Below are 229,929 nucleotides of genomic sequence, written 5' to 3'. Positions count from 1 at the left end.
AAACCGCGTCGAGGTGTCGCGCAAGGACGGCAAGACCGCGGTGTTCGATATCTACGGCATCGAGGTGTTCGCGAAGAACAACTTCCCCGGCGACCGCGTCTACGCCTCCAAGGGATCGCCGGAACTGCGGGTCATCACCTGCGGCGGCGGATTCTCCAAGGCGAACGGATACGACGGAAACGTCGTCGCCTTCGCCCGCCTGGTCGAGGTCCGCTGAGCGGACGCCGACCGGGCGGGCGCCCGTGTCAGGCGCGCTGTGTGTGCGGCAGCGTGAGGTGGTAGCCGGAGTCCAGAAGCCGCGGCAGATATCTGCGCAGCGCCCGCACACTCTGGCTGCGGTCGCCCCCGGCGTCGTGCGAGAGCACCACGACGCCGGGGGCGGCGCCCTTCTCGACCCGGTCGACGATCACGCCGGGGCCGGGGGTCGTCCAGTCGAGGGTGTCGACCGTCCAGGCGAGCGGTTCCATGCCCAGTTCGGCGCCGAGCTGGAAGGCGGCGCGGTTCCACGCGCCGTAGGGGGCGCGGAACCAGCGGGGCCGCTCCCCGTAGCCCTCCTCGATGACGTCGCTGGTGCGGGACATCTCGGAGCGGATCTGACCGCGGGTCAGCCTGGTGAGCAGGGGATGGGACCAGGTGTGGTTGCCGACGACGTGGCCCTCGTCGGCCATCCGGGCCAGCAGGTCCTGGTTGTCGGCGGCCATCTGCCCGCACACGAAGAACGTCGCGCGCACGTCGTACTCGGCCAGCGTGTCGAGGATGCCGGGGGTGTAGTGGGGGTCGGGTCCGTCGTCGAAGGTCAGCACCATGGTGCGGCCGCGGCCGGTCATCCGCAGCAGTGGCTCGTGGCGCACCGGGGTGCGGGCGGGTGCGGCGCGCGGGGGGCCGTAGCCGGTCAGCGGCTGGAGGCGGTAGGCGGAGGGTTTCAGCGGGAGGCTGCGCGCCGGCGCGCCCGAGGCGGGGACGGCGCCACTGACCGGCTCACCCTTGCCGCCCCATGCGAACACCCCGGCCGTGCCGACCGCTCCGACGGCGGCGGCGCCGGCGAGCAACGCGCGGCGGCGCGTGAACAACTGCTCCTTCTTCATGCAGTCATCAGTCGCCCGACCGGCCCCCGGCGCACCCTGCCGACACCGGACCGGCGGCATGATTCCACCCGCCCGGCGCAGCGCGGCGCCGCCGGTGCCGCGCCGTGTGCCGCCGGCCGCTCAGCGGTGCCGCACCAGCGGGAACGGCAGGGTCTCGCGGATGGTGAGCCCGGTGAGGAACATGACCAGGCGGTCGACGCCGATACCGAGGCCGCCGGTCGGCGGCATCGCGTACTCGAGGGCGTCGAGGAAGTCCTCGTCGAGTTCCATCGCCTCCGGGTCGCCGCCGGCGGCCAGCAGGGACTGCTCGGTCAGCCGTCGGCGCTGCTCGACGGGGTCGGTCAACTCCGAGTAGGCCGTGCCGAGTTCGGTGCCGAAGGCGACGAGGTCCCAGCGTTCGGCGAGACGCGGGTCGCGTCGGTGCTGCCGGGTGAGCGGGGAGACGTCGGTGGGGAAGTCCTTGTAGAAGGTCGGCAGCAGGGTTTTCTCCTCGACGAGCCGCTCGTACATCTCCAGGACGACGTCGCCCCGGCCGTCGTCCGGCGTGTACGGGACGCCTGCGCGGTCGCAGTGCCGCAGCAGGACCGCCAGGTCCGTGTCGGCGTCGATCTCCTCGCCGAGCGCCTCGGAGATCGCGCCGTGGACCGTCCTGACCGGCCACTCCCCCGAGATGTCGTGCTCGCGCCCGTCCCTGTGGACGACCGGTGAGCCGAAGGCGGCGGTGGCCGCGCCCTGGATCAGCTCGCGGGCCAGGTGGAGCATCTCGTCGTAGTCGGCGTACGCCTGGTAGGCCTCGAGCATCGTGAACTCGGGGTTGTGCTTGTAGGAGACGCCCTCGTTGCGGAAGGTGCGGCCCATCTCGAAGACCTTCTCCAGGCCGCCGACGCACAGCCGCTTCAGATACAGCTCGGGGGCGATGCGCAGGTACAGGTCGAGGTCGTAGGCGTTGATGTGGGTGGTGAAGGGCCGGGCGTTGGCGCCGCCGTGGATCTGCTGGAGCATGGGCGTCTCGACCTCGAGGTAGCCGCGCTGCAGCAGCCCCTGGCGCAGCGCCTGGACGGCGGTCGAGCGGGCGCGGACGACGTCGCGCGCGGCGGGGCCGGCCACCAGGTCCAGATGGCGCATGCGGACCTTGGCCTCGGGGTCGGTCAGGCCGCGGCGCTTGTCGGGCAGGGGGCGCAGGCATTTGGCGGTGAGCTGCCAGGCCGTCACGAAGACGGTCGGCTCGCCCTTGTCGCTGACGCCTGCCGTGCCGGTGACGGCGAGGTGGTCGCCGAGGTCGGTGTCGGCCCGGAAGGAGCCGAGGGAGCCCCCGCAGCGGCCGGCGGCCGCGGAACCCGAGGCGTTCTCGGCGCCGAGTGCGTCACGGGTGAGGGCCAGTTGCCGGTCGCCCGACCAGTCGCGCAGGGTCACGAAGACGATGCCGCCGAAGTCGCGTACGCGCATGATCCGGCCGGCGACGGTGACCGTCTCGCCGGTGCCGGCGAGGGCGCGGACCTCGGCGAGGGTGTGGGTGCGCGCCGGGACGCCGACCGGGTAGGGGTCGGCGCCCCGGGCACGCAGCCGGTCGAGGGTGCGGCGCCGGACGCGGACCTGGTCGGGCAGGCCCGCGTCCGGACCGCTCTCCCCGGCCTCGTCCCCTCCGTCGAGGCCGAGCGCCGCCAGCGACGGCAGGCCCTCGGTCGTGGCGGGGCGGGGCCCGCCCGTCGGGTGCCGCTTGCCCCAGAGCTTGCGCAGGGAGGGCACGGAGACGAAGCCCTCGGCGATGCCGGAGGCCAGGCCGACCCGGGCCAGCGAGCCGGCGTCGCCGTAGCACAGGAAGCGGGGGTACCACTCGGGCCGGTACTTGGCGTTGGAGCGGTAGAGCGCCTCCAGTTGCCACCACTTGGAGAAGAACAGCAGCAGTCGGCGCCAGAGCCGCAGGACCGGTCCGGCGCCGATGCGGGCGCCCTCCTCGAAGGCCGCGCGGAAGACGGCGAAGTTCAGCGAGATCCGGCGCACGCCGAGCTTGGGGGCGGCGGCGCACAGGTCGGCGACCATGAACTCCATGACGCCGTTGGGGGCCGAGCGGTCGCGGCGCATCAGGTCCAGGGAGACGCCGTCGGCGCCCCAGGGGACGAAGGAGAGCAGCGCCAGGAGGCGGCCGCCGCCGTCCAGGGCCTCGACGAGGAGGCAGTCGGCGTCGGCCGGGTCGCCGAGGCGGTCCAGGGCCATCGAGAAGCCGCGTTCGGTCTCGGTGTCGCGCCAGGCGTCGGCGCGGTCGACCACCTCCTCCATCTCCTGGTCGGTGAGGGCCGAGTGGCGGCGGACGCGGCAGGTGGCGCCGGTGCGGCGGACCCGGTTGACGGCCTGCCGGGTGACCCGCATCTCGCGGCCGCCGAGGTCGAAGGAGGCGACGTGCAGGATGGCCTCGTCGCCGAGTTGCAGTGCTCCGAGCCCGGCGCGCGCGAAGGCCTTGGCGCCGTCCTCCGAGGCGCCCATGACCGCGGGCGCCCAGGCGTGCCGGCGGGCCGCGTCCAACCAGGCGGCGATGGCGTGCGGCCAGGCCTCGCGGTCGCCGACGGGGTCACCGCTGGCCAGGCAGACGCCGGCCTCGACCCGGTAGGTGACGGCGGCCTTGCCGCTGGGCGAGAACACGACGGCCTTGTCGCGCCGGGTGGCGAAGTAGCCCAGCGAGTCCTGTTCGCCGTACGCCGTCAGCAGGGCGCGGATACGGGTCTCCTCGTCGTCGTGCAGGGCCGCTTCCATGCGTTGCGAGCGGAACAGCACGGCGGCGGCGTTGAGCAGGGCGAGGGCGCCGAAGAGGCCGAGCAGGAAGAACAGGGCGCGGGGCGGGCGGCCGTCGAAGGAGCCGGCGGAGACCAGGCCGCCCAGCACCCGGTTGGCGGCCCAGCCGAGGCGCTGGCCGGCCGGGAGGGTGCCGGGGAACGCCTCCACCAGGCCCCAGCCGGCGAGGATGGCGAGACCGAGCCCCACGGACAGCACGGCGAGCGCCCGGCGGAGCGCCGCCCGGCGGGAGGCGGCGTAGAACTCGCGGCGGGCGAGCACGAGCAGGGCCAGCGCGAGCGCGCAGACCACCAGGGACGGAACCGACTGCGCGTACAGGCCGACGGCCACGCCGAGGACGTCGGTGAGGACGAGCAGCCCCAGGTAGACGACGACCAGCCACCAGGCGACCTTCTTGCGGGCGGCGGTCGCGGCGGCCAGCAGGAAGAGGAAGACGGCGTAGGCCAGGTTGGCGCTGACCGGGACGATGAGCAGGTCCAGGAAGCGGACGACCGGGCGCAGCAGGCGGCGCAGCGGCGGGATCAGGGACAGCAGGACGCACAGCAGGCCGAGGGCGCCGAGGAAGGCCGCGAACGCCTCGGGGACCCGGGTGAGGAGGCGGCCGGCCGGACGCCGGGCGGGGCCCTTGGTGCGGTCGGCCGCGGCGCGCTCCACGGTGGCACTCATGTTCCGACTGTAGGAACACCTGGGCGGGGCCGCCCGTCGGACGGCGACCGCCACCGCGACGGAACACCGTACGGCCGCCCGGCACCGGCGGAACCCTGGGCTTCCGATAGCCTCGGGCCGTGACGGAACAACACGCGCAGCAGCCCGCGCACCAGTTCGAGCGAGGTACCGACGGCCCCAAGGTCGTCCTCGTCGGCGTGGACGGATCGGACTCCTCGCTGCGGGCGGCGGCCTACGCCGGCGGGCTGGCCCGTCGCCAGCACGCGCTGCTCGCCGTGGTGTACGTGCAGCCGGTGATGACGGCGGGCGCCGCGCTGGGCGTGCCGGTCGCGGAGACGACCGACGCCGTCGCCGAGGACCTGGTCGCCCAGATCCGCGAGGCCACCGAGCAAACCCGGGGGATATTCGACGTGCGCTGGGAGTTCCACACCTTCCGCGGCGATCCCTACAGCGGCCTGGCGAAGGCGGCGGACCGGCTGAAGGCGGACGCGGTGGTGGTGGGCGCCTCCGAGCAGGCCGGGCACCGGATCGTGGGTTCGGTCGCGGTGCGGCTGGTGAAGGCGGGACGGTGGCCGGTGACGGTCGTGCCGTGACCCGCCGCCACGGTCCGGCCGGGTTCACCGGCGTTCCCGGCGGGTGACCCCGGGCTCCGCACCGATGACCGGGGGTGCCGGCCCGTGACCGCCGGGCCCGCCCGCCGTGGCCGCCGGGCCCGGTCCGTCGGCGCCCGATCGGAGGGCGCCGACCGCCGGCCCCGCTACCTCCCCATCACCAGCCCGTCCTCGGCCGCGCCCCTGCTGAGGACGACGTCCTTGATCCGGTCGCGCACCCCCTGGACGCCGGCGCCCTGGGCGAGGGCCTTGTTCAGGTCGACGACCCGTCCCGCGTCGAGGTCGAACATCTGGGGCACGAACTCTGCCCTGCGCACCTCCCAGCGGCCCCCGGCCCGGGCGGGCGGGGCGAAGGTGAAGCGGGCGACGGTGGACTGGTTGCCGCGCGCGTCCTGGGCGCCCTGGTGGTTGGACATCTCGCCGGCGATCTGGTCGCCCATGCCGTAGACGACCCAGGTGCCGTTGACCTTCTCGTAGGCCTGGGGGACGTGGGCGTGGGTCCCGAGGATCAGGTCGATGTCGGGGCGGCCGTCGGTTCGGGAGGCGGTGAGCGTGCGGGCGAGGGTGAGCTGACGGTCGTCCGGGGCGTCCTGCCATTCGGTGCCCCAGTGCAGGGAGACGACCACCACGTCCGCGCCCGCCTTCCGGGCGACCTTGGCGTCGGCGAGGATGCGGTTCTCGTCGATGACGTTGACGGTCCATGGCTGCCCGGGCGGGAGGGGGTAGCCGTTGGTGTCGTAGGTGTAGGCGAGGTGGGCGACGCGCGCCGGGCCGGCGTGCAGCAGGGTGACCGCGTTGCCCTCGGCCTCGGTGCGCGCGGTGCCGGCGTGCCGCACTCCGGCTGCGTCGAGCGCGTCCAGGGTGCGCTGCACGCCGGCTGCTCCGTCGTCGAGGCTGTGGTTGGAGGCGGTGGAGCAGCCGTCGTAACCGGTGGCGGAGAGGGCGGCGGCGATCTCGGGAGGGGACTTGAAGGCGGGGTAGCCGGTGTAGTCGCCGTTCGCGCCGTACACCGTCTCCATGTGGCACAGGGCCAGGTCGGCGCGGGAGACCACGGGTGCGATCCCCGCGAGCATGGGGCGGAAGTCGTAGGCGACGCCGCCGCCGTCGAAGCGGGCGCGGTCGATGACGGTGGTGTGCGGAAGGATGTCGCCCGAGGCCACGAGGGTGAAGCCGCGGGCGCCGGCGGGCGCCGGGCGTCCGGGCCGTTCTCCCGGCCGGTGGTCCCGGGCCTGGCAGGCGGCGGCCGCGGCGAGAACGACGGTCAGGGCCAGGGCCACCTGATGTCTGCGCGCGATCACCGGACCACCCTCCGTTCGATCAAATTGTCATATTTACGCATGTATCACTACTAGTCGATCCGGGACGGCCGACCGGGGCGGCACTCCCTTCGTCCACGGGCGATGCCGCGATCGGCGTAGCCGGGACCGTTCGTCGAACCGTTCGTCGACGCGATCGACCGTCCGCCGCAGACCCCTGTGCGCGCCCTGTCTTGAACCGGCCCCTTGCGATGCCATACGCCCATGACCGCCACCGCCGCCCTCAACACCCGGACGACGACCGCCGAACACGAACTCGCCGCGCTCCAGCGCGAGCACGGCCGGCCGCTCTTCGCGCTGCTGCTGCGGCTGTGCGACGGCGACCGCCAGCGCGCCGAGGACCTCGTCCAGGAGACCCTGGTCCGCGCCTGGCAGCATCCCGAGGCGCTGCGCGCCGACGCCTTCGACTCCGTGCGGCCCTGGCTGCTCACCGTCGGCCGACGGCTCGCGATCGACGCACGGCGGGCCCGCCAGGCCCGGCCCGCCGAGGTCGGCGACGCGGTGCTGGAGAACGCGCCGGTCTGCGCCGACCACGCCGAGCGGGCGGCCGCGACCCTCGATGTGCGCGAGGCTGTGAAGACTCTCACTCCGGAGCACCGTGAAGTCCTGGTGCTGGTGTATTTCCGAGGGGCGAGTGTGGCGGAGGCCGCCGAAACGCTCGGCATTCCGCCCGGTACCGTGAAGTCCCGCGCGTACTACGCGCTGCGCGCCCTGCGCCGGGTGCTTCCGGGATACGCGGCCGACCTGCGCTGAAACCCACGGTCGGGTCAAGCCTTCGCAAAGCGCCTTGCCGAGAACCCCCGTTGGGTAATCGGGTGTCCTTATCCGGGTTCCGGACGAGTCCGGGAAGTCGGGTCTCCAGCGTCCCGGCGACGGGCGAAGCGCACGCACCGGAGGAAGGCAGGAAGGGATGCTGCACAGAGGGCACCAGAGCACGGACGGCACCGGCGGCGGCGAACTGACCGTCCCCATGGCCTGGTTGTACGCCGAGTACATCGCCGACGAACTTCTGCGGACCGGTGATCTCATGCCGCCGACGTCCTTCGAGTTCCGTGCCGGGCGCGACGCCCTGGCACTGACGATCTTCCTGTCCGACACCGACGGCGAACTGCCCGGCATCCGGGTCGTCACGCAGCTGGAGACCTGGCTTTCGCTCACGGCGTACGACCAGCCGTGGCAGGACTGGGTCGGCGCACGTATGTCACAACTGACGGACGAGGCGTCCGCGGCGGAGGGGCCCGCGCCCGATCTGGAACTCGCCGCCGCGGCCTGGCGCTGGCTGGAGGAGACGGAGCTGCTCGCTCCCGACCTCAACGCGGTGCCGGGCGGCTCCACGGTCGCCGGCGAGGACGACGGACCCAAGGTCTGGACGCCCGCCTGGCAGCTCGGGCTGCCACTCGGCCACCTGGCCATTCATCTTTTCTAGATTCACACCAATCCGCGGGCCGGGCCGCTCCGAACATCTGGGTCACGATTCGGTACGCGGCTTGAGTGATTCGTCTGCCAGGTGCGTACCGGTGGGAGCAACGAGTAACCCCACTGGCACTCAACGGCACGAGGTTTCGGCATGAGGTCCCTGGAAAGGCATCGCGACGTCGGCGCGTACGCGCTCGGCGTGCTGGACGAAGCAGAGGCTTTCCGCTTCGAGGACCACCTCATGGAGTGTCCTCAGTGTGCGGCACAGGTCACCGAGTTCGGCCCCACCGCACGGCAGATGATGCTCTACCGGCGTGCCACCCCGCGCGCCGTGCACCCCTTCGCCGGGCCCGGCCCGCAGCTGCTGGACCGCCTGCTCGCCGAGGTGGCGGCCCGGCACCGGGCGGTCCGCCGGCGCGTGCTGTACGCCGTGGCCGCCTCCGTGGTGGTGGCCCTCGCCGGTCCCGTCATAGCGATGATGGCGGGCGGCGGCAGCGGTGGCGACGACGGCGCGGACGCCGTGCGGCTCACCGCGACGGACGAGAAGTCCGGGGTGTGGGCCCAGGTCACCGCCGAGGACGAGGAGTGGGGCAGCCATGTGCGGCTGGAGGTCAAGGACGGCGCGGGCCCGCGTTCCTGCCGTCTGATCGCCGTCGGTCGCGACGGCTCCGAGCAGACCGTCACCAGCTGGAACGTCCCCCTGCACGACGCCCGCCCCAACACCATGCAGGGTGCGGCGGCCTGGCACCTCGACGAGATCGCCCGCTACGAGCTGCGCACGTCGGGCGGCGAGCACCTGGTGACGCTCCCCACCCAGTGACCGGCCGGAGTGAGTTCAGGTCACTCCGGCCCCGTCTCACCAGTACATGAGAGCCGCTCCGCCGCCGCCCCGGGCGGAGTACGGGCGGACCCGGGCCCCATGCCGGCGCCCCTTGACGAGCCTGACGCCGATGCGGTGAGGACGGCGACAATGGGCCGGTGCCGTTGACGTTCCCTCCCCATGCGGCGGCGGTGATGCCGCTGAAGCTGTCGCGCCCGCGCTGGTTCGACGGGGTCGCGCTCGTGGTCGGATCCGCCGCGCCCGACCTCCCCTACGCGGCGGGCGCCCCGCTGAGAACCTACGGCCACACCTGGACGGGCCTGGTGGTGTGGTGTGTGCCGCTGACCGTGGCGGCGGCCCTGCTGATCCGCCTGAGCGCCCCGGTGACCGCCGCCCACCTGCCGGGGCCCTGGCGCGCGTACGGCGTCCTCGGCGCGGTCCGTCACCCCTGGTACGTGACGGTGTCGTCGGCGTGGCTCGGTGCGGTGACCCACCGCCTGTGGGACGACCTCACGCACGATCAACTGCCGGGCACCACGGTGGGGTTCGCCGCCCTCGGCCACCCCGTGACGGCGGGCGTCCCCTGGTGGGTCGTCCTGCACACGGTGTCGTCGGCGGCCGGACTGGCCGGCTGGATCTGGGCGTCCGTCCATATCGGCCGCCACGGCCTGCTGCACCGCTGGCACGGCGCGCCGCCCCTGGTCGCGCGCCGTCCTGCGCTCTGGTGGACGACCGTGTGCGCCACCGCGGCGGGCGCCACGGCCCTCGCCGTGCTTCTGCCGAGCGGAGACATCCCGATCGTTCTCGGCACCCGGCTGCTCGCCGTCCCCGCGGCGGCCTTCGCCGTCGGCGCCGGCGCCGTCCGTCTCGCCACCCGCCGCCGGTCTCCCGGACCGGCCGGGGCGCCGCCGCAGCCGCGGCCCGGCTCCGTGTGACGGCACGGCCGGCGGGCCCGCCGGCGCGGGGCGGCCGCAACGGGCACGCCCGCTACTTCAGCAGCCGGGACATTCTCCGGTCCGCCAGCGGTCGGCCGCCCGTCTGGCAGGTGGGGCAGTACTGGAGCGAGGAGTCGCTGAAGGAGACCTCCCGGACGGTGTCGCCGCAGACCGGGCATGGTTCGCCGGCCCGGCCGTGGACGCGCAGGCCGCTCTTCTTCTCGGCCTTCAGCCGCCCCGCCGCCACTCCCCGCGAGCGCTCGACCGCCTCCGTGAGCGTCGTGCGCAGGGCCTGGTGGAGGGTGTGGGTCTCCTCCGGCGTCAGGGAGGCCGCCAGCTTGAACGGGGACATCCTCGCGGCGTGCAGGATCTCGTCGCTGTAGGCGTTGCCGACGCCGGCGATCAGGCTCTGGTCGCGCAGGGCGCCCTTGAGCTGACGGCGTTCTCCCGCGAGCAGGGCGGCGAAGCGGGCCTCGTCGAAGTCGGCGGCTAGCGGGTCGGGGCCCAGCCGGGCTACGCCGGGTACCTCCTGCGGATCGCGGACCACGTACACGGCGAGCCGCTTCTGGGTGCCGGCCTCGGTGAGGTCGAACCCCTCGCCGGTCTCCAGCGCGACCCGCAGGGCGAGGGGGCCCTTGCCGGGGCGGGGCGGGCCGTCCGGGAGGCGGTCCTTCCAGTGCAGCCAGCCCGCGCGGGCGAGGTGCGTGACGAGGTGCAGGCCGTCCGCCGTCGTCAGGTCGAGGAACTTGCCGTGCCGGCGCACGGCGGTGACCCGCTGCCCGTCCAGGGCGGTGACGGGCGGGTCGTACGTCTTCAGCACGCTGATCGCGACAGGCAGCACGCGCACGATCTCGTGACCGACCAGATGCTCGGCCAGGAAGTCCTTGAGCGCTTCCACCTCGGGAAGTTCCGGCATACGTCCAGAGTGCCACGCGGGCTCAGTGGTGCTCGTGCACCACGAACTCGCACCAGACGCACTTGCCGCCGCCCCGCGCCTCCACTCCCCAGCCGTCGGTGAGCAGATCCACCAGGAGCAGGCCGCGGCCGGAGACGCCCGACTCGCCGGCGTCACGGCGGCGGGGCAGCGCGCTGGAGGAGTCCTCGACCTCCACCCGAAGCCGTCGGTCGCCGCCGGTCAGCGCGCGCAGGGTGACGATCGCCGCGCCCTCGGTGTGCATGAGGGCGTTGGTGACCAGCTCGTCGGCGACCAGTTCGATCTCGTCGGAGCGGTCCCGGGCCCCCCAGGAGCGGACGGCGGCGCGGATCATGTGCCGGGCCTCGGTGAGGGCCTCCGGGTCGCCGGGCGCCACATGCTGCTGGAGCCGGTTGCCGGACTGCGCGTTGTCCGGACCGCGCCGGCGCAGCAGCAACAGGGCCACGTCGTCGTCCCCGCCGCGTTCCTCGGCGATCTCGATGAGCCGGTCGGCGAGTTCACGTACGTCCTCGGGGCCCGCGGCGATGAAGGCGGCGAGGGTCTGCATGCCGTCGTCGAGGTCGGCGCCGGGCTGTTCCACCAGGCCGTCGGTGCACATCAGCAGCGTGTGCCCGGGATCGAGCTCCACGGTGCCGACCGGGTACCCGAGACTGCCGAACTCGGCGGACAGGCCGAGCGGCAGCCCTCCGGGCACCGGGACGCGCCGGCAGTTCCCGTCCGGGCCGCGCAGCAGGGGCTCGATGTGCCCGGCGCGGACCAGCTGGACGACTCCGGTGGACAGGTCCGCCTCCGCATACAGGCACGTCGCGAAGCGGTCGGTGTCGAGTTCGTGCAGGAAGACGGAGGCCCGGGCCATCACGGCGGCCGGGGTGTGTCCTTCGGCCGCGTAGGCCCTCAGCACGATGCGCAGCTGGCCCATGACGGCGGCCGCGTGCGTGTCGTGGCCCTGGACGTCGCCGATCACCGCGCCGACCCGGCCGCCGGGCAGCGGAATCAGGTCGTACCAGTCGCCGCCGATGTCCCGGCCGTTCGCGCCGCCTATGGTGGCGGCGCGGTAGCGGACGGCCACGTCGGCGCCGCGCACGCTGGGGATGGTGCGCGGGAGCATGGCCTGCTGGAGGCCCTGGGCGATGTCCTTCTCCTGCTCGTAGAACATGGCCCGCTGCAGGCTCTGCGCGATGCTGGAGCCGAGGGCCACGAGGATGTTGCGCTCCTCGGGCGTGAAACCGTGCCGGTCGCTGTAGAGCAGACCCATCGCGCCGATCGGACGGGCCTGCACGATGAGCGGCAGATAGGCCGCCGAGGTGATCCTCAGGTCGGTGAGGTGCGGCCACAGCACGGGGTAGCCGCCGGCGAACTCCTCGGGCGACTCGATGAAGCGGGGGGTGAGGGTCCGCACGACCTCGCTCATCGGATACGGCTCGTCGATCCGGGTGACCAGCGTGCCGGGCACGAAGCTGCCCTCCGGCCCCTCGGCGATCAGCCGGATCCGGCCGGCCTCGACCAGGCCCATGACGAGACTGGTCGCCCCGAGGTGGGTGAGGCCGTGGGTGTCCTTGAGCACGTCGATGACGTCCTGGACGGTGCGGGCGTGCGCGAGGGCCGCCGTGGTGAGCTGGACGACGTTGGTCTGCTCCCGGCGCGCGTCGTCGAGGGCGGCCGCCTCGTGGCGGTCGGCGAGGTCGTGCAGCTCGTCGGTGGCGTCGCGGACGATGCCGACGATCCGGCGAGGCCGGCCGGTGCCGTCACGCCGGATGTGGCCCTGGGTGTGGGTCCAGCGCAGGGTGCCGTCACGCAGCCGCAGGCGGAAGTAGGCGCCGTAGTTCTCGCTGCCGTCCTTGATGGCCTGGGAGACCAGCTCGTCCAGGCGGGTGGCCTCGTTCGGCGGGACGCGCACGGCGAGCGAGGCCGGGTTGCCGTCGTACTCGTCGGGCCGCAGGTCGAAGATCTCGAGCGCCCGGGCGTCCATCTGGCACAGCCCGGAGTCCAGGTCCCAGTCGAAGCCGCCCATGCGATTGAGCGCCAGGATCGGATCCGGGTGGGCGGGCCAGTCGTCCGGGAGTGACAGGGCGCTCGCTCCCCGATCAGCCATGGGCCCACCTTGCCAGGATTTGCCCGATTCTTCGACCGGGGAGCGACGCCCGCGCCATCGTCAGCCCAGGGCGACGTCGACGGGGCTGCCGAAGATGGCGTCGTCGGACCGGTCGGGCGCGGTGGGCGGCTCGCGGCCGGCGGACCGGTCCGGCTCGCCGAGCTCGCCGGACTCGTCGGGTCCGTCCGGGATCAGCCCACCGCCGTCGGGCAGGTCGGGCACCTCCGGCACGGTCTCGGGGCCGATCGCGTCGGGGCCGAAGGAGCCGGGGTCGAGTCCGCGGTCGAGGCCCGAGCCGTCCGCGTCCGCACCGGCGTCGGGACCCGCGCCGCCCGTGACGTCGTCGAAGAGGGCACGGCCCTCGGCGGCCGGGAGGACGACGTCCGAACCCGGCATCGTGTGGTCCGCCGCCTCGCCGCCGCGGCCGGTGGCGACGACGAGCGCCGCCGAGAGCGCACAGGCGGTGAGGAGAGTGGCTGTGGGTAGTCGCACCACGTGCTCCGCATCGTCCGAACAGGCCGAACCGAAGTGGTTCGCCCACTATTGTCTGCTTGACCCGCTCCGGTCACGCAAGCGGAGCGGATGAACACGAACAGTGACAAGCCGGATCGGAGAGGGCCTGAGCCCGGACCGGAGAACGGCCTGAGCCCGGACCGGACAGAACCTGAGCGAAGGAGCGCACGGCCGTGGACTGGTTCACCGCACCCGACTACTGGCTGAGCCGGCTGGTCTTCCAGCGCGCCCTGGCGGGCCTGTACCTGGTCGCGTTCCTGGCCACGGCACTGCAGTTCCGGGCGCTGCTCGGGGAACGGGGCATGCTGCCGGTGCCCCGGTTCGTCGAGCGGGTGCCCTTCCGGCGGGCGCCCAGCCTGTTCCAGCTGCGTTACTCCGACCGGCTGTTCGCGGTCTGCGCGTGGACGGGGTGCGCGGTGTCGGCGGCGCTGCTGGCCGGCGCGGACGGGCTGCTGCCGCTCTGGGCGGCGATGGCACTGTGGCTGGTGCCGTGGGCGCTGTACCTGTCCGTCGTCAACGTGGGCCAGACCTGGTACGGGTTCGGCTGGGAGTCCCTGCTGCTGGAGACGGGCTTCCTCGCGGTGTTCCTGGGCAACGACGAGGTGGCCCCTCCGGTCGTCGTGCTCTTCCTGATCCGCTGGATCCTGTTCCGGGTCGAGTTCGGCGCGGGCCTGATCAAGATGCGGGGGGACGCCTGCTGGCGGAAGCTGACGTGCCTCTACCACCACCACGAGACGCAGCCGATGCCCGGCCCGCTGAGCTGGTTCTTCCACCACCTGCCCAAGCCGCTGCACCGGGTCGAGGCGGCGGCGAACCACGTCACCCAACTCGTCGTGCCGTTCGCGCTGTTCGCCCCGCAGCCGGTGGCGTCGGCGGCCGCCGCGCTGATGATCCTCACCCAGCTGTGGCTGGTGCTGTCGGGCAACTTCTCCTGGTTGAACTGGATCACCGTCGTCCTGGCGGTCCCGGCGCTGGCGCTCCCCTCCGGCCACGGTCCGGGCCCCGACGCCCCGCTCTGGTACGAGGTCACCGTCCTCGCCGTGGCGGCCCTGCTGCTGTTCCTCAGCCACCGCCCGGTGCTCAACATGCTCTCCCGCCGGCAGGTGATGAACCGGTCCTTCGATCCGCTCCACCTGGTCAACACCTACGGCGCGTTCGGCAGCGTCAGCCGGATCCGCTACGAGGTGGTGGTCGAGGGCACGCTCGACACCGTGCCGCGCGAGGACTCCGACTGGCGGGAGTACGAGTTCAAGGGCAAGCCGGGCGATCCACGGCGCTGGCCGCGCCAGTTCGCCCCCTACCATCTGCGCCTGGACTGGATGATGTGGTTCGCGGCGCTCTCCCCCGCCTACGCCGGGACGTGGTTCGCCGCCCTGGTGGAACGGCTGCTGGAGAACGACCGCGACACGCTGAGGCTGCTGCGCCGTTCCCCGTTCGCGCCCGGCGAGCCCCCGCGCCACGTCCGCGCCCGCCTGTTCCGCTACCGGTTCACGACCTGGCATGAGCTGCGGGCGACGGGAGCCTGCTGGGAACGGACGTACGTGCGCGAGTACCTGCCGCCGACCCGGCTCGCGACAACGGCTCGGAGGCCGTAGACGCCGGGGCGGTTCAGAGGCTGTAGACGCGTGCCGCGGTGGTCTCGAAGATCTGTGGGTGGTCGCCCGGGTCGGTCAACCGGCGTGCGAGGTCCGCGACTTCCCCGTACGTGGCGGCCACCGTGCACACCGGCCAGTCCGAGCCGAACATCAGCCGGGCCGGCCCGAAGGCCTCCAGCACCGTGTCCGCGTACGGGCGCAGGTCGTCCACGGTCCAGGAGGCGGGGTCGGCCTCCGTGACCATGCCGGAGAGCTTGCAGACCGTGTGGGGCAGGGCGGCGAGCGCCCGCACGTCGCGAGCCCAGGGCTCGAGCGCGCCGGAGGCGATGGGCGGCTTGCCCAGGTGGTCCAGCACGAAGGTGAGTCCGGGCAGCGCGGCGGCCGCGCGGACGCAGGCCGGCAGCTGGCCGGGCAGTACCACCAGGTCGTAGACGAGACCGGCGTCGGCGACGGCGGCGAGTCCTCGCCGCACGTCGGACCGAGCCAGCCACTGCGGATCGCTCTCACCCTGCACCTGGTGCCGGATCCCCTTGAGGTACCGGCCGCCGGGCAGCTCCCGCAGCCGGGCCAGTTCGTCGGCGACGTCCGGGCGGGTCAGGTCGGTCCAGCCGACGACGCCCGCGATCAGGTCGCTCCCGGCCGCGAGGGCAAGGAACTCGGGCGTCTCCTCGGCCACGGTGACCGTCTGGACGAGGACCGTGCGGTCGACCCCGGCCGCGCGCGCCTCGGGCGCCAGGTCGCCGACGCCGAAGTCCCGCCGCAGCGGGCTGCCTTCGGCGATCCAGTCCTGGTCGCGCACCGACAGGTCCCAGACGTGGTGGTGCGCGTCGACGCTCACGCCGGCTCCGGCTCGACGGGTACCGGGACGGCGACGCGGTCCACGCCGCGCACGGTGGACGGGGCGGGTCTCATGACGGCTCCTCGGCTCCTCGGGGAAAAGCAGACCGGTCTCCCGTGGCTCCCGCCACCGGGCGGCGGGGACGGGCGTGGTGAACTGTACGGCGCAGTCGCGCGCTTCGTCGGCCGAGCGGACGCCCACCAGCACGCTCGCGACGGCCGGACGGGCCGCGCAGAACGCCAGCGCGGCGGCGCGCAAACCCGGTCCGACGCTCCTTCGACCGTACCCGCCGGGAGGCCGCCGTGATCCACCGGTCCCGGCCGACGGCCGAAGGACGACCGGTCCACGGGCGACCGGCGGTCGGCGGGTGAGCGACCGGCGAGCGGCCGGCGAGCGGCCGACGGCCGGGGCCTCTCGACTCGGAGCGTCCGCCGGGGCACAGTTCTCCCTACGTACTCGCGAGTAGTGCAGAGGAGCTGCCGTGGCTGCCTGGGTCGGCCGGACCGCCGTCGAGATCGCCGCCGCCGTGCGGGAGAAGCAGGTCACGCCCCGGGAGGTGGTGGCGGAGCACCTCGCGCGGATCGAGCGGCTGGACGGCCTCGTCGGCGCGTTCCGCACGGTGCGGGCCGAGGCCGCGCTCGCGGAGGCCGACGAGGTGGCCGCCCGTGCCGACCTGGGCGGGCTCGCGCTGGCCGGGGTGCCGGTGGCGGTCAAGGACAACCTCGGCGTGCGGGGCGAGGCCATGCGCGCCGGCTCGGCGGCGACGCCCGACGCTCCGTCCGCCGCCGACCATGTCACCGTGGCCCGGCTGCGCGCGGCCGGCGCGGTGGTCGTGGGGCTGACGAACGTGCCGGAGCTGTGCGTGTTCGGCACCACGGAGGGCGTCCACGGCACCGCCCGCAATCCGTGGGACGTCTCCCGCACGGCGGGCGGCTCCTCCGGCGGGAGCGCGGCCGCGGTCGCCGCCGGGATGACGCCGATCGCGCTCGGCAACGACGGCATGGGCTCGTTGCGCATCCCGGCGGCCAACTGCGGCCTGGTGACCGTGAAGCCGGGTCACGGGGTGGTGCCGGCCCGGATCGGGGAGGGCGACTGGTTCGGCATGTCGGAGAACGGGCCGCTGGCGACCACGGTGGCGGACGCGCGGCTGATGCTCGCCGTGCTCGCGGGCGCCGACGTCACGGCGGCCGAGGTGTCCGGGGCGCTGCGGATCGCGGTCTCCGTGCGCAGTCCGCTGGCGGGGGTCACGGTGAGCGCTCCCTACGCGGGCGCGGCCCGGGACGCGGCCGGTGTACTGATGAAGGCGGGGCACCTCGTGCGGCGGGCCGATCCGCCCTATCCGCTGTCGCTGGGTGTGACCTCGCTCGCCCACTGGACGGCGGGCACGGCCGTGGACGCCGCCGCCCTCGACGCCCGCCTGCTGACCCGTCGCACCCGGGTGCACGCGGCACTCGGCCGGCGCTTCCTGAACGGGGTACGGGAGGGCTCGGCACGCGAGGAGCTGCGGCGCCGGCTGGAGCCGTTCTTCGCGGAGTACGACGTGCTGCTCACCCCGGCGCTGGCGCGACGGTCACCGAAGGCCGCGCCGTGGCACGAGCGGGGCTGGCTGCGCAACGTCGCGGTGAACACGAACTACTCGCCGCTGACCCCGCCGTGGAACCTGACCGGCTGGCCGGCGATGGCGGTCCCCTTCGGCACGCTGCCGTCCGGTGCGCCCGCGTCCGTACAGCTGGTCGGACGGCCGGGTTCGGAGGGGGAGCTGCTGCGCGTGGCGGAGCAGCTGGAGAACCTGCGCCCCTGGCGGCGCACGGCGCCGCTCGATCAGGGCGCGCCGTGAGACCCGAACAGGCCGGCCCCGGCCGGGGCGGCCGGGGCGGAGGCGGGGCGGCAGGGGCGTGGCTCGGGTGGGTGCGCACGCCCGTGCTGCGGTGATCGCGCGACGCGCGACCCGTGGGATCAGTCCACGCTGGGCAGAATGTGGTCCTCGGCCAGGTCGTCCTCGTAGCCGGCCAGGCGGATGGGGGCGGAGCGGGCCCACACGTCGAGGCTGCCGATCTCGCCGGGCCTGCGGCCGGCCCGCTCCGTGCGTTCCTTGGGGCGTTGCTCGCGATTCGTCTTCTCCGGTGTCACCGCGCACTCCTTATGTGTCGGGTCACCCTCGGGGCGTGCCGGCCAGTCTGCGGTCCGGCGCTGAACGCTCCCTCGGGTCTGGCTGGAGTCGGTGGCGACACGGTGGCGCCGGTGACTCCCAGGAGAGCTGGCCGTGGTGAACCGGCTTGTCCCAGACGGACGGTGGGTGTGGGTGGCACTCCGTCCTGCTGTCCGTCCGCTATACATTAACCAAATGAGCGGGGTGCCGCTCGATAGGGCCCGAAGATTTGACGCAACCATGGCGCGTCACCCACAGGAACCCGTAAGCGAATTGAACACTTCTCACCGCATACGCACCCTTTGAGTTCACCCGGACGGCGTATGCCGTCGAACGCCCCTCCTGGCCTCTCGCGCCGTCCGGGCACCGCCCGCCCCACCCGTCGGGTCTCGCCGACGCCGCACGGCCGACGCCGCCCGACGGTGCTGGGAATGCGCAACTCCCGCTCCGGACCTGTCGGTTGGGAGCGGGCCGTGAGACGGTACGCCGATGACGTCGTCGTCGTACGCGTTGCGGGGCAGGGCCGCCCTCGTCACCGGGGGCACGCGGGGTATCGGATGGGCGGTGGCCCGGGCGCTCCGCGACGCCGGGGCGTGGGTGTGCGTGAGCGCACGGGACCCCGACGAGGTGCGGCGCGCCGCCGCCGAGCTGGGCGGGGTGGGGCTGGCCGGGAGCGTCGCGGACCCCGGTCACCCCGAAGAGCTCACCGACCTGTGTCTGCGCTCCTTCGGCCGGCTGGACGTCCTGGTGAACAACGCGGCGACCAACCAGCCCTACGGCCCCCTCATGGACGCCGACCCGGACGTCTGGCGGGAGGCGTTCGCCGTGAACGTCGAGGCCCCGTTGCGGCTGGTGCAGTGCGCGTGGCACGGCTGGATGCGCGAGCACGGCGGGGCGGTGGTCTCCGTGTGCACGGAGGGAGCGGGCCATGTGGGCCCTGGCGTCGGCGCCTACGGCACCAGCAAGGCGGCCCTGCTGCACCTCACCCAGCAACTGGCGGGCGAGCTGGGCCCGGGGGTGCGGGTGAACTCCGTCTCCCCCGGCCTCGTCCGCACCGAGATGGCACGGTTCGTCTGGGAGCCGAGGGAGCGGGCCGTCGCACGGGAGCTTCCGCTCGAACGCATCGGCGAACCGCAGGACGTGGCCCGGGCGGTGCTGTGGCTGTGCTCGGACGAGGCCCGGTGGATCACGGGCGCGGACCTGCTGGTGGACGGCGGCACACGGGTGCGGGCGGCACGCGCCCCACGTCAGGAGCCCGGGGCCGGGTGACGTGCGGCTCCCGCCGCCCGGCGCCCCGACGGTCGCCCGCGCCCCGTCGGCGGCCACCGGCTCCGCATCACCGCCCCGGGCACCGGCTTCGCATCCACCGCCCCTGCCATCGGTTCCACATCACCGGCCGACCGCCGGCGGCGACGGTCGGTCGCTGCGGGGCACCGGCTCCGGCTCGGCGGCCCGAACCCCGGTCACCACTTGCCCGGCGCGTAGTCCTTGAGGAAGACCCCGTACAGGTCCTCGCCGGCCTCGCCCCGCACGACCGGGTCGTAGACCCGGGCCGCGCCGTCCACCAGGTCGAGCGGCGCGTGGAAGCCCTCCTCCGCGAGGCGCAGCTTGTCGTAGTGCGGGCGCTCGTCGGTGATCCAGCCGGTGTCGACGGAGGTCATGAGGATGCCGTCGGCCTGGAACATCTCCTGGGCGCTGGTGCGGGTCACCATGTTCATCGCGGCCTTGGCGGCGTTCGTGTTCGGGTGCCCGGCGCCCTTGTAGCCACGGCCGAAGACGCCCTCCATCGCGGAGACGTTCACGACGTACGCGCGCCCGCTCCCGGCCTTCGCGGCGGCCTCGGCCATGGCCGGCCGGAGCTTGCTGATCAGGATGAAGGGCGACGTGTAGTTGCACAGCTGGGTCTCGAGCAGTTCCACCGGGGAGATCTGCTCGATGGTCTGCACCCAGGTGTTGGTGTCGACGACGTCGGGGACCAGACCGCCCGCGTCGATGGCCGTGCCGTCGAGGTGCCGGGCGACGCTGGCGTTGCCCGCGACCAGGGCGAGGTCGGCGACTTTCTGCGCGTCCAGGGCACTGGCCCCGACCGGCAGCGCGGTGAGCCCGTCGACGGCGCCGGAGCCGAACGCGCCGATGACGTGGTGGGCGGGCAGCTCACCGGCGGGCAGCGGGGCGCTCTCGCCGCCCACCAGTGCGGCGTACGCGGAGGGCAGTCGGCGCACGGTCTGCGTGGCGTTGTTGATGAGGATGTCGAGCGGACCCGCTGCGGCGACCTGCTCGGCGAGGGCCACGGCCTGCGCCGGGTCGCGCAGGTCGATGCCGACGACCTCCAGGCGGTGGATCCAGTCGGCCGAGTCGTCCATGGCCTTGAAGCGGCGGATGGCGTCCTTCGGGAAACGCGTGGTGATCGTGGTGTGCGCGCCGTCCCGCAGCAGCCGCAGCGCGATGTACATGCCGATCTTGGCGCGGCCGCCGGTGAGCAGCGCGCGCTTGCCGGTGAGGTCGGCGCGCACGTCGCGCTTGTCGCGGTTCAGGCGGGCGCACTCGGGACAGAGCTGGTGGTAGAAGTAGTCGACCTCGACGTACCGGGTCTTGCAGGTGTAGCAGGAGCGCGGTCGCTGGAGTATCCCGGCGATCCTGCCCTCCTCGGTGACGGACGACGGCAGGATGCCCTCGGTCTCGTCGTCGATGCGCTGGGCGGAGCCGGTCGCGGTGGCCTCGGTCACCGTCTTGTCGTGGGCGGTCTTGGCGGCCCGGCGCTCCTGGCGGCGGCGCTGCTTGACCGTGCGGTAGACGCCCGCGGTGGCCCGGCGCACGGCGATCGCGTCAGGGTGGTCCACGTCGAGCTTGTCGAGCTCCTCCAGTACCCCGAGGCAGACGGCGAGCCGCTCGGGATCGATGCCGGGCCCGTGCGCGACCGTGTCCACGGCCTCCTCGGTGATCGCCGCCGAGTTGTCTGTCACCGTCATCGCGCTGCCGCTTCCCTGCTCACCCGGGCGGCGCTCCGACCGCGCCCGCCTTACGAAGGGGGAATTTTACGGAGCGCCGCGCCTCTCCTCCAAACGCGTTCGAGTCAAGGGCCGCAGGCCGTGATGAGCGTCTCCACCTCGGCGGTCAGCGCGTGGGCGACCCGGTCGAGGTCCGGGACGGCCTCCGCGTCGGCGACGAGGCCGTAGTGGACGCGGCCGCGGTAGGTCGAGACCGCGACGGCGAGGGCCTGGCCGCGGGCCAGCGGCGCATAGGGGAAGACCTCGTCGACCGGGTTCCCGCCGAGCTTCAGGCCGAGGCTGGGCAGCGGGACGCTGGTGACGAGGATGTCGAACCAGAACCGGGCGGCCTGGCCGGCCAGCGGCCCGCCGAGCCGGTGACCGAGGGCCGGGACGTGGTCGGCGAGCAGGGCGACGGCGCCCGCGCCCCTGGCCGGCCCGGCGTCCTTGTTGCGGTCCATGGCGGTGCGGACGTGGGCGAGCCGGCCGAGCGGGTCCGGATCGTCGACCGGCAGCCGCACCACGTACCCGGAGAGCCGGTTGCCCTGCGGGTGGGCGGTGCGCGGACGGCGCTGGGAGACGGGGATCAGGGCGCGCGGCCGGACGCCCGCGCTGCCGTCGCCGCGCTCGTCGAGCCAGCGGCGCAGGGCTCCGGCGACGACCGCGATCAGCACGTCGTTGACGGTGCCGCCGGCGACCTTGCGGATCCGGTGAACGTCGTCGAGGTCGATGACCACGCCGGAGGTGCGGCGGGTGCCGCTGGGCGCGGCGGTGAGCGCGGTACTGGAGCGCACGCCGAGGCCCGAGACGGCGAGCGAGGCGCCGATGTCGAGGGCGCGGCCCACGTCGGACACGGCCCCGCGCAGCAGTCCGCGCAGCCGGTCCATGTCGGGGACGAGTCGTCGGGCGGGCTCGGCCGGGCGGGGCCGGCGCTCGGGCAGGTCCATCGGGTCAAGGACGGCCGCGGCCAGCGTCAGGGCGCGCAGACCATCGGCGAGTGCGTGGTGGAACTTGAAGAGGACGGCGAAGGAGGCGCCGTCCTCACCCGGCAGGACGTGCGCCTCCCAGGGCGGACGGCCGCGCTCCAGGGGCCGTTCCATGAGCCGTCCGGCCGCCGTCTGGAAGTCGGCGGCGGGGGCGTGCAGACGGACGTGGTGGCGGGGGTCGAAGTGCGGGTCGGCTTCGCGCACGGCTCCCCCGAAGGCGAGCGGCTGCCACACGTCCCGGATCCGCATGCGCAGCCCGGGGACGCCGGACGCCCGGGCGGCGAGCAGGTCGGCCGCGTGGGCGCCCGCGGCGGGCGAGTGTGCCGAGAAGACGCCGAGCGCGCCCAGGTGCATGGGGTGCTCGGCCGACTCGAGGTTCCAGAACGCCAGGTCGAGGGGGGCCAGCAGATCATCAGCAGTCACGGACTTGCCTCGCGTCGAGGACGGGGGTGTGAAGAACGGGTATGAAGCCAGTCAACCCTCGGACCCGATTACGGTCAAGCACGATCAGGCTACGCACAGTTAACACCGGATTAAGTTCATGACACCTGGCAGCCCTTGCCCAGGGCGATCACCCCACCCGGGGACACCGTGTACAGCTCCGCGTCCCGCTCCGGGTTCACGCCGATGGTGGCGCCCGGAGGGACGTCGACGTTCTTGTCCAGGACCGCCCCGCGCACCACGGCTCCCCGGCCGATGTGCACGTTGTCGTGCAGGATCGAGCCCTGGACGACCGCCCCGGGGTCGACCACCACCCCCGGCGACAGCACCGACCGGGTCACCTGCCCGCGGATCAGGCACCCCGAACTGATGATCGACTCGCCGGCGATGCCTCCCGCGTTGAAACGCGCCGGGGAGAGCTGGCCCGAGTGGGTGTAGATCGGCCAGCTGCGGTTGTACAGGTTGAACGCGGGGCGCTCGGCGATCAGGTCCATATGGGCGTCGTAGTACGCGTCGAGCGTGCCGACGTCGCGCCAGTAGCCCTGGTCACGGGTGGTCTCGCCGGGGACGTGGTTCTCGCTGAAGTCGTACAGCCCGGCCTCTCCGCGCTCGGTGAGCTGGGGCAGGATCGAGCCGCCCATGTCGTGCAAGGACGACTCGTCCTCGGCGTCCCGCTGCAGCGCCTCTATCAGCGCCTTGGTGGTGAAGATGTAGTTCCCCATCGACGCGAACACCGACTCCGGGTCGTCGGCGAGCCCCGGCGGGTCGGCCGGTTTCTCCAGGAAGCGCTCGACCGTCTGGCCGTCCGAACCCGGGGTGATCACCCCGAAGGAGGAGGACTCGCCGCGCGGCACGCGGATCCCCGCTACCGTGACGCCCGCGCCGCTCTCGATGTGCTGGGCGAGCATCTGCCGCGGGTCCATGCGATAGACGTGGTCGGCGCCGAACACGGCCACGTACTCGGGCCGCTCGTCGTAGATCAGGTTCAGCGACTGCAGGATCGCGTCCGCGCTTCCGAGGTACCAGCGCGGTCCGAGCCGCTGCTGCGCCGGCACCGGGGTGACGTAGTTGCCGAGCAGGCTCGACATGCGCCACGTCGTCGTGATGTGCCGGTCCAGCGAATGCGACTTGTACTGCGTCAGCACGCAGATGCGCAGGATGTCGGCGTTGACGAGATTCGACAGGACGAAGTCGACGAGCCGGTAGGTGCCGCCGAACGTGACCGCCGGCTTGGCCCGGTCCGCGGTGAGCGGCATCAGCCGTTTGCCCTCACCGCCCGCCAGCACGATCCCGAGCACCGTAGGTCCTCCACGCCGCATGGCCGCTCTCCTCACCCTGGTCGGATACCCATGGCTGCCCCGGCGCGGGGCTCCCTACGCCTGTTTGACGATCTCCTCGTAAAGCCGGACCGTCCGCCGGGCCACCGCGTCCCAGCCGAACTCCCCCACCGCACGGGCCCGCCCGGCCTCACCCATCCGCGCCGCGGCCGCCGGGTCGCCGAGGATCTCGTCCAGCGCGCCCGCGAGGTTCGCCTCGAAATCCTCGTCGACGCTCACCAGCCGCCCCGTCACCCCGTCCTCGACGACCTCCGGGATCCCGCCGACCCGCGAGGCCACCACGGGAGTGCCGCAGGCCATCGCCTCCAGGTTGACGATGCCCAGCGGCTCGTACACCGACGGGCAGACGAAGACGGCCGCGTGCGTGAGGAGTTGGATCACCTCGGGGCGCGGCAGCATCTTCGGGATCCAGTGCACCCCGTCCCTACCGGCGCGCAGCCCGGCGAAGAGGTCGCGGAACTCCCGCTCGATCTCGGGGGTGTCGGGGGCTCCGGCGCACAGCACGACCTGCGCCGCGGGATCGATGTCCCGTACCGCGCGCAGCAGGTGCGGCACACCCTTCTGCCGGGTGATCCGGCCGACGAACAGCACGAACGGCCGGTCCGGGTCGAGGCCGATCCGGGTGAGCGCGTCCGTGCCCCGGTCGGGCCGGTAGAGAGCCGTGTCGATGCCGTTGTGCACGACGTGGACCCGGTCCGGGGCGAGCGAGGGATAGCAGGCGAGGATGTCCTCGCGCATCGCGCCGGATACGGCGATCACCGCGTCGGCGGCCTCCACCGCGGTCCGCTCGGCCCAGCTCGACAGGGCGTAGCCGCCGCCGAGTTGCTCGGCCTTCCAGGGGCGCAGCGGCTCCAGCGAGTGCGCGGTCACCACGTGCGGGACGCCGTACAGCTCCTTGGCGAGATGCCCGGCGAGGTTCGCGTACCAGGTGTGGGAGTGGACGAGTTCACGCCCTTCGAGGGCGGCCGCCATCGCGAGGTCGACGGAGAAGGTGCGCAGCGCGTCGTTGGCGCCGTCCAGGGCCGGCCACGGGCGGTGGCGCCGCACCCCGTCCGTACGGCCCTCGCCCCAGCAGTGCACGTCGAGGTCGATCAGCCGTCGCAACTCGCGGGCGAGGAACTCCACATGGACGCCCGCACCGCCGTACACGTCCGGGGGATACTCCCGGGTCAGCAGGCCTACTCGCACCCGGAACCCCCAGTCTCAGCGGCCGACTCCCCTCATGGTCACCCAGACGGGGCGCGCGGGGAAGAGCGCGGGGGTCGTGTGAAGCAACAGTCGCCGCAGACGCCTCCGCCGGGAACCCGGTAGTACAGGCAGCAGCTGCGGCGGCGGAAGACGCCGTCGGACAGCGTGCAGGTGTCCGCGAGCAGCGGGTGGGCGAGGAGCGCCGCGGTGAGATCACGCGTGCGTGCGGCGACGTCGGGACGACTGTGCCCGTCCGCCCACCGGACCAGCAGACGGGCCGTCGCGGCGAGGGCGGAGGCGGCGTTGCCGCGCAGCAGTCCGGGCGCGACCGGGCAGCGGGCGCGCAGGGCCGCGGAGAGGGGTTCGAGGTGGTCCTCCAGGACGGTCGCCGCGACGGACCCGGCCACGCCCGCCGCGTCGCCGGGCCGGGCCCGCACCCGCGTCAGCCAGAGGTCGTCCGGAGCGTCCGCGTCCGGGTCCCAGCGCAACAGCCCGGGGGCGAGGTCGGGGACGCACCCGTACAGGGCGGCGCAGCCCAGGGCGACCGACCACAGCCGGGCCGCCAGCCCTTGCTGCGCCACCGACGCCCCGATCCGCTCCTCGGGGGCCCGCAGCGCACGGGTCACTTTTCGGACACGAAAGGCCAGCGGATCGTCGTGAGGTTTTGCTCCGGCGCACCCCGGAGCCCCCGTCGCGGCCGGCGCGTAGGCCTGCGCGAGGGTGGGCGGCCGCCGGTCGTGCTCTCCTGGGCTCCCTAGTGGGGTGCGCAGGGCGAAGAAGCCGCCCAACGGGCGGAGCAGGGCGAGTTCGGGGTCGAGGTCCACGAAGTGCAGTAGTACCAAGGAGGGTAGGGGTCGGGGTCAGGGGGATCCCTGGTCCGTCACCCGCCTGAGGGAGGACCCAGGGCCCGTCCTACTCCATCGGCAGTAGGACCCAATGCGTGCTCAGGGACGACGACGGGAACAGATCGACAAGGCATCGTGTTGGTTATGAGAGCCGACCGTTCGCCGCGCCGGGCCGTGTGCCCCCGCCTCACGCAGAGGAGCAGCTCATGAGCGCCCTCGCGTTGTCCGTGGTCCTGTCGCTCGTCTCCGCTGTCGCGTACGCCGCCGGGGCGATCGTGCAGGAGCAGGTCGCGGTGTCCTCGCCCGTCGAGGAATACGCTCCGCTGCGCCGCCCGGGGTGGTGGGCCGCGGTCGCGCTGAACGGTCTCGGCGGACTCCTTCACGTGGTGGCGCTCGCCTACGGCCCGCTCAGCCTGGTCCAGCCGCTGGGCGCGCTGACGATCGTGTTCGCGCTGCCCATGGCCGCGCTGTTCGTCGGCCGCCGAGCCGGGGCCACGGCCTGGCGGGGCGCGATCATGGCGACGGTCGGTCTCGCGGGTCTGCTGTCCCTGGTCGGGGCATCCGACGCACAGTCGCTGACCACCGCGCAGCGGGTCACGGTGGCCGTGGTCACCGCCGGCGCGGTGGTGGCCCTGATGGTCGCCGGGCGGGCCGCGCACCGGCACCCGGTGGTCCGCAGCGTGCTGCTGGCCACCGCCTCGGGCATCGCGTTCGGCATGTCGTCGGTGTTCACCAAGACCGTCGCGGTCGACTGGACGGGCGGTGTCTCGGCGGCCGACATCCCCTCGCTGGCCGTGATCGGGGTGCTGGCCACGGCCGGCATGATGCTCTCCCAGGCCGCCTACCGGGGCGCGGGCCTCGCCGCGCCGCTGGCCACGCTGACCGTGGTCAACCCGGTGGTGGCGGCCGCGGTCGGCATCACGATGTTCGACGAGACCTTCCGCCACGGCACCACGGGCACCGTGCTCGCCCTGGGCTGCGCCGTGGTGGCGGCGGGCGGACTGATCCTGCTCACGACGGAGCGTCTGCAGACGACGCAGACCGCACAGACGCAGCCAGACCCGGCGTCGGCGACGGCCGGTGCGGCCGCCGCGCGCAAGCAGACCGACACCGTCAAGGTCGTTCTCCCGGCGCCGGCCGCGGTCCTGGAGGCCGCCGTGACGGCGGCGCCCGCCGCCGCGAAGCCGAGGCCCGTGGTCGCGGCCGGCACGGACCGCCTGGTGGCGTTCTCCACGGCCGACGCCGAGGCGCGACCGGCGGAGAACCGCCACGGCGACATCCGGTACGACGACGCCCGAGACGACGTGAACGACCTGAGCGACCTGGACGAGGACGTACACGCCGAGCGGACGGCGCCCGTGCCGGCCGCCGTCCCGCCGTCGCTCTACACCCCGCTCTACGGAGGGCTGCACATCCCGGTGCCGGTGACGGTGGACCGGCACCGGGTGCGGGTCAAATCCTGACGCCGCCGGCCCTCAGATAGGCCACCGGGTCGACGTCCGATCCGAAGCCGGGCCCCGTCCGCACCTCGAAGTGCAGATGCGGGCCCGTGCTGTTGCCCGTGGAGCCGGACCGGCCGATGCGCTGGCCGCCGCCCACCGACTGGCCGTCCCGTACGGAGATGGCCGACAGGTGGGCGTACTGGGTGTAGCGGCCGTCACCGTGCCGGATGACCACCTGATAGCCGAAGGACCCGCCCCAGCCCGCGCTCACCACCTCCCCGGCCGCGACCGCCTTCACCGTCGTCCCCGTGGCCACGGGGAAGTCGACCCCGGTGTGATAGCCCTTCGACCACGACGAGCCGGACGCGTGGTACCGCGTTCCGGTGGCCGCGTCGACGGGAGCCACGAAGGAACGGCCGGTCGATGTCCCGCCGTGGGCCTTCTCGCCCTTGGAGCTCTTGCTGCTCTTGGCGCTCTTGCTGCTCTTGGCCGGCTTGCTCTGCTTGTGCTGCTCGCCGTGGCCGCCCGGCTTCCCGTGACTGCCGGGCTTCCCGTGGTTGCCCGGAGTGCTGCCGGCGGGCGTCGCCCCGGCGCGCAGGCTCAGCCGCTGACCGGGCAGGATCAGGTCGGGGTCCGCGCCGATGGTCGTCCGGTTCGCGGCGTACAGGCCCTGCCAGCCGCCGCGGACGTCCTCGTCGTCGGCGATGCCGGACAGGGTGTCGCCGCGGACGACCGTGTACATCCGCGCGGTACCCGCCCGCGACTGGGGGGTGCTCTGCGGCCGCACGTCGTCGAGGGACGTTCTCGCCGCACCGTCGGACCGCGCGGACGCGCCGGACTTCTTCGCCCCGGCCGCCCCGGCCTCCCGGGACGCACCGCCCTTGCCGCTCCTGGCACTGTTGTCGCTCTTCCCGGCCGTCTTCGCCGAGCCGTTCGGGTGGATGTCGGGGTCGCCGTCGGCGCGGCTCAGGCCGGCTCGCACCGAGCACAGCGGCCACGCGCCGGGCCCCTGTCCGTCGAGCACCTTCTCGGCCACGGCGATCTGCTGGTCCCTGGTGGCCAGATCCGCTCGGGGCGCATACCGCGTGCCGCCGTACGCCTCCCAGGTGGACTGCGTGAACTGCAGTCCGCCGTAGTAGCCGTTGCCGGAGTTGATGTGCCAGTCGTCGGTCGACTCGCAGGCGGCGACCTTGTCCCAGGTGTCGATGTCGGCCGCCTGGACGGTTCCGGCGCCCATGAGCGGTATCGCCATGCCGGCGCCGCCTGCCGTGACGGTGAGTGAGGCGCGATTGATCCTGTTCGGCTGATACCGGCGGTGCCGACCGCGTACGGCCATGGGGTCCCCCTCGACATTGCGTCAGGAGCGGCAAAAGTATGGGCAGCGAACAGGCCATGACAAGGCGACAACCGGCCGCTCCGGCACCGCCCGGAGCGCGGCAGCCGCCGTCGGGCTCCCGACGGGCCGTCCGAGGGCCGGTCGCGGAACGAAACGCCTCGGGAAACCCGTCAAGATGGACCCGAGGACGACAGGATGACAGCACGCTACCTACGCGCACCTCTGGAGGAGCCACCCGTATGAGCACTTCAGCCCAGATCGGCGTCACGGGACTCGCGGTCATGGGCCGCAATCTCGCCCGCAACTTCGCCCGCAACGGCTACGCGGTCGCGGTGCACAACCGCACGGCGGCACGCACCCACGCGCTGGTCGAGGAGTTCGGTCACGAGGGCGAGTTCGTGGCGGCGGAGACCGCCAAGGATTTCGTCGCGGCGCTGGAACGGCCCCGCCGCCTGGTCGTCATGGTCAAGGCGGGTGAGCCCACCGACGCGGTGATCAGGGAGTTCGCCCCGCTGCTCGAGCCCGGCGACATGATCATCGACGGCGGCAACGCGCACTTCGCCGACACCCGGCGCCGCGAGCGCGAACTGCGCGAGCAGGGGCTCCACTTCGTAGGCGCGGGCATCTCCGGCGGCGAGGAGGGCGCGCTGCACGGGCCGAGCATCATGCCGGGCGGTTCCCCCGAGTCGTACGAGTCGCTGGGCCCGATGCTGGAGAAGATCTCCGCCAAGGCCGCGGACGGGGCGCCCTGCGTCACCCATGTCGGCCCCGACGGCGCCGGCCACTTCGTGAAGATGGTGCACAACGGCATCGAGTACGCCGACATGCAGCTCATCGGCGAGGCCTACCAGTTGCTGCGCGACGTCGCCGGGTACGAGCCCGCGGAAATCGCGGACATCTTCCGCACCTGGAACACGGGACGCCTCGACTCCTACCTGATCGAGATCACCGCCGAGGTGCTGTCCCACGTGGACGCGGCGACCGGCAGGCCGTTCGTCGACGTCGTCGTGGACCAGGCGGAGCAGAAGGGCACCGGCCGCTGGACCGTCCAGATCGCCCTCGATCTCGGGGTTCCGGTGTCGGGCATCGCGGAGGCGGTCTTCGCACGGTCGCTGTCCGGACATGCGGGGCTGCGGGAGGCCTCGCGCGATCTGGCGGGACCGAAGGCGGCCTCGCTGGGCGAGGCGGAGGCGCAGGCCTTCGCCGACCGGGTGGAGCAGGCGCTGTACGCGTCCAAGATCGTGTCGTACACGCAGGGTTTCCACGAGATCGCGGCGGGCAGCGAGGAGTACGGCTGGGACATCGACCTCGGCGCCGTCTCCTCGCTCTGGCGCGGCGGTTGCATCATCCGCGCCGCCTTCCTGGACCGGATCCGGGCCGCGTACGACACCCGGGCCGACCTGCCGAGCCTGCTCTCCGACGCGACGTTCGCCTCGGAGATCGCGGCGGCGCAGGACGCGTGGCGCGAGGTGCTGGTGTCGGCCACGCTGCAGGGTGTTCCCACACCGGGCTTCGCCGCGGCACTGGCCTACTACGACGCCCTGCGGGCGGAGCGGCTGCCGGCGGCGCTCACCCAGGGGCAACGTGACTTCTTCGGAGCGCACACGTACCGGCGGGTGGACCGGGAGGGAGCGTTCCACACGCTGTGGGGCGGGGACCGCTCGGAGGTCGACGCGTAGGCGACGTGCCCGGGAGCGCCCCGGGCACGGCCCGCCGGGCGGCGGCGGCGAGCGGCGTCGGGGCCGCCCACCGCCGCCGCGTCAGGTCAGGGGCGGCCCTGGTTCCGGGCTGGGGACCGGTTCCGGCCCCGGCGGGATCGGCGACGGCGAGGGGTCCGGCGGCCGCGGAGGCGGCGCCGGATCCGGGCCGGGCGGTTGCGGGCCGGGAGGCGGAGGACCGGGGGGCTGCGGCTCGGGCGTGGGCACGGGGCTCGGGAAGGGATCCGGGAGAACCGGGTCGGGGCCTGGCGTCGGCCCGGGCGGGACGGGGTCGGGGTACGGGTCGGTCATCGTGTCCTCCGGCCGCTTGCGGGGCTTGGCTGTGGAACTACTCCCCCGCGTACCCGGGCCGGCCCCGCCCACTCACCCGGCCGGCCGCACCCGGAGTCGCCCCGGCGTACGGCGAGGGCCAAGCCCGACGGCGACCACGGCCGACGGCGGCCACGCCCTGTGGCGGCCCCGAGCAGAGCGCCCCATCGGGGACCGCGCTCGGCGTAGACCACCGGCGGCGACGCCGCCCACGCCCCGATCGCCGGGACGGCAGGCCACCCGAGTCACGGGCCGCCGGGCTTGTGGACCGCCGAAGGGCCGGACCGCGCGGCTTGTCGGCCGCCGAGGGGCGGGCCGCCGCCGGGCCTGCGGGCCGCCAGAAGTGCGACCCGCACGACCCTGGGCCCCCATGGTCAGAACCGGCCGGGGTGGGCGCGCAGCCAGTCCTTCGCGGCGCTCAGCAGCCCGGGGTCCGCGGCCGGAGCCTCCTCGGGGTGGCGTGCGGCCCACTTCACGACGTACGGGCACAACGGCGCCACCGGGACGCCGTCGCGCGCGGCCAGGGCGTACAGCTCGCGTGCCAGCGACCCCGCGATGCCCTTGCCCTCGTGCGCCGGCTCGACGACGGTGTGCACCGGCACCAGGGCGGCCGCGGGCGACTCGAGGACGAAGTACTCGATACGGCCCACGACTTCACCGCCGTCACCGACGGCTTCGAGGCGGCCCGCCGCCCGGTCGTCACGGATCTCGATGTCGCTCATGGAGCACTCCCGGTGCGGTGACTGCGCTGACTGCTTCGGTCAGACCGACACCGCGTGCGGGCTGCGCTCCTGGTCGGTGCCCGGTACCGGCTCCGACGGGTCGGCTCCCAGGGCCACGATCCGGTTGTCGCGGTCCACGTGCACGATCCGTGGCTCCAGCGCCCGCGCCTCGACGTCGGTCACCTGAGCGTAACTGATGATGATCACCAGGTCTCCGGGGTGCACGAGATGCGCGGCGGCGCCGTTGATGCCGACGACACCGGAGCCGCGCTCCCCTTCGATGACGTACGTCTCCAGCCGCGCCCCGTTGTCGATGTCGACGATGTGCACGAGCTCGCCCGGCAGCAGATCGGCGGCGTCCAACAGGTCGGCGTCGATGGTCACCGATCCCACGTAGTGCAGGTCGGCCTGGGTGACGGTGGCACGGTGGATCTTGGACTTGAACATGGTACGCAGCATTTTCAACTCCTGGAGGACGGCTCCCTGCCTGCTTTCTGCAGGTCAAGGGCGTTCGTCACTGTACAACGCGCGTCGGACCAGAAGATTGTGAGGAACATCGCCGTGCTCTGACGAGAAGGCTCCCTGCCCGCCCGTTCCCGCCGTGGTCCTGTGCGGGATATCGCTCGGCCGACCCGCGCATCAGCCGTGCGGGGCAGCCACCGACGTGGACGGCTCCCGGTTGGAACCTGCTGGCTGCACCGCATCCTCTCGTCGAGGAATCGTCAAGACCGCAGTGGAGCCGGGAGGATCCCGGCTCCACTGCGTGGTGCGTGCGGACGTGTCACTGGAACTGTGTGAAGAACCTCCAGATCTCTGCCTTGGTCCAGGTGGTGACGCCGCTTTCGCCGGAGGAGCCGTCGACCGGACCGGGTATGTGGCCTCCGTCGAACGCGGCCCACTGGACCGGGCAGCCGGCACGGCAGCCCGAGTAGGCGGTGGTGATGTGCGTCCGGCTGCCCGGCGCGGGCTCGCGCGGGCTCTGGGGGGTGCAGCCGTTGTTGCGGACGAACCTGTCGCGCAGGGACCGTCCTTGCGCGATGTTGAGGACGGAGTCGCTGACGCCGTGGATTCCGAAGTAGGCGATGGGCTGGGTCCCGCCGCCGCACCCGCTGATCTCGGCGCCGGAGAAGACCGCGACGGCCCTGAAGACGTTCGCCCGGCTGCAGGCGAGGGAGTAGCTCATGCCGCCGCCCCAGCTGAATCCCGTGGCGAAACGCTGTGCCGGGTTGACGCAGAGCCCGCCCTCGATGCGCCGGATCATGTCGTCGACGAAGGTGACGTCCTCACCGCCCGCATTGGCCCAGCCGTTGCCGAGGCCCTGCGGGGCGACGAGGATCGCGGTGTTGTTCGACTGTTCCTGCTGGCCGTAATAGGACCAGGCGTTCCCGCTGGTGCCGCCCGAGGCGACGTCGCCGGCGGTTCCGCCCCGCCAGTGGAACGCGAAGATCAGTCGGTAGCGGTGGCCGTTGTCGTAGTTGGCGGGGACCCTGAGGATGAAGCTGCGGGTCTTGCCGCCGCTCTGGATCGTGTGCGTACCACTCGCCAGGGTCGGGGCGCTGCCGCATGCGCCGCCACCGCCACCGCCACCGCCATCGGACGACAGCTTGATCATCTGCCACTGCTGATTGGCGCCGCCCCAGTCGGCGTACTGGACGACGTTGCCTCCGTCGGCCGTCGAGGCGCCCTGAACCTCCACCGCCTTGCTGCTTGCGCGGTTGATCAGCCGGATGTGGCCCGCGTCGGAGTCGGCCAGGCGGAACTGCTGGTTGGCCCCGTTGTGGTCGGTCCACTGCTGGATCGCGGCACCGTCGGCGCTCGAGGCTCCGGCCACGTCGAGAACCTTGCCCGAATGCCGCGCCTTGAGCCGGTAGAAGCCGCCGCCGGAGTCCACGAACTGCCACTGCTGGTCGGCTGCGTCGTTGCGCGTCCACTGGCTGACCCGCGCGCCGTCGGCGGTGGGCGCGCCGTTGACGTCCAGCGCCTTGCCGCTGTTGCGGTTGACCAGGACGTACCAGGCGTTGGTGTCCACGGTCGCCGCCTCGGCGGGCGCCGGATTCACCACGGCGAGCATGCCGATCGCGAGCGCCGCCGCCACCAGGGCGGCGACCCGGGACCACCAGCGACGCCTTTGCGGAGGGGCGGGCGAGACCACACCGTAGGTCCTCATCGATTCACCCTTTCGTCCGTGTCGGATCCCATCAGGTGCGGGTCCAGCGTTGGTTGCTGCCGTTCGAGCAGGAGTTGAGCTGGATCAGGGTGCCGTTGGCGGTGCCTCCTGCGACGGTGTCGAGGCAGAGGCCGGACTGGACGCCGACGACGGTCCCGTCGGAGTTGAGGCGCCATTTCTGGTTGTCGCCGCCCCAGCAGCTGTAGATCTGGACTTTGGTGCCGTTGCCGGTCCCGGCGGCGTCCAGGCACTTGTCGCCGTAGACCCTGAGCTCGCCGGCGGTGGTGTACGCCCACTGCTGGTTGGTGCCGTTGTGGCAGTCCCACAGATGGAGCTGGGTGCCGTCGGCGGTGCTGGTACCGGGCACGTCCAGGCAGCGACCCGAGCCGACGCCCTTGATCGTTCCGGATTTCGAAGGGGGCGTGGAGGTACCGCCGTTGAGCGCGTTGAGGACGGTGGTGTAGGCGGGCTTCTTGCTGCCGTTGCCGTTGAACAGCAGGGGCGTGTCCTGCGATCGCCAGGAATCACTGTCGCGCACACCCCACACGGTGATGCCGAGGCAGCGCGGGACGGCCAGGCAGTCGTTGGTCACGTTGGCGTAGGTGGTGCCCGAGGCGCCCTGGATGTCGAGTTCGGTGATGGCCACGTCGACGCCGAGGGCGGCGAAGTTCTGCAGGGTGGTGCGGAAGTTGCCGTTGTAGGGGCTGCCGCTGTTGAAGTGCGACTGGAAGCCGACGCAGTCGATCGGCACGCCGCGCTGCTTGAAGTCCCGGACCATGGAGTACATCGCCTGGGTCTTGGCCCAGGTCCAGTTCTCGACGTTGTAGTCGTTGTAGCAGAGCTTGGCGGACGGGTCGGCGGCGCGCGCGGTGCGGAAGGCGACCTCGATCCAGTCGTTGCCGGTGCGCTGCAGGTTGGAGTCGCGCCGGGCTCCCGAACCGCCGTCCGCGAAGGCCTCGTTCACGACGTCCCACTGAGCCATCTTGCCCTTGTAGTGGGCCAGCACGCCGTTGATGTGGCCGATCATCGCCTGGCGCAGCGCGCTGCCGCTGAGGCTCTGCATCCAGCCGGGCTGCTGGGAGTGCCAGGCCAGGGTGTGGCCGCGCACCTTCTTGCCGTTCTGCACCGCCCAGTTGTAGACGCGGTCACCGGCGGCGAAGTTGAACTGACCCCGCTGTGGTTCGGTGGCGTCGATCTTCATCTCGTTCTCGGCCGTCACCGAGTTGAACTCACGGCCCGCGATCGTCGTGTAGGCCGAGTCGCCCAGCCTGCCCGAGGCGATGGCGGTGCCGAAGTAGCGGCCGCTCTGCGCCGCAGCGGCGCCGAGCGTGTTCTCGGCGGCGTGTGCGGTCGACGGCACGGCCAGTGCGGCGACCACGCCGAGGACGCCGACGACCAGCGCCAACAGCAGGCCGCGGATCTTCCGGCGGACACGTGGTCCGGGAAGGGCGTACGAGCCCATGACTGTTCCTCCAGGGTAGGAATCACGGAAGGACTGAAGCGCAAGGGAAATGCGTCGCCCGCCCCTCTCAGCCGGGCGGGGGGCCCGGGCAGCACGGAATCACCGCACACCACGGACATGGGACCGGGACGATCTCAACCGGCACGGACGGCACCCGGTCGGCCGTCGGGGTGACGTACGGCGGGCGGAACGCGACGGGGGTGGCGCAGGCTTTGGCGCGCGGATCTGTCGTGGAGCTGGTGGTTGATCTGCCGTGCCGCACCTGAGTGCGTTCGACATCTCGAACTGCGACCGGTTCCTCAGGCAGGGAATGATTGAGGTATTGACGATGCATCGTCAATACTCACCGCAGAAAAAGTTTCCGTTTCTTGCTCGAAACTTGCGGAATCCCGGGGCGCCGGACAGGCCCGCCGCACGGCGCCCTCCGCAGCGTTTCCGTCGGCACGACAGCCCGTCAGGCCCGAAACGGAGGCGCTGTTTGTGGACAGATCGGCGAAAGGCCTTGACCGGAGAGCCCTGCATTCCTAGCTTGTGGCGTCAAAGCTTCCGGGAATTCCTCGAAATGTTTCGAGCTTGCTCCTCTCCTCCCGGCACGTCCGCTCCGCGGCCCACCGGGGCCGCCGACCACTGTGACCACCGCGTCACGGAGCACCTCTCCCCCGCTCCCCGAAGGAGGCCCTCCGCATGTGGCTTCGCCCCCCGTCCCCGGTCCGTCTGAAACGGTTACTCGCCGTCCTCGCACCCTTGTTGTTCGTGGCCGGCTTCCTCGGCGCCCAGCCGGCCGACGCGGCGACGGTGGACCCCAACGCCTCGTACGTGCTGATCAACCGCAACAGCGGCAAGGCCCTGGACGTCTACAACATGGCGACCGGCGACGGCGCCCGCATCACCCAGTGGACCAGGAACGATCAGAACCAGCAGCAGTGGCGGTTCGTCGATTCCGGGGGCGGCTACTACCGCATCGTGTCCCGCCACTCGGGCAAGGTCCTGGACGTCCAGAACCGGTCCACCGCGAACGGGGGCGCGATCGTCCAGTGGGCGGACCAGAACGCCACCAACCAGCAGTGGCGGCTGGCCGACAGCCCTGACGGCTACGTGAGGTTGATCGCGCGCCACAGCGACAAGGCCCTCGAAGTACAGGGAGCCTCCACCGCCGACAACGCGAACGTCGTCCAGTACGACGACTGGGGCGGCGCCAACCAGCAGTGGCAGCTCGTCAAGGTCGGCGCGGACGACCCCGGCTCGTGCGCTCTTCCCTCGACGTACCGCTGGACGTCGACGGGCGCGCTGGCTCAGCCCAGGCCGGGGTGGGTCTCACTCAAGGACTTCACCGTCGTCCCCTACAACGGCAGGCAACTCGTCTATGCGACGACGCACGACACGGGGACGCGTTGGGGCTCGATGAACTTCGGCCTGTTCACCAACTGGTCGGACATGGCTTCGGCCGGCCAGAACGGGATGCCGACTTCCACCGTGGCGCCCACGCTCCTCTACTTCGCGCCGAAGAACATCTGGGTGCTCGCCTACCAGTGGGGCGGGACCGCGTTCTCCTACCGGACGTCGAGCGACCCCACCAACCCGAATGGCTGGTCAGCCCAGCAGGTGCTCTTCTCCGGAAGCATCTCCGGCCCCGGAACAGGACCGATCGACCAGACGCTCATCGGTGACGGAACGAACATGTACCTGTTCTTCGCCGGTGACAACGGCAAGATCTACCGGGCCGGTATGCCGATCGGGAACTTCCCGGGCAGCTTCGGCGCGACCTCGACAGTGGTCATGAGCGATACGACGAACAACCTGTTCGAAGCCCCGCAGGTCTACAAGCTGCAGGGCCAGAACCGCTACCTCATGATCGTCGAGGCGATCGGTGCGCAGGGCCGCCGCTACTTCCGCTCGTTCACGGCCACCAGTCTGAACGGCTCATGGACCCCCCAGGCCTCGACCGAGAGCAATCCTTTCGCCGGCCAGGTCAACAGTGGCGCCACATGGACCAACGACATCAGCCACGGCGAACTGATCCGCACCGGCCCCGACCAGACCATGACCGTCGATCCCTGCCACCTGCAACTGCTCTATCAGGGGCGCAGCCCCAACTCCGGCGGCGACTACGGCCTCCTGCCCTACCGTCCGGGTCTGCTGACACTGCAGCGCTGACGGCGGGGCACCGGTCCGGCTCCGACAGGAAACCGCCGGGGCGGGCTCGGCGGAAGGCCGAGCCCGCCCCGGCGAAAAGAGGTCTCACGGCGGAACGTGCAGCACGGGGAGACGCGTTCACGGGCCGGCCTTCCCGGCGGCCGGCGGCCGGCGAGTCGACCCGCCGGCCGCCGGTCAGCGGGGTGCTCGTTAATTCGCGTGCGCCCACTCACCGCACCGGCTAGCGTGCATGTTCGACGCCTTCCGATGCGCTGTGCCCCGGTTACTTCATATCTGACGCGCAACACCAACCCGGTGCCACTACTGATCTCGGAAGGCGTCTCTCCTTCTTTCAGGAACGTCTCCCAAGGGACCTTCTGCATGCCCCATTTCAACCGTCAGCGGGCCAAGTCCGAAGCCAGGAACGAGATCCAGGCCGAAATACCGGGACTGACCGCAGGCGGAGCGACGTCGTCGCTCTCCACCCACGGCCGGTGGCTGCTCCCGCCGTCCGCCACCACACGCACCCCGCGGCATCCGGCCGCCCTCCGGCCGCACAACCGCACCCACCAGGGCGGCGCCGGCTACGCCCGCACCCCGAAGGCGGAACTCTTCCTGCTGGCCATGTCCCACATGGTCGGCCACCACAGCTTCTACGAGGACGCCGTCGCTCGCGACGAGCGCTACGAGCAACTGGTGCGCGCGCTCGCCGTGAGCGACCCCGAGTGGACTCTGGGCCTGCTGGGCTGGCTGCGCACCGAGGCCCACATGCGCACCGCCTCCCTCGTGGGCGCGGCCGAGTTCGTGCGGGCCAGGCTGGACGCGGGGGCCGTCGGTCACTCACGGCAGGCCGTGGCCGCCGTGCTTCAACGGGCGGACGAGCCAGGCGAGTTGCTGGCGTACTGGACAGCGCGGCACGGGCGGGGACTCCCTCAGCCACTGAAGCGCGGGATCGCCGACGCCGTGCGACGTCTCTACACCGGGCGCGCGCTCCTCAAGTACGACACCGCCTCGCGCGCCTACCGCTTCGGCGACGTCATCGAACTCACCCACCCCACTCCCGACCCGCGACGTCCTTGGCAGGGCGACCTGTTCGGCTACGCGATCGACCGCCGCCACCGCCCCGACCGTGCCGTTCCCCCGCCCGGTCAGACGCTGCTCGCCGCACACCGTGAGCTGATGACCGTGCCGGTCGGGGATCGGCGTGCCCTGGTGACCGCGCCGGGCGGCGCAGAGCGGCTGGTCGCGGCCGGGATGACCTGGGAGTCGGTGGCGGGCTGGCTGCAGGGGCCGCTCGACGCGGCGGTGTGGAAGGCCCTGGTCCCCTCGATGGGGGCGATGGCCCTCGTGCGCAACCTGCGCAACCTCGACCTGGCCGGCGTGAGCGACGAGGTCGCCGCCGAGGTGGCCGCGCGGATCTCCGACCCGGACGAGGTGCGCCGCTCGCGTCAGTTCCCGTTCCGCTATCTGGCCGCCCACCGCAACACGCCTTCCCGCCGCTGGGAGGACGCTCTGGAGGCAGCCCTCGGGCACTCCCTCGCCAACGTCCCCGAACTGACCGGCCGCACGCTGGTCCTGGTGGACCGGTCGGGCTCGATGTTCGACCTGCCCAGCGAGCACACCCAGCTCAACCGGGCCGACACCGCGGCCGTCTTCGGTACGGCGGTGGCCCTGCGGGCCGAGCAGGCCGACCTGGTGGAGTTCGGGTCCGACAGCCGTCGCGTCGAACTCACCCCGGGTGAGCCGGTACTGCGCGTCCTGGACCGCTTCCACGACCTCGGCGGCACCAACACGGCCGCGGCGCTCAACCGGCACTACGACCGTCACGACCGGGTGGTCCTGGTGACCGACGAACAGACCGGGGCGACTCAGTGGTCCAACCCGTTGCAGAAGGTCCCCTTCCACATCCCCGTCTACACCTGGAACCTGGCCGGCTACGCCCCGGCCCACGCCCCGGCCGGGCCGCATCGCCACACCTTCGGCGGCCTGAGCGACGCCGCGTTCCGGCTGATCCCGCTCATCGAAGCCGGCCGGGACGCGCGGTGGCCGTGGGAGAGAGACACGGTCGACCGCGATCAGACGTGACAGACCCGCGACGCCGACGACCGACCGTCGGACACGGATGGTCCGTGGATGAGGTCACCGTCGTCGTCGCCCGTTCCGAACGCGCGACGCTGCGCGTCGGTGACGTGTTCCTGAAGCACGGATTCGACCCGTTCGCGCCGGGCCGCTCCCTCTTCATCGTGGGAGTCTCCTCTTGGAGCCGCGCGCCGCTCACCCGCGGCTCCACTTCTGGTGGGCCTGGCCGTTGCAGCTCCACAGCACGAGCGGGGTGCCGTCGGCAGTGCCGGCCCGGTCGGCCTCGAGGCACAGCCCGGCGTGGACGTTGCGCACCGATCCGTCGGAGTCGACGGTCCATTTCTGGTTGTCCTGGTCGTTGCAGGGCCAGGTGATGACCCGGGTGCCGTTGACGGTGCCCTGGTTGTAGGCGTCCAGGCACTTGTCGCCGAAGACGCGGATCTCGCCGCCCGCCCATGAGGTCCACAGCTGGTCGGCGGCCGTGTGGCAGTCCCGGATGAGCACCGCGGCCCCGGCGGAGTCGTCCGCGTCCACGCAGCGGCCGGAGCCGTTGCCGCGCAGCCGCGAGGTGGTGGCGGCCGTCGGACTGCCACCGCTGACCCGGAACACGGCCACGCCGTGCGCGGGGACGCTCGCCGAGATCTGCCCGGCCGTGGTCGACGTGCCCCCGGTCCACAGGTCGGTGAGGGTGAACGGCCCGCCCGACAGACCGGCCTGCCCCGCTGTGGTGGTGATCGTCGCCGTGCCCCCTCCCCGGTTGAACAGTCCCACCGTGACCGAACCGTCGGACAGGGGTTTGGCGAACACCTCGGTGCTGCCGTCGTCGCGCACCCGGCGCCCGCCCGCGCCCAGCCGGTCCTGGTTCACCGCCAGCAGTCGCGGATTGCGCAGGATCGCGCTCACGTCGGCCGACATGGTGCGGATGTCGTTGCCGGCCATGAGCGGTGCCGCCAGCAGCGACCAGAGGGCGAAGTGCGAGCGGGACTCGGTCAGCGACAGGCCGGGACGGCCGACGACCAGCATGTCGGGGTCGTTCCAGTGTCCCGGGCCGGACTGGGCCGCCAGCGGCGCGGTGACGTCCAGCACGTTGCCGACGCCCATCGGATAGCTGTTGGTGTTCCCGTTCTGCCAGATGTCGAGCAGGTCCTCGGTCGTCCGCCACAGGTCGGCGACCTGGCCCCAGTCGTGGGCCGCGCCGGTGATGGCGTGAAAGCTGTTGGGGTTGATGCTGTAGACGATGGGCCGCCCTGTGGCGCGCAGGGCGTCGCGCATGACCGTGAACCGCGCGACCTGCTCGTCCAACGTGCCGCTGGAGGAACACCAGTCGTACTTGAGGTAGTCCACTCCCCACGAGGCGAACGTGGCGGCGTCCCGGGCCTCGTGCCCCCGGCTGCCGGTGGAGCCCGGGTAGGCCCCGGTGGACTGCGCGCAGGTCCGTTCGCCCGGTACCTGGTAGATGCCGAACTTCAGACCCTTGCCGTGGATGTAGTCCCCGAGCGCCTTCATGCCACCGGGGAACTTCGACGGGCTCGCCCGCAGGTTTCCCGCCGCGTCGCGCTGCGGGTCGAACCAGCAGTCGTCGACCACCACGTACCGGTAGCCCGCGTCCCGCATGCCCGACGACGCCATCGCGTCGGCGGCCTCGCGTACGCGGGCCTCGGTGATCCCGCACCCGAAGCTGTTCCAGCTGTTCCAGCCCAGCGGCGGCGTGAGCGCCGGGCTGCCGGGCGCGGCGGAGGCGGTGGAGTGCGCGGAAGCCGTCACGGACGCGGTGACCGTGAGCACGGCCGCCGCGAGGAGGCGGAGGAGGCGTCCGCCTGATCGTCTGGGCACCGAGGATTCCTTTCCCGGAAGGCATCACGGGCGATGAAACGTACCGAATGTCAGGCACATGACATTGCTCGAAGCCGAGGAGCAACGGTTCGAAAGTTCGCGTTCCGTTCGGAAAGCAGGGATGCCAGGGATACTAGGGGGACGGGCAAACATGTCAACACCTTCCGCCACGCCACCCCACCATCCGGCCATTCACGCGCCAGGAAAGCGGCGCATCCACACCATCCGGGCATACAGCCTGCGATGACATGGGATGGATCGCTTCGAATGTTTCGAAGCCTGAGACGATTCATGCGAGAAGGATTGACGGACTCCCTCGACTCCCCAATCATCCTGAATGCTCGCCAGCCGATCCCGGTTCGACATCCCGAACCAACGGCATGCGCTCCACGCTCACCGACAGGGCACCTCCGGACACTCCAGCCGCCCGCGGCTCGGCCGCAGAGGGAGTACGCCACCGATGGATATGTCATGGACTCGTCATTACTGGTCCCGTCGCCACGCGCTGACGGCCGCCACCGGACTGGCCGCCGGTACCCTGCTGCCTCTCGTGGGCTCCCCCGACACCGCCTCCGCCCGGCGGTCGGACCGCACGACCGCGGCGGCCTTCACGAACCCGGTGATCTGGCAGGACTTCGCGGACATCGACGTCATCCGCGTCGGTGACACCTTCTACGCCTCGGCCTCGACCATGCACTACTCGCCCGGCGCACCCGTGCTGCGGTCGTACAACCTGGTCGACTGGGAGATCGCCGGCCACTCGGTGCCCGTGCTCGACTTCGGCGCCAAGTACGACCTGAACGGCACCCGCGGCTACGTCAGAGGGATCTGGGCGTCGTCCCTGGCCTACCGGCCGAGCAACAGGACGTTCTACTGGCTCGGTCAGATCGACTTCGCACGCACGTACGTCTACACCGCGACGGCCGCCGAGGGGCCGTGGAACCAGCTGACGACGATCAGCACCCCGTACTACGACGCGGGGCTGCTCGTCGACACCGACGACACCCTGTACGTGGCCTACGGCAACAGCACCATCAACGTGGCCCAGCTGTCCGCCGACGGCCGCACCCAGGTCCGCACGCAGCAGGTGTTCACCACGCCGTCGAGCGTCGGCACCCTGGAGGGCTCCCGCTTCTACAAGATCAACGGGCAGTACTACATCTTCCTCACCCGCCCCGCGAACGGCCAGTACATCCTCAAGTCGTCGAGCGGCCCCTTCGGCCCGTACACGATGCGTCAGGTCCTTCTCGACCTGCGCGGGCCCATCGCCGGCGGCGGCGTCCCGCACCAGGGCGGGCTGGTGCAGACACAGAGCGGCGCCTGGTACTACCTGGCCTTCGTCGACGCGTACCCAGGCGGCCGTGTGCCCGCCCTGGCGCCGGTCACCTGGACCGCGGACGGCTGGCCGGTCGTCCAACTCGTCAACGGCGCGTGGGGCACCTCGTATCCCGGCCCGGCCGTGCCCCCGCCACCCCGCCGGGTCACCCCGATGACCGGGGTCGACACCTTCGACGGCACGGTCCTGAAACCGAGGTGGGAGTGGAACCACAACCCGGACAACTCCAAATGGTCGGTGAACGACGGTCTGACCCTGCGGACCGCGACCGTGACGAACGACCTCTACTGGGCCCGCAACACCCTCACGCACCGCATACAGGGCCCCACCTCGACCGCCACGGTCCTGCTCGACCACAGCGCGATGCGGGCCGGCGACCGGGCCGGACTCGCGCTGCTGCGTGACTCCTCCGCATGGATCGGCGTCCGGCGCGACGGCACGGGAACGCGGGTGTCCATGGTCAACGGGCTGACCATGGACGCCAACTGGAACACCACCGGCACCGGCACCGAGGTCGCGAGCGCGGCCGTGTCGGGCAGCCGCATCTGGCTGCGCGCGAGCGCGGACGTCCGTCCCGGAGCCGGACGCCCCGGCACCTTCTCCTACAGCTCCGACGGCACCACCTTCACCCGCCTCGGACCGGCCCTCTCCCTGGGCAACGACTGGCGGTTCTTCATGGGCTACCGATTCGCCCTGTTCAACCACGCCACGCAGGCGCTCGGCGGCTCGGTCCGCGTCACGCGGTTCGAGCTGACCACTCCCTGACCACACCCGGGCCAGGCCCTGACCAGTCCTTGACCAGGCCCGTCGACCGCACCACCCAACCCCCCCACCACCCCGCGAGGAGAACCATGAACCCGTTGAAACGGATCGGCCGTCGCCGAGCCTCGGTCCTGGCCCTGCTGGCCGCGACCGCCCTGGCGACACCGGGTACCGCGACCGGCGCAACCAGCGGTGCGAGCGGCAGCGCAGCCGGTGCGACCGTCAGCGCGACCGGTGCCACGACCGGCGCGCCCGACGCCGTCCGCGCCTCCACTCTGGGCGCCCAGGCAGCCCGGTCGGGACGGTATTTCGGAGCCGCGGTGGCCGCGGGCCGCCTCGGCGACGGTGCGTACACCCGCATCCTGGACCGCGAGTTCACCTCGGTCACACCCGAGAACGAGATGAAGTGGGACACGACCGAGCCGTCCCGCGGCTCGTTCAACTTCGGCCCCGGCGACCAGATCGTCAACCGTGCGACGTCCCACGGCCAGCGCATGCGCGGTCACACCCTGGTGTGGCACTCCCAACTGCCCGCCTGGGTCCGCTCCATCAGGGACGCGAACACCCTGCGCAGCGTGATGAACAACCACATCAACACGGTGGCGGGCCACTACAAGGGCCGCATCCACACCTGGGACGTGGTCAACGAGGCCTTCGCCGACGGGGGCAGCGGCCAGCTCCGCAGCTCGGTCTTCCGGGACGTGCTGGGCACCGGCTTCCTTGAACAGGCGTTCCGCACGGCCCGGACAGCCGACCCGGCGGCCAAGCTCTGCTACAACGACTACAGCATCGACGACTGGAACGCCGCCAAGACCCAGGGCGTCTACCGCATGGTGCGCGACTTCAAGGCACGCGGTGTGCCCATCGACTGCGTCGGCCTTCAGGCCCACTTCGGCGCCGGCGGTCCTCCCGGCAGTTTCCAGACGACGCTGTCGAGTTTCGCCGCTCTCGGCGTGGACGTACAGATCACCGAACTGGACATCGCGCAGGCGTCGCCGAGCGCCTACGCGAACACGGTCAGGGCCTGTCTGAACGTCTCGCGCTGCACCGGCATCACCGTCTGGGGCATCCGCGACAGCGACTCCTGGCGCAGCGGCGAGAACCCGCTGCTGTTCGACCGCAACGGCAACAAGAAGTCGGCGTACAACGCGGTGCTCACGGCGATGGGCGGCACACCCGCCGCCACGCGCGGCACCACCGGCGCCGCCGCCCTGCCGAACAGGTACTCATGGAGCTCCAGCAGCCCTCTGATCGCACCGAAACCGGACTCGACCCACCACATCGCGGGGATCAAGGACCCGACGGTCGTCTACCACAACGGCAAGTACCACGTGTTCGCCAGCACCGCGAGCGCCTCCGGCTACAACCTGGTCTACCTGAGCTTCTCCGACTGGTCGCAGGCCGGCTCCGCCACCCACCACTACCTGGACCGCACCGCCATCGGCACCGGCTACCGGGCCGCGCCGCAGGTGTTCTACAACGCGCCGCAACGCCTGTGGTACCTCGTCTACCAGACGGGCAACGCCTCGTACTCCACCAACCCGGACATCAGCAATCCCAACGGGTGGAGCGCACCCCGCAACTTCTACTCGTCGATGCCGGACATCATCCGGCAGAACATCGGCAACGGTTACTGGGTCGACATGTGGGTGATCTGCGACAGCGCCAACTGCTATCTCTTCTCCTCCGACGACAACGGGCACCTCTACCGGTCGCAGACGACCGTCGGCCAGTTCCCCAACGGCTTCACCAACACCGTCATCGCGCTGCGGGACTCCCGGAACGCGCTGTTCGAAGCGAGCAACGTGTACAAGGTCCAGGGCAGCAACCAGTACCTCCTTCTCGTCGAAGCCATCGGGTCCGACGGGCGGCGCTGGTTCCGGTCCTGGACCTCCACGAGTCTCGCCGGCTCCTGGACGCAGCTCGCCGCGTCCGAGGGCACTCCCTTCGCCCGGGCCAACAACGTGTCCTTCCCGGCCGGCGCGTGGACCCGTGACATAAGCCACGGCGAGATGATCCGGGCGGGGAACGACCAGACGCTCACCATCCCCGCCTGCCGGCTCCAGTACCTCTACCAGGGCCTGAACCCCAACGCGAGCGGTGACTACAACCTCCTCCCGTGGCGGCTCGGCCTCCTGACCCAGACCAACTCGACCTGCTGACCGGCCGGGACGTGGGGGGTGCTTCCGACGGAGGCACCCCCCACGGCTCGCCCTCCCGGCCGGCCGCCGGAGTCCGGCTCGCCGCCGCACTCCGGCTCACGGCCGCCGCACCCCCGGCTCGCCGACCGCCCACCGACCGCACCCCGACAGAAACCCGAGGTACCGTCATGCGCCGCAGACTGCTCGCCCTCGCGGCAGCGCTCTCCTCGCTGCCGCTGGCTCTCGCCACCGCGCCGTCCGCCCATGCGGCGGACCCGACGACCATGACCAGCGGCTTCTACGCGGATCCCGACTCCAGCGCCAGGCGGTGGGTCGCCGCCAACCCCGGCGACGGGCGGGCGCCCGCGGTCAACGCCTCCATCGCCGGCATTCCGACGGCCCGCTGGTTCGGCTCCTGGAGCGGCAGCATCGGCACCGCCGCCGGCACGTACGTCGGCGCCGCGGACGCCCGGGACAAGCTGCCCGTCCTCGTCGCCTACAACATCTACAACCGCGACTACTGCGGCGGGCACTCCGCGGGCGGCGCCTCCTCGCCGTCCGCCTACCGGACCTGGATCTCCCAGTTCGCCGGCGGGGTCGCGGGCCGCCCGGCCGTGGTCGTCCTCGAACCGGACTCCCTCGGCGACTACGGCTGCATGAACCAATCCCAGATCGACGAACGCAGGGCCATGCTCAGCGGCGCGCTCGCCGAGTTCAACCGCCAGGCCCCCAACACCTGGGTCTATCTCGACTCCGGCAACCCCGGCTGGGCCGACGCGGCGACCATGGCCCGGCGTCTGCACGAAGCCGGCCTCCGCCAGGCCCACGGCTTCTCGCTCAACATCTCCAACTACCTGACCACGGCGGAGAACACCGCGTACGGCAACGCCGTCAACAGGGAACTCAACGCCCGGTACGGCTACACCAAGCCGTTCGTGGTGGACACCAGCCGCAACGGCAACGGCTCCAACGGCCAGTGGTGCAACCCGTCGGGACGCCGCATCGGCACCCCCACCCGGCTGGGGGGAGGCGCCGAGATGCTCCTGTGGATCAAGGCCCCGGGTGAGTCCGACGGCAACTGCGGCGTCGGCGGCGGCTCCTCGGCCGGACAGTTCCTCCCCGAGGTTGCCTACAAGATGATCTACGGCTACTGACGGTCGTGCCGCTGGAGGTCAGCGCGCACGGCGGGCAGTGGACGGACCTGAACGGCTGGTCCACGACGGGCGGCGAAAGCCTGCGCTCCTGATGACCGTCGCCCGCGGCCGGAGATGACGGCTTGTCCGGCCCCACCCCGGTCACGGAGCGCCGCTCCCCCGTCCCGCCGCGCGCCGTGTGGACCGGCGAGGCACCAGCACCGGTTGCACGAGCCGGCGCCGGTTCACCGCGCTGCGGGAGTTGATGACGGAGATCAGCAGGTCGACCGCTTCGGTGCCCACACGGTCCGGACGGAGACCGAGGGTGGTGACGGGCGGTGCGGTGCTCGCGTACTCCGGATCCTCGCTGACGCACGCCACCAGCAGATCCCCTGGCACCCGAAGGCCGTGGTGGCGAGCGGCGGCAAGGATGTTGTGACCGGAGTCGGAGTACACGCCGATGACGGCGTCCGGTCGCGGATCGCGGTCGAGCAGCCGGCCGACCGCGCCCTGCTCCGCCGTGAAGTAGTCGGGCAGCACGGCGTACTCCTCCACGAGGGCGGGCAGACGGTGTTCGTCGCACCAGCCCCGGTAGGCGTGCGTGACCAGTTGCGGGTACGCGTCGTCGTGAAGGGGCAGGGAGAGTCCGATCCGCCGGGCCCCGGACTCCGCCAGGTGGTCGAGCAGGAGGCGCAGGCCCGACTCGTGGTCGGAGTCCACCCACGCGTCGCCCGGATGCGGCCGCGGCGGCCGGCCTTCGCTGATCATCGGTATGCCGCGCTCCCGCAGGAGGGCGCGCACCGGGTCGTCGGCGCGCGGTGCGACGTGGATGACGCCGTCCATCGGCGTGTTGAGCCACATCCACGGCGACATCGAGTTCGGCATCGTCAGGAGCAGATAGCCGCGCTCGTGCGCCGCCGCCATGGCACTCAGCGTCAGGGTGGCGTAGTACGGGATCTCGGTGTACGAAACGGGCAGGTCACCGTACGTGGTCATGGTCAGGCCGAGCACACCGGTGCGGCCGCGGGCCAGGGCACGGGCCGTGCTGGCCGGGGCGTAACCGAGTTCGCGTGCCGTGGCCAGTACGCGCTGCCTGGTCGCCTCGGAGAGCCGTCCGGTGCCGTTGAGCGCGTTCGACACCGTGGCGGTGGACACGCCGGCCCGGGCGGCCACGGCGTCCAGTGTCGGACGCCGCCAGACGCGTGAGCTCTCCATGGGCACCCCAACCGCTGTGTGACCGCTCGTGGTGAAGAACTCGTCACTCGACCCGTCGGGCGACGGCGGCCGCACGGTCGCCGGGCTGAGGAACGATCAGATGCCGGATGTCTTCGACGGCATCCTAGGGCGTGTTTCGAAAGTAGCGTCGTCTGCCCGAAGGGCAGGCCGGGCGGCGTCCGGTGCGTGCGATCGCAAGGCGGAAGGTCATCCCGATACTGGTTGTATCGGGATGATCCCGACAACGCGGCGAGCGTGCGTGCCAGGCGTCGCCCGGCAGACGGGACTTTCGAAACACGCCCTAGGTCTACCGTCCCGCGGGGTCGCTCACCCGGCCGACGCGGGAGCGCGGACGACCGGTCATCCGATCGGTGACGTGTCGAACGTCTCCGGGCCGTCGCCCGGGCCGGACGGTCGAGCGGTGGGACCGTCGGGCCCGGAGACGAAATGCTGCCGAGGCCGAGCCCGGTACCGAGCCCGGTACCCAGGCCGCTGCGAGTCCCGCCGGGACGGCCCACGGCTTGGGCGACGCAGGGACGTGACGGATCAGACGGGCGTCGAGGCCGACGGCGCGAAGGGCGCCCCGTGTCCCGGCACGATCAGCGCCGGGCCGAGGGCCAGGATCTTCGACCGGGCCGCGCGCAACTGCTCGCGATCCGGCGCGAAGGGGTCGTCGGCGGGTCCCTCGGCGGTCCACCACAGATGCGTCAGGACCACCAGGCCCTCGGTGGCGGTGACCAGGGTGCTGACGTCCTCGGCGGTGTGGCCGGGGGTCGTCATGAGCGTGATCGACGGCGACAGCCGGTATCCGTCCGCGTCGCGGTCCTCCCAGACGTCGTCCCGGTAGATGGCCATGTGATCGTGGAAGCGGGCCTCGGGGAACAGGGCCGCGTTCAGCGTGTGGTCCGGGTGGTGATGGCTGAAGACCACGTCGGTGACGTCTTCGGGGCGCAGCCCGTGCGGCGCGAGCGGGTCCAGGATGAGACGACGGTCCGCGACCATGCCGGGATCGACGATCGCGACGGTGTCGCCGTCGACGAGCAGGGTGACGGTGCCGGCCACCCGCTCGTCGGCGTAGCCGGTGGTCAGGATGTGGAAGGCGGCGGTCATCGGGGGCTCCTCGGGTGACGGGTACGGCGGGGGGCGGCGGACGGCGGGGTCACCGGGGGAGCAACGCCCCGAAGCCGGTGAGCAGGGCACGCAGACCGGTGTCGAAGGCGAGCTCGGCCCGGCGGTGGTCGGTGGGGGTCTCGTCGAGTGCGGCGCTGAGGTGGGGGGCCGTCTCACGGGTCACGTCGGAGACCATCACTGTCGGCGCGACGAGGTCGAGGGCGGAGCCGAGGATGAAGTTCTCCAGCGCGTTGATCAGGGGCATGACCTGACCGGCGCCGAAGCCCGCGGCCAGCAGGAGTTCGGCGACCCGCTCGTACATCGCGTGCATGAAGGGTTCGGCCAGCGGGGCCGTCGCGAGCAGGGGCACCGCCCCGGGGTGGGTGGCGAAGGCCGCGCGATAGGAGCGGGCCCAGGCCTCCAGCGACTGTTCCCAAGGCTGTGACGGGTCCCAGTCGTCTGGCCCGGACTCCAGGGCCAGTTCTTCCCTCATGAGCGCGATGATCTCTTCGCGACCGGACACATGGTGGTAGAGCGCGGAGGGAGCGACCCCGAGCTCGCGGGCAAGGGCGGGAATGCTGAGGGCGCCCTGCTCGTCGACGATTCTCAGTGCTCCCGCACCGATGCGCCGACGGTCCAGCAAAGGGGTGCGCGGCCTCGCCACGTGGGCTCCTCTTCCTCGGTCTCCCGGGCGGGCTGCGGCGTCACCGCCCGCGTGTCGTCATCCGAACTTTACCGAATGACTTTCAGTAAGAACTCTTCCCAGCCGCCTAGGTCGTGTCTTCAATTGATCTTGAGTGGTGGATCATGGTCGGGTGATACGTCGCCATGAACTGTCCGATGAGGAGTGGGAGTTCCTCCGTCCGCTGCTGCCCGAGTCCTTGCGTGGGCGGAAGCGGTTGGACGACCGCACCGTGCTCAACGGGATCGTGTGGAAGTTCCGGACCGGCACCGCCTGGCGGGACGTGCCCGAGCGGTACGGCCCCTGGCACACACTGCACACCCGCTTTCGACGGTGGGCCCTGGACGGCACCTTCGAGCGGATGCTCCAGGCCGCCCAGGCCCGGGCGGACGCGGCGGGAGAGATCGACTGGCTGGTGTCGGTCGACTCCACCGTCGTACGCGCCCACCAGCATGCCGCCGGGGCCCGAAAAGGGGGCGCCGCAGCCCCGCGCTCGGACGCTCCCGGGGCGGCCTGACCAGCAAAATACACCTGGCCTGCGATGCCTTCGGGCGTCCGCTCGCCTTCGTGCTCACGGGCGGCAACACCAACGACTGCACCCAGTTCACCACCGTGATGGAGGCAATCCGGGTGCCCCGCCTCGGTCCGGGACGGCCGCGGGTGCGGCCCGCTCATGTGCTGGGCGACAAGGGCTACAGCTCCCGCGCGATACGCACCTGGCTGCGACGCCGCGGCATCGCTCACACCATCCCCGAGCGGGCCGACCAGATCCGCAACCGGCTGCGGCGCGGCAGCCGAGGCGGGCGCCCGCCGGCCTTCGACAAACAGCTCTACAAGCGGCGCAACGTCGTGGAACGGTGCTTCAACCGCCTCAAGCAGTGGCGCGGCATCGCGACCCGCTACGACAAGACCGCCGAGTCCTACCAGGCAGCCGTCACCCTCGCCTCGCTCCTGATGTGGGCGTGACATTTGAAGACAGCTCCTAGGCCCGCGGGGCACGGCTCCGCGGTGTGTTGACGGTGATGCGCGACCTGATCGACACCGCCGGCCCGACCGGGAACCGCCTCGCCGCACTGCGGCTGCCCGAGGACGTGACGGACGGCGTCGGTGGCGTCGTCCCCGGCCACGGGTCGGGCGGCCGAGGGGACGACCGAGCCGCATGCGGGCGCTCGCGCTCCGCATGCGGCTCGGTGATCGTGAACCGGTGGTGCTCCGGCACGCTGTGGACCGGCGGCCGGGCACCACCTCGGGCGGGAGTCAGGCCAGGCCGAACCGCTCGGCGTGCACGTGCCGCCGGGGAACCCCCAGGTCGCGCAGGGAGCTGAGCACGGCCGCGGTCATCGCGGGCGGGCCGCAGACGTACACGTCGCGTTCGCCGATGTCGGGAACCATGGCCCGCAGACTCCCCGGCTCGAACGGCGTGCTGCCCTCCCCCGTGCGGCCGGTGAGCAGGTGCAGCCGCCCACCGCGGTCCGCGACCAGGGTGCGCACCTCGTCGACGAGTACGGCGTCGTCCTCGCTGCGTACCCGGTAGAGCACGACGACGTCGCCCGGTGGCTCCTCCTCGAGCAGGGCTCGAACCGGCGTGATCCCCACCCCTCCGGCGATCAGCAGCGCGCCGGGGCGTCCGCGGTGCAACGACGTGAACGCGCCGTACGGCCCTTCGACGAACGCGCGGGTGCCGACCGGGAGATGCCGCAGTCCGGCGCTGGCCGTTCCGGCCGCCTTGGCCGTCAGGCGCAAGGTGCGGCCGTCGGGCGCCGCCGACAGCGAGAACGGGTTCGCCAGCCACCAGTGGTGGTGGTCGGGGAATCGCCAGATGCAGAACTGCCCGGCCCGGGCCGGCAGTTTGTCGAGGTGCCGGCCGGTGACGTGCACGGACACCACGTCGTCCGACTCCACCACCACCTCCGCAACCCGGAACCGGTGGTACGAGTTGCGCCACAGCGGCATGACGATCCGGCCCGCGAACAGGGCGCCGAACGCGAACAGCCACAGCGCCCACCAGTAGATCTTCGCGGGCAGGGACGAGCTGAAGGTCGTGGTCTCCTGCAGCTCATGGACGAACGCCAGCCCCAACGCCAGGTACAGCAGCAGGTGCAGGCCGTGCCAGGTCTCGTACCTCAGCCGCCGCCTCACATACCGGGCGGACACCGCAGCGACCACGACGAGGATCGCCGCGGCGCACATCCCGAGCAGGGAGGCCGGCACTCCGGCCAGCGAGAAGAACGTCTTCGTCATCGACGTGTCACTGAGCCTCGCATAGCCCAGTACCACCAGCACGGCGTGGGTGAGGACGGTCCACAGCAGGGTGAAGCCGACCCACCGGTGCCACACCGTCAGCCGGTCCATGCCGATACGGCGGTCGAGCCACGGCAGCCGTGCCACCAGCAGCAGTTGGAAGAGCATCAGCACCGCGGCGTGCAGCCCGAAGAACTTGGCGACGGTCAGCACCCCGTTCTTGCCGGTCCCGGAGGTGAGGAACAAGGCCTCGACGATCACCGAGTTGATGATGACAAACGTCCACAGCGCCCACCGCGCCGCAACGACCGGAGGTATGGTGCCTTGCCGCACCCGTGAAATCGTCGCCTCCACCGCTTCCCCTCTTGTTCACGCTCGTTCATGTGACTACCGGTGCCGATCGCGGCACCGCGACGGCCGATGCTCCACAGGCCGGGTTCCGGCGTTCCCACCGCGGGCCGGCCGCACCGGGTGAGGACGCATGTCCTCCCGGGAGCCGGGCGCGATCAGCGACGCCGGTCGTCCGATCACTCCTCGTCCGGTGACCTCCCGGCCGCCGACGCTGGGTACGCTGGGTGATTAAGCCCTTAACCACAAGCCGTCGCCGGGTTGTCGGGACGACATCCGTGACCTGCACGTGTCACCTCGTGGCCGCGGCGGGCACCCTCGCACCACAGGAGGTCCCGGCGCTCGGGGTCCTCCGCTCACCAGGCCGGTTGGAGGGTGGTGCCCTCGGGCCTGCGGGCAGCCGTTTCGTCAGAAATGGCGCTGCCCCTCCCACCCTGGGGCGCGGGACTGCGTCGGCGACAAGGACATCCGGCGACGAGGGGGGTCCACGTCGGTGATCTTCACCGTGAGGGCGGCGACGGCCCGCAGGCAGGCGGCCTCGACCGGTTCGTGGTCGCTGGTGGCCGGCTCGGTGCGGGCGTAGTGGCCGGTGCCGATCGCGGTCGGCGGGGTCACATTCGGTGACCCGGTCGACGTAGGGCAGCACGTCACTGCCCGCCGGAGGCCGACGGCGCGCGCCATAGTCGAAGCGCTTCGACGACATAGCCCCACCTTTGCGATCCGTCAATCGGCCAGCGGAAAGGAGCCGCTCAGGATTTGACGCCCTTGATGTCCACGAAACCCGTCCGTTAACTTACGGAGCATGTGAAGCGCTTCGACAACCGTTCCCCCACCGGATCACCCCTCACGAACCGACGAGAGGACCCTTCAGGTGCCCCCTTGGCTCCAGCCGGACGGACCCGTCGCCAACCCCGTGATCCCCGGCTTCCACCCCGACCCCAGCGTCTGCCGCGTCGGCGACGACTACTACCTGGCCTGCTCCAGCTTCGAGTACTTCCCCGGGGTGCCCCTCTTCCACAGCCGCGACCTGGTGCACTGGACGCAGATCGGCAACGTCCTGGACCGGCCGGACCAACTGCGTCTGCCCGCCTCCATGCCGTCGTCCGGCGGGATCTACGCCCCCACGCTGCGCCACCACGACGGCCGCTTCTGGCTGATCGTCACCAACTGCAGCGAGGGCGGCGGCAATCTGATCGTCACGGCCACCGACCCCGCCGGCCCGTGGTCGGACCCCATCCGGGCGCCGGGTGTCCCGGGCATCGATCCCGACCTGGTCTGGGACGAGGACGGCACCTGCTGGTGCACGGTCGCGGGGGTCTCGCAGATCCGCATCGACCCGTCGACCGGGCAGACGTACGGGACACCGCACAGGCTCTGGTCCGGCGCTCCCGGAGCCAAGGCCCCGGAAGCGCCGCACCTGTACCGGATCGGCGACTACTGGTACCTGCTCATCGCCGAGGGTGGCACGGAACGCTGCCACGGTGTCTCGATCGCCCGCGGCCGTACGCCCGCCGGCCCGTTCGAGCCGTGCCCGGCCAACCCGATCCTCACCCACCGGGGCACCGACCGTCCCGTCCAGAACACCGGGCACGCCGACCTGGTCCAGGGTCCCGACGGGTCCTGGTGGATGGTGCTGCTCGGCGTCCGGCCCGGCGGCGGCACGCCCGGCTGGCACGTGCTCGGCAGGGAGACCTTCCTGGCCCCCGTGACCTGGGTGGACGGCTGGCCGGTCGTCGGCGAGGTCACGCCGACCCTGCCCGAGTTGCCGTGGCCGCTCTCCCCCGGCCCCGTCGAGGAGCACCGGGACGACTTCGAACTCACCGAACTGCGACCGTCGTGGATCTCCCTGCGCGACCGGCCCGCCGAACACTGCACCACCAAGGAGCGCCCCGGCTGGCTGACGCTCCGCGCGCGGGGCGGCTCCCTCGACGAGCCCGACGCGGTGTTCGTGGGCCGGCGCCAGCAGCATCCGTACTGCAGGGCGCGCACGCTCGTCGACGCCGCGGAGGGAAGCGGTGGCCTCGCCGTCCGGCTCGACGAACGGCACCACTACACGATCGAGGCGTCCGGCACGCGGGTGCGGGTGGTCGCGCGCGTCGGATCCCTGCGCACGGTCGTGGCCGAGGAATCCGTGCCGGCCGGGCTGCTGGTCCTCGCCGTCACGATCACCGAACCGCCGCCTCCGCACGGACCGTGCACGGGACCCGACGTCGTCTCCCTCGGCGTCGAGCAGCCCGACGGCACGGTCACCGAGCTCGCGGCACTCGACGGCCGCTATCTGTCGACCGAGGTCGCCGGCGGCTTCACCGGCCGGGTCATCGGCATGTACGCCGCGACAGGAGCCGTCCACTTCGACTGGTTCGACCACGAGCCCGTCGACGGCTGACCCGGGCGCCGGGCCCGTCACCCCGATGGCCGCCCGCCTCGACCGGCCGAGCGGGCGGGACCCGGCGGCGGTCACCGGCCATGCGCCGGTGCACCGGCCATCGCCGGGTGTCGGGCAGCGCGGCAAGGCTCCCGGCGCGCGGTGACCGGACCTCCACTGCGGAGATCCGTCGGTGGGCGGGCGGACTCGGCCGGTCCGTCTTCGCCGGATCACCACCCGGCGAAGACGGCGGCGCCCCTCAGCCGGCAGGCAGGCAGCCGCCTTCGTCGGTGGACTCTCCGGCGTACTCCGACGTCAGCCGGTACACCCCCGCCCGGGGCACGGTCAGCCGGGTCCACGGGCCGTCCGCGCTGACGCACGCTCCCTCGGCCCGCAACCACGGCGAGTACGCGATCCGGATGGTGCTCGTCCCGGCGCCGGGCATGCTCAGCGTCAGATCGGCCTCTCCCGCACGCAGCAGCTCGGCCGGGGCGGAGACCAGCGGCAGAGTGTCGCGGACCCGGTAGATCTTCCAGTAGCGGTCCTGCCAGACGGGCTCCAGCCAGCGCTGGCCCTCCTTGATCAGAGCCGTCTCGCGCTCCGCGGACCGATCGGGCGTGCCGTCGTGGAGGACGACGAAACCGACCGCCCAGTGGCGCAGCCAGGCGTAGTACGTCGGCCCGTCGAGGTCGCCCTCGTAGAACAGGCGTCCGCGTTCGACGTCCAGCTGCTGGTTCCAGCCCCGCATCAGCTCGAAGTGGGGGCCGAGGAGGGTGGCCCCGCGATGGTCGTCGTCCGTCGGCAGCTCGACCCGGCCGCGGTCCGCGCCCAGCCGGTCGAGCGCGGCGATCACGCCGTCGGTGTGCGTGACCCAGCCCGGAACGGGGTCCGGTCGCCGCAGATGCGTCAGCGACGTCACACAGAGGTAGGAGACGGACAGAGCGGTCACCAGAGCCATCGCCCGCATACGGGTTCGCCGCCCGTCGTGACGGTCGGCCCCGGCGCGGCGCTGCAGCGCGGCCGCGAGCAACACCGCGGGCGCGAAGAGCAGGGCGAGCCGCTCCACGTTGTTGCCGACCGGTGAGGGGACCATCCAGGTCAGGACGACCCCGACGGCGTACACGGCGCTGCCGGCCCGCACCACCCGCCACTCCCGCGGCGACGCCCACACCACGGCGGCGGACAGCAGCACGGGCAGAATCATGCGGCCGGCGGCCATGGGCTGTTCGCCCTGGAACGGGAACAGCAGAGTGGTCACGCCGACGACGGCGACGGGCGGGAGCGTCAGGGCGAGGCACTTGGCGTACTGCCGGTCGGCCAGGTACCCGGCGCCCGCCACCAGCAGGAAGAGCCCGGCGACCGGGCTGCCCATGGTCGCGAACAGCGCCCCGAGGACGGCGGCGGCAAGCCGGGCGGGCCGGGGCGCGCGGTCGGCGACGGCGAGCAGGCCCGCGAGAGCGAAGGCCAGGCCGAGGGCGAACGTGGTGCGGCCGAGCACGACGTTGTACCAGAGGCCCAGGGCTCCGACCAGCGCGGGCCACATCGACACGCGCGGAAGGGTGCGCTCCAGCAGGGTGGCCAGCACCCAGGTGGCGCTGATCCCGGACAGCACCGAGACGGCGCGGACGCCGCACAGGGCCATCAAGTGCGGTGATATGACGCTGTAGTTGACGGTGTGGACGCCGCCGAACCAGAAGAGTCCGTACGGCGTGGCCGGGTGCCTGCCCACGAACCCCGCCCACGCGTACTGCGCGGCGAGGTCACCGCCGTCCGTCGCGAGGACGGCGTCCCACCCCCAGTACAGGGGGAGGAAGGCGGCGATGACGAGGAGCGGGACACGGTACTTCGCCGATCTGGGCGACCGGTGTTCCCGGCGCAGTACCGGCAGCGACGGTCGCAGTGAGGCGGGGGCCGAGAGGGTGGTGGTCCGTTGGGGCATGGTGGCTTTCCCGAGGCGGTACGGACGCGGTACAGGCCCGCCGGGGAGTTCGTGGCCCCGAGGGCTCCTGGAACTCGCGGACCTGCGCGGGCGTCACGGCCGGGCATCTCCCGTCCGTCGCGCCCACGCGCCTGTCGCGCACGACGTCGGCACCGGGAGCGGCGCCACCCGAACCTGACCCGGCGGCCGGTTGTTCGGCCCACGGTGGTCGCGCAGCACGCCCCTGTCGGCGAGTCTCCCGTCCGCTGCGGCAGCGTGAGCGTTGGACCACGCCGCGCGGAGTGCGCAACTCGCTGACAGCGCCAGCAGCACCAGGAGGCCGACTTCATGCACTGAACTGCTCCGGAATCGGTGGAGGACCCGGACTCGGGCCTCCTGCCCGAGCAGGCCACGGACGACAGCCGGCTCGCGCCTCCGACCACGATGTTGTGGGCCACATCCCGGGCCGGCAACCCCCACCGGCTTGAGGAGAGGCTATTTCCACAGGTCAACCACATGCAAGGCGCGTGCCGCGCGAAGGGAGAACCTGCTGGTCCCGCCCTGTGTCGTACGCACGAAGGAGTCTCGCCACCTGTGCGACCGTGCGCGAACCGGTGGTCCCCCGGTCCGGGTCGACCCGTCGGGGGTTCCTGATCGGTGGCGCGAAGGACATCGTGGACCCTCGTACGGGAGGCGAGGGTCCGCGCGTCTTCGCGGTTCACGCTTCCTTCCCCGGTCCGGGACGCACAGCCGCAAGCACCCGTCCCAGGCGGGCGAGCGGGGACACCGCCATCAGCACCGGGGAGAGCATCATGCCCGCGGCCGTCGCCAGCAGCCCGGTGCGCAGTCCCCACTCCTGCGCCAGATGTCCGCCGAGCAGGGAGCCGAGGGGGGCCGACCCCATGCCGACGAACATGATCGTCGCGGCCGCACGGCCCTGCATCCCGTCCGGAGTGACGGCCTGCCGGATCGCCATGACCGTGACGTTCACCAGCTGGCCGCCCGTACCGAACACGACGTTGACGGCGAGCAGCGCGGGAACGGTCACCGCGGAGGAGGCGTGCAGCGTGGGCACGCACAGGAACACCCCGTCGGCCGCCACCGCCGCCGACACGAGGACCACACCGTGACCGAACCGACGCGGCAGGCGAGCGGCCAGCAGCGAGCCGAGGAGCGCGCCCGGCCCCGTCGCCGCGAGCGTCAGCCCCACGACGGTGCCCGACAGGTGCAGTTCGCGCGGCAGGAAGAGCAGATAGACGGTCGTCACGGCCGCCAAGGAGAACTGGAAGGCGGCCGAAGCGAGGCACACGGTCCGCAGACGGGCGTCACCGGCGACGAAGCGGAGGCCCTCATGGACACGGTGCCAGACCCGAGGGGGACGCCCCGGGCTCTGAGGGAGCGATTCGGTCCGACAGATGCGTCCGACCGACAGGACCGAGCACACGAAGAACAGCGCGCCGGAGGCGGCGGCGACCGGCGCCGACAGCAGTGACACGAGCGCGCCGCCGAGGGCGGGTCCACCGATCTGCCCGGCGGACCGGCTGCCCTCGAGCGCGCTGTTGCCCCGCACCAACTGGTCGCGTTCCAGGAGCCGTACGAGAGACGCCTGGTAGGCCACGTCGAAGAACACGGACAGGGCTCCGACGGTGAAGGCGGCCATGTACAGCGTCGGCAGGCCGAGCAGGCCGAGAAGCCCCGACAGGGCGGCTGCGGCCAGTGCCAGGGCCCGGCCGGCGTCCGTCAGCACCATCACCGTGCGGGCCCGCCGTCCGTCGACCCATGCGCCGGCGAAGAGCGACAGCAACAGGACCGGCGTCTGCCCCACCGCGCGCAGGACGCCCAACTGGCCGGCGCCGACGCCGAGCGTCAGCACGGCGAAAAGCGGCAGGACCACCAGGCTTGTGTGCTCGCCGAGTTGGGACGCCGTCTGGCCCATCCAGAGTCTGCGGAAGTCACGGTCCCGCCACAGACCCGGCGAAACCCGTCGACCGGGGCCGGACGCGGCGGAGTGGGCCGAGGAGGCGGACGATGCGGAGGAAGCAGACGGCACGAGGATCCCAGTGGACTGTCGGCAACGGGGCCCGTCACCCGGTGCACACCGGGCGGACCGACGTTTCGGGCGGGAGAAAGGCTCGCTGTGCCGCACCTGCGGGGCAGCACGCGATGACGGGCCGGTCACGGCCTATGACGTCAACGCGCGCTCGGACGACCGATCATGCCCTGACTCCTCGCTCCTCGTTCGCGGCCAGTCGCCGCAGCCGGACCCTAGCCCGAGCCGCCCGCGCGCGAAAGGCGATTTCACGGCCGCCGGCGGTTCCTCGGTGCGGGACCTGAGTACCGGCATCAATGTGGGCTCCGATCCCTGGTGGCCGGCCTCCTCGCCGTCCACTGACGCGGGGCCGCCACCTGCGCCGTCCTCCCCGCTGCCGTGGCGGATGCGTCGGAGCGGGCCGTCGGCCCGGCACGCGCCGGCATCGTCGGGTCACCACCCGTCGCGCACACGGACACGCCTTCCGCCGCGGTGTCGCGTTCCCGTAGTACTGCGGTCCCGTAGTACCGCGGTACTGGTCGCCGGCCGCCGATGTGCTTCCCCGGTACCGCGTGTGATGGGCGATCACCTCCTATCGTGGTACGGGCCCGAAGGGAACAGCGCTCCGACCTGGTGTCGCCGGTGAGGCCGCGCACGGGGCCGCAGATCTCCGCACGGCGGCCCCGACCCTCAGAACAGAAGGACACGGATGTCCCCCACGAAGCGCATTCTCATCATCGTCACCAGCACCGGCGAGTACGAGAAGGTCGGCTACCGCACCGGTCTCTGGCTGGGCGAGCTGACCCACTTCTACGACGTCGCCGAACAGGCGGGCTTCGAGCTCACCGTCGCGAGCATCGAGGGCGGTGCCGTGCCGCTCGACCCGGAGAGCCTCGCCCACAACGTCCTCGGCGACCTGGGCACCGACAAGCGGTACGCCGACCGCGCGTTCATGGACACGCTGCGGAACGTCGTCGCCGTGAGCGAGGTCGACGTCGACGACTACGACGCCGTCTACCTGACCGGCGGTCACGGCGTGATGTTCGACTTCCACCAGAGCCGGGCCCTGGAGACGCTCATCGCCCGCTTCCACGAGAGCGGCCGGATCGTGTCGGCGGTCTGCCACGGCCCGTGCGGTCTGCTCGACGTCACCCTGAGCGACGGCGAACCCCTGGTGAAGGGCAGGAACGTCACCGGCTTCTCCTGGCGGGAGGAGGAACTCGCCCAGCGCGCCGACGCCGTCCCCTACAGCCTCGAGGACCGGCTGAAGGAACTCGGCGCGCGGTACAGCGTCGCGGCGAAGCCCTTCGACACCCACGTCGTCGAGGACGACCGCCTGATCACCGGGCAGAACCCGGGCAGCGCCAGGGCGGTCGCCGAGGCGGTGGTCCGCCGCCTCGGCTGAGCGACGCCCGGACACGGCGGGGGCCGCCCGGCAGTGTGCCGGCCGGCTTCCCGCCCCGTCCGAGGGGGCCGTCGTCGACAGCGTCGGGCCGACGGCGACGAGTTGCGGGAGAGGGCCGGGGCGGGGCTCGGCGTCGCCGTGGCCGACGGGACGAGCGCGTTCAGGCGGGCCGGACCAGTCCCGCGTCGTAGGCGAAGATGACGGCCTGCACGCGGTCCCGGGCGCCGATCTTGGCGAGGATGCGGCTGACGTGCGACTTGACGGTGGTCTCGGCAAGGTGGAGGTGCTCGGCGACCTCGGAGTTGCTGTAGCCGCCGGCGACGGCGGTGAGGACCTCACGCTCGCGTTCGGTGAGCACGGCGAGGCGCCGCTCCTGGTCCCCGGTGTGACCGGGCAGGCGGTTGCTGAAGGCGTCGATGAGCTTGCGGGTCAGTCCCGGCGAGATGACGGCGTCCCCTGCGGCCACCGCTCTGATGCCCGCGACCAGTTCGTCGGGCAGGGCGTCCTTGAGCAGGAACCCGCTCGCACCGGCGCGCAGCGCGTCGTACGCGTACTCGTCGAGGTCGAACGTCGTCAGCACCAGCACGCGGGAGCGGCCCCCGGACTCCACGATGCGGCGGGTGGCCTCGATGCCGTCCATGCCGGGCATCCGGATGTCCATCAGGACGACGTCGGGGTGCAGTTCGGCGGTCATGCGGACGGCCTCCGCGCCGTGGGTGGCCTCGCCGACCACGGTCAGGTCAGGGTGCTGTTCCATGAGCATGCTGAACCCGAGGCGCTGCAACGCCTGGTCGTCGACGATCAGAACGGTGGTCATCGTGGGTGCTCCTCCTGTGCCGGAGTGGACGGCGGGGTGGTGTGCAGAACGGCGCGGACGGTCCAGCCGCCCCGGGGACCGGGTCCCGCGCTGACGGCGCCCTGGTAGAGGGCCACGCGTTCGCGCATGCCGAGCAGCCCGTGGCCACCGTCGCCCGCGGTGTGCCGCCGGGCGGCGCGCGGCGGGCCGGTGTCCTCGACGGTGACGTGCACCGTGCCTTTCTCCGCGGCCACGGACACCTCGACGGCGGTGTCCGGGGAGGCGTGCTTGAGGGTGTTGGTCAGAGCTTCCTGGACGATCCGGTAGACGGCCAGCTGGAGGCCGGTCGGCAGACCGGTGAGGTCGCCCGCAGTGTGCAGGGTGGCTGCCGGGCCGGCGGCCCGGACCCGCTCCAGCAGGGCCTGGAGGTCGGCGGTTCCGGGCTGGGGGCTGAACGGGGCGTCGGGGCGCTCGTCGTCGCGGATGGTGGACAGCAGGCGGCGCAGGTCCGCCAGTGCGCCGCGTCCGCTGTCGGCGATGATCCGCAGGGTGTCCGCGCCGCGCTGCGGCTTCGACTCGGCGAGCCCGGCCGCCCCGTCGGCCAGTCCGACGATGACGGCGAGGGTGTGCCCGAGGATGTCGTGCATCTCCCGGGAGATACGCGCGCGTTCCGCCGCCTCGGCGAGTCGCGCGCGCTGGTCCCGCTCCACTTCCAGACGGACGGCATGGTCCTCGAGAGCGGCGATGTAGGAACGGGCCACCCGGCCGGCCAGGCCCAGTCCGGCGATGGCGAGCATGCTGAGGACGAGTTCGGTGGTCACCGCCAGCGGGCTGTCTATGCGCGCGATCTGCCGGTCGGTGGTGAAGGCGACGATCGTCATGATCGTCTGGGGAACCGCCACGCAGACGGCGAATGCCAGATGGACGGGTGGCGCGAAGCGGGCGAGGTTGTACAGCGTGATCAGCTGAGCGAGGAAGTGGGCGTTGGTCAGCACCCCCGAGGCGGCCTCCGCCATCGAGAACGCCGTCACCACGGCGAAGACCAGCAGGGGATGGTTCTCCCGCCACAGCAGCGGCACCGTGAATCCGGCCAGGAGCAGCAGCGACACGGGAAGGCCGGGCAGGCCGTCCTCGCCGGCGTCGAACAGCGCCGGGAGGCCGATCGCCGCGCACACCAGCGGTGCCGCCCATTTCCTGAACCGGGGATGGGCCTGGTTCATCCGGCTCATCGACATCAGCACGGTCAGGAGCCGTACGACGGTGCGCTGCTCGGGGCCGCCCAGCAGGGCACCGGGGTCGACCGGGCGGGCGTCTGAGGACGAGGTCACGGCGTGCGTCTCCGAACGTACGGGCGGACCGTCCGCAGGCTCCCGGGGGACGCGGGCCTACGGACGGCGACGGAGTGGTGGGGGACGACGCTACGCGATCGGCGCGCACGGCGATCATGACCGAACGTCGGTTCGCGCGCGGTTCGCGGCGCCCGGGAACCCGGAACGACCCGACAGGTGCCACAGGTGCGACGGATACGGGCGCGGCGGAAGGACGCGTCGTCGTCCTTCCGCCCGTCGCCGGGGCCTCGGCGACGGCCTGTGCCGGGGTGGCCGACACGGCAGGGGGTTCGCTCCCCGTCACCGCGCGGGGCGTCACGGCTTCGGCGGCCCCGGGTGCCGTGGAGACCGCAGGAGGGCCCAGGGCCGTCCCGTCCGCCCTTTCCGGGCGTCCGCGAAGCTCCGCGAGCACTCCGGACACCGCGGCGGTCGACGGGACCGACAGGGGCATGCCGAGGATCCCCGCGACCGAGGCGCCCGCTGTGAGCGCCGGCAGGATCACCGCCGGAGGCATCTGCAGGGTGCGGCCCTGGATCACCGGCCGGAGCACGATCCCTTCGAGGACCCTCCTCACGAGGACCACCGGTGTGCCGGATCACCGGACGGGGCCGGTGCACCTTCGCGATCCGACGGGCCGGTCCGGGTGCCCGACGGGCTGTGCGGGCATCACCGGCACGGCTGTTCATTCCGCTTCGTCTCCGCTCACGGGTGGCGCTCTCGGCGGCCAGTGCCCGGCTCTTGTTCGGTGCTCTCGCAGGGGACCGTCCGCCGGCCCCCGGGGGGAGAGGGACCGGCGGACGGTGATCGGGGGGACGGCCGGCACGCGCGGTGCGTGTGTGGGGGGCGGGCGCCGGCCGTCGCGGGGCGGGCGGAGCGGTCAGTCTCCGCCGGGGCGCACGGGGGCGAGTCGCTTGCGCTCCTCGGCCCCGTCGCCCGCGGCCGTCGCCGTTCCCAGGGTTCCCGCCGCCAGGGCACGGCGCAGGTTCTCGCCCTCGACGTCGACGTCCGGAAGGATCCGGTCGAGCCGGCCGGGCAGGCGCCAGGCGCGGCGGCCCAGCAGGGTCATGACGGCGGGCACGATCGTCATGCGCACGACGAAGGCGTCGAACAGCACCGCGGAGGCGAGGCCGAGGCCGATCGACTTGATCAGCGACGCGTCGGCGAGCAGGAACCCGGCGAACACCGAGATCATGATGACGGCGGCGGCGGTCACCACGCGGGCGCCGTGCCGGAATCCGGCGATCACCGCCTCCGTGGGCCCGGCGCCGTGGACGTACTCCTCCCGCATCCGGGTGACGAGGAAGACCTGGTAGTCCATGGCCAGACCGAACACCACACCGATCATGAAGATCGGCATGACGCTCACGATCGGCGCGGTCGTGTCGACGCCGAACAGCTCCTTGAGCCAGCCCCACTGGAAGACCGCGACCAGCACGCCCAGCGTCGCCGTGACGCTGAGCAGGAAGCCCAGTGTCGCCTTGACGGGCACGAGGATCGAGCGGAACACCAGCAGCAAAAGGATCATCGCGAGGCCGACGACCACCGCGAGGTAGGGCAGCAGGGCGTCACCGAGCTTCTCGGAGACGTCGATGTTCAGTGCCGTCGTGCCGGTGATCACCACTTCGGCGCCCGTCGCCCGGTACACGGCGGCGGCGCTGGTGTCGCGGATCTCGGAGACCAGGTCGATCGTCTCCGTGCTGCTCGGGGAACTCTTCGGGACGGCACGGATCAGGGCCACGTCACCCCCCTGGTTGAACACCGGCGGGCTCACCGAGGCGATGTCCGGCAGTGCGCCCAGGACGGTGGTCGTCTGCTGGGCGGCGGCGCGGGGATCCTTGCTCCCGCGGGCGTCGACGACCACCGTCAGCGGGCCGTTGTACCCCGCGCCGAAGCCCTTGCTCAGGGTGTCGTACGCGACCCGCTGGGTGCTGCCCGGTGCGGCGGTGCTGTCGTCGGGCATGCCGAGCCGGAGCGAGAGCGTGGGGAGGGACAGAATGCCGAGGCAGAGGACCGACAGGACGAGTGCCGGCCACGGGCGGCGGGTGACCAGCCGCGCCCAGCGCACGCCCATGGGCTCGCCCTCGCCGCTCTCCAGCGCCCGCATGCGCCGGGTCCTGAGGTTCCCCTTCATGATCCGCAGGCCGGCGAATCCCAGCACCGCGGGGAGCAGGGTCAGCGCCACGACCACGGCGACGACGACGGCGAAGGCCGCCGCCACGCCCAGGTCGGTCAGCATCCGGATGCCGATGACGCTCAGCCCGGCCAGCGCGATGACGACGGTCAGACCGGCGAACACCACCGCCGAGCCCGCGGTGCCCAGGGCCCGCCCGACGGCCTCCTCCGGTTCGTGGCCGTCCCGGATCTCACTCCGGTAGCGGGACACGATGAAGAGCGCGTAGTCGATCGCCACCGCCAGGCCCAGCATCAGCGCCAGCGTCGAGGAGGAGGAGCTCATGTCCACGAAGGCGGTGGCGAGGGTGATCGACAGGATGGCCACGACGACGCCGAGCAGCGCGGTCAGCAGGGGCAGCCCGGCCGCCAGCAGGGAGCCGAAGGTGATCACGAGCGCGACGGCTGCCACCGCGAGCCCGATGAGCTCACCCGCGTTGGCTCCTTCCTTCTCCTGGACGGCGTTGCCTCCCAGGCTGACCGCCAGGCCCGCCTTCTCGCCCTTGCCGGCGACGGCGTGCAGCGCGTCCCGCGCCTCGGACGTGACGTCGGCCTGAGCGACCTTGTACGTCACCTGCGCGTAGGTGATGGTGCCGGACGCGCTGACCAGGCGACTCCGGTAGGGGTCGGTGACGTTCGCGACCAGCGGGGCCCTCTTCAGGTCGGCGATCAGCGACTCGACCTCGGACCTGTTCGCCCCGGACGTGAGCTGCTGCCCGTCCGGCGCCTCGAACACCACGCGGGCCGTGGCGCCCGACGCGGACGCCTGCGGAAACTCCTTGTCCAGCAGGTCGAGTGCCTTCTGGGACTGGGTGCCCGGAATCGTGAACTGGTCCGACGTCTTGCCGGACACGTTCGCGGAGCCTATGCCGACGACCGCCAGGACGACGATCCAGAGCATGAGCACGAGTCGTCGTCGCCGAAAGGCGAACCGGCCGAGCCGGTAGAGAAGGGTGGCCACGGGAATACTCCCACCTGGGAAATCACGGAACGGATGACAGAAGGTCGGTGGGTCCTGCGACCCGGATCTCACGCTAGGCGCGGATTTCCGGCCCTCCACGGCACCGGGGAAGCGAATACGGCCGGGCCGGGCGGTACCGGGGTACCGCCCGCACTCGTCCGAAAGCACGTACGCGGAGCGGGTCCGGACGGCGGGCTCCTCCGGGAGCGTCGGCGCTGGCGGGAACCCGGGCGCGCGGCGCCGTGACCGCGTGCGCGGACGGTGCCGTACCTCCTCGCGGAGGATGCCGACCGGTACCCCGGTACTGCCGGAACCCGTCGTCTTCGCTTCCCGGGGGTCTCGGACACCCGCCCGGCGGTTCCTAACCTGAACGCGTCTCCCCGGCGATCCGCGTACGGACGCCACCGCACCGCGAGTCCACTCCGAGGCGCATCGCCGTCGACCTGAGCGCCCCTCCCGAACGGAGCCGTCATGTCCCTTCTCGCCCGGCCGAAAGTCGCCTCCGTCGCCGCGAGGACGATGCAGCGCCTCAACGCCCTGCTGGCCGACCGGCACGTCGCCTCGACCCTCCTCAACCGGTATCCGGAATACCCCCGCAACACCCGCGAGCTGACCGTCCCGACGTCCGTCGCCCCCGCCCGGGCCGTGGTGTACCTGCCCGACGGCCGGGCTGCCGGGCCCCTGCCGGTCTACGTCAACTTCCACGGCGGGGGCTTCGTGCTGCCTCCGATCGAGCTGGACGATCCGCTGTGCCGTCACCTCGCCGCGGAGGCGGGCGTGGCCGTGGTGAACGTGGACTATGCCGTCGCCCCGCAGCACCCCTTCCCCGCCCCGCCCCACCAGGCGTACGAAGTGGTCCGCTGGATCGCGGAGCACGGCGACGAGCACGGGTGGGACGGCAGCCGACTGGTGGTGGGCGGTCAGAGTGCCGGGGGCGCCCTCGCCGCGGCCGTGGCCCGCCAGGCCCTGGACAAGGGCGGTCCCTCGATCGCGCTGCAGGTCCTCCACTACCCGCCCCTCGACCTCGCGACCGATGCCCGGGAGAAGCACTCGTCCGCCGCCAAGCCGCTACTGCGCCCGTGGATGGCCGACGTCTTCGACTCCGCGTACGTCCCGGACCGGAGGCGGCGCAGCGATCCGCTGGTCTCCCCCGCGCACCCGTCGGACACCGCGGACCTCACCGGCATCGCCCCGGCCCTCGTCATCACGCCGGAGCACGACCTGCTCCACGCGGAAGGCGTCCGGTACGCGGAGCGGTTGCGCAGGGCCGGTGCGCTGCTCGACCACCACGACGTCCCCGGGGCCGACCACGGCTACGACCAGAACGACGCCGAGACGGCCCGGGACGTCTACGCCCTGATCGCCGATCACGTGCGCCGGGCCACGGCCCCTCGGGCCTAGGACGCCGACGGGAAGACCCGCGCCGGCACGCGAGCCGTCCGCTCGGTCCGCTCCGTTTCGACGACGCACGCGGCGCGGGGCCGCGTGCCGCTGGGCAGGTGCAGGCTGGGCCGCGCGACCGCCACGTACCCGAGAGGTTCTGGGAGTTCCCTGTGCACGATCGCCGCAGGTCGGGCGGCGGGCAGGGGCGGACGCGGCGCTCGTCCCCAGAAAGCTCCCAGGGCCACCCGGCGAACGGCGGTGCGCCCGGCCGGGCCGTGGAACGTGTCCCACGGCCCGGCCGGGCGCCGTCCGCGCGGTCAGCCGCCGCTGGAGGCGGACCACTTCTGGTTGGGGGCTCCGGTGCAGCTCCACAGCTGGATCTTCGAGCCGTTCGCCGTGCCCGTGCCGGTCACGTCGAGGCAGAGGCCGGACAGGTCGTTGGTGACGCTGCCGTCCGCGTGGAAGGTCCACTTCTGGCTGGCGCCGCCGTTGCAGTCCCAGGTGACGACCTTCGTGCCGTTGGTGGTGCCGTTGCCGTACGCGCCGAGGCACTTGCCCGCGACCTGCAGCTCACGGCTTCCGGAGTACAGGTACTGCTGGTTGGTGTTGCCGGAGACGCAGTCCCAGATGTACTGCTGAACGCCGTTGGCCGGGTTGCCGGTGTCGTCGAGGCAGCGGTTCGAGCCCTGGCCGACGATCTGGCCGGCGGCGGTCTGCGCGCTCCGGGTGAAGGTGACCGTGGCGTGCGAGGGGAGGGTGTAGGTGAAGGAGCCGGCGTTGTTCCAGGTGGTGGTGAACGTGGTGGCGGAGGAGTTGTTGTTGTAGGCGGCCAGGACCTCACCGCCGTCGGGGTTCTTGTAGGCCTGTGCCCAGATCCCGCCGCCGTCGCTGTACCCGATCCGGGTCGCGCCGGGCACCACGAACTTGGAGAACTGGCCCAGCTGGTAGTAGTTGTCGGTGTAAGTGGCCTTGCCTGTGGCCTGGTCGATGGTGACCAGGCCGGTGCAGTTGTCGCAGCCGACGCCCATCTTCGGGCCGCCGTCGGTGTCGAGGGCCAGGTTCCACAGCAGGGCGCCGTTGGCCCAGTTGAAGGTGGACTCCAGGGCGAGCTGGGCGGCGTTCATCGGGGCGATGCCCGGTCCGGTGGAGCACTCGCTCTCGTAGATCCGCTTGTCGGGGTAGGAGTTGTGGATGGTGGTCATCCTGCCGAGGTCGTCGCGGTAGCAGTGCCATGCGGTGCCGTACATCGCGTCGCGCGCCGCCTGGTTGCCCATCAGGGTGTTGGCGTAGTTGGTGTCCACGTGGTCGGCGTCCCCGCCGAGGATCTTCGTGTCGCTCAGGCCGGCCTGCTGCAGCGCCGGGGCGAGGTTGCCGGCGATGAACTTCGCCTCGTCACCCGCGGCCCACAGCATGGCGGAGTACGTGGAGGGGGAGATCGTCGGCTCGTTCTGCGGAGTGATGCCCCAGACGTTGACGCCCTTGGTCTGGTACTCCTGGAGGAACTTGACGTAGTACTGCGCCAGCGGCCCGTACATGTCCGAGCGCAGGGTGCCGTTGTTCGTGCCGAGCATGGTGTTGGTGGTCTTCATCCAGGCCGGCGGGCTCCAGTTGTTGGCGAAGAGCTTCATCGACGGGTTGAGCGCCTGGGCCTGCTTGATGACCGGGATGACATAGGCGTCGTCGTGGGCGGTGGAGAAGTTCGCCAGAGTCGGGTCGGCGACGCCGCCGTTGTCGTCGTAGGAGTAGGTGCCGGGGCTGCCCGCGGGGGTGGCGGTGTAGTCGGAGGAACCCATCGGCGTCCGCATCAGCGACAGGCCGATGCCCGGGCCGCGGGTGAACAGGTCGCGCATCACCCGGTCACGGGTGGCCGCGCTCAGCTTGTTCTGCAGAAGGTAGGCCGAGGTGTCCGTGAACGCGGCGCCGAAACCGTCGATGGTCTGGAACGACTGAGTGTCGTCCACCTTCAGATTCACACTGCCCGAGGACACCGGCCCCAGGGCGATGCCCGGCTGCGGAGTCAGCGCCTGGCTCAGGTCGGACGTCGTCAAGGTCACGCCGATCGTGCCGCTCACGGCCTGCGCGGGTGCCGCGGCCAGGGCCGCCACTCCCCCGGTGACGGCCAGCGTCAGCGCCACGGCCTGGGCACTCAGCCTGCGGAGCGGTTGTCTCATGTTCATGGGAGCATCCCTGTTCACTTGCGGTCGGGTCGACTGCCTTCGGCGCGGGCCGGACCAGATCTTCGGGGCGCTCGCCCCGCGCCACCCCGCCGCAGCCATGGCGCACGACCGGCTGCGGCGGGGTCCTGACGTGTGGGCATGGCCCGCTGCGGTCCGTGGTGGGACACCCGCACCGGGTCACGGGCCCTCGACAACGGGCGGTGCGGTGAACGCGCGGCCGGAGCCGAACAGGCCGCCCTCGACCGCCGCCCCGGCGACGGCCGTGGTGTCGGCCAGAAACCGCCGTCCGTTCCACTCCAAGCCCTTGATTGCTCGGATGTTTCTTGAGCTGGGAGGACGTTACGGCGACGCCACCAGAGATGACAAGGGGGTGATCGACAGGAATCCTGCGGCATCGGGGCCGGGAGCGCCACAGGGAGGCCACGACAGTCACGGACCGCTGTCCGACAAGCCTACTGAGCTGTGTTTTTGCTACACCCACCGTACGATCACGGCGATCCGGGGAGGCCGGCGATGCGGCAGCAGCGACTCCGGGAGCGCCACCGGACATCCCATGAATGGAGATCGCGCGGTCCGCGCCCTCTATGGGTGAGTCGATACGCACGTAATACGATGGTCGTTACCGGACACAACCAGGAAAAGAACCTCTCACACATGGGATCATTGGATTGCCCGCGCGACCGGCAACGTCTACAGTCGCCACTGTTTCAGACATCCGATGACCCCGACTCTCCGAGCCGACGCCACGCGTCTCTCGAAGGGCTCTGCCACCCCTGCACCTGCACAGGAGTTGCTGTCATGATCATCCACTGCGACGGACCGGACGCGGCCCGTGTCTGACCACGCGCGCTCCGGGCTCGTCGACGCCCACCACCATGTGTGGAATCTCGACCGGCGGTCCCAGCCCTGGCTGGACGAGCCGGGCCACGAGTCGATCCGTCGCTCCTTCGGCATCGGGGATCTGCGCGCGACCGCGACCCGCACGATCACGGGCCGCTCCCTGACGCAGACCGTGGTCGTCCAGTGCGTGGCGTCCCTCCCCGAGACGCGCGAACTGCTCGCCCTGGCCGAGCGGGACCCACTGATCGGCGGCGTCGTCGGCTGGGTGGATCTGGCCTCTCCGGCCATAGGCGACATCCTCGACAGGCTGCGCGCCGGACCCGGCGGCTCCCATCTGCGGGCCGTGCGCCACCTCGTCCAGGGCGAGCCGGACTCCGGCTGGCTGCAACGGCCCGTCGTGGAGTCGGGGTTGCGCACGGTGCGCGACAAGGGGCTCGGCTACGACGTGCTGATCCGCGACCACCAACTGCCCCAGGCGATCCGGCTCGCCGAGCGCGTGCCCGGCCTGCCGCTGGTCCTCGACCACGCGGGCAAGCCGCCGATCGCGGCCGGCGACCTGGGTGACTGGGAACGGCGGATCCGCCGGCTGGCCTGCCACACACAGGTCCGGTGCAAGGTGTCGGGCCTGGTCACCGAAGCCGACCGCGAGAAGTGGGACATCGCTGACATCCGTCCTGTGTGGGACGTGCTGCTCTCCGCCTTCGGCCCGGGACGGCTCATGTTCGGCTCCGACTGGCCGGTCTGCGTCGTCGCCGGCGGCTGGAACGCCTGGGCGGCCACCGTCGAGGAGCTGCTGCGCGACTGCTCCGCGACGGAGACCCGGGCCATCCTCGCCGACACCGCGACCGAGTTCTACCGGCTGCGGCCGCGGTGACCGCGCCGGCCGGGCCGGAGAGCAGCCACCGGGCCGCCCCGGCCGCCGTGTGCCGAGGGACCGGATACGGCAGGCCTCCGGGGTCTGCACGTCACGTCACGGCCGGGGTGCGTTGTCCGGCGGCCGGCACGTGACCTCACGGCGTTCCGGCTCCTGTTCGCCAAACCGCGCGCTCCCTCACGGCCGGGCGGGTTCCGGTTCCTCGGCCGCCGCGTCCACGGCCGGCCCGCGTCCCCCGGCCGTCCGCAGGGTCACGGTGGCCGCGGCTCCCGCCGTCAGGCCCCAGACGAGGGCTGCCGGGACTCCGTCGCCGATGCCCGCGGACAGGTACATCAGGTCCCACTTCAGGGTCGACCCGTCCAGCGCGACCCGCAGCAGCTGACTCGCCAGGAGTCCGACCACGGTCAAGCACACCGTGGCCACCGCCATCGCCGGGACCGTCACCCGCGTCAGCATCGCGGGCAGCCGCCGCAGCGCCGTCCACACCAGGGCGAGCAGCAGGACGTCCACGGCCCGGTACAGGAGCCAGTCCCCGAACGACACTCCCGCCGGAGCGGACCAGGCGCCGAGAAGCAGCCACTGGCGGAGGAGGTCACCCGGTTCGGAGAGCAGCCCGCCGCCCGAGAAGGACGTCTGCAGTTCGGCGGCGACCGACTGGTACGAGAGGACCACCAGGGACAGCGCGATCACCGCCGTCCCGACAGTGGCGGCCAGCCGGGCCGCACGCGCCGGGACGGCCGCACGCGGCAGCGGATCCGCGCTCCTCGCGATCACCCGCGCGACGAGGACCGTCGCCAGCGACGCGAGCAGTGAGGTCACCACCAGCATCTGCCGCCCGGAGGAGATCACGCCCGCCAGTTGCGGGAGGAAGCGGTAACTGCCACGTCCCCGCGAGGCGATCAGCCACGGCGCGGAGACGGTCACCGCCAGCGTCCCGGCCACCACTCCCCAGCCCCACAGCGCGAGCAGCGCGGCCGGCAGCCGGCCGTCGACCGGCGGCAGCCGGCGGACCAGGAGCATCGCCCCCGGCACGAAGAAGACGAAGACCGCGGCGAACCGGATCTGCAACGCCGTTTCGTACAGGGACAGATAGCGGGTGGCGTCGCCACCGGCAGGGTCCCCGATCTCGCCGAGCGCGCCGGAGCCGAACCGGACCGACGCCGCGGGGTCGTACGACCAGGGGGCGAGCCACTGCTGGAGTTCGGCGACGAGCCGGCCGCCCAGCACGTCGGTGGCGCCCTGCAGGTGCAGGGCCTCGGTGCTCGCCCCGGCCCACCACAGGAGCGCCGTGAGCAGCACCCCGCCCGTCACCGCAGGTATCGCCGCACGCCGATGTGTCATGTGTGTCCCCCGTACTGGTCGAACGCCCGTGAGTCGAGTCCCCCGGTCGGCTGGAGACTACGCGGCACCGATCACATGGGGATCACGGTCGGGCGTGAACTCGTTGACAGCACGCCGGGTGACGGCACGGCGGTTGTTCCCGGACAGTGCGCTGTGACGTCGCGCACGGTAGGTGCGTTGCGGGCCTGGTGTGGCACTTGATGTGCCATGGAGTGGACTCACGCGACGACACGGGCACCGCAGGCGGCATGGCCGACTCGACTGGTGCGGGCGGTACGGCTGAGCGGCGGGAACCTCGTGCGGACCGCTCGCCGGGCGTGGGCCGGGCCGGGCCGCGAACGGGATCTCGTGGCGCAGGCCGGCAAGGCCGCGCTGGCCGCGTGGGTGGCCTGGGCGGTGGCGGGCTGGTGGCTCGCGGCGCCCATGGCGTTCGTGGCGCCGTGGGTGGCGGTCGTGCTGGTGGAGGCGACGGTGTACCGGTCGGTGGCACACGGTCTGCAGCAGCTCGCGGCGATCGCGGCGGGCACCGTGGTGGCCACGGCGGTGGCGTTGCTGCTGGACGGCACGATGGTCACGATGGCCCTGGTCCTGCCGGCGGTGCTGCTCCTCGGGCAGTGGCACCGTCTGGGCAGTCAGGGCGTGTACGCGGCCACCGGCGCGCTCTTCGTGCTGACCGGCGGCCAGGTCACGATCGCCTCGTCGGCGGCCCGGGTCGCGGAGGCGGTCTTCGGCGCGGCGGTCGGCGTCGCGGTGAACGCGCTGGTCCGTCCGCCCCTCTATCTGCGCGACACGCGCACCGCGCTGGAGGACGCGGTCCGTGAGGCGCGGGAGATCCTCGACGCGGTGGCCGACGGGCTGGCCGACGGCGAGTGGGACGACCGGGCGGCCGCCGAGTGGCATGCGCGCGCCCTGCGTCTGGGCCGTCTGGTGGACCAGGCGCGGTCGGCGATCGGCCGCGGCACGGAGAGCATGCGGGGGAACCCGCGCGGCCGACGCCTGTACGCCGCGGCGCAGCCCGACAAGCCGTACGGCGACGCCGTGGTCGTGCTCGACTACATCGCCGTGCACACCGCCGGCGTGACCCGGACGGTGTGGGAGGCCGTGGACCACGGCAGCAAGGCCGCACAGCCGGCCGCGGAGATCGCCCGTCCGTACGCGGACTTCCTGCACCGCACCGCCCACGCCGTGGCGCTCTACGGCAGCGCGCGCTTCACGCCGGCCGGCCATGACGCCGCCGCCGCCGACGAGCTCCGCGAGGCGGTCGAGGAGCTGCACCACCTGCTCGACGCGTTCCGCCGACGGCTTCCGGGCGCCGTGCGGGACGACCCCGACGCGCTGTTGACGTACGGAGCGCTGCTGGCCCAGGCCCACCGGCTGGCCGATCAGCTCGTCCAGGACTGACCGGCGTACCGCCCCGGAAGTCGCGCTCTCGCGCCGTGCGGGACCGGGTACCCGAGAGGCGGTGGACGGAGCGCCCGTACGGGCGACGACGGGGAGTCCGTCAACCGCCCGGCGTCGACGACGGGTGAGTCTGTCAACCGTCCGGCGTGTGTGGGCAACTCTTGTCCGACGGTTCCCCTCCCTCCCCCTCCCCTCCCCCGGACGGCCATGCTGCGACGCCGAACCCCCGTGGTCGTGGGCCCTGAGCTCGACGACCTCCCCCTGCACCGCGTCCTCGCCGAGTTGCGCCCCGCGCAGCAGATGCACGGCCTCGCCACCGGGGCGAGCCGCCCGTCGTGGGCGCCCGCCGCCGAACTGCTGCGGAGCACGGGCCGCGACTGGGACCGCCGGGTGCACCGCGTCCGGGTGCTCGCCCGGGCGCTCCCGCCGGTGGTCGCCGACCGCTGGTTCAAGGACCGCCCGCAGGACCCCGACGCGCTCGTGGTACGGGCCTGTGCGCGGGCCGCCCGGGCGGCGGACGACGACCGGGCGGACCCGCGGGAACGCTACGAGGACTGCATGCGGGCGGCCCGTGCCGCGCCCGAGGACCCCACGCCGTGGCTCGCCCTCCTGTCGCTGATGACCTCCTGCGGCGCCCCGACGCGCTCGGTCTTCCCGGTGTGGACCGAGGCGGTCGCCCGCGATCCGTGGAACCGGACCGCCTGCCACCGGATGCTGGACCATCTGTCGCCCCGCGGCCACGGAACGCTCATGGAGATGCTCGACTTCGCGGAGCGGTGCGCGAGCCAGGCGCCGTACGGGTCACCGGTGGCCCTCCTGCCCCTCGCCGCCAGGATCGAACTGGTCACGCACCGGACGTCCGGGGACGTCACCATCGCGTTCGCGGCCGACGGGCACTGGTACGAACGGCAGGCGGCCGCCGAGGCGGACCACGCCCTGACCCACTGGTTCCGCACGGCCGCCGCGCCGCACGCCGAGGCGCTCGCCGACCTCAACCTGCTCGCGTTCACGCTGACGAGGATGAAGCGGGCCGACGACGCGGCCCCCGTCTTCCGCCGTCTCGGCCGCCGGATGACCCCGCACCCCTGGAGCCTCGCCCCCGACGCCACCCGCGACTTCCGGTACTGGCGCGACCGCGCGCTGCACTGACCCGGCGGCCCGCGGGCATCAGGGCACCCGCCTCCCCCCTGCCTTCCCGCTCCTCCCCTGCCGGCCGTCGGACCGGCCCCGTCGCGCTCGTCCCCCGCGGTCAGGGGATCTCCTGCTCCGCCCAGATGACCTTTCCGTCGGCCGTGTACCGGGTGCCCCAGCGGTGGGCGAGCTGGGCCACCAGGAAGAGGCCGCGCCCGCCCTCGTCCGTGATCCGGGCGTGCTTGAGCCGTGGGGCCGTACTGCTGGCGTCGGTCACCTCACAGGTCAGTCGGGCGTCACGGAGAAGCCGAAGCCGGATGGGCGGGGTCGCGTAGCGCACGGCGTTGGTGACCAGCTCGCTCACGATGAGCTCGGACGTCATGGCGAGGTCCGTCAGGCCCCAGGCCTCCACCTGGCGGGTGGCCAGGGCTCGGATCCCGGAGACGGCGGCCGGGTCGGCGGGCACGTCCCAGGAGACGACGTGCTCGGCTTCCAGGGCGTGGGTGCGCGCCAGCAGCAGGGCCACGTCGTCGGCCTGCGGCGTCGGCACCAGCCGGCGGACCGCCGACGTACAGAGCGCGTCCAGGTCGGCGTCGGGCCGGGCCAGCACCTCGCCGAGCCGGGACATGCCCAGCTCCATGTCGTGGTCGGCCCCCTGGACGAGGCCGTCGGTGTAGAGGCCGATCAGGCTGTTCTCGGCGAGGGTGATCTCGGCGGCCTCGAACGCCATCCCGCCGAGTCCCAGCGGAGGCCCGGCCGGCGGCTCCGGGAAGGACACCCGGCCGTCGGGGGTGACGACGACGGGCGGCGGATGCCCGGCCCGGGCCATGGTGAACCGCCGGGTGACCGGGTCGTAGACGCCGTACAGACAGGTCGCGCCGAGGAAGGCGGTGGTGCCCTGCTGGGCCGCCGGGTCGTCGGTGCGTTCCGTGCTCAGCCGGAGCACGAGATCGTCGAGATGGGCCAGCAGCTCGTCCGGCGGCATCTCCATGTCGGCGAGGGTCTGCACGGCGGTGCGCAGCCGGCCCATCGCCGCCGCGGCCGCGATGCCGTGCCCCACCACGTCGCCGACCACCAGCCCCACCCGGGCCCCGGACAGCGGGATCACGTCGAACCAGTCGCCGCCCACGCCGTCCGTGGGGTCCGCCGGCTGATAGCAGGAGGCCACCTCCACGGCCGTTCCGCCCGCCAGGGCGTGCGGCAGCAGACTGCGCTGCAGGGTGACGGCCGCCGTGTGCTCCCGCGTGTAGCGGCGGGCGTTGTCGACGCACAGCGCCGCCCGGGCCACCAGCTCCCGGGCCAGCAGGACGTCGTCGGGGCCGAACGAGACGGGGTTGAGCGACCGGACGAACGTGGCGAGACCCAGCGCGGTCTCGCGTGCCCGCATCGGCACGGAGATGAGGGAGTGCAGCCCGAACCTGCGGATCGTCGCGGCCCTCTCGGGCTGCTCGGCGAGCCACAGTTCGTCGGTGGGGTCGAGGACGGGAAGCAGGATGGGCTCGCCGTCGATGAGCAGCTTCGCGTCGTGCGGCGGGGGCAGGAAGTCCACCCGTTCCCCCAGCCGGGCCACGGCCTCGGGGCAGCCCTCGCGCACCGAACTGAGGCCGGCCCGGCGCATCACGGGCCTGGCCGGGGCGGGCCCGGCGTCGGTGAGCCACGTGCCGTGTCCCTCGGTGCTGAGGACCGGCTCCAGCAGGTCGACGATGACGAAGTCCGCGAGCCGCGGGACGGCGAAGTCGGCGAGTTCCTGGGCGGTGCGCACGACGTCGAGGGTCGTGCCGACGCGCGCCCAGGCCTCGTTGACCAGCGACAGCAGCCGACGGGCGGACCACCGCTCGGTGACGTCCTGCACCATGTAGCAGACCCCGGTGACCAGGTCGTCGGAGCCGACCAGCGGGAAGAAGGACGTGGAGTAGGCGCGCCGGCGGTGCGGATCGGCCCAGCTCCACCCGAGGTACTCGTAGTCGTTGACCGGGGTTCCGGTCTTCAGGACCTTGCGCATGAGGCCCTCTATGGCGTCCGCCTGGAGGCCGGGCAGCAACTCGCTCAGCCGTCGCCCCAGACGCTGGGCACGGGGCACGCCGCCGAGGCGCTCCAGCGTGTCGTTCAGCCACACGTAACGCAGTTCCAGGTCCAGCACCGCCATCCCGATCGGGGAGCGGATGAGGAACCCGTCGAGGACGGACTGCCCCACCGTCCACTGCCGGCTCTGCTCGCGTGCCGAGAGCAGAAAGCACTCGTCCACGCCGATCCGGAAGGACGCGGAGACACGCAGGGCCACGTCGACGGAGCGGCCGTCGTGGTGGCGTGCCGTGAGCTGGCCGCTCCATCCCCTTCCCGCGCGGCACCGGGCCGCGACCGCCGCCACTCGCGCCGGGTCCCGCGGCATCGCCACCAGACGTCCGGCGAAACGGCCGACGACCTCGGACGCCGGGTGGCCGAGCAGTGCCTGCGCGCCTCTCGTCCAGGCGAGCACGACGCCGTCCGCGGTCACGATCGCCGCCGCGTCGGTGGACGCGTCGAGGAGATCGCGTGGTCCCGCGGGCGTCGGGGCCTCGGAGACTTCTCGCGCTGGATCCATGGGTGCCGTCCTCTACAGGACCATGGTGCTGCTTGTCCGCCCGATGCGCACGGCGTCGCCGCGCCCCGGCGGCACCGCACCGCCCGGCCCCCCTCGCCCCGGCGGCACCGCACCCCGAGACCCTCCTCGCCCCGGCGGCAGCGCGCCGACGCGCCCGCGCTCCGCGGTGCCCCCACGGCACGGGCGGCCCGCGCCGTGGGCAGGCGGACGGGGCCCCGCTACCGGGCGCGCCGGATGAGGGGCAGCATGGAGGTGCGGGAGGAGGATCCGCGATGACAGCCGAACCCATCCGGTCCGACGGGACCGCGTACGGCCGGGAGGCGCCCCCGCCGACCGGTCTGCTGGACGTGCTGAGCGTCTCCGCGATGGTCGTCGACGCCGAGGGACGCATCGTGTTCTGGACGCCGCAGGCGGAGGAATTGTTCGGCTACACCGCGCAGGAGGCCCTCGGCAAGTACGCGGCACGGCTGTTCATCCACCCCGAGCACCTGCAGTCCGTGGTGAGACTGTTCACGGAGGTACTGGAGACCGGCCGGAGCTGGGCCGGCGCCTTCCCCATCCGGCACAAGGACGGCAGCAGCCGCCTCATGGAGTTCCGCAACATGCGGCTCCAGGACGATCTCGGGGACGTCTACGCCCTGGGCATCGCCGCGGACCACGAACTGCTGCAGCGCGTCGAGACCGACCTGGCGCTGTGCGAACGGCTGATCAACCAGTCCCCCATCGGGCTGGCGCTGCTCGACCCCGACCTGCGGTATCTCCTGGTCAACCCGGCGCTCGAGCGCATCGACGGCGTCCCCGCCGAGGACCACGTGGGCCGGCGACTGCGGGAGACCCTGCCGCTGCCCGACGTCGACACCATCGAGTCCGCGCTGCGCCAGGTGCTGACGACCGGCACTCCGCTCCTCGACCAGTACCACGTGGGCAGGCCGCGGACCGACCCCGATCACGAGCATGCCTGGTCGCTGTCGTTCTACCGTCTGGAGGACCCCGGCGGGCGGGTGCTGGGCGCGGCCGCCTCGGTCGTCGACGTGACCGAGCGGCACCGGGTGGCAGCGGAGGCCGACCGGGCCCGCCGCCGCCTCGCCCTCGTCGCCGAGGCCTCCACACGGGTCGGCACCACGTTGGAGGTGGAGCAGACCGCGCGAGAGCTGGCCGAGGTGGCGGTGCCCCAGCTCGCCGACGTGGTCGCCGTGGACGTCCTGGACTCCGCGCTGGCCTGCCGCCGCGCCCGCCGGCCGGACGACGGGCCCGAGCTCTTCCGCGCTCTCGCGCTCAAGGCGGCGCATCCCACCGTGGCGCTGCGTGCCGCCGACCCGCCGGGCGACGTGGCCGCCTACCAGGGCGACCAGCTGGTCACCCTGTGCGTGCACACCGGCCGGCCGGTCCTGGTGAGTCATGTCGGCGAACAGGACCTGCCGCGCATCGCCCGGGACGCCGAGGCAGGCTCCCTGCTGGCCCGCGCCGGGGTGCACTCGTATCTCGCCGTGCCCTTGATCGCCCACGGCGAGGTGCTCGGCGCCCTCGACCTCAAGCGCACCCGCAACCCGCTTCCGTTCGACGAGGACGACGTCCTCCTCGCCGTCGAGCTGGCCGGCCGGGCGGCCGTGGCCATCGACAACGCCCGCTGGTTCGAGAGCGTGCGCAACACCGCCCTCACCCTGCAGCGGAGTCTGCTGCCGGAGCACCCGCCCCACCACTTGGGCCTCGACCTCGCCTCCCGTTACCAGCCTGCCCAGGCCACCAGCGAGGTCGGCGGCGACTGGTACGACGTCATCCCGCTGGCCGACGACAAGACCGCGCTGGTCGTCGGGGACGTCATGGGCAACGGCATCGACGCGGCCGCCACCATGGGCCGGCTGCGCACCGCGACCTGCGCCTACGCGGACCTCGACCTCGAACCCGGCGCCGTGCTCCAGCACCTGGACAAGATCACCTGCGATCTGGAGCACTACATCGTCACCTGCCTCTACGCCGTGTACGACCCCGGCAGCGGGCAGTGCCGGATCGCCAACGCGGGGCACATGCCGCCCGCGCTGGCCGGGCCGGGGCGTCCGGCGACGCTGCTCGAGCTGCCGTCCGGGGCCCCGCTCGGCGTCGGCGGCGTCCCCTTCGAGACCACCACGACCACGCTGACTTGCGGCGACCTTCTGGTCCTCTACACGGACGGCCTCGTCGAGACCCGGCAGCACCCCATCGACGACCGTCTGGCGGTCCTTCTCGGTTTCCTGGACGAGCCGCACCGGCCGCTCGAGGAGATCTGCGACCTCCTGCTGTACGGCCTGCGCCATCCCGACGACCACGACGACGTGGCGCTGCTCGTGGCACGCGCCCTGTAGCCGCCGGAGGGGCCGGCTCCGGCCGGCCGGACGGCCCCGCGCTACGTCCGCTCGCCGGACGACCGGCCGGGGGGCGGGCCCGGTCGCCGGACGTCGGCCGTGACCAGCCCCGCGACGTGGGCCGTGACGGTGTCCAGGATGTCGGACCAGGCCGCTTCGTCGCCGAGCACGAGGTAGTTGAGGGTCAGTCCGTCCGTCATGGCGGCGAGATAGCGGGCCAGGACGGGGACGGGGACGCCGAGCCGCAGCCCCATGCTGCGGCACAGCTCCCCGATGAGCTCGGCGTAGGCCTCGCCGTACAGCTCGTACTGGCGGCGGGCCAGATGCTCGAACCCGGGCTGGCGCAGGGCGTACTGAGTGAGTTCGTAGGTCAGCATGTGCGCGTCGGGGTGGGCGCGGACGTGGTCCCAGTACGCCGCGAACCCGGCGCGGACCGTCTCCTCGAGCGTGGCCCGGGGGCGGATCGCCTCCCGTACGACGCTCACCGACTGGGCGGTGAGCGTCGTGATGACGGACTCGACGAGGGCCTGCTTGGATTCGAAGCAGTAGTGGAAGACGCTCAGGGAGACACCCGCCTCGGCGGCGATGGACCGGGTCGTCGTCCTGGGGACGCCGTCCCGGGCCATCGCTCTGATCGCCGCCTCCGTCAGCTGTCGTCGCCGCTGCGCCGACGGCATCCGCGCCATCCGTGTCCCCCGAGTGTCGATGCCGCGGCCGGTGCCGTGACCGGAGCTAGGCGCTGTGGACGCCCACTTCGTACAGGGAGTATCCCCAGTCCGTGCCGCGGTCCAGTCCGTGCACCCGGACGTAGCGGGCCGGGGTGCCGGCGAACTTCGCCGTGTCCAGGCCCCCGTCACCGGACGTGGTCGACCAGGCGGTCGTCCAGTTCGCGCCGTCGATGGACAGTTCGACGCGGTACGACTTCGCGTACGCGCGCTCCCAGTCGAGGGTGACGCGGGAGACGCGGTTGGTGGCGCCGAGGTCGACCTGCCAGTACTGGTCGTCGCTCCAGTCGCTGGCCCACCGGGTGCCGTCGTCGCCGTCGACGGCCCGGCCGGGCTGGTAGCTGGTGAACGGGTTGGACTCGGACGAACTGGCGGTGGCGGCACGGTCCTTGGCGAGGTCGACCGAGGCCTGGTGCTGCTCGGTCGAGCCCCAGGTGCCGAGGTAGGACTCGGCGCCGCGGAAGAGGTCGTCCACCACGTCCTGGCCGCCGACGCGCCGGATGTCCTCGATCCAGTCGGGGATCATGCCGACGTGCGCGGCGCCGTCGGTGTTGAGGTCGAAGGTGCGCGTGCCGGTCGTCTGACGGTCGATGAGGGATCCGCCGTCGACGCTCTTGAACGGGTAGGTGACCTTGTTCGCGGCGGAGGCGCCGCGGGGGGCGGGGTGGTCGCCGATGCCGTTGAAGTCGGTGCCGAAGCCGTATCCGACGTGGTACTGGTCGCGCAGCGCGTTCGTGCGCTTCGCCTCCGCGGCGAACCCTTCCGAGCCGTGCATGTACTGGGCGACGAAGCCGCCGAGGGAGTAGACGCGTTCGGTCCAGTTGAGGTCCATCCAACTGTGCGAGGAGAGCACGCCGGGGTAGTTCGCGGCCTCGAAGATGTCGAGCGCCTGACCGGTCGCCTTGACGCTCATGTGGTCGACCTCGAGCATCATCTTGCGTTTCATCATGCCGCGCACGGCGTACTCGCCGAGTGCGGTGAGGCCACGGGTGTTGCACTGCGCGTCGGTGTCGTACTTCGGGACGTCGGTGCCCGCCGGGAGGTCCGCCTCCGCCTTCGAGGCGGCGGTGCCGATGGGGTTGTCGTGCTGCGGTCCGGTGCACTTCTCGGTCTGCCAGAAGGTGCCGGTCGACAGGAACTGCCCGACGTTGATGGCCGTTCCGAGGCCGCCTTCGTCGAAGCGGACGCCGCACAGCGCGTTGTCGAACTTGTGGCACAGGAACATGCTGCGCACGCCCAGCCCGTACAACTCGTCGAGTCCCTTGTCGACGTCGGACTTGCTGCACTGCGCGATGTCGAGGATCTGCTTGCAGCCGAAGGGCTCGGAAGTCTCGACGCCGAGGACGACCGCCAGCTTGCCCTGCTTGACGACCTCACGCGCCTGCGCGCTGTCGAGGACGATCCGGAACCAGCCCTTGCCCGGGCCGCCGTACATCTTGTCGATGTGGGCCTGAAGGTCGTACGACAGCTTCGCCTGCAGGCGGATCGAGGTCATCTCGTCACAACTGCGGTCCTTGAACGGGTAGATGCTGCAGATCATGCCGTTGGTGACCAGGTCGTTGACGAGCACCCGCTGTCCGCCGCGCCAGGCCCGCTCGACCCAGGCGTAGTAGTTCGCCTGGTGGGTCATGGAGTCGTAGGCGGGCCAGTCCTTGAAGGTGGGCCAGCCGGTCGGGTCGTGCTTGCCGTCGCCGCCGTGGGTGATGTAGTCGAAGATCGCGAGAGTGCCGTCGGGGTAGTGCTCGGGACAGTCCTTCAGCGCGTCGGCGACACCGGCCTCGGAGAACACCTTGCCGCAGATCAGCCGGCCGCCGAAGGCCTCGCCCGAGAACAGGTGGTTGTGCGCGTCGACGAACCCGCGGACCTGTCCCGCCGCGTTCGTGCCGGTGAACGGTTCGCCCGTGACGCCGATCTGGGAGTCGGGGGCCGGCCGGGCCGTCGGCGTCCACCAGTCCGCGGCGGCCGCCGAGCTCGGCGTGGGCCCGAGGACGGCGGCGAGCACGAGAAGAAGGAGCGAGACGACGGTGGCGTCTCGGCGTCTGCGGTACGGGCGTCCGGTCATGGTCACAGCCCACGTCCCTCGGTCGGCGGGGATCGCGCGGTCGACGAGGGCTCTTCGGATGCCATTGAGCTTGTCATGACCGGCGCAAGATAGTGGGTTGAGGATCGCGACAGAATCCGTCGAGAGTCAATAGTCCGGGACACTTGACCTGATGAGCCGACCCGGCCGGACCGGCGTAAACACCCACATCCGCCCGCCAATTGCGCCGGAGTCGCCGTGCGCGCACTCCCGCACGCCGGTGCGCCTACACGTTCAGGTGATGATCCACGGCAACCCCGCCCACGCCCCCGGCCCACCGCATATCCAGAGTCCATGGACATTTCCGATCCTTCTGTAGACCCCGGCCGGCTCTCCCGGCGGCGCTTCACGGCCACCGCCGCCACGGCCGCCGTCACGGCCGCCGCCACCGGGGCGGCGGCCGGCACCCCGGCCAGGGCCCTCCCCCGGGAGCCGGCCGGTGCGTCCCGGCCCCCGGCCGACTGGGAGACCTGCCTGACCGTCGCCCGCGCGCTGCTGGTGGTCGACGAGCACGACCGGCCGCTCGGGCCGGGGTACGCGAAGATCCTCGATGGCGGCCTGCCGCGGGCCGGGACGGGGGCGGGGAAGAAGGTGCTGGTGATCGGCGCCGGACCCGCCGGGCTGGTCGCCGCCTGGCTGCTCAAGCGGGCCGGTCACCACGTCACCCTCGTGGAGGCCAACGGCAACCGGGTCGGCGGCCGCGTCAAGACCTTCCGCACCGGCGGTCACGAGAACGCGCCGCAGGCCTTCGCCGACGCCCGCCAGTACGCGGAGGCGGGCGCCATGCGCATCCCCGGCAGCCACCCGCTGGTGATGAGCCTGATCGACCGGCTCGGCGTCGCCAAACGCCGGTTCCACCTCGTGGACGTCGACGCCGAGGGCAAGCCCGTCAACAACGCCTGGCTGCACGTCAACGGCGTCCGGGTGCGCCGCTCCGCGTACGCGAGGTCCCCGCGCCGGGTCAACCGGTCCTTCGGTGTGCCCAGGAAGTACTGGGACGTGCCCTCCGCGGCCATTCTGCGCGGGGCCCTGGACCCGGTCCGCGACGAGTTCAGCACCCGCGGCGCCGACGGCCGGCGCGTGGACAAGCCGCTGCCCGAGCGGGTGCGCGGCTGGGCGCGCGTGGTGCAGAGGTTCGGGGACTGGTCGATGTACCGGTTCCTGACCGAGGAGGCGGGCCTGGACGAACGCACCGTCGATCTGGTCGGCACCCTGGAGAACCTCACCTCCCGGCTGCCGTTGTCCTTCATCCACAGTTTCATCAGCGCCTCCCTGATCAGCCCGGACACCGAGTTCTGGGAGCTGGTCGGCGGCACGGCCACGCTGCCGGACGCCCTGCTGAAGGAGGTCTCCGACGTGCTGCGCCTGGACCGGCGGGTGACGCACATCGAGTACTGGGCGCCGGACCGGCACGACGCCGGCGACACCTCGCACGTCCGCGCCGGCGGGCCGCACGTCTGGATCGACACCGTCTCCGAGGGGCGCGACGGCAAGCCGGTGCGCCAGGAGTTCACCGCGGACCTCGCGATCGTCACGGTGCCGTTCTCGGGGCTGCGGCAGGTGCAGGTCGGTCCGCTGATGTCGTACAGGAAGCGGCGGGCCGTGGCGGAGCTGCACTACGACAGCGCGACCAAGGTGCTGCTCGAGTTCAGCCGCCGCTGGTGGGAGTTCACCGAGGCGGACTGGAAGCGTGAACTCGACGCCGTACGGCCCGGTCTGCACGACGCGTACCGGACGGGGAGGACGCCGGGCGACGGAAGTCTGCTCGGCGCTCATCCGTCCGTGCCGCCCGGGCACATCACGCCCGGGCAGCGTGTGCATCACGCGGCCAACCGGTGGGCCGCACGCGACCAGCCGGAGGCGGCGCACATCGTCGGCGGCGGCTCGGTCTCCGACAACGCCAACCGGTTCATGATCAACCCGTCGCATCCGGTCGCGGGCAGCCGCGGCGGTGTCGTCCTCGCCTCCTACAGCTGGGCCGACGACGCCTCCCGCTGGGACTCCCTCGACGACGACGCGCGCTACCCGCACGCGCTGCGCGGAATGCAGCAGGTCTACGGCCGGCGCATCGAGGTCTTCTACACCGGCGTGGGCCGCACCCAGAGCTGGCTGCGTGATCCGTACGCCTACGGGGAGGCCTCCGTGCTGCTCCCGGGCCAGCACACGGAGTTGCTGAGCGCCATCCGCTCCCCCGAGGGGCCGCTGCACTTCGCGGGCGACCACACCTCCGTCAAGCCGTCGTGGATCGAGGGCGCGCTGGAGTCGGGGGTGCGGGCGGCACTCGAGGCGCACCTGGCCTGAACGTCCGAGGCGGGGCCCGGTCGGCCGGGCCGTGACCGCAACACAGTTTTGAACATGTTCAAAACACGGGTAGGGTCCTCTTCGAGAGGGAAGGGGGCCCAGACCATGAAGATCGTGCTGCCCGGCGGGTCCGGACAGGTGGGAACGGTTCTGCGCCGCGCGCTGACCGCGGCCGGACATCGGGTCGTGGTGCTGAGCAGGCGACCGACGGGCCGGGGCGGGATCGCGTGGGACGGCCGCACGCTCGGCCCCTGGGCCGAGGAGATCGACGGCAGCGACGTCGTCGTCAACCTGGCCGGGCGCAGCGTCAGCTGCCGCTACACCCCCGCCAACCTCGAGGCGATGATGCGCTCCCGGGTGGAGTCGGCGCGGATCGTGGGCGAGGCGATCGCCGGATCGGCCCGGCCGCCGCGGCTCTGGCTGCAGATGAGCACCGCCACCGTCTACGCCCACCGGTTCGACGCCGCCAACGACGAGACCACCGGTCTGGTCGGCGGATCCGAGCCGGGCGTGCCGGGCTACTGGGGCTACAGCGTCGACATCGCGACCGCCTGGGAGGGCGAACTGGAGAAGGCCGACACCCCGTACACGCGCAAGGTGGCCCTGCGGTCCGCCATGGTGATGAGCCCCGACCGGGGCGGGGTGTTCGACGTCCTGTCGCGGCTGGCCCGGCTCGGCCTCGGCGGCCCGGTGGCGGGCGGCGCGCAGTACGTGTCGTGGATCCACGACCACGACTTCGCCCGCGCGATCGACTTCCTCGTCACACGGGACGACCTCTCGGGGCCGGTGAACCTGGCAGCGCCCGCTCCCCTCCCCCACCACGCGTTCATGCGCGCCCTGCGCGGCGCGTGGGGCGTCCCGGTGGGTCTGCCGGCGACGCGGTGGATGGCCGAACTCGGCGCCTTCGCCCTGCGGTCGGACACCGAACTGCTGCTCAAGAGCCGCCGCGTGGTCCCCGGCCGGCTGCTGGAGGCGGGCTTCGTCTTCGACCACCCGCAGTGGCCGCAGGCCGCCGACGACCTCGTACGCCGGGTGCGAAGCCGCTGACGGCCGACGCGGCACCCGCGGCCCCGACGGGCTGCGCACGGCGGGGCGGGGGCCGCGGGCCTGCGGGCCGACGGGTGGGGGCACGGTTCGGAGGTCGGAGGGCGAGCCGGTGCGCGGCTCGGTCGGTTCAGGGGCCCCGGAACGCCGGTGGCCCGGTGCCGGTGGGCAGGGCGGGCGCGCACCCGGATGCGCGCCCGCCCTGCTCTTGTGTCAGCTCGTCGCGCGCACCGCGTCGAGGATCAGGTCGGCGACCGCCTTCGGCCGGGACACGGCCACGGCGTGCGAGGCGCCCTCGAGTTCGACGATCGTCGCCCCGGCCCGCTTGGCGCCGAAGCGCTCGACCTCGGGGTTGATCGCCTCGTCCGCGGCGGCGACCAGCGCCCAGGACGGCTTCGTCCTCCAGGCGGCCGCCGAGGCGGTCTCCTCGAACGCGGCGGCGGCCAGCGGGCGCTGGGCCGCCGCGAGGATCTTGGTGACGTCGGCGGGCACGTCCGCCGCGAACACCGACGGGAAGGCGTCCTCGGCGATGGTCACCTCGACGGCCGGCTCGCCGCCCGGCATCGGGTACGTCCACTCCTTGAGGTTGCTGACCAGCGGCGAGAGCGGGAAGCGCCCCTGCAGCTCGCCGAGGCTCTCGCCCTCCTCCAGGACATAGGCCGCGACGTACACGAGGCCGACGACGTTCTCCACCGCGCCGGCCACGGTGATGAGGGCGCCGCCGTACGAGTGACCGACGAGGATCACGGGACCGTCGATCTGGGCGGCGACGGAGGCGACGTACGCGGCGTCGGAGGCGAGGCCGCGCAGCGGGTTCGGCGGGGCGATCACGGGGACGCCCTGACCCTGGAGCTCGGAGATGACGCCGGACCAGCTGGCCGCGTCGGCGAACGCGCCGTGGATCAGGACGACGGTGGGGGTGGTGGTCATGGGTGTGCTCCTTGTCGGGTCAGGCGTGCAGGGCGTCGCGCAGGGTGCCGACGGCGAGGTTGATCGCGGCTTCGGCGGCGTACGTGGGGCGCAGGGCGTTCAGCATCACGAAGTCGTGGATGACGCCCTGGAAGCGGACGGCGGTGACCGGGACGCCGGCCTCGCGCAGCTTGTTCCCGTATGCCTCGCCCTCGTCGCGCAGCACATCGGCCTCACCGGTGATCACCAGGGCCGGGGGGAGGTCCTTCAGCTGCTCCGGCGTCGCCCGCAGCGGTGACGCGGTGATCTGCGCGCGTTCGGACTCGTCGGTCGTGTACTGGTCCCAGAACCACTGCATCGCGTCGCGGCGCAGGAAGTAGCCCTCCGCGAACTGGTGGTACGAACCGGTGTCGAAGGCCGCGTCGGTCACCGGGTAGAACAGCACCTGCTGCACCAGCGGAACACCGCCGCGCTCCTTGGCCATCAGCGTCAGCGCGGCGGCCATGTTCCCGCCCACCGAGTCACCCGCGACCGCGACGCGGGCCCCGTCCAGGTCCTTCGACGCGCCCTGCTCCACGATCCACCGGGCCACCGCGAAGTTCTGCTCGATCGCCACCGGGTAACGCGCCTCGGGCGAGAGGTCGTACTCCGGGAACACGACCGCGGCCCCGGCCCCCACCGCCAGCTCGCGCACGAGCCGGTCATGGGTGTGCGCGTTGCCGAACACCCAGCCCGCACCGTGGATGTACAACACCACCGGGAGCACGCCCTCGACGCCGGCGGGCCGCACGATCCGTGCGCGTACGGACCCCGTCGGACCACCCGCGACGCTCACCCACTCCTCGTCGACGGCGGGCCTCGCGATCTCTCCCGACTGCACCTCGTCGACCGCCTTGCGACCCTCCACCGGACCGAGATCGAAGAGGTACGGCGGGTTGGCGGTGGCCTCGGCGAACGCCGCGGCCTGGGGTTCGAGCACCGGCGTGACCGGCTCGACGAGGTCGGACATGGCAACTCCTGCTGTTCTCGTGGTGCGTTGTCTCGAGTAATCAAGCTAGAACGCGCGTGCGCCCGGGATTTGGCCGTCCGCGCACCGTCGCTGTTCCCCCAGTGCACCATCCCGGAGACCGGCCGGACCGGATCCGGCCGCACGGCGCGCCCCGCGCCGGTCCGGTTTCGGGAAGTCGACTCCTTCCGGCTGATCAGAAACTCCGACGCATCCTCCGCCTAGGTTGACTAGGCTAAAACCTAGATCCTCTAGCTAAGACTCTCGCAGCCCGACAGGAGCAAGCGTTGAACGCGACCCGTACCGGCAAGCTCAAGGTGCCCGGCGCCACCCTCCACTACGAGACGGCCGGCAAGGGGCCGGTCCTGCTCCTCATCCCCGGCGGAGCCGGCGACGCCGGGATGTACGCGGGCATGACACCGCGGTTGGCCGCTCACCGCACGGTGGTCACCTACGACCCGCGCGGCCTGTCCCGCAGCCCCCTCGACGACCCGGCCGACGCCCCGCACACCGACGAGCAGGTCCGGGTGTGGAGCGACGACGCCCACCGCCTGCTCGAACTGCTCGCCCCCGACGGGGAGGCGGCCGTGCTCGGCTGCAGTTCCGGCGCGGTCGTGGCGGTCGACCTGCTGGCCCGGCGGCCGCAGCGGCTGCGCAGGGTGGTCACCCACGAGCCGCCGCTGGTGGAACTCCTCGCGGAGCCCGCTCCGCACCGTGCCCTCTTCGCCGAGGTGCGCGAGACCTTCCAGCGGGCAGGAGCCGAAGCCGCCATGGCCCGGCTCGGCGAGGGTCTGACGGAGGGGACGGGACGACAGGCGGCCGAGCGGCCGACGGAACTGCCGCCCGGCATCCGGGAGATGGCCGGGCGGATGCACGCCAACCTGCCGGTCTTCCTCGGCCGTGTCCTGGTCCCGTTCTCCTCGACCGTGCCGGACCTCGCAGCGCTCCGCCCGGTCGCCGACCGCTTGACACCCGCCGCGGGGCAGGACTCCCGTGGGCAGGCCGCTCTGTACGGGCCGGCCGTGCGGCTCGCGGAGCTCCTCGGATCCGAGTTCGCGGAGTTCCCCGGCGGCCACCTCGGCGCCGTCGAGGACCCCGAGGAGTTCGCCGGACGCCTGCTGGCCGTGCTGGACTGAACGGCCCCGCTCCCTGCCGAGGACAGGGGGCGGGGCCGTCGTTCACCGCACTCGCGCGCCGTCGGCTCGGCCGCCGGCCGCCCTGCGCCCGCGGATCGTGCCGCTCGCGGCGGCGCCGCCACCGGCCGTGTCGGCGGCCCGGGCCGCCGACGTCCCGGACGACTTCACGTGCGCCCCCGTCAGCACGGGCCTCGGCACGCACCTCGGCACGCACCCGGCGCAGACGTCGGCGCGGGCGTCAGCACAGACGGCCGACATAGGAGGCGCCCTGGATCTTGCCGGCCGGCCCCAGCCAGGTCTTGCCGGGGCCGACACATCGCTCGTAGTCCGGTGCCAGGGCGACCTCGACCTTGACGACCACCCGGGAGCCGTCGGACGTGCAGTGGTTGTAGAACGCGTCGGAACCGGTCTTGTAGAAGCCGCACGGGTCCGCGGCCGCGGGACTCACGGTGGCCGCGGTCACCGCGCCCAGCGAGGCGACCACGAGAGCGACGGAACCGAGGGTGCTGAGCACCGTACGACGAAAGCGCACGACAGAACTCCTTGACGGATCGAGAGAGCGGGACGGGGCGGATCCCCCGGCCGGCCGGTCGGCGGTTGCCTGCCTCAGGATCGGGGCCCTGAGCCGGGGACGGCCGCATGTCGCGTCCCGTTCACCCCGTGAATCGTTTCGCCCCTCCGCCGTTGGAGTGGATCTTCCTCGTGGGCGGCTCGACGGCACCGATCCGGGGGAAGGCGGGCCGGTTTCACCCGGCTGACCGCCCCGAGTGGTGCACCGGCGTGCGCTGGCTGACGGTGGATCACGTCAGGCCGGGTCAGGTGAGCTGACGAGGTGTCGGCTGCCCGGCCGGGACGGAAGGACCATCAGATGCGCTCTGCTCGAATGATCCTGGCCACCGCGGCGGCCTCGGCCGCCCTGGCGATCGGCGCCCCGGGCGCCTTCGCCGCCGACGGGGACTGGGACCACGACAGCTCCTCCCACAGCAAGGAGGACGGTTCCTGGTCCGGCAAGGAGCACGGCAAGGAGGACCACGGAAAGCAGGAGCACGGCAAGGGCGAGCACGGCAAGGGCGAACACGACGGGCCGCACGGCGGCATGCACACCGGCGGCGGCGCGCTGACCGCGGTGAACCAGGACGGCGACCGCGGCGCGGCGAAGGACCCCCGGTTCGACCCGGAGACCTACAAGGACAAGGACAAGGACTGGGGGACTGCCGGCACGAACAAGGAAGAGCACGGCTCGGGCTCCGGGGGTGGCGGCAAGGAGGAGTCCGGCGGCTGGAGCGGTAAGCACGAGAAGCCCAGCGGCGGCATGCACACCGGCGGCGGCGCCCTCGCCGGTCCCTCGGTGACCGCGACCGGACTCGGCGTCCTCGCCGTCGCCGGCACCGGCCTCTACGCCCTGCGCCGCCGGAAGACGGCGGGGGGTGTGGCCTGACCATGCCTGACGCGATAGCAGCCGCGGCCGCCACGCTCGCCCCGCGTGGCGGTCCGGCCGGCTGCCGGTCACGGCCGGCGGCACCCGGCGCCGGCGTCCTCGTCGGCGCCGGCCCCGTGCGCTTCGCCGCCGACCCCCCTGTCGGCGGTGCCGCTGCGCCCGTACACTGACAAATCGCAGATGTGCGGGCGCAGTTCAGCGGGGGGAGCCGCCATGTCGGGGGACCAGTACGGCAGATACGACCACACCTTCACCGTTCCACCCATGCCGACGGCGCCGCCGCCGGCCGCTGCCGACGGCGTGCGGGCCGTCGCGGTCGCGGTGCTCAACCTCAGCGGACTGGGATTGGGGTACGCGCTGACGCGGCGCTGGGTGCTGACGGCGCTGTGCTGGGCGGCCACCGCCGCCCTGCTGCTCGTGGCACTGCCGGCCGACCCGGACGGCGTCCCGGGCCTCGCGCTCGTCCTGTACGGCGTGTTCCTCGTCGCCGTGGCGGCGCACGGGGCCCGTGTGGGCCTGCGCACGCCACTGACGGGACTGCGCAACGCGCCCCTCGCGCTCGGGCTCGGGCTGCTCCTCCTCGTGGCCCCGGCCGGCGGAGCGGTGCTGTACGACGGGGCGCGGGACGAAGCGATCCAGCAGATGCTCCTCGACCGGCTCGACGAGGCGAACCGCCTGGTCCAGACGGCCGGCGAACGGCCCTTCGACTCGGCGCAGGCGGACTACCGCAAGGCCCTTGCCGCCTACGCCGACCTGCAGGCCGACCACCCCGGCTCCCGGGCCGCCGAGCGGGTGCCCGCGCAGATGAAGACCTTCTACAAGACGGTCGGCGCCTCCTACGACCAGGGCGACCACTGTGCGGCCACCGCGCCGCTGAAGTTCCTGCGCACGGTGCCCAAGAGCCTGCCCGAGACGGATCTCGCCGATCTGAAGACCTGGCCCGACGACCGTCTCGCCACCTCGCTGTACGAGTGCGCGTCCACGTCGCTCACGGCGGGTGAGGCGGGCTGGACGGGACAGTTCGGGGAACTGCTGACGACCTTCCCCTCCTCGGCGCAGGCCGCGAAGGTGGAGCCGGCCGTGGCCGCGGCAGTCGCGCGGACGCAGAAGGACCTGGCCGGAGCCGAGCCCTGTTCGGCCGTCGAGCGGCTGTCCACACTGAGCACGCAGATCGACGGGCTGCCGGCCGAGCGGACGACCTTCGCCGTCGCCCTCGACAAGGACGCCGCCCAGGCCACGGCGAGCGCGGACACGGGTGCGTACAACTGCGGTGTGGACCAGTACCGGGACGGCGACTTCAAGTCGGCGCAGACGACCATGACCGAGTACGCCTCCGGCCACAAGAGCGCCGGGAACGCGGCCCTGGCGAAGAAGATCGCGATAGCGGCGGAGATCGCCCAGACCGTGCCGGCCGCGGGAAAGAAGCTGCCGACGACGCGTTCCGGCGGCGACATCTCGGTGACGGTGCAGAACGACAGCCCCGACCAGATCACGGTTCTCTACACGGGCCCGGTCACCGGCAGTTTCACCCTCAAGGGATGCGGCAACTGCAAGGCGTACTCCCTCGCCAACACCCTCAGTCCGGGTTTCAAGCCCTGCAGCAACAGCAGCAAGAAGTATCCGGAGCGGACGATCAGCCTGCCGGTCGGCACCACGTTCTTCCTGCACAAGCCGATGAGCGGCAGCCTCGACACGCCCGCTTCGGACACGGCCAAACTCGAATCCGGCTACATCTACACCGAATGCGCCTATACGACGCAGCGCTTGGGGTCGCTCTCCTGAACATGGGGGGTACGGGCAGGGAATTCCATTTGCTGAATTTCCGTCAGTTTCTGAATTCCCTTCCCACGGGGCACATGTGACAGGTGGTAAGGTGCGCCGGAATTCCCTTGCGCAGGCCCCCCACGAAAGCCAGAAAACCCCATGGACGACATAATGCCGGAATCCCCCACACCCTCCTTCGCGCCGGGCGGTCGGCGACGACACCGCAAGGCCCGGCACGGCGGCGCGGGCCTGCGCCGGGCGCTGGTGCTCGCGCTGGCCGTGCCCGTCACGTCCGCCGCCCTGGCCGGCCCTTCGGCGTTCGCCGCGGACAAGGGCGTCGGCACGACGGCCAAGGACACCTCGCCGTCCAAGGGCCCCGGCACGGACGACCGACAGATGGCCGCGAATCTCGCCACCCGGGTCCTGGACCAGCGGCTGGGCCCCGACGTCAGCGGCGTGGTCCTCGACGCCGACTCGGGCACCGCCCTCTGGGACCACAACGGGGCGACGGCGCTGATGCCGGCGTCCAACGTCAAGCTCGCCACGTCGACCGTGGCGCTCACCGTGCTCGGCCCCGACCACCGCTTCACCACCAAGGTCGTCTACGGCGGCGGCACCCTGACTCTCGTCGGGGGCGGCGACCGCACCCTCACCGGCGCGGACCTCGCGGAACTGGCGAGCAGCGCGGTGGCCGGCCTCAAGGCGGCCGGACTGACGTCCGTGAAGGTCGCCGTGGACGACAGCCTCTTCCCCGAACCCACCCTGGCCAACGGCTGGAACACCGGTTACTACCCCGACTCCGTCGCGCCGGTGCGCGCGCTCGTCGTCGACGGGCACGGGGTACAGGACACCTCCCTGGACGCCGGGCAGGCGTTCGCGCGGCAGCTGACCGCGGCCGGGGTAACCGTGGACGGCGTCGTCACCCGGGCCACGGCGAAGCCGACGGACTTCCCGGTCGCCCGGCACCGGTCGGCGCCGCTGTCGGACATCGTCCACACGATGCTCAAGACCAGCGACAACAACATCGCCGAGACCCTGCTGCGGATGACCGCCCTGGGCGCGGGCCGCCCGGCCACCTTCGAAGGCGGCACGCAGGTCGTGCGCCAGGTGCTGAGCACGCGGTACGGGGTGTCGCTCGACCACTTCGAGATGTACGACGGCAGCGGCCTGTCCCGGGCGGACCGCATCCCGGCCGCCACCCTGGCGGACATCCTCGAACTGCTGACGAAACCGCAGCACGCCCGTGTCCTCGGCTCCGTCCTGGACGGGCTGCCCGTCTCCGGCGAGGCCGGCAGCACGCTCGGACCGGAATGGGGCCGCTTCGACGACGTGAACTCCAAGTGCGCGGTCGGCAAGGTGCACGCGAAGACCGGCACCCTCACCGGCGCCATCGCACTGAGCGGCCTGACGCAGGGCAAGGACGGCAGGTGGAAGGTGTTCTCCTTCGTCGAGAACGGCTCCACCGCCAACCCGAACGACATCAAGGACGCGATGGACGGTCTCGCCGCGACCGTGAACGGCTGCTGGGCCTGATCGCGCCCGGTGGACAGCCGGGCAGGCCACGAGAGGGCACGGTCGCCGACAAGGCGCCGGCCCTCTCGCCTTGCGCCCGCACACCCGACCGCGGGCGTTCACCCGACCGCGGGCGTTCACCCGACCGCGGGCCCTGGCCCGCCCGCGTGCGCGTGCCCGCGACCTTGTACGACTAGCGCGTCGGGCGGGTGTCCGCAGTCACGACCTGCCCCCGGGCGCGCTGGTGCACGTGGGCCAGGAGGAGGTTGGGGTCCTTCCGGGTGAAGTAGGCCGCGCTGGTGACATAGGCGGTCCTGCCGCGCACGGTCACGGCAGTGGGGTTGGACAGTCCGTCCTCACGGTCGAGGACGACCTGATGGGTGCCGTCCGGGCGGACCCGGGCGACCTGGCTGCCCCCGATCAGCGCGACGAGGGCCGTGTCGCGGCGCCGGTCGACGAACCCGAAGTCGTCGATCGCGAAGAGGCCCGTCGCCCGGGTCTGGATCGCGCAGGCCGAGCCGTCCGGCCCGACCGGGATGCGCAGCAGCGTTCCGGCGTTGGTGTTGGACACCCACACGGCGTCGCGGTGCAGGCGCAGGCCGTTGACCCCGACGCGGGCCGCGGGCGGCGCGTTGCGCGGCTCGAGCGCGGCGCCCCCGGCCCATGCGGTGGGCTTGCCGCCCGCCCTCGGGACGCGCCAGACGGTGCCCAGCACCGAGTCGGCGGCGTAGAACACGCCTCGGCGCTCGTCGAGGGCGAGACCGTTGGGGAACCCGTTCGCCGGCAGCTGGGCGATCTGACGGGGCTTGCCGCCGCTGGCGGGAATGCGCCAGATGCCGGTCGCGCGGGTGCCGGTGGCGTAGGTGACGTACAGGGTGCCGTTCCGTGCGCGGGCGATGCCGAGGACGACGGCCCTGCCGACGACGGGCGTGGGCGCGTTCGGCACGGCGGGCAGCGTCGCGAGGAGCCGCTTTCGCCCCTCGCGGGTGACGTTGACGACCTGCCGTGCCGTCGAGAACGTCAGGTCGGCCGAGCCGTCGGGTTCGAGCGCGATGTTCTCCGGCGACTCGCCCTCGGCGAGGTCGAAGTGGGCGACCACGCGCGGAGCGGACACGGCCGGCTCGTCTGCGGCGGCGGGAGCCGTGGCGAGCAGCCCGAGGGCGAGGGCGGCGGCGGTGATACCCGCCGAACGGGGAAGTCGGGGCATGGGACCTCTCTTCGGGGGAAGCCTGAACCGCCGCCGTGCGGCGGCCAGACGACCATGGCCGCGTCCCGGAGGCGACCGCCGCCGCCGTGGCCGGGAGATCGCCCGCGTGGCCCAGGGCATCGACCCGCCTGCCGCTCACCCGGGTGATCCCTCGATGCAGCAGACTGTGCGGTGCGAAAGCCGTCCGGATGGACACCCGGACGGACACCCGCCCGGACGGACACCCATCCCAGAAGGAAACACAACGTGATCATCTTCGGCACCAAGGGATACCTCTACCAGCTGGCGATACTGACGCTGGTGTGCGGCCGCTGCGGCAACCCCGCCGCGCACACCCTCAGGAAGCGGGTCACGAAGTTCACGCTGTTCTTCGTGCCGCTCTTCCCGATCTCATCGAAGTACGCGACCCAGTGCACCTTCTGCGGCGCCGAGCAGAAGATCGCCAAGGAGCAGGCCGAGCAGCTGCAGGCGCAGGCCGCCGGTCACGTCGGCGGTCAGGCGTACGGGCAGCAGCAGCAGCCGTACCAGCACTGACGTCCGTCCGGGTGTCCGGGCTCACGGGGTGAGCCCGACCCGGTCGCAGGCCGCGCGCAGTCGGGGTGTGCAGATCTGCGCGACGGTGTAGACGCCGCGCTCGACGAGAACCGGCTCGACGTCCTCGGCCGTCACGGCGGTGGGGGTGAGCAGGACCGACGGGATGCCCTCGGTGGTGGGGCTGTCGACGGTCGTGGTGGCGTTGTCGCGGGGATCGTGGCCCCGCCCCACGGCGACGGCCATGGCGGCGACCGCGGACGCCTCGTCCTTGAACGGCTTGTACACCGTCATGTACTGCTCGCCCTTGACGATCCGCCGTACGGCGTCGAGGTCGGCGTCCTGGCCGGTGACCGGCGGGAGTTCGTTGACGCCGGCGCTCTTGAGCGAGGAGATCACCCCCGAGGCGATGGCGTCGTTGGCCGCCAGCACGCCGTCGATCCGGTCCGGGCCGAGGGCCGCGATGGCGGCGGACATGTTGGCGTGGGCGTTCTGCGCGCTCCAGTCCAGCGTGTTGTAGGACCTGGCGATCGTCACCTCGCCGGCGAGGACGGACAGCGCGCCCTTGCGGTACAGGGCCGCGTTGGGGCTGGTGGGGTCGCCGTTGACCATGACGACGTCGGCGTCCTCGGCCCGCTTGCCGAGGGCGTCGAGGAGCGCCTCGCCCTGGAGCCGGCCGACCTCCACGCCGTCGAAGGAGACGTAGCCCGAGACCGGGCCCTCGGCGAGGCGGTCGTAGGCGATGACGGGGACCCCCGCGTTGCGCGCCTCCTGGATGGAGGAGCGCAGCGCCCGGGTGTCGGCGGCGTCGAGGATCAGGACCTTCGCGCCCTTGGTGACCATGGACACCATCTGCTGGCGCTGTCGGGTCACGTCGTTCTCGGCGTTGGCGTACTCCACCGTGCAGGCCGGGCACAGTTTCTTCACCTGTGCCTCGATCAGCGGCCGGTCCGAGTGCTCCCAGCGCGGGACGGCCCGGCTGGGAAGCAGCAGGCCGACGGTGAACCCCTCGCCGGAGGAGCCGCTCTGCCCCGCGCCGCCGCAGGCGGCCAGTGACAGGGTCAGAAGGGCCGCGCCGACCACCGCGGCGGTGTATCTGCGTCGGATGCTCACGGTACATCCTCCGGTACGACGATCTCGCTCCAGACCTGTTTGCCGCCGGCCACCGGGACCGAGCCGAACGTGTCGGACATGGCCTCGACCAGCAGCAGGCCGCGGCCGCCGGTGGACTCCCAGTCGACGATCACCGGTTTGGCGGGGGCGCGCGGCGAGGAGTCGCTCACACAGACGCGCACCCGGTCGCCGCGCAGGATCAGGTCGAGCCGGACCGGCCCCTGCGTGTGCACGAGGGCGTTGGTGACGAGCTCGGAGACGACCAGCAGCACGGCGTCGGCGGCCTCCTGGACCTGCCAGCGGCGCAGGGTGCGCGCGGTGAAGCGGCGGGCGTGCATCACGGCGTCGGGCAGCCGCCACACCATCCAGCCGGCCCGGATGGGACGGGTCTTCATGCCGTCGTAGCGCAGGAGCAGCAGCGCCACGTCGTCCTCGCGACGGCCTACGTCGCCGAGCAGCAGGTCGGCCGTGCGGCCGAGGTCCGCGGGGTCGGCCGCGCCGAGCGCGGTGCGGGTGCGCCGCATGCCCTCGTCGAGCGGCAGGTCGGCGGCCTCGACCAGGCCGTCGGTGACCAGGGCGAGGACCGTGCCGGGGGTCAGTTCGACGGCGGTCATGGGGAAGTCGGCCTCGGCGAGGATGCCCAGCGGGGGGCCGCCCGCGACCTCCACCTCCTCGGTCTCGCCGTCGGGCCGGCGCAGCAGCGGTGCCAGGTGGCCGGCCCGTACGAACAGGGTGTTGCCCTCCTCCATGTCCAGTTCGGCGTAGCAGCAGGTGGCGAACAGGTCGGTCTCCATGCCGACGAGGAGCCGGTTGGCGTGGGAGACGACCACGTCGGGCGGGTGGCCCTCCATGGCGTAGGCGCGGACCGCCGTCCGCATCTGGCCCATGATCGTCGCGGCTCCGGCGCTGTGTCCCTGCACGTCTCCGATGACCAGCGCCACCCGGTCCTGGGAGAGGGCGATGACGTCGTACCAGTCCCCGCCCACCTGGAGGCCGCGGCGGGCCGGCAGATAGCGGGCGACGGCGGTTCCGCCGGGGAGTTCGGGCAGCCGCCGGGGCAGCAGGCTGCGCTGCAGCATCGTGGCGAGTTCCTGCTCGGCGTCGTGCGCGTGGGCCCGTTTGAGGGCCTGGCCGACGAGGGCGGCGGTCGCGGTGAGCAGGGACCGCTCCTCGGGGACGAACTCGTGCGGCCGGTCCCAGCCGACCAGGCACACTCCCGCGACGCGGCCCTTGGCGGGCAGCGGCAGTACGGCCAGTCCGCCGGGGCCGATGCCGGACAGTCCGGGTTCGAGGTCGGTGTCGGTGGGCCACAGGTCCATCCGGCCGTCGCTCAGCGCGTCGCGCAGGGTGGGCAGGGCGCGCAGCGGGGCGTCGGGCCATTCGGTGCGCCACTCCGAGCGCCAGGCCTCGGGCCAGGCCGTGGGCTGGGGCGGGTCGAGGACGGTGACCATGAGCCGGTCGTCCTGCAGCGCGGCGAGGGCGACACGGTCGGCGGCCAGCGGCTCGCGCAGGGCTGCGACCACCACACGGCCGACGTCGCGGACCGTCGCGGCGTCGTCGAGGGCGGCGGTCAGCCACTGGATGCGGGAGACGTCGTCGGCTCCGCGGCGCAGCACCGGGGTCGCCGTCACCACGCCGAGCACGCCGGCCGGCCGGCCGTCGGCGGTCGGCGCGGTCCGGCAGCTCAGGCTCAGCCAGCGCATCTCGCCCTTCGGGCCGCGGACGCGGAACTCCAGGTCGCGTCGGCCGGATTCCAGGTCCGCGGGCTCCAGGACCGTCATCAGGGCGTGCATGTCCTCCGGCAGGGCGTGGGCGAGCAGGGTGTCGACCTTGCCGTCGAAGTCGTCGGGGGTGATGCCGACCAGGTCGAGCAGGGTGTCGTCGGCCTCGATCAGGCCGGTGTCGGGGAAGAGGACGAAGGAGCCGACGCGCAGGCTGTGCAGGGCTGGCCCCAGCAGGGACGCCGTGCCCGTCGGGTCGGCGGCCGGTTCGAGCAGTGCGGCGACGGCGTCGGCGTACCGCTCCAGGAACCGGCGCTGTTCGTTCTCGAAGCCGTCCACCGAGGAGCCGAGGACGAGGAGGCAGCCCAGGCGTCGGCCCTGCGCGTCCAGGGGAAGCGCCCCGAGGGGTCCGGGAGGGGTGTCGGCGGGCAGCCAGAGGGGGCGGTCGGTGCGGAAGGCGAGGACCGCGGGCGAGTCACCGGACAGCGGCAGGCGCTCCGGCGGCGGCTGTCCGGAAGGGGTTCCTCCGGACGTATCCACCAGCCGGAGTTCTCCTTCGGCGGCGCCGGGCGCGTAGACCGCCGCCAGTGTCGCTCCGGCGAAGGTCAGGGCCCGGTCGAGGCATGTCCGCAACGTACCTCCCGTCCTGCCGCAGGTGCCAGGTTGAGATCGGGGCACCCACCCACCAGAATCGCATATAAGGATCAGCCGAACATATCCACCTTATTGTCGTCTACGGCAGGTATCGCATATGAAGGCCTGCATTCGGGACACGGCGATGGCCCTGACCGCGCTCTGCGCGGCGGCGGTCCTGGCCGCCTGCGGGGCGGACGCCGGAGGCGAGCCCCGCGGCGACGGGAACGGACCGCGCATCGGTCTGCTGCTGCCGGACGCCACCACGCCCCGCTGGGAGGCCCAGGACAGGCCGTTGCTGGAGAAGCGGATCGCTCAACTGTGCGACGAATGCGAGGTCGAACACGCCAACGCCAAGGGCGATGTGGCGCTCCAGCAGGAACAGATGAACTCGATGATCACCAAGGGCGTGGACGCCATCGTGCTGGTGGCCGTGGACGCGCGCTCGCTCGGGCCCGCGGTCGCCAAGGCCCACGAGGCCGGCATCCCCGTCATCGCCTACGACCGGCTCGCCGAGGGCCCCATCTCGGGCTACGTCTCCTTCGACGGCGTGGAGGTCGGCAGGCTCCAGGGCAGAGCCCTGCTGCGGGCGATGGGCGACAAGGTGCCCGACGCGCAGATCGTCATGATGAACGGTGACCCGAGCGACCCCAACGCCAGGGCGTTCCAGCGGGGCGCGCTGTCCGTGCTCGCCGGGAAGGTGAAGATCGGCAAGGCGTACGACACCCCGCAGTGGCGGCCGGAGACCGCGCACATGAACATGTCCGGGGCGCTGGCGGCGCTCGGCCCCGATTCCATCGACGGGGTCTACGCCGCCAACGACGGTCTCGCCGGCGGCAGCATCACCGCCCTCAAGGCGAACAAGGTCACCCCGCTGCCGCCGGTCACCGGGCAGGACGCCGAGCTTCCCGCGCTGCGCCGCATCGTCGGCGGCGACCAGTACATGACCGTCTTCAAGCCGTTCGGGCCCGAGGCGGCGGCCGGCGGCGCCATGGCCGTGGCGGCGGCGCGCGGGGAGAGCCTCGAGCCCGTCGCCACCGGCGAGGTGCCGACACGCGACGGACAGGCCGTCGCGTCCGTGCTGCTCACGCCGGTGTCCGTGACGGTGGACAACATCGGGGACACGGTCGTCAAGGACGGCCTGCACACCGTCCGGCAGATCTGCACGCCTCAACTCCGGGCCGCCTGCGACAGGGCCGGACTCACCTGACGCCGCGTCCCCCGCTCCCGGGAAGAAGGTGGTTTGCGTGCCGGATCCCCCCTTGCTGGCGCTGCGCGGGGTGTGCAAGCGCTTCGGCGTCGTCAAGGTCCTCGACGACATCGAGCTGGAGATCCACTCCGGCCAGGTGGTCGCCCTGCTGGGAGACAACGGGGCCGGCAAGTCCACCCTCGTCAAGGTGATCTCCGGAGTGGCCCCCGCGGAGAGGGGCGTCATCGAGTGGAGGGGTGCGCCGGTGCACATCCGGCGGCCGCACGACGCCCGGGACCTCGGCATCGCCACCGTCTACCAGGACCTGGCGCTGTGCGGGAACCTCGACGTCGTCGGGAACCTGTTCCTCGGCCGGGAGATCCGCCGGTTCGGCTTCCTCGACGAGGTGGAGATGGAACGCCGTACCCGGCAGTTGCTGGACCGCCTGACCCGGGGCATGCCGGATCTGCGCGGTCCCGTCGTCTCGCTCTCCGGCGGTCAGCGGCAGACGGTGGCCATCGCCCGCTCGCTCCTCGGCGACCCGCGGATCCTGCTCCTGGACGAGCCGACCGCGTCCCTCGGGTTCGAGCAGAGCACCGAGGTCCTCGACCTGGTGGACCGGCTGCGCGACCGCGGCCTGGGCGTGCTGCTCATCAGCCACAACATGGGCGACGTGAAGGCGCTCGCCGACCGTGCCGTCGTGCTGCGGCTGGGGCGCAACAACGGCTTCTTCGACGTGAACACCGCGTCGCAGGAACAGATCGTCTCGTCCATCACCGGCGCCACGGAGAACGTCCCGCGCCGGCCGGCCGGCCGGGAGGCGGGGTGGTGAAGAGCATGCGGGCCGTCGCCCGCGCGTTGGAGAGCGGGGTGGCGGTGTTCCGGCGCAAGCTGAGCGCCGGCGAACTGGGTTCGCTCCCCGTCGTCCTCGTCCTGGCCGTCGTCTGGATCACCTTCCAGTCCCTCAACGAGAACTTCCTCTCGCCCCGCAACCTGTCCAACCTCAGCGTGGACATCGTGGGTACGGGGCTGATCGCCGTCGGCATCGTCTTCGTGCTGCTGCTCGGCGAACTCGACCTCTCCGTCGGCTCGGTCAGCGGCCTGGCCGCGGCCGTCTTCGCCGTGCTGAACGTGAACCACGGGGTGCCGGAATGGCTCGCGCTGATCGTGGCGGTGCTGGCGGGCACGGTCGCGGGGACCGTGCAGGGCTACTCCATCGCCCGGACCCGGGTGCCGGCGTTCGTGGTCACGCTGGCCGGCCTGCTCACCTGGAACGGCCTCATGCTCGCCGTCCTGGGGGACAGCGGCACCGTCAACCTGGACGAGAACGGCCTGATCGCCAGGCTGACGAGCTACTACTTCACCCAGGACGCCGTCGCGTACGGTCTCGCGGCACTCGCCGCGGGCGCGTACTTCCTGGTCTGCGACCGGGACCGGCGCCGCCGCCGGGCCGTCGACATGCCGCACCGCTCGCTGCGCGGGACCGTGGTGCGCACCGCCGGGCTCGCGGCGGTCGCCTTCACCGTCGCCTACGGGCTCAATCGGTTCCAGGGGCTGCCGCTGGCCCTGCTGGTCTTCCTCGTGGTGGTGGCCGGCCTCGACGTCATGCTCCGCCGCACGCACTACGGACGGCAGGTCTACGCGCTCGGCGGGAGCGTCGAGGCGTCCCGCCGGGCCAGTCTCAGCGTGACCCGGGTACAGACGGCGGTGCTCGCGGTCTCGGGCACGATGGCCGCGGTCGGCGGCCTGTTCCTGGCCTCGCGCATCACCTCGGTGAGCCAGAGCTCGGGGTCGGGCGTCCTGCTGGTGAACGCCATCGCGGCGGCCGTCATCGGCGGCACCAGCCTGTTCGGCGGACGCGGCACCACCTGGTCGGCGGTGCTGGGCATGCTGGTGATCCAGTCGATCGCGTCCGGCATGGCGATCACGGACACTCCCCCGGCCGTCCAGTTCATCATCACCGGCGGCGTGCTGTTCGCCGCGGTGGTGATCGACGCCCTGTCACGCCGCTCGCAGGAGTCCCACGGCCGCGCGTGACGCCGTACGCCTGCGCCGTGCGCCGTGCGCCGTGCGGCATCCCGTTTCGACGTCGTGGGCAAAGTCATGGCGCCCGAGGTGGCGAACAGGACGTGTACGGCACTACTTTGGTGAAAGTTGCACCACTTCTGAACGCAGTGCTGCCGGCGCGCCGTAGTGAGGGGTACCGGCGCATCCCGCGTACGGCGTTCCACAGGCGATGAGGACAGCGTGCCGAACAACTCACCAGCAGCTGAGGGCCGGAGATCCCTCACCCGCAACTGGCCCGTGGGCAGACGGCTGCGCGCCGTTCTCCTCATCCCGGTGCTGGTGGCCCTCGTGTTCGGGGGCGTCCGGGTGAAACGTTCGGTGGACACCTGGCAGGACGCCGACGACGCGGTCCGCGTGGCCGAACTCGTCCAGGCCGCCAACAAGTACGCGAGCGACGCGATCAACGAGCGTGACGTGTCGGTCATCCCGCTCGTCGCGGAGAAGAAGGAGTCGGCCGCCGTCGTCCAGGCCCGGAAGATCACCGACGCGGACGCGAAGGCGTTCAACGCGGCGGTCGCCCGGATGCCGCAGACCAGCGGCCTCCTGCGGCGCGTGCAACTGGTGCGCGAGGGCGAGAAGCAGCTCAGCGCCGTACGGGCCAACGCCTTCACCCCACGGATGACCGGGGTGCAGACGGAGGAGAGCTACCACACCGTCCAGCACCCCCTGATGGAGATCTCCAACGAACTCGGATACGGCAGCGACAACCAGGCCAGCTTCGGTCGGACGCTGTACGCCGTGTCCCTGACACAGGCCGCCGAGTCCCTGATCCGGGCGATCGGCACGCATCTGCTGGTGGACGACCGTGACGCCCTCGCCCCGGGCGAACTGGAGACGCAGCTCGCCTCCTTCCGCTCGTACGCCTACCTCGAACAGGTGGGCCTGCAGGAGTTCGCGGGCGCCGCCACCACCGAGGACATGGCCCGGCTGCAGAAGGCACTGGCCGACGCCGGGGCCCGGGGCAAGCAGCAGACCGCCGCGGCCGCCGCCGAGGCCGAGGCGGCGGGGAAGAAGTACGTCGCTCCCCCCTCGATGCAGACGATGATCGCCGCGATCGCCACCGGGAAGCCCGCCGCGGACCTCGCCGAGCAGGGCATCACCCCGGAGTCCTTCTTCGCGACGTCCACCCTGGGCTTCGACGCCTACCGCAGCGTCGAGGTGTATCTCACCGACGCGGCGCTCGCCAGCGCCCAGGACGTCGCCGACCAGGCACGCGGGGACGCGATGACCAACGCCGCGCTCGTGCTCGCCGCGGTGCTGGCCGCCTTCCTCCTCGCCACCTGGGTGGCCCGCACGATGGTGACCGGCATGCGCCGGCTGAGCGCCTCCGCCATCGAGATCTCCGGGCAGCGGCTGCCGGCCCTGATCGACCAGCTGTCGCAGACCGACCCCGGAAAAGTGGACACCCGGGTCACCCCCATCGCGATCGACACCACCGACGAGATCGGCGAGGTCGCCCGGGCCTTCGACCACGTCCACCGCGAGGCCGTCCGGCTCGCGGCCGAGCAGGCGCTGCTGCGCGGCAACATCAACGCGATCTTCACCAACCTGTCGCGCCGCAGCCAGTCCCTGATCGAACGTCAACTCGCCATGATCACCAGCCTGGAGGACAACGAGACGGACCCCGACCAGCTGGAGAACCTCTTCAAGCTGGACCACCTCGCCACGCGGGTGCGCCGCAACGGCGAGAACCTCCTGGTCCTCGGCGGGGAGCGGCCCGCCCAGCAGTGGGACCGTCCGCTGCCCCTGGTCGACATCATCCGCGCGGCCTCCTCGGAGGTGGAGCAGTACGAACGCATCCGGTTCGCCGGCCTGCCGGAGGCCCAGGTCCAGGGCCAGGCCGTGACCGACCTCGTGCACCTGCTCGCCGAACTGCTGGAGAACGCCACCGCGTTCTCCTCCCCGCACTCACTGGTGCAGGTGACCGGCTCCCGGCTTCCCGACGGCCGGATCATGGTCGAGATCCACGACGAGGGCATCGGCCTCGAGCCGGACGACTTCGCGGTGATCAACCACAAACTGGCCAACCCGCCCACCGTCGACGTCGACATCGCCCAGCACATGGGGCTGTTCGTGGTCGGCCGGCTCGCCGAACGGCACGGCATCCGCGTCCAGTTGCGCCCGTCCGCCGAGAAGTCCGGCACCACGTGCCTGGTCATGCTGCCGCACACGGTTGCCCAGCGCCCGGCGGACGCGACGCCCGACTCCGACACCCTGGCGCTGGCCATGATCAGGAACGGCCCGACGACTCGGAGCGCGGGCGGCGCAGGGCCCTTCGGTGTCCCGGACTCCGGCGACGCCTTCACCGACTACGAGGCCTGGCAGGACGATCCCGGCAGGGCGGGCCCGGCACAGGAGGGGCCCTCCCCCGTGCGTCCACGACAGCTCCCCCGCCGCTCGCCCGGAGGCAGTCGGCGGGGCCGGGGCGACGGACACTGAGGTCGCCGCCCGAGCGGCTCCCTCGTGGGCACGACCACGGGGGACGACACGCCGGACACGCCCTTGGATGGCCCATCCCGCCGGTTGACCCGGCACCGGGTCATAGCGTGCGCAATATGAAGAAATGCCATATCGCGTACCTGGCGTGCACAGCGACCCTCCTCGGGACGGGGCTCGGCGCCGCCGCCCCCGCCGCCGGGCACACGGCGCACCACGTGCATCTGGTGCGTCCGGGGCAATCCATCCAGCAGGCGGTGGACGCCGCCGCGCCGGGCGACACCGTTCTGGTGGCCTTCGGCACGTACCGCGAGAGCGTCACCGTGAAGACGCCCGGACTGACCCTGCGCGGCATGGGCCGCGGCACGGTCATCCGACCGGCCGCCGCGTCCGCCACCACGGCGGGCACGGCCAGCGCCGCCAAGCCCGCGGCCAAGCCGGCAGCGAAGCCCGCGGCCAAGCCCGCCGTCAAGGCCGCCGAGGGCTGCGCCGAGAGCGGCAACGGCGTCTGCGTGCTCGGCACGAAGGAACGACACGTCGAGGACGTCACCGTCGCGAACCTGACCGTCACGGGCTTCACCAGGTCCGGCGTCTACGCGATGGCCGCCGACCACCTGACCGTGCGCAACGTCACCGCCGAGAGGAACGGGGTGTGGGGTATCGCCCAGGAGGGCTCCCTGCACGGCTTCTTCCGGGGCAACACCGCACGGGACAACGGAGACGCGGGCCTCTTCCTCGCCAACTCGGTCAAGGAGGAGATGGGCGCCGTCGACACCGGGGGAACGGTCGTCGAACGCAACCGGCTCGAGGGCAACCGGATCGGCGTCACCGTCCGCCGGCTGCGCAACCTCACCCTCGCGGCCAACCGCCTCACCGGCAACTGCGCGGCGGTGTTCGTCGTCGGCGACGAGAACAAACCGCGGGCCGGACGGGTGACGGTGAAGCACAACCGCATCGAGCGAAACAACAAGTCCTGCCCCAAGACCGCGCGGCTGGACGCCCTGCAGGGCTCCGGCATCGTCCTGACCGGCGCCGAGGACAGCCTGATCACCCGCAACGTCATCAGGGACAACGTCGGCGCGTCCCCGCTGTCCGGCGGCATCGTCCTGTTCAAGAGCTTCGTCGGCACCCCGAGCGAGCGGAACCGGATCAGCGACAACACGCTCGAGGGCAACGCCCCGGCGGACCTGGTCAACGCGGACACCGCCGGCAAGGGCAACACCTTCGAGCGCAACGTCTGCGCGGCGTCGACTCCCGGCGGCCTGTGCCGCCCGGCCGACCGCACCCGTCGCTGACCGGACGACGGCGCCGCACACGGCCCCGCAGCACCCCTGACTCCCGAAGCACCTGAAGCACCTGAAGCACCCGAAGCAGGACGAACCCCCGGCATCCGAGAACGAAGGAAGGCGGCACATGACGACCGTTCAGTCCCGCAAGCTGTCGGACCCGCCCGAGCAGGACCCGCCCCCCGCCCCGCCGCCCTCCATGCGGCTGCGGGAGCTCGCGTTCGGGGCCGCGTGCGCGGCCGCCCTGCGCGCGGCCGCCCGGCTGGGCGTCGCCGACGCCCTCGGCGACAGCCCGCTGCCCGTGGCGGACCTCGCGGCCGCGGTGAAGGCCGAGCCCCGCCAGCTGCGGCGGCTGCTGCGTGCCCTGTCCTGCTACGGCGTCTTCGCCGAGCGTCCGGACGGCACGTTCGCGCACACCGACGTCTCCCGGCTGCTGCGCGAGGACGACCCGAACAGCCTGCGCGCCATCACCCTGTGGTGCACCGAGCCCTGGACCTGGGACGCCTGGCCGCTGCTGGACGAGGCGGTGCGCACCGGGCGCAACGTCGTGGAGGGCCTGTACGGGAAGGAGTTCTTCGCCTACCTCAACGAGGACGCTCCGGAGTCGGCCGACGTCTTCAACAGCGCCATGACCACGTCCAGCGTGCAGTCGGCGCGGGACGTCGCGGCGTTCCTGGACCTGTCGGGGTGCTCGTCGGTCGCCGACCTGGGCGGCGGCCAGGGGCACGTGGTGGCGAGCCTGCTCGACAAGTACCCGGCGATGCGCGGCGCGCTGCTCGACCTGCCGCGCGTGGTGGAGAACGCGGTGCCGAGGCTGCTCGCGGGCGGCGACCTCGCGGGCCGGGCCCGGATCGTGCCCGGCGACGTGCGCGAGGCGGTCCCGGTCGAGGCCGACGTCTACGTCATCAAGAACATCCTCGAGTGGGACGACGAGAGCACCGCCCGCACGCTGCGCAACGTCCGCGAGGCGGGCGGCCCGGGCACCCGGGTCGTGGTCATCGAGAACCTCGTCGACGACACGCCGTCGATGCGGTTCAGCACCGCGATGGACCTGATGCTGCTGCTCAACGTCGGCGGGGCGAAGCACACCACCGAGAGCATGGTCACCCGGCTGACCGACGCCGGACTGGTCATCGACGACATCAGCCCGGTCAACCCGTACCTGCACGCGTTCGACTGTCACGTCCCTGGCTGATCGGGTCGCGCCCGCGCACCACACCGGCGCGACCCTCACCCCGTACTCCCCCCAGACCACCGGTCGCCGGGCCCGCAGCGTCGCGGGCCCGGCGACCGGTGTGGTTCCCCGCGGCTCAGCGGGCCGGCTCGCGCTCCCAGAGGTAGAAGCGCTGCGCCATGGCGTCCTTGGGGGACCGCCAGGTCTCGGGGTCGTAGGCGCTGACGTACGAGGACAACCGCTCGCTGACGTCCCGGAACTCGGGGTGCCCGGTGATCTTGGCGATGGCGGGCCCGGGGTCGCGCTCGGACTCGATCAGATGCATGTAGACGTCGCCGAACTGGAAGAGGCTGCGCCGGACGACGCCGACGAGCCGCGGGAGCTCTCCGCGGTCGGACTCCTCGAACACCTTGGCGATGTCGGGCGCCGATCCCGGGGCCATCCGGGCGACGATCAGTGCTTGGTGCATGGGGGGTGTCCTCCGTGCGGGTCAGTCGGTCAGACCGGGCGTGGCGCCGCGCTCGGCGGCCGCCTTCTCGATGCGGTCCCGGATCAGGGCCATCTGGACCTTGGAGTTCCGGTTGATGTTGTCGGTCATCCACTCGTCGTCGACCGGCGCCTGCGGCTTCATCGCGAAGTCCTGTGTCCAGACCATCCGCGTGCCCGCCGGCACCTCCTCGTACCGCCAGTGGATGTCCATGTGGTCGAAGGGCCCCGTCTCGACCCGGCGGGCCTTGACCGTGCGCGTCTCCCGGTCCGGCTCCCGCTCCGAGACCCAGCTCCACACGGTGCCGTTCTCGTCGGGGTGCATGGTCAGCCGGAAGGTGGTCTTGCGGCCCTCCCGGGAGAGGATCTCGACCGAGGCGTACTCGCTGAACAGCCGAGGCCAGTTCTCCAGGTCGTTGGTGATCTCCCAGACCAGTTCCAGGGGCGCCGCGATGGTGATCTCGTTCTGCGTGTGTCCGGACATCTCACGCTCCTGTCATGAGTGCGCTGTTGACGAGGTCGAGGAACTGCCGGGGCGTCTTGGAGCGCTCGGCGTCCGGGGGCATCGGCGTGCCGTACCGGTTCTCCAGCTCGCCCACGATGCCCAGCAGCCCGAGCGAGTCCACGCCCAGGGTCGCGAAGGCGGTGTCCTGCTGCCGGAGCTCGTCCGGCGCGACGGTGACGCCGGCGGACTTCTTCATGAGTTCGGCCAGCTCTTCCACGGTGATGCGGTCGGTCATGGGGTTCCTCTCCTCTGCTGCTTCCCTGCTGCGCGACGCCCCGCTACGAGGCGTCGGCGACGCCGTGCCGCAGCACCAGCGCCGAGTTGGAGCCCATGAGCCCACGGCTCAGGACCAGGGCCGTGCGCACCTGCGCGGTGCGGGCGCGGCCGGTCACGAGGTCGAGGTCATGGCAGATGTCGAAGACGTTGGGGGTGGGCGGGATCAGGCCGTGCTCCATGGCGAGCATCGCGGCCGCTGTGTCCATCAGCGGCGCCGCGCAGTAGCCGCGGCCGATGCCGGTCTTGGGCGCGGTGACGGGCACCCGGGCCCCGTGCGGGCCGAGTGCGTCGACGATGGCCAGGGCCTCGGCGCGGTCCGCCGCCGGGACGCCGAGCGCGTCGGCGAAGACCACGTCGATCTCCTGGGGAGCGCACTGCGCCTCCTCCAGCGCTCCCCGGATCGCCTCGGCGAGGCCCTGCCGGGACTCCTCCCAGCGGGAGGCGCCGGTGAAGGTGGCCGCGTGCCCGGCGAGGAAGGCCCGTACCCGCGCGCCGCGCGCCCGGGCGGTTTCCGCCGCCTCCACCACGACCATGGCACCGCCCTCGGCCGGTACGAACCCACAGGCCGACGACGTGAACGGGCGGTAGGCACGGGTCGGGTCGTCGACCGTGCTGAGTTCCTCGTAGCCGAGCTGGCAGACCATCGAGTACGGCGCGATCGGCGCCTCGGTCGCCCCGGCCACGATCACGTCGGTGCCGCGCCGCACGGCCCGCGCCGCGTGGGCGAGAGCGTCGAGGCCGCCGGCCTCGTCGGCCGCGACGACCGAGCAGGGGCCCTTGAACCCGCGCCGGATGGAGACCTGGCCGGTGCTGGCGGCGTAGAACCAGGCGATGGACTGGTACGGGCCGACGTAACGGCTGCCCTTGCTCCACAGCCGCTGCAGTTCGCGCTGGCCGAACTCGCCGCCGCCGGAGCCGGCCGCGGTGACCACGCCGACGGAGTACGGCGCGGCGTCGGTCTCCGGCCGGCCGAGGCCGGCGTCGTCCAGCGCGAGGTCGGCGGCGGCCATCGCGAAATGCGTGAACCGGTCGGTCTGGACGAGGAAGCGTTCCTCGATCGCCGCCGACGGGTCGAAGTCGCGGACCTGGCCGGCCACCCGCAGCGGGAGATGCTCACAGCCCTCGCGGGTGACCCGCTCCAGGACGCCGACGCCCTCCTTGGTGGACTTCCAGAAGGTCTCGGTGTTGGCTCCGTTGGGCGCGACCACGCCGATTCCCGTGACGGCCGCGCGCCGTGGAAGGGGTTCGCTCATCGTGTCTTCTCCCTCGGCCGGTTCATGACCACCGCGGACTGGAATCCACCGAACCCGCTGCCCACCGAGAGCACGCTGGAGAGCTTGCGCTCACGGGCCACGCGCGGGACGTAGTCCAGGTCGCACTCGGGGTCGGGCGTCTCGTAGTTCGCGGTCGGAGGTACCACCTGGTGGGCCAACGCCAGGACGCAGGCGACGAGTTCGATCGCTCCGATGGCGCCCAGGGAGTGGCCCACCATCGACTTGATGGAGCTCATGGGGGTGTCGTAGGCGTGCCGGCCCAGGACCCGCTTCACCGCGGCGGTCTCGTGGCGGTCGTTCTGCTTGGTGCCCGAGCCGTGCGCGTTGACGTAGTCGACCGCGGTGGCGTCGAGCCGCGCGTGCCCGAGGGCCTCCTCGATGGCCCGGGCCATCTCCAGGCCCTCACTGGTCAGGCCGGTCATGTGGTACGCGTTGCCGAAGGTGGCGTACCCGCCGAGCTCGCAGTACACGTGCGCGCCACGGGCCCGCGCGTGCTCCAGCTCCTCCAGGACGAGGACCGCGCCGCCCTCCCCCATGACGAACCCGTCGCGGTCGGCGTCGAAGGGACGCGAGGCATGCGCGGGATCGTCGTTGTGGGAGGAGGTGGCCTTGATCGCGTCGAAGCAGGCCATGGTGATCGGGGAGATCGGTGAGTCCGAGGCGCCGGCTATGCAGATGTCGGCCCGGCCCTCCTCCACCGTGTGGAAGGCGTATCCGACCGCGTCGAGGCCGGAGGTGCACCCCGTGGAGACGGTCTGCACCGGCCCTCGCGCGCCGAACCGCTCGGCCACGGTCGAGGCGAGGGTGCTGGGCGTGAACGCGCGGTGCAGCTGCGGGGCGGCCTGACGGTGGTCGACGTCCCAGCGCTGTCCGTGATGGCTGACCAGCACGTAGTCGTTCTCCAGCCGGGTGGTCCCGCCCACCGCGGTGCCCAGGGAGACGCCGACCCGCCAGGGGTTCTCCGCCGCGATGTCGAGACCGGCGTCCCGGACCGCCTCGTCGCCGGCGACCATGGCGAACTGGATGTAGCGGTCGCAGCGTTCGACGTCCCCGGCGTCCAGTCCGTGCGCCGCCGGGTCGAAGTCGCACTCGGCGGCGATCCGCGACCGCAGACCGGCCGGATCGAAGAACGTGATGCCCCGCGTCGCCGTGCGGCCCTCGACGAGGAGGTTCCAGAACGCGGGGACGCCTATGCCGCCGGGGGCGACGATGCCTATGCCGGTGACCGCCACCCGTCTCGTCATGACCGGACCTGACGTCGGCCGGCGGCCTCCGCGCCGATCACCACGGCCTCGGCCTCGGTCCCCTCGGTGTCGACGTGGCCGAGGGGCGGGCTCGGGGCGAGCGGGCCGAGGTGGAAGACCATCCGGGCCTCCACCTTGCCGACGTTGCGGAAGCGGTGGCGCATGCCGAGCGGGATCAGCAGACCCTGCTCGGGCTGCAGCGCCTGGGCCTCGCCGTCGAGGTCGACCTCCAGCTGCCCGCACACGACGTACACGAACTCCTCGGAGTACGGGTGGTAGTGCTCACCGATGCGGTCGCCGGGCTTGATGATGGCCACGCCCATGAAACCGCTGGTCGAGCCGACGGTGGCCGGGGTGAGCATGGCGCGCAGGTCGCCGCCGCGGCGGGTGTTGGGCTCGACCTCGCTGAGATCGACGACTCTGGGACGGGATGTGATCACGACGTTCCTCCGATGGTGTACTGCACCGAGGTGGGCGGGGCGGGTCACCGCCCCGCCCACGTGATGACGGATCAGGCGTCGGGCGACCGACGGTCGGTGACGAGGTCCATGCGGGCGCACTCGAGGAACCGCGCGAGCAGGGCGTCCTTCGCGCCGGCCGGGGCCGCGTCGGCGACGCCTTCGGCAAGGGTCGTCAGCTCGGCGGCCTGCGCGGGGTCGGACAGCCCGAGGGCCTGCCCGGGGTCGGCGCCGTCGAGTCCGCCGCGCACGTCGATCAGCCTTACGACGACGTCGTCGCGCTGGAAGATCGTGCTGCGCAGCACCGGGTTGCGGGGGTCGTCGGCCGCCGCCTCGTCCTGCCGGGCGAGCAGTTCGGCCAGCTTCATGCCTCGGTCCGGCCGGGCCGGGTAGTACAGGGCGTACCGCTCGGCCTGGGGGTCCTGCCGGTCCGCGGTGACGTGGTGGACGGCCGGCAGCGCGGCCCGGGTGAAGAAGACCCGGGCGGACTCGGGGTCGTTGAGGTCCCGGTCCTGCTCCAGATAGGGGTTGATGGCCTCCTCGACGGCCCGCACCTCGGGCTGCCGGGAGACGTGGCGCAGCGCGGACAGCAGGTCGCCCCGCACCTCGATGGCCCGCACCACGCGGTTGCCGTGCATGAACAGCGAGGTGCGGCACAGCCGGGTGGTGTCGTCGACCTGCGGCTCGGGCGAGGCGTAGTCCGCGAGGATCTTGGCGACGATGTCCTCGCTGCCCGGTTTGACGGTGAAGGTGAGCGCATGCCGGATCACGCCGTCGCCGATCCGGGGCGAGGTCTGCAGCCGTCGGCCGTTCGCCTTCGCTTCCGCCGCGGGTCCGCCGGTCTCGCGGACCACGTGGAAGCGCAGCGACCTGGTGTCGCGGACGCAGCTGTGCAGCGGCTCCACCATCCGCACGTGTTCCTCGCTGTTCACCCAGGCGAGGAACGGCGGCGCGCTCTCCCACTCACTGGTGATGAGCCACTGGGAGGGGTTCTCGATGGACTGGCACAGCTGGTCGCTCACGTGCCCGGGGACGGACGCGACCTGGTTGCAGAGCTGCTCGTAGGCCTCCAGGAACTGCTGCTGGGCGCCGTCGTAGACGTCGACCAGCAGGACGACCCGGAGCCGGGAGCCGTCGAAGACGGACTGGGAGACACGTTGCGACGCCTGTCGCGCCCGCGAGCCTGCAACACGTTCGGACGTGGTGGTCATCCTGCGCACATCTCCTTCGCGGAGGGGGAAGGGAACGTCGGCCGCGTGATGCGACGTCAGCGTTCCTCGATCGTCTGCCCGTCCCCGTGAGCGCGCGACCGGGGATGAACTACGTGGGTGACTGGGCCGGCCGACGTCACAGGAGATGCGCGAAGACCACCAGGTTGTCCGTGTAGTCCTTGGCCCGGCGGTCGTACGCCCCCGCGCAGGTGATGAGCCGCACCTGCGCCTCGGGGGTGTCGCCGTACACGCGTTCGTCGGGGAAGTCGGCCTTCTCGAAGGTCTCCACGCTGTCCACCCGGAAGGACGGCTTGCTGCCGTCGGCCCGCCGGACCTGGAAGACGTCGCCCTCGGTGAGCGAGCTGAGCGCGGCGAAGACGGCGGGGGACGTCCTGGTGTCGACGTGCCCGGCGATGATCGCGGTGCCCGCCTCGCCGGGAGAGGCACCCTTGGCGTGCCAGCCGACCAGGTTGACGTCGTCCGCGGGGGGCGGGTCCAGCCGGCCGCTGCGCCCGATGGCGAGGTCGGTGAAGGGCGCGTCGACGGAGATCTTCGGGATGAGCAGGCGTACCGGTCTCGATCGGCGCAGGTGCCTGCCCGACGGCGCCTCGCCACGGGCGTTCGACGAGGACGGGGCCGGTGGGGCGTCGGCACGGGTGGCCGGACCGGAGGCTGCGGGCGGGGCGTGCGGGGGGCGTCCGGCGCCGGACGACGGCTCGTTGCCGCCGCACAGACTGATCGCGATGAAGACGGCGGCGGTGGCGCAGAGCATCATCACGCCGGTGCGGGAGCCTCCTGCCGCCGACGGCGCGCAGGCGTCGGAGGACGAAGAGGAGGAAGAGGGGGTAGGGGAGGAAGGGGGCGGGGGGACTGCCATCGGTGGAACACCTCATTCGGGCGCGGCAGCGGGGCGGACGGGTGCGGGGAGCGGGCCGGGCCACCGCACCGGTGCGCGGGCGGCGGCCGCGGCTTCGCTATCGCGTCCGGCATGGTCAGGCCGCTTCGGTGGCGGTGCGGCGGCGCAGGGCGCACAGGCCCGCGCCGGCGAGGGTGAGGACGCCGAGTCCGGTCGCGGTCACCGAGGGACCGGCGAGGGCGCCGCCGCCGGTGTGCATGCCGCCGCTGGGCCTCTCGTGCTCACCGCTCCAGCCGCCGGACTCCTCCTTGCCGCCACCCCGGGGACCCGAGCCGTGCGCGCCGGCGCCGCCGCCCTCGGTCAGGGCGCCGCCGCCGGTGTGCATGCCGCCGTGCGGTCCGTCGTGCTCCCCCTTGCCGTGCTCTGCCTTGCCGTGCCCCTCCTTGCCGTGGTCCTTCTTGCCGGACCAGGCGCCGTCCTCCTTGCTGACCGAGGAGCCGTGGTCCGTGTCCCCGTCGGCCGCGTGGGCGCCCGGGGCGCCGAGGGCGAGGGCGGCCGAGGCCGCCGCGGTGGCCAGGATCATCCGGGCAGTGCGCATCTGATGGCCTTTCCGTCACAGCCGGGCAACCGACACCTCGTCAGCTCGTCCGACCCGACCGGGACGTGATCCACCGTCAGCCGACGTTCGCCGCGGCACCACTCGGGACGTTCACTCGGGTGAAGGGCACCGGGTCAGCCCAGCCCCAGACCGGTCTGCAGGACGCGGCGCAGCGTGGACTCGGCGTCCGGGTCCGGGCCCGGTGACCGCCAGGCGACGAACCCGTCGGGCCGTACGAGCACGGCGCCCCCGCCGGGCGTGCCGTGGCGCTCCGCCCAGTCGGCGCCGTCCTCCGGCGTCAGGTCGGCGTCGGGGCCGTCGCCCACCCGGTACGACCTCAGCGGCAGCGACAGCTCCCGGGCGAGTCGGCCGGCGGCCTCGTGCCAGCCGCTCGGCCGGGCGGCGTCGCTGAGCAGGACCAGGGACCGCTCGTAGAGGTCCAGGGTGGAGATCCGTTCGTCCCCGTGCCGCACCCACAGGTGGGGGGCCCGGCTGCCGGGTGCGCCGCTCAGGTCGAGGCCCTCCGGGACGACCGGGACCGTGTCGTCGGCGCCGACGACGGCGCCCTGCGGGTAGCGGTAGCCGAGGGCCACGTTCAGGATGCCGCGCTGCGGGCCGCCTGCGGAGCCGGGCGGCGGGGCGAAGCCGGGGTGGCTGTGCTCGGCCGACCGGGCGGCGGCCCGGGCGCTGGTGGCCTCCGCGACGGGGCGGCGCTCGGCGTCGTAGGTGTCGAGCAGCGCATCCCCCGCCCAGCCGTCGAGCACGGCGGCCAGCTTCCAGGCGAGGTTGTGCGCGTCCTGGATGCCGGTGTTGGAGCCGAACGCCCCGGTCGGCGACATCTCGTGCGCCGAGTCTCCGGCCAGGAACACCCGGCCCGACCGGTAGCTGCGGGCGACGCGCTGGGCGGCGTGCCAGGGCGCCTTGCCGGTGATCTCCACGTCGAGGTCGGCGACCCCGACCGCGCGGCGGATGTGCTCGACGCACCGCTCGTCGGTGAACTCCTCGAGCGTCTCACCGTGTTCGGGGTGCCAGGGGGCGTGGAAGACCCAGTTCTCGCGGTTGTCCACCGGCAGCAGGGCGCCGTCGGCGTCCGGGCTGGTCAGATAACAGACGATGAACCGGCGGTCGCCCACGACGTCGGCCAGGCCCCGGGAGCGGAAGGTGAGGCTGACGTTGTGGAACAGGTCGCCGGGGCCGCTCTGCCCGATGCCGAGCTGTTCCCGGACGGGGCTGCGGGGGCCGTCGGCGGCGACGAGGTAGTCCGCGCGCACGGCGAGGTGCTCGCCGGTCTCCCGGCTCTTGGCCACCGCGCTGACGCCGTGGGCGTCGGCCTCGAACGACATGAGTTCGGTGGAGAACCGCACGTCGCCGCCGAGCCTTCGGGCGTGGTCGAGCAGCACCGGCTCCAGGTCGTTCTGGCTGCACAGGCACCAGGAGCTGGGGCTGAAGCGGGCCAGGCCGCCACCCGGGTCGATGTCGCGGAACAGCCATTCACCGGCGTCGCCGACGAGGGTCGGCGCCTGCAGGATGCCGTGGTTGTCGGCCAGCGTGGCCGCCGCGTCCTGGATCCCCCGCTCCACGCCCGCCACCCGGAACAGTTCCATCGTGCGGACGTTGTTGCCGCGGCCGCGCGGATGGATGGAGGTGCCGGCGTGGCGCTCCACCAGCAGGTGCGGTACTCCCAGCCGTCCGAGGAACAGCGAGGTCGCAAGGCCCACCAGGGAGCCGCCGACGATGAGGACCGGGACCCTGAGGGTGGGGGGACCGGCCTGCCCGGCTCGTTCGTTCATCACTCTCGCCTCCAGCGCGTCGTGTCCGCCGACCCGGCCGGATACGGCGGAGACCACATGCATGCCCCGTGGAGCTGACGGCGCTTCAGGCTTCACCCGGCTGCGTCGCGGCGCGGGAGGGGACGGCGCCGTCGCGTGGCCGGCCCGGGGGACGGCGGAGCGTTCGCGCCCTCAGCGACCGACGCGTTCGGCGCGTTCGGCGCCGTCGGCACGACCGACGGGGCCGGCGTCGCCGAGGCGGTCCACCCGGTCGAGGTAGAAGCGGACGGTCGTCCCGTCGTCGGCGGTGTACACCCGCACCAGGTCGGCCACGTAGTGCACGAGCATCAGGCCCCGGCCGCCGATCTGGCCGTGCGCGGGCGGCCTGCGGCCGGCCAGCGGGTCGATCATCCGGCCCGTGTCCCGGACCTCGCACACGACCTGCCCTCCGTCCTCCCAGACGGCGAGCGTTCCACGTCCTCCGCCGTGCACCACGCTGTTGGTCGTCAGCTCCGCCACCGCCAGTTCGGCGTCGGTCAGCCGCTGCCCCGCCAGACCCAGCCGTTGGGCGCGCTCGACCGCGAAGGCGCGGGCCGCGGCAAGCTCCTGCACGCCGAAGGGGAACTGCGCGGCGTCCGGCACGGACGGCAGCGGCCGGTTGTAGCGGGCGACGACGGACCGCCAGTCGTAGGCGTCGCTCGCCGACTCCGTGTCGCCGGTCAGCACGGTCGGGTGGGTGGTGCGCGCGTCGGCCAGCACCTCTTCGTCCAGGCGGGTCTCGTCGTACGGGCACAGGACGGTCACCGCGCGGCCCTCGAAGGCCGCGTTGATCAGGGCCTCGTGCTGTGCGCACGCGGGATACTCCAGGGCGCTGCGGCCCGGCCAGACCGGCTCGCCGATGATCCGCACCCGGCCGTCCCGGTGGCCGTCGGCGAATCCGCGAAGCACCTTCGGGATGATCCGGCCGGGGTTGCGGCCCGCCTCGGCCATGTCCAGCAGGAGGACGGCCCGCGCGTCCGCGCCGAGGGCCTCCCTGATCAGCTCGAGGTTGGGGCCGGGCACGGCCACCGCCACCGGCTCGCCGACGTCCAGGCCCTCCTGGACGAACGACACCGTCCGGTCCACGTACTCCCGCGCGGAGCGGTAGAACAGCGCGGGGTGCTCGAACTTCCCGTGGATCGCGACCATGCTCATCGCGGCGACACCTCGATCCGGCGCAGGCCCGGCCAGAACAGGCTCAGCACCCTCGAAACCTGCGGCGGCGGATGCTCGACGACCACCCGTCCTCCGCGCAGGTCCAGGGCCGTGACGGCGAGCGCCGCGACCCCGGCCACGTCCACGAACCCCACCTCCGACAGCTCCACGTAGGACACGTCGGCGTGGCGCCGGGCCAGGCCCGCCAGGGCCTCTTCCCACGGCGAGCGGGTGACCGAGCTGATCTCGCCCCGGGCCCGGATGCCGGGCCGGCCGGGCAGCGGGATCACCTCCAGCACAGCGGTCCCTCCGTGCGGCAGCCCGAATCCGCCGGCTCTCTGCGGGGCGTTCCCCACCCGCGGCCTCCTTCACTGTGCGCCGGCGCGTCCCGGCGGCCGTGCGGCCCCGTCGGCCGCCGCCTTCTCCCGGACGGTCCCTCTCCCGGACGGTCCCCTGGACAGCCTCTACCCGTCCTCGGCAGCCTGACGCCGCTCCTGCGGGTGCGTTGCGGGAACCGGACGTAGCGTGGCATGCACGGGGCAACGGAGGCGGACGACGGTCGACACCCTGGGGGACGCGATGTGCTGGAGTGCGACGGCCGATCTGGTGGCGGGGGCCGGGCTGCTCGCCCTCGGCGGGGTCGGCGTGGCGGGGGTTCGCAGCCGCCGGGACCTTCCGCTGGCCGCGCTGCCGCTGCTCCTCGGGGCGCACCAGATCGTGGAGGCCCTCGTCTGGGACGCGGGCGGGGGAAGCGGAGCCGCCACCGTCGTCTGGACCGTGATCGCGCTGCCGCTGCTGGCGGTGTGGGTGCCCGCGGGGGTGTGGTGCGCGGCCCCGCCGTCCGCCCGGCGCGGCGCCTCGTTCGCGCTGGCCGTCGGCGTCGCGACCGCCGTGCCGCTCGCGTACGGCATCGCCGCCGGTCCGGTGACCGCCGAGATCCGCGGGCACCGGGTCGGTTACCTCGTCGACCTGCCGTACCCGCCGGTCCTGGTCGCGGGCTATCTGGTGGCGACGGTCGGTGCGCTGCTCCTGTCGGGCGACCGCAGGCTGCGGGCCCTGGGGGCGGTGGCCGCCGTGGGGGCGGCGGGATGCTTCGCGCTGTGGCGGCTGGAGTTCGTGTCCACCTGGTGCGCCTTCGCCGCGGTCTGCTCGGTGCTGCTGGTCGGCTGGACCCGCACGCCGCGTCGTGAGGTGAGTCACATCTTCCGTAGATCGCAACTTTAGTTGAAAGTTCTGGCATCTAGGTCACAAAAAGCCTTCCGCAGAGCTATCCGACCCTCGCCCGGCGACTGGAGCCATCCTCCATGACCGACAGGTCTTCCACGGTGCCCGCCCCGCCCGGCGCGGCCACCGGCGCCACCACTGACGCTGCCGCTGCCGCCACCGCCGAGTACGCCCGGATCTACGCGGAGCAGCAGCCGCGGCTCGTCGCGTACGCCCGCTCGCTCACCAGGAACACCTGGACCGCCGAGGACCTCGTCGCCGAGGCCCACTTCCGCGTGTGGCGCCGACTGGCCGCGGGGCACGAGATCGACAACGTGCCGGCCTACCTGCGGACGACGGTGCGCCATCTCGCGATCGCGTCCGGGAGCGCGACACGCGAGGCCCCGAGCGATCCGCGGGCGCAGGCGCGGGATCGGGCCGAGACGGGCACGCACGGGGAGGATCCGGCCGAGCGGGTGGCCGGCGTCGATCTGGTGGTCAGGGTGCTGGGCCAGCTGCCGGAGCGCTGGGTGAAGGCGCTGTGGCTGGCGGAGGCGGAGGGGCAGCCGCTGGCGGCGATCGGGCCGCAGCTCGGCACCAAGGACGGCGCGACGGCCGTCCTCCTGCACCGGGCGCGCGAAGGTATGCGCCAGGCTTTCCTCCGGGCCCAGACCGGCGCTCCGGACGACCCCGCCTGCCAGGTCCACTGGGCCCGGATGCCGGCGTACGTCCGCGGCGCCGCGACCGCTCGCCAGAGCGAACGGCTGCTCGGACACGTGGACTCGTGCGACGCGTGCCGGGCGGCGCTCACCGCGCTGATGAGCGCCAACGACCGGCTGCCCGCGTTCGTCGGCCCGGCTCTGCTCGTCCTCGCCCTGGGCGGTACCGCCAAGTTCCTGCCGGTCTTCACCGCGGCGTCGGCCGGCGCGACCGGCCTGGCCGGCGGCCACGGTGCGGGCGTGCTGCACGGGATCCGTCATGCCGTGCCGACCGGCGCCAGGATGCCCGCGGCGACGGCGGGCGCGCTCGTGGTGGGCGCCGCCGTGGTGTGTCTCGTCCTCGGCTGGCCGGACTCCGCGCCGCCGCCGCACACGCCGGCGGCCGGGACGCCGGTGGCCGAAGCTCCGCTCGAGGGGGGTCAGGTGGCCGGGACACCGGTGACACCGCCGCCGTCAGCGACCGCGGCGCGGGCCGAGGACCCCGGCCCGTCGGCGCCGGAGACCGACGCCGAGGGAGCGGGCCCGCGCGCACCGGAGACCGCCGGCGCACCACGGGGCGGCACCGGCGTGGCCGAACGGGCGGCGCAGCAGCCCACGCCCGCCGCAGACCCCACGGCGCGTCCCACGCCCGCTCCGGCGGACAAGCCCCCGCGGAAGACGCCGCGCGACGACGTCCCCGGTGGCACGCCCGGCACGCCGGACCCCACCCCGCCTGCCGGGCACCCCGATCCCGGGCCCCCGCCGACGACGGACCCCGCACCCGACGACCCGCACCCCGGCGGGGACGACGGGGACGGTGACGGGGGCGGGCACGACGGGGACGGACACGACGGTGACGGGGACGGCCACGGGAAAGGCGGGCACGGGAAAGGCTCGAAGGGCGGCGGCCCGGGGCCGGAGACCGGCCGACCCGGCTGCCCGGCCGACCCCTCCCGCTCCGGACGCGGGAACCCGCCGGACCGGCGTCCGCACCCGCACCCGCGTGCAAAGGCCGGGACGGCCCCGGGCCGCCAAGCCGGCCACCACGACGCCCCTCGCGCCGCACGCCCGCACTGAACGTCGGCCCGGAACGCCACTGCCTGCGCCGCGCGGAGGACGGCTCGACGAGGCCCTGCCCGACACCGACGCCAACCCGGCGGCGACGACTTACGACTGCCACGTCTGCCAGGTCTGCCGCGTCTGCCACCAGCCCTACGAGCGCCCCGACGTGGCCGCCTGCCCGACCCACGACGCGGTCGTCTGCTCCCTGTGCCTGAGCACGGACAAGACGGGCGACCACGTGCTGCCCGAGCAGGCTCCGGCGATCCGAGCCGTCGCCCCGCGGTGGCGAGAGGCCGCCCCGGTCCGTGATCGCGGGACGGTCCTTCGTCGGTCGCGCGCGGGTGGGCGCGGGGGGTCAGGGCTGGGCGACCGGGCAAAGACTCCGGGCCGCCGAGCCGTCGCGCGCGCTGCACCTGCGAGACGGGGTTCACCGCGCGAGCCGGCGGCCGCGCCCGGCGGGCCGATCTCCACAGAGGTCTCGTGGTCATCGCGTCACCGTCCATTTCTGCTGCACGGTGCCGGCGCAGGTCCAGATCTGCAGCCGGGTGCCGTTGGCGGAGCCGCCGCCCGCGGCGTCCAGGCACTTGTTCGCCTGCGGGTTGACGATGTCCCGGGCGGCGGGGAGGGCCCACTGCTGGGCGGCGGTGCCGTTGCAGTCCCAGAGCTGGACGGGGGTGCCGTCCGCCGTGCCGCCCGAGGCGACGTCCAGGCACTTGCCGAGCGCGCGGATCGTGCCGTCGGCTCCCACGGACCACTGCTGGGCGGCGGTGCCGTTGCAGTCGTACAGCTGCACGGCCGTGCCGTTGGCGGAAGCGGCCCCGGCCACATCCACGCACTTGCCGCCGATCCCGGTGATCCGGCCGGCGCCCGGCTGGGCGTCGCCGGTGCTCACGCGGACGTGATCGACCAGGAGCTGCTGCGGGAACGCCGTGCCGCCGTCGGGGTCGCCGGGCCAGTAGCCGCCGACCGCGAGGTTGAGGATCAGGAAGAAGGGCTTGTCGAAGACCCATCGCCGTCCGCCCAGGTCGGCGGGGGTGCGCCGCTGGTAGACGGCGCCGTCGACGGACCAGGTGATCGCGTTCGGGCTCCAGTCCACGGCGAAGGTGTGGAAGGCGTCGGCGAACGCCTGTCCCCCGGGCAGGGTGTACCCGGCGCCGATGCCGCCGGAACCCGAGTAGCCCGGGCCGTGCAGCGTGCCGTGCACCGCGGACGGCTCGAAGCCCACGTTCTCCATGACGTCGATCTCGCCCGAGTCGGGCCAGCCGACCCGGCCGATGTCGTCGCCGAGCATCCAGAACGCGGGCCACATGCCCTGGCCGCGCGGAATCTTCATCCGCGCCTCGACGTGACCGTACGTCGTGGTGAACCGGCCGGCCGTGTTCAGCCGGGCGGAGGTGTACTCGCACCGTCCGTACCAGCAGGGGTAGTTGCCCGGGTTCTCCCGCCGTGCGGTGATCACCAGATGGCCCTGTCCGTCGAGGGCGGCGTTGCGGTTGCCCGGGGTGTAGTACTGCCGCTCGTGGTTGTCGACGTTGTCACCGGTCTCGGTCTGCCACTTCGTCCCGTCCACGGCCGCGCCCGCCGGCCCGTCGAACTCGTCGGCGAACGTGGCGGCCGCCGCCGCCCGGGGAGCGGGAGAACCGAGGGGGCGGGCCGCGGGTTCCGCGGCGGACGGTGACGCGCCCTGTGCCGGCAGGGCGGACAGCGAGGCGAAGGCCATGAGTGAGGCAAGTAGGACCAGCAGGCGCCGGGGCGGGCGCGGAGAGTTCATGACTCTCCCTTCATGGGGCACGAAGGGCCAGATAGGGCATGTCCATGACAGATCATGAGCCGTGACCGCGCAGCGGGTCACCGAGATGCCGTCCCGACCGGGTGGGGGGGCGATGGGTGAACCAGTCCCGAGGGAGGCTTAGTTCACTACGTGATTTAAGAAGTGAGCAATGCGGGTGTCAAGGGTTTGGTATGGACCGGTCGTGCCGACATCCGGGGGGCGGCGCCACACGACGGCCGCGGTGCGGGAAAGATGGTCGACCATGACCGCACGGATCTTCATCGACAAGCAGAGCCCCAAGGCCTACCACGCGCTGGTCCAGACGTCCGAGGCGGTGCGGGCGACCGCCGCCGAGGCCGGCCTGGAGCGCACCGTCGTGGAACTCGTCAACCTGCGCGTGTCCCAGCTCAACGGCTGCGCGTTCTGCCTCGACGTGCACACCAGGGCGGCGCTGCGCGCGGGTGAGGACACCCGGCGGCTTGGCGTCCTCGCGGCCTGGCGGGACACCGGCCTCTTCACCCCCCTGGAACGGGCGGCCCTGGCGCTTGCGGAGGCGACCACCCTGCCGGCCGACGCCGCCGCACAGGAGGCCGCCTACGCCGACGCCCGCGCGGAGCTCACCGACGACCAGATATCGGCGGTGATCTGGGTGGCGGTCACCATCAACGCCTTCAACCGTGTGTCCATCCTCAGCAAGCATCCCGTGCACTGAGCCGACGCGGGGCGGGGGTTGGCCGTCGGCGCGTCCGGTAAGAATCGGGGGGTCCGCCGACCGTCGTCCGCCTCTGGAGGTCCCGTCCATGCCCCACTCCGACGCCCGCGGCGCACGGGAGTTCGTGGACCCGCAGCCGGAAGGGACGCCGTTCGACTGGGGGTTGCCCGGCTCGGGACCCGACGAGGCGTTCCTGGGCGAGCTGACGGGGCGGCGCGTGCTGGATCTCGGCTGCGGCACGGCCCGTCGCGCCGCCCGGCTCGTGCGGACGCACGGCGCCGTCGTCGACGCCGTCGACCCGGCGGCGGACGTGATCGGGCCCGCCCGCGCCGGACACGGGCCCCTGCCCGGGCTGCGGCTCTTCCATTCCGACCTCGACGCCCATCTGCGGACCGCCGAGCCCTACGACACGATCTACTCGGCGGGCGGCGTCCCGTCCGGCGATCTGCGCCGGCTGCTGCCCTCGCTGGCGACCGCGCTCGTCCCCGGGGGGACCCTCTGCCTCGCCGTGCCGGACGGTGACCCGACGCCGGTCGGGCCCACGGTCCCCCCGGCGGTTCAGCCGAAGACGCCCGCCCCCGACGCGTGGGAGACGCTGCTCGCCGACCACGGGCTGCGCGTGGAGGAGACGGTCACGGTGCGCGCGTCCGGCCCCGCGGACCCGCCCGGATACCGCCTCGTGCGGGCCCGGCGTCCCCTGCGCGTGCGCGCCCGCCCCCGCGGCGGCCGGCCGCCCGCGGCGCACGCCGCGCTCGGCGTCGGCGCCATCGTCCACGGCCCCCGCGGACTGCTCCTGGGCCGCCACCGCAGGGGCACGTGGGAGCTGCCGGGCGGCACGGTGGAACCCGGCGAGTCCCTGCGGGACACGGTCGTGCGGGAGTTGCGCGAGGAGACCGGGCTACGGGCCGCCCCGTCGGACGTCCGGCTGCTGGGCACGCTCCTCGACGAGATCGGCGGCCTCCCGCGGATGACGGTCGGTGCCGTGGTGACCCGCTGGGAGGGTGAGCCGGCCGACCAGCCGGGCGAGAGCGTCGGCGACTGGCGCTGGCACTCCCTCGACCGCCTGCCGCCGTCCCTGTTCGAGTGCAGCGCCCAGTCCCTCACCGCATGGCGGCCGGACCTGCCGATCGACCACGCCCCGGCCCACTTCACGCCCTACGGCACTTGACCGGACGGCGGCACCCGCAAGCCGCCCGGGCCCGGCGCCGTACCAGCAGGCCGGACGGGTCTGACGGGTCGGACGAGTGCGGGCTGTAGCACAAAGGCGGCCACGGCGCGGGCGAACTGCGGCGCGAGCCACCCGCAATCGTGCTTTTCCTCACCCGTTCCCGTGGACTCCCCGCCCACCTCCCGCGAGTCGTTCCCGCAGGTCGTGGGAGAGTGACGGCCGGAATTCGGACAGGGGGGCCTGTGACGCGTCGACAGAAACGTTCCAGGGCAGCCGCAACGCCTCCGCGCCGGAGGGTTCCGGCGCTGTTCGTCGCCCTCGCCCTCGTGGCCGGTGCGACGCTCGCCGGAGCGGCCCCGGCCGACGCCGCGACCTGGACCCGCGTGGCGCCCGGCGTGACGTACCGTCAGTACGATCTGCCCGCGGCCGCCGGGACGGCGCACGCGCACGTGCTCGGAGTCGACCTCGCCGACTCCCGGGTACGCCTCGGCCTGTTGTACCCGGGGGCGATGGCGGCCCGCGCGACCGTCTCCTCGCTGGCCGGCCGGCAGCGGGCGGTCGCCGGCGTCAACGGCGACTTCTTCGACATCACCGAGACGCAGCATCCGGGGGTCGCGGCGACCGGGGCGAGCGTCGGTCCGGCCGTCGCCGGCGCAAGGGCGCTGAAGGGCGCGGTCCCGCAGGCGCAGCGGTTCGGCCCCGCGCCGCCGCCGGGCACGGACACCAGGGCCGTGGTCGGCGTCGGCACCGACGGCAGGGCGCGGCTGGACAGTCTGACTCTCCGCGGTTCGTACACCGTCGAGGGCCGGCGCATGCCGCTGGGCGGCGTCAACCAGTACGCGCTGCCGGAGAACTCGGTCGGCGCGTTCACCGCGGAGTGGGGCGGCGTCTCGCGCCGGCGGGCCACCTGCGGCTCGGACGGCGCGCGTGCCGCGCCCTGCAGCACCAGCACCTACGAGGTGACCCTGAAGAGGGGCCGGGTCGTGTCGGCCTCGGTCACGCCCGGCAGCGGCGCTATCGCCGCCGGAAGCACGGTCCTCGTCGGACGGGAGGCGGGCGCCGAGCGTCTGAAGAGGCTCGGCGCGGGGCAACGGGTGGCGGTGCGCTACGCGCTGAGGTCCGCGTCGAGGTCGGTCTACCGTTTCGCCGTCGGCGGCTTTCCGGTGCTGTCGGGCGGCCGGCCGCTCGCCGGTCTCGACGCGTCGGTCTCCGCGGTGCGCACGGCCGTCGGTATCGGCGACGGCGGACGACGGGTGTTCCTGTTCGCGCTGGACGGCGCCGCCCCGTACCGCAGGGGGCTGACGATCGCCGAGGTCGCCGTCGCCCTCAGGGGCCTCGGCGCGACGGAGGGCTTCAGTCTGGACGGCGGCGGGTCCTCGACCCTGGTGGCCCGTCCCCCGGGCGCGGCCGCCGGGGTCACGGTGCGCAACCATCCGTCCGACGGGGCGGAGCGTCCGGTGGCGAACGGCATCGGGGTCTTCGTCAGCCGGCCCGGGGCCACCGGACACCGTCGGCGGTCCCGGTGAACCCGGTGGTGCCTCTGGTACCGGTGGCGCCGGTGGCGCGGAGCCTCACGGCCGTAGGCCGCCGACGATGTCGGCCGTCGCCGTGAGTCCGCCGGCGATGGTGGGAGCCATGCTGGTGCCGGCCAGGAGGAATCCGAGCAACAGGCAGACCACGGCGTGCGAGACCTTCAGTCCGCCGTTGCGCATGAAGATCACCGCCAGAACCAGCAGCAACAGCACCAGGGAAATCGAAACGGCCACCGTCAACCTCCTCCACGTCCGTTTTCACGGGGTTCGGCCGTAAGTGTGGCGTAGCGAAGGTTTCGTCCGGGTGGCTGAGCCGTCCGCCGAAGGAGTGGTGTCACGGAAAAGCCCGCCCCTGGAATGCGCCCGGGGGCGGGCCTCACCGGGTGACGGCCGGGGTCAGGGGGCCCGCAGGTCGACGAGTTCGGCCACGGCGGTGCGGTGCGCGCCCGCGGTGCCGTAGGCGATCGAGTCGGCCTTGGCCCGCTTGAGGCACAGGTGGACGGGGTGCTCCCAGGTCATACCGATGCCGGCGTGCAGTTGCAGCGCCTCCTCGGCGGCGCGCACGGCGACTGGCGCCGCGTAGGCCTGCGCGACGGCCGTCGCGAGGTCGGCGTCCTCGCCGTTCGCCAGCGCGTCGGCCGCGGCGCGGGCGCCGGCCCGGAGGTTGACGACCTCCAGCCACAGCTGTGCCAGTCGGTGCTTGAGGGCCTGGAAGCCGCCGACGGACCGGTTGAACTGCTTGCGCTCCTTCAGGTAGCGCACGGTCTCGGTCAACGCCCATTCGGCCAGACCGAGTTGCTCGGAGGCGAGCAGTCCGGCACCGGCGCGCAGAGCGCGCCGCACGGCGGGTCCGGCGTCGCCGAGCCGGGCGCCGGCGGGCGTCCCGGCGAGGGTGACGGTCGCCAGGGGCCGGGTGAGGTCGAACGACACCTGCGAGGTGACCGTGACGGACGAGGCCTGGACCGCGTACAGGCCTCCGTCGTCCGCGGGCACCAGCAGCAGGTCGGCGGCCACGGCGTCGGCGATGCCGGTCAACTCGCCGGACAACAGCCCGTTCTCGAGTCGTACGGCCGGGAAGGCGGCGCCGGGCGCGGTGTGCAGACCCACGGCGAGCGCTGCGACCGTGGTCGCCGACGCCAGCCGCACGAGCAGGTCGTCGGCGCCGCACGCGAGCAGCGCCTCGGTGGCCACCACCGCGCTCGTCAGGTAGGGCACGGGCGCGACCGTCCGCCCCAGTTCCTCGAGGACGACGGCCGCCTCCCGGTGGGTGGCGCCCTGTCCGTCCAGCTCCTCCGGGATCAGCAGGCCGGCGAGGCCCATGTCGCCGGTGAGGGTCTTCCACAGGGAGACGTCGTGCGGGGCGTCCGACTCGGTCCGCGCGATGACGCCGGCCGGGTCCAGGCGGTCGGTCAGCAGGTCCCGGACCGCCGACCGCAGCGCCTCCTCCTCTTCGGAGTAGAGAAGATCGGTCATCGGGCGAGGTCCTTCCAGGCGACGTCCTTGTCGGTGCGCGGCTCGGACGGCAGGCCCAGGACGCGCTCGGCGACGATGTTCAGCAGGACCTCGCTGGTCCCGCCCTCAATGCTGTTGCCCTTGGAGCGCAGGTAGCGGTACCCCGCGTCACGGCCGGTGAAGTCCACGAGCTCCGGGCGGCGCATCGTCCAGTCGTCGTACAACAGGCCCTCCTCGCCGCGCAGTTCCACCTCCAGGCCGCTGATCTCCTGGTTGAGGCGGGCGAAGGCGAGCTTCATGCCGGCGCCCTCGGGGCCGGGCTGGCCGGACGCGAGCTGCTGGCGCAGGCGTTCGCCGGTGAGGCGGGCCACCTCGGCCTCCACCCACAGCTTCAGCAGCCGCTGGTGCAGGTCGTGGGTGCGCAGTTCGGGCCGTTCGCGCCACGTCCTGGCGATCGGGCCGATCATGCCGCCCTCGCGGGGCAGCCGCATGCCGCCGATGGCGACGCGTTCGTTGTTCAGCGTGGTCTGCGCGACCCGCCAGCCCTCGCCGACCTCGCCGAGGCGGCGGGCGTCGGGGATGCGCACGCCGGTGAGGAAGACCTCGTTGAACTCGGCTTCGCCGGTGATCTGGCGCAGCGGCCGGACCTCGACGCCCGGGTCCGTCATGTCGCAGAGGAAGTAGGTGATGCCCGCGTGCTTGGGCACGTCCGGGTCGGTGCGGGCGATGAGGATGGCCCAGCGGGCGACGTGGGCGCTGGAGGTCCACACCTTCTGCCCGTTGACGACCCAGTCACCGCCGGCCTCACGGACGGCACGCGTGCCCAGTGCGGCCAGGTCGGAGCCGGCGCCCGGCTCGCTGAACAGCTGGCACCAGACCTCCTCGCCCGTCCACAGCGGCCGCAGGAACCGCTGCTTCTGTTCGTCGGTGCCGTACTTGAGGATCGTCGGCGCGGCCATGCCTAGGCCGATACCGATGCGCCGGGGGTCGTTGTCGGGGGCGCCCGCGGCCTCCAGCTCGGCGTCGACGACGGCCTGGAGGGAGCGGGGGGCGCCGAGGCCGCCGAGGCCCTCCGGGTAGTGCACCCAGGCGAGGCCCGCGTCGAAGCGGGCCTCGAGGAAGTCCGTCCGGCCGGTCGTGGCGGGCGGGTGGTCTGCCAGCAACTGGGCTGTGCGGCGCTGGAGTTCGGCTGCGTCGGTCATACGGCGGCTCCGTTCTGCGGTACGACGGCGACCCGGCCGGTGGTGACGCCGTCGGCGACCCGCTGCACGGCGGCCGCGGCCCCGTCGAGCGGTGTGCGCTCGCTGATCAGCGGCTTGATCGCACCCCGGGCGGCCAGGTCGGTGAGCTGCTCGTGGCAGTGCTGGACCAGCTTGGGGTTCTTCGTGTTGTACAGACCCCAGTGCAGGCCCAGGATCGCGTAGTTCTTCACCAGCGCGTGGTTCAGCGCGGGGCTCGGGATGGTCCCGCTCGCGAAGCCGACGACCACGATCCGGCCCTCGAAGGCGACGGTCTTCGCGGACTGCGTGTAGGCCTCGCCGCCGACGGGGTCGTAGATCACGTCGGCGCCCCGGCCGCCGGTGGCCTCCTTCACGGCGGCGACGACGTCCTCGGCGTGCCGGTCGATCACCGTGTCGCAGCCCAGTTCCCGGGCGACGGCCGCCTTCCCGGCGCCGCCCACGACGCCGATGACCCTCGCGCCCGCCGCCTTCCCGAGCTGTACGGCCGCGCTGCCCACGCCTCCGGCGGCGGCGTGGACGAGGAGCGTCTCGCCCGCTTCGAGGCGCGCCCTGCGGTGCAGTCCGAACCAGCCGGTCTGGTAGCCGATGTGCAGGGCGGCGGCCTCGGCGTCGTCCAACGACTCGGGGGCGGGCAGCAGAGCGGCGGCGTCCGCGAGGGCGTACTCGGCGAAGCCGCCGTGCGGCAGGGCCGGGTTGGCGATCACACGGCGGCCGTCCTCGGTCTCACCGCAGATCTCCACGCCCGGGGTGAACGGCAGCGGCGGCCGCACCTGGTAGTGGCCCCGGCACATCAGCACGTCCGGGAAGTTGATGTTCGCGGCGCGCACCCTGAGCAGGACCTGGCCGTCGCCGGGCGTGGGCCGCTCCACGTCCGTGAGCCGCATCACCTCGCTCGGCTCGCCGTTCTCGTGCACCTGCCATGCCTGCATGCGGAGCCTCCACGGGACTGCGTCGTCGTACCCTGGTCCATCGCATACTAAGCGGTCGCTTGTGACTGAGGGAACCGTTGGGTGCGTCACCTCTGCGACGGCCGCGCCCGCACATGCATCCGTTCGCCCTGCGGCCCGAAGAGGCTGAGGAACTCGGCGGGCCCTTCTCCCGTCGATCCGAACCAGTGCGGCACGCGCGTGTCGAACTCGGCCGCCTCCCCGGCCGTCATCACCACGTCGTGCTCCGCGAGCACCACCCGCAGCCGTCCCGACATCACATAGAGCCATTCGTAGCCCTCGTGGGTGCGCGGTTCCGGCTCCTCCTCGCGCTGCGGCACCAGCACCTTGAACGCCTGCAGTCCGCCGGGCTGCCGGGACAGCGGCCAGAAGGTGCGCCCGTGCCGCACCAGGGGCTCGGCACGCACCCGGGGATCGCTGACCGGGGGCGCCCCGACCAGTTCGTCCAGCGGCACCCGGTGGGCCTGTGCGATCGGCAGCAGCAGTTCCAGGCTGGGCTTGCGCAGCCCGGACTCCAGCCGCGACAGGGTGCTGACGGAGATGCCGGTCGCGCCGGACAGCGCGGCGAGCGTCACCTCCCGCTCCTTGCGGATGCGACGCAGCCTGGGCCCGACCTCCGCGAGTACGTCATCGGTAGCCATCTCCCCATCTTGCCGAATCGGCAACAACGTTTGTCAATCCGGTGTCGGTGTGGCGACGGTGGCGACGGAGGTGGCCACGGGGACCGAGGAATTCGAGGTCGGGCTTCGCCGAGCAGGTGGTGAACGCCGCCGGCCGCGGCTGCCGGGCCTGCGCCACGTTCAACGGGATCTGCTGACTGCGGATCTCGACGCGGCCGCCGCGGCTGCCGGGACGGCCGGGGTGTAGTCACCGACTCCCCGGTGCACCATGGCTGCATGCTGCTGACCCGGCTCGCCGACGTGTCCCGGGAGGTCGCCGCCGTTCCGGCGCGCTCCCGCAAGATCGCCCTGCTCGCCGAACTCTTCCGGGAGGCGGACGCGCAGGACGTCCCCATCGTCATCCCCTACCTGGCCGGACGGCTCCCCCAGGGCCGCCTGGGCGTCGGGTGGAAGGTGCTGAGCCGTCCGGTCGCCCCGGCCGACGGGCCCACCCTCTCCGTGCGGGAGACGGATGCCCGGCTCACCGAGCTCGGCACGGTGTCGGGCCCCGGATCGCAGGCCGAACGGACGCGTCTGGTGGGCGAGTTGATGAGCGCGGCCACCGCGGACGAACAGCGGTTCCTGCTCGGCCTCATCACCGGCGAGGTCCGCCAGGGCGCGCTGGACGCCGTCGCCGTGGAGGGCCTGGCACAGGCGACCGGCGCGCCCCCGGGAGACGTGCGGCGGGCGGTGATGCTGGCGGGCTCGCTGCAGTCGGTGGCGCGGGCGCTGCTCGCGGACGGGCCCGCGGCACTGGAGTCGTTCCGGCTCACCGTGGGCCGCCCGGTGCAGCCGATGCTGGCGCACACCGCGTCCTCCGTCACCGAGGCGGTCGGCAGACTCGGCGCCTGCGCGGTCGAGGAGAAGCTGGACGGCATCCGCGTCCAGGTGCACCGCGACGGCGACGACGTGCGCCTGTACACCCGCACCCTCGACGACATCACCGACCGCCTGCCCGAGGTGACCCGTGCGGCGAGGGGGCTGGCGGGGTCGCGTTTCATCCTGGACGGCGAGGTCATCGCCCTCGACGGGACGGGCCGCCCGCGTTCCTTCCAGGAGACCGCCGGCCGGGTCGGCTCCCGGGTGGACGTGGCGACGGCCGCGGAGGCGGTGCCGGTCTCCCCCGTCTTCTTCGACGTGCTGTCCGTGGACGGACGGGACCTGCTCGACCTGCCCCTCGCCGAGCGTCAGGCGGAACTGGCCCGGCTGGCGCCCGAGCCGATGCGGGTGCGCCGCACGCTCGTGTCCGGCCCCGAGGACGCCGGGGCGGCGGAGGAGTTCTCCCGCCGGACGCTGCTGCGCGGCCACGAGGGCGTCGTGGTCAAGGCGCTGGACGCGCCCTACAGCGCGGGCCGGCGCGGGGCGTCCTGGCTGAAGGTCAAGCCGGTGCACACGCTCGACCTGGTGGTCCTGGCCGCCGAATGGGGCCACGGGCGGCGCACCGGCAAGCTCTCCAACCTCCACCTGGGCGCCCGCGCGCGGGACGGCGGCTTCGTGATGCTCGGCAAGACCTTCAAGGGCATGACCGACGCGATGCTGGCCTGGCAGACGGAGCGCCTGCGGGAGCTGGCCGTCGAGGAGAACGGGTACGTGGTGACCGTCCGCCCCGAGCTCGTCGTCGAGATCGCCTACGACGGCCTGCAGCGCTCCTCCCGCTACCCGGCCGGGGTCACCCTGCGCTTCGCCCGCGTGCTGCGCTACCGCGAGGACAAGCGGCCCGAGGAGGCGGACACGGTGGAGACCCTGCTCGCCGCCCACCCGCAGGTGCGTCCGTGACCGCGCGCCGAAGTGCCGGCCTGCTGTTGTTCCGGCGGACCGGGGCGGGCCCCGAGGTGTTGCTGGGGCACATGGGCGGCCCCTACTTCGCGAAGAAGGACGCCGGTGCGTGGACCGTCCCCAAGGGCGAGTACGCGTCCGACGAGCCCGCCTGGGAGGCGGCCCGGCGCGAGTTCCGCGAGGAGCTGGGGCTGGACCCGCCCGACGGCGAACCGATCGCGCTCGGCGAGGTGCGGCAGACCGGCGGCAAGATCGTCACGGTGTGGGCCGTCGAGGCGGATCTCGACCCGGCCGCCGTCGAGCCGGGCACGTTCACCATGGAATGGCCGCCCCGCTCGGGGCGCACCCGGGAGTTCCCCGAACTCGACCGGGTGGCCTGGTACGGCATGGAACGCGCGCGTGAGCTGATCGTCACGGCGCAGGCCGCGTTTCTGGACCGGCTGGCGGAGCACTCGTCACCGAGCGCCTGAGCGGACGCGTACGCGTTGCGGTGTCCGGTGCGGCGCGCGAAGGTCGGAACACAGCCAGCTCCCCAGGAGGTCGGTCATGCCCATCGCGACGGTGAACCCGGCGAACGGCGAGACGCTCGAGACGTACGAGGCCATGGGCGAGGAGGAGCTGGAACGCCGGCTCCAGCTCGCCGAGGCCACCTTCCGCACGTACCGGACGACGACGTGTCCCGAACGCGCACGGCTGCTGAACCGGGCCGCCGACCTGCTAGACGAGGACCAGCCGGAGATCGGCCGGACCATGACCGTCGAGATGGGCAAACCGGTCAGGCAGGCGCGGGCCGAGGCCGCGAAGTGCGCCAGGGCGATGCGCTGGTACGCCGAGCACGCGCAGGAGCTGCTCGCCGACGAGGAGCCGGCCGCCGCCGACGTGAAGGACTCCGGCGGCTCGCGCGCCGTGGTCCGGTACCGGCCGCTGGGTCCGGTGCTCGCGGTGATGCCGTGGAACTTCCCGCTGTGGCAGGTCGTGCGGTTCGCCGCGCCGGCGCTGATGGCGGGCAACGTGGGCCTGCTCAAGCACGCCTCGAACGTCCCGAGGACCGCGCTGTACCTGGAGGAGCTGTTCCACCGGGCCGGCTTCCCCGAGGGCTGCTTCCAGACCCTGCTCGTCGGTTCGGGCGCGGTGGACGAGATCCTGCGCGACGAACGGGTCAAGGCGGCGACCCTGACCGGCAGCGAGCCGGCCGGACGGGCCGTCGCCGCCACCGCCGGCGAGATGATCAAGAAGACGGTGCTGGAGCTGGGCGGCAGCGACCCCTACGTGGTGATGCCGTCCGCGGACGTCGACCGGGCGGCCGAGGTCGCGGTGACCGCGCGCGTGCAGAACAACGGGCAGTCGTGCATCGCCGCCAAACGGTTCATCGTCCACGCGGACGTCTACGACGCCTTCACCGAGCGGTTCGTCGCGGGCATGGCGGCCCTGCGGGTCGGGGATCCGCTGGAGGAGGAGACGGAGGTCGGCCCGCTGGCGAGCGAACAGGGGCGGGCCGACCTGGAGGAACTGGTGGACGACGCGCGACGCTCCGGGGCCGAGGTGCTGTGCGGGGGCGAACGGCCCGACGGCCCCGGCTGGTACTACCCGCCCACCGTCCTGGCCGGCGTCACGCGGGAGATGCGCATTCACCGCGAGGAGGCGTTCGGGCCGGTGGCGACCGTGTACCGGGCGACCGACCTGGACGCGGCGGTGCTCATCGCCAACGACTCGCCGTTCGGGCTGAGTTCCAACGTCTGGACGCGCGACGAGGCCGAGGTGGACCGGTTCGTCCGGGATCTGGAGGCCGGCGGGGTGTTCGTCAACGGGATGACCGCGTCCCATCCGGGGTTCCCGTTCGGCGGGGTGAAGCGGTCCGGATACGGCCGGGAGCTGTCCGGGCACGGAATCCGGGAGTTCTGCAACATCACCACGGTTTGGCACGGTGCGTGACCGCCGCGCGGCTACGATCCCGGGTGTGAACCGCGAAGTGACCCTGCCCCTGATCGTCGACGACCGCGGGACCCTGCAGGTGACCGCGGCGGACGTGAGCAAGCTGCTCCGCACGCTGGGGGGCCGGTGGCTGCATCTCGTCGAGGCCGGGGCGGAGGATCTCGACGAGAACACCGTCGCCGCGTTGACGATCGAACTCGCCAAGCTCGCCGACCGGATCGACGTGGCCTGCATCGCGCACAGCAGCGGAGGCGCGCCGTAGCCAGGCCCGGCGCACGGTCGCGCCCGCTGCGTCGAAGACACCGACAGGCAGCCGGACCGTCGGACGGACCGACAGGCAGCCGGACCGGCGGCCCGTCCGGAACGCGAGCGGCCCCCGGGGATTCTTCCCCGGAGGCCGGATCGCGTCGTCGTCCCGCGTGTCAGCGGATCGGCATTCCCGACAGCGTGCGGGCGATCACCAGCCGCTGGATCTCGCTCGTGCCCTCGAAAATGGTGTAGATGGCCGCGTCGCGGTGCATGCGCTCCACCGGGTACTCGCGGGTGTAGCCGTTGCCGCCGAGGATCTGGACGGCCTGCGCGGTGACCTTCTTCGCCGTCTCGCTGGCGTACAGCTTCGACATCGAGCCCTCGGCGGCGGTGAACGGCTTCCCGTTGACCGCCATCCAGGAGGCGCGCCAGACCAGCAGCCGCGCGGCGTCGATCTGGGTGCGCATGTCCGCGAGCTGGAAGGCGACGCCCTGGTTGTCGATGATCGGGCGGCCGAACTGCTCACGCGTCTTGGCGTAGTCGAGGGCGACCTCGTAGGCGGCGCGGGCCGTACCGACGGCCATCGCGCCGACGGCGGGGCGCGAGGCCTCGAACGTGGCCATCGCCGCGTTCTTCACCCGCTCGCCGCCCGTCTTCGCCCGCTCGCGGGCCCGCGCCAGCCGCTCGTCCAGCTTCTCCTTGCCGCCGAGCAGGCAGGAGCCGGGGACCCGCACGTTGTCGAGGACGACCTCGGCGGTGTGCGAGGCGCGGATGCCGTGCTTCTTGAACTTCTGGCCCTGGGCGAGCCCCGGGGTGCCCGGCGGGACGATGAAGGAGGCGTGTCCCTTGGAGCCGAGCTCGGGGTCCACGGCCGCCACGACCACGTGGACGTTGGCGATGCCGCCGTTGGTCGCCCAGGTCTTGGTGCCGTTGAGCACCCACTCGTCCTTGGCCTCGTCGTACACGGCCCGCGTGCGCAGGGACGCCACGTCGGAGCCGGCGTCGGGCTCGGAGGAGCAGAAGGCGGCCACCTTGACGTCGTTCGCGTCGCCGTACATCTGCGGGATCCAGGTGCCGATCTGCTCCTCGGTCCCGTTGGCGAGGACGCCCACGGCGGCCAGCCCGGTGCCCACGATGGACAGCGCGATGCCCGCGTCGCCCCAGAACAGCTCCTCCATGGCCATCGGGATGCCGAGGCCGGTGGGGTCGAAGTACTGCTGCGCGTAGAAGTCGAGGGAGTAGATGCCGACCTTCGCCGCCTCCTGGATGACCGGCCAGGGAGTCTCCTCACGCTCGTCCCATTCGGCTGCCGCGGGGCGGATGACGTCGGCGGCGAAGCCGTGCAGCCAGTCCCGGACCTCCTTCTGTTCGTCGTTGAGCTCCATGGTGAACTCGGCCATGTCCCCTCCAGCGGCGGTACGTGTTACTAGCGGTAACTCGAGTCTGTTACCGGTCGGTAGGAAAAGTCAACTCCTGACGACCGCGCGGGAGCCCTTCCACCCGTTCGATGTCAGGCTGCTGTCAGGTGTTAGTTTGCGCAGGCGTCAGCGAAACAGCACGGGTGGGGAGAGCACATGGACACCACGCAGCGGACCGAGCAGCAGCGGTCCGCCGACCGACGACGGCGCGAGTTGCTGGAGGCCGCCGACCGGGTGGTGCTGCGCGACGGCCCGCAGGCGTCCATGAACGCCATCGCGGCGGAGGCCGGCATCACCAAACCGATCCTCTACCGCCACTTCGGCGACAAGGGCGGACTCTACGCCGCTCTCGCCACCCGGCACACGGACGCCCTGCTGGACTCGCTGCGCGCCGCGCTCGACGCGCCCGCCGAACGGCGGGAACGGGTCGAGGCGACCCTGGACACCTACCTCGCCGCGATCGAGGCCCGGCCGCAGGTGTACCGGTTCCTGATGCACCCTGCCGACACCGGCGCGGGCCCGGACCAGGGCTTCGACGTCGGCAAGCACAGCGCGCCCCTGCTGCGCCGGATGGGCGAGGAGCTGGCCCAGGTGATCGAGGAGCGGCTGGATCTCGGTCCCGGCAGCCAGCAGCTCGCCCGGGTGTGGGGGCACGGGATCGTCGGGATGATGCACGCGGCGGGCGACTGGTGGCTGGGCGAGCGGCCGTGCTCCCGCGCCGAACTGGTGCGGAGTCTGGCCGACCTGCTGTGGGGTCGCCTCGCGGCGGCCGGCGACAAGGTCGGCGGCCCCGGCTTCTGACGCCCGGCCTTCGGGTGGGCGCCGGCCCGTGCGGCCCGTCACCCCCGCACGGCGGCCGCCACCGCGGACCGGTACCGCCCGCGCTCCTAGACCGTGTTGTGCCAGGCGGCCCGGCGCACCTGGCGGGACAGCCGTCGGCCCCGCCAGCCCGAGACCCGGTCCGCGTACACCAAGCCCTCCAGGTGGTCGCACTCGTGCTGCAGGCATCTGGCGAAGAATCCCGTGCCGTGGACCCGCAGCCGCTCCCCCGTCATCGTGCGGCCCTCGACCACGGCGTGGTCGTGGCGCTCCGTCCCCGCCTCCAGGCCCGGAAGGGACAGACACCCCTCGGGACCACGCAGGACCAGTCCGTCGGCCTCGACCAGGCGCGGGTTCACCACATGGCCCACATGACGGACGTCCTCGTCGTCGGGGCAGTCGTAGACGAACACCCGCAGCGCCTCGCCGACCTGGTTCGCCGCCAGGCCGACGCCCTGGGCCGCGTACATCGTCGCGAACATGTCCTCGACGAGACGGGCGAGTTGGGGGCCGAAGTCGGTGACGTCCTCGCAACGGGCGTGCAGGACGGGGTCGCCGAGCAGGGTGAGGGGCCGGACGCGCCCGCGGGCGCCCGGGATGGAGCCGTGTCGCATGGCGGCAAGGGTACGGTCCTTTCTGACACGCGCATGCCGCGCGACGTGAAGCGGTGCCGGGATTCGGGAGTGCGAATGGATCTCGATAGGCTGAGCGCCTACCACGTTGCCGTACGGCAGAGGCGCGGCGCGTACGCAAGGAGGATCGAGAACTGATGGCAGGCAACTCGGACCCGCTCACGCCGCGGGCCAAGATCGCCGTGACCGCGGGCAAGGCGGTCGCGGCGGCGTCGCGCGCCGCGGGGCGCGGCAGCGGTTCGGTGATCGGCGGCCGGGTGGCGCTCAAACTCGACCCCGACCTCCTCGCCCGGCTCGCCCAGAACCTGGACGTGGTCCTCGTCTCGGCGACCAACGGCAAGACCACCACCACCCGGCTGATCGCCGAGGCGCTGCGCGCCGCCGGCCCGGTCGTGTCCAACGCGCTCGGCGCCAACATGCCGGCCGGCATCACCTCGGCCCTCGCGGGCGGCTCCGAGGCCCGCTACGGCGTCATCGAGGTCGACGAGAAGTACCTCGCGGGCGTCGCCCGGGACACCGCGCCCAAGTGCATCGCGCTGCTCAACCTCTCCCGCGACCAGCTGGACCGCGCCGCCGAGACCCGGATGCTCGCGGAGAACTGGCGTGAGGGGCTCGCCGGCTCCAAGGCCGTCGTGGTCGCCAACGCCGACGACCCGCTGGTGGTCTGGGCGGCCTCCTCCTCCCCCAACGTCGTCTGGGTCGCCGCCGGTCAGATGTGGAAGGACGACGCCTGGTCGTGCCCGTCCTGCGGCGGCGTCATGCAGCGGCCCGGTGACGACTGGTTCTGCGGAGAGTGCGGCTTCCGCCGTCCGACGCCGAGCTGGGCGCTCTCCGGCGACCACGTCATCGACCCGCACGGGTCGGCCTGGCCGATCCACCTCCAGCTGCCGGGCCGCGCCAACAAGGCCAACGCCGCCTCCTCGGCCGCCGTGGCAGCCGTCTTCGGCGTGCCGCCCCAGGTGGCGCTGGAGCGGATGTACGCGGTGCAGGCCGTCGCCGGGCGCTATGACGTCGTGCAGTTCCAGGGACGCGACCTTCGGCTGCTGCTGGCGAAGAACCCGGCCGGCTGGCTGGAGACGTTCAGCCTGATCGACCCGCCGCCGACCCCGGTCATCCTCTCGGTGAACGCGCGCGGCGCCGACGGCACCGACACCTCCTGGCTGTGGGACGTCGACTACACGCGGCTGACCGGTCACCCGATCTTCGTCGTCGGCGACCGGAAGCTGGACCTCGCCGTACGTCTCGAGGTCGCGAACCAGCACTTCCAGGTCTGCGAGAACCTCGACCAGGCCGTGCAGCAGGCGCCGCCCGGCCGGATCGAGGTCATCGCGAACTACACCGCGTTCCAGGACCTGCGCCGCCGCGTCGGCAACTGACTTCGAAGGACGTTTCCATGAGCGACAACCAACTGCGGCTGGTGTGGATCTATCCGGACCTGCTGAGCACCTACGGGGACCAGGGCAACGCCCTCGTCGTCGAGCGCCGCGCGCGCCAGCGCGGTCTCGACGTGGCCCGGCTCGACGTGCGCAGCGACCAGCCGATCCCGACCTCCGGCGACATCTACCTCATCGGCGGCGGCGAGGACCGGCCGCAGCGCCTCGCGGCGGAGCGGCTGCGCCGGGACGCGCACCTGTACCAGGCGGTGAACAACGGCGCGATCGTGTTCGCGGTCTGCGCCGGCTACCAGATCCTCGGCCACGAGTTCGTCAACGACCTCGGCCAGCGCGAGCCGGGCCTCGGCCTGCTGGACGTGACGACCACGCGCGGCGAGGGCGAGCGGTGTGTCGGCGACGTCCTCGGCGACATCGACCCGCGGCTCGGCCTGCCCCAGCTGACCGGCTTCGAGAACCACCAGGGCGTCACCCACCTCGGCCCGACCGCCCGTCCGCTGGCCCGCGTCCAGCTCGGCAAGGGCAACGGCACCGGCGACGGCACCGAGGGCGCGTACAACGACACCGTGTTCGGCACGTACATGCACGGCCCGGTGCTCGCGCGCAACCCGCTGATCGCGGACCTGCTGCTGAAACTGGCGCTCGACGTGAACGCGCTGCCGCCGATCGACGACCGCTGGTACGAGGCGCTGCGCAGCGAGCGCATCGCCGCCGCCCAGCAACCCGCGTGACCTGACGGCCCGCGGCACCCGGCAGCCGCGTGACCTGTGTGTTCACCTGATCTTCAGGGCGCCGTCAGCAGCCCGTCTGACGGCGCGTCCGCACAGGTGAGCAGATGCGTCCAGCAGGCGGACGCATGCTTCGGCCCCGCCCCCTCCTGGCGCTAGGGTGGCGGGGATTCGAGCCGGACAGTGTGGTCCGGACCAGGCCCACATGGAGAAGGTTGTTTCGGGCTATGCGCATTGGTGTCCTCACGTCCGGCGGCGACTGCCCCGGCCTGAACGCCGTCATCCGGTCCGTCGTGCACCGCGCCGTCGTGGACCACGGCGACGAGGTCATCGGCTTCCGGGACGGCTGGAAGGGCCTCCTGGAGTGCGACTACCTCAAGCTCGACCTCGACGCGGTGGGCGGCATCCTCGCCCGCGGCGGCACCATCCTCGGTTCCTCGCGGGTCCAGCCCTCGCATCTGCGGGACGGCGTGGAGCGGGCCAAGGGCCACGTCCGGGATCTCGGTCTGGACGCGATCATCCCCATCGGCGGTGAGGGCACCCTCAAGGCGGCCCGGCTGATGTCGGACAGCGGGCTGCCCGTCGTCGGCGTGCCGAAGACCATCGACAACGACATCGCCGTCACCGACGTCACCTTCGGCTTCGACACGGCCGTCGGCGTCGCGACCGACGCGCTGGACCGGCTGAAGACCACCGCCGAGTCGCACCAGCGGGTGCTGGTGGTCGAGGTCATGGGGCGGCACACCGGCTGGATAGCGCTGCACTCCGGCATGGCGGCCGGCGCGCACGCCATCGTCGTGCCGGAACGGCCCTTCGACATCGAGGAGCTGGCCCGCCGGGTCGGCGAGCGGTTCGAGGCGGGCAAGCGGTTCGCGATCGTGGTCGCGGCGGAGGGCGCCAAGCCGGCCCCCGGCGGCATGGCCTTCGACGAGGGCGCCAAGGACGTCTACGGGCACGAGCGGTTCGCCGGCATCGCCCGGCAGCTCTCCATCGAGCTGGAGTCACGGCTCGGCAAGGAGGCCCGGCCGGTCATCCTGGGGCATGTGCAGCGCGGCGGCACGCCGACCGCCTACGACCGGGTGCTGGCCACGCGGTTCGGCTGGCACGCGGTGGAGGCCGTGCACCGCGGCGAGTTCGGCCACATGACGGCCCTGCGCGGCACGGACATCGTGATGGTGCCGCTGGCGGAGGCCGTGGAGACGCTGAAGACGGTCCCCGAGGAGCGGTACGCCGAGGCGGAGACCGTCCTGTAGGAGGGCCACGACTCCAGCCGCCCCCGGTGACGAAGATCGCCGGGGGCGGTTCTACTCTTGGGGCGGCAGGAAACGTACAACCCCCCACGAATCAGGAGCCGGCGCAATGGACCACGGCGGGCACGGCATGACGATGGATCTGCCGCCGTTCACGCTGGGACGGGGCCTTCAGTGGTCGGCGGACCCGTTCTTCCTCGTCGCCTGCCTCCTGGGGCTCGCACTGTACGGGTGGGGCGTGCTGCGGCTGCGCCGGCGCGGTGACGCCTGGCCGGTCGGGCGGACGGTGTCGTTCGTCGTCGGCGTCCTGACCGTCATGCTGGTGATGTGCACCGGACTGAACGACTACGGCATGGTCATGTTCAGCGTGCACATGGTGCAGCACATGGTGATCAGCATGCTGTCGCCGATCCTGCTGCTGCTCGGCGCTCCCATGACGCTCGCACTGCGCGCGCTGCCGGCCGCCGGCCGGGGGCGCAAGGGGCCGCGTGAGCTGCTGCTGATGCTCCTGCACAGCCACTACATGCGCGTCATCACCCATCCCGCGTTCACGATCCCGCTGTTCATCGCGAGCCTCTACGCCCTCTACTTCACCCCGCTGTTCGACTTCCTGATGGGCTCGAAGACCGGGCACCTCGCGATGATGGTGCACTTCCTCGCCGTCGGCGTGGTGTTCTTCTGGCCGATCATCGGCGTGGATCCGGGTCCGAACCGGCCGGGCTATCTGATGCGGATGCTGGAGCTGTTCGCGGGCATGCCGTTCCACGCGTTCTTCGGCATCGCGCTGATGATGGCCTCGCAGCCGATGGTGGAGACCTTCGAGAACCCTCCGGCCTCCCTCGGCATCGACGCGCTCGCCGACCAGAACGCGGCCGGCGGCATCGCCTGGGCGTTCAGCGAGATCCCGTCCGTGCTGGTGCTGATCGCGCTGCTGTTCCAGTGGTACGGCTCCGAGCAGCGTCAGGCCAGGCGCAAGGACCGGGCCGCCGACCGCGACGGGGACCAGGAGCTGGAGGCCTACAACGCCTATCTTGCGTCACTCGACGCACGCGGGCGCTGATCCCGGGGCACCATGGAGGGGGACCCGCCCGGCGGAGGGCGGCCCTGAGGAGGGTGTCGCGATGGCCGGTACCACGGACGGTTCCACGAAGACCATGGGGGTGCTCACCGTCGGCGGACTCGTCGCGGTGACCGCCTACACGGTGGCGCTCGGCAGCAACGGCTGGCTGTGGTTCGGCTGGGTGGTGCTCGGACTGATCACCCTCGCCCTGGTCGTGATGCGGACCACGTGATCATCCGGGACCGATCCGGGCCGCCGAGTGCACGCCCGGCTGGTACTTCGGCAGCCGGGCGGTGATCTTCATGCCCGCTCCGACGGCCGTCTCGATGACCAGGCCGTGGTCCTCGCCGTAGACCTGGCGCAGCCGGTCGTCCACGTTGGACAGGCCGATGCCGCCGGAGGGGCCGACCTCGCCGGCCAGGATGCGGCGCAGCGCCATCGGGTCCATGCCGGCGCCGTCGTCCTCGATCACGACGAGGGCCTCGGCGCCGGCGTCCTGCGCGGTGATCTGGATGTGACAGGTGTCGGCCTTGCCCTCCAGACCGTGCTTGACGGCGTTCTCCACCAGCGGCTGGAGGCAGAGGAAGGGCAGCGCCACCGGGAGCACCTCGGGGGCGATCTGCAGGGTGACGGCGAGGCGGTCGCCGAAGCGGGCCCGCACCAGCGCCAGATAGTGGTCGATGGCGTGCAGCTCGTCGGCGAGGGTGGTGAAGTCGCCGTGCCTGCGGAACGAGTAGCGGGTGAAGTCGGCGAACTCCAGCAGCAGTTCGCGGGCGCGCTCGGGGTCGGTGCGGACGAACGAGGCGATCACGGCGAGGGAGTTGAAGATGAAGTGCGGGGAGATCTGGGCCCGCAGGGCCTTGATCTCCGCCTCGATCAGCCGGGTGCGCGACTGGTCGAGGTCGGCCAGCTCCAGCTGGACGCTCACCCAGCGGGCCACCTCGCCGGCCGCCCGGACCAGCACGGCGGACTCACGGGGCGCGCAGGCGACGAGCGCGCCGTGCACCCGGTCGTCGACGGTGAGCGGGGCGACCACGGCCCAGCGGACGGGGCAGTCGGCGTGCTCGCAGGCCAGGCGGAAGGCCTCTCCGCGGCCGCTCTCCAGCGGGCCGGCCAGCCGTTCCATGATCTCGGCCCGGTGATGGGAGCCCACGCCGTCCCAGACCAGCACCTGCTCCTCGTCGGTCAGACACAGGGCGTCGGTGCCGAGCAGGGTGCGCAGCCTGCGGGCCGACCTGCGGGCGGTCTCCTCGGTGAGTCCGGCCCGCAGCGGGGGTGCGGCGAGGGACGCGGTGTGCAGGGTCTGGAAGGTGGCGTGCTCGACGGGGGTGCCGAGGCCTCCGAGGCGTTCCGGGCGCCCGGTCCGCCGCCCGAGCCAGAAGCCGACGGCGAGGAAGGGCAGGATCGCGATGCAGACGCCCGCGAGGAAGCCGCTCACGGCTTCGCCTCCGCCGTCTGCGCGGTGCGGAGTTCCTCCGGCAGATGGAAGCGGGCCAGGATCGCCGAGGTGCCGGACGGAACGCGGTTCGGGGTGGCCAGGGACACCAGGATCATGGTGAGGAAGCCGAGCGGCACGGACCACAGGGCGGGCCAGGCGAGCAGGGCGTGCGCCGGGCCCGCGCCCGGGAGGCCGGCCATGGTGGCGGCGACCGCGACGAACGCCGACCCGCCGCCGACCAGCATCCCGGCGGCCGCGCCGGGCGGCGTCAGCCGGCGCCACCAGATGCCGAGCACCAGCAGCGGGCAGAACGAGGACGCCGACACCGCGAAGGCCAGCCCCACGGCGTCGGCCACCGGCAGTCCGCCCACCAGCAGGCTGGCGGCCAGCGGGACGGCCATGGCGAGTCCGGTGCCGAGCCGGAAGTGCCGGACGCCGCGGGTCGGCAGGACGTCCTGCGCGAGCACCCCCGCCACGGCCATCGTCAGTCCGGACGCGGTGGACAGGAACGCGGCGAAGGCGCCGCCGGCGACCAGCGCGCCCAGCAGCTCGCCGCCGAGGCCGCCGATCATCCGGTCGGGCAGCAGCAGGACGGCCGCGTCCGCGTCGCCGCTGAGGGCCAGCTCGGGCGTGTAGAGGCGGCCGAGGGCGCCGTAGACGGGCGGCAGGAGGTAGAACGCGCCGATCAGGGCGAGGACGGCGACCGTGGTGCGGCGGGCGGCGACACCGTGCGGGCTGGTGTAGAAGCGCACGACGACGTGCGGCAGGCCCATGGTGCCGAGGAACGTGGCGAGGATCAGCCCGTAGGTGGCGTACAGGGGCCGCTCCTCACGGCTCGCGGCGAGCGAGGTGGACATGCCGCCGCTGGTTCCGCGCTCGGCGGCGGGGACCGCGGCGCCCTCGGCGAAGGTGAGGCGGGCTCCCCTCTCGATGCGGTGGGTGCCGGCCGGCAGCCGGAGCACCGCGTCCTCGTGCGGACGGCCGTCGACCGTGCCGTCCACGGTCACGGTCAGGGGGCGGTCCAGTTTCAGGTCCAGGGTGTCGCCGACCCGGACCACCCGCTGGTCGCGGAAGGCCGCCGGCTCCTCGAAGACGTCACGGGGCGCGCCGTCGCTCTGCCAGGCGAGGACCAGGAAGAGGACGGGGACGAGGAGGGCGGTGAGCTTGAGCCAGTACTGGAAGGCCTGCACGAAGGTGATGCTGCGCATGCCGCCCGCGGCGACTGTGGCCGTGACGACCACCGCGACGATCAGCCCGCCGAGGGAGTCGGGAGCACCGGTGAGGACCGTCAACGTCAGCCCGGCGCCCTGGAGTTGGGGCAGCAGATAGAGCCAGCCCACGCCGACGACGAACGCGCCCGCGAGCCGTCTCACGGCCTGCGAGGCGAGCCTCGCCTCGGCGAAGTCGGGGAGGGTGTAGGCGCCGGAGCGGCGCAGCGGGGCGGCGACGAAGAGCAGCAGGACCAGGTAACCGGCGGTGTAGCCGACGGGGTACCAGAGCATGTCCGGGCCCTGGACGAGGACGAGGCCGGCGATGCCGAGGAAGGAGGCGGCGGAGAGGTACTCGCCGCTGATGGCGGCCGCGTTGAGGCGGGGGCCGACGGTTCGGGAGGCCACGTAGAAGTCGGAGGTGGTGCGGGAGATGCGCAGGCCGAAGGCGCCGACGAGCACGGTCGCGACGACCACCAGGGCGACGGCGGGGACGGCGAAGGTCGAGTTCATCGTCGCGCCGCCCTCACCGGTCCTCGACCAGCCGGACGAAGTCCCGTTCGTTGCGTTCGGCGCGGCGCACGTACCAGCGGGCGAGCAGGACGAGCGGGGCGTACAGGCAGAAACCGAGGACCGCCCATTCGAGGCGGTGGGCGTCGGGCATCGCCGCGAAGAGCAGCGGCAGCGGGCCGACGAGGAGTGCCAGGACGGCGAACACCGTGAGGGCTGCGCGCAGTTGGGACCGCATCAGGGAGCGGACGTAGGTGTCGCCCAGGGTGGTCTGCTCGTCGATCTCGGTGCGCGGGCGGTAGTAGCCGGAGGAGTGCGGGTACCGTCCGCGCGAGCGGAGCCGGGCATGGGGCAGGGCACGGCGGCCGGGGCGGGTGACGACGACACGTCGTTCCACGGGGTCCTGATGGGGCACGGTCAGGGCCTCCTCAGCAGCAGGTCCCGCAGTTCGCGGGCGTGCCGACGGCTGACCTGGAGTTCCTCGCCGCCGACGAGGACGCTCACCGTGCCCGCGTCGAGCCGGAGTTCGCCTATGTGGCGCAGGGCGACGAGATGGCGGCGGTGGATGCGCACGAAGCCGCGGGCGCTCCAGCGGTCCTCCAGGGTGGACAGCGGGATGCGGACGAGGTGGCTGCCGCGATCGGTGTGCAGCCGGGCGTAGTCGCCCTGCGCCTCGACGTGGGTGATGTCGTCGACGGCGACGAAGCGGGTCACGCCGCCGAGTTCGACGGGTATGTGGTCGGGGTCGGGTTCGTGGACCGGGATGCGGGGTGCGGTGCCGCGCAGTTCGGCGGCGCGGCGGACGGCTTCCGCGAGGCGCTCCTTGCGCACCGGTTTGAGGACGTAGTCGACGGCCTTGAGGTCGAAGGCCTGGACGGCGAAGTCCTCGTGGGCGGTGACGAAGACGACCAGCGGGGGCCGGGCGAAGCCGGTGAGCAGGCGGGCCAGGTCGAGGCCGTCGAGGCCGGGCATCTGGATGTCGAGGAAGACGACGTCGACGGCCTCGGGGCCGTCGGGGCCCGACTCCAGGGCGCGGTTGATGCGGCGCAGTGCCTCGGTCGCGTCGCCGGCGCCCTCCACGCTGCCGATGCGGGGGTCCGCGGAGAGCAGGTAGAGCAGCTCCTCCAGCGAGGGGCGTTCGTCGTCGACGGCGAGGGCGCGCAGCATGAAGGTGGAGTGTAGGGGCGATCGGCGCGGCGGGACATGTACGGGGCCTGGACGTTCCTGCTGGATACAGTGCGGGCATGAACGACGGCGGCGCCCTTTTCGACGGTCTCGACCGGAAGATCATCACCGCGTTGATGGCGAACGCCAGGACGAGCTTCGCCGAGATCGGCACGGCCGTCGGACTGTCCTCGACGGCCGTCAAGCGCCGGGTGGACCGGTTGCGGGAGACCGGGGTGATCACGGGGTTCACGGCCACCGTGCAGCCGGCGGCGCTGGGCTGGAGCACGGAGGCCTACGTCGAGGTGTACTGCGAGGGCGCCGCGCCGCCCCGGCGGCTGGCGGAGGTGGTGCGCAACCATCCGGAGATCACCGCGGCGATGACGGTGACGGGCGGTGCGGACGCGCTGCTGCACGTGCGGGCGCGGGACGTGGAGCACTTCGAGGAGGTGCTGGAGCGGATCCGGGTCGAGCCGTTCATCCGGAAGACGATCAGCGTGATGGTGTTGTCGCATCTGCTGCCGGAGAGCCCGGAGGCGGGCGCGACACAGCCCGCTCCCGAATAAACCTGCGAACGGGCCTGCCGCGACGCAGCGAACCTGCGTCAACCGGGCGAATCACGCAGCGTTCGTGCGCGAACACGCAATGCTCGTTGCTTGTCGGCCCTACCGGTCAGTTCCTACCGTGGTGTCAACCCTCAGTCGACTCCGCAGGAGGGTCGACACCGCAGGAAAACGGAGGAACCCCTCTGTGTCCGAAAGCCGTGTGCGGCGCCCCCGGCGCTTCCTCGTCTGCGAACCCAGACACTTCGCGGTGCAGTACGCGATCAATCCCTGGATGCGTCCCGACACCCCCGTGGACGTCGACCTCGCCCAGGAGCAGTGGCAGAGGCTGATCCACGCCTACCGCAGCCACGGTCACACCGTGGACACCGTGGAGCCGGCCCCCGGCCTCCCGGACATGGTCTTCGCCGCGAACTCGGCGGTCGTCGTCGCCGGCCGCGTCTTCGGCTCCCTGTTCCACGCGCCCGAGCGGCGCCCCGAGTCCGTCCACTACGAAACCTGGTTCAAGGCGGCCGGCTACGACGTCCACCGGCCTGAGTCCGTCTGCGAGGGCGAGGGCGACCTGGTGTGGACGGGCCGGTACGTGCTGGCCGGCACGGGGTTCCGCACGACCCGTGAGGCGCACCGGGAGGTGCAGGAGTTCTTCGGCCACCCGGTGATCAGCCTGACCCTGGTGGACCCGCACTTCTACCACCTGGACACGGCTCTGTTCGTCCTGGACGGCGGGCATGACGGAAACATCGCCTACTACCCGGAGGCGTTCTCGCAGGGCAGCCGCGAGGTGCTCGCCCGGCTGTACCCGGACGCGGTGCTCGCCACCCGCGACGACGCCATGGCGTTCGGCCTGAACTCCGTGTCCGACGGCCGTCACGTGTTCATCGCGCCCCGGGCCGAGGCTCTCGCCGCCCGGCTCGGCGAGCGCGGCTATGTCCCCGTCCCCGTCGACCTCTCGGAGTTCCAGAAGGCCGGCGGCGGCATCAAGTGCTGCACTCAGGAGATCCGTTCATGACCGCACCCGTCGTCCCGACCCGCTCCTCCGCCGATCTGATCCGCGCCGAGGAGCCGGTCCTCGCGCACAACTACCACCCGCTGCCCGTGGTCGTCGCGAGCGCCGAGGGCGCGTGGGTGCAGGACGTCGAGGGCCGCCGCTACCTCGACATGCTGGCCGGGTACTCGGCCCTCAACTTCGGCCACCGGCACCCCGCCCTGGTCGAGGCGGCCCACCGCCAGCTGGACCGTCTCACTCTCACCTCCCGCGCCTTCCACAACGACCGGCTGGCCGAGTTCGCCGAGCGGCTCGCGGAGCTGACCGGTCTGGACATGGTCCTGCCGATGAACACGGGCGCGGAGGCGGTCGAGAGCGGCGTCAAGGTGGCCCGCAAGTGGGCGTACGAGGTGAAGGGCGTCCCCGCCGACCGGGCGACCGTCGTGGTCGCCGCCGGCAATTTCCACGGCCGCACGACGACGATCGTGAGCTTCTCGACGGACGAGACGGCCCGGGCGGGCTTCGGCCCGTTCACTCCGGGTTTCCGGATCGTCCCGTACAACGACCTGGCCGCGCTGGAGGCGGCGGTCGACGAGACGACGGCGGCGGTGCTGATCGAGCCGATCCAGGGCGAGGCCGGCGTCGTCGTCCCCGACGACGGCTATCTGACCGGGGTACGGGAGCTGACCCGCCGGACGAACTGCCTGTTCGTCGCGGACGAGATCCAGTCCGGACTCGGGCGGACCGGTCGGACGCTGGCCGTGGAGCACGAGGGGGTCGTGCCCGACGTGCTGCTGCTCGGCAAGGCGCTGGGCGGCGGGATCGTGCCGGTGTCGGCGGTGGTGGCCCGGCGGGAGGTGCTGTCGGTGCTGCGGCCCGGCGAGCACGGGTCGACGTTCGGCGGCAACCCGCTGGCCGCAGCGGTGGGCACCGCGGTGGTGGGGCTGCTGGAGACGGGTGAGTTCCAGCGCCGGGCGGCCGAGCTGGGCGTCGTGCTGCGCGAGGGGCTGACCGCTCTGGTCGGCAGGGGTGTCGTCGGCTTCCGCTCGCGGGGGCTGTGGGCGGGCGTCGACGTGGACCCGGCCCTCGGCACGGGCCGCGAGGTGAGCGAGCGCCTCATGCGGGAGGGGGTCCTGGTCAAGGACACGCATGGCTCGACCATCCGGCTGGCGCCGCCGCTGACCATCACCGGCGAGGAACTGGCCTCGGCGCTGGGCGCGTTGGAGCGGGCCCTGACGCAGGACGTCTGACGGGGCCGGCCCTCGCAGCGGGGCCGGCGCGGGCGCGCCCCGCGTCGCCCCGGGTGGCTCGGCCGCATTCGTGCAGGCAGGGTGAAGAAAGGGTCGGGAGGTGGTAGACCACTCTCAGCGACAGAGAGGCCGGCCGTGGGCACTGAGGACGAGGACGACATTGCCCGCCGGCGGTTCGACGTGGCGGACACCGCGCCCCTGCTGCTCGACGGGCGGGGCGTGGTCACGAGCTGGACCGGGGACGCCGAGCGGCTGCTGGGGTATCCGGCCGCCGAGGCCGTGGGCAGGGACCTGGCCGCCCTGCTCACCCGCGCGGACGCCGGACGGGTGGCGGACGTCCTCGCGCGGTGCCGCGAGGACGGCGGCTGGGCGGGGCTGCTGTCCGCCCGCCGCCGGGACGGGCGGCCGATGCCCGTCATGGCGCGCGTGACCTCCGCCCAGGAGCCCGGCGGTCCCGCGCGCTGGCTGGCGCTGCTCAACGAGATGTCCGACGCCCCGGGCTGGAACATGAGCCGTTCGGTGCTGGAGCAGATGGTCGGCGACTCCCCGATCGGCATAGCGATCGTCAACACCGATCTGCGCTTCGTGTGGTCGAACGCGGCCCTGGCGCGATTCGGCGGCGGGCCGCCCGAGCGCCGGCTGGGGCTGCGGCTCGCGGACGTGCAGCCGGGCCTGGACTCCGTGTCGATCGAAGCGCAGATGCGCCGGGTGCTGGAGTCCGGGGAGCCCGTCATCGGCTACGAGCTGCTGGGCAGGGTGCAGGCGGCTCCGCACCGGGAGACGGCGCACATGCTGTCCTTCACCCGGCTGGAGGACGAGCGGGGCGGCCCGATGGGCGTCTACTACACGGTCGTGGACATGACCGAGCGACACCGCGCCCGGCAGCGGCTCGCCCTGCTCGACCGGGCCGGCCGGTGCATCGGCCGCAGCCTCGACATCACCCGGACGGCGCAGGAGCTGGCGGACGTGGCGGTGCCTGACTTCGCCGACGTCGTCACCGTGGATCTGCTCGAACCGGTGCTGCGGGGCGCGGAGCCCGTCTCGGCCAGGTCGACGGGCGGCCCCGACGACTCCGTGACCTTGCGCAGGGCGGGGCGGCGCCAAGCCGGGGACGTCGGCCCGACCGCGGACGCTTCGGGCGGGCCGGCCGGGACCGCCACGGTCGTCTACCCGGCGGGTTCGCCGCCGGCGCGGTGTCTGATCGACGGACGCCCCTGGCGGGTGGACCGGCTCGAGCCGGACAGTCCCCGGGGAGCGCCGGGCCCTGACGACCCGGGCGGCCCGCAGGCCCCGGGCGGTCCTCGGGAGCCGGGCGACCCGCAGGACCCCGGCGGCCCTCGGGATCGGGACGGCTCGCACGACGCGTACGCCGGGACGTGGGCCGCGGTGCTGCCCGCGGGGTCCGGGCCGCCCAGCGCCCTGATCGTGCCGGTGCGGGCACGGGGCACCGTGCTGGGCGTCACCACGTTCCTGAGGCGCGACCGACGCGAGCCCTTCGACGAGGACGACCTGGCCCTCGCCGAGGATCTGGTCTCCCGGGCCGCCGTCTGCGTGGACAACGCCCGGCGCTACACCCGCGAACGCGACGCCGCCCTGGTCCTCCAGCGCAACCTGCTCCCCCGCCGGCTGCCCGAGCAGGACGCCGTCGAGGTGGCCGCCTGCTACCGGCCGGCCGACGAGCTGACCGGCCTCGGCGGGGACTGGTACGACCTGATCCCGCTGTCCGGGGCCCGGGTGGCACTCGTCGTCGGCGAGGTCCCCGGGCACGGCATCGACGCCGCGGCGGCCATGGGACGGGTGCGGACCGCGGTGCGCACCCTGGCCGCGCTGGACCTGCCGCCCGCGGAGATCCTCGCGCACCTGGACGACCTGGTCACCCGTATGGACGAGGAGGAGGACGACGCCGCCGAGGACGAGAGCGTCCCGACGGACGCCCGGCCCGGGACCGACGGCAGGCAGGTGGCGGGGTCGGCGTGCGTGTACATCGTGTACGACCCGGTCGACGGGCGGTGCGTGATGGCCGCCGCCGGGCATCCCGCGCCCGCCGTCGTGCTGCCCGACGGGAGCGTCGACTTCGTCGATCTGCCCCAGGGGCCCGCGCTCGGTGTGGGCGGGCCGCCGTTCGAGTCGGCCGAGTTGGTCCTGCCGGAGGGCAGCACGCTCGCGCTGCACACGGACGGCCTGCTGGCCGACGGCGAGCAGTGGACGCCGGACACCGACCGGGAGCGGCTGCGGCAGGCCCTGGAACGGCCGGCCGACGCCCTCGGCCTGCGCTGCCGGACGGTGATCGACGCCCTCGTCCCGGCCCGTCCGTACGACGACGTGGCCCTGCTGATGGCCCGCACGCGCCGCCTGCCGGCCGGCCAGGTGGCCGACTGGGAGCTGCCCGCGGACCCGGCGGCCGTCGCCGAGGCCCGCAAGACCGCGAGCCGCCGGCTGGCTGATTGGGGGCTCCCGGAGCTGTCGTTCACCACCGAGCTGGTCGTCAGCGAGCTGGTCACGAACGCCATCCGGTACGCCACGGGGCCGATCCGGCTCCGGCTGATCCGCGGACGGACCCTGTTCTGCGGGGTCTTCGACGGCGGTGCCACCGCACCGCATCTGCGCCATCCGAGGGCCACCGACGAGGGCGGCCGGGGGCTGCTGCTGGTCTCCCAGGTCACCCAGCGGTGGGGCACCCGCTTCCTCCCCGAGGGAAAGGTCATCTGGGCGGAGCAGTCGCTCACGGACCCGAGCGTGTGATCGACGGGACACATTCGTCGCATCACATGAGAAAATTGCGCAATACCGGCAGATGGGGCGCGAGCCATGAACGACACGGCGATCGACTACGCGGCGGTGTTCCAGGCCCTGCCGGGAATGGTGGCGCTGCTCACGCCCGGGCTGGTGTACGCGGACGCCAACGAGGAGTTCCTGCGGGTGGCCGGCCGCAAGCGCGAGCAGGTGGTCGGTCGGCACCTCTTCGACGTCTTCCCCGACAACCCCGAGGACCCCGGCGCGAACGGCATGCGCAATCTGGAGGCGTCGCTGCTCCGGGTGCTGGCCACCGGCGAGCGGGACACCATGGCGCTGCAGCGCTACGACGTCGAGTCGGCCGAACGGCCCGGCGAGTGGGAGGAGCGCTACTGGAGCCCGGTCAACGCCCCGGTGTACGGCCCGGACGGATCGGTGTTGCTGCTGGTGCACCGCGTCGAGGAGGTCACCGAGCTGATCCGGGCCCGCGGCAGGCGCGGGTCGGCCGCGGAGGTCGGGCGGGTCGGCAGCCGGAGCCGGGTGCTGGAGGCAGAGCTGTACACGCGCGCCCGTGAGCTGCAGGAGCTCAACGAACGGCTGCGGCTGGCCCACGCCCGCGAGCGCGAGGTGGCGCTCGCCCTCCAGGAGGCGATGCTGCCCGCCCGCCTGCAGGTCGGGCACCGCCGGGCCGCGGTGCGCTACCGGCCGGCGGTCGGCGCGCTCAACGTGTGCGGGGACTGGTACGACCTGGTCGACCTGGTCGGCGGCAACCGCATCGCGGTGTCGGTCGGCGACGTCGTCGGACACGGTCTGGAGGCCGCCGGGGTGATGGGCCAGCTGCGCAGCGCGCTCAGCGCGACCTCCCGGGTGGCCCGGGGGCCCGGCGAGGCGCTGAACGTCCTCGGGCGGTACGCGCACGTCGTGGACGGCGCCGAGTCGGCCACCGCGGTCACCACGTTCATCGACTTCGACCATCACACCATCACCTACAGCAGCGCCGGACACCCGCCGCCCGTCCTCGTGCACGCCGACGGGCGGGTGGAGTTCCTCGACCGGGCGACCGACCCCCCGCTGGACGCCCGGCCCGACCCCGCCCCGCGGACCGAGGCGCGCACCACGTACGGCGACGGCGCCACCCTGGCCCTGTACACGGACGGTCTGATCGAGCGGCGACGGGAGGACATCTACACAGGGCTGAACCGCCTCGCGGACGCGCTGGCCCGGCATCGGGACGCCGACCCCGAGAGCCTCGCCGACGCGGTGCTGTGGGAGCTCCTGCCTCCGGGCGGCGCCACCGACGACACGGCCCTGGTCGTCGTACGGCTGTGACGGGCGAGAGGGACGGGACCGAAACGGCACGGTTCCGGCGGTTGCCGCCTGCCCCTACACTGACACCCCACACCATGCCGGTTGACCTGCTGGAACACGGCCACGAGCCGATCCGCCGGACACGAGGAGCGACACCCTTTGTTCTACTACCTCCTGAAGTACGTGGTGTTGGGGCCGCTGCTGCGACTGCTCTTCCGCCCCCGAATAGAGGGTCTGGAACATGTGCCGGACTCGGGAGCCGCCATCATCGCGGGCAATCACCTGTCGTTCTCGGACCACTTCCTGATGCCCGCGATCCTCAAACGGCGCATCACGTTCCTCGCGAAGGCCGAGTACTTCACGGGTCCCGGCCTCAAGGGCCGGCTGACCGCGGCCTTCTTCCGCAGCGCGGGCCAGATCCCGGTGGACCGTTCCGGCAAGGAGGCCGGCCAGGCCGCGATCCGCGAGGGGCTGGGGGTGCTGAACAAGGACGAGTTGCTCGGCATCTACCCGGAGGGCACCCGCTCCCACGACGGGCGGCTCTACAAGGGCAAGGTGGGCGTCGCCGTGATGGCCCTGCGGGCGCAGGCGCCGGTGATCCCCTGCGCGATGATCGGCACCTTCGAGGCGCAGCCGCCGGGCAAGATCCTCCCGACCCTGCACCCGGTCGTGATCCGCTTCGGCAAGCCCCTCGACTTCTCCCGCTACCTCGGCATGGAGCACGAGAAGGCCGTACTGCGCGCGATCACCGACGAGATCATGTACGCCATCCTCTCGCTCTCCGAGCAGGAGTACGTCGACCAGTACGCGGCCGTCGCCAAGGCGGAGGAGACCGCTGCCAAGGCGGAGGCGGAGAAGTCGGGGAAGGGACGCAAGTTCCCCCGGCTGCCGTCGAGGTGACGGAACGCCGGGTCGGAGCAGGACACGGGTGAGGGGCGGCCGGATCGATCCGGCCGCCCCTCGTCGCCCTACGGGCGGTGCCTTACCACTCGAGCGCTGCCGCTCGAGCCCTACCGCTCGAGCGCTACGGCTTGGGCGTGGCGTGCGGCGCGCAGGTCACGTCCGACCGGTCCAGCTTGCCGGTGAGGAGGTAGGCGTCGACCCGGCTGTTGATGCAGGTGTTCACCAGGCTGGTGACACCGTGGGAGCCCGCGCCCTTCTCGGTGATCAGGCGGGAGCCCTGGAAGCGCTTGTGCAGCTCGACGGCGCCCTCGTACGGGGTGGCCGCGTCGTTCGTGGACTGCACGATGAGCACCTGGGGCAGACCCTTGTGCGTGGTGACGTGCACCGGAGTCTGCTGCTTGACCGGCCAGGTGGCGCAGGGCAGGTTCATCCAGGCGTTGGCCCACGTCATGAACGGGTGGTTCTTGTGGAGCGCCGTGTTGTCCCGGTCCCACTTCTTCCAACTGGTGGGCCACTTGGCGTCGGTGCACTCGACGGCCGTGTAGACGGCGTTGCCGTTCTCCGAGGAGATGTTGCCGGCGGTGTCCGTCAGGTCGGGAGAGGCCGCGTCGACGAGGGCCTTGGTGTCCCCGGCGAAGTACGCGCTGAAGACGGTGGCGACCGGCACCCACGAGGAGTCGTAGTACGGAGCGCTCTGGAAGAAGGAGATGAGCTCGGCGGGGCCGACGACGCCGCCGATCGGGTTCTTCTTCGCGGTGGCGCGCAGCTGGAGCCACTTGGCCTGGACGGCGGCGCGGGTCGTGCCGAGGTGGAAGGTCGCGTCGTTGGCGGCGACCCAGTCCTGCCAGTCCTTCCAGCGGCCCTCGAAGGCGACGTCCTGGTCGAGGTTGGCCTCGTACCAGACCTTCTCGCGGGAGGGGTTGACCACGCTGTCGACGACCATGCGGCGCAGGTGGCCCGGGAACATCGTGCCGTACACGGCGCCGAGGTAGGTGCCGTAGGAGACACCGAGGAAGTTGAGCTTGCGCTCGCCGAGGGCGGCGCGGATGACGTCCAGGTCGCGCACGGTGTTCGGCGTGGTCATCTGCTGGAGCATGGCCTTGCCGGTGCGCTCGGCGCAGCCCTGCGCGTACTCACGGGCGAGCTTGCGCTGGGCGTACTTGTCGGCCGTGGTGTCCGGGACCGGGTCGGCCTTGGGCGCCTTGACGAACTCCTGCGGGTCCATGCAGGAGATGGGCGCGGAGTGGCCCACGCCACGCGGGTCGAAGCCGACGAAGTCGTAGGCCTTGGCCACGCCGGCCCATACGGGCGCCTTGGTGGTGACGCGGCGCGGGAAGCGCAGGCCGGAGCCGCCGGGACCGCCGGGGTTGTAGACGAGCGCCCCCTGGCGCTCCTGAGCCGTGCCCGTGTTGCCGATGCGGTCGACGGCGAGCTTGATCTGCTTGCCGTTCGGCCTGGCGTAGTCGACCGGAACGGTGACCCAGCCGCACTTGATCGGCTTCTCCAGGCCCCAGTCGGCCGGGCAGTCCTGCCAGTCGATGCCTGCCTTCGCGGCGCGCTCGGCGGCGATCGCCGCGCCCCGCGCCTCACGGTCCTGTCCCGGACGACTGCTGGTCGCGCTCGCCGTGGGCGCTGTGACGGCGCCGGCGAGCAGAGTCGCGGTGACGAGTATGCCCGCCGAGCCCAGCGCTGCGATGCGCTTGTTCGGTCGTATGTCCTTCAAGTGGGAACTCCCCCTACCTTGTTATGGCGGCAGGGTGGATCCTCGCCGCTGTGAGGCGTCGGGGAAAAGGTGTCGTTGACCTTCTTTGCCAATCCGATAACCGGAGAGGAAGATACCGTTCACCGGATGCCCAGGTCGGCGAGGGCTTCGTCCAGTACGCGGCGCAACCGCAGTCCGTCGGACGCCAGGGCCGTGACGAGCGCGGCGGGGCCGGCCAACGGCATGACGCAGGCCTGTGCGCCGACCGTGCGGGCCGTGACCGGCCGGTCCGCGAACTCCGGTCGGACGACGACGAGTTGTCCGACGGCACGGTGGCCGGCGAGCACGGCGGGGCCGTCCCAGCCGCCGGGCGCACCCGGTCCGCAGGCCAGTTCCTGATCGAGGACGGTGCGTCCGGCGACCTTCACGACCAGTCGGCTGGTCAGCCGGCCCGGCTCCTCCCCCACCCGCCCGAGCACCTGCTCCTCGCGCAGCACCAGGCGGGCGCCGGCGCCGAGGTCGACGCGCGTGGCGACGGACAGGTCGCTGCCGCCCGCCGAGATCAACTGCTCGGGCAGCCAGTGCAGTTCGCCGCCGTCGGCGACGCCGAGGCGAACGTCGTAGCGGGCCTCGTCCTTCGTCTGGCCGGGCAGGGCGATGGTGGCGGCGGCCGAGCCGACCCGCAGCCGGGCGCCACCGCCGACCTCCGCCTCCACGGCGAACCGGTCACCGCCGAGGGGCCCGCTCATCGCCCCGACGAGCAGGACGCGCGCCTCGTCGCCGACAGCCCTGGTGCGCCGCAGGGCGAGCGGTCCGTCACTTTCCAGCACGGGCAGGGAGGTGCCTCCGCGCCCGTCGGCCTTCGCCCTGATCCGTGCGGTGGCGCACACCCCGCCCATGTCACGCCCTCCAGGCGGCGAGCCGCGAACGCACCCATGCGGCGACGGCCGCCACGCCGCTCCCGCCGCGCAGGGACTGCAGGACGACGGGCAGTTCGGCCCGCTGCTCCTTGGCGTCGGCCGCCATGCGGGCGAGGTCGGAACCCACGTACGGCGCGAGGTCGGTCTTGTTGACGACGAGCAGATCGGCGGTGGTGACGCCCGGGCCGCCCTTGCGCGGGATGTCGTCCCCGCCCGCCACGTCGATGACGAAGATCTGGGCGTCCACCAGCCCCCTGGAGAAGGTGGCGGTGAGATTGTCCCCGCCCGACTCGACCAGGATGAGATCCAGCGGCCCCACCGCGTCCTCCAGGTCCTCCACCGCTTCGAGGTTGGCGGAGATGTCGTCCCGGATCGCGGTGTGCGGGCAGGCGCCCGTCTCGACGGCGGTGATCCGCTCGGGCGGCAGCACGGCCTCCCGCAGCAGGAACTCGGCGTCCTCACGGGTGTAGATGTCGTTGGTGACGACGGCCAGGGACAGTTCGTCCCGCAGGGCCCGGCACAGCGCCGCGACGGTGGCGGTCTTGCCGGACCCGACGGGCCCGCCGAGCCCGATGCGCAGCGCACGCCGCGAGCCGTCGGGCCGCCGGGCGTCGGCGCCGACGGCGGCGGGACCCTGGTGGATGTGGTCGAGATGCATAGCGGCTCCAATCGGCCAGGCCGGGCAGGTTGAGCCCGTTGGGGGTCCCCCCTCTGGGGGAGTTCGAGGACGAGGCCCGTTCAGGGCCGAAGCGGGGGAACGGGGGCGGCACCCCCCGAGATCGGGACGGGAAGGGGCGGCGGGGGCGAGACACCTCAGGAGGCGAACAGCCGCATGGGCCAGGCCGCGTGCACCTCCGCCCCGATCTCCAGCAGCGGAGCGGACGCGGAGGGCAGCACGTCGACGCCCTCCGCCGGCACCGCCGTCCCGCGGGCCACGGCCCGGTCGACCACCAGGTCCAGCTCCGGCGCCAGCCGGGCCAGCACCGCCGTCGCCTGGAAGGGGTCGAGGCTCAGCAACCGCACGACGGCGGTGGCCGGTCCGCTCACGCTCTCGTAGACCGCGCAGTACGCCGCGTCGGCCGCCCCCAGCCCGGCCGCCCGCGCCGTCAGCCCCCACACCACCGGCTGATGCGTGCCCTTGGGGAACTCCGCGGCCAGCGCGTCCAGTTCGGCGCTCGGCCAGGCCGCCCGGGCGGCCCGCATCAGCTGCCGGCCGAGTCTGCGCTGGACCAGCCGCAGTGCCGGGGAGGGGGTGCGGGCGTCCGCCGCGGCGTCCAGCTGCGCCGGGTCCGCCCCGGCGGCGGCCGCCGCCGCCAGCGCCGCCGCCACGAGTCCGGCCGTGTGCAGCCTGCCGCGGCAGAACGCCTCGAGGCTCGCCGCGCCGGTGATCCGTCCCGCCTTGACGGCCTCCTCCGCCCCGCCGGAGTGCGCATGCCCTCCGGCGGGGAAACGGCCGTCGGCGAGGACGAGCAGTGCCGCTCTGGTCACGGTGACGTCCTCAGTCCTCAGAATAGGAAGTAGCGCTGTGCCATGGGCAGTTCGGCCGCCGGAGTCGCCTCGACGAGCTCCCCGTCGATGTGCACGGCGAACCTGTCCGGGTCGACCCGGACGCGCGGCCGGGCGTCGTTCTCCCGCATGTCCGCCTTGGTGACACCGCGCGTGGAGTCGATGGCGAGGAACTTCTTGCCCAGCTGCAGACGTTCGGGCAGTCCGTCCTCGATCGCGAGCGGCGCCACGAAGTTGAACGAGTTCGAGGCGGGCGCCCGGCCGATCGCGCCGTACATCGGACGCGGCAGGATGGGCTGCGGCGTCGGGATCGAGGCGTTGGCGTCGCCCATCTGGGCGTAGGCGATCTGCCCGCCCTTGATGACGAGGTGCGGCTTGACGCCGAAGAACGCCGGTTCCCACAGCACCAGGTCGGCGAGCTTGCCGCTCTCGACGGACCCGATCTCGCGGGCCAGCCCCTGCGCGAGGGCCGGGTTGATCGTGTACTTGGCGATGTAGCGGCGGACACGGTGGTTGTCCGCCCTCCCGTCCCCTGGGAGCGCGCCGCGCCGCCGCTTCATCACGTGCGCCGTCTGCCAGGTCCGCAGGATCACCTCGCCGACGCGGCCCATCGCCTGGGAGTCGGAGGAGATGATCGAGATCGCCCCGAGGTCGTGCAGGACGTCCTCGGCGCCGATCGTCGAGGGCCGGATCCGCGACTCGGCGAACGCCAGGTCCTCCGGGACGGCCGGGTTGAGGTGGTGACACACCATCAGCATGTCGAGGTGTTCCTCGGCCGTGTTGACCGTGTACGGCCGCGTCGGGTTGGTCGAGCTCGGCAGCACGTGCGGCTCGGAGACGACGGTCATGATGTCCGGCGCGTGCCCGCCGCCCGCGCCCTCGGTGTGGTACGCGTGGATGCCGCGTCCGGCGATCGCGGCCAGCGTGTCGCCCACGAACCCGGCCTCGTTGAGCGTGTCGGTGTGGATCGCGACCTGGATGCCGGTGCGGTCGGCGACGGTCAGCGAGGCGTCGATGACGGCCGGGGTCGAGCCCCAGTCCTCGTGCAGCTTCAGCCCCAGCGCCCCGCCGCGGATCTGCGAGAGCATCGCCTCCTGCGAGACGGTGTTGCCCTTGCCGAGGAAGCCGATGTTCAGCGGGTACCGCTCCATCGCCTCCAGCATCCGCGCGAGGTGCCACGGGCCGGGCGTCACGGTGGTCGCCTTGGAGCCCTCGGCCGGTCCCGTTCCGCCGCCGACGAGCGTGGTGACGCCGGACGCGAGGGCCTCGTCGGCGATCTGCGGACAGATGAAGTGGACGTGCGCGTCGACCGCGCCGGCGGTCAGGATCCGTCCGTTGCCGGCGATCACCTCCGTCTCCGGGCCGATGACGAGGTCCGGGTGGACGCCGTCCATCGTGTCGGGGTTGCCGGCCTTGCCGATGCCGGTGATCCGCCCGTCCCGGATGCCGACGTCCGCCTTCACCACGCCCCAGTGGTCCACGACGACCGCGCCCGTGACGACCGTGTCGGGCGTGCCCTCCGCGCGGGTGGCCCGCGACTGGCCCATGGACTCACGGATGACCTTGCCGCCGCCGAACACCGCCTCGTCACCGGCGAGTCCGGGGCCGCCGCAGCGGTCCTCCTCGACCTCGATCAGCAGATCGGTGTCGGCGAGCCGGATGCGGTCGCCGGTCGTGGGGCCGAACAGGTCCGCGTACGCGGCACGCGAGATCTCAGGCATCGAGGGCACCTCCGGTCTCCCCGCGCAGTCCGGGCACGATCCGGTCGCCCGCCAGGGGGACGAGTTCGACCTCGACGGGGATCCCGGGCTCGAAGCGCACGGCGGTGCCGGCGGCGACGTTCAGCCGCCTGCCGTGCGCGGCGGCCCGGTCGAACTCCAGGCCCGGGTTCGCCTCGGCGAAGTGGTAGTGGGAGCCGACCTGGACGGGCCGGTCGGCGGCGTTGAGCACGGTGAGCCGGGTGACGGCACGGCCCTCGTTGTACACGACCGGCTCCTCGGCGAAGAGGATCTCTCCGGGAATCATGGCGGCCTCCCCCGTCAGACGATCGGGTCGTGGACGGTGACGAGCTTGGTGCCGTCGGGGAAGGTGGCCTCGACCTGGACGTCGTGGATCATCTCGGGGATGCCCTCCATGACGTCGTCGCGGGTGAGCAGTTCGCGGCCGGAGGACATGAGCTCGGCGACCGTGCGGCCGTCCCGCGCGCCCTCGATGATGTGCGACGTGATGAGGGCCACCGCCTCGGGGTGGTTGAGCTTGAGCCCGCGGGCCCGGCGCTTCTCTGCGACGTCGGCCGCCACGTGGATCAGCAGCCTCTCCTGCTCGTGCGGGGTCAGTTGCACGTCCCACCTCACATCCTCGCTCCGGACCGTGCGGGGCCCGGTTGGCCGCGGCCACGGGGGAACGCCCCTGGTGGCATGGATCGGCAGGCTAGTTGGGCCGCATTTCGAGCAAGTTAAGCAAGCTGCGATCACTCAGGCCGGCGGCAGCGGGGGCGACACGCTCATCAACGCGCGCAGCCCGTCACCGAGCACCTCGACGGGCGCGGCGCCGAACAGCGACTGCTGGGGGATGAAACCCAGGACGGTGGCGATCATTGTCCGGGCCACATGGTCCGGGGAAACGTCGGATCGCATCGTCCCCGCGTCCTGGTAGGCGACGACGATCCGCGCCCGGGCCTCGCGCACACCGCCGTAGCCCTCGCGCAGGATCCCCGACAGCTCCTCGTTGCGCAGCGTCTCCGCGGCGGGTTGCGCCGCGCTGCTCGGCCCCCCGGGCATCGGCGCCGGGTCGTTCGTGGTGATGTTCCTGGGCAACCCGTTCTCGGGGGCCGCCTCGGCCCCCGAGATGCTGCCCGAGCCGGTCGGCGTGATCGGGCAGTGGCTGCCGCCGGGCGCCGGCACGACCCTGCTGCGCTCGGTGGCGTTCTTCGACGGCGCCGCGGCGACCGGTCCGGCGCTCACTCTGTCCTGCTGGGCGGCCCTGGGCCTCGGGGCCGTCCTGCTGGGCGCCCGCCTGCGGTCAGGGCCCGCACCGGCGGACGCGGCCGCCGCGCGGGAACGCGAGCCGGCGATCGCCGCCTGAACGGAGCCCGGGCGCGGCGCACGACCTTCCGCACCGGCGCCCCGGGCCCACGCGCGCGGCCGTGTTCGTCGTCGGGCCGCGCGTCGTCGACCACCCGAGCGGCACTTCGAGGCCGTGCGTCTCAGAGCGCACGGCCTTTCGCGCGCCCCTTCGCGCCTACGACGGGCCGACCCCCCGATGTTCCGCGGCGATCCCGAACCGCTGCTGTTCGCGGGGAGCGGAGGCGACCTCACGCACGGCGGAGACCGAGCGGATCACCTGCTCCTCGGCCGGACGGTCCAGTTCGTCCAGTCGTTCGAGGTCGGCGGCGGAGACGAGGGCGACGAGGGGTTTGCCGTGCCGGGTCACGACGACGCGCTCACCGCCGTACACCACGCGGTTGATCAGGTCGGCGAGTTCAGCCCTGGCTTGCGTCACCGGAATCTCGTAGGCCATGACCCCATTCTAACGTCACGTACGTCCTGTACATTTATTACAGACGTGCCAGACGTAGAAGGAGGGGGCACCCATGCAGCGACCGTCCGCCCGCCATGTCCTGCCCGAGTTCACCGAACGGACGAGTTCGGGGCACCGCACGATGGATCCGTACGCGAAGCTGCTGGAGGAGCGGATCGTCTTCCTGGGCGCCCCGGTCGACGACGTCTCGGCGAACGACGTGACGGCCCAGTTCATGTACCTCGAGCACAGGGACCCGGACCGGGACATCGCGCTGTACATCAACTCCCCCGGCGGCTCGTTCAGTGCCATGACGGCCCTGTACGACACGATCCGGTTCGTCACCTGCGCCGTGTCGACGACGTGTCTGGGGCAGGCGGGCACGTCGGCCGCGGTCCTGCTGGCCGCGGGCACGCCGGGCAAGCGGTTCGCCCTGCCGGGGGCGCGGATGACGGTCCGCCAGCCGTCGCTGCCCGAACCCGTCGAGGGCCAGGCCAGTGACCTGGCCCTCCGGGCCGAGGAGCTGGCCCGCACCCGTGCGGCCCTGGAGGGGATGCTCGTGCGGCACACCGGGCGGACGCCGGAGCAGGTGACCTCGGACATCGAGCGGGGCACGTTCCTCACCGCCCCGGAAGCGGTGGCGTACGGCCTGGTGGACGGGATCGTCCCGAGCCGCAAGGCGTCCGCCGGGGCGCAGGGCGGGAGGTGAGCCCGCGATGGTGCCCGAACTGCCGCCGCTGCCCGCGCTGACCCGCGCGGAGGCCGAGCTGATCGACGGATACCTCGACGTGGTCGACATGCTCGGCCGCATCAACCCCGCCCACCACGGGGACACCTACCGCGGACTGCGCGCCGCCCAGGCACTGGTGAGCAAGGCGACCGCGCTGCGCGACGCGCTGACACTGATGCACCAGCGGGGCGAGAGCGAGCTGCACGCGCCGACGCTCGCGCGGGCGCTGCGCGTCCTGGACGGGGAGCGCCGCACGGCGCGCGTCACACTGCCGCCGCTCGCCGGGAGTTGATCCGGGGCGGCACCGGTCCGCACGACTCCGGCCCCGACGTGACGTCCGGGCCGGCGTCGAAACGACCCGGAAGGCGTACCCCCGTTCGGCAGAACCTCGCCTGTTCCCCCGGACGTCCAGAAGTTGCGCAGAAGGGCGCTCCTCGGGCGGACCGGAAGGCATCGTCGCTGGTGGGAGGCTTCGAGAGGGCTCGATAACTGATCATCCGTCAGAGTGTTCACCTGAACGGCCCAGTGGTGAGTAACCCCACAAATCCCCGGTTCCATTGGGATTTTCGGACATCAGTGGGCCAAGATCCCTGTCTGACGACAAGCCCCCGCCACAAGCGGCGGGGCGGTCCGGGTGGACGCCGAGTCCTGCCGCCTCCCGGATGACCGGTCGACAGGAGTGCATCGGCAGGAGTGGAGGACCCAGGCACGACGGGTCGCCGGAACGGTCACGCCATGACCGGGCCGAGCAGCCCTTGGGGTGAAGCCGCTGACGCGGCCGGGCAACTTCGCCAGCCCGAATCCGACAGGTCATCCTTCACAGGCGGCTGACGAAGGGTTGCGCATGACTGCGCTCAATCGTGTCCCGTCGCTCATGGCCCGGGCCGGTACGGCCTCGGCGTTCGCCATCGCCGCCGTGGGCGGCACGGTCGTGGTCCCGGGGCTCGCTCCGGACGCCGCGGCCGCCACACCGGCGACGAAGGCGCTGCAGGTCGCGGCCTCCAAGAAGGGTGCACCGTACAAGTACGGGGCCACCGGGCCGAAGAGGTTCGACTGCTCGGGGCTCACGCTGTACTCGTTCAAGAAGGCGGGCAAGAGTCTGCCGCGGACGGCGGCCCAGCAGTACAACAAGACGAAGCACATTTCGGCGTCCAGCCGCAGGGCGGGCGACCTGGTGTTCTTCCACTCGGGGTCGAACGTATACCACGTCGGGATCTACGCGGGTAAGGGCAAGATCTGGCACTCGCCGAAGACCGGGGACGTGGTGAAGCTGCAGAAGATCTGGACCAAGAGCGTCTGGTACGGCCGGGTCCGCTAGGGCCCAGACGCTGATCTGGCGGGTCCGCCGGGTACGGCCGGGTCCGCCGGGACCTGAGCGCCGATCTGGCGGTCTCGCCGGGTCCGTCGGGCCCACTGGGGCCCACCGGACCTCCCGGGGCCGTGCGGGGCGTCCTGACACGCCTTCACCGCCCCGGGAGCTCACCCTCCGCCGGGACCGCCAGGACCCCGGCAGCCGGCTCCGCCACCGGGACGGTCCACGGGAGCTCGACGACGACCGTCTTGCCGCCCTCCCGGGTGGGCCGCACGCTGAGTCTGCCGCCGGCCTCCGCGGTCAGCCAGCGAATGATCACCATGCCTCGGCCGTTGTCCTGCTGGACGGCGGCCGGCAGTCGTTGCGGGAAGCGCGGATGACTGTCGGTGACGCCGATGCTCAGCCGTTCTTCGCGGTCGAGGACCAGGTCCACCGTGAAGGTGGGTGACTGACCGAAGGTGTGCTGTACGGCGTTGGTGGCGAGTTCCGAGACGATCAGACGGACGGTGTCGGCCGCCTCGGCGTCCGCGGGCAGGCCCCACTCGCCGAGGGCGCCGGCCACGAAGGCCCGGGCCGTGGAGACCGAGGCGGGATCGCTCGGCAGAGTGAGGGTTGCTTCCAGGTGGTCTGCCATGGCGACGTCGTCCCTTTCCCACGGGACCGGAGCCCGACACGGTGTGGATGGTTCGAGTACGGTCCCGGACTGGTGCTTCTTCGCCAGACTGCCATCACCACGCCGGTCACGGGTGGCGATCCACCAGGATGTGCATATATCTGTCGCCCGATGCGGTGAACTCTGCGACGACAGAGCGTATTTGGCCGGCCTGTCAGGAGTAAGGAGGAGCCCGTGCAGCACGGACCGGCGGTGCGCCGCCGCAAGCTGGGCGCCGAACTGCGCGCTTTACGCGCCCAGGCGGGTCTCACCAGTGGTGATGCGGCCCGGCTCGTCGGGTGGCACCAGTCCAAGGTGAGCCGCATCGAGACCGGCGTCAGTGGATCGAAATCGGCCGATGTGCGGTTACTCCTGGACGCCTATGGTGTGGCGGATCCGCACCTGCGGGAGCTGATGCTGGCGTTGGCGGGCGCCGATTCCGACGCCGGCGGTGGCGGCGGCCGGGACCACTGGTGGCACGCCTACCGTGGGGTGCTGCCGCCGGCCTACCGGGACTTCATCAGCCTGGAGTCCCAGGCCAGCGCGATGCGCACCCTGGAGACGACCGTGGTGCCGGGCCTGCTGCAGACGCCCGAGTACGCGCGCGCGGTGACCGGCGCCGCCGTCGAGGGCCTCGACGAGGACCAGCTGGACACCCTGGTGGAGGTGCGGCTGGCCCGCCAGGACGTGCTGCGTGCACAGCCGCCGCTGGAGCTGAGCGCGGTGCTCGACGAGTCGGTGCTGCGCCGCGAGGTGGGCGGCCCCGAGGTGATGGCGCGACAACTGCGACGGCTGGCGGAGGCCTCCCGTTTGCCGCAAGTGAGCCTTCAGGTGCTGCCGTTCACCGCGGGTGCGCATATCGGGGTAACCGGCCCTTTCGTTATCTTCTCATTTTCGCGCACTTCTGATCTGGATGTGGTTGTTCTCGACCACTTGACGAGTAGCCTCTATCTCGAACGGAAAGAAGACCTCCAGGCCTACGCCCAGGCCTTCAACGCCCTTCGGGCGCACGCCCTTTCGCCCGGGGAATCATCGGATTACATCGCCGCGATCGCCGACGGCGCGTAAGGAGGCACCATGTCCGCAGTACCGCGGAACGTACCTTCCCGTACCGATCCCGACCGTCTCCCGCAGGTGCGGTGGCTGCGCAGCAGCTACAGCACGGGAGCCAACAACTGCGTCGAGACCGCCCGGCCGGACCGTGGCCCCTGGGCCGGTCTGCTCGCCGTACGCGACTCCAAGGACCCGGCCGGTCCCGCCCTGCTCTTCTCCCCCGAGAGCTGGACGGGTTTCACCGCCTCGCTCCGCGGACCACGCCGCACCTGACGGGGCGCCCCCCACCCGTCACCCGCGACCCACGGCCCTGTCTCGCCCACCCGTGGCGGCCGTGTCCCGCCGACTCATGGCCGTGCCTCGCCGATCACCCGCACAGCACGTTCCAGCTCGGCCCCGGAGAGGTCTGCACGGGCGGTGAGCCTCAGGCGCGAGATGCCGTCGGGCACGGAAGGAGGACGGAAGCAGCCCACGGCCAGACCTGCGGCCCGGCAGTCCGCCGCCCACTGCAGAGCCTCCTCCGGGGACGGCGCCCGCACCGAGACGACGGCGGCGTCGGGACGCACCGCTTCCAGGCCCTCGGCCGTCAGCCGCGCGTGCAGTTCACCCGCCACCGCACGCGCGCGTGCCGCGCGCCCCGGCTCCCGGCGCAGCAGCCGCAGCGCCGCCAGCGCGGCGCCCGCCGCCGCCGGGGCCAGCCCCGTGTCGAAGATGAACGTGCGGGCCGCGTTCACCAGATGCTCGATCACCCGCGCGGGGCCCAGCACGGCGCCCCCCTGGCTGCCGAGCGACTTGGACAGCGTGAGCGTCACGACGACGTCGGCGGCGCCCGCGAGACCGGCGGCCTGCGCGGTCCCCCGGCCGCCGTCCCCGAGCACGCCCAGTCCATGGGCGTCGTCGACGACGAGGCCGGCGCCGTGCTCCCGGCAGGCGGCGGCGAGGCCGGCCAGCGGGGCCGCGTCGCCGTCGACCGAGAAGACCGCGTCGGAGACGGCCACGGCCGGGCCCTCGTGGGCGCCGAGCGCCTTGCGCACGGCCTCCGGGTCGGCGTGGCCGACCACCTGGACGGCGCCGCGGGCCAGCCGGCAGCCGTCGATGAGCGAGGCGTGGTTGCCGGCGTCGGAGACGATCAGCGAGCCGTGCGGGGCCAGCGCGGTGACGGCGGCGAGGTTGGCCGCGTAGCCGGAGGAGAAGACCAGCGCCGCCTCGAAGCCGCAGAAGTCCGCCAGTTCCCGCTCCAGGTCGCCGTGCAGCTCTGTGGTGCCGGTGACGAGGCGCGAGCCGGTGGCGCCGCCGCCCCAGGTGCGGGCGGCGGCCGCGGCCCCCTCGACGACCTCGGGATGACGGGCCAGACCCAGGTAGTCGTTGCTGGCGAGGTCGAGCAGCGGCGAGTCGGCGGGACGCGGCCGCAGCGTCCGCACGAGTCCGGCCCGGCGGCGCAGCTCCGCCTGCTCGTCGATCCAGCCGAACGCCATGGGTCCTCCGGTGCTTTTGTAGGTAGCGGACAGACACTAGCGGTAGGGCCGCCCACCCACGGTGTGGCAATACCCACACGTCGAACCGGGTGTGTTGTGTGATCCCTACCTTGGCCCGGACCGGGTGCGTAAGACAGGATCGGCTCTCATGGACCTGCTGAACACGCTGGTGGACAAGGGGCTTCGGCGCGAGCTGCCGACCCGCGAGGAGGCTCTGGCCGTCCTCGCCACTTCCGACGACGACGTGATGGACGTGGTGGCCGCGGCCGGGAAGGTGCGCCGGCACTGGTTCGGGCGACGGGTGAAGCTCAACTACCTCGTCAACCTCAAGTCGGGCCTGTGCCCCGAGGACTGCTCCTACTGCTCCCAGCGGCTGGGCTCGACGGCCGGCATCCTGAAGTACACCTGGCTCAAGCCCGACGAGGCCTCGCAGGCCGCCGCGGCCGGACTCGCGGGCGGCGCCAAGCGGGTCTGCCTGGTGGCGTCCGGACGCGGGCCGACGGACCGGGACGTCGACCGGGTCTCCGACACCATCAAGGCGATCAAGGAACAGAACGAGGGCGTCGAGGTGTGCGCCTGTCTGGGACTGCTCTCCGACGGACAGGCCGAGCGGCTGCGCGAGGCGGGCGCCGACGCCTACAACCACAACCTCAACACGTCGGAGTCGACGTACGGGGACATCACGACCACGCACACCTACGCCGACCGGGTGGACACCGTCACCAAGGCGCACGCGGCGGGCCTGTCGGCCTGCTCGGGTCTGATCGCCGGCATGGGCGAGACGGACGAGGACCTGGTGGACGTCGTCTACTCGCTGTGCGAGCTGGACCCGGACTCGGTGCCGGTCAACTTCCTCATCCCGGTCGAGGGCACCCCGCTGGCCAAGGAGTGGAACCTCACCCCGCAGCGCTGTCTGCGGATCCTGGCCATGGTCCGGTTCGTCTGTCCCGACGTCGAGGTCCGCATCGCGGGCGGGCGCGAGGTCCATCTGCGCACGATGCAGCCGCTCGCGCTGCACCTGGCCAACTCGATCTTCCTCGGCGACTACCTCACGACCGAGGGCCAGGCGGGCAAGGCCGACCTGGAGATGATCGCGGACGCCGGGTTCGAGGTGGAGGGCGCGGAGCAGGTCACGCTGCCCGGGCACCGGGCGACGGCGGGCGGCGGCTGCGGGTCCCACGAGGGCGGCGGCTGCGGCTCTCAGGAGTCCGCCGGGTGCGGTGCGCACGAGGGCTCCGGGTGCGGCTCGCACGAGGGCGGCGTCTGCGGCTCCGTCCCCGCGGCGGCGGCCGCGCCCGCTGCCGCCGCGTCCGCCGGCGAGGCCCGCACCGACCTGGTCGCCGTGCGCCGCCGCGGCGCAGGCACCGACCTCGCGCCCAATGCCTGAGCCGTCCCCGCTCGCCGTGCCGGAGCTGCTGGAGCTGGACCGGCGGCATGTGTGGCATCCCTACGGTCCGATGCCCGGCCGGGCCGAACCGCTCGTCGTGGAGTCGGCCGGCGGGGTCCGGCTGCGGATGGCGGACGGCTCGGGCGAACTGGTCGACGGCATGTCGTCCTGGTGGTCGGCGATCCACGGGTACAACCACCCGGTGCTCAACGACGCCGTGCGCGAGCAGCTGGGACGGATGAGCCACGTCATGTTCGGCGGGCTCACCCACGAGCCCGCCGTCAGGCTGGCGAAGCTCCTTGTCGACATGTCGCCCGACGGTCTCGAGCATGTCTTCCTCGCCGACTCGGGCTCGGTGTCGGTCGAGGTCGCCGTGAAGATGTGCCTGCAGTACTGGCGTTCGCTGGGCCGTCCGGCGAAGCAGCGCCTGCTGACCTGGCGCGGCGGCTACCACGGCGACACCTGGCAGCCCATGTCGGTGTGCGACCCCGACGGCGGGATGCACGACCTGTGGACCGGGGTGCTGCCCCGGCAGGTCTTCGTGGACGCGCCTTCGGCGGAGTACGACGAGGCCTACGCCGATCAGCTGCGCGCGGCCGTCGAGCGGCACGCCGACGAGCTGGCCGCGGTGGTCGTGGAGCCGGTGGTGCAGGGCGCGGGCGGGATGCGGTTCCACTCCCCCGGGTATCTGCGGGTGCTGCGCGAGGTGTGCGACGCGCACGACGTGCTGCTGGTGTTCGACGAGATCGCGACCGGTTTCGGCCGTACGGGCGCGCTGTTCGCGGCGGAGCACGCCGCGGTCACGCCGGACGTGATGTGCGTCGGCAAGGCTCTGACCGGCGGCTATCTGACGATGGCGGCGACGCTGTGCACCTCCCGGGTGGCCGAGGGGATCTCGCGGGGCGATGTGCCGGTGCTGGCCCACGGGCCGACGTTCATGGGCAACCCCCTCGCCGCGGCCGTCGCCTGCGCCTCGATCGAGCTGCTGCTGGGACAGGACTGGCTCTCGGAGGTCAAGCGGATCGAGTCGGGCCTGCGGGACGGCCTCGCGCCGGCGTCACGGCTCCCGGGCGTGCGGGACGTGCGGGTTCTCGGCGCCATCGGGGTCGTCCAGCTCGACCACGAGGTGGACATGCGGGCGGCCACCGCGGCGGCCGTGCGCGAGGGCGTCTGGCTGCGGCCGTTCCGCGATCTCGTCTACACGATGCCGCCGTACGTCACCGGTGACGCGGACGTGGCACGGATCGCGCGCGCGGTGTGCGCCGCGGCGCGGGAGGGGTGAGCATGCCGATCCTGGTGATCACGGGGACGGGCACGGAGGTCGGCAAGACGGTCACGACGGCGGCGGTCGCCGCGACGGCGCTGGCGGCGGGCCGGTCGGTGGCCGTGCTGAAAGCGGCGCAGACCGGTGTGGCGCAGGGCGAGCCGGGGGACGCCGAGGAGGTCGCGCGGCTGGCGGGCGCGCTCACCGCGGTCGAGGTCGCCCGTTTCCCCGAGCCGTTGGCTCCCGCGACGGCGGCGCGGCGGGCGGGTCTCGCGCCCGTGCGCCCGAGCGACGTGGCGGACGCGGCGCGGAAACTGGCCGTGGAGCACGATCTGGTGCTCGTCGAGGGGGCGGGCGGGCTGCTCGTGCGGTTCGACGAGGCGGGCGGAACACTGGCCGACGCCGCCCGGCTGCTGCGCGCCCCGCTGCTGGTGGTGTCCTCGGCGGGGCTGGGCACGCTGAACACGACGGAGCTGACGGCTCGCGAACTGCGTTCGCGCGGGCTTGAGTTGCTGGGCGTGGTGATCGGCGACTGGCCGAACTCTCCCGATCTGGCGATGCGTTGCAACGTCACCGACCTGCCGGACGTCGCCGGGGCCCCGCTGCTGGGGGCGCTGCCGGCCGGTGTGGGGGCGCTGGCCCCGGCCGGCTTCCGCGCGGCTGCCCCGGGTTGGCTGGCGCCACGGCTCGACGGGACGTGGGACGCCGACGCCTTCCGGGCACGCGCCGCGGGCTGAGCCGGGCCCGCGCGGCTTCGCGGGACGTCCGCGGCGCGGGCTCGCGGGTGGCCCGGGGACCCGCGGGCCCGCGCACCACGAGGACGGGCGGGCCGGGCGTCTGGAGCCGACGGGCTTCACGGACCCGGCGGGCGGACGTCGTCCGGGACGCCTCGGCCCTCCGGTGGCCCGGACGTCGTCTGCTGGGCGTCGGGCTGGACGATCAGCCGGACCAGCTCGATGCGGGAGCGGATGCCCAGCCGGTTGAAGACGCCGCGCAGGTGGTGGTCGATGGTGCGATGGCTGAGGGCGAGCCGGACGGCGATCTCCCGGTTCGTCGCGCCCTCGGCGGCCATCCGGGCGATCAGGAACTGCTGCGCCGTCAGCAGGACGGCAGGGCTGTCCGCCCCACGGGCCGGGGTCGCGGGGGCGCCGAGGGCGCGGAGTTCGGCACGGGCCGCTTCGGCGCAGTGCGGGGCGCCGAAGGATTCGAACGCCTCCCGGGCGCTGTGCAGCCGGTCACGGGCCTCCGCTCGGTGGCGGAGTCGGCGCAGTGCACTGCCGAACAGCAGCTCCGTGCGGGCGTGTTCGAAGGGGCGGGCACCCTCGGCGTGCAGTTCGAGCGCGGTGCGGTAGTGCCCCAGGGCGTCGGCGCCCGGGGTGAGCAGGGCGCGGCATCGGGCGCTGAGGGCCAGTTCGTCGACGCTGCGGACGGCACGGGCCCAGCGGTCGTAGTCGGCGTGCGCGGCCCGGGCGACGCGCGTGTCACCGGTGCGCACGGCGGCCTCGACGTAGTGCGGGGTGGCCGAGTGGCGGACGGCGCGGTGGCCGTGGCCCGGGCCGAAGGCGGCGAGGGCGCGCAGCCGGGCCGCGGCGGGGCCGTAGCGTCCGGTGCCGAGGTCGAGGAGGGCGAGCGCCCACTGGGCGAGCGCGGCGGGCAGGCCCAGGCCGTGGGCGAGGGCGTGGGACCGGGCCGCGGCGGCGCGCCCGCGGCACAGGTCTGCGTCGCCGGTGAGCGCGGCGAACATGGCGAGGGCTGCCTGCAGATGACAGGCGCCGTTGTCCTGGCCGGTGGCCTGCGCCTGCCGTAGCGCGTCCAGCGCGGCGGCCTCGGCGGCGCGCGGCCGGCCGGTCCAGAAGTCGGCGTGGGCGCGGAACTCCAGCGCCTGCGAGACGAGGGAGGTGAGACCGCGTGTGCGGGCGGCGGCCGCCGCCCGCACCGTGGCGGTCGCGGCCCGGGGGTGGTCGCCGAGCATCAGGGCGGCGATTCCGGCGTGCAGCAGGTCGGTGGGGTCGCCGCCGGGGCCGCATCTGCCCGCCGTCGCCTCCAGCAGGTCACGGGCGTCCTCGTAGCGTCCGTCGACGGCGGCGGCGATGCCGCCCAGCACCCCCGGTGGTGCGACGCCCAGTTGCCGTGCCGCCACCACCGCCTCCCGGCAGCGCCGCAGGTCGCCGGTGTAGACGGCGGCCTCGGTGGCGCGGGCCAGCAGGGGCGCCGGGTCGGCGCAGGCCGAGGCTCCCGTGACCAGCGCGTCGAAGGCCTCGGCGGCGTGGCCGGTGCGCAGGGCGAGGACGCCGGTGAGGGCGTCGGCGTCGGTGCGGGCGGCCAGGGCGCGGGAGCGGTCGGCCTCGCCGGCGTTCCAGGCGTCGGCCGCCGCGCGGGTGAGCAGGCGGGAGCGTTCCGGTGGGGCCGGGCACAGGGCGGCGGCGCGTTCCGCGAGGGCGGCGGCCAGGGCCGGGTCGGCGGCGGCGCGGGCCCGGTCGGCCGCGGTGGCCAGCTCCGCGGCGAGCCGTCCGGAGGGGCCCAGCGCGGCGGCGCCCCGGTGCCAGGAGCGCCGGGGCAGTTCGGTTGCGTCGTGCAGGACGCGGGCCAGCAGCCGGTGGACGTCGCGCCGGTCGGCCGGGGCGGCGCTCTCGTAGGCGGCGATCCGGGTCCAGGCGTCGCGGAAGCCGACACCGCCCGCCGTGGCGTACGCCAGTCCGGCCGTCTCGGCGGCCTCCAGCGGCCGGGTGTCGAGCCGGGCGGCGGCGACGGCGCGCAGGAAGGCGTGGGTGGCCACGGGGTACTGGTCGGCGGCGGCGAGCAGGAGCAGCAGCCGGGTGTCGTCGGGCAGGGCGCGGACCTCCCGGCGGTGTGCGCGCAGGACGTCGGGGGCCAGCTCCGCCGGGTCGGTGGGCAACGGGTCGAGGCCGGCCGCCTGGCGTTCGGTGAGCCGGGCCGCGAGTTCGACGGCGGCGCGCGGGTCGCCGTGCACGAGGCGCAGGGCGCGCGCCCGGACGCCTTCGGGCAGCGCGGCGACCGGGCGCGGACCAGCGTCCGGGGGCCTCGGTGGCGAAGTGCGGTCCAGAGGTGGGGGGTTCACCGGAGTCACCACACACATGACGTTACTGGCGGGTTACTTGAACCGTAAAGACCGGCGATATCACCGATGCGGCGCGCGTAGACCCGACCGGACACTCCTGGCAACCCCACCTGTTTCAGGAGGCATCATGCAGCGCCGCAAGCGTCGCATCGCCGCGGTCCTCTCGGCCGCGGCCACTTCGCTCCTTCTGTCACTGTCCGTCTCCGCCCCCACCGCCCACGCGGCGGCCCATGATCCGATCGTCTTCGTGCACGGCATCAGCAGCTCGTCGAGCAGCTGGGACGACTGGGTCGCCTACTTCAAGGCCGACGGCTACACGGCCGCCGAGCTCGACGCGTGGACGTACAGCTGGTCCCAGTCGAACGCCACCACGGCCGCGCAGCTGGCCACGGAGATCAAGAACGTGCGCGCGAGGACCGGCGCGAGCAAGGTCGACGTCGTCGTCCACTCCATGGGCGCGCTCAGCTCCCGCTACTACCTCAAGAACCTCGGCGGGACGGCCTTCGTGGACGACTTCGTCTCCGTCGCCGGCACCAACCACGGCACGTCGGTCGCCTCGCTGTGCAGCTGGCTGTACAGGTCCTGCGCCGAGATGGTCACCGGCAGCTCGTTCGTGACGGCCCTCAACTCCGGTGACGAGACGCCCGGCGGCGTGAACTACGCGACCTACTGGTCGAACTGCGACGCGGCCGTGGACCCGGACTCCTCCGCGCTGCTGAGCGGGGCGACCAACGTGGGCGTCGGCTGCATCTCGCACGACGACATGAACAACGACCACGGCGTCTACGCACAGGTGCGCGCCTTCGTCGAGTGACCGGCGCGGGCGGCACGACGGGGGTGCGGCGGGCCGGTTCGGGGAAGGATCCGGACAGGCCCGTCCTGCCTGGGAGGTCGCCATGTCGATACGGTCCACGAGTTCCGGCAAGGTGTCCGGTGATCTCGTCCACCACCCGCTCTTCGCCCGCTGGTATCCCGCGGTCAGCTCGGCCGCGGAGACCCGGGGCGGTCTGGCGGCGGTGCGCGAGCGGCTGCTGGCCGGGCTGTCGGGCCGGGTCGTCGAGATCGGCGCGGGCAACGGGCTGAACTTCGCCCACTACCCGCGCGCCGTCGCGGAGGTCGTCGCGATCGAGCCGGAGCGCCGCATGCGGGCCCTGGCGCTGGAGGAGGCGCTGCGCGCCGGCATCCCCGTCGACGTGGTTCCCGGAGCCGCGGAGGCGCTGCCGGTCAAGAGCGAGGCGTTCGACGCGGCGGTGGTGTCGCTGGTGCTGTGCAGTGTGCGGGACGTACCGCGGGCCCTGGCCGAGCTGCGGCGGGTGCTGCGGCCCGGCGGCGAGGTGCGCTTCCTCGAGCACGGACCGGGCGGCGGCCCGGCCATGCGGTTCACACAGCGCGCGCTGGACCGCACGGTGTGGCCGCACCTGGCCGGCGGCTGTCATCTCACCCGGGACACGGTGGGCGCGCTGCGCGAGGCCGGCTTCGAGCTGGGCCCCTACCGGCGGGTGCTGCTGCCGGAGAACGGACCGCGGCTGCCGTTCTCCTACTGCGTGACGGGGACCGCGTGGCGGCCCGGAGCGCCCGGCTGAAGCCCCGCCCGCTCGATCACCCGGTCACGGGCCGCGTCCCCCGCTCGATCACCCGGTGCGTCACGCGCCGATTCCCTCGCTCGATCACCTTCGACGGGCCGCCGACCGCGTCACCCGCTCCACTCCCGCAGCTCCCGTGCGATGTCGGCCACGGACGCCTCCCCGTTCTTCACCAGCCGGGCCAGGTCACGGACCTGTTCCGGGGAGGTGACGACCTTCAGGCCGCTGGCCACCAGGTAGGCGTAGGCGACCGCGCACGCGAAGAGCGCGTTGGAGCGTTCCAGGGCCGGGACGTGGATGAGGAGCTGGAGCAGTGCGGCGGCGCGGGCCGGCGGGTCGTCGTAGACGGGGACGTCGAATATCTCCGCCTGATGGCGTGCCACGGCCGCGACCAGCGCGCCCCAGTCGGTGACCTGCGGGTCTCCCGGGGTCTTCTGTTCGGCGAGCATGAGGAGCCAGGCGAGGTCGATACGGAGGTCGCTCAAGGGTTCAGCGGCGACCTTCGCGCGTGCCGCCCTCGCGCTCGGCGCCGAACTCCTCGGCGAAGAGCGCCTCGTACTGCTTCATGAAGTCACCGGCGGCCTCGACGAACGTATGGCCGATCTCTCCGGCGTCCTGTCTGACCAGCTCTTCTATGTAGCGGTTGACGCTCATGCCGCGGGCGGTGGCACGCTCGCGGGCGACCTGGGCAGTGCCCTCGTCGACGCGCACGTTCAGCTGGGTCTTCGCCATACCTCGAAGCTAGCGCCGATGTGCTAGCAACGGCAAGGGCGGGCCGGAATCGAAAAGTGATACCGGCTGTGCGGCGCATCACACTACGCTCGGCCGGACGGTTCACCGACGACGCGCACGATCACCGAGCGAGGAGACAGCCTTGTCCACACCTGCTGCGCAGCACACCCCCGGCCCGGCCCCGGCCGACGGGGTCGCGGCGCGCTCCCGAGGTCTGACCAAGGCGTACGGCTCGGGCGAGACGGCGGTGATCGCCCTCGACTCGGTGGACGTGGACATCGCGCGCGGGCGCTTCACCGCCGTCATGGGACCGTCCGGCTCCGGGAAGTCCACGCTGATGCACTGCCTGGCCGGCCTCGACACCGTCTCGGCCGGTCAGGTGTGGCTCGGCGGCACCGAGATCACCGGGCTGAAGGAACGGGAGCTGACCCGGCTCAGGCGGGACCGGATCGGGTTCATGTTCCAGTCGTTCAACCTGATCCCGACACTGAACGCGGCGGAGAACATCACCCTGCCCATGGACATCGCGGGCCACAAGCCCGACCAGGAGTGGCTGGACCAGGTGATCGACACGCTCGGCCTGCGGGACCGGCTCAGGCACCGGCCCGCCCAGCTCTCCGGCGGACAGCAGCAGCGGGTGGCCTGCGCCCGGGCGCTCGCCTCCCGTCCCGAGCTGATCTTCGCGGACGAGCCCACGGGGAACCTCGACTCCCGGGCCGGGCTCGAGGTCCTCGCGTTCCTGCGGCAGGCCGTCGACGACCTCGGCCAGACGGTCGTCATGGTCACCCACGACCCGGGCGCCGCCGCCCACTCCGATCTGGTGCTCTTCCTCGCCGACGGCCGGTTGGTGGACCGGATGGAACAGCCTTCGGCGGAGGCCGTGCTGGAACGCATGAAGCGCTTCGACGTGGGCCGCGCCCCACGGTCCGGCAGCCCCCTGGACGACACGGCCGACGACGCGCCCGAGGGCAGGACCGAAAGCCCGCTCGCCGACGCTCCCGAGGAGGACTGACCCGGTGCTGAAGGCGACCCTCAGGAGTTTTCTGGCACACAAGGGACGGCTGCTGCTGTCCGCGCTCGCCGTCGTCCTGTCGGTGGCGTTCGTGGCCGGCAGTCTGATCTTCTCCGACACGGTGACGCGCACCTTCGACCGGCTCTTCGCTTCCACGTCGGCGGACGTGACCGTGGAACCCGCCGACGACCTGAGCTCCTCCGTGCCGACGGGCGCGGTCCAGACCGTCCCCGCCGCCCTCGCCGGGCGACTGGCCCGGGTCGAGGGCGTCGCGTCCGCCCACGCGGACGTGAGCGTTCAGAACATCACCGTCGTCGACGGCGACAACAAGTCGGTCGGGCCGACCACCGGCGCGCCCACCGTCGCCACCGACTGGTACGTCACCGACCGCAGCCCCGTGAAGCTGACCTCCGGCCACGCCCCGGGCGGCGCCGCCGAGGCCATGCTCGACGCCGACACCGCCGACAAGAAGCACGTGCGGATCGGCGACACCCTGACCGTGATGGCCCAGCCGGGCTCGTTCGAGGTGAAGGTCGTCGGGATCGCCACCTTCACCACCACCAACCCCGGCGCGGCCCTGGTCTACCTCGACCCGCGCACCGCCGCCGCCCGGCTCCTCGGGTCGGCGGACAGGGCGACCGGTATCTCCGTCGACGCGGCCCCGGGGGTGAGCGACGCGGTGCTCGAGCGGCGCGTCTCCGCCGCGCTCGGCGAGGGGCGTTACGACGTGCAGACCGCCGAGGAGCGGGCGAAGTCGTCGGCCGAGTCGCTGGGCGGGTTCCTCGACGTCATCAAGTACGTGATGCTCGGCTTCGCCGGGATCGCCGTCCTGGTCGGCGTGTTCCTCATCGTCAACACGTTCTCCATGCTGATCGCCCAGCGCACCCGTGAGCTGGGCCTGCTGCGCGCCCTGGGTGCCGACCGCCGCCAGGTACGGCGCTCGGTGCTCACCGAGGCGATCCTGCTCGGCCTCGTCGGCTCCACACTCGGACTGGCCGCCGGCATCGGTCTCGCGGCCGGGCTGATCAAGCTCATGGGCACGTTCGGCATGAACCTCAAGGCCACCGAGATGGTCGTCGGCTGGGCGACTCCGGTGTCGGCGTACGTCGTGGGCGTCGGCGTCACCTTCGTCGCCGCGTACCTCCCGGCCCGCCGTGCGGCCGGCGTGTCCCCGATGGCGGCCCTCGCGGACGCGGACATCGCGGGGGTGGGCCGCCCCCTGAAGACGCGCGCGGTGGTAGGCACGGTCGTCGGCGCGCTGGGCGTGGCGGCGCTCGCCGGCTGCGCCGCCTCGTCGACGACGTCGACCGCGGCGTCCCTGCTGGGCCTGGGCGTCGTCCTCACCCTCGTCGCCACCGTCATCGCGGGCCCGCTCCTGGTCCGTCCGGTGATCCGGGTCCTCGGCGGCGCCTTCCCCGCGCTGTTCGGCTCCGTCGGCCGGATGAGCCAGCGCAACGCACTGCGCAACCCGCGCCGCACCGGAGCCACCGCCGCCGCGCTGATGGTGGGCCTCGCGCTGGTGGGCGGGATGTCGGTGGCGAGCGCCTCGATGTCCAAGTCGTTCGACCAGCAGATCGACAAAACGCTCGGCGCCGACTTCGTCGTCCAGAACGCCAACTTCACGCCGTTCTCCCAGGAGGTCACGGACGCGGTGCGCGACACGGGCGGCGTCGGCCTCGTGGTGCGGCAGCGGTTCGCCCCGCTCGCCGTGCGGCTGCCCGACGGCAAGCGCGTCGAGACGACCGCCGCCGGCTACGACGACCGGGTGGACGACGTCGCGCACATCCCGTACGCCGAGGGGAACACGGCGGCCGCGCTGGCCGACGGCGCCCTCGGCATGGACGTCGACTTCGCGAAGGAGCACGGCGTGCGGCTCGGCAGTGTGCTGCCGGTGGAGTTCCCCGGCGGCCGGACGACGTCGCTGAAGGTCGGCGCGCTCACCGACCAGGAGACCGGTGACGGCTTCGGCATGCAGGGCGGGCTGTTCCTCGGCATCGCCGCCGTCGAGAAGTACGTGCCGGGCGGGCAGGACTCCGCCCTCTACGTGAACGCCGCCTCCGGCACCACCGCCGAGCAGTTGCGCCCCCGTCTGGAGAAGACGCTGGACGCCTATCCGCAGGTCCAGGCGCGCGACCAGGCCGACTACAAGAAACTGGTGCACGACCAGATCGCCGTGCTGCTGTACCTGGTATACGCGCTGCTCGGGCTGGCCATCGTCATCGCGGTGCTCGGCGTGGTCAACACGCTGGCGCTGTCGGTGGTGGAGCGGACCCGGGAGATCGGGCTGCTGCGCGCCATCGGACTGGGGCGGCGGCAGTTGCGCCGGATGATCCGGCTGGAGTCGGTGGTGATCGCGGTGTTCGGCGCGGTGCTGGGGCTCGCGCTCGGCCTGGTCTGGGGCGTGTGCATCCAGCAGGTGCTGGAGTTGCAGGGGATGACGGCCTTCGCCGTTCCGTGGGGCACGATCGTCGCGGTGGTCGTCGGCTCGGCGGTCGTCGGCGTCGTGGCGGCGATGCTGCCGGCCCTGCGGGCGTCCCGGATGAACGTGCTGGCGGCGATCGCGCACGAGTGACGCGGCGGGCCGCCCGGGGTGCGTCCGGATCCTGGAATTCCGGGTCCGGGCGCGTCGCCCGTGATGGGATCGCCGTATGTCTGATCTGCGTATACGGGCGGCGACGCCCGAGGACCTCGATGCCGTGCTGGCCTTCTGGAAGACCGCCGCCGAGGGCACGAGCATCAGCGACGACCGCAGCGGGGTGGAACGGCTCGTCGCCCGCGATCCCGAGGCGCTGATCCTCGCCGAGCAGGACGTCGAGGAGTGCGCCGAACAAGTCGGTGCGCCGGGCGTCGAACTGGTCGGCACGGTGATCGCCGGGTTCGACGGGTGGCGGTGTCATCTGTACCGGCTGGCGGTGCACCCGGAGCGCCGGCGTCGGGGCATCGGCGCGGCCCTGCTCGCGGCCGCGGAGGAGCGGTTCGTGCGGCTGGGCGGGCGGCGCGGGAACGCGATGGTGCTCACCCGCAACGAGACGGCGCATCATGCCTGGCGCGCCGCGGGGTACGCGCCCGAGGAGAAGTGGCGGCGCTGGGTCAAGCCGCTCTCCGGCTGACCCGGAGCCCACCCAGACCGCTTTGCCCATCCTTTACTCTTGGGGGGTCGTGCGGATCACCCGCGCGGCCCCCGACGACCTCATGAAAGGTGTGAGCGTCCGCCCATGGGCGAGCCTCCCCGCACACGTTCCCGTGCACGCTCCGGAACCCGCACGCGTCCCCGCGCCCGCCGTCGCGCGCTGCGTCCTCGCGCGTTCCGTCCCGCCCTGCCCGATCCTGGGACGGAGGAGACCCGATGACCGAAGTGCTGCTGCTCCTGGTGGCGATCCTGCTGTCGTTCGCGTGCGGCGCCTTCGTCGCCGCCGAGTTCTCGTTGACCACGGTCGAGCGCAGCGAGCTGGAGCGGGCGGTGGAGCGCGGCGAACGCGGCGCCGCCGGGGCGCTGAAGGCGGTGCGCAACCTCACCTTCCAGCTCTCCGGCGCCCAGCTCGGCATCACCGTCACCAACCTGGTGGTCGGCATGCTGTCCGAGCCGTCGATCGCCCGGCTGATCGCCGGGCCGCTGGAATCGCTCGGTCTGTCCCGCTCCACGTCGAGCTCCGTCGCGCTGGTGCTGGGCACGGCCCTGTCGACCGTGTTCCTCATGGTCGTCGGCGAGCTGGTGCCGAAGAACTGGGCGATCTCCTCCCCGCTGACGGTGGCCAAGAGCGTGGGCAACGCGCAGCGCTGGTTCAGCGCCGCCTTCCGGCCCTTCATCAGCCACCTCAACGACACCGCGAACCGGATCGTGCGCCGCTTCGGCGTGGAACCTACCGAGGAACTCGCCGCCGCCCGCGGTCCCCAGGAGCTCGCGGCCCTGGCCCGGCACTCCGCGCGGGAGGGCGCCCTGGAGGCGGACACCGCGGAGCTGTTCGTGCGGACGCTGAACCTGGCCGACCTCATGGCGGAGAACGTGATGACGCCGCGCGTGCAGGTCATCGCCCTCGACGCGACGGCGACCTGCGAGGACGTGGCCAACGCGACCCGGGCGACGGGTCTGTCCCGGTTCCCCGTGTACCGCGGGAACCTCGACTCCGTGGTCGGGACCGCGCACATCAAGGACGCGCTGGCGGTGCCCGCCGGGCGACGCGCGCGCGTGCCCGTCGCCGAGATCATGCGCGACCCCCTCCTCGTCCCCGAGTCGCTCACCGTGGACCGGCTGCTGGACCGGTTGTCCGGCAAGCGGACGATGGCCGTGGTCATCGACGAGTACGGCGGCACCGCGGGCGTGGCGACGCTGGAGGACATCGTGGAGGAGGTCGTCGGCGAGGTCCGCGACGAACACGACCCGCACGAGACGCCGGAACTGGCGCACGCGGGCACCGACGACGACGGCCGCGCCCTCTACTCGGCCGACGGCGCCGCCCGCACCGACCAGCTCGCGCGCGTCGGCCTGCACGTGCCCGAGGGACCGTACGAGACGCTGGCCGGGCTCGTCGCCACCGAGCTGGGCCGGATACCGGCCGTCGGCGACACCGTCGAGGTCGCCGGCTGGCGGATGGACGTGGTGGACGCCTCCGGCCGCCGGGCCGCGCGCGTGCTGCTGCACGCCCCGCTCGCCGACACCCGCGTGGAAGGGACCGAACAGTGACCGCCGTCCAGTTGCTCATCGGGCTGGCGACCCTCGTCGTCAACGCGTTCTTCGTGGGCGCCGAGTTCGCGCTGATCTCGGTCCGCCGCTCCCAGATCGAGCCGTACGCCGAGCAGCGCGACCGGCGCGGGCGCAGCGTGCTGTGGGGTCTGGAGCACGTGTCCGCGCTGATGGCCGCTGCGCAGCTCGGCATCACGCTGTGCACGCTGGTCCTCGGCGTGGTCGCCGAGCCGGCCATCGCGCACCTGCTGGAGCCGGTGTTCCACGCGGTCGGCGTGCCCGAGAGCGCCGGACACGCGGTCTCCTTCGTGATCGCGCTGGCCGCAGCCACCTATCTGCACATGCTGCTCGGCGAGATGGTGCCGAAGAACATCGCGCTCGCCGAGCCGGTGCGCAGCGCCCTGCTGCTGGGGCCGCCGCTGGTCACGCTCGCCCGCGCGCTGCGGCCGGTCATCTTCGCGATCAACGCCTTCGCCAACGGGCTGCTGAAGCTGCTGCGGATCGAGACGAAGAACGAGGTCACCGCGACCTTCTCGGACGCGGAGCTGGCACAGATCGTCCGGGACGCGGGCGAGGCGGGCCTCATCGACGACCGCGCCCAGGAACGTCTGCACGACGCCCTGGAACTGGGCCGCCGCCCGGTGCGGGACGTCGTCCTGCCTCTGGAACGCGTCGTCTACGCGCGCGTGGGCGTCACTCCGGAGGGGCTGGAGCAGCTGGCGGCGGAATCCGGGTTCTCCCGATTCCCCGTGGTCGACGAGGGGCGCCGGATCGTCGGCTACCTGCATGTGAAGGACGCGCTGGACGCCTCGCCGCGGGACCGGGCGTTCGGGCTGCGGGACATGCGGCCCATCGCGCGGGTACGGGAGGCGACGCCGCTGGACGACGTCCTCACCGCGATGCGGGGCAGCCGGACCCATCTGGCGGCCGTGCTCGGATCCGACGGCAGGCTGGCCGGTCTGGTCACCATGGAGGACGTGCTCCAGGAGCTGTTCGGACAGCGGACGTGACCGTCCGTCGGGTGATCGCGGCACCGGGACGGACGGGCGGACGGGCCGGTACCGGATCCTGGGCGTACGGCGGGCGGCCGCTCCAGGACCACGGGGCCGGCGCCCGGGGGCACAAAGGCTGGCTTCCCCAGAGGGCCGAAGTCCCGGGCAAGCCTGTGCCGCCGGGGCCGGAGGCGGACCGCCCCCGATCGGCGACCTGACCGCGGGAGACCGGCCTCGGACGGCCGACGTCCGGGGATCGGCCACCGGGACCGGCCTCCGACCGACCGACGGGTATGAGACTCGGGCTACCATCGGTGTCGCCATGCAGACGAACACGATTCCCCCGTACTCCAGCCTGGTCGCCGTCGGCGACTCCTTCACCGAGGGCATGTCGGATCTCCTGCCCGACGGCTCCTACCGAGGCTGGGCCGACCTCCTCGCCGCGCGGATGGCGGCCCGAACCCCCGGCTTCCGGTACGCCAACCTCGCGGTGCGCGGCAAGCTGATCGGGCAGATCGTCGAGGAACAGGTGCCGGTGGCCGCCGCGATGGGCGCCGACGTGATCACCCTGGTCGGCGGCCTCAACGACACCCTGCGCCCCAAGTGCGACATGGGCCGGGTCAAGGGCCTGCTGACCGAGGCGGTGGAGCGGCTGGCCCCGTCCTGCAAGCAGCTCGTGCTGATGCGCAGCCCGGGCCGCCAGGGACCTGTCCTGGAGCGGTTCCGGCCGCGCATGGAGGAGCTGTTCGTGTGCGTCGAGGAGCTGGCGGAGCGGCACGGCGCGCTCGTCGCCGACCTGTACGGCGCTCCCTCGCTCGGCGATCCGCGCATGTGGGACGTCGACCGGCTGCACCTGACGGCGGAGGGCCACCGCAGGGTCGCCGAGGCGGTCTGGCAGACCCTCGGGCACGAGGCCGAGGACGCCGACTGGCACCTGCCGATGCCGGCCACCCTGCCCCCGGGCTGGGCCGCCCGGCGTGTCGCGGACGCGCGGTTCGCCCGGCAGTACCTGCTGCCGTGGATAGGCCGCCGACTGACGGGCCGGTCCTCCGGGGACGGGCTGCCGCCCAAGCGCCCCGACCTGCTTCCGTACGAGAGCCAGGCGTAGCCGGAGGACACCTGCCCGCACCAGGGGTGACGCCGGTCCACGCGGGCGGCAGGCACCGGTCCGCGCGCGGGGTGACGCCGGTCTCGTAGGTTCCGCCGAACCGGACCGCTGCGCCGACCTGCACGAAGCGCCAGTAGAATCCCTCCACGTGACTTCCGCTGCCGCCGCCAAGCCCCGCATCCCCAACGTCCTCGCCGGACGCTACGCCTCCGCCGAGCTCGCCACGCTCTGGTCCCCCGAGCACAAGGTGAAGCTGGAGCGTCAGCTCTGGCTCGCCGTGCTGAAGGCCCAGAAGGACCTCGGGATCGAGGTGCCGGCCACGGCGATCACCGACTACGAGCGTGTCCTCGACACCGTCGACCTGGCTTCGATCGCCGAGCGCGAGAAGGTCACGCGCCACGACGTGAAGGCCCGCATCGAGGAGTTCAACGACCTCGCCGGGCACGAGCAGGTCCACAAGGGCATGACGTCCCGCGACCTCACGGAGAACGTCGAGCAGCTCCAGATCCGCCTGTCGCTCGAGCTGGTCCGCGACCGCACGGTGGCCGTCCTCGCCCGGCTGGGCAAGCTGGCCGCCGAGTACGGCGAGCTGGTCGTGGCCGGCCGCTCGCACAACGTGGCCGCGCAGGCCACCACGCTCGGCAAGCGGTTCGCGACCGCCGCCGACGAACTGCTCGTGGCGTACGGCCGGGTCGAGGAACTGCTCGAGCGCTACCCGCTGCGGGGCATCAAGGGCCCGGTCGGCACCGCCCAGGACATGCTGGACCTGCTCGGCGGCGACGCCGCGAAGCTGGCCGAGCTGGAGGACCGGATCGCCGGCCACCTGGGCTTCTCGCAGGCCTTCACCTCCGTCGGCCAGGTCTACCCGCGCTCGCTGGACTACGAGGTCGTGACCGCGCTGGTGCAGCTCGCGGCGGCCCCCTCCTCGCTGGCGAAGACCATCCGGCTGATGGCCGGGCACGAGCTGGTGACCGAGGGCTTCAAGCCGGGCCAGGTCGGCTCCTCCGCCATGCCGCACAAGATGAACACCCGCTCCTGCGAGCGCGTCAACGGCCTGATGGTCATCCTGCGCGGCTACGCGTCGATGACCGGCGAGCTGGCGGGCGACCAGTGGAACGAGGGCGACGTGTCCTGCTCGGTGGTGCGCCGGATCGCGCTGCCGGACGCGTTCTTCGCGCTGGACGGCCTGCTGGAGACCTTCCTGACGGTGCTCGACGAGTTCGGCGCGTTCCCGGCCGTCGTCGCACGGGAGCTCGACCGCTACCTGCCGTTCCTCGCCACCACGAAGGTCCTGATGGGCGCGGTGCGCGGGGGCGTCGGCCGTGAGGTGGCGCACGAGGCGATCAAGGAGAACGCCGTGGCCTCCGCGCTGGCGATGCGCGAGCGCGGCACCGAGCGCAACGAGCTGCTGGACAAGCTGGCCGCCGACGAGCGCCTGCCGCTGGACCGCGCCCAGCTGGACGCGCTCATGGCCGACAAGCTGTCGTTCACGGGCGCCGCGGCGGCCCAGGTGGCCACGGTCGTGGGCCGGATCGAGGAGATCGTGAAGCAGCGGCCGGAGGCAGCCGGTTACACGCCCGGGGCGATCCTCTGACGCGCTTCACCCAGGCCGAGCTGGAGGCCGCCCGCGACCGTCTCGTACCGGACGTGATCGCGGACGGTCTCCGCGTGCTGTTCTGCGGCATCAACCCGGGTCTGATGACGGCGGCCACCGGCCACCACTTCGCCCGCCCGGGCAACCGCTTCTGGCCGGTGCTCCACCTGTCCGGATTCACTCCGCGGCTGCTGAAGCCGGCGGAGCAGGAGGAGCTGCTCGCCCACGGGCTGGGCATCACCAACGTGGTGGCGCGGGCGACCGCCCGGGCCGACGAGCTCACGGCGCAGGAGTACCGGGACGGCGGGCGGCTGCTCGCGGACAAGGTGACACGGCGCGGACCCCGGTGGCTGGCCGTGGTGGGCGTGACCGCGTACCGGGCGGCGTTCGACGACCGCAGGGCCGTGGTGGGCCCGCAGGAGCGGCGCATCGGCGACACCCGCGTGTGGGTGCTGCCCAACCCCAGCGGTCTCAACGCGCACTGGACCGCCGCGACGATGGCGCAGGAGTTCGCGCGGCTGCGGCTGGCGGCGCAGAACTGACGGCGGAGGCCTGACGGCCGTCGGGGCGGGTCGCCCCCCTCGGCGAGGAGGAGCCGGTGGCCCTCGGGCATCTCCTCGCCGTCCGTGGAGCGCTCCGGAGTGCTCGCGAGACTGACGAGGTACGGCGGCGGCCAGTGGCCGGTCAGCCGCTCCGTGAGCCCGTCCCCGGTCGGCCCCGTACTGCTCCTCCGCCTCCTCCCACGCGCTGCGATCGTCGTCACCGTGGAAGTCGGCGCGGTCTGCAGTTCCGCCACGCGATACCCCGCCGCGGGGAGCTCCCGGAGGCACGGCAGGCCGACTGTGGCCGGACCGTGCGCGATGTTCACGAGATCCGGCAAAGCGTCCCCCACTGACAATTGGCGGCCCGTCGGCCCGCCGGCCCGCTCAGGCGTCCCGGGCCCGCACCCGCCACGCTCCTGCCGCGACGGCCGCCGCCGTCCACAGGGCGGTCACCGCGAGCCCGGTCCACGGCCCCAGAAAGCCGTCCCACCTGCTGTGCAGGATGACCTGGCCGGCCCGGTCCGGCAGAAGGTCGGCGGCGTTGCCGCGAAGATCCTCGTCGTGACGACCTTCGAGAACGACGAGTACGTCTACGAGGCGCTGCGCGCGGGCGCGGACGGATTCCTGTTGAAACGGGCCCGGCCGGCCGAGATCGTGCACGCGGTACGCCTGGTCGCCGAGGGCGAGTCGCTGTTGTTCCCGGCCTCGGTGCGGCGGCTGGCCGCCGAGTACGCCGGCGGGGACGGGGCCGCGAGCCGGGCGGCGCGGGACACGCTGGAGCGGGCCCGGCTGACCGGCCGGGAGGCGGAGGTGTTGCGGCTGATGGCACGCGGGTTGTCCAACGCGGAGATCGCCGCCGGGCTCTTCGTCGGCTCGGAGACGGTGAAGTCGCATGTGAGCGCGGTGCTGGCGAAGCTGGGGGCGCGGGACCGGACGCAGGCGGTGATCACGGCGTACGAGTCGGGATTCGTGGCGCCGGGCTGAGCGGGGCGTGGCCGCATCGGTACCGAGGGGACCCTCGCCCGGATCCTCCGCGCCGAGTACGATCCGCCCAACACGCGCACGAGCCGGAAGGACGGACGTTGGGGCGGCTGACCGGCGGGGACCCCTCGCTGCTGCGAAGGATCAATTCCGCGGTGGTGCTGCACGCGCTGCGTGCCGCGGACTGCGCGACGCTCACGGAGATCACCCGCGTCACCGGGCTGTCCCGGCCGACGGTGGAGGGAGTCGTCGAGGATCTGATCGCCGCGGGGCTCGTCGTCGAGAAGGCGGCGGACGAGAGCGTCGCCCGGCGGCAGGGGCGGCCCGCACGACGGTTCCGGTTCCGGGCGGAGGCGGGGCATCTGCTGGGGCTGGAGATCGGGTCCCACCGAGTGGCCGCGCTGCTGTCCGATCTGGACGGCCGCGTGCTGGGCTCCCAGGCCAGGGACGTCGACGAGGCGGCCCCGCCGGACGAACGGCTGGAGCGGCTGCGCAACGCCGTCGCCGAACTGCTGCGCCGGGCAAGCGTCCCGCGCAGTTCGCTGCGGGCGGTCGGGGTCGGCACGCCCGGGATCGTGGAGGCGGACGGCACGGTGCGGCTGGGTACCGCGCTGCCCGAGTGGACGGGGTTGCGCCTCGGCGAGCGGCTGAGCCGTTCGTTCAAGTGCCCGGTGCTGGTGGAGAACGACGCCAACGCGGCGGCCGTCGCCGAGCACTGGAAGGGTTCGGCCACCGGGTCCGACGACGTCGTCTTCGTGCTGGCCGGGCTCAGCCCGGGGGCCGGCGCGCTGATCGGCGGGCGGCTGCACCGCGGGTACGGCGGCGCGGCCGGCGAGATCGGCGCACTGCATCTGCTGGGCCGTGAGGCGACCCCGGAGACGCTGCTGTCCACGACGGACGAGCCGCTGCACCCGCTGGACGAGCAGGCCGTCGCGAAGGTGTTCGCGCAAGCCCGGGGAGGCGACCGGCGGGCCCGGGCGGCGGTGGACCGCTTCATCCAGCGGCTGGTGCACGACGTGGCCGCGCTGGTGCTGGCGCTCGACCCGGAGCTGGTCGTGGTCGGCGGCTGGGCGGCCGGCCTGGACGGTGCGCTGGAGCCGCTGCGCGCCGAACTGGCTCGCTACTGTCTGCGGCCGCCGAGGGTGGCCCTGTCGATGCTCGGGGAGGCGGCGGTGGCGACGGGGGCGCTGCGGCTCGCCCTCGATCACGTGGAGGAGCAGTTGTTCGCGGTGGAGGGGACGGTCACGGCGCGGCGGTGAGCCTGAAGCCCGGAGCACCGCCGTCCGTCACGGGTGAAACGCCCGGCGCCCCGGAGGAGTTCCGGGGCGCCGGGCGGGCGGCTGCTCCGCCGGCCGAGCGGCGTTCACCGGCGAGCCGGTGGCGTTCGCGGACGGTCCGGTGGGACCCTCCGCAGGCTGTTCAGGGAGCCTGCGGCACGCGGTCCGCGGCGGACGCGGCGTTCAGGAGGCCTGCCTCTGCGGACCGTGGTGTATCTCCACACCGCCGGACGCGCCGAACGTCAGCCGGCAGGTGTCCGCGCGGTACGTGGCCACGGAGAGCGCGGCGGTACGGCCTTCGGCGAAGTAGCGGGTCGTGACCACGAGGACGGGCGCGCCGGGGAGCCGGTCGAGTTCCCTCGCGTCGTCCGCGCGGGCCGAGCCCAGTTCCACGGCGCTGTCCTGGCCCTGGAGTTCGAGGCGGTGCAACTCGCTCAGCACCGCACGCGCGCGTGCGGCCTCGGCCGAGGCGTCGACCGCGCCGAGCTCGGGCACCGACGTCTGCGGGACGTACAGCAGTTCGGCGGCCACCGGCTGACCCTGCGACACCCGTGAGCGGCGCACGATGTGCACGCTCTGCTCGCGCGGGGTCTCCAGGGCGGCTGCGACGGCCGCGGGCGGCGCCGCGAGTATGCAGCCGACGGCCTGCCAGGCGTCCTCCCCCGCGCCCGGCCAGACCCGCTGCTCCGTACCCACGGCGACGCCCATCCGGGGCGGCGCGACGGTGGTGCCGACGCCTCGGCGGCGCTGCAGCCGGCCCTCCAGCTCGAGTTGCTCCAGGGCCTGCCGGAGCGTCGCGCGGGCGACGCCGAAGCGGGCGGCCAGCTCACGCTCGTTGGGCAGGATCTCGCCGACGGCGAACTCGGAGTCGAGCGCTTCGCTGAGCACGGTCTTGAGATGCCAGTACTTCGGTTCCGGCACCGATTCCAGTTGCGTGGTCCCCACCCTGTCCTCCGCAATCGCCGTGATCCGGCGGCGTTTTCGCGCCCTTGTTTATTAAAGGTTGTTGTACTTCTCTCGCGACCATAGGACGGCCCCCACCCTTGGTCAATACCAATCCTCCAACCCTGTGGCGGCCGCGGGGAAAGCGCTCGCTACACGTCCGGAATGGCAGGATTACGCGAAGGGCTACCCGCCGGTAGTAATTGCTGACAAGCTGTCTACGGCGTCTGCCGGCCCGCTGTCAGAACGAGGAGCTCCCATGCCCGCCACCGTCTCCTTCCCGGTCCCCTCCCCCAAGGGCCCGCTGCCCGTCACGGTCTCCTACGCGCGCGTGGGCCGGGGTGAACCGCTCCTCCTGCTGCACGGCATCGGCCATCACCGGCAGGCCTGGGACCCGGTCGTGGACATCCTCGCCGCCGAGCGCGACGTGATCGCCGTGGATCTGCCCGGCTTCGGCGTCTCCCCCGCCCTGCCGGACGGGCTCGCCTACGACCTGCCCACCACGGCCGCGGTGTTCGGCGGCTTCTGCGAGGCGCTGGAGCTGGACCGCCCCCACGTGGCGGGGAACTCGCTCGGTGGCCTGCTCGCCCTGGAACTCGGCCGCGAGAAGCTCGTACGGTCCGTCACGGCGCTGTCCCCGGCCGGGTTCTGGTCGGAGGCCGAGCGGCGCTACGCCTTCGGCGTGCTGGTCACGATGCGGCAGATCTCCCGTCGGCTGCCGCTGCCCCTCGTCGAGCGCCTGGCGCGCACGGCGGCCGGCCGCACGGCCCTCACCAGCACCATCTACGCCCGCCCCGGCCGCCGCTCACCCGAGGCCGTGGTCGCCGAGACGCTGGCCCTGGCCCAGGCCACCGGGTTCGACCAGACACTGCGCGCCGGTACCGCCGTCCGGTTCACCGACGACCTGCCCGGCATCCCGGTCACCGTCGGCTGGGGCGCCCGCGACTGGCTGCTCGTGCGCCGGCAGGGCGTCCGCGCCAAGCAGGTCATCCCGGCCGCCCGCCTCGTGCGGCTGCCCGGCTGCGGCCACTGCCCGATGAACGACGACCCGGCCCTCGTCGCGCGCGTGATCCTCGACGGCAGCCGCTGAACCCCCGCGGGCGCGCGACCGGGCGCCCGTGCCGACGCGCCTACCGCGAACGGCGGGACGCCGTCGTGAACGCGCTCGGCGCGCACTTGCCCGGGGCGCGGCTGTCGGGCGGCGCGGCGGGACTGCATGCCATCGCCGAACTCCCGCAGCGCTACGGACAGGAGGGGTTCCTCGCCCGGACGGCCGCCGCGGGCGTCGACGTCCGCGCCCTGAGCCGGTACACACACGCGCGGGTGCCGCACGACGACGGGCCCGTACGCCTCGTGCCGGGTTACGCGCACCTGTCGCCCCCACGCATCCGGGAGGGCGTACGCCTGATGGCGCGGGCCATGGCGAGCGGGTGACGCGCAGGGCCGCGGTCGGCGGCCTTGTGTGCGCGATCCGTTGTTCATCCACGGTTTCCGTGCACGCTGCGGCGTACGCGTAGGTCTGTCGGTGCACACCGGCCGGTTCCCGTCCCTGGAGGCCCTCCATGTCCCACCGTCCGCTTCCGGGCCGCCGCAGCCTCCTGCGCGGTTCGCTCGCCGCCTCAGCGGCCCTGACCCTGCCGACCGCGGTCGGTGCGGCTCCCGCACTCGCGCTGTCCGGGCGGCCCAGGGCGGCCTGGGGGGTGCAGAGCGGGGATGTGACGTCCGACTCCGGGCTGGTCTGGGTGCGGTCCGACCGTCCGGCGCGGATGATCGTCGAGACCGCGGCCACCGAGTCGTTCCGGGGCGCCCGCCGTCTGCACGGTCCGCTGCTCGGCGCCGGCACGGACTTCACCGGCACTCTCCGGCTGCGCGGGCTGCCGTCCGGCGAGCAGATCCACTACCGCGTGCTGCTCGCCGACCCGGACGACCCGCGCCGCACCGGTGAGACGGTGACCGGGGCCTTTCGCACCGTGCCCAGCGGCGCCGGCGCGGGGTGCGCTTCCTGTGGTCCGGGGACCTCGCCGGCCAGGGCTGGGGCATCAACCCCGACCTCGGCGGCTACCGCATCTACGACGCGATGGCGCGTCTCGACCCCGACTTCTTCCTGTGCAGCGGCGACAACGTCTACGCCGACGGCCCGCTGACGGCGACCCAGGCGCTGCCCGACGGCAGCCTGTGGCGCAACATCACCACCGAGGAGAAGTCGAAGGTCGCCGAGACCCTAGCCGAGTTCCGCGGCAACTTCCGCTACAACCTGCTCGACGAGAACCTGCGCCGCTTCAACGCCCGGGTACCGTCCATCATCCAGTGGGACGACCACGAGGTCCGCAACAACTGGTACCCGGGCGAGGTGATCGCCGACTCCGACCCCCGCTACACGGAGAAGAGCGTCGACGTCCTCGCGGGGCGCGCGCGGCGGGCGTTCAGCGAGTACTTCCCGATCTCGACGCTCCGTCCGGGCGCCCGGGAGGGCCGGGTCCACCGCGTGGTGCGCCACGGCCCCCTGCTCGACGTGTTCGTGCTCGACATGCGGACGTACCGCAACGCCAACTCGCCCGACGGCCAGGCCACGGACCCGCAGGGCATCCTGGGCGCCGAGCAACTGGAGTGGCTCAAACGCGAGTTGTCGCGGTCGCGCGCGGTGTGGAAGGTGATCGCCGCCGACATGCCGCTCGGACTGGTCGTGCCGGACACCACGGAGGGCCGTCCGAACATCGAGGCCGTGGCGCAGGGCGACCCGGGCGCGCCGCTGGGCCGCGAGCTGCAGATCGCCGAGCTGCTGCGCTACGTCAAGCACTGGCGGATCACCGGGACGGTGTGGCTGACGGCCGACGTGCACCACACGTCGGCGCAGCACTACCAGCCGTCGCGGGCCGCGTTCACCGACTTCGAGCCGTTCTGGGAGTTCGTCTCCGGGCCGCTCAACGCGGGCGCCTTCCCCGCCAGCGCGCTGGACGGCACGTTCGGACCCGAGCGGGTGTTCGTGAAGGCGCCGACCGTGTCGAACGTGTCGCCCGCGGGCGGCTACCAGTTCTTCGGTGAGGTCGACATCGACGGCGACAGCGGGGAGTTGACGGTGCGGCTGCGCGAGCAGGACGGCTCCGTGCTGTTCACGAAGGTGCTGCACCCGGGACTGGTCGGGCAGTAACCCGCCGTCCCGCGGCCCGGCCCGTGCCGCGCACCGGAGTTGTCGCCCGGCGCGCGGCTCCGTCGGCGCGTCCGCCGGCCGATGCCGGGAGGGCGGGCGGCGGCCGGCGGATCGTGTGCCACAGGGTGATGAAAGGCTCAACAAAACGGGCATTAGCATCCTTTACCCTCCGGTCACACATCGTTCGTGATCACGCAACACGGTTCCTCCACAGTGGCTGCATGACTCGAGACCTGACTCATGTGCGCGCGAGGCGCGGACGCCCGGTGCACCACTGGCGGCGGGACGTCGTGGAACTCGCCGCGCTCTTCACGGCCGTCGCGGTGGCCGACGGAGTGGCGAACCTGGTGGGCCACGGTCCGGACGGCCCGGTGCTGCTGGCGGTGTCGGCGGCGGCACTCGTCGCCACGGCCGGGTTCCACACCTGGTGGGCACGCCGCCACGGCCATGCGCCGCCCGCCGGCGATACCGGCGCCCGGCCGCGCTCCGAGGAGCCGCAGGCCGGGCCGACCGCGTCCCCCTCGCCGGTCGACGAGGAGAGCACCCTGTGGCGGATGCGGACGACGGTGCAGGACGCCCCGGGGTCACTGGCCGCGCTCTGTGCGGCGCTTGCCGAGCGCCGGGTGGACATCCTGAGCCTGCAGACGCACCCGCTGGGCGCGGACACCGTGGACGAGTTCCTGCTGCGGGCCCCCGGCGGACTCACGGCGGGCGAGATCAACCGGGCCGTGGCGCTGGGGGGCGGTCGCGCCACCTGGATCGAGCGGGCCGACGCCCACGACCTGGTGGACGCGCCGACCCGGGTTCTGCAGCTGGCCACCCGTACCGCCCTCGACGCCGCGGAACTGCCGCTCGCGCTGAGGCGGTTGCTCGGCCGCTGCACCATCCGCTCGCTGCCCGCGGCCTCCGGCCAGGGCGACGCGGGAACGGCGGGTGTGCCGGCGGAAGGCGTGCTGGAGGACACCGTGATGCGCCTGCCGACCCCGGACGGCGGTGTGATCTCGGTGGAGCGGCCGTATCTGCCGTTCACCCCGACCGAGTTCGCCCGCGCGCGTGCGCTGGTGGAGCTGGACGCCCGGCTCGGCCCGCGGGTCCCGCGCGGCCAGGACGTCCTGACGCTGTCCGAGGGCGAGGACATCACCGTGCGCCGGGCGGACACCGGTGACGTGACGGCGGCGAAGGACATGCACGAGCGGTGCTCGGCGCGCACCCTCCGGATGCGCTACCACGGGCCGGTCGGCGACGCGGACCGCTACCTCGGCCATCTGCTCAGCCCGCGCTTCGGCCGCACCCTCGCCGCACAGACGCCGTCCGGCCGCATCGTCGGCCTCGGCCACCTGTTGTGGGACGGCGACGAGACGGAGGTCGCGCTGCTCGTCGAGGACGGCTGGCAGCGGCGCGGCATCGGCGCCGAACTGCTCGGCCGGCTGGTGGCGATGGCCGGGGAGGCGGGCTGCGGAAGCGTGTACGCCGTGACACAGGCCTCCAACACCGGCATGGTCGCCGCGATGCGCGGCCTCGGACTGCCCCTCGACTACCAGATCGAGGAAGGGACCCTGGTCGTCACCGCCCGCCTGGAGAAGACCGGCGCTGCACGGGCGACGTCCGAGCAGCGGCACGAGGAACACGCCCGCCGCGACTGAACGTCCGTCCACGAACGAGGAACGAGCCGGTGCCAGGTGCCGGGTCCCGGTCACCGGGCGACGGGCGACGGGCGACGGAAGCGCAGACCGACGACGTAGGGCGGGCGGGACCGGCGGGTGCAGTGCCGCCGGTCCCGCCCGCATGCCGTCACACCGCGGCTGCGCCCCGCCCGGACCGGAGAACCGTCTCCCCCACCCGTTCGTCCCGGCCTTCCGCTTCCCCTTCGTTGGCCCCTTCCGCTCCCCCTTCGTGCACCGGCCCGGCCCCGTCGAGCGCCCGGTCCAGATCCCCCCACAGGTCCTCGACGTCCTCCAGCCCGACCGACAGCCGCAGCAGCCGGTCGCTCACGCCCGCGCCCCGGCGTTCCGCCGCGTCCACGATGCGGTGGCTGATCGACGCCGGGTGCTGGATGAGCGTGTCCACGCTGCCGAGACTCACCGCCGGGGTGATCAGACGGACGCCCGCGATCACCCCGTGCGGGTCTCCGCCGACCTCGAAGGCGACCATCGCGCCGCCGATCCGCGGATAGTGCACGCGGGCGATCCGCGGGTCCGCGGCCAGCCGGCGGGCCAGCTCGGCGGCGGTCGCGGAGGCGGCCCGCACCCGTACCGGCAGCGTCGCCAGGCCGCGCAGCAGCAGGTACCCGGCCAGCGGATGGAGCACGCCGCCGGTGGCGAAACGTATCTGCCGCAGCTGCCCCGCGAACTCCTCGTCACAGGCGACGACGCCGCCGAGAACGTCCCCGTGGCCGCCGAGGTACTTGGTGGCGCTGTGCAGGACCAGTCGGGCTCCCCGCTCCACCGGCCGCTGCAGCACCGGCGTGGCGAAGGTGTTGTCGGCGAGCAGCGGGACCGAGCCGCAGGCGTGCGCGACCGCCCGCAGATCGACCTCGGCGAGCGTCGGGTTGGCGGGCGACTCGACCATGACCAGCCCGGTGTCCGGGCGAAGCGCGTCCGCGATCCCGGCGGGGTCGGTCCAGGTGACCTCCAAGCCGAGCAGCCCCGCCGTCAGCAGATGGTCGCTGCACCCGTAGAGCGGGCGCACGGCCACGACGTGCCGCAGTCCGGCCGAGGCGCGCGCCAGCAGCACCGCCGTCAGCGCCGCCATCCCGCTGGCGAAGGCGACCGCGCTCTCGGCGCCTTCGAGGCGGGCCAGCGCCGTCTCGAAGCGTGCCACCGTCGGGTTGCCCAGCCGTCCGTAGACGGGCGGGCCGTCCGGCTGCGCCCCGGTCGCGGCGAACGCGTCGATGCGAGCGGCCTCGGCGCGGCTGTCGTAGGAGGGGTAGGTGGTGGACAGGTCGATCGGCGGGGCGTGCAGACCCTGCCGGGCCAGGTCGTCCCGTCCGGCGTGCACGGCCTCGGTGGCCAGTGCCCGTGCCCGTGCGCGGGGCGCTCCGTACGTGCGTACGCCGTCGTACGCGTGCGTGCTCGCAGCGGTTGAGTCCATGGACGGCAGAGTGAACATCGGACGGGTGATCGGCGGCAGACTCCGTGCTACGTTCGACAGATGGCCGAATCCGTCGTACTGGACCCGGTCGATCTCCAGCTGCTGCGGCTGCTGCAGAACGACGCCCGGACCACCTACCGCGACCTCGCCGCGCAGGTCGGCGTCGCGCCGTCGACGTGCCTGGACCGGGTGACGCGGCTGCGCCGCTCGGGGGTGATCCTCGGGCATCAGCTGCGGCTCGATCCGGCCAAGTTGGGACGGGGTCTGCAGGCGCTGCTGTCGGTGCAGGTCCGCCCGCACCGACGGGAGCTGGTCGGGCCGTTCGTGGAACGGATTCGGGCGATGCCGGAGGCACTGACCGTCTTCCACCTCACGGGACCCGACGACTATCTCGTCCATGTGGCCGTCGCGGACATGGCGGATCTGCAGCGCCTCGTGCTCGACGAGTTCACCTCGCGGCGTGAGGTGGCCCGTGTCGAGACACGGCTGATCTTCCAGCAGTGGGAGTGCGGACCGCTGTTGCCGCCGACGGGTTCGGGACAAGTCCCGTGACGCGCGCCGCCTCGCCGTACGAGGATGGAGCGCATGTCACACACCACCAACCCGCTTCCCCGCGAGATCGCCGACGCCTATGTCGACGACCTCATCGCCCTCGACCCGGTGACCGGCACCTACCTCGGCGTGCCGGAGAGTTCGAGCCGTCTGCCCGACTTCTCGCCCGCGGGCCAGGAGGCGCTCGCGCAGCTCGCGCGGGACACCCTGGCGAAGCTCGACGAGGCGGAGCGCAGGCCCGGCGCGGACAGTGACATCGAGCGCCGGTGCGCACGCCTGCTGCGTGAGCGTCTGACCGCACAGCTCGCCGTGCAGGACGCCGACGAGGCGCTCCGCACCGTCGGCAACATGGCCACGCCCGCACACCATGTGCGCGAGGTGTTCACCGTCACGCCCAGCCGGACCGACGAGGACTGGACGGCGATCGCCGAGCGGCTGCGTGCCGTGCCGGCGGCGCTCGCGGGCTACCGCGAGTCGCTGACGCTGGGCCTGGAACGCAAGCTCCACGCCGCCCCGCGGCCGACCGCCACCTTCGTCGAGCAGCTCACGCAGTGGTCGGACGCGGACGGCGAGGGCCGCGGCTGGTTCGAGGAGTTCGTGTCCGCCGGCGCCGGGTCGCGGCCGGACGCCCTGCGCGCGGAGCTGGACGAGGCGGCGCGCGCGGCCACGGCGGCGGTCGTGCGGCTGCGCGACTGGGTCCGCGACGTGTACGCGCCGACGATCGAGGGCGCGCCGGACACCGTCGGCCGTGAGCGCTACGCCCGCTGGTCGCGCTACTACAACGGCACCGACCTCGATCTCGACGAGGCCTACGCGTACGGCTGGGCGGAGTACCACCGGCTGCTCGCCGAGATGAAGAAGGAGGCGGAGAAGATCCTGCCGGGGGCGCGGACGCCCTGGGTGGCGCTGGCCCACCTCGACGAGCACGGCCGGCACATCGAGGGCGTGGACGAGGTCCGCGACTGGCTGCAGGGCCTGATGGACCGGGCGATCGAAGCCCTCGACGGCACCCACTTCGAACTCGCCGAGCGGGTGCGGAAGGTGGAGTCGCGGATCGCCCCGGCGGGGAGCGCCGCCGCCCCCTACTACACGCCTCCCTCCGAGGACTTCTCACGGCCGGGCCGCACCTGGCTGCCGACCATGGGACAGACCCGCTTCCCGGCCTACGACCTGGTCTCCACCTGGTACCACGAGGGCGTCCCCGGCCATCACCTCCAGCTCGCGCAGTGGGCGCACGTCGCCGGGGACCTCTCCCGCTACCAGGCGTCCGTCGGCATCGTGAGCGCCAACGCCGAGGGCTGGGCGCTGTACGCGGAGCGCCTGATGGACGAGCTGGGCTTCCTCACGGACGCGGAGCAACGGCTCGGCTACCTGGACGCGCAGATGATGCGCGCGGTGCGGGTCGTCATCGACATCGGCATGCACCTGGAGCTGCCGATCCCGGCCGACTCGCCCTTCCACCCGGGCGAGCGCTGGACGCCGGAGCTGGCGCAGGAGTTCTTCGGCGCGCACAGCAGCCGTCCCGCGGACTTCGTCGAGAGCGAGCTCACCCGCTATCTGACGATCCCCGGCCAGGCCATCGGCTACAAGCTGGGCGAGCGGGCCTGGCTGCTCGGACGGGAGAGGGCCCGCGAGCGGCGGGGCGACGCCTTCGACCTCAAGTCGTGGCACATGGCGGCCCTTTCGCAGGGCTCACTGGGCCTCGACGACCTGGTGGACGAACTGGCACAGCTCTGACCCTCGGACCGACGCTTCCCGCGCCCGTCGCCGGAGACCAAGCGGGACCGGGCGGGCGAGAGCGCCGTGCGCGTCGGCGTGAAGTCGAACCTGAATTGCCGGCCCGGCACCGTCGGTCCGAACAGGCGCTCCCGCGCGAGCGGTTCACGCCGACGCGAAGAGGCTCGTCGCTTCTGAGTGTGTTTCAGCAGCCGCAGTCCGGCGCGTCGCCGACCGGGGCGGTGAGCGGGTCGGCGGCGCGCCGCCCGGGGCCCTCCCAGGTCTCGTAGGCGAAGCCCTCCCGTACCCAGTACTCGAATCCGCCGAGCATCTCCTTGACGCGGTAGCCGAGTTCGGCGAGGGCGAGGGCGGCCCGGGTGGCCCCGTCGCAGCCGGGACCCCAGCAGTACGTCACCACCGGCACGTCCCGGTCGAGGAGCCGTTCGGCCTGCTCGGCGATGAGCGCGGTGGGCAGGTGGACGGCGCCCGGGACGTGACCCTGGTCCCAGGAGGCCGTGGAGCGGGAGTCCAGGACGACGAAGCCTGGGGCACCGGCGGCGAGGGCGGCCGCCACGTCGGACACGTCCGCGTGGAAGGCGAGGCTCGCCCGGAAGTGCGCGGCGGCCTCCGCGGGTGCGGCGGGAGCGACGCGCAGTACCGGGTCGAGCGGGGTGGTGGCAGTCATCTCAGGGGCCTTTCCGCAGGGTGCCGACGGGTTCGCTACAACTGAGAACCTACGGCGGTGATCACCGCGATTGAAGGGGCTTTCCACGGCGTGGGCCTTGCTTCGCCGGGGGATTCCCTGCAGTCTTCCGCTCATGACCGCGTATTCCCCGGACGCCACCGACTGGCGCATCCTCGAGGTCCTCCAGCGGGAGGGCCGGGCCAGTTTCGCCGACCTGGCGCGTGCGGTGGCGATGTCGGCGAGCGCCGTCACCGAGCGGGTGCGGCGGCTGGAGGAAGCGGGCGTCATCCAGGGCTACGCGGCCGTCGTGGATCCGGAGCGGCTGGGCCTGGGCATCCTGGCGTTCGTGCGGCTGCGCTACCCCAACGGCAACTACAAGCCGTTCCACGATCTGGTGTCTGTCACACCCGAGATCCTCGAGGCACACCATGTGACGGGCGACGACTGCTTCGTGATCAAGGTCGCCGCCCGTTCGATGCGTCATCTGGAGGAGGTGTCGGGGAAGATCGGCGCGCTCGGGTCGGTCACGACGAGCGTCGTCTACTCCTCGCCGCTCCCCCGGCGCCCGCTCGGCAGATAGCCCCGCTGCCGCACCGCCGACCCCGACCTGCCCTTCACCACCTCCAGCTGGGCGTGGACACGCCGGCGCAGGTCGGCGACGTGACTGACGATGCCGACGCTGCGGTCGCGTTCGCGCAGTGAGTCGAGGACGTCGAGGACCTCGTCGAGCGTCTGGTCGTCGAGGCTGCCGAACCCCTCGTCGATGAAGAGCGTGTCGAGGCGGACGCCGCCCGCCTCGTCGGTGACGACGTCGGCGAGGCCGAGCGCCAGGGCGAGCGAGGCGAAGAAGGTCTCGCCGCCGGACAGCGTGGACGTGTCGCGTTCGCGCCCGGTCCAGGCGTCGACCACGTGCAGCCCCAGCCCGCTACGGCCACGGCCCGCCCGGTCGTCGGAGTGCACGAGGGTGTAGCGGCCGGACGACATCCGCTGCAGCCGTACGGTCGCGGCGGCGGCCACCTGTTCGAGGCGGGCCGCCAGCACATACGCCTCCAGCCGCATCTTTCGCTCGTTGTCGGCCGAGGTGCCCGCGGTGAGGCCGGCCAGTCGGGCCACCCGGTCGTACTCCTCGCGCACCGGTGCGAGCCGGCGCACACCGGCCGCCGCGCGCGCGGAGAGCTGGTCGAGTTCGGCGCAGCGGCGGGCCGCGGCGTCCTGTGCGGAGGCGGCGGCGCGCAGACGTTCGGCGGCGGCGGCCGCCGCGGCCTGCGCGGTCGCGAGGTCGGCGGGCGGCTGTCCGGCCGCGGCCACGGTGTCGGGCTCGGCGAGCAGGGCACGGACGGCGGCCTCCTCGACGTGCCGGACGTCCAGCCTGTGTTGCAGGTCCCGGTGGGCGGTGGCGTCGAGCAGGGCCTCGGCGGCGGCCTGCGGCGTGTCGAAGCCGGCCCGGAACGCGGCCTCGTCGAGGCGGCCGTCGGCCGCCTTGAGGCGGGCGGCGCTCTCGTCCGCGGCGCGCGCGGCCTCGGCCGCCTCGGTGAGCCGGGCCGCCTGCCGCTCCAGCTGGGCGGCCCGCGCGGCGACGCTCTCGGCCGTGCCCCGGGCCTGTGTCAGCTCCGCCTCCAGGGCGGCACGCTCCCGCTCCAGGCGGTCCCGGTGGCCCACCCGGGACGCGGCCCGCACCGCGGCCTCGCGCTGGGCCGCCGTACGGCGTTCGTGCTCCTGTTCGGCCTGCCGCAGTTCCTCGCGCGCGGGGTGCAGCGCCGAGGCCTCCCGGCGGGCCAGGGCGTAGGCCTGCTCCACCTCCTGCGCCTCGGCGAGGAGCCGGTCCGTGGGTGCGTCGCCGGCCTCGGCCGTCGCGGCGGCGAGCGCCTCGCGCACGGCGCCGGCACGGCGTTCGTCCCCGGCGTGGTCCTCCTCGGCGACCCGGCACGAGGCGAGCGCCTGCTCCTCGGCCTCCCGGTCGACGTGACCGGCGACCTTGCGGGCGGGCGCGGGGTGCTCGGTGGCGCCGCAGACGGCGCAGGGCGCGCCCTCGGCGAGGGTGGCGGCCAACTCGGCGGCGATGCCGTCGAGGCGCTGCTCCTTGAGGGCGAGCCAGTGCGCGCGGGCGGCCTGCGCGTGCTCCCCGGAAGCCAGGGATGCGCGCCGGGCGGCCTCCAGGTCCCGGGTCAGCTCGTCGCGCCGCCGGGCCGCCTCGAGGCGGCGGCGTGCGGGCTCGCGTCGGCCGTCGAGCTGTTCGGCGCGGGTGGCGGCCTCCTGGGCGGACTCCACGGCGGCCCGCAGGCCGTCGCGCACGGCGTCCCACCCGGCGAGCCAGTTCCCGGTCTCGGCCAGGACCTCGTCGTCGTCCCGCTCCCGCCGGTCCAGTTCGGTCCGCTCGGCGACGAGGTCGGCCAGCCGCCGCTCGCCCCGGCGGGCGGACTCCAGCCCGCCCAGTTCCTCGGCGGCCCGGCGGGCGGCGGCGGCCAGTCCCGCGGCGCCCGCGTCGGCGAAACCCTCGGGGAGCCGGGCACGCGTGCGTGCGGCGCGCGCGGACGCCTCGCGGTGCTCGGCGTCGGCGGACTCACGCAGCTCCAGGGCCGGCGCCACCGCTTCCGCCTTGCGCGCCCGGTCCATCCGCGCCTGCGCCTCCCGGTGCGCGTCGGCCATTTCCTCGAGGGCGGCGGCGCGTTCGCGCGCGTCGGCGAACCGCTGCTGCAGCCGGGCCCGTTCCCGCACATCCGCCAGGGCGTGTTCGGCGGCGGCCTGGGCGGACTCGGCGGCGAGCCGGCCGCAGTGGGCGACGGTCAGCCGCTCGCGTGCGGTGCTGCGGGCGACGGCGGCGGCGGCCAGCACCGCCTCGGCGAGACCCGGTTCGCCCGGGGCCGCCTCGGGCAGCTCCATGGCGTCACCCGCCACCTGCTGCATCCGGTGGGCGTCGGCGAGCAGCGCGGTGTCGCCCTCCCGCACACGGGCCTCGGTGGTGCGGCGGCGCTCGGCGAGCCGCTTCTCGACCTCGGCGAAGCGCCGGGTGTCGAAGAGGCGGCCCAGCAGCCGGCCCCGCGCCTCGGCGTCGGCGCGCAGGAACCGCGCGAAGTCGCCCTGGGGCAGCAGCACGACCTGGCAGAACTGTTCGCGGCTCATGCCGAGCAGCTGGGTGATCTCCTCGCCGATCTCCTGGTGGGAGCGGCTGAGATCCTTCCAGGCGGCGGCGGTCGCGTCGTGCTCGCGCAGTAGGCTCTGCGCCTTCTCGACCGTCGTGCCGACGCCGCGCCTCTTGGGCCGCTCCCAGGGCGGCTGCCGGGTGATCTCCAGTCGGCGTCCGGCGACGGTGAGTTCGAGGGTGACCTCGGTGCGGACGCCGGCGGCGGCGTGGTCGCTGCGCAGGGTCACGCCCTGGCCGCTGTGACGGGCACCCGGCACGGAGCCGTACAGCGCGTAGCAGACGGCGTCCAGGATCGAGGTCTTGCCGGCGCCTGTCGGCCCGTGCAGCAGGAAGAGTCCGGCGGCGGACAGCTCGTCGAAGTCGACGCGCTGGGTGCCGCCGAAGGGGCCGAAGGCCGTCAGGACGAGCCGGTGCAGCCTCATCGGGCCACCTCCCGCGCCGTGTCGTCCGCGCGCACCGCGTCGAAGGCGTCCCGCAGCACACCCTGTTCGCGGGCGTCGGGCCCCGCGCCGCGCACATGCGCCACGAAGTCCTCGGCGATCTCCTGGTCGCTGCGGTCGGCCAGCCGCCGCGCGTACGACACGTCCGGGTCGTCGGGGGCTCGCTCGGGGGCGAAGACGAGGCTCAGGGTGTGCGGGAAGCGGTCGGTGAGCCGGGCCATGGGGTCGGCCGGGCGGACGGCGTCGGTCAGCGTCGCCTCGACCCAGGCTTCCTCGTGGCGGGCGAGCGCGGGATCGGCGAGCAGGTCTTCCAGGGGGCCGCGGATGCGGGCCAGCGGGCGCGGGACGGGGCAGTCGATCCGTTCGGCGGCGATCTCGCCGTCGGGGCCGAGGTCGACGAGCCACATGGTCTTGCGGTGCTCCGCCTCGGAGAAGGAGTACGGCAGGGGGGAGCCCGAGTAGCGCACGCGCTCGGTGAGGGTCTGGCTGCCGTGCAGGTGACCGAGGGCGGCGTAGTCGACGCCGTCGAAGACGCCCGCGGGCACCGACGCGACCCCGCCGACGGTGATGTCGCGCTCGCTGTCGCTGGGCTCGCCGCCGGTGACGAAGGCATGGGCGAGGACGACGGAGCGGGTGCCCGGCGCGCGTGCGGCGAGGTCGGCGCGGACCCGCTCCATGGCGGCGGCGAGCACGGCCTCGTGGCTCGCCTTCTCCACTGCGAACTCCTCCTTCACCAGGGCGGGTTCGAGGTAGGGCAGGCCGTAGAAGGCGACGTCGCCGTGGGCGTCGGGCAGGACGACCGGGGTGGCGGCCGCCGCGGGGTTCGTGCGCAGGTGGATGCCGGCGCGGCCGATGAGTCCGGCGCCGACGCCGAGCCGGCGGGCCGAGTCGTGGTTGCCGGAGATCATCACCGTGGGCACGCCCACCTCGGCGAGCCGGTGCAGGGCGTCGTCGAACAGCTCGACCGCGGCGAGCGGGGGCACCGCGCGGTCGTACACGTCCCCCGACACGACCACCGCGTCGACCGCGCGCTCGCGCACGGTCGCGATCAGGTGACCGATGAACTCGGACTGAGCGCCGAGCATGTTCACCCGGTGGAACGCCCGGCCGAGATGCCAGTCGGAAGTGTGCAGGAGCCTCATGATCCCCGAGACTAACGGCCGGGTCCGACAGCACGGGCGGTTACTCCCGTATCGCACCGTCATGACAGATGACACAAAGGAGCTTTACGGACATTGCACCCCTGGGCGCGTCCGACGCGTCACGCGTCCCCGTACGCCTCCCCGCCCAGCTCGAAGACGGCCGTGCCCGCCGTCGCGTCCGCCAGCCAGGCCCGGAAGGCGTCCACCTCGGCCTCCGGAAGGCCGATCTCGAGGGTGACGGCCTCGCCGTAGGTGACCTCGCGCACGTCGCGCCCGGTCGCGTGGAGGTCGTTGTGGACTTTGCCGGCCCGTTGGTGGTCGACGGTCACCGTGGCCAGGCGGAACCGGCGACGGGTGCGCACGGGAAGGGCGTCCAGCGCCTCGCCGACCGCTCCGCCGTACGCCCGGATGAGACCGCCCGCGCCGAGCTTGACGCCGCCGTAGTAGCGGGTGACGACGGCGACGACGTACCGCATCTCGCGCCGCAGCAGCATCTGGAGCATCGGCACGCCCGCGGTGCCGCCGGGCTCGCCGTCGTCGCTCGCCTTCTGCACACCGGCGTCGGCGCCGATGACGTACGCCCAGCAGTTGTGGGTGGCGTCGGCGTGCTCCTTGCGCACCGACGCGATGAAGTCCTGGGCCTCCTGCTCGGTGGCCGCCGGGGCGAGGGCGCACAGGAAGCGGGAGCGGTTGACCTCGGTCTCGTGCACGCCCGCGCGGGCGACGGTGCGGTACTCCTCCTGCATCGGGCCAGCCTATGCGGTGGAACCCGGGGCGCCGCCGGCGCGGGGCGGGGGCGCGATGCGCCCGGGGCCCGACGGGACGGCCGCGGCCCCGCCCCGGCTACGGCGTGCGGTCGCCTCGGGGCACGGTCGCCGACGTCAGGTGGGCCGCGCCCGGGCCCAGCGACCGCCAGTCGGATCCGTGCCAGGTCAGGACGGCCAGCGCCGAGGTCGGGAACTTGAGCCGCACCGTGTCCAGGGCGACGCGCTCCCCGCCCCCGGCGAGGTCGAGGACCAGTTCCTCCAGGCCGGGATTGTGCCCGACCAGCAGCAGCGTCCCGACGCCGACGGGCGTCTCGCGGACGACGTCCAGCAGCTCGGGCACGTCGGCCCCGTAGAGCCGGGGGTCGAGGCGGACCGGCGCGGGTGCGTCCCACTGGGCGGACGCCAGTTCCCAGGTCCCGCGGGCGCGCACGGCGGTGGAGCACAGCGCCAGGTCGGGGACACAGCCGGCCTCGGCGATCGCGCGGCCCGCCGCCGGGGCGTCCCTGCGGCCGCGCGGGGCGAGCGGCCGCTCATGGTCGGCAACCCCGGCGGGCCAGGCCGACTTGGCGTGCCGCAGGACGACCAGGCGACGCGGTGCGACACCGTCCGACCGGCTCATGCCCGGGCTCCCACGTCGCGGGTGAGTTCCAGGCCGAGGAGCCGGTCCGCGTAGGCGTACGTCTCGAAGCGGGCGCCGTCCGGCAGCTCCGGTCCGGCGTCCTCCGTCCAACGCAGCACCCGCAGCACCCCGGGCACGTCCAGATCGTCCTCCCACGCGGCGCGCAGCCGCCCGCGCACCTCGTCGGGGACCGGCCGCGAGGGCCGTCGCGCCCAGTCGGCGACGGCCCGCCGCCAGCGCGCGAGGGTGTCGCGGGCCTCGTCCAGCGCGGCCGCGTCGAGCCGGAGGGGCTCGGTGCGCTCCACCGCGAGCAGGGCGAGGCGCAGGACGGCGGGGTCCAGATCCGGTGCGGCGCCGCCCCCGGCCGGTTCGTCGCGGGCTTTGGACGGGCCCGGCCAGTCGGGCACGGCGCCCTCCGCCGGGGCGACGGCGACCCGTACGCCGTCCGTGTCGGGGCCGTCCGCCCCGACCACGTGCAGCACCTGGGCGCCACCCGTTCGCGCGGTGGCGTCGCGGCCGTCCTCGAAGGGGTGCATGCCCAAAGCGGCGGCTCCGGCGCGCAGCGCGGCCGATTCGCCCGCCCAGCCGCTCAGCAGGGCCCACGCGGGCGTGCCGCCCATTTCCAGGGCGCGCACGAGCAGATCCGCGACGAGCAGGACCCGCAGCGACGCCGCGCCGTACCCGCGGGCATGCGCCTCGACCCGGGTCGGGCGCCGCCGGGCGGAGGCGGCGACGACGGGTTCGCCGGTTCGGGCGTCGATGATGCTCAGCACAGGGCGAGCCTAGGCGGGCGGAGCGCGGTACGCAGGCAGGAGCCGGAATCAAGGTGCGCGGCGCGGTGTTGCAGTGGGGGCCCGGCTGTGACGACCCATACCCAGAGGAGGCCGCCGGTGTACGGCGACGAGGCAACGATCCGCGAGATCCTCACCGGACTCGGTGACACCTGGGCCGTGGTCGGCCTGTCGACGAACCGCAGCCGCGCGGCCTACGGCGTCGCCGAGGTGCTGCAGCGCTTCGGCAAGCGGGTGGTGCCCGTCCATCCGAAGGCGGAGACGGTGCACGGGGAGCAGGGGTACGCCTCCCTCGCCGACATCCCCTTCGAGGTGGACGTCGTCGACGTCTTCGTCAACAGCGAGCTCGCGGGCGCCGTCGCCGACGAGGCGGTGGCCAAGGGCGCGAAGGCGGTGTGGTTCCAGCTCGACGTCGTCGACGAGGCGGCCTACCGGCGCACACGGACGGCCGGTCTGGAGATGGTCATGGACCGCTGCCCGGCCATCGAGATCCCCCGGCTGGGGGCCCGCCCATAATGGGCCGGTGACCTCTGACTCCCCCCGCGCCCAGCACACTTCGGTCGTCGTCGTGGGCGCGGGACCCGCGGGTCTGACCGTCGGGAACATCCTGCGCGCCGCGTCCGTCGGCTGCGTCGTGCTGGAGTCGGAGAGCCGTGCGGCCATCGAGCGGCGGCCGCGCGCCGGGGTCATCGAGGAGTGGGCCGTGCGCGGACTGCGGCAACGCGGCCTGGCCCATGGCCTGATGGAGCGGGGGCAGCGGCACTCGGCGTGCGAGTTCCGCTTCGGCGGCGAGCGCCACCGCCTCTCCTACACGGAGCTGACGGGACATCACCACTGGGTGTATCCACAACCGTTGCTGGTGGCCGACCTCGTCCGCGAGTACGTCGACGTGCGGGGCGGCGACGCGCGCTTCTCGGTCCGCGACGTCGAGCTCCACGACCTCGACTCGGCTCGTCCTTCGGTGTCGTACACCTGCCCCGAGTCGGGCGAACGGCACTTGCTGACCTGTGACTTCGTCGTCGGCGCGGACGGTGCGCGCGGGGTGAGCCGGGCCGCGATCCCGGCCGGCCACGCGCGGATCGCACGGCACGACTACGGCGTCGGCTGGCTGGCCCTGCTCGCCGAGGCGCCGCCGTCCTCCGACTGCGTCCTGTTCGGGGTCCATCCGAACGGGTTCGCCGGGCACATGGCCCGCAGCCCCGAGGTGACCCGGTACTACCTCCAGTGCCCACCCGGCGACGACCCCGGCAACTGGTCGCACGACCGGGTCTGGTCCGAGCTGCACCGGCGGCTCGAGGCGGCCGGGGCCCCGCCGCTCACCGAGGGCCCGCTGATCGAGAAGCGGATCCTGGACCTGCACGACTACGTGGTCGAGCCGATGAGGTACGGGCGGCTCTTCCTGGCCGGGGACTCGGCGCACCTCGTCGCGCCCATCGCCGCGAAGGGCATGAACCTGGCCCTGCACGACGCGTTCCTGCTCGGCGACGCGCTGGTCGCCGCGGTGGACATGGGCGACGGGGACGGCCTGGACGGTTACTCGCGGGCCTGTCTGCGCCGGGTGTGGGACTACCAGGAGTTCTCGCAGTGGCTGTCCGAGGTCTACCACGGGACGGCGGCCGGCGACCCGTTCCGCGCGGGCGCCTCGTTCGCCCGGCTGCGCCGGCTGTTCACCTCGCCGGCCGCCGCCGCCGCGTTCGCGGAGCAGTACCTCGGGACGGCCGAGCGCTACTGAGCCACCGGTCAGTCGTGCGGCGGCTCGTCGCCGAGCCGGTGGTCCGCCACGTTCAGCGCCTCGTCCACCAGGCGGCGCAGATGCCCGTCGGAGAGCGAGTAGACCACACGGCGGCCCTCCTTGCGGGTGCTGACGAGTCCGGCCAGCCGCAGCCGCGCCAGGTGCTGGCTGACCGCCGGCCGGGCCGCGCCGCAGGCCTCGGTCAGCGTGGTCACGTCGGCCTCGCCCGAGGTCAGTGCGTACAGCAGGGTGAGACGGGTGCGGTCGCCGAGGAGGGCGAGCAACTCGGCGGCGAGGGCGAACTGCTCCTCGCCGGGGGTGCGCGGATGCGCATGGTGTGCAGATGACAGGTGCATGCGTGCGCTCATACGCACATAATGGCGGGGTGGGCGCGCACCCGTCCACCCCGGCACACCGGAAGGGGACCGACGTGAGCGAGCGGCACGACCGAGGACACCGGACCGACGGCGGGCACCATCCCGCGCACGGTCATGGTCACGCGCACCACCATTCCGCCCCCCTCGCCCATGCCCACGACTCCACGCACCACCGGGCCCACGATCACGCCCATGACCACCCGCACCACCATGCCGACCACGCCGACTCCCCTTCACCCCCCTCGACCGCCGCCTCCCGCGCCCGCGCTCTGCGCCACCGCCTCGCGCATCTCCTCACCCCCCATTCCCACGAGACCGCCGACAAGCTGGACCCGGCCCTGGAGAGTTCGGCCCGGGGCATGCGCGCACTGTGGGTCTCCCTCGCGGTGCTCGGTGTGACGGCCGCGGCGCAGGCTGTCGTGGTCGCGCTCTCCGGTTCGGTGGCCCTGCTCGGCGACACGGTGCACAACGCGGCGGACGCGCTGACGGCAGTCCCCCTCGGCATCGCCTTCGTCCTGGGCCGGCGGGCGGCCACCCGGCGCTTCACCTACGGCTACGGGCGGGCGGAGGATCTGGCCGGCATCGCGATCGTCCTGACCATCGCCGCCTCCGCGGTCTTCGCAGGCTGGACGGCGGTGGAGCGGCTGCTGGACCCGCGGCCCGTCGACCACCTGGGGGCCGTCACCCTGGCAGCGCTGGCGGGTTTCGCGGGCAATGAGTGGGTCGCGCGGTACCGCATCCGGGTCGGCCGCTCGATCGGCTCGGCCGCGCTGGTCGCGGACGGCCTGCACGCCCGCACGGACGGGTTCACCTCGCTCGCGGTGCTGCTGGGCGCGGGCGGCTCGGCGCTCGGGTGGCGGCCGGCCGACCCGGTCGTGGGGCTGGCGATCACGGCGGCGATCGCCCTGGTGCTGCGGGACGCCGCCCGGGAGGTGTTCCGGCGGGTGATGGACGCCGTCGACCCGGCACTGGTGGACCGGGCCGAGCAGGCCCTGCGGGCGGTCGAAGGGGTGCGCGAGGTGGGCGAGTTGCGGCTGCGCTGGATCGGGCACCGGCTGCGCGCCGAGGTGGCGGTCGTCGTGGACGGCGACCTGACGGTGCGCCAGGCGCACCGGGTCGCCGTGGCGGCCGAACACGCCCTGCTGCACGCGGTGCCGCGCCTGACGGCCGCACTGGTGCACGCCGACCCGGCGTCGGCGCCCGGCGAGGAGGATCCGCACCGGGTCCTCGCCCACCACGCGGCCGCCCCGAGCACGCCTTAGGCCGCGGGCAGTCCGAGCCCCTCGAGCACCATCGCGCCCGGCAGTTCGGCGAACGCCTCGCCCGGCACCAGCAGCTTCCCGCACGGACGCCCGCGACCCACCAGCACACCGGGCAGGTCGACGACCGCCGCGTCCACCAACACCGGCCAGGAGGAGGGAAGTCCGCCCGGCGCGATCCCGCCGTACTCCGTTCCGGTCTCGCCCGACGCAAGGTCCATCGGGGCGAACGAGGCCTTGCGCGCCCCGAGTCGGCGGCGCACGACGCCGTCGACGTCGATCCGCGGGATGGACAGGACCGGTGGCGGACAGGACCACGCACGCGGCGAGCGTCGTTCCGCCGCCCCGCACTCCGGCGGGTGCGCGGACGGCCGCACGCCGACAGCCCCGTTCCCGGCCGTTCGCCCGTCGGCTCAGCGCGCGGGCGGGGGCACCGACACGGTCAGCACCATCTCCGTCGGCACCTCGCCGCGGTTGGCGTAGGAGTGCGCGGCGTTGGCCTCGAACGTGACACTCGCCCCCGCCCCGACGCGGTACTCGGCGCCGTCGACGGTCAGGGTCAGTTCGCCGACGGTGACATGGGCGATCTCGACCGTGCCCGGCGGGTGCGGGTCCGAGCCGCTGCTCTCGCCGGGCATGAGCCGCCAGTCCCACATCTCCAGCGGGCCCGGCGCCTCCGCGCCGGCGAGGAGGCGGCTGTAACTGCCCGCGTCGGTGTGCCACAGCCGTACCGCCTGGTCGGCGGGGACGATGCGGACCTTCGGGCCCCGTTCGTAGTCCAGCAGCGTGGTGACGCTGATCCCGAGGGCGTCGCCGATCTTGACGACCGTGCCGATGCTGGGATTGGTGCGGGCCTGTTCGATCTGGATCAGCATGCCGCGGCTGACGCCTGCGCGGGCGGCGAGCGCGTCGAGGGTGAATCCGCGCTCGGTGCGCCATCGCTTGACGTTGCGCGCCAGGGACTGGGTCAGCAGGTCGAGGTCCGACACATTCCATCCAGGAGACGAGGGCAATATGTTGAATTACTGGGTTCACTCCACTGCACTATGGTGTGGTGTACCCGATCGTCCACCGAACTGTACTGCGAGTGATCCGTGACAGCACTCTTCGCCCTCGCCACCAGCCTGCTGTGGGGACTGGCCGACTTCGGCGGCGGCCTGCTGACCCGGCGCACCCCGGCGCTGACGGTGGTCGTCGTCTCGCAGGCGATCGCCGCGGCGGTCCTCGGCGCGATCGTGTTCGCCACCGACGGCTGGAGCGAGGCCGGCCCCCGGTTGTGGTTCGCGGTCGCCGCCGGGACGGTGGGCCCGGTGGCGCTGCTCTGCTTCTACAAGGCGCTCGCGCTCGGCCCCATGGGGGTGGTCTCCCCGCTCGGCACGGTCGGTGTGGCCGTCCCGGTCGGCGTGGGACTTTTCCTCGGCGAGCGGCCCGGACTGCTGCAGATCGCGGGGATCGCGGTCGCCGTGCTCGGGGTGGTCCTCGCGGGCGGACCGCAGCTGCGGGGCGCGCCCGTACAGCGTCGGGCCATCCTGCTCACGCTCGTCGCGGCCTTCGGCTTCGGCACGGTGTTCGCCCTGATCGCGGAGGCGTCGACCACGGTGACGGGCCTGTTCCTCGCTCTCTTCGTCCAGCGCGCGGTCAGTGTGGCGATCGGCGGCCTCGCGCTGTACCTCTCCGTACGGCGGAACGCCGCCACCCTCCCGGACGGCGGTTTCCCGTGGCGCTCGCTGCCGGCCCTGGCCTTCGTCGGCCTCGCCGACGTCGCGGCGAACGGCACCTATGTCGTCGCCGCCCAGCACGGTCCGGTCACGGTGGCCGCCGTGCTCGCCTCCCTCTACCCCGTCGTCACGGCCCTCGCCGCGCGCGGCCTGCTGCGCGAACGGCTCCGCGGGCTCCAGGTGGCCGGCGCGGGGCTGGCCCTGGCGGGCACACTGCTGCTGGCGACCGGCTGAGCCACCTGCCCCGACCCGGCCCCCGAACGCGCTTCAGCTCTCGGGCTCCAGCTGGGCGAGGCGTTCCACCGTCGCCTCGTCCAGCTCCGACAGCGCGACCAGCTGGTCCGGGGTGACGCCGTCCGGTATCGGCACCGGGGGCGGGGTGCGCAGCGGCGGCTGCCAGCCGTCGGCGGGCGTCCACCGCCGTACGACCCGGGCGGGGGCGCCCGCGACCACCGAGTGGTCGGGAACCGGGCCGCGCACCACCGCCCCGGCCGCCACCACGACGTTGCGGCCGATCCGCGCTCCCGGAAGGATCACCGCACCCGTGCCGATCCAGCAGCCGGGGCCGATCTCCACGGGCTCCATCCGCGGCCACTGCTTGCCGATCGGCTCGTGCGGGTCGTCGTAGGAGTGGTTCGTGGACGTGATGTACACGTACGGGCCGAAGTAGCAGTCACTGCCGATGGTGACGGTGGTGTCGGCGATGACATGACTGCCCCGGCCGAGGACCACGCCGTCGCCGAGGCGCAGGATCGGATCGGGTCCGAGATCGAGGTCGGGCATCAGACCGGCGGTCAGGGTGACCTGCTCGCCGACGATGCAGTGCGCCCCCAGATGGATCCACGGCTCCCCGAACACCGTGCCGAGCGGGAAGGCGAGCCGGGTGCCCTCCCCCATCGAGCCGAAGCGGAAGCGCCCGGGGCGCTCGGCGGTCACCGAACCCGTGCGCTGCACCCAGGCCCAGCCCGCGTGGACGGCGCGCTGCACGAGGCGGCGCCGCCATGATGAGAACGTGTTCCTGCGCTTGGGCACCCGCACACCGTACTCAGCGGCGCCGGGACCACGGGACCACAGGCCTGTGATCTTCGCCCCACCGGGTGGCGTACGGTGCGCGGAGACGACGGACACGAGGAGACGGTGATGACGCACAGGGCGCTGATCGTGGGCATCGGCGGCAGGGAACCCCGGGTCGACGCGGAGGCGTTCGTGGCGCCGACGGCCTCGGTGATCGGGGACGTGACGCTGGAGGCGGGCGCGAGCGTCTGGTACGGGGCGGTGGTGCGCGGCGACGTGGAGCGGATCACCGTGCGCAGGGACGCGAACGTCCAGGACAACGTGACGCTGCACGCCGACCCCGGATTTCCGGTGACCATCGGCGAGCGGGTCTCCGTCGGCCACAACGCCGTCGTGCACGGCGCGACCGTGGAGGACGACTGCCTCGTCGGAATGGGCGCGACGGTGCTCAACGGGGCCGTGATCGGGGCGGGTTCCCTGGTCGCCGCGCAGGCGCTGGTGCCGCAGGGGATGCAGGTCCCGCCCGGGTCGCTGGTCGCGGGCGTGCCGGCCAAGGTCAGGCGGGAGTTGACACTGGAGGAGCGTCAAGGGGTCACGCTGAACGGCACGTTGTACGCGGATCTCGCCAAGGCGCACACCGCGATCCACCAGGAGTAGACAGCGGGCCCCGCGGCACTGGGGGCGTCACTCCCCGGCGGTCACCGGCTCCGGCTCGGACGCGGACTCGGGCTGCGCCGTCTGCATCTTCTTGGCCTTGCGCTTGAGCACCAGCATCGAGGTCAGGCCGATCAGCACCGCGAGCACCAGCCCCAGCCAGGAGAACCGCTTCAGCCAGGACTCCGCGACGACGCCCACGTAGTAGATGACCGCGGTCGTGCCGCCCGCCCACGCGATGCCGCCGAGGACGTTGGCGACGAGGAACTTCCAGTACGGCATGTGCAGGACGCCCGCGAGCGGGCCGGCGAAGATGCGCAGCAGGGCGACGAACCGGCCGAAGAAGACCGCCCACATGCCCCACTTCTCGAAGGACCGCTCGGCGGTGGCGATGTGCCCCTCGCTGAAGTGCCGGGGGAACTTCGCGCCGAGCCAGGCCAGCAGCGGACGTCCGCCCTTGCGGCCGATGGCGTAGCCGATGGAGTCGCCGATGACGGCGCCGGCGGTGGCGCACGCACCGAGAACGACGGGGTTGATCCCGCCGTGCTGGGAGGACAGCAGCGCGGCCGAGACCAGGATGATCTCGCCGGGCAGCGGGATGCCGAGGCTCTCGAGGCCGATGACCAGGCCCACCACCGCGTAGACGGCGATCGCGGGCACCGAGTCGAGCCATTCCTGCACGTGCACCGCGGGTTCCTCCCGTTCGACGTCCCTGGGCTTGCGGGTTCCCACGAAGCCTACCGGGTCCGGCGGGTCCGGAGCCGTCCGGTGGTGCGGCGCACCGCCTCCCCGGATCCGGGACGCACGGGACGAACCACAGGTTCCGCTCAGGCAGTCGACGGTGGCGGCCGGGCATCGCGCGGCCGCCCGCCCGGACTCCGCCGCGACGGATGGGCGGCCCGCGATCGACGTGGCCGCAGGCCGGGCCGGGCCGGGCCGGGCCGCTGGACGGTCTGCACCCCGCGGCCCGGCCTGCGGCCGGTTCTTCGTCCTCACGTTCCCTTTGTGTCGGCCCCCGGCCCGCCGCTCAGCGTCCGAGGACCCTCGTCACGCCGACGACGGCCCTGATCGGTACCCGCTGCCCGCCGAGCTTGACGGGAAGGGCCCGGAGATGCGCCGCGGGGGCCGACCGGCCGTCCGGGACGCGCGAGGCGCCCGGAGTACCCGCAGTGCCCGCAGTGCCGGGTTCGCCTGGGAACCTGGGGCCGCCCGAACCGTCCGCAGCGTCGGCGCCCTGGGAGCCCGGGGAGCCCGTGTCACCCGCAGAGTCGCAGCAGTCCGCCTGGACGATTCTCGTGTGGAACTGCGGTGCCGACGGGGTGGGTTCGGCGGGCTCGGGAGCGGCGTCGGGGGCGACTGGCGCGGCGTCCCGGGGCGCGGGTGCGCCCGGCGGCACCACGGCCTTCGGGTCGGGCGGCTCCGCCGAGCCGCGGACCGACGGGCCGGGCCGTCCCTCCGACGGGGCGACCGCGTCGAACAGCCACCGCTGTCCGGCGGAACCGTCCCGTGGGGCGACGGCGAGGCCCCTGCCCGAGCCGTCGGCGTCGCGGGCGACCACGAGATCGTCGTTCCGGCGCAGTACGAGCTCGCCGCGGACGGTCAGGTCGAAGAACGTCTCGCCGGAGTGCACCAGACAGCCGGCCAGGGCGGTCGTGCGGCGGTGCGGATCGGCGGCCAGGCAGAGCGTGGGGTCGGCGGAGCTGCGCAGCAGACCGTCCTCTTCGTACGACCACTGCTGGGTCGCGCCCTGCGAGCACGACGTCAGGACGATCGCCGCTCCGGCCGCCGGCCGGCCTCCCCGGACGTCGAGGCAGAGTTCCGTGTCCGGACCGCGCAGCCTGCCGCGCGCGATCTCCATGGACCGCGAGGCGGACGCGGCCGACGGAAAAGCGGAGGACGAACGGCTGCCCGGGCCGCCCTGCGCGGTGGTGCCCGGGGCGCTGATGCCGCCGGCCGGCGCGCCCCAGGTGGCCCCGGGCCCGGGCACGCCGGTGTCTTCCGTCCAGCCCCTGGCCACGAAGACGGTCGCGACCAGTGCGAGGGCGGTGAGTCCGGCGCCCACGAGCAGGGCCCTGGGCCGCCTGCCCGGCAGGGCGAGCAGACCGGCCGACGTGGTGCGGTGACGGCCGGTCCCGGCGAGCGGACGCACGGGGACGGGCCGGGGAGCGGCGTCGGCGGCGGCCGTACGGGCGGGACGCGACTCGAGGTAGCGCAGCGCGCCCCAGCCGAGCACGGTCTCGGCGAGCAGTACGTCCAGTCCGCCGTCGAAGTGACTGAGCTGTTCGGCGGCGTGCCGGCAGAAACGGCAGTGCGCGAGATGCTGCCGGACATCGGGCAGCAGGGTGCCGCCGCGACGCAGGGGGATGTCGAGGAGACGGTTGTAGAAGCGGCATTCGCCGGTCGGCGCGAGTTCCCGGTGGGCGCGTACGCAGGCCGCCCGGAATTGTTCCCGTGCCTGTTCCAGGACGGCCGCAGCGGTCACGGCGTCCATGCCCGACAGACCGGCCGGTACGGTTATGGGTTCCGACTCCACCTCGGTGTGCCACAACAGGCATTGGGAGGCCGCCGGGAGCAACTGGAAAGCGTGTTCGGCGAGTTGCCGCCTTTCCGCGGTCGCCGGTCGCGCGGCGCGCAGTCCACGGCCGCCGACGGTTTTCCGCAGCTCCGGCAGAACGGCGGAAACGCTTTCGGCGCCGGCCCATTGCCGGACCGTCTCACGGACGGCGACGAGGAGCTCGGGACGCAGGGCCCCTGCGGTGCGTCCGTCCGCGAGGCGGCCGAGCACCTCGTGGAACGCGGCGGCGGCCACCAGTCGGGCCGTGTCCTCGGTACCGGCCAGACAGACGGTCGCGTAGTCGTGAGCGGCCCGCCAGTGACGGGCGAAGAGCAGGGCGATCGCGCGGTGCCGCCCGTCGCCGCCGGCCAGTCGGGCGACGAGCTGGGGGTCGGAGTCCCCGGGCGTCCAGCCGGGTCGGGGCGGGTGGGGCGGGCGTGGGGGGTTGGGGGATTGCACGGAACCAATTCCTTCCAAGCCGACGAACGGCACGGAATAGGACGTCGTCGGAAAGCAGGTGCCTGATTGGTGCATACCTTTGGCCTGACCAGGCGCGTCGACCGGATCCGGCCCTTCCGTAAGGGGAGGCTCACCTTCGCACACGCGTCTCACGGGAAACAAGGAGTTTGAGTGACCCAAGTTCAAAGTGCGGGAATTTCAGATAAGTTACCGACGGTATCCGCACCCGTTTTCGAAAACCCACCGGAGGACCGGGCTCAACTTGTGCCCGCGGAAAGCAGGATGGCGCACGGAATCTCCAACTTCGGGCCCGTCGCGGCGACCCCGTCCACCCGCCCGGGAGTCGGAGCGACCGGTCCACGGGAATCCCCGAGGCGGCTCTCGGCGTACTGCCATCAGCATCGGTCAGCACGAGTGCCCCCGCCCCGCATCCATGGTCCGCAAAAGCAGTAGCCCCCGCTGCCGGTCTCGGCACCCCGCTCCTCCCCGACGTCAAGGCGACTGCGAAGGAGATGCTCTCGGAGCGGCGTTACGGCACCGGCGACAAGGCCGACTGTCTGCGCACGGTCGTCCGCCTCGCCTACGACCGGCCCGACCCGGGAGCGGAGTTCACGGCCTGGCTCGAGGAGATTCGTCGCGAACCTGGAGGACGGCGCCGCCGGACGGCAGCAGGAGCAGAAACCGGAACGGGAACAGAACCGGGAACAGATACAGGAACGGGCACCGCAACAGAAGCAGGAACGGGAATCTGCGCAGCGGTCGGCGGCAGACGTCGTCGCACACCGGTGCCGGCCGCGCCGCCCGGTCCACGGGTCCACGGGTCCACGGGTCCACGACCGTGGGGCGGTATACGGACCGGCGACCGCGCCGCACCCGCGGGACGCGGCGCCGACGGCCGCCACAGGCGCGCCGAGCCGGGTCAGCCGTTGGGGCGCAGGGTCCAGACGACGGTCATCTCGCCGGTGACGGCCCCGTCGGCACGGCGGATCTCGATGGCGACCGGGAACTCGGGGCGCTCTCCGGCGTCGAGTTCCGCGACCACCTCGGCGGCCGGACGGCCCAGGGTGGCGGTGGCGGTGACCGGGCCCATGGCGAGCTTGCGGTAGGCGATCTCGGCGCCGACGGCGAGCGGCACCGCACGGGAGAGCTGGTCGCCGAACGCGGCGAGCACGATCGCGCCGCTGGCGGACTCGCCGAGCGTGAACATCGCCCCGGCGTGCGGGCCGCCGACGTGGTTGTGGAACTCGCCCTGGTCCGGCAGGACGACCACGGCCTTCTCCGGACCGGCCTCCAGGAACTCGAGGTGGAGGGTCCGGGCCATCGGCACGGTGGCGGCGAGCATCTCGCCGACGGACATCTGGTCTGCGCTCATACCCGGAGGTTACCTGCGGGTAGCTTCGGCTGGCCAGACCGGTGTGACGAGCCCCGCACCCCCGATGTCCGGTGACGCGGACGCCATCCGGGCGCCACCGGGACACGGGCGGCCGTCACCGCAATTCGGAAGGTAACGGACACGATGCGTGTGTTCCGGCCGGCGGAGCCGCGATTCGGTACGTCCCTGACAAGGGGCGGTGACCGAATCGTGTCCGGCACGGCACTAGGGTTTCTGGCCATGTGGCCAGGACAGCAGCCCCCCGGGGGAGAGCAGAACCCGCAGGCGCAGAACAATCCGTACCAGCAGCCGGGATACCAGCAGCCGAATCCGTATCAGCAGCCCGGCTACCAGCAGCAACCCAACCCCTATGTCCAGCAGACCCAGTGGGGCGCGCCGTCGCCCGCGGGCGCGCCCACGCCGCCGCCCGGCAGCGGCGGGGGCGGAGGCAACCGGACGAAACTGGTAGCGATCGTCGCGGCCTCCGCCGTCGTGGTGGCCGCAGGAGTCACCGGCTTCCTCGTGCTGGGCCGCGGTGACGACGGGAAGACCGACGTGAGCAAGGGCAGCCCGAGCCCGACGACCTCCACGTCCGCCTCGGCTTCCGCCTCGTCCGGCACGGACGACAACCCGCGCACGAACGAGACCGAGAAGCCGACCGTGGCCGGCTGGAAGGTCGTCGTGAACCCCAAGTGGGGCCTCGCCTACGACGTGCCGGCGGACTGGGAGGTCCAGTCGCCGGGCCTGAGCCAGGGCTTCGAGTGGGAGGACAAGAAGAAGTCCGACGGCTACGACCGGATCCTTCAGGGGGGCACGGCGGAGTTCAAGTCGAAGTGGTGCTCCACGGACTCCGACAAGGACGGCAAGACCGAGGACACCGCGCTGGCCGTGGTCGGCTCCAAGGGCGCCGAGGGCGCCAAGACCACCGACGAGATCGCGATCAACACGCCCGCCTGGTGGGTGTTCGGCGGCTACACCGAGCCGGACAAGAAGAGCCTCACCTTCGACAAGAAGGCCACCGCCTTCACCACCGCCTCGGGCATCAAGGGCAGTTACGCCTGGGCCCAGTCGACGAACACGCCCCAGAAGGGCAAGTGCGACAGCGACGGCAAGGCGATCACGTTCGGCTTCAAGAACTCCGCCGGTGACTTCGTGTCGTGGAACCTCTACGGAGCCAAGGGCGTGAAGGACGAGCTCCCGACAGCCACGATCATGCAGATCCTCAGCACCGTGCGCCTCCACGGAACACCGACGCACGGCTAGGGCGTGACGGGAGGGCGCGTGGTGGCGGGCAGCGCGGGGCGAGGCGCGCCGGTCAGCCGATGCCGAACGCACCCTCGGGCGGCTCGGGCGAGGGGACGGCGTCCTCGTCCCGCACCGGGTGCGCGTCCCCGATGAAGCGGCGCAGGCCGGGGCCGTGCTCGACCCGGGCCGGGAACGCGTCGGAGGCCGTGCGGCGGGCCAGTGCGCTCACGTCCAGCGGGCGGTGTGCGGCGGCGAGCACCGCGTTGCCGAACCGGCGGCCGCGCAGCACGGCCGGTTCGGCGATGAGCACCAGTTCCTCGAACACCGCCGCCAGGTTGGCCAGTTGGGAGCGCAGGAAGCCGAACGGCGCCGAGTCCGCGAGGTTCGCGAGGTAGACACCGTCACCGCGCAGGACCCGTCCGGCCTGCCGGGCATAGGAGAGGGACGTGAGTGCGGCGGGGACGCGCGAGCCGCCGAAGACGTCCGCGACGAGTACGTCGGCGGAGTCGTCCGGCGCCGTCTCCAGCCAGGCCCGCGCGTCCGCGGCGTGCAGGGCGATGCCCGCCCCGGTCGGCAGGGGCAGGCACTCGGCCACCAGGTCCAGCAGGCCGTGGTCGAACTCGACGACGTCCTGCCGGGATCCGGGCCGCGTCGCGGCCAGGTACCGCGGCAGGCTGAGCGCGCCGCCGCCGAGATGCACCGCGTCCAGCGGCCGCCCCGGCTCGGCGACGCTGTCCAGGACGTGGCCGAGGCGGCGCGCGTACTCGAACTCCAGGTGGGTCGGCTCGTCGAGGTCGACGTACGACTGCGGGGCGCCGTCGACCGTCAGCAGCCAGGCCCGGTCCCGGTCGACGTCGGGCATCAGTTTGGCGACGCCGTGGTCGACGGCTCGGGACACGGGTACGGGGTCGTCGTTCGCCTGTCGGCTCACCTGGTCGTTCACCCTGTCATTGTGCCGGGGGGACCGCGGCGCGCGTCCGCGATCCCCCCGCCGTACCTGCCGGACCGCGGCGCGCGTCCGCGGTCCGCCCACGACGCGTGGGCCGTGCCGTGCCTACAGGACGGCTGTCACCGTGCCCGCCGCCACCGTCCGCCCGCCCTCGCGGACCGCGAAGCCGAGCCCCGGCTCCAGCGGGACCTCCCGGCCCAGTTCGACGGTCATGGCGACCCGCTCGCCGGGCCGTGCCACGGCGGTCTCCCCCAGGTCCACGTCCCCGACGACGTCCGCCGTGCGGATGTAGAACTGCGGCCGGTAGCCGGTCGAGACGGGCGTGGCACGGCCGCCCTCGCGCGTCGACAGCACGTACACCTCGGCGGAGAACCTGCGTCGGGGCGTCACACTGCCGGGGGCCGCCACCACATGACCCCGGCGCACCGCGTCGCGCGGCACACCGCGCAGCAGCAACGCGACGCTGTCGCCGGCCTGCGCCTCGTCCATGGGCTTGCCGAAGGTCTCCAGCCCCGTCACCACGCTGTCCACGCCCGCGCCGAGCACCTCGACCCGGTCGCCCACCCGCACCGTGCCCCGCTCCACCGCCCCCGTGACGACGGTCCCGCGGCCGGTGATGGTGAGCACGTTCTCCACGGGCAGCAGGAACGGCGCGTCGAGATACCGCTCGGGCAACGGCACATAGGTGTCCACCGCGTCGAGCAGCGCGTCGACCGACGCCGTCCACCGCGGGTCGCCCGCCAGCGCCCGCAGCCCCGACACCCGGACGACGGGCGCGGCGTCGCCGCCGTAGCCGTGCTCGGTGAGCAGGTCGCGGACCTCCAGTTCGACGAGGTCGATGAGCTCCTCGTCCCCGGCGTCGGCCTTGTTGAGCGCCACCACGATGTGGTCGACCCCCACCTGCCGGGCGAGCAGGACGTGTTCGGCGGTCTGCGGCATGATCCCGTCGAGCGCGGAGACGACGAGGATCGCCCCGTCGAGCTGCGCGGCGCCGGTGACCATGTTCTTGACGTAGTCGGCGTGGCCCGGCATGTCGACGTGCGCGTAGTGGCGGGTGTCGGTCTCGTACTCGACGTGCGCGATGTTGATGGTGATGCCGCGCGCGGCCTCCTCCGGGGCTCGGTCGATGCGGTCGAACGGCACGAAGGCGCCGGTCCCGCGGTCGGCGAGCACCTTGGTGATGGCCGCGGTCAGGGTGGTCTTGCCGTGGTCGACGTGACCCATGGTGCCGATGTTGAGGTGCGGCTTGGTGCGCACGTAGGCGGTCTTGGGCATGGCTGTACCTCGAAGCGTGTCCGTAGGAGTTCCAGAGGAACGCGGACCCCGGATTGCTGCCCGACCCTCCCCCTGCGGGGTCCGCCGGACGATCCGGAGAGGGTCAGCTTCGGGCGCCGTCGACAGCGGCCGGGAAAGGCGGGACGGCAGCCTTCGGGGCATCCGCGACTGCGGATGCGGCGAGGAGGAAGGCGTACCGGAACATGTCGTCGATCATCGCGGACGGTTCGTTCGGTGTCGAAGGGTTTTCGGCGGGTGCGGCCGGCCGCCTGCCGCCGCCGTCGGGAGGCGGGGCGTCCGGCCGTCATCCGGCCGGGACGCCGCCGATGTTCTTCAGCGCCTCGCGCACGCTCAGCGGCGCGAACCTGCCCCGCTCCCGGACGAGAAAGGCGCGGACGGCCTCCGGGTCGGTCTTGGCGTACTCGCGCAGGCTCCAGCCGATGGCCTTGCGCACGAAGAAGTCGGGGTGCCCGGACTGGCGCAGACAGTACGCGAACAGGCGGTCCGCGTCCGTGCGGTCCTTGTAGGTCAGCTGGTGGAGCAGGGCGGTGCGGGCGACCCACAGGTCCTCGTCGGCGATCCAGGCGTCCATGTCGGCGGTGAGCCGGGGGTCGGCCGCGACGAGGGCGCCGACCACATGCGCGGCGAGCAGGTCCACGGTGTCCCACCAGGACGTCGTGGCGACGAGCCGGCGGGCCGTCGGCAGGAAGGCGGAGGACAGGCGTCCCACATGCCGGCGCAGGTAGTCGACGGCGAAGTAGTGGTACTCGCGCTGCGGCAGCGCCCAGCAGCGCAGTGCGATCGCCGTGCAGTCGTCCTCGCCGGGGCGCGGCGCGCCCGCCAGGACCGCGCGGGACAGGGCCCGGCGGTCGGGTGTGGGCAGGCCCAGGAACGGGGCGACGTCCTTCATGTACGCGCGCATCGCCGCCGCCCGGGCGGGGTCGGCCGCGGCGCCGTACACGGTCGTCAGCCGCTCCAGCACGGTGTCGGCGAGAGCGCTGTCCGGCACGCCGGGAGCACCCGCACTTGTGACGGTCATGAAACGCACCATACGGCGATCACACATCTCCGTCGGTTACTGTCGCTGGATGCTCGATGCCCCCACCCGCTCTGGCGGCACCGCCGCGGCCCCTCCCCGGGCCATCGCCACGGAGCTCGCCGTCCCCGCCGTCCCGCCCGTGGTGACGGGTGTCCTCACACCCGCCGTCCCACCCGTCGTCGCCCGCGTCACGGCTCCGGTCCCCGCGCCCGGCGGTCTCGCCGCGCGATGCACGGCAGTGCTGCTCTCGCCCTGGTCCCGCCTGGCTCTGCTGGTCGCCCTGCTCGTCGCGGCCGCCACGAGCGTGCTGCTCTTCGAGCCGCAGAAGCTGCTCGCGGACGGCTGGCCACCGCAGTTGGGCGGCCCGTCGGCCGCCGTCGTCTTCGCGGTGGCGTACGGACTGTGCACGGTGGCGTTCGTGCCGAGACCGCTGCTGAACCTGGCCGCGGGCGCGTTGTTCGGCTCACAGTGGGGCATCGCGGCGGCGCTGGCGGGCACGGTACTGGGGGCCGGCACGGCCTTCGGGCTGGGCCGGCTGCTCGGCCAGGACGCCCTGCGTCCGCTGCTGCGCGGACGGCTGCTCACGGCGGCGGACGGACAGCTCAGTCGGCACGGCCTGCGCTCGATGCTGGCGGCCCGGCTGTTCCCGGGCGTTCCGTTCGCGGCCGCGAACTACTGCGCCGCCGTCTCGCGGATGAGCTGGCCGTCCTTCCTGACCGCGACCGCACTCGGCTCGGTCCCGAACACGGCCGCGTACGTCGTGGCCGGGGCCCGCGCCTCCTCCCCCACCTCACCGGCCTTCCTGATCGCCCTGGGCTGCATCGCCCTGCCGGCGCTCGGCGGCGCGGCGGTCGCCTGGCGCAAACGCCACCACCTGCGCCGCGCGTGACGCGGTGACCGGTCCGTCCGGCTCCCACGCCCGGTCCCGTCCTGCCGACCGCACCTTCCGAACCTCCCGTACACCGGCGGCTCCTCGGCCCGTACCCCGGATCAGGTCAGGGGTTCCCCCCGCGCAGCCCGTCGGACGCGGGCCAGTCGTACACGCGCAGGCGCGACACCGCGACACCGCCGGGCAGGCCCGCGTACCCGCTCACCAGGGATGCTCCTCGAGGTACTTGGCGATCTCCGGCCGCTCCCAGGCGCCGTCGGCCACGACGACGCGATAGCGGCGCGTGAGCGTCTCGCCGGGGGCGAGCTCCAGTTCGTCGAAGAACGCCCAGGACGGGGCGATGCCCGCGAAGGGCTCGTTGCGGACGAACCAGTGTGCGGGGTGCGCGCCCCGGGCGCCGTCGTGGTCGTTCTCGGGCGCGTGTGCGAAGACGACGGTGGCGTGGCCGTCCGCGCCGTCGTGCTCGCCGGACAGGGCGAGCCAGGGGCTCTGCGAGGCCATCAGCCCCGGCCCCTCCCCGTCCGGGCCGATGATGCGGCCGTCCCGGAAAGCGCGCGGGCCGCGCCAGAACAGGCCCGTGTAGCCGGCCATCTCCCGCCCCGCGGTGGTCGGGCTGCCGAAGCGCAGCGGCTCCTCCCGGCAGTTGACGACGGCGCTGGTCCAGGTCAGCGCCCAGGAGCCGGAGGCGTGGTCGACGTCGTGCACCTCGATCCGGCGGGACTCCCGCGCCCACAGCTCCCCGCTGTGCGGCCGCCAGTCCAGGCGCTCGGCGATGACGACCCGGCCGTCTTCCGCGGCGACCTCGTCGAAGCCCGCGTGTGTCATGGAGCCGACGCGCTCCGGCAGTTCGAGATAGCCGTCTCCGTGGACGTACGAGTTGCCGCCCCACAGGTTGGCCCCGGAGAGGTGGGAGGCGGTGAGCGACAGTCCCTTGTGCCAGCGGTGGTCGTTCGGGCGGTAGTCGGTGACGACGTCGCCGGCCAGGGTCCTCATCGGGTGGAGGTACGGCTTCGGCGCCTCCCACGCGGCCTCCGGACGGTAGACGTAGGCGAGAAGTTCGACGCCGGTGGCCGGGGCGGTGACCGTGACGCGGTCGCCGTGGGCGTGGACGAGCCGCAGCTCCCCGGTCATGCGGGTACCTCCGCCTGCGCCGGGCCCGGGGCGGCGCCGGTGCCCGTACCCGTGCCCGTACCGGGAGCCCAGCCCGGGGCGCCGCCGTGGAGCGCCGTGTAGTAGGGGTCGCCGGGCCCGATCTCGCCCCGCCGTACCGTCGTGTCGGTGAACGCCGACTTGTACAGGGCGGTGACCAGTTCCAGGCTGGTGCGTCCGTCGGCACCGCTGCTGCGCGGCCGTCGGCCGGCGCGCATGCTCGCGACCAGCTCCCGCAGCTGCGCGAGGTGCGAACTGGGGACGTCCGCGCCGAAGTCGCGCCAGGCCGCCGCCTCGTCGCCCGGCACACCGGGGGCGGGGGTGACGCGCCAGTCGGCGTTGGAATGGCCGTAGAGGTGGGTGAGCTCGACGGTGGCGCGCTCGCAGTCGATGCGGATACGGCTGACCTCGTCGGGGCTCAGGACGCTGTTGACGACCGTGGCCAGGGCTCCGCTCTCGAAGCGGACCAGCGCGGTGGACACGTCCTCCGTCTCCACGGCGTGCACGAGCCGGCCGGCCATCGCCCGCACCTCGCTCCACGGGCCCAGGAGGTCGAGCATGAGGTCCATCTGGTGGATGCCGTGGCCCATGGCCGGGCCGCCGCCCTCGGTCTCCCAGCGACCGCGCCAGGGGACGGCGTAGTACGCGGTGTCGCGGTACCAGGTGGTCTGGCAGTGCACGACGAGCGGCCGTCCGAGGGCCTGCTCGGCGAGCAGCCGCCGCACGTGCCGCGTCCCCGAGCCGAAGCGGTGCTGGAAGACGATCGACGAGTACGGGCCACCCTGAGTGCCCTCCTCCGCCTCCACCGCCGCGTAGTCGGCGAGGGTCGGCACGGGAGGCTTCTCGCACCACACCCAGGCGCCCGCCCGCAACGCGGCCACGCTCTGCTCACGATGCAGGGTCGGCGGGGTGCAGATGGTCACGAGGTCGGGGCGCTGCTCCGCCAGCATCCGCTCCAGATCGGTGTACGGGTGCGGGACCCCGCCATCGGCGCAGAACGCCCGGACGGCGGTGGCATCGATGTCAACGGCCGCCACGACCTCGGTCTCGCCCTCGGCGGCGAGCTGCTGGAGGGCGGGCAGGTGGGAACCGCGGCCGATGGCGCCGACGCCGACGACAGCGGCCCGGATGCGGCGGCCGTCGAGTGGGATCCGGGGCGGAGTGGAGGGGGACATGGACGTGATCAGCACTCCTGTGACGTGCGGCCGTTCAGCCGGGCGGGCCAGCGACGAGCGGGAAGCGTCCAGTACGTGGGCACAGCAAGCGCTTTCCCGTCGGCAGCAACGTATGCGGCGCCCGGGCGGCCGGTCAACCATGCGAACCCGTGCCGCGGCCCCGCCGCGGGCCGCCCGCGGACGGTCCCCGCAACCCCTCTCCGGCCTGACCCCGAAACCCGGCGTCGCGGCCCGGCCGTAGACCGAACCCGCATCGCGGGCCGATGGGGGGCACCTGCCGGGCTCCGGACGTGACGTCCCCGAAACCCCTGTGAACGAGGCGGCACACCAGACCGCTACGCTTCCTTTGCACAGTCTTGAATCAACGGTCGCGGCGGCCCGCCGTCGCCGTCGCCCCGCTCCGATCGGCACTTGGACTCCGTAACCTCATGTCTTGGTTTGAATCCCTCATCCTCGGACTCGTCCAGGGGCTGACCGAGTTCCTCCCCGTCTCCTCCAGCGCGCACCTGCGGCTGACCGCGGCGTTCTCCGGGTGGGAAGACCCCGGCGCCGCCTTCACGGCGATCACGCAGATCGGCACGGAGGCCGCGGTCCTCATCTACTTCCGCAAGGACATCGGGCGGATCATCGCGGCGTGGAGCCGGTCACTGTTCGACAAGACGATGCGCAAGGACCACGACGCCCAGATGGGCTGGCTGGTGATCGTCGGTTCCATCCCGATCGGCCTGCTGGGTGTGACCCTGAAGGACCAGATCGAGGGACCGTTCCGCGACCTGCGGATCACCGCCACCATGCTCGTCGTCGTCGGCATCGTGATCGGCGTCGCCGACCGTCTCGCGGCCCGGGACGAGACGGGCGGGAAGCACCGTGCGCCCAAGCAGCGCAAGACCCTGGAGAACCTGGGCGTCAAGGACGGCCTGATCTTCGGCCTCTGCCAGGCCTGCGCGCTGATCCCCGGCGTCTCGCGTTCCGGCGCCACCATCAGCGGCGGCCTGTTCATGGGCTACAAGCGCGAGGCCGCGGCGCGTTACTCCTTCCTGCTCGCCATCCCGGCCGTGCTGGCCTCCGGGGTCTTCGAGACGAAGGACGCGCTGGAGGGCGGCCACGTGGCGTGGGGGCCGACGCTGTTCGCGACAGTGATCGCCTTCGCGACGGGCTACGCGGTCATCGCCTGGTTCATGAAGTTCATCAGCACCAAGTCGTTCATGCCGTTCGTCTATTACCGCGTCGTCCTCGGCATCGTCATCATCGCCCTGGTCGCGACGGGCGCGCTCAGCCCGCACGCGGCGGAGTCCGCGGGCTGACGCGTCAGCCCGGCCGGGCAGGACGGGACTCGGGACGCCGAGCGGCGGGCAAGGCAACTCACCGCGGCGCCGGGCCGGTTGATCGATCAACCGTGACCAAGCCCATATCGGCCGGCGTAGCCGTCCGGTAGCGCAGTGTCAGTGCTTGCGCCTAGGCTTGGCGCATGTCCCCCACTTCTGTCTCCCCTGGTTCCGTGCGGTCCGCTGCCGAGGTGAACGAGCGGATCCGGGCCCTCTGGATGCGCTCCGGCGGGTCGCTGTCCACCCAGGAGCGGGCAGAATACGAGCTGTTGGTCGTGGAGTGGGCCTCGGCGATCCGCGGCGAAGTGGTCAAGGCGGCCTGAGCCCCCGCCGCCCTGGAGCCCCCGTGACCGAGCGGGTGACAAGGGGCGAGAGCCAGGATCGCCCCAGCCGGGTGCGGCCGTCGCCTGCCGCGTCCACGGTGCCCGTCGCCGTCGGCGGGCGACATCATGGACCGACAGTCGAGAGAGCCGAACCGTGAGACTGATCAGCGACGCCGGGTACAGCGAAGTGATCCTCTCCGCGTCCGCGGAGGAACTGACGCGACTGGCGACCGCGGTGGCGCAGGGCGACGGCATCCTCCGCTCCGCCTCCTCACCGGGCGACAACGCCCTGGCCGGCGTCGAGGTCGAAAGGACGGACGGTCCCGGCGTCCTGATCCGCCGGGACGCCGGGCGGCAGTTCCTCGTCATCAGCGGTGACTCCGCCGGCAGAGCCGTGCTCGCGGGGAACCTGCTGGAGATGGCCACCGCGGAGGACGGCGGCCATCTCCACGTCGACCACTTCCCCGGCCACTACTACCTCGCCGAGGGGTCGTTGCCCCTGGTGGTCGAGAGCCCGCACGGAGGCATGCCCACCGGCGAGCAGCCGACCGCCGGATGATCGTCGGCAACCGGCGGTCGGCGGCGGGACCCCGCGACGGCCGGGCGACCCCTCGCACGCTTGCGATCTCGTCCACGTGGTGAACGGGGAACCCGGGCCGGGGGACGCGGACCCGGGACGATCCGAGCGGCACCCGCCGCTCGGCTCAGGGCGTGCCGTTGTCCTCGGAGTTGCCGTTGCCGTTGAACGTCCACACGGCTTGGCTGCCGGGGCCGACGACCAGCGTCGAGTGACCGATCCGCTCGATGTGCCGTTCCGGCACGGGCCGGTTGAGTGACATCTCGACCCGCTGCAGACCGGCTTGATCGCGTGGGACGGCGTCGAGTCGGATCGTGGTGCCACCCCGCTCCGCGACGACCCCGCCGTCCGTCACGGTCCGGACGGCGAACCCGCCGGCCCGGAGCAACGGCACGGTGTCGGCCAGGTCGCCCTCGGTGACCGCGAGCCGGACGGAGGTCACGTCTCTCATCAGGTGGGTGCGGTAGTCGTCGGAGAGGTAGCGCTCCCTGCCGACGTCACCGGGAAAACCCGCCGGCTCGGTGTGGCCGCGAGGATCGGCGAAGTACTCCGGCCGGTACTCCATCGCCCAGGCCCCGAAGGCGTCGTACTCGGTGGTGGTGAGAACGGCGTCGAACCACGGCACGGGCACTCCGTCACCGAAGTCCCTGGTCTGGAGGAATCCGACGGGGTCGGCGACCCCCTCGCTCTTCAGTCGCTCGGTGACCGTCGCCAGGTCTCCCTCTCGTTCGGTCGACAGGCCCAGCCCGGCGGAGCCGAGGGTGCCGTCCTGGCCGGCGATGTCACCGACTCCGAACAGCTCGAGGTAGGTCTCGCGGCCCATCAGATAGCGGCCGGTCCAGGTCTGCCCGCCGGTCCCGGTCGTGGTGCGGACCTGGAATTCGGCGAAGTCCGAGAGATAGCCGGAGTGTTCGATGGCGTCGGCGGTCTCCCGGTCGAGGACCCCGTAGGAGTGGTTGTAGAACAACAGCTGCCGGTCGGACGAGGGTCTGCTCCCGTCGGCCTGTGCCGTCCCCGCGCCACCCCCGATCGCCCCGGCGAGGGTCACAGCGAGCACGACGATCATCCGTAACGTCCGACGCATCAGCATGCGAACGATCGTAGGACGGGAAGGGCTCGACCAAGGTTCTTTTCGAACGACGGCGGAGCGGCTGACGCCTGACGTTCCACAAGGCACGCGGCACGACACCGCCCCTCGGTGGCGTACGCCCGGTCAACCTCTGGGCGCACGCGGACCGTGGCCGTACGACCTCAGCTCCACAGGTGCTCCCTTCTCCCGGGTGACGCGCTCACTGCGCCCCGACCGGAGGATTGGTGTCGGCGGGGAGGACATCCGCTGCCCGCACCGCACCTCACCGCACCTCACCGCACCAGAGACTGGAGCCCCCATGTTTCCTGTGAGTTCCCTGCTGCGCACCCACAAGGCGGTTTCCCTGGCCGTGGTCGTCGCGATGGCAGCCGCCGCTGCCGCGGTCACCGGCGTCACCGCGGCGTCCGGCCACCCGGGAGAACGGCCGGCGAGGGCGAGCGTCACCGGGACCGCCTCGTTCCGTCTGCCGTACCTGGAGGACGCCGACATCCGCTCGCTGACCTTCGACGCGCACGCGGCTCCCTTCAGCAAGCCGATCCCGGGTGTTCCCGGCGGACTGCCGACGGACGCGTACGGCACGGTGAAGGTCTCCCACTACTCTGCGGAGCGGGACATCACCTACACCGCCGAAGGCACGGTCGACTGCCTTGCCACCGCCCCGGGCAGCGCCACCCTGACCGCGGTCATCACCAAGGTGAGCCCCGGAGGTCCGGACTGGCTGAAGAAGCGGCTGGGGTTCAGCGTCCACGACGGCGGCGCGGACCGGCCCGAAGGCGCGTCGCGGGACCGGGTGGGCTTCTCCTGGGACGGCGGAGTGAACTGGACGATCACCGCTGACGAGCACATGGATTCGGTGAATTCATGCATGGCACCCGCCGCCTTCGCGCCCGTCACGAAGGGCGGGTACCGGGTCAGGCACGCCGATATGCCTCTCTGGTCGACGAACTGACCCCCACACCGACGGTCGCTTCGTCCTCCTCACCATCCGCGGAACCCGGACGGCGGTGCGCGCGCTTCCCGCCACCGCACCCGACACGCGTCCCCTTCGGCCTCGGTCGTTCATGAGTCCCCGTCAGTACACCGACGGGGACCAATGAACGATCGAGGTCAGATGATGCCCCGGTTACGAAGTTTCTCCATCCGCTGTCCGGCCGAGAAGGCGCGCGCGATACTGCCGCCGACAGCCGGGCCGGCCGCCGCGCACTTCGTGCCGTAGTGCACCCCGAGTGTGATCACCACCAGGATGAACACGTACGCAGACGTATCCTTGAGCCTTCCCGCCTGAACACCGGCACCAATCGTCGCGATGATCATGGCGTAGAGCAGCATCGTCCACCACCACTGCTCATAACCACGGGCAAAACGACGGCTCGCGTCAGGCGCGGTCGACAGGATTCTCTGGGATTTATCCAGCAGATCATTTGCCGTCGCCCAGACGGCCCAATTGGTCAAGGCGACGGCCACTGCCCCTCCCGCGCAAGTCCATGGCCATACCCAGTACCATTCGGGGCTGAAAGTGGAGAGTACGGTCGTCGGGACCGCGACCAAAGCCATGGAACGCATCGCGACCTCAGTACAGCGGGCCCGAAACCCCGGTATTCCACGCGTCGTCACCCGAGCCAGCACCGTCTGATAAAACTTGGCCGCCACCAGCCCCTGGGACAGGGCGATGACTTTGGCATGAAGCTCAGATCCGGCGGGCAGCCCTTCCGCCTCACCGACCACGATGTCCGCTGCAGTAGCCAGGGCGGTCTTGGATACGATGAACCACCACGCCAGCGAGGACAGAGCGGTAAAGAAGAGCAAGTATCTGTCGTAGGCGCCCCTGAAAGCGGATTCGTCGCGCCACTGTCGCCACTGCTCGAACTGGGTTGAGAATTCGCGCGAGGTAGGAGCTATTCGAGCGGCCAGGTACTTGGCGGCACTCTCCCCTGCAACCGGTTCTTGGCGGACGAGTTCGAAACAGAAGGCCAGCCTTTGGCGAAGAACGTCATACCTGAGGCCTGGCGCATGGGGCATGGCCAGCAGCCGCCGCTCTGGGCGTTCTTCTATCAGGTCCTCCAAAAGTCGCCCCAGATTTGGGCTGGTGGACCAGATGATCTCCGGCGTCCGCCCGTCGCGCGGCGGCGTGCTGGCCAGGATCTGCATCAGAATGATGCCGAGGGAGTAGACGTCAGCAGTCTGTGACGCCTTCTTGTTGTTCTTGATCTCGGGAGCGACGTAAACGGCGTCGTCGTGTTCAGCGATTCCGACCTGCCGGCTGTAAAGGTGATTTATCCCCAGGTCAATGAGCTTCGCGTTGCCCTGTGGGTCGATGATGATGTTGTTGGGCGACAGGTCGAGATGCTGACGCTGGGGATCGGCCTCAAAGATCGGCTGCCGGCAGGAGAGTTCATGCAAGGCATTCGTGATCTTGTCCGCCACATACTCCGCCATAGCAATCCTGGCAGCCATTCCCGGAGTCCCTGCTTCGAATTCGGCGAGACTCTCTCCGAGGGTCTTTCCCTCCTGAAACGGCATCAGCACCCACTGCCCGGACGAAGCTGTCGGCTTGACCACTTGCGGCGAAACAGCCTCGGCGCCATAGCGCTGAGCGTACTGGTCGGTCGCCTTGGAGATGGCGGATAGTTTGTTCCAGGGAAACAGAACACACTTGACAGCCAACGCGCTACGAGCCCCCGCTTCGTTGTCCGGTATTCGCTTATAGCCTCGCAGGATGAATGAAGTGGTTCCTGCCTTATGGTACTCCAAGCTCGAAAAGTCAATAGTCGACCAGAATCCCGCTTCACCTGAGGTGGTCGCGGGGTGCCCGACGGGTCCGTAGACCAACTCGATCGCCCGGCCGATCGCAAGGTCGGGGAACAACGAGCCGGCATAGAGATCGGCTAAGCGCTGTTTCTCGGCATCGGGTGACTCGAAACGTCGAGCCAGGAGGGTCACGTTGAGGCTGATCAGCGAGACAAACCCAATAACAGGTGCCGTGGGCCCATCCGGCTCATCCAGCAGGCGCAGGCGTGCCGTACGACAGGCGTCTGAGAACTTGCTGTTGTCCGTTCTCTCGAAATCGTAGTCGGTGATGTGGTCCAGAATGTCCCGGAGAACAGCCACCGTCGCGGCCGTCATCACTGACTCATCGACGGTTTCCAAGAGGTGCCGTCTGCCTTCTGGCGTGGTCCGGCCGTTCAGTTCTTCGAGCAGCACATCAGCAAAGGCTTCGCTTGGCGTCGCGCTCATAACTGCCCCCGTGTTCCCTGTCGGTCTGTCCGATCCACACGCAGCGTGGACCGGCTCTGCCGCATCCGACGCCGCAGTCAATCAGTAGTGACGTCCACAGACCTGCCCTTCTTGTTGGTCCGGTATCCGTCCACGATCCACAGCCGTTCCGCCGCGTCTGCCGGACGGGCTGCCGGCTCGATGACGGGCAGCGGCCCCAGCCGACGGACGACTCGGCACGCCGTCACAGGCGAGCATCCGAACAGCGGGGCGAGCTGCCGCACAGTGAGGTTCGTACGGTGGTACACGGCAACCAGCGGCACGCGGTCCGCCGACGGCAGGCACCACGGACGGCCGCCACCGGGCCCGCTCCTACCCCGTTCACGGACCGCCTTCAGCAGCCGCTCGGACCGCCGCATCCGCGGTCCCGTGAACGTCTCCACCTCCACCCACAACGGCTCAGCCCTCAACACCCCACGCATGCGGGGCGAATACCCGCTTCGCGGTCTTCCGCAACACGGTTCAGCAGAGGGAGCCGATTTGGAGAGCGCGACTTCGTACGCGTCCAGAGTCGGCCATGAGGCACGCGGCACACGACGGTAGGTCAACGCTCCTGTGCTCTGTGGAGAGCGGTCAGCGCTCCGCCTTCCGCCGGATGCCGGATCGCGCGAGACTGCACCATGGCATTCCCGGGACGGCCGTCGCCACCTCCGCCGCAGGGACCGGCCGCTGTCCTCAGCGGGCACGGCGGAGCGGTGAACGCGGTGGCCTTCAGCCCGGACGGACGGCTGCTGGCGTCCGGAAGCAGCGACCGGACCGTGATCCTCTGGGACGTCACGGATGCCTCCCGCCCGGCCCGTGCCGCCCACCTCACCAGCCATCGCAGAGCGGTGAACGCGGTGGCCTTCAGCCCGGACGGACGGCTGCTGGCGTCCGGAAGCACCGACTGGAGCGGATCCTCTGGGACGTCACGGACCTGGCGAACCCGACCCGGTCGGCGATCCTTGTCCATGAACGCCCCGGCTGGGTGTTTCGCGACGGCTGGCGGCAAGGCGGTGTCCACGCGGTGAGTTTCAGCCCGGACGGACGGTTCATCGCCTGCGCCAGCGACCGCACCGTGATCATCTGGGATGTCTCCGACCGGGCACGGCCGAGCCGGTGCGCCCGTGTCACCCACCAACGGCACGTCTGGCGGTCAGGTCCCGTCATGTCGGTGATGTTCAGTCCCGACGGACGGTTACTGGCCTCGGGTTCCGACGGCGACAAGAACACCGGGGTCCTGTGGGATGTCCGCGAGCCGGCGCATCCGGTCCCAACCGCCGTCGTCCGACCGCAGGCCCGCGATTGGCCCAAGGCGCTGTCCGCGGGCGGGGCGCCGGCCGTCCATTCGGTGGGGTTCAGTCATGACGGACGGCTCCTGGCCACCGGTAGCGGGGATCTGGGCGTTGTCTCCGGCACCTACGGGTCGTGGCGGCAAGGAGCCGTCACGGTGTGGGACGTCACCGACCCGGCACATCCCGTGAGGACGGGCACAGCCACCCTCCCCCTGGCCGGTCTCGGGGACACGGGGCAGATGTATGCGGTGGCGTTCCGTCCGGACGGCCGGTTGCTGGCCTCCGGATGTGAGAACGCGGCCGTGACCCTGTGGGATGTCACCGACCCCACGCACCTGACCCCGGCCGCCCATCTCACCGGCCACCGCAAGGCTGTACGGAGTCTGGCGTTCAGCCCGGACGGACGAATGCTCGCCGGCTGCGGCATCGACACGACGGTGAGGCTGTGGGAAACGAGCTGACGGTGCGCGCTGTTTCCCGTGCTTCGAGGGCCGGGACAGGACTTCGGGCCCGGCCGACAGTCCACCAGGGATTCACGGCCCCGATCGACACTCCAGCAGCCACCCGGAGAAAACGGCCAGTTGAAGAGTCACGTGCGTGCCCCAGCAGCCCGTGGACGCCCATCGCGCGCGGGTCGGGCGGAGACGAGCACGGAGAGCCCGAGCATCGACTCTCCTCGGCTTCACGGTCGCAGCCACGGAAAGGGCTGCGAACACATCGTGATGATCTAGGTCAAGGCGTGTTCACAGCCCTCTACGGGCGGCGGGACTTGCAGCCGTCAACTCCCGGGGGACGACAACTGTCTACCGCTTTCCAGCCAGACGCCCTAGCATCTCGATGACCTTTGGATCGCCACAACTCGGCTTAACCATAGGCCTGTTGAGGTATCACAGCGTGCGATGGGAGTGACGATGGCGGCCCGAAACCTATGGGACGAGATGCCGACGACCGTGCCGGGCTCGGCGGTGGAGCGGCAGTTGGGCGCCGGTCGATACGCCTTTCGCTCACGGACCAGTTCGGTGTCGTGGTGGGGCTCGTTCATGCTTCTCCTGGTTACCGCCTTCTGCGTGATGATGGTCTTCGTCATCAGTGGTGAGAGCAAGTGGACGAACGCGATCCTCTTCATCGTCCTCGGCGGGTGCGCCTTCCTCGGGGCGATCACCGTTCCCTTGGCCGCACGGTTCAAGCCGGTGCATTGGTGTGCCGTTTTCGAGAACGGTGTCGTGTACCAGTACGGTTCACAGCCCCCGATCGCCGGCGCCTGGGACGAGATCACCGGATGTCAGCGACACGCGACGGACCTCGTACGCAACGGGGTCACGGTGTCCACCACACATTCCGTGTACGTCCAGATGCAGGCCGGCAATTTCACGGTGTCGGGTGACACGCCTGACGCGCAGGAGATCGGCGCCCTGATCG

195 protein-coding genes, 11 pseudogenes and 1 riboswitch (2 of these 207 running past the window's edge) are annotated in these 229,929 nt (G+C 72.6%); of the genes and pseudogenes, 101 read left to right on the top strand and 105 right to left on the bottom strand.

The window, feature by feature from the left end; all coding sequences use genetic code 11:
* Positions 1–217: the 3' end of a class F sortase gene (locus C6376_RS23760; RefSeq protein ID WP_107445284.1), read on the top strand. It extends 455 nt beyond the left edge of the window; only the last 217 of its 672 coding nucleotides appear in the window; the start codon falls outside the window, past its left edge; its stop codon occupies positions 215–217.
* Between the two features lie 28 nt (positions 218–245).
* Here the strand turns inward: C6376_RS23760 and C6376_RS23755 are convergent, their stop codons facing one another.
* Complete coding sequence (locus tag C6376_RS23755) at positions 246–1,085, bottom strand: polysaccharide deacetylase family protein (RefSeq protein WP_107445283.1); 840 nt, start codon at positions 1,083–1,085, stop codon at positions 246–248.
* Positions 1,086–1,205: 120 nt separating this feature from the next.
* On the bottom strand, positions 1,206–4,538 hold the full coding sequence (lysX, locus tag C6376_RS23750) for a bifunctional lysylphosphatidylglycerol synthetase/lysine--tRNA ligase LysX (protein ID WP_107445282.1): 3,333 nt from the start codon (positions 4,536–4,538) through the stop codon (positions 1,206–1,208).
* A 119-nt stretch (positions 4,539–4,657) separates the two neighbouring features.
* On the opposite strand from lysX, the gene C6376_RS23745 reads away from it, so the two are divergent.
* Positions 4,658–5,131, top strand: coding sequence for a universal stress protein (locus C6376_RS23745; RefSeq protein WP_107445281.1), 474 nt, complete (start codon positions 4,658–4,660; stop codon positions 5,129–5,131).
* A 164-nt stretch (positions 5,132–5,295) separates the two neighbouring features.
* On the opposite strand, the gene C6376_RS23740 is transcribed toward C6376_RS23745, so the two are convergent.
* Positions 5,296–6,447 (bottom strand): CapA family protein, encoded by a 1,152-nt coding sequence (locus C6376_RS23740; RefSeq protein WP_107445280.1) that lies wholly within the window; start codon positions 6,445–6,447, stop codon positions 5,296–5,298.
* 222 nt (positions 6,448–6,669) lie between these two features.
* Here C6376_RS23740 and C6376_RS23735 point away from each other — a divergent pair, with 222 nt between their 5' ends.
* The 4 genes from C6376_RS23735 to C6376_RS23720 all read left to right on the top strand — a co-directional run bounded on the left by C6376_RS23735 (position 6,670) and on the right by C6376_RS23720 (position 9,636).
* On the top strand, positions 6,670–7,218 hold the full coding sequence (locus C6376_RS23735; protein ID WP_107445279.1) for a sigma-70 family RNA polymerase sigma factor: 549 nt from the start codon (positions 6,670–6,672) through the stop codon (positions 7,216–7,218).
* Between the two features lie 157 nt (positions 7,219–7,375).
* The gene (locus C6376_RS23730) at positions 7,376–7,891 is read left to right on the top strand and encodes a hypothetical protein (protein WP_107445278.1); all 516 of its coding nucleotides are present in this window, start codon (positions 7,376–7,378) and stop codon (positions 7,889–7,891) included.
* A 141-nt stretch (positions 7,892–8,032) separates the two neighbouring features.
* Entirely contained in the window at positions 8,033–8,701 is a 669-nt protein-coding gene (locus tag C6376_RS23725; RefSeq protein ID WP_107445277.1) for a zf-HC2 domain-containing protein, read from the top strand.
* Positions 8,702–8,859: 158 nt separating this feature from the next.
* The gene (locus tag C6376_RS23720; RefSeq protein WP_159083237.1) at positions 8,860–9,636 is read left to right on the top strand and encodes a DUF4184 family protein; all 777 of its coding nucleotides are present in this window, start codon (positions 8,860–8,862) and stop codon (positions 9,634–9,636) included.
* A 52-nt stretch (positions 9,637–9,688) separates the two neighbouring features.
* Here the strand turns inward: C6376_RS23720 and C6376_RS23715 are convergent, their stop codons facing one another.
* Genes C6376_RS23715 through C6376_RS23705 form a run of 3 tightly spaced genes read right to left on the bottom strand, consistent with a single transcriptional unit; the run spans position 9,689 to position 13,154 of the window.
* Positions 9,689–10,552 carry an Fpg/Nei family DNA glycosylase gene (locus C6376_RS23715; RefSeq protein WP_107445275.1) on the bottom strand — a complete coding sequence of 288 codons (864 nt, stop codon included), beginning with the start codon at positions 10,550–10,552 and terminating at the stop codon, positions 9,689–9,691.
* A gap of 22 nt (positions 10,553–10,574) precedes the next feature.
* On the bottom strand, positions 10,575–12,662 hold the full coding sequence (locus C6376_RS23710; protein ID WP_107445274.1) for a SpoIIE family protein phosphatase: 2,088 nt from the start codon (positions 12,660–12,662) through the stop codon (positions 10,575–10,577).
* A 60-nt stretch (positions 12,663–12,722) separates the two neighbouring features.
* Positions 12,723–13,154 carry a hypothetical protein gene (locus C6376_RS23705; protein WP_159083236.1) on the bottom strand — a complete coding sequence of 144 codons (432 nt, stop codon included), beginning with the start codon at positions 13,152–13,154 and terminating at the stop codon, positions 12,723–12,725.
* Between the two features lie 194 nt (positions 13,155–13,348).
* On the opposite strand from C6376_RS23705, the gene C6376_RS23700 reads away from it, so the two are divergent.
* Positions 13,349–14,770, top strand: a complete 1,422-nt coding sequence (locus tag C6376_RS23700) for a lipase maturation factor family protein (protein WP_107445272.1) — start codon at positions 13,349–13,351, stop codon at positions 14,768–14,770.
* Positions 14,771–14,783: 13 nt separating this feature from the next.
* On the opposite strand, the gene C6376_RS23695 is transcribed toward C6376_RS23700, so the two are convergent.
* The gene (locus tag C6376_RS23695) at positions 14,784–15,608 is read right to left on the bottom strand and encodes an amidohydrolase (RefSeq protein ID WP_107449137.1); all 825 of its coding nucleotides are present in this window, start codon (positions 15,606–15,608) and stop codon (positions 14,784–14,786) included.
* Between the two features lie 481 nt (positions 15,609–16,089).
* Between C6376_RS23695 and C6376_RS23690 the strand changes: the two genes are divergently transcribed.
* Positions 16,090–17,445 carry an amidase gene (locus tag C6376_RS23690; protein WP_107445271.1) on the top strand — a complete coding sequence of 452 codons (1,356 nt, stop codon included), beginning with the start codon at positions 16,090–16,092 and terminating at the stop codon, positions 17,443–17,445.
* Between the two features lie 119 nt (positions 17,446–17,564).
* Here the strand turns inward: C6376_RS23690 and C6376_RS23685 are convergent, their stop codons facing one another.
* Positions 17,565–17,738, bottom strand: coding sequence for a hypothetical protein (locus C6376_RS23685; protein ID WP_107103433.1), 174 nt, complete (start codon positions 17,736–17,738; stop codon positions 17,565–17,567).
* Positions 17,739–18,246: 508 nt separating this feature from the next.
* On the opposite strand from C6376_RS23685, the gene C6376_RS23680 reads away from it, so the two are divergent.
* Positions 18,247–19,026, top strand: coding sequence for an SDR family oxidoreductase (locus C6376_RS23680; protein ID WP_107445270.1), 780 nt, complete (start codon positions 18,247–18,249; stop codon positions 19,024–19,026).
* Between the two features lie 194 nt (positions 19,027–19,220).
* Here C6376_RS23680 and C6376_RS23675 read toward each other — a convergent pair whose 3' ends face one another.
* The 5 genes from C6376_RS23675 to C6376_RS23655 all read right to left on the bottom strand — a co-directional run bounded on the left by C6376_RS23675 (position 19,221) and on the right by C6376_RS23655 (position 25,538).
* A complete protein-coding gene (locus C6376_RS23675) occupies positions 19,221–20,726 on the bottom strand; it encodes an SDR family NAD(P)-dependent oxidoreductase (RefSeq protein WP_107445269.1) in 1,506 nt (501 codons plus the stop codon).
* 104 nt (positions 20,727–20,830) lie between these two features.
* Positions 20,831–22,153, bottom strand: a complete 1,323-nt coding sequence (locus tag C6376_RS23670) for a wax ester/triacylglycerol synthase family O-acyltransferase (protein ID WP_107445268.1) — start codon at positions 22,151–22,153, stop codon at positions 20,831–20,833.
* 116 nt (positions 22,154–22,269) lie between these two features.
* The gene (gene glgC / locus C6376_RS23665) at positions 22,270–23,490 is read right to left on the bottom strand and encodes a glucose-1-phosphate adenylyltransferase (RefSeq protein ID WP_107445267.1); all 1,221 of its coding nucleotides are present in this window, start codon (positions 23,488–23,490) and stop codon (positions 22,270–22,272) included.
* A gap of 54 nt (positions 23,491–23,544) precedes the next feature.
* Complete coding sequence (gene glgA / locus C6376_RS23660; protein WP_107445266.1) at positions 23,545–24,696, bottom strand: glycogen synthase; 1,152 nt, start codon at positions 24,694–24,696, stop codon at positions 23,545–23,547.
* A 38-nt stretch (positions 24,697–24,734) separates the two neighbouring features.
* Complete coding sequence (locus C6376_RS23655) at positions 24,735–25,538, bottom strand: (2Fe-2S)-binding protein (RefSeq protein ID WP_254076021.1); 804 nt, start codon at positions 25,536–25,538, stop codon at positions 24,735–24,737.
* A 209-nt stretch (positions 25,539–25,747) separates the two neighbouring features.
* Between C6376_RS23655 and C6376_RS23650 the strand changes: the two genes are divergently transcribed.
* Positions 25,748–27,004, top strand: coding sequence for a DMT family transporter (locus tag C6376_RS23650; protein ID WP_173985710.1), 1,257 nt, complete (start codon positions 25,748–25,750; stop codon positions 27,002–27,004).
* Here the strand turns inward: C6376_RS23650 and C6376_RS23645 are convergent.
* Entirely contained in the window at positions 26,994–28,319 is a 1,326-nt protein-coding gene (locus C6376_RS23645; protein WP_107445264.1) for a transglycosylase family protein, read from the bottom strand. The two genes, C6376_RS23650 and C6376_RS23645, sit on opposite strands and share 11 nt — an antisense overlap.
* A 239-nt stretch (positions 28,320–28,558) precedes the next feature.
* On the opposite strand from C6376_RS23645, the gene gndA reads away from it, so the two are divergent.
* On the top strand, positions 28,559–29,998 hold the full coding sequence (gndA, locus tag C6376_RS23640) for an NADP-dependent phosphogluconate dehydrogenase (protein WP_107445263.1): 1,440 nt from the start codon (positions 28,559–28,561) through the stop codon (positions 29,996–29,998).
* Positions 29,999–30,720: 722 nt separating this feature from the next.
* On the opposite strand, the gene C6376_RS23630 is transcribed toward gndA, so the two are convergent.
* The 4 genes from C6376_RS23630 to C6376_RS23615 all read right to left on the bottom strand — a co-directional run bounded on the left by C6376_RS23630 (position 30,721) and on the right by C6376_RS23615 (position 34,697).
* The gene (locus tag C6376_RS23630; protein WP_107445261.1) at positions 30,721–31,068 is read right to left on the bottom strand and encodes a GNAT family N-acetyltransferase; all 348 of its coding nucleotides are present in this window, start codon (positions 31,066–31,068) and stop codon (positions 30,721–30,723) included.
* 39 nt (positions 31,069–31,107) lie between these two features.
* Positions 31,108–31,527, bottom strand: coding sequence for an aspartate 1-decarboxylase (panD, locus tag C6376_RS23625; protein ID WP_107445260.1), 420 nt, complete (start codon positions 31,525–31,527; stop codon positions 31,108–31,110).
* A 322-nt stretch (positions 31,528–31,849) separates the two neighbouring features.
* Positions 31,850–33,166, bottom strand: coding sequence for an RICIN domain-containing protein (locus C6376_RS23620; RefSeq protein ID WP_107449135.1), 1,317 nt, complete (start codon positions 33,164–33,166; stop codon positions 31,850–31,852).
* Positions 33,167–33,266: 100 nt separating this feature from the next.
* Entirely contained in the window at positions 33,267–34,697 is a 1,431-nt protein-coding gene (locus C6376_RS23615) for an endo-1,4-beta-xylanase (protein ID WP_107445259.1), read from the bottom strand.
* Between the two features lie 684 nt (positions 34,698–35,381).
* Here C6376_RS23615 and C6376_RS23610 point away from each other — a divergent pair.
* Together C6376_RS23610 and C6376_RS23605 are read left to right on the top strand one after the other, a co-directional pair.
* Positions 35,382–36,851, top strand: a complete 1,470-nt coding sequence (locus C6376_RS23610) for a non-reducing end alpha-L-arabinofuranosidase family hydrolase (RefSeq protein WP_107445258.1) — start codon at positions 35,382–35,384, stop codon at positions 36,849–36,851.
* A 360-nt stretch (positions 36,852–37,211) separates the two neighbouring features.
* Positions 37,212–38,915, top strand: a complete 1,704-nt coding sequence (locus C6376_RS23605; protein ID WP_107445257.1) for a TROVE domain-containing protein — start codon at positions 37,212–37,214, stop codon at positions 38,913–38,915.
* Positions 38,916–39,104: 189 nt separating this feature from the next.
* Here the strand turns inward: C6376_RS23605 and C6376_RS23600 are convergent, their stop codons facing one another.
* Complete coding sequence (locus tag C6376_RS23600) at positions 39,105–40,742, bottom strand: ricin-type beta-trefoil lectin domain protein (RefSeq protein WP_107445256.1); 1,638 nt, start codon at positions 40,740–40,742, stop codon at positions 39,105–39,107.
* A gap of 460 nt (positions 40,743–41,202) precedes the next feature.
* Here C6376_RS23600 and C6376_RS23595 point away from each other — a divergent pair, with 460 nt between their 5' ends.
* The 3 genes from C6376_RS23595 to C6376_RS23585 all read left to right on the top strand — a co-directional run bounded on the left by C6376_RS23595 (position 41,203) and on the right by C6376_RS23585 (position 46,135).
* Entirely contained in the window at positions 41,203–42,843 is a 1,641-nt protein-coding gene (locus C6376_RS23595) for a glycoside hydrolase 43 family protein (protein ID WP_107445255.1), read from the top strand.
* 86 nt (positions 42,844–42,929) lie between these two features.
* Positions 42,930–45,002: a non-reducing end alpha-L-arabinofuranosidase family hydrolase gene (locus C6376_RS23590; RefSeq protein ID WP_107445254.1), complete on the top strand. Its 2,073-nt coding sequence runs from the start codon at positions 42,930–42,932 to the stop codon at positions 45,000–45,002.
* 167 nt (positions 45,003–45,169) lie between these two features.
* The gene (locus C6376_RS23585; protein WP_107445253.1) at positions 45,170–46,135 is read left to right on the top strand and encodes a glycoside hydrolase family 6 protein; all 966 of its coding nucleotides are present in this window, start codon (positions 45,170–45,172) and stop codon (positions 46,133–46,135) included.
* A gap of 141 nt (positions 46,136–46,276) precedes the next feature.
* Here the strand turns inward: C6376_RS23585 and C6376_RS23580 are convergent, their stop codons facing one another.
* The 3 genes from C6376_RS23580 to C6376_RS23570 all read right to left on the bottom strand — a co-directional run bounded on the left by C6376_RS23580 (position 46,277) and on the right by C6376_RS23570 (position 49,103).
* The gene (locus C6376_RS23580; protein ID WP_107445252.1) at positions 46,277–47,329 is read right to left on the bottom strand and encodes a LacI family DNA-binding transcriptional regulator; all 1,053 of its coding nucleotides are present in this window, start codon (positions 47,327–47,329) and stop codon (positions 46,277–46,279) included.
* A 546-nt stretch (positions 47,330–47,875) separates the two neighbouring features.
* Positions 47,876–48,439: an MBL fold metallo-hydrolase gene (locus tag C6376_RS23575; protein ID WP_107445251.1), complete on the bottom strand. Its 564-nt coding sequence runs from the start codon at positions 48,437–48,439 to the stop codon at positions 47,876–47,878.
* 49 nt (positions 48,440–48,488) lie between these two features.
* On the bottom strand, positions 48,489–49,103 hold the full coding sequence (locus C6376_RS23570; RefSeq protein WP_107445250.1) for a TetR/AcrR family transcriptional regulator: 615 nt from the start codon (positions 49,101–49,103) through the stop codon (positions 48,489–48,491).
* 154 nt (positions 49,104–49,257) lie between these two features.
* Between C6376_RS23570 and C6376_RS23565 the strand changes: the two are divergent.
* Positions 49,258–50,087: pseudogene (locus C6376_RS23565) on the top strand (IS5 family transposase).
* Between the two features lie 291 nt (positions 50,088–50,378).
* Here C6376_RS23565 and C6376_RS23560 read toward each other — a convergent pair.
* Together C6376_RS23560 and C6376_RS44740 are read right to left on the bottom strand one after the other, a co-directional pair.
* A complete protein-coding gene (locus C6376_RS23560; RefSeq protein WP_107445249.1) occupies positions 50,379–51,695 on the bottom strand; it encodes a ferric reductase-like transmembrane domain-containing protein in 1,317 nt (438 codons plus the stop codon).
* 423 nt (positions 51,696–52,118) lie between these two features.
* Positions 52,119–52,325, bottom strand: coding sequence for a hypothetical protein (locus C6376_RS44740; RefSeq protein WP_216825601.1), 207 nt, complete (start codon positions 52,323–52,325; stop codon positions 52,119–52,121).
* 256 nt (positions 52,326–52,581) lie between these two features.
* Between C6376_RS44740 and C6376_RS23550 the strand changes: the two genes are divergently transcribed.
* Positions 52,582–54,096, top strand: coding sequence for a glycoside hydrolase family 43 protein (locus tag C6376_RS23550; RefSeq protein WP_107445248.1), 1,515 nt, complete (start codon positions 52,582–52,584; stop codon positions 54,094–54,096).
* A gap of 238 nt (positions 54,097–54,334) precedes the next feature.
* Here the strand turns inward: C6376_RS23550 and C6376_RS23545 are convergent, their stop codons facing one another.
* Together C6376_RS23545 and C6376_RS23540 are read right to left on the bottom strand one after the other, a co-directional pair.
* Entirely contained in the window at positions 54,335–56,014 is a 1,680-nt protein-coding gene (locus C6376_RS23545; RefSeq protein ID WP_254076020.1) for a hypothetical protein, read from the bottom strand.
* Between the two features lie 697 nt (positions 56,015–56,711).
* Entirely contained in the window at positions 56,712–57,962 is a 1,251-nt protein-coding gene (locus C6376_RS23540; RefSeq protein ID WP_107449133.1) for an MFS transporter, read from the bottom strand.
* 769 nt (positions 57,963–58,731) lie between these two features.
* On the opposite strand from C6376_RS23540, the gene C6376_RS23535 reads away from it, so the two are divergent.
* Positions 58,732–59,427 (top strand): type 1 glutamine amidotransferase domain-containing protein, encoded by a 696-nt coding sequence (locus C6376_RS23535; protein WP_107445247.1) that lies wholly within the window; start codon positions 58,732–58,734, stop codon positions 59,425–59,427.
* A 160-nt stretch (positions 59,428–59,587) separates the two neighbouring features.
* On the opposite strand, the gene C6376_RS23530 is transcribed toward C6376_RS23535, so the two are convergent.
* The 4 genes and pseudogenes from C6376_RS23530 to C6376_RS23515 form a co-directional block, all read right to left on the bottom strand.
* Positions 59,588–60,244, bottom strand: a complete 657-nt coding sequence (locus C6376_RS23530) for a response regulator transcription factor (RefSeq protein WP_107449131.1) — start codon at positions 60,242–60,244, stop codon at positions 59,588–59,590.
* Positions 60,241–61,551 carry a sensor histidine kinase gene (locus C6376_RS23525; protein ID WP_254076018.1) on the bottom strand — a complete coding sequence of 437 codons (1,311 nt, stop codon included), beginning with the start codon at positions 61,549–61,551 and terminating at the stop codon, positions 60,241–60,243. The genes C6376_RS23530 and C6376_RS23525 overlap by 4 nt, the downstream gene beginning before the upstream one ends.
* A gap of 415 nt (positions 61,552–61,966) precedes the next feature.
* Positions 61,967–62,125: pseudogene (locus C6376_RS46450) on the bottom strand (AI-2E family transporter); the annotation flags it as partial.
* A gap of 303 nt (positions 62,126–62,428) precedes the next feature.
* On the bottom strand, positions 62,429–64,681 hold the full coding sequence (locus C6376_RS23515) for an MMPL family transporter (protein WP_107445246.1): 2,253 nt from the start codon (positions 64,679–64,681) through the stop codon (positions 62,429–62,431).
* A 471-nt stretch (positions 64,682–65,152) separates the two neighbouring features.
* Between C6376_RS23515 and C6376_RS23510 the strand changes: the two genes are divergently transcribed.
* The gene (locus C6376_RS23510) at positions 65,153–66,082 is read left to right on the top strand and encodes an alpha/beta hydrolase (RefSeq protein WP_107445245.1); all 930 of its coding nucleotides are present in this window, start codon (positions 65,153–65,155) and stop codon (positions 66,080–66,082) included.
* Between the two features lie 299 nt (positions 66,083–66,381).
* On the opposite strand, the gene C6376_RS23505 is transcribed toward C6376_RS23510, so the two are convergent.
* Positions 66,382–68,241 (bottom strand): ricin-type beta-trefoil lectin domain protein, encoded by a 1,860-nt coding sequence (locus tag C6376_RS23505; protein WP_159083235.1) that lies wholly within the window; start codon positions 68,239–68,241, stop codon positions 66,382–66,384.
* A 177-nt stretch (positions 68,242–68,418) separates the two neighbouring features.
* Positions 68,419–68,541, bottom strand: coding sequence for a hypothetical protein (locus C6376_RS46170; protein ID WP_301554701.1), 123 nt, complete (start codon positions 68,539–68,541; stop codon positions 68,419–68,421).
* Between the two features lie 532 nt (positions 68,542–69,073).
* On the opposite strand from C6376_RS46170, the gene C6376_RS23500 reads away from it, so the two are divergent.
* Positions 69,074–69,955: an amidohydrolase gene (locus C6376_RS23500; RefSeq protein WP_107445243.1), complete on the top strand. Its 882-nt coding sequence runs from the start codon at positions 69,074–69,076 to the stop codon at positions 69,953–69,955.
* A gap of 177 nt (positions 69,956–70,132) precedes the next feature.
* Here the strand turns inward: C6376_RS23500 and C6376_RS23495 are convergent, their stop codons facing one another.
* On the bottom strand, positions 70,133–71,296 hold the full coding sequence (locus C6376_RS23495; protein WP_107445242.1) for a hypothetical protein: 1,164 nt from the start codon (positions 71,294–71,296) through the stop codon (positions 70,133–70,135).
* 207 nt (positions 71,297–71,503) lie between these two features.
* On the opposite strand from C6376_RS23495, the gene C6376_RS23490 reads away from it, so the two are divergent.
* Positions 71,504–72,697 carry an aromatic acid exporter family protein gene (locus C6376_RS23490; RefSeq protein WP_107445241.1) on the top strand — a complete coding sequence of 398 codons (1,194 nt, stop codon included), beginning with the start codon at positions 71,504–71,506 and terminating at the stop codon, positions 72,695–72,697.
* A gap of 207 nt (positions 72,698–72,904) precedes the next feature.
* On the top strand, positions 72,905–73,846 hold the full coding sequence (locus C6376_RS23485; protein WP_107445240.1) for a hypothetical protein: 942 nt from the start codon (positions 72,905–72,907) through the stop codon (positions 73,844–73,846).
* 100 nt (positions 73,847–73,946) lie between these two features.
* On the opposite strand, the gene C6376_RS23480 is transcribed toward C6376_RS23485, so the two are convergent.
* Positions 73,947–76,409, bottom strand: coding sequence for a SpoIIE family protein phosphatase (locus C6376_RS23480; RefSeq protein WP_107445239.1), 2,463 nt, complete (start codon positions 76,407–76,409; stop codon positions 73,947–73,949).
* 272 nt (positions 76,410–76,681) lie between these two features.
* Here C6376_RS23480 and C6376_RS23475 point away from each other — a divergent pair, with 272 nt between their 5' ends.
* Complete coding sequence (locus tag C6376_RS23475) at positions 76,682–78,748, top strand: SpoIIE family protein phosphatase (protein WP_107445238.1); 2,067 nt, start codon at positions 76,682–76,684, stop codon at positions 78,746–78,748.
* Between the two features lie 41 nt (positions 78,749–78,789).
* Here the strand turns inward: C6376_RS23475 and C6376_RS23470 are convergent, their stop codons facing one another.
* Positions 78,790–79,434, bottom strand: a complete 645-nt coding sequence (locus C6376_RS23470; protein WP_107445237.1) for a TetR/AcrR family transcriptional regulator — start codon at positions 79,432–79,434, stop codon at positions 78,790–78,792.
* A gap of 46 nt (positions 79,435–79,480) precedes the next feature.
* Positions 79,481–81,535, bottom strand: a complete 2,055-nt coding sequence (locus C6376_RS23465) for a discoidin domain-containing protein (RefSeq protein WP_107449130.1) — start codon at positions 81,533–81,535, stop codon at positions 79,481–79,483.
* A 312-nt stretch (positions 81,536–81,847) separates the two neighbouring features.
* On the opposite strand from C6376_RS23465, the gene C6376_RS23460 reads away from it, so the two are divergent.
* Positions 81,848–83,854: an FAD-dependent oxidoreductase gene (locus C6376_RS23460; RefSeq protein ID WP_107445236.1), complete on the top strand. Its 2,007-nt coding sequence runs from the start codon at positions 81,848–81,850 to the stop codon at positions 83,852–83,854.
* Between the two features lie 105 nt (positions 83,855–83,959).
* Positions 83,960–84,901 carry a DUF1731 domain-containing protein gene (locus C6376_RS23455; RefSeq protein ID WP_107445235.1) on the top strand — a complete coding sequence of 314 codons (942 nt, stop codon included), beginning with the start codon at positions 83,960–83,962 and terminating at the stop codon, positions 84,899–84,901.
* 210 nt (positions 84,902–85,111) lie between these two features.
* Here the strand turns inward: C6376_RS23455 and C6376_RS23450 are convergent, their stop codons facing one another.
* A complete protein-coding gene (locus tag C6376_RS23450; protein ID WP_107445234.1) occupies positions 85,112–85,828 on the bottom strand; it encodes an alpha/beta fold hydrolase in 717 nt (238 codons plus the stop codon).
* Positions 85,829–85,847: 19 nt separating this feature from the next.
* On the bottom strand, positions 85,848–86,816 hold the full coding sequence (locus tag C6376_RS23445) for an alpha/beta hydrolase (RefSeq protein WP_107445233.1): 969 nt from the start codon (positions 86,814–86,816) through the stop codon (positions 85,848–85,850).
* Positions 86,817–87,100: 284 nt separating this feature from the next.
* Here C6376_RS23445 and C6376_RS23440 point away from each other — a divergent pair, with 284 nt between their 5' ends.
* Positions 87,101–87,949 (top strand): alpha/beta fold hydrolase, encoded by an 849-nt coding sequence (locus C6376_RS23440; RefSeq protein WP_107445232.1) that lies wholly within the window; start codon positions 87,101–87,103, stop codon positions 87,947–87,949.
* A gap of 238 nt (positions 87,950–88,187) precedes the next feature.
* On the opposite strand, the gene C6376_RS23435 is transcribed toward C6376_RS23440, so the two are convergent.
* Entirely contained in the window at positions 88,188–88,481 is a 294-nt protein-coding gene (locus C6376_RS23435) for a DUF6355 family natural product biosynthesis protein (RefSeq protein ID WP_107445231.1), read from the bottom strand.
* A gap of 336 nt (positions 88,482–88,817) precedes the next feature.
* Between C6376_RS23435 and C6376_RS23430 the strand changes: the two genes are divergently transcribed.
* The 3 genes from C6376_RS23430 to dacB all read left to right on the top strand — a co-directional run bounded on the left by C6376_RS23430 (position 88,818) and on the right by dacB (position 92,684).
* On the top strand, positions 88,818–89,387 hold the full coding sequence (locus tag C6376_RS23430; RefSeq protein ID WP_107445230.1) for a hypothetical protein: 570 nt from the start codon (positions 88,818–88,820) through the stop codon (positions 89,385–89,387).
* A gap of 213 nt (positions 89,388–89,600) precedes the next feature.
* Complete coding sequence (locus C6376_RS23425; RefSeq protein WP_107445229.1) at positions 89,601–91,169, top strand: hypothetical protein; 1,569 nt, start codon at positions 89,601–89,603, stop codon at positions 91,167–91,169.
* 141 nt (positions 91,170–91,310) lie between these two features.
* Entirely contained in the window at positions 91,311–92,684 is a 1,374-nt protein-coding gene (gene dacB, locus C6376_RS23420; RefSeq protein ID WP_254076017.1) for a D-alanyl-D-alanine carboxypeptidase/D-alanyl-D-alanine-endopeptidase, read from the top strand.
* Between the two features lie 172 nt (positions 92,685–92,856).
* Here dacB and C6376_RS23415 read toward each other — a convergent pair whose 3' ends face one another.
* Positions 92,857–93,870: an SMP-30/gluconolactonase/LRE family protein gene (locus C6376_RS23415; RefSeq protein WP_107445227.1), complete on the bottom strand. Its 1,014-nt coding sequence runs from the start codon at positions 93,868–93,870 to the stop codon at positions 92,857–92,859.
* Positions 93,871–94,116: 246 nt separating this feature from the next.
* On the opposite strand from C6376_RS23415, the gene C6376_RS23410 reads away from it, so the two are divergent.
* Positions 94,117–94,404 (top strand): zinc-ribbon domain-containing protein, encoded by a 288-nt coding sequence (locus C6376_RS23410; protein ID WP_107445226.1) that lies wholly within the window; start codon positions 94,117–94,119, stop codon positions 94,402–94,404.
* Positions 94,405–94,425: 21 nt separating this feature from the next.
* Here C6376_RS23410 and C6376_RS23405 read toward each other — a convergent pair whose 3' ends face one another.
* Together C6376_RS23405 and C6376_RS23400 are read right to left on the bottom strand one after the other, a co-directional pair.
* Positions 94,426–95,514: a sugar ABC transporter substrate-binding protein gene (locus C6376_RS23405; RefSeq protein ID WP_107445225.1), complete on the bottom strand. Its 1,089-nt coding sequence runs from the start codon at positions 95,512–95,514 to the stop codon at positions 94,426–94,428.
* Positions 95,511–97,868, bottom strand: a complete 2,358-nt coding sequence (locus C6376_RS23400) for a SpoIIE family protein phosphatase (RefSeq protein WP_107445224.1) — start codon at positions 97,866–97,868, stop codon at positions 95,511–95,513. Before C6376_RS23400 ends, C6376_RS23405 begins: the two co-directional genes overlap by 4 nt.
* A 118-nt stretch (positions 97,869–97,986) precedes the next feature.
* Between C6376_RS23400 and C6376_RS23395 the strand changes: the two genes are divergently transcribed.
* From C6376_RS23395 to C6376_RS23370, 6 genes are all read left to right on the top strand, one after another.
* A complete protein-coding gene (locus tag C6376_RS23395; RefSeq protein WP_107445223.1) occupies positions 97,987–99,078 on the top strand; it encodes a sugar ABC transporter substrate-binding protein in 1,092 nt (363 codons plus the stop codon).
* A 37-nt stretch (positions 99,079–99,115) separates the two neighbouring features.
* On the top strand, positions 99,116–99,889 hold the full coding sequence (locus C6376_RS23390) for an ATP-binding cassette domain-containing protein (protein ID WP_107445222.1): 774 nt from the start codon (positions 99,116–99,118) through the stop codon (positions 99,887–99,889).
* Positions 99,890–99,894: 5 nt separating this feature from the next.
* Entirely contained in the window at positions 99,895–101,094 is a 1,200-nt protein-coding gene (locus C6376_RS23385; protein ID WP_107449129.1) for a sugar ABC transporter permease, read from the top strand.
* 210 nt (positions 101,095–101,304) lie between these two features.
* Entirely contained in the window at positions 101,305–103,563 is a 2,259-nt protein-coding gene (locus C6376_RS23380) for a nitrate- and nitrite sensing domain-containing protein (RefSeq protein WP_254076016.1), read from the top strand.
* A 116-nt stretch (positions 103,564–103,679) separates the two neighbouring features.
* Positions 103,680–104,855, top strand: coding sequence for a nitrous oxide reductase family maturation protein NosD (locus C6376_RS23375; protein ID WP_107445220.1), 1,176 nt, complete (start codon positions 103,680–103,682; stop codon positions 104,853–104,855).
* A gap of 118 nt (positions 104,856–104,973) precedes the next feature.
* Positions 104,974–106,041: a methyltransferase gene (locus tag C6376_RS23370; RefSeq protein WP_254076015.1), complete on the top strand. Its 1,068-nt coding sequence runs from the start codon at positions 104,974–104,976 to the stop codon at positions 106,039–106,041.
* A 115-nt stretch (positions 106,042–106,156) separates the two neighbouring features.
* Here the strand turns inward: C6376_RS23370 and C6376_RS23365 are convergent, their stop codons facing one another.
* The 12 genes from C6376_RS23365 to C6376_RS23310 all read right to left on the bottom strand — a co-directional run bounded on the left by C6376_RS23365 (position 106,157) and on the right by C6376_RS23310 (position 116,247).
* Complete coding sequence (locus C6376_RS23365; protein WP_107445219.1) at positions 106,157–106,489, bottom strand: TcmI family type II polyketide cyclase; 333 nt, start codon at positions 106,487–106,489, stop codon at positions 106,157–106,159.
* Between the two features lie 21 nt (positions 106,490–106,510).
* Positions 106,511–106,990, bottom strand: a complete 480-nt coding sequence (locus C6376_RS23360) for an SRPBCC family protein (RefSeq protein WP_107445218.1) — start codon at positions 106,988–106,990, stop codon at positions 106,511–106,513.
* Position 106,991: 1 nt separating this feature from the next.
* Positions 106,992–107,246 carry an acyl carrier protein gene (locus tag C6376_RS23355; RefSeq protein WP_057580843.1) on the bottom strand — a complete coding sequence of 85 codons (255 nt, stop codon included), beginning with the start codon at positions 107,244–107,246 and terminating at the stop codon, positions 106,992–106,994.
* Between the two features lie 43 nt (positions 107,247–107,289).
* Complete coding sequence (locus C6376_RS23350) at positions 107,290–108,540, bottom strand: ketosynthase chain-length factor (RefSeq protein ID WP_107445217.1); 1,251 nt, start codon at positions 108,538–108,540, stop codon at positions 107,290–107,292.
* Positions 108,537–109,805 (bottom strand): beta-ketoacyl synthase, encoded by a 1,269-nt coding sequence (locus tag C6376_RS23345; RefSeq protein ID WP_107445216.1) that lies wholly within the window; start codon positions 109,803–109,805, stop codon positions 108,537–108,539. Before C6376_RS23345 ends, C6376_RS23350 begins: the two co-directional genes overlap by 4 nt.
* Positions 109,802–110,245 (bottom strand): cupin domain-containing protein, encoded by a 444-nt coding sequence (locus tag C6376_RS23340; protein ID WP_173985709.1) that lies wholly within the window; start codon positions 110,243–110,245, stop codon positions 109,802–109,804. Before C6376_RS23340 ends, C6376_RS23345 begins: the two co-directional genes overlap by 4 nt.
* Positions 110,246–110,316: 71 nt before the next feature.
* The gene (locus tag C6376_RS23335) at positions 110,317–111,474 is read right to left on the bottom strand and encodes a SchA/CurD-like domain-containing protein (RefSeq protein WP_107445215.1); all 1,158 of its coding nucleotides are present in this window, start codon (positions 111,472–111,474) and stop codon (positions 110,317–110,319) included.
* A gap of 136 nt (positions 111,475–111,610) precedes the next feature.
* The gene (locus C6376_RS23330) at positions 111,611–112,246 is read right to left on the bottom strand and encodes a class F sortase (protein WP_254076398.1); all 636 of its coding nucleotides are present in this window, start codon (positions 112,244–112,246) and stop codon (positions 111,611–111,613) included.
* 220 nt (positions 112,247–112,466) lie between these two features.
* Positions 112,467–112,928, bottom strand: coding sequence for a hypothetical protein (locus tag C6376_RS23325; protein WP_107445213.1), 462 nt, complete (start codon positions 112,926–112,928; stop codon positions 112,467–112,469).
* Between the two features lie 134 nt (positions 112,929–113,062).
* Positions 113,063–114,718, bottom strand: coding sequence for an FAD-dependent monooxygenase (locus tag C6376_RS23320; RefSeq protein WP_107449126.1), 1,656 nt, complete (start codon positions 114,716–114,718; stop codon positions 113,063–113,065).
* A 171-nt stretch (positions 114,719–114,889) separates the two neighbouring features.
* Entirely contained in the window at positions 114,890–115,891 is a 1,002-nt protein-coding gene (locus tag C6376_RS23315) for an anti-sigma factor RsbA family regulatory protein (protein WP_107445212.1), read from the bottom strand.
* Positions 115,888–116,247: an STAS domain-containing protein gene (locus C6376_RS23310; RefSeq protein WP_254076014.1), complete on the bottom strand. Its 360-nt coding sequence runs from the start codon at positions 116,245–116,247 to the stop codon at positions 115,888–115,890. The genes C6376_RS23315 and C6376_RS23310 overlap by 4 nt, the downstream gene beginning before the upstream one ends.
* A 223-nt stretch (positions 116,248–116,470) precedes the next feature.
* Here C6376_RS23310 and C6376_RS23305 point away from each other — a divergent pair, with 223 nt between their 5' ends.
* The 3 genes and pseudogenes from C6376_RS23305 to C6376_RS45375 all read left to right on the top strand — a co-directional run.
* Positions 116,471–117,115 (top strand): DUF6629 family protein, encoded by a 645-nt coding sequence (locus tag C6376_RS23305; protein WP_107445211.1) that lies wholly within the window; start codon positions 116,471–116,473, stop codon positions 117,113–117,115.
* A gap of 80 nt (positions 117,116–117,195) precedes the next feature.
* Positions 117,196–118,869, top strand: coding sequence for a sigma-70 family RNA polymerase sigma factor (locus C6376_RS23300; protein WP_107445210.1), 1,674 nt, complete (start codon positions 117,196–117,198; stop codon positions 118,867–118,869).
* A 14-nt stretch (positions 118,870–118,883) separates the two neighbouring features.
* Positions 118,884–119,107 (top strand): annotated as a pseudogene (locus tag C6376_RS45375) (allantoin permease); the annotation flags it as partial.
* Between the two features lie 231 nt (positions 119,108–119,338).
* On the opposite strand, the gene C6376_RS23290 reads toward C6376_RS45375, so the two are convergent.
* The gene (locus C6376_RS23290; RefSeq protein WP_107445209.1) at positions 119,339–120,625 is read right to left on the bottom strand and encodes a glycoside hydrolase family 16 protein; all 1,287 of its coding nucleotides are present in this window, start codon (positions 120,623–120,625) and stop codon (positions 119,339–119,341) included.
* A gap of 262 nt (positions 120,626–120,887) precedes the next feature.
* Here C6376_RS23290 and C6376_RS23285 point away from each other — a divergent pair, with 262 nt between their 5' ends.
* The 3 genes from C6376_RS23285 to C6376_RS23275 all read left to right on the top strand — a co-directional run bounded on the left by C6376_RS23285 (position 120,888) and on the right by C6376_RS23275 (position 124,031).
* Complete coding sequence (locus tag C6376_RS23285) at positions 120,888–121,337, top strand: carboxymuconolactone decarboxylase family protein (protein WP_107445208.1); 450 nt, start codon at positions 120,888–120,890, stop codon at positions 121,335–121,337.
* Between the two features lie 88 nt (positions 121,338–121,425).
* Positions 121,426–122,505: an NUDIX domain-containing protein gene (locus tag C6376_RS46165; protein WP_107445207.1), complete on the top strand. Its 1,080-nt coding sequence runs from the start codon at positions 121,426–121,428 to the stop codon at positions 122,503–122,505.
* 326 nt (positions 122,506–122,831) lie between these two features.
* Positions 122,832–124,031 carry a phosphodiester glycosidase family protein gene (locus C6376_RS23275; RefSeq protein WP_254076013.1) on the top strand — a complete coding sequence of 400 codons (1,200 nt, stop codon included), beginning with the start codon at positions 122,832–122,834 and terminating at the stop codon, positions 124,029–124,031.
* Positions 124,032–124,076: 45 nt separating this feature from the next.
* On the opposite strand, the gene C6376_RS23270 is transcribed toward C6376_RS23275, so the two are convergent.
* The 5 genes from C6376_RS23270 to C6376_RS23250 all read right to left on the bottom strand — a co-directional run bounded on the left by C6376_RS23270 (position 124,077) and on the right by C6376_RS23250 (position 128,318).
* The gene (locus tag C6376_RS23270; protein ID WP_107445206.1) at positions 124,077–124,271 is read right to left on the bottom strand and encodes a hypothetical protein; all 195 of its coding nucleotides are present in this window, start codon (positions 124,269–124,271) and stop codon (positions 124,077–124,079) included.
* Between the two features lie 162 nt (positions 124,272–124,433).
* On the bottom strand, positions 124,434–125,510 hold the full coding sequence (locus C6376_RS23265; protein WP_107445205.1) for an acyl-CoA dehydrogenase family protein: 1,077 nt from the start codon (positions 125,508–125,510) through the stop codon (positions 124,434–124,436).
* A complete protein-coding gene (locus C6376_RS23260) occupies positions 125,507–126,691 on the bottom strand; it encodes an acyl-CoA dehydrogenase family protein (RefSeq protein WP_107445204.1) in 1,185 nt (394 codons plus the stop codon). Before C6376_RS23260 ends, C6376_RS23265 begins: the two co-directional genes overlap by 4 nt.
* Positions 126,688–127,659, bottom strand: a complete 972-nt coding sequence (locus tag C6376_RS23255; protein ID WP_107445203.1) for an NADPH:quinone oxidoreductase family protein — start codon at positions 127,657–127,659, stop codon at positions 126,688–126,690. Before C6376_RS23255 ends, C6376_RS23260 begins: the two co-directional genes overlap by 4 nt.
* A gap of 86 nt (positions 127,660–127,745) precedes the next feature.
* The gene (locus tag C6376_RS23250) at positions 127,746–128,318 is read right to left on the bottom strand and encodes a helix-turn-helix domain-containing protein (RefSeq protein WP_107445202.1); all 573 of its coding nucleotides are present in this window, start codon (positions 128,316–128,318) and stop codon (positions 127,746–127,748) included.
* A gap of 255 nt (positions 128,319–128,573) precedes the next feature.
* Between C6376_RS23250 and C6376_RS23245 the strand changes: the two genes are divergently transcribed.
* From C6376_RS23245 to C6376_RS23230, 4 genes are all read left to right on the top strand, one after another.
* Positions 128,574–130,112: an ATP-dependent DNA ligase gene (locus C6376_RS23245; protein WP_107445201.1), complete on the top strand. Its 1,539-nt coding sequence runs from the start codon at positions 128,574–128,576 to the stop codon at positions 130,110–130,112.
* Positions 130,109–130,582, top strand: a complete 474-nt coding sequence (locus C6376_RS23240) for an NUDIX domain-containing protein (protein ID WP_107445200.1) — start codon at positions 130,109–130,111, stop codon at positions 130,580–130,582. The genes C6376_RS23245 and C6376_RS23240 overlap by 4 nt, the downstream gene beginning before the upstream one ends.
* Positions 130,583–130,658: 76 nt before the next feature.
* Positions 130,659–132,044, top strand: coding sequence for an NADP-dependent succinic semialdehyde dehydrogenase (locus tag C6376_RS23235; RefSeq protein WP_107445199.1), 1,386 nt, complete (start codon positions 130,659–130,661; stop codon positions 132,042–132,044).
* 25 nt (positions 132,045–132,069) lie between these two features.
* Complete coding sequence (locus C6376_RS23230; RefSeq protein WP_107449123.1) at positions 132,070–132,306, top strand: DUF6213 family protein; 237 nt, start codon at positions 132,070–132,072, stop codon at positions 132,304–132,306.
* 160 nt (positions 132,307–132,466) lie between these two features.
* Here the strand turns inward: C6376_RS23230 and C6376_RS23225 are convergent, their stop codons facing one another.
* Positions 132,467–133,693 (bottom strand): acyl-CoA dehydrogenase family protein, encoded by a 1,227-nt coding sequence (locus C6376_RS23225; protein ID WP_107445198.1) that lies wholly within the window; start codon positions 133,691–133,693, stop codon positions 132,467–132,469.
* 174 nt (positions 133,694–133,867) lie between these two features.
* On the opposite strand from C6376_RS23225, the gene C6376_RS23220 reads away from it, so the two are divergent.
* The gene (locus tag C6376_RS23220) at positions 133,868–134,512 is read left to right on the top strand and encodes a TetR family transcriptional regulator (RefSeq protein ID WP_107445197.1); all 645 of its coding nucleotides are present in this window, start codon (positions 133,868–133,870) and stop codon (positions 134,510–134,512) included.
* A gap of 86 nt (positions 134,513–134,598) precedes the next feature.
* On the opposite strand, the gene def is transcribed toward C6376_RS23220, so the two are convergent.
* Positions 134,599–135,144, bottom strand: coding sequence for a peptide deformylase (def, locus tag C6376_RS23215; RefSeq protein ID WP_107445196.1), 546 nt, complete (start codon positions 135,142–135,144; stop codon positions 134,599–134,601).
* A 155-nt stretch (positions 135,145–135,299) separates the two neighbouring features.
* On the opposite strand from def, the gene C6376_RS23210 reads away from it, so the two are divergent.
* The 5 genes from C6376_RS23210 (at position 135,300) to C6376_RS23190 (ending at position 139,823) form a co-directional block, all read left to right on the top strand.
* Positions 135,300–136,538, top strand: a complete 1,239-nt coding sequence (locus tag C6376_RS23210) for a MurT ligase domain-containing protein (protein WP_057580793.1) — start codon at positions 135,300–135,302, stop codon at positions 136,536–136,538.
* 17 nt (positions 136,539–136,555) lie between these two features.
* On the top strand, positions 136,556–137,284 hold the full coding sequence (locus tag C6376_RS23205) for a type 1 glutamine amidotransferase (RefSeq protein ID WP_057580791.1): 729 nt from the start codon (positions 136,556–136,558) through the stop codon (positions 137,282–137,284).
* A gap of 224 nt (positions 137,285–137,508) precedes the next feature.
* Positions 137,509–138,534, top strand: coding sequence for a 6-phosphofructokinase (locus tag C6376_RS23200; protein WP_107445195.1), 1,026 nt, complete (start codon positions 137,509–137,511; stop codon positions 138,532–138,534).
* A 106-nt stretch (positions 138,535–138,640) separates the two neighbouring features.
* A complete protein-coding gene (locus C6376_RS23195) occupies positions 138,641–139,591 on the top strand; it encodes a cytochrome c oxidase assembly protein (protein WP_107445194.1) in 951 nt (316 codons plus the stop codon).
* Between the two features lie 61 nt (positions 139,592–139,652).
* Positions 139,653–139,823, top strand: coding sequence for a hypothetical protein (locus C6376_RS23190; RefSeq protein ID WP_107445193.1), 171 nt, complete (start codon positions 139,653–139,655; stop codon positions 139,821–139,823).
* On the opposite strand, the gene C6376_RS23185 is transcribed toward C6376_RS23190, so the two are convergent.
* The 4 genes from C6376_RS23185 to C6376_RS23170 are packed head-to-tail and all read right to left on the bottom strand — an operon-like array spanning position 139,824 to position 143,914.
* Positions 139,824–141,029, bottom strand: a complete 1,206-nt coding sequence (locus tag C6376_RS23185) for a sensor histidine kinase (RefSeq protein ID WP_107445192.1) — start codon at positions 141,027–141,029, stop codon at positions 139,824–139,826.
* Entirely contained in the window at positions 141,026–142,750 is a 1,725-nt protein-coding gene (locus C6376_RS23180; protein ID WP_107445191.1) for a cation acetate symporter, read from the bottom strand. The genes C6376_RS23185 and C6376_RS23180 overlap by 4 nt, the downstream gene beginning before the upstream one ends.
* A 13-nt stretch (positions 142,751–142,763) precedes the next feature.
* Entirely contained in the window at positions 142,764–143,162 is a 399-nt protein-coding gene (locus C6376_RS23175; protein ID WP_107445190.1) for a hypothetical protein, read from the bottom strand.
* A gap of 2 nt (positions 143,163–143,164) precedes the next feature.
* Positions 143,165–143,914, bottom strand: coding sequence for a LytTR family DNA-binding domain-containing protein (locus tag C6376_RS23170; RefSeq protein ID WP_107445189.1), 750 nt, complete (start codon positions 143,912–143,914; stop codon positions 143,165–143,167).
* A 77-nt stretch (positions 143,915–143,991) separates the two neighbouring features.
* On the opposite strand from C6376_RS23170, the gene C6376_RS23165 reads away from it, so the two are divergent.
* The 6 genes from C6376_RS23165 (at position 143,992) to C6376_RS23135 (ending at position 151,650) form a co-directional block, all read left to right on the top strand.
* Positions 143,992–144,477 (top strand): Lrp/AsnC family transcriptional regulator, encoded by a 486-nt coding sequence (locus C6376_RS23165; RefSeq protein ID WP_107445188.1) that lies wholly within the window; start codon positions 143,992–143,994, stop codon positions 144,475–144,477.
* 184 nt (positions 144,478–144,661) lie between these two features.
* A complete protein-coding gene (gene ddaH, locus C6376_RS23160) occupies positions 144,662–145,483 on the top strand; it encodes a dimethylargininase (protein ID WP_107445187.1) in 822 nt (273 codons plus the stop codon).
* Positions 145,480–146,709 carry an ornithine--oxo-acid transaminase gene (rocD, locus tag C6376_RS23155; protein ID WP_107445186.1) on the top strand — a complete coding sequence of 410 codons (1,230 nt, stop codon included), beginning with the start codon at positions 145,480–145,482 and terminating at the stop codon, positions 146,707–146,709. Before ddaH ends, rocD begins: the two co-directional genes overlap by 4 nt.
* A 135-nt stretch (positions 146,710–146,844) precedes the next feature.
* Positions 146,845–149,451 (top strand): SpoIIE family protein phosphatase, encoded by a 2,607-nt coding sequence (locus C6376_RS44735; protein ID WP_216825600.1) that lies wholly within the window; start codon positions 146,845–146,847, stop codon positions 149,449–149,451.
* Between the two features lie 66 nt (positions 149,452–149,517).
* Positions 149,518–150,771 carry a PP2C family protein-serine/threonine phosphatase gene (locus tag C6376_RS23140; protein WP_107445185.1) on the top strand — a complete coding sequence of 418 codons (1,254 nt, stop codon included), beginning with the start codon at positions 149,518–149,520 and terminating at the stop codon, positions 150,769–150,771.
* Between the two features lie 138 nt (positions 150,772–150,909).
* Positions 150,910–151,650, top strand: a complete 741-nt coding sequence (locus tag C6376_RS23135) for a 1-acyl-sn-glycerol-3-phosphate acyltransferase (protein WP_107445184.1) — start codon at positions 150,910–150,912, stop codon at positions 151,648–151,650.
* Positions 151,651–151,774: 124 nt separating this feature from the next.
* Here C6376_RS23135 and C6376_RS23130 read toward each other — a convergent pair whose 3' ends face one another.
* The 8 genes from C6376_RS23130 to C6376_RS23095 all read right to left on the bottom strand — a co-directional run bounded on the left by C6376_RS23130 (position 151,775) and on the right by C6376_RS23095 (position 158,561).
* Positions 151,775–153,376, bottom strand: coding sequence for an alpha/beta hydrolase (locus tag C6376_RS23130; protein WP_107445183.1), 1,602 nt, complete (start codon positions 153,374–153,376; stop codon positions 151,775–151,777).
* Between the two features lie 119 nt (positions 153,377–153,495).
* Positions 153,496–154,254: an urease accessory protein UreD gene (locus C6376_RS23125; RefSeq protein WP_107445182.1), complete on the bottom strand. Its 759-nt coding sequence runs from the start codon at positions 154,252–154,254 to the stop codon at positions 153,496–153,498.
* Between the two features lies 1 nt (position 154,255).
* The gene (gene ureG, locus C6376_RS23120; RefSeq protein ID WP_107445181.1) at positions 154,256–154,933 is read right to left on the bottom strand and encodes an urease accessory protein UreG; all 678 of its coding nucleotides are present in this window, start codon (positions 154,931–154,933) and stop codon (positions 154,256–154,258) included.
* A gap of 155 nt (positions 154,934–155,088) precedes the next feature.
* Positions 155,089–155,763: an urease accessory protein UreF gene (locus C6376_RS23115; protein ID WP_107445180.1), complete on the bottom strand. Its 675-nt coding sequence runs from the start codon at positions 155,761–155,763 to the stop codon at positions 155,089–155,091.
* 17 nt (positions 155,764–155,780) lie between these two features.
* Positions 155,781–157,502 carry an urease subunit alpha gene (locus C6376_RS23110; RefSeq protein ID WP_107445179.1) on the bottom strand — a complete coding sequence of 574 codons (1,722 nt, stop codon included), beginning with the start codon at positions 157,500–157,502 and terminating at the stop codon, positions 155,781–155,783.
* Positions 157,495–157,806 carry an urease subunit beta gene (locus C6376_RS23105; protein WP_107445178.1) on the bottom strand — a complete coding sequence of 104 codons (312 nt, stop codon included), beginning with the start codon at positions 157,804–157,806 and terminating at the stop codon, positions 157,495–157,497. Before C6376_RS23105 ends, C6376_RS23110 begins: the two co-directional genes overlap by 8 nt.
* A 14-nt stretch (positions 157,807–157,820) precedes the next feature.
* The gene (locus C6376_RS23100; RefSeq protein ID WP_107449122.1) at positions 157,821–158,123 is read right to left on the bottom strand and encodes an urease subunit gamma; all 303 of its coding nucleotides are present in this window, start codon (positions 158,121–158,123) and stop codon (positions 157,821–157,823) included.
* Between the two features lie 132 nt (positions 158,124–158,255).
* A complete protein-coding gene (locus C6376_RS23095) occupies positions 158,256–158,561 on the bottom strand; it encodes a hypothetical protein (protein WP_319593577.1) in 306 nt (101 codons plus the stop codon).
* Here C6376_RS23095 and C6376_RS23090 point away from each other — a divergent pair.
* Positions 158,515–158,865 (top strand): annotated as a pseudogene (locus tag C6376_RS23090) (ABC transporter permease); the annotation flags it as partial. The gene C6376_RS23095 and the pseudogene C6376_RS23090 overlap by 47 nt on opposite strands.
* A gap of 156 nt (positions 158,866–159,021) precedes the next feature.
* Here C6376_RS23090 and C6376_RS23085 read toward each other — a convergent pair.
* Positions 159,022–159,300, bottom strand: a complete 279-nt coding sequence (locus C6376_RS23085) for a type II toxin-antitoxin system Phd/YefM family antitoxin (RefSeq protein WP_107445177.1) — start codon at positions 159,298–159,300, stop codon at positions 159,022–159,024.
* A gap of 73 nt (positions 159,301–159,373) precedes the next feature.
* On the opposite strand from C6376_RS23085, the gene C6376_RS23080 reads away from it, so the two are divergent.
* From C6376_RS23080 to C6376_RS23070, 3 genes are all read left to right on the top strand, one after another.
* A complete protein-coding gene (locus C6376_RS23080; protein WP_107445176.1) occupies positions 159,374–160,009 on the top strand; it encodes an ATP-dependent Clp protease proteolytic subunit in 636 nt (211 codons plus the stop codon).
* Between the two features lie 7 nt (positions 160,010–160,016).
* A complete protein-coding gene (locus tag C6376_RS23075) occupies positions 160,017–160,322 on the top strand; it encodes a hypothetical protein (RefSeq protein ID WP_107445175.1) in 306 nt (101 codons plus the stop codon).
* Between the two features lie 337 nt (positions 160,323–160,659).
* Positions 160,660–160,871: riboswitch (cyclic di-AMP (ydaO/yuaA leader) on the top strand.
* A gap of 3 nt (positions 160,872–160,874) precedes the next feature.
* Positions 160,875–161,348 (top strand): C40 family peptidase, encoded by a 474-nt coding sequence (locus C6376_RS23070; RefSeq protein ID WP_107445174.1) that lies wholly within the window; start codon positions 160,875–160,877, stop codon positions 161,346–161,348.
* Positions 161,349–161,493: 145 nt separating this feature from the next.
* Here C6376_RS23070 and C6376_RS23065 read toward each other — a convergent pair whose 3' ends face one another.
* Positions 161,494–161,976: an ATP-binding protein gene (locus C6376_RS23065; RefSeq protein ID WP_107445173.1), complete on the bottom strand. Its 483-nt coding sequence runs from the start codon at positions 161,974–161,976 to the stop codon at positions 161,494–161,496.
* A 213-nt stretch (positions 161,977–162,189) separates the two neighbouring features.
* On the opposite strand from C6376_RS23065, the gene C6376_RS23060 reads away from it, so the two are divergent.
* A complete protein-coding gene (locus C6376_RS23060; RefSeq protein ID WP_107445172.1) occupies positions 162,190–163,062 on the top strand; it encodes a helix-turn-helix transcriptional regulator in 873 nt (290 codons plus the stop codon).
* A gap of 9 nt (positions 163,063–163,071) precedes the next feature.
* Positions 163,072–163,320 (top strand): DUF397 domain-containing protein, encoded by a 249-nt coding sequence (locus C6376_RS23055; RefSeq protein ID WP_107445171.1) that lies wholly within the window; start codon positions 163,072–163,074, stop codon positions 163,318–163,320.
* Between the two features lie 74 nt (positions 163,321–163,394).
* Here the strand turns inward: C6376_RS23055 and C6376_RS23050 are convergent, their stop codons facing one another.
* A complete protein-coding gene (locus C6376_RS23050) occupies positions 163,395–164,522 on the bottom strand; it encodes an 8-amino-7-oxononanoate synthase (RefSeq protein ID WP_107445170.1) in 1,128 nt (375 codons plus the stop codon).
* A gap of 148 nt (positions 164,523–164,670) precedes the next feature.
* Between C6376_RS23050 and bioB the strand changes: the two genes are divergently transcribed.
* From bioB to bioD, 3 genes are read left to right on the top strand one after another with little or no spacing between them, the layout of a single operon-like run.
* Positions 164,671–165,909 (top strand): biotin synthase BioB, encoded by a 1,239-nt coding sequence (bioB, locus tag C6376_RS23045; RefSeq protein ID WP_107445169.1) that lies wholly within the window; start codon positions 164,671–164,673, stop codon positions 165,907–165,909.
* Entirely contained in the window at positions 165,902–167,191 is a 1,290-nt protein-coding gene (locus tag C6376_RS23040) for an adenosylmethionine--8-amino-7-oxononanoate transaminase (protein WP_107445168.1), read from the top strand. The genes bioB and C6376_RS23040 overlap by 8 nt, the downstream gene beginning before the upstream one ends.
* A gap of 2 nt (positions 167,192–167,193) precedes the next feature.
* On the top strand, positions 167,194–167,910 hold the full coding sequence (gene bioD / locus C6376_RS23035; RefSeq protein ID WP_107449121.1) for a dethiobiotin synthase: 717 nt from the start codon (positions 167,194–167,196) through the stop codon (positions 167,908–167,910).
* Positions 167,911–168,026: 116 nt separating this feature from the next.
* Here the strand turns inward: bioD and C6376_RS23030 are convergent, their stop codons facing one another.
* The gene (locus C6376_RS23030) at positions 168,027–170,270 is read right to left on the bottom strand and encodes a helix-turn-helix transcriptional regulator (protein ID WP_107445167.1); all 2,244 of its coding nucleotides are present in this window, start codon (positions 170,268–170,270) and stop codon (positions 168,027–168,029) included.
* A gap of 109 nt (positions 170,271–170,379) precedes the next feature.
* Here C6376_RS23030 and C6376_RS23025 point away from each other — a divergent pair, with 109 nt between their 5' ends.
* A complete protein-coding gene (locus C6376_RS23025) occupies positions 170,380–171,066 on the top strand; it encodes a triacylglycerol lipase (protein WP_107445166.1) in 687 nt (228 codons plus the stop codon).
* 82 nt (positions 171,067–171,148) lie between these two features.
* A complete protein-coding gene (locus C6376_RS23020; RefSeq protein ID WP_107445165.1) occupies positions 171,149–171,835 on the top strand; it encodes a class I SAM-dependent methyltransferase in 687 nt (228 codons plus the stop codon).
* Between the two features lie 110 nt (positions 171,836–171,945).
* Here the strand turns inward: C6376_RS23020 and C6376_RS23015 are convergent, their stop codons facing one another.
* Complete coding sequence (locus C6376_RS23015; RefSeq protein ID WP_107445164.1) at positions 171,946–172,320, bottom strand: fic family toxin-antitoxin system, toxin component; 375 nt, start codon at positions 172,318–172,320, stop codon at positions 171,946–171,948.
* 4 nt (positions 172,321–172,324) lie between these two features.
* Positions 172,325–172,567 (bottom strand): toxin-antitoxin system HicB family antitoxin, encoded by a 243-nt coding sequence (locus C6376_RS23010; protein WP_107445163.1) that lies wholly within the window; start codon positions 172,565–172,567, stop codon positions 172,325–172,327.
* Positions 172,568–172,709: 142 nt separating this feature from the next.
* On the opposite strand from C6376_RS23010, the gene C6376_RS23005 reads away from it, so the two are divergent.
* From C6376_RS23005 to mug, 8 genes are all read left to right on the top strand, one after another.
* Entirely contained in the window at positions 172,710–173,579 is an 870-nt protein-coding gene (locus tag C6376_RS23005) for an ABC transporter ATP-binding protein (protein WP_107445162.1), read from the top strand.
* 4 nt (positions 173,580–173,583) lie between these two features.
* Positions 173,584–176,151, top strand: coding sequence for an ABC transporter permease (locus tag C6376_RS23000; RefSeq protein ID WP_107445161.1), 2,568 nt, complete (start codon positions 173,584–173,586; stop codon positions 176,149–176,151).
* A gap of 76 nt (positions 176,152–176,227) precedes the next feature.
* Positions 176,228–176,689 carry a GNAT family N-acetyltransferase gene (locus C6376_RS22995; protein ID WP_107445160.1) on the top strand — a complete coding sequence of 154 codons (462 nt, stop codon included), beginning with the start codon at positions 176,228–176,230 and terminating at the stop codon, positions 176,687–176,689.
* A 236-nt stretch (positions 176,690–176,925) separates the two neighbouring features.
* Positions 176,926–178,260, top strand: coding sequence for a hemolysin family protein (locus C6376_RS22990; protein ID WP_107445159.1), 1,335 nt, complete (start codon positions 176,926–176,928; stop codon positions 178,258–178,260).
* Positions 178,257–179,270, top strand: a complete 1,014-nt coding sequence (locus tag C6376_RS22985; RefSeq protein WP_107445158.1) for a hemolysin family protein — start codon at positions 178,257–178,259, stop codon at positions 179,268–179,270. Before C6376_RS22990 ends, C6376_RS22985 begins: the two co-directional genes overlap by 4 nt.
* Before the next feature lie 304 nt (positions 179,271–179,574).
* Positions 179,575–180,360, top strand: a complete 786-nt coding sequence (locus C6376_RS22980; protein WP_107445157.1) for an SGNH/GDSL hydrolase family protein — start codon at positions 179,575–179,577, stop codon at positions 180,358–180,360.
* A gap of 148 nt (positions 180,361–180,508) precedes the next feature.
* Positions 180,509–181,954 (top strand): adenylosuccinate lyase, encoded by a 1,446-nt coding sequence (gene purB / locus C6376_RS22975; RefSeq protein WP_107445156.1) that lies wholly within the window; start codon positions 180,509–180,511, stop codon positions 181,952–181,954.
* Entirely contained in the window at positions 181,951–182,496 is a 546-nt protein-coding gene (gene mug / locus C6376_RS22970; protein ID WP_107445155.1) for a G/U mismatch-specific DNA glycosylase, read from the top strand. The genes purB and mug overlap by 4 nt, the downstream gene beginning before the upstream one ends.
* 384 nt (positions 182,497–182,880) lie before the next feature.
* Here mug and C6376_RS45360 read toward each other — a convergent pair.
* Positions 182,881–183,033 (bottom strand): annotated as a pseudogene (locus tag C6376_RS45360) (ABC transporter permease); the annotation flags it as partial.
* A gap of 12 nt (positions 183,034–183,045) precedes the next feature.
* Here C6376_RS45360 and C6376_RS22960 point away from each other — a divergent pair.
* A pseudogene (locus tag C6376_RS22960) lies at positions 183,046–183,480 on the top strand (LuxR C-terminal-related transcriptional regulator); the annotation flags it as partial.
* A 98-nt stretch (positions 183,481–183,578) separates the two neighbouring features.
* Positions 183,579–184,736: an ROK family transcriptional regulator gene (locus C6376_RS22955; RefSeq protein ID WP_107445154.1), complete on the top strand. Its 1,158-nt coding sequence runs from the start codon at positions 183,579–183,581 to the stop codon at positions 184,734–184,736.
* Positions 184,737–184,937: 201 nt separating this feature from the next.
* Here the strand turns inward: C6376_RS22955 and C6376_RS22950 are convergent, their stop codons facing one another.
* Positions 184,938–185,699, bottom strand: coding sequence for a GntR family transcriptional regulator (locus tag C6376_RS22950; protein ID WP_107445153.1), 762 nt, complete (start codon positions 185,697–185,699; stop codon positions 184,938–184,940).
* 256 nt (positions 185,700–185,955) lie between these two features.
* On the opposite strand from C6376_RS22950, the gene C6376_RS22945 reads away from it, so the two are divergent.
* From C6376_RS22945 to C6376_RS22930, 4 genes and pseudogenes are all read left to right on the top strand, one after another.
* Positions 185,956–186,786: an alpha/beta fold hydrolase gene (locus C6376_RS22945; protein ID WP_107445152.1), complete on the top strand. Its 831-nt coding sequence runs from the start codon at positions 185,956–185,958 to the stop codon at positions 186,784–186,786.
* Positions 186,787–186,809: 23 nt separating this feature from the next.
* A pseudogene (locus C6376_RS22940) lies at positions 186,810–187,130 on the top strand (PLP-dependent aminotransferase family protein); the annotation flags it as partial.
* 128 nt (positions 187,131–187,258) lie between these two features.
* A pseudogene (locus C6376_RS22935) lies at positions 187,259–188,844 on the top strand (alkaline phosphatase).
* A gap of 221 nt (positions 188,845–189,065) precedes the next feature.
* On the top strand, positions 189,066–190,487 hold the full coding sequence (locus C6376_RS22930) for a GNAT family N-acetyltransferase (protein ID WP_173985708.1): 1,422 nt from the start codon (positions 189,066–189,068) through the stop codon (positions 190,485–190,487).
* Between the two features lie 148 nt (positions 190,488–190,635).
* Here the strand turns inward: C6376_RS22930 and C6376_RS22925 are convergent, their stop codons facing one another.
* A complete protein-coding gene (locus C6376_RS22925; RefSeq protein ID WP_254076012.1) occupies positions 190,636–191,934 on the bottom strand; it encodes a PLP-dependent aspartate aminotransferase family protein in 1,299 nt (432 codons plus the stop codon).
* A gap of 60 nt (positions 191,935–191,994) precedes the next feature.
* Between C6376_RS22925 and C6376_RS22920 the strand changes: the two genes are divergently transcribed.
* Both C6376_RS22920 and C6376_RS22915 read left to right on the top strand, forming a co-directional pair.
* On the top strand, positions 191,995–192,486 hold the full coding sequence (locus tag C6376_RS22920) for an Lrp/AsnC family transcriptional regulator (RefSeq protein WP_107445149.1): 492 nt from the start codon (positions 191,995–191,997) through the stop codon (positions 192,484–192,486).
* Between the two features lie 33 nt (positions 192,487–192,519).
* Positions 192,520–194,223, top strand: a complete 1,704-nt coding sequence (locus C6376_RS22915) for a DUF885 domain-containing protein (RefSeq protein ID WP_107445148.1) — start codon at positions 192,520–192,522, stop codon at positions 194,221–194,223.
* Between the two features lie 184 nt (positions 194,224–194,407).
* Here C6376_RS22915 and C6376_RS22910 read toward each other — a convergent pair whose 3' ends face one another.
* On the bottom strand, positions 194,408–194,887 hold the full coding sequence (locus C6376_RS22910; RefSeq protein WP_107445147.1) for a rhodanese-like domain-containing protein: 480 nt from the start codon (positions 194,885–194,887) through the stop codon (positions 194,408–194,410).
* Between the two features lie 133 nt (positions 194,888–195,020).
* Between C6376_RS22910 and C6376_RS22905 the strand changes: the two genes are divergently transcribed.
* Positions 195,021–195,467 (top strand): Lrp/AsnC family transcriptional regulator, encoded by a 447-nt coding sequence (locus C6376_RS22905; protein WP_107445146.1) that lies wholly within the window; start codon positions 195,021–195,023, stop codon positions 195,465–195,467.
* Here C6376_RS22905 and C6376_RS22900 read toward each other — a convergent pair.
* The 5 genes from C6376_RS22900 to C6376_RS22880 all read right to left on the bottom strand — a co-directional run bounded on the left by C6376_RS22900 (position 195,428) and on the right by C6376_RS22880 (position 201,770).
* Positions 195,428–198,451, bottom strand: a complete 3,024-nt coding sequence (locus C6376_RS22900) for an AAA family ATPase (protein WP_107445145.1) — start codon at positions 198,449–198,451, stop codon at positions 195,428–195,430. The genes C6376_RS22905 and C6376_RS22900 overlap by 40 nt on opposite strands.
* Positions 198,448–199,611, bottom strand: a complete 1,164-nt coding sequence (locus C6376_RS22895; protein ID WP_107445144.1) for an exonuclease SbcCD subunit D — start codon at positions 199,609–199,611, stop codon at positions 198,448–198,450. Before C6376_RS22895 ends, C6376_RS22900 begins: the two co-directional genes overlap by 4 nt.
* A 119-nt stretch (positions 199,612–199,730) precedes the next feature.
* Positions 199,731–200,357, bottom strand: coding sequence for a YigZ family protein (locus C6376_RS22890; protein WP_107445143.1), 627 nt, complete (start codon positions 200,355–200,357; stop codon positions 199,731–199,733).
* Positions 200,358–200,454: 97 nt separating this feature from the next.
* Positions 200,455–200,997 carry a histidine phosphatase family protein gene (locus C6376_RS22885; RefSeq protein WP_107445142.1) on the bottom strand — a complete coding sequence of 181 codons (543 nt, stop codon included), beginning with the start codon at positions 200,995–200,997 and terminating at the stop codon, positions 200,455–200,457.
* Positions 200,994–201,770, bottom strand: a complete 777-nt coding sequence (locus C6376_RS22880; RefSeq protein WP_107445141.1) for a hypothetical protein — start codon at positions 201,768–201,770, stop codon at positions 200,994–200,996. Before C6376_RS22880 ends, C6376_RS22885 begins: the two co-directional genes overlap by 4 nt.
* A gap of 117 nt (positions 201,771–201,887) precedes the next feature.
* Between C6376_RS22880 and C6376_RS22875 the strand changes: the two genes are divergently transcribed.
* Positions 201,888–202,304 (top strand): CoA-binding protein, encoded by a 417-nt coding sequence (locus C6376_RS22875; RefSeq protein ID WP_107445140.1) that lies wholly within the window; start codon positions 201,888–201,890, stop codon positions 202,302–202,304.
* A 7-nt stretch (positions 202,305–202,311) separates the two neighbouring features.
* Positions 202,312–203,520, top strand: coding sequence for a 4-hydroxybenzoate 3-monooxygenase (locus C6376_RS22870; RefSeq protein ID WP_107445139.1), 1,209 nt, complete (start codon positions 202,312–202,314; stop codon positions 203,518–203,520).
* Between the two features lie 8 nt (positions 203,521–203,528).
* On the opposite strand, the gene C6376_RS22865 is transcribed toward C6376_RS22870, so the two are convergent.
* A complete protein-coding gene (locus tag C6376_RS22865; RefSeq protein WP_173985707.1) occupies positions 203,529–203,888 on the bottom strand; it encodes a metalloregulator ArsR/SmtB family transcription factor in 360 nt (119 codons plus the stop codon).
* A 278-nt stretch (positions 203,889–204,166) separates the two neighbouring features.
* Between C6376_RS22865 and C6376_RS22860 the strand changes: the two genes are divergently transcribed.
* Positions 204,167–205,159 (top strand): cation diffusion facilitator family transporter, encoded by a 993-nt coding sequence (locus C6376_RS22860; RefSeq protein WP_107449119.1) that lies wholly within the window; start codon positions 204,167–204,169, stop codon positions 205,157–205,159.
* On the opposite strand, the pseudogene C6376_RS22855 reads toward C6376_RS22860, so the two are convergent.
* Both C6376_RS22855 and C6376_RS22850 read right to left on the bottom strand, forming a co-directional pair.
* Positions 205,156–205,513: pseudogene (locus C6376_RS22855) on the bottom strand (YbaK/EbsC family protein); the annotation flags it as partial. The gene C6376_RS22860 and the pseudogene C6376_RS22855 sit on opposite strands and share 4 nt — an antisense overlap.
* A gap of 56 nt (positions 205,514–205,569) precedes the next feature.
* Positions 205,570–206,145 carry a helix-turn-helix domain-containing protein gene (locus C6376_RS22850; RefSeq protein WP_107445137.1) on the bottom strand — a complete coding sequence of 192 codons (576 nt, stop codon included), beginning with the start codon at positions 206,143–206,145 and terminating at the stop codon, positions 205,570–205,572.
* 105 nt (positions 206,146–206,250) lie between these two features.
* Between C6376_RS22850 and C6376_RS22845 the strand changes: the two genes are divergently transcribed.
* The gene (locus C6376_RS22845; RefSeq protein WP_107445136.1) at positions 206,251–207,108 is read left to right on the top strand and encodes a DMT family transporter; all 858 of its coding nucleotides are present in this window, start codon (positions 206,251–206,253) and stop codon (positions 207,106–207,108) included.
* Between the two features lie 33 nt (positions 207,109–207,141).
* Here the strand turns inward: C6376_RS22845 and C6376_RS22840 are convergent, their stop codons facing one another.
* Positions 207,142–207,906, bottom strand: a complete 765-nt coding sequence (locus C6376_RS22840; RefSeq protein ID WP_107449118.1) for an acyltransferase — start codon at positions 207,904–207,906, stop codon at positions 207,142–207,144.
* Between the two features lie 108 nt (positions 207,907–208,014).
* Between C6376_RS22840 and C6376_RS22835 the strand changes: the two genes are divergently transcribed.
* Positions 208,015–208,545: a gamma carbonic anhydrase family protein gene (locus C6376_RS22835; RefSeq protein ID WP_107445135.1), complete on the top strand. Its 531-nt coding sequence runs from the start codon at positions 208,015–208,017 to the stop codon at positions 208,543–208,545.
* 27 nt (positions 208,546–208,572) lie between these two features.
* On the opposite strand, the gene C6376_RS22830 is transcribed toward C6376_RS22835, so the two are convergent.
* From C6376_RS22830 to C6376_RS22815, 3 genes are all read right to left on the bottom strand, one after another.
* On the bottom strand, positions 208,573–209,229 hold the full coding sequence (locus C6376_RS22830) for a DedA family protein (RefSeq protein ID WP_107449117.1): 657 nt from the start codon (positions 209,227–209,229) through the stop codon (positions 208,573–208,575).
* Between the two features lie 340 nt (positions 209,230–209,569).
* Complete coding sequence (locus tag C6376_RS22825; RefSeq protein WP_107445134.1) at positions 209,570–211,555, bottom strand: RICIN domain-containing protein; 1,986 nt, start codon at positions 211,553–211,555, stop codon at positions 209,570–209,572.
* 919 nt (positions 211,556–212,474) lie between these two features.
* On the bottom strand, positions 212,475–212,912 hold the full coding sequence (locus C6376_RS22815) for a DUF4442 domain-containing protein (RefSeq protein ID WP_107449116.1): 438 nt from the start codon (positions 212,910–212,912) through the stop codon (positions 212,475–212,477).
* 255 nt (positions 212,913–213,167) lie between these two features.
* Here C6376_RS22815 and C6376_RS22810 point away from each other — a divergent pair, with 255 nt between their 5' ends.
* Complete coding sequence (locus tag C6376_RS22810; protein WP_107445133.1) at positions 213,168–214,190, top strand: hypothetical protein; 1,023 nt, start codon at positions 213,168–213,170, stop codon at positions 214,188–214,190.
* 52 nt (positions 214,191–214,242) lie between these two features.
* Here the strand turns inward: C6376_RS22810 and C6376_RS22805 are convergent, their stop codons facing one another.
* The 3 genes from C6376_RS22805 to C6376_RS22795 all read right to left on the bottom strand — a co-directional run bounded on the left by C6376_RS22805 (position 214,243) and on the right by C6376_RS22795 (position 217,435).
* A complete protein-coding gene (locus C6376_RS22805; protein ID WP_107449115.1) occupies positions 214,243–215,034 on the bottom strand; it encodes a spermidine synthase in 792 nt (263 codons plus the stop codon).
* A gap of 192 nt (positions 215,035–215,226) precedes the next feature.
* On the bottom strand, positions 215,227–216,396 hold the full coding sequence (gene tuf, locus C6376_RS22800) for an elongation factor Tu (RefSeq protein WP_107445132.1): 1,170 nt from the start codon (positions 216,394–216,396) through the stop codon (positions 215,227–215,229).
* 304 nt (positions 216,397–216,700) lie between these two features.
* Positions 216,701–217,435: a DNA alkylation repair protein gene (locus C6376_RS22795; protein ID WP_107449114.1), complete on the bottom strand. Its 735-nt coding sequence runs from the start codon at positions 217,433–217,435 to the stop codon at positions 216,701–216,703.
* A gap of 49 nt (positions 217,436–217,484) precedes the next feature.
* On the opposite strand from C6376_RS22795, the gene C6376_RS22790 reads away from it, so the two are divergent.
* Positions 217,485–218,324, top strand: coding sequence for a TVP38/TMEM64 family protein (locus tag C6376_RS22790; RefSeq protein WP_107445131.1), 840 nt, complete (start codon positions 217,485–217,487; stop codon positions 218,322–218,324).
* A gap of 109 nt (positions 218,325–218,433) precedes the next feature.
* Here C6376_RS22790 and C6376_RS22785 read toward each other — a convergent pair.
* The 3 genes and pseudogenes from C6376_RS22785 to C6376_RS22775 form a co-directional block, all read right to left on the bottom strand.
* A pseudogene (locus tag C6376_RS22785) lies at positions 218,434–218,532 on the bottom strand (cupin); the annotation flags it as partial.
* On the bottom strand, positions 218,526–219,455 hold the full coding sequence (locus C6376_RS22780; RefSeq protein ID WP_107445130.1) for a PmoA family protein: 930 nt from the start codon (positions 219,453–219,455) through the stop codon (positions 218,526–218,528). The pseudogene C6376_RS22785 and the gene C6376_RS22780, both read right to left, overlap by 7 nt.
* The gene (locus C6376_RS22775; protein WP_107449113.1) at positions 219,452–220,648 is read right to left on the bottom strand and encodes a Gfo/Idh/MocA family protein; all 1,197 of its coding nucleotides are present in this window, start codon (positions 220,646–220,648) and stop codon (positions 219,452–219,454) included. The genes C6376_RS22780 and C6376_RS22775 overlap by 4 nt, the downstream gene beginning before the upstream one ends.
* A gap of 428 nt (positions 220,649–221,076) precedes the next feature.
* On the opposite strand from C6376_RS22775, the gene C6376_RS22770 reads away from it, so the two are divergent.
* The 3 genes from C6376_RS22770 (at position 221,077) to C6376_RS22760 (ending at position 222,855) form a co-directional block, all read left to right on the top strand.
* Entirely contained in the window at positions 221,077–221,952 is an 876-nt protein-coding gene (locus C6376_RS22770; protein ID WP_107445129.1) for an undecaprenyl-diphosphate phosphatase, read from the top strand.
* Between the two features lie 164 nt (positions 221,953–222,116).
* On the top strand, positions 222,117–222,296 hold the full coding sequence (locus C6376_RS22765; RefSeq protein WP_107445128.1) for a hypothetical protein: 180 nt from the start codon (positions 222,117–222,119) through the stop codon (positions 222,294–222,296).
* Between the two features lie 154 nt (positions 222,297–222,450).
* On the top strand, positions 222,451–222,855 hold the full coding sequence (locus tag C6376_RS22760; RefSeq protein WP_107445127.1) for a hypothetical protein: 405 nt from the start codon (positions 222,451–222,453) through the stop codon (positions 222,853–222,855).
* A 145-nt stretch (positions 222,856–223,000) separates the two neighbouring features.
* On the opposite strand, the gene C6376_RS22755 is transcribed toward C6376_RS22760, so the two are convergent.
* Positions 223,001–223,939 carry a DUF5829 family protein gene (locus C6376_RS22755; RefSeq protein ID WP_107445126.1) on the bottom strand — a complete coding sequence of 313 codons (939 nt, stop codon included), beginning with the start codon at positions 223,937–223,939 and terminating at the stop codon, positions 223,001–223,003.
* Positions 223,940–224,261: 322 nt separating this feature from the next.
* On the opposite strand from C6376_RS22755, the gene C6376_RS22750 reads away from it, so the two are divergent.
* A complete protein-coding gene (locus C6376_RS22750; RefSeq protein ID WP_216825599.1) occupies positions 224,262–224,912 on the top strand; it encodes a hypothetical protein in 651 nt (216 codons plus the stop codon).
* Positions 224,913–225,070: 158 nt separating this feature from the next.
* On the opposite strand, the gene C6376_RS22745 is transcribed toward C6376_RS22750, so the two are convergent.
* Positions 225,071–227,197 (bottom strand): protein kinase, encoded by a 2,127-nt coding sequence (locus C6376_RS22745; RefSeq protein WP_107445125.1) that lies wholly within the window; start codon positions 227,195–227,197, stop codon positions 225,071–225,073.
* 125 nt (positions 227,198–227,322) lie between these two features.
* A pseudogene (locus tag C6376_RS22740) lies at positions 227,323–227,658 on the bottom strand (transposase family protein); the annotation flags it as partial.
* Positions 227,659–227,856: 198 nt separating this feature from the next.
* Between C6376_RS22740 and C6376_RS46445 the strand changes: the two are divergent.
* The 3 genes from C6376_RS46445 to C6376_RS22730 all read left to right on the top strand — a co-directional run.
* The gene (locus C6376_RS46445; RefSeq protein ID WP_367881051.1) at positions 227,857–228,246 is read left to right on the top strand and encodes a WD40 repeat domain-containing protein; all 390 of its coding nucleotides are present in this window, start codon (positions 227,857–227,859) and stop codon (positions 228,244–228,246) included.
* A complete protein-coding gene (locus tag C6376_RS46160) occupies positions 228,204–228,971 on the top strand; it encodes a WD40 repeat domain-containing protein (protein WP_367881050.1) in 768 nt (255 codons plus the stop codon). Before C6376_RS46445 ends, C6376_RS46160 begins: the two co-directional genes overlap by 43 nt.
* 438 nt (positions 228,972–229,409) lie before the next feature.
* Positions 229,410–229,929, top strand: partial view of a DUF6585 family protein gene (locus C6376_RS22730; protein WP_319595067.1) — the 5' portion only. It continues 320 nt past the right edge of the window; 520 of the gene's 840 nt are visible here — the first part of the coding sequence; it begins with the start codon at positions 229,410–229,412; its stop codon lies beyond the right edge, outside the window.

This window comes from Streptomyces sp. P3, assembly GCF_003032475.1.
Taxonomy (GTDB): Bacteria; Actinomycetota; Actinomycetes; order Streptomycetales; family Streptomycetaceae; genus Streptomyces.
Note: the sequence above shows the minus strand (reverse complement) of the source record. Positions and strands in the feature narration are given on the sequence as shown.

Bases quoted from the DNA above. Each gene is read 5' to 3' on its own strand.
- C6376_RS23265 (WP_107445205.1), bottom strand. From the start codon at position 125,510: ATGACCGATCTTCTCTACTCCGAAGAGGAGGAGGCGCTGCGGTCGGCG.
- C6376_RS23415 (WP_107445227.1), bottom strand. From the start codon at position 93,870: ATGCCCCGACTTCCCCGTTCGGCGGGTATCACCGCCGCCGCCCTCGCC.
- C6376_RS23210 (WP_057580793.1), top strand. From the start codon at position 135,300: ATGGCAGGCAACTCGGACCCGCTCACGCCGCGGGCCAAGATCGCCGTG.
- C6376_RS22780 (WP_107445130.1), bottom strand. From the start codon at position 219,455: ATGACCGGGGAGCTGCGGCTCGTCCACGCCCACGGCGACCGCGTCACG.
- C6376_RS22910 (WP_107445147.1), bottom strand. From the start codon at position 194,887: ATGACTGCCACCACCCCGCTCGACCCGGTACTGCGCGTCGCTCCCGCC.
- C6376_RS23085 (WP_107445177.1), bottom strand. From the start codon at position 159,300: ATGGCCTACGAGATTCCGGTGACGCAAGCCAGGGCTGAACTCGCCGAC.
- C6376_RS23610 (WP_107445258.1), top strand. From the start codon at position 35,382: ATGTGGCTTCGCCCCCCGTCCCCGGTCCGTCTGAAACGGTTACTCGCC.
- bioB (WP_107445169.1), top strand. From the start codon at position 164,671: ATGGACCTGCTGAACACGCTGGTGGACAAGGGGCTTCGGCGCGAGCTG.
- C6376_RS23455 (WP_107445235.1), top strand. From the start codon at position 83,960: ATGAAGATCGTGCTGCCCGGCGGGTCCGGACAGGTGGGAACGGTTCTG.
- C6376_RS23580 (WP_107445252.1), bottom strand. From the start codon at position 47,329: ATGGAGAGCTCACGCGTCTGGCGGCGTCCGACACTGGACGCCGTGGCC.
- C6376_RS22990 (WP_107445159.1), top strand. From the start codon at position 176,926: ATGACCGAAGTGCTGCTGCTCCTGGTGGCGATCCTGCTGTCGTTCGCG.
- C6376_RS23110 (WP_107445179.1), bottom strand. From the start codon at position 157,502: ATGCCTGAGATCTCGCGTGCCGCGTACGCGGACCTGTTCGGCCCCACG.
- C6376_RS23650 (WP_173985710.1), top strand. From the start codon at position 25,748: ATGAGCGCCCTCGCGTTGTCCGTGGTCCTGTCGCTCGTCTCCGCTGTC.
- C6376_RS23385 (WP_107449129.1), top strand. From the start codon at position 99,895: ATGCGGGCCGTCGCCCGCGCGTTGGAGAGCGGGGTGGCGGTGTTCCGG.
- C6376_RS23490 (WP_107445241.1), top strand. From the start codon at position 71,504: ATGGAGTGGACTCACGCGACGACACGGGCACCGCAGGCGGCATGGCCG.
- C6376_RS23505 (WP_159083235.1), bottom strand. From the start codon at position 68,241: ATGAACATGAGACAACCGCTCCGCAGGCTGAGTGCCCAGGCCGTGGCG.
- C6376_RS23675 (WP_107445269.1), bottom strand. From the start codon at position 20,726: ATGACGGTGACAGACAACTCGGCGGCGATCACCGAGGAGGCCGTGGAC.
- C6376_RS23165 (WP_107445188.1), top strand. From the start codon at position 143,992: ATGAACGACGGCGGCGCCCTTTTCGACGGTCTCGACCGGAAGATCATC.
- C6376_RS22745 (WP_107445125.1), bottom strand. From the start codon at position 227,197: ATGAGCGCGACGCCAAGCGAAGCCTTTGCTGATGTGCTGCTCGAAGAA.
- panD (WP_107445260.1), bottom strand. From the start codon at position 31,527: ATGCTGCGTACCATGTTCAAGTCCAAGATCCACCGTGCCACCGTCACC.
- C6376_RS23470 (WP_107445237.1), bottom strand. From the start codon at position 79,434: ATGGCGCGGATGCCGTCGGCGCAGCGGCGACGACAGCTGACGGAGGCG.
- C6376_RS23140 (WP_107445185.1), top strand. From the start codon at position 149,518: ATGAACGACACGGCGATCGACTACGCGGCGGTGTTCCAGGCCCTGCCG.
- C6376_RS23460 (WP_107445236.1), top strand. From the start codon at position 81,848: ATGGACATTTCCGATCCTTCTGTAGACCCCGGCCGGCTCTCCCGGCGG.
- C6376_RS23595 (WP_107445255.1), top strand. From the start codon at position 41,203: ATGGATATGTCATGGACTCGTCATTACTGGTCCCGTCGCCACGCGCTG.
- C6376_RS22930 (WP_173985708.1), top strand. From the start codon at position 189,066: ATGACTCGAGACCTGACTCATGTGCGCGCGAGGCGCGGACGCCCGGTG.
- tuf (WP_107445132.1), bottom strand. From the start codon at position 216,396: ATGCCCAAGACCGCCTACGTGCGCACCAAGCCGCACCTCAACATCGGC.
- C6376_RS23725 (WP_107445277.1), top strand. From the start codon at position 8,033: ATGAGGTCCCTGGAAAGGCATCGCGACGTCGGCGCGTACGCGCTCGGC.
- C6376_RS23030 (WP_107445167.1), bottom strand. From the start codon at position 170,270: ATGTGTGTGGTGACTCCGGTGAACCCCCCACCTCTGGACCGCACTTCG.
- C6376_RS23730 (WP_107445278.1), top strand. From the start codon at position 7,376: ATGCTGCACAGAGGGCACCAGAGCACGGACGGCACCGGCGGCGGCGAA.
- C6376_RS22995 (WP_107445160.1), top strand. From the start codon at position 176,228: ATGTCTGATCTGCGTATACGGGCGGCGACGCCCGAGGACCTCGATGCC.
- C6376_RS23020 (WP_107445165.1), top strand. From the start codon at position 171,149: ATGTCGATACGGTCCACGAGTTCCGGCAAGGTGTCCGGTGATCTCGTC.
- C6376_RS23225 (WP_107445198.1), bottom strand. From the start codon at position 133,693: ATGGCCGAGTTCACCATGGAGCTCAACGACGAACAGAAGGAGGTCCGG.
- C6376_RS23530 (WP_107449131.1), bottom strand. From the start codon at position 60,244: ATGACCACCGTTCTGATCGTCGACGACCAGGCGTTGCAGCGCCTCGGG.
- C6376_RS23205 (WP_057580791.1), top strand. From the start codon at position 136,556: ATGAGCGACAACCAACTGCGGCTGGTGTGGATCTATCCGGACCTGCTG.
- C6376_RS22770 (WP_107445129.1), top strand. From the start codon at position 221,077: ATGTCTTGGTTTGAATCCCTCATCCTCGGACTCGTCCAGGGGCTGACC.
- C6376_RS23190 (WP_107445193.1), top strand. From the start codon at position 139,653: ATGGCCGGTACCACGGACGGTTCCACGAAGACCATGGGGGTGCTCACC.
- glgC (WP_107445267.1), bottom strand. From the start codon at position 23,490: ATGCGGCGTGGAGGACCTACGGTGCTCGGGATCGTGCTGGCGGGCGGT.
- C6376_RS22925 (WP_254076012.1), bottom strand. From the start codon at position 191,934: ATGGACTCAACCGCTGCGAGCACGCACGCGTACGACGGCGTACGCACG.
- C6376_RS23260 (WP_107445204.1), bottom strand. From the start codon at position 126,691: ATGACCGACGCAGCCGAACTCCAGCGCCGCACAGCCCAGTTGCTGGCA.
- C6376_RS23195 (WP_107445194.1), top strand. From the start codon at position 138,641: ATGGACCACGGCGGGCACGGCATGACGATGGATCTGCCGCCGTTCACG.
- C6376_RS23345 (WP_107445216.1), bottom strand. From the start codon at position 109,805: ATGACGAGACGGGTGGCGGTCACCGGCATAGGCATCGTCGCCCCCGGC.
- C6376_RS46445 (WP_367881051.1), top strand. From the start codon at position 227,857: ATGGCATTCCCGGGACGGCCGTCGCCACCTCCGCCGCAGGGACCGGCC.
- C6376_RS23535 (WP_107445247.1), top strand. From the start codon at position 58,732: ATGTCCCCCACGAAGCGCATTCTCATCATCGTCACCAGCACCGGCGAG.
- C6376_RS23710 (WP_107445274.1), bottom strand. From the start codon at position 12,662: ATGGCTGATCGGGGAGCGAGCGCCCTGTCACTCCCGGACGACTGGCCC.
- C6376_RS23350 (WP_107445217.1), bottom strand. From the start codon at position 108,540: ATGAGCGAACCCCTTCCACGGCGCGCGGCCGTCACGGGAATCGGCGTG.
- C6376_RS23315 (WP_107445212.1), bottom strand. From the start codon at position 115,891: ATGAGCATGGTCGCGATCCACGGGAAGTTCGAGCACCCCGCGCTGTTC.
- C6376_RS22810 (WP_107445133.1), top strand. From the start codon at position 213,168: ATGTGGCCAGGACAGCAGCCCCCCGGGGGAGAGCAGAACCCGCAGGCG.
- C6376_RS23170 (WP_107445189.1), bottom strand. From the start codon at position 143,914: ATGCTGCGCGCCCTCGCCGTCGACGACGAACGCCCCTCGCTGGAGGAG.
- C6376_RS22980 (WP_107445157.1), top strand. From the start codon at position 179,575: ATGCAGACGAACACGATTCCCCCGTACTCCAGCCTGGTCGCCGTCGGC.
- C6376_RS23615 (WP_107445259.1), bottom strand. From the start codon at position 34,697: ATGGGCTCGTACGCCCTTCCCGGACCACGTGTCCGCCGGAAGATCCGC.
- C6376_RS22885 (WP_107445142.1), bottom strand. From the start codon at position 200,997: ATGAGCCGGTCGGACGGTGTCGCACCGCGTCGCCTGGTCGTCCTGCGG.
- C6376_RS22920 (WP_107445149.1), top strand. From the start codon at position 191,995: ATGGCCGAATCCGTCGTACTGGACCCGGTCGATCTCCAGCTGCTGCGG.
- C6376_RS22835 (WP_107445135.1), top strand. From the start codon at position 208,015: ATGACGCACAGGGCGCTGATCGTGGGCATCGGCGGCAGGGAACCCCGG.
- C6376_RS23590 (WP_107445254.1), top strand. From the start codon at position 42,930: ATGAACCCGTTGAAACGGATCGGCCGTCGCCGAGCCTCGGTCCTGGCC.
- C6376_RS23445 (WP_107445233.1), bottom strand. From the start codon at position 86,816: ATGTCCGACCTCGTCGAGCCGGTCACGCCGGTGCTCGAACCCCAGGCC.
- C6376_RS22815 (WP_107449116.1), bottom strand. From the start codon at position 212,912: ATGTCCGTCGGCGAGATGCTCGCCGCCACCGTGCCGATGGCCCGGACC.
- bioD (WP_107449121.1), top strand. From the start codon at position 167,194: ATGCCGATCCTGGTGATCACGGGGACGGGCACGGAGGTCGGCAAGACG.
- C6376_RS22765 (WP_107445128.1), top strand. From the start codon at position 222,117: ATGTCCCCCACTTCTGTCTCCCCTGGTTCCGTGCGGTCCGCTGCCGAG.
- C6376_RS23465 (WP_107449130.1), bottom strand. From the start codon at position 81,535: ATGACCGGACGCCCGTACCGCAGACGCCGAGACGCCACCGTCGTCTCG.
- C6376_RS46165 (WP_107445207.1), top strand. From the start codon at position 121,426: ATGCCCCACTCCGACGCCCGCGGCGCACGGGAGTTCGTGGACCCGCAG.
- C6376_RS23330 (WP_254076398.1), bottom strand. From the start codon at position 112,246: ATGCTCTGCGCCACCGCCGCCGTCTTCATCGCGATCAGTCTGTGCGGC.
- C6376_RS22915 (WP_107445148.1), top strand. From the start codon at position 192,520: ATGTCACACACCACCAACCCGCTTCCCCGCGAGATCGCCGACGCCTAT.
- C6376_RS23430 (WP_107445230.1), top strand. From the start codon at position 88,818: ATGCGCTCTGCTCGAATGATCCTGGCCACCGCGGCGGCCTCGGCCGCC.
- C6376_RS22905 (WP_107445146.1), top strand. From the start codon at position 195,021: ATGACCGCGTATTCCCCGGACGCCACCGACTGGCGCATCCTCGAGGTC.
- C6376_RS23645 (WP_107445264.1), bottom strand. From the start codon at position 28,319: ATGGCCGTACGCGGTCGGCACCGCCGGTATCAGCCGAACAGGATCAAT.
- C6376_RS23250 (WP_107445202.1), bottom strand. From the start codon at position 128,318: ATGGCTACCGATGACGTACTCGCGGAGGTCGGGCCCAGGCTGCGTCGC.
- C6376_RS23485 (WP_107445240.1), top strand. From the start codon at position 72,905: ATGCTGCGACGCCGAACCCCCGTGGTCGTGGGCCCTGAGCTCGACGAC.
- C6376_RS23395 (WP_107445223.1), top strand. From the start codon at position 97,987: ATGAAGGCCTGCATTCGGGACACGGCGATGGCCCTGACCGCGCTCTGC.
- C6376_RS23715 (WP_107445275.1), bottom strand. From the start codon at position 10,552: ATGCCGGAACTTCCCGAGGTGGAAGCGCTCAAGGACTTCCTGGCCGAG.
- C6376_RS22790 (WP_107445131.1), top strand. From the start codon at position 217,485: ATGCTCGATGCCCCCACCCGCTCTGGCGGCACCGCCGCGGCCCCTCCC.
- C6376_RS23360 (WP_107445218.1), bottom strand. From the start codon at position 106,990: ATGTCCGGACACACGCAGAACGAGATCACCATCGCGGCGCCCCTGGAA.
- C6376_RS23050 (WP_107445170.1), bottom strand. From the start codon at position 164,522: ATGGCGTTCGGCTGGATCGACGAGCAGGCGGAGCTGCGCCGCCGGGCC.
- def (WP_107445196.1), bottom strand. From the start codon at position 135,144: ATGCGACACGGCTCCATCCCGGGCGCCCGCGGGCGCGTCCGGCCCCTC.
- C6376_RS23680 (WP_107445270.1), top strand. From the start codon at position 18,247: ATGACGTCGTCGTCGTACGCGTTGCGGGGCAGGGCCGCCCTCGTCACC.
- C6376_RS22775 (WP_107449113.1), bottom strand. From the start codon at position 220,648: ATGTCCCCCTCCACTCCGCCCCGGATCCCACTCGACGGCCGCCGCATC.
- C6376_RS23105 (WP_107445178.1), bottom strand. From the start codon at position 157,806: ATGATTCCCGGAGAGATCCTCTTCGCCGAGGAGCCGGTCGTGTACAAC.
- C6376_RS23040 (WP_107445168.1), top strand. From the start codon at position 165,902: ATGCCTGAGCCGTCCCCGCTCGCCGTGCCGGAGCTGCTGGAGCTGGAC.
- C6376_RS23070 (WP_107445174.1), top strand. From the start codon at position 160,875: ATGACTGCGCTCAATCGTGTCCCGTCGCTCATGGCCCGGGCCGGTACG.
- C6376_RS23200 (WP_107445195.1), top strand. From the start codon at position 137,509: ATGCGCATTGGTGTCCTCACGTCCGGCGGCGACTGCCCCGGCCTGAAC.
- C6376_RS23245 (WP_107445201.1), top strand. From the start codon at position 128,574: ATGCTGCTGACCCGGCTCGCCGACGTGTCCCGGGAGGTCGCCGCCGTT.
- C6376_RS23585 (WP_107445253.1), top strand. From the start codon at position 45,170: ATGCGCCGCAGACTGCTCGCCCTCGCGGCAGCGCTCTCCTCGCTGCCG.
- C6376_RS23285 (WP_107445208.1), top strand. From the start codon at position 120,888: ATGACCGCACGGATCTTCATCGACAAGCAGAGCCCCAAGGCCTACCAC.
- C6376_RS23425 (WP_107445229.1), top strand. From the start codon at position 89,601: ATGTCGGGGGACCAGTACGGCAGATACGACCACACCTTCACCGTTCCA.
- C6376_RS22865 (WP_173985707.1), bottom strand. From the start codon at position 203,888: ATGAGCGCACGCATGCACCTGTCATCTGCACACCATGCGCATCCGCGC.
- ureG (WP_107445181.1), bottom strand. From the start codon at position 154,933: ATGCATCTCGACCACATCCACCAGGGTCCCGCCGCCGTCGGCGCCGAC.
- rocD (WP_107445186.1), top strand. From the start codon at position 145,480: ATGACCGCACCCGTCGTCCCGACCCGCTCCTCCGCCGATCTGATCCGC.
- gndA (WP_107445263.1), top strand. From the start codon at position 28,559: ATGAGCACTTCAGCCCAGATCGGCGTCACGGGACTCGCGGTCATGGGC.
- C6376_RS23335 (WP_107445215.1), bottom strand. From the start codon at position 111,474: ATGACCACCACGTCCGAACGTGTTGCAGGCTCGCGGGCGCGACAGGCG.
- C6376_RS22895 (WP_107445144.1), bottom strand. From the start codon at position 199,611: ATGAGGCTCCTGCACACTTCCGACTGGCATCTCGGCCGGGCGTTCCAC.
- C6376_RS23255 (WP_107445203.1), bottom strand. From the start codon at position 127,659: ATGCAGGCATGGCAGGTGCACGAGAACGGCGAGCCGAGCGAGGTGATG.
- C6376_RS23370 (WP_254076015.1), top strand. From the start codon at position 104,974: ATGACGACCGTTCAGTCCCGCAAGCTGTCGGACCCGCCCGAGCAGGAC.
- C6376_RS23630 (WP_107445261.1), bottom strand. From the start codon at position 31,068: ATGAGCGACATCGAGATCCGTGACGACCGGGCGGCGGGCCGCCTCGAA.
- C6376_RS23065 (WP_107445173.1), bottom strand. From the start codon at position 161,976: ATGGCAGACCACCTGGAAGCAACCCTCACTCTGCCGAGCGATCCCGCC.
- C6376_RS23545 (WP_254076020.1), bottom strand. From the start codon at position 56,014: ATGCCCCAACGGACCACCACCCTCTCGGCCCCCGCCTCACTGCGACCG.
- C6376_RS23125 (WP_107445182.1), bottom strand. From the start codon at position 154,254: ATGGGCGGGGTGTGCGCCACCGCACGGATCAGGGCGAAGGCCGACGGG.
- dacB (WP_254076017.1), top strand. From the start codon at position 91,311: ATGGACGACATAATGCCGGAATCCCCCACACCCTCCTTCGCGCCGGGC.
- C6376_RS23475 (WP_107445238.1), top strand. From the start codon at position 76,682: ATGACAGCCGAACCCATCCGGTCCGACGGGACCGCGTACGGCCGGGAG.
- C6376_RS23305 (WP_107445211.1), top strand. From the start codon at position 116,471: ATGTGCTGGAGTGCGACGGCCGATCTGGTGGCGGGGGCCGGGCTGCTC.
- C6376_RS23365 (WP_107445219.1), bottom strand. From the start codon at position 106,489: ATGCACCAAGCACTGATCGTCGCCCGGATGGCCCCGGGATCGGCGCCC.
- C6376_RS23375 (WP_107445220.1), top strand. From the start codon at position 103,680: ATGAAGAAATGCCATATCGCGTACCTGGCGTGCACAGCGACCCTCCTC.
- C6376_RS23605 (WP_107445257.1), top strand. From the start codon at position 37,212: ATGCCCCATTTCAACCGTCAGCGGGCCAAGTCCGAAGCCAGGAACGAG.
- C6376_RS23510 (WP_107445245.1), top strand. From the start codon at position 65,153: ATGTCCCTTCTCGCCCGGCCGAAAGTCGCCTCCGTCGCCGCGAGGACG.
- C6376_RS23755 (WP_107445283.1), bottom strand. From the start codon at position 1,085: ATGAAGAAGGAGCAGTTGTTCACGCGCCGCCGCGCGTTGCTCGCCGGC.
- C6376_RS22795 (WP_107449114.1), bottom strand. From the start codon at position 217,435: ATGACCGTCACAAGTGCGGGTGCTCCCGGCGTGCCGGACAGCGCTCTC.
- C6376_RS22890 (WP_107445143.1), bottom strand. From the start codon at position 200,357: ATGCAGGAGGAGTACCGCACCGTCGCCCGCGCGGGCGTGCACGAGACC.
- C6376_RS23025 (WP_107445166.1), top strand. From the start codon at position 170,380: ATGCAGCGCCGCAAGCGTCGCATCGCCGCGGTCCTCTCGGCCGCGGCC.
- C6376_RS23325 (WP_107445213.1), bottom strand. From the start codon at position 112,928: ATGCGCACTGCCCGGATGATCCTGGCCACCGCGGCGGCCTCGGCCGCC.
- C6376_RS22750 (WP_216825599.1), top strand. From the start codon at position 224,262: ATGTTTCCTGTGAGTTCCCTGCTGCGCACCCACAAGGCGGTTTCCCTG.
- C6376_RS23735 (WP_107445279.1), top strand. From the start codon at position 6,670: ATGACCGCCACCGCCGCCCTCAACACCCGGACGACGACCGCCGAACAC.
- C6376_RS23095 (WP_319593577.1), bottom strand. From the start codon at position 158,561: ATGCCCGGGGGGCCGAGCAGCGCGGCGCAACCCGCCGCGGAGACGCTG.
- C6376_RS23495 (WP_107445242.1), bottom strand. From the start codon at position 71,296: ATGACACATCGGCGTGCGGCGATACCTGCGGTGACGGGCGGGGTGCTG.
- C6376_RS23450 (WP_107445234.1), bottom strand. From the start codon at position 85,828: ATGACCACCACCCCCACCGTCGTCCTGATCCACGGCGCGTTCGCCGAC.
- C6376_RS23235 (WP_107445199.1), top strand. From the start codon at position 130,659: ATGCCCATCGCGACGGTGAACCCGGCGAACGGCGAGACGCTCGAGACG.
- C6376_RS22805 (WP_107449115.1), bottom strand. From the start codon at position 215,034: ATGCCCGACGTCGACCGGGACCGGGCCTGGCTGCTGACGGTCGACGGC.
- C6376_RS23575 (WP_107445251.1), bottom strand. From the start codon at position 48,439: ATGACCGCCGCCTTCCACATCCTGACCACCGGCTACGCCGACGAGCGG.
- C6376_RS22755 (WP_107445126.1), bottom strand. From the start codon at position 223,939: ATGATCGTCGTGCTCGCTGTGACCCTCGCCGGGGCGATCGGGGGTGGC.
- C6376_RS23180 (WP_107445191.1), bottom strand. From the start codon at position 142,750: ATGAACTCGACCTTCGCCGTCCCCGCCGTCGCCCTGGTGGTCGTCGCG.
- C6376_RS23220 (WP_107445197.1), top strand. From the start codon at position 133,868: ATGGACACCACGCAGCGGACCGAGCAGCAGCGGTCCGCCGACCGACGA.
- C6376_RS23480 (WP_107445239.1), bottom strand. From the start codon at position 76,409: ATGGATCCAGCGCGAGAAGTCTCCGAGGCCCCGACGCCCGCGGGACCA.
- C6376_RS23010 (WP_107445163.1), bottom strand. From the start codon at position 172,567: ATGGCGAAGACCCAGCTGAACGTGCGCGTCGACGAGGGCACTGCCCAG.
- C6376_RS23290 (WP_107445209.1), bottom strand. From the start codon at position 120,625: ATGAACTCTCCGCGCCCGCCCCGGCGCCTGCTGGTCCTACTTGCCTCA.
- C6376_RS23075 (WP_107445175.1), top strand. From the start codon at position 160,017: ATGGTGCCCGAACTGCCGCCGCTGCCCGCGCTGACCCGCGCGGAGGCC.
- C6376_RS22945 (WP_107445152.1), top strand. From the start codon at position 185,956: ATGCCCGCCACCGTCTCCTTCCCGGTCCCCTCCCCCAAGGGCCCGCTG.
- lysX (WP_107445282.1), bottom strand. From the start codon at position 4,538: ATGAGTGCCACCGTGGAGCGCGCCGCGGCCGACCGCACCAAGGGCCCC.
- C6376_RS22900 (WP_107445145.1), bottom strand. From the start codon at position 198,451: ATGAGGCTGCACCGGCTCGTCCTGACGGCCTTCGGCCCCTTCGGCGGC.
- C6376_RS23080 (WP_107445176.1), top strand. From the start codon at position 159,374: ATGCAGCGACCGTCCGCCCGCCATGTCCTGCCCGAGTTCACCGAACGG.
- C6376_RS23320 (WP_107449126.1), bottom strand. From the start codon at position 114,718: ATGAACGAACGAGCCGGGCAGGCCGGTCCCCCCACCCTCAGGGTCCCG.
- C6376_RS23300 (WP_107445210.1), top strand. From the start codon at position 117,196: ATGACCGACAGGTCTTCCACGGTGCCCGCCCCGCCCGGCGCGGCCACC.
- C6376_RS23055 (WP_107445171.1), top strand. From the start codon at position 163,072: ATGTCCGCAGTACCGCGGAACGTACCTTCCCGTACCGATCCCGACCGT.
- C6376_RS23355 (WP_057580843.1), bottom strand. From the start codon at position 107,246: ATGACCGACCGCATCACCGTGGAAGAGCTGGCCGAACTCATGAAGAAG.